The organism is Salmonella sp. SJTUF15591 (genome assembly GCF_043356435.1).
GTDB classification, from domain to species: domain Bacteria; phylum Pseudomonadota; class Gammaproteobacteria; order Enterobacterales; family Enterobacteriaceae; genus Salmonella; species Salmonella enterica.
Genome location: NZ_JBEUJO010000001.1, coordinates 57,672 through 288,357, shown reverse-complemented (window position 1 = coordinate 288,357; position 230,686 = coordinate 57,672). Strand labels below are relative to the sequence as shown.

Here is a 230,686-nt window from a genome sequence, read left to right as displayed (position 1 = left end):
GTGTCGTTCGCGCAATGGCCCACCACCTGTGAGTCCGGCTGATCGGCCTGGTCGTTAGGAACGATAGTGAGCGTAAAATTATCCGCCGGCACGCCGTTATTGATGATACGTTGTTCAATATCGCTTTTTACTCTCTCGCACGATCCCGGTGCCGCCATCACCAGCGAGGGGGCGCTGACTAACGCCAGAGCGGCTATTGCAGTTGCGATTTTCATCATGAACTCCTGTGATTAATGACGATGTTCTAAGCTTAGCATTTTTCGTGTAAATAACTGTATTTGCTAATATGATGATAAATATCTTTTCATCCTGGTGATACGTGTGAAGAAACCCCTTTTACTGACGTTATTGTGCATGATACTGGCAGGTTGTGATAACCCGAAATCCCTTGAGTCTTTTACGCCGGAAATGGCCAGTTTTTCGAACGAATTTGATTTTGATCCATTACGTGGTCCGGTAAAGGATTTCAGCCAGACATTGATGAGTGAGAATGGCGAAGTGGCGAAGCAGGTCACCGGTACGCTTTCACAGGAAGGCTGTTTTGATACGCTTGAGTTACACGATCTGGAGAATAATACGGAGCTGGCGCTCGTGCTGGATGCCAATTATTACCGGGATGCTCAGACGCTGGAAAAAAAGGTGCAGTTACAGGGGAAGTGCCAGCTGGCGGCGTTACCTTCGGCGGGCGTGACCTGGGAAACGGACGACAACGGTTTTGTGGTATCGGCGACGGGCAAAGAGATGAAAGTCGAGTATCGCTATGATAGCGAAGGTTATCCGCTAGGTAAGACAACCATAAACTCGCAGAATACGCTCTCTGTGACGGCAAAACCCTCCGCGGACCCGCGTAAAAAGCTGGATTACACGGCAGTCAGCCGGGTGGATGATCGACAGGTCGGCAACGTCACACAGAGCTGCGAATATGATGCGTACGCGAACCCTGTTGACTGCCGGCTTGTTATCGTCGATGAGAGCGTTAAGCCGGCAGTGTCCCACCATTACACCATTAAAAATCGTATCGATTACTACTAAACCGGGCGCGGTGCGATTCTCCGTGACTACCGCGCCGCGTTTACTGCGCGGTGGGTTTCAGGAGCGTAGAACCGGACGTTTTATGTTCATCCAGATACTGCTGCTGGAAGATACACATGCGGATGGTGTTACGGTATTCGCCGTTAATGAAGAACTCATGAATCAGCTCGCCTTCTACTCTAAACCCGAGTTTACTGTAGATGTGAATCGCTTTTTCATTCTCTTTATCGACGATCAAATACAATTTATAGAGATTGAGTACGGTAAATCCGTAATCCATCGCCAGTTTGGCCGCGCGTGACGCCAGGCCTTTTCCCTGGTACTCCGGCGAAATAATAATCTGAAATTCCGCCCGCCGATGCACATGGTTAATTTCCACCAGTTCTACCAGTCCGGCGTTTTCACCATCGCATTCGACAACAAAGCGCCGTTCGCTTTGGTCGTGGATGTGTTTGTCGTAGAGATCCGACAGTTCGACAAAAGCCTCATACGGCTCTTCAAACCAGTAACGCATAACGCTGGCATTATTATCAAGCTGGTGGACAAATCGTAAATCTTCACGCTCAAGCGGGCGCAGTCTGACCTTGTAGTCACTTGTCATACTGTATCCTTACACTTCCTTTTAGTTATCCTGCATCAGGGCGTAATAACGCGACCTGTACGACGATCCAGACACCGCAGCGTATTGGGCTCCCAATAGGCGTTGATGTTGGCGCTTTGCTCGCATTTATCGCGGTTATCAAAGGCGGCATCGGCTTTGTCCCACTCTTTTTCTGCGCGGGTATTCACTTTCTGACGCAGACTGCGAGTGTCGTTCCATTGTTCCTTTTCCATCGCCGCTTCCTGACGACTTTGTGCGCTATCTCCCGATTCAATCACCAGTTTACTGGTTTCAGCGAATGCGGAAGTAGTATATACAACGGCCGCCAACGTAAGCATTGCCGTCAGGCACAGGCGTTTGCTCAGCGTATTGTTCATCACAACATCCTTTCATTAGAGGGGAAAAAGCGGTAAACCACCTGTAAATTCTACACCAATCCTTATGCCTGGCATATACACAAGAATGGCCGGATAACCGTAACGATATTCTGTTGTATTATCACTTATCATTTCGTAACCAAATGAATCTCATGCTAAAGACGACTCTGCTTTTCTTTGTCACCGCCCTCTGTGAAATCATTGGATGTTTTCTTCCCTGGCTATGGCTTAAGCGCGGCGCCAGCGTGTGGTGGCTTCTGCCCGCCGCCGCGTCACTCACGTTATTCGTCTGGCTTTTGACCTTGCATCCGGCGGCGAGTGGGCGGGTTTATGCGGCTTACGGTGGGGTATATGTCTGTACTGCGCTCCTGTGGTTACGTGTTGTCGATGGCGTCCGGCTCACGGTTTATGACTGGTGCGGCGCGCTGATCGCGCTGTGTGGAATGCTGATTATCGTCGTCGGATGGGGACGTACGTAACATTGCCGCGCGACCAGAACATTTTGTGATCTGGCAGCGCTTTTTACATCAATATACTTGTATGGTAGTAGCTCAGTTGGGTAAATTTCCTGCATCCCATAATGCGATGTAAGGAATAAAAATGAAGATTGTAGGGGCTGAAGTTTTTGTTACGTGTCCAGGGCGTAACTTCGTCACCTTAAAGATAACCACGGAAGACGGGATCACCGGTCTGGGGGATGCCACCCTGAACGGACGCGAGCTCCCGGTGGCCTCGTACCTTACCGATCACCTGTGCCCACAGCTCATCGGGCGGGATGCTCGCCGCATCGAAGATATCTGGCAGTTCTTCTACAAAGGCGCGTACTGGCGCCGTGGCCCTGTCACCATGTCCGCCATTTCCGCGGTTGATATGGCGCTATGGGATATTAAAGCCAAAGCCGCCAATATGCCGTTGTATCAGTTACTCGGCGGCGCTTCGCGTGAAGGCGTCATGGTGTATTGCCATACCACAGGCCACACCATCGACGATGTGCTGGAAGACTACGCGCGTCATAAAGAGCAAGGGTTCAAAGCAATCCGCGTGCAGTGCGGCGTTCCGGGGATGAAAACCACCTACGGCATGGCGAAAGGCAAGGGGCTGGCCTATGAGCCTGCGACAAAAGGCCAGTGGCCGGAAGAACAATTGTGGTCAACGGAAAAGTATCTCGATTTTACGCCAAAGCTGTTTGACGCCGTGCGTAATACGTTCGGGTTTAATGAACATCTTCTGCACGATATGCATCACCGACTGACGCCTATTGAGGCTGCCCGCTTTGGCAAAAGTATTGAAGACTATCGTTTGTTCTGGATGGAAGACCCGACGCCGGCTGAAAATCAGGCGTGCTTCCGCCTCATCCGCCAGCATACGGTCACGCCGATTGCGGTAGGCGAAGTCTTTAACAGTATCTGGGATTGCAAACAGCTCATTGAAGAGCAATTGATTGACTATATCCGCACCACGCTTACCCATGCCGGTGGTATTACCGGGATGCGCCGCATTGCCGATTTTGCCTCGCTCTACCAGGTGCGTACCGGTTCGCATGGGCCGTCCGATCTGTCGCCGGTTTGTATGGCCGCGGCATTACATTTCGACCTGTGGGTGCCTAACTTTGGCGTGCAGGAGTTTATGGGCTACTCCGAACAGATGCTGGAGGTTTTCCCGCATAACTGGACGTTCGAGGGCGGCTATATGCATCCGGGCGACAAGCCAGGACTGGGCATTGAGTTCGATGAAAAACTGGCGGCGAAATATCCGTACGATCCAGCCTATTTGCCGGTGGCCCGCCTGGAAGACGGCACACTGTGGAACTGGTAAGGAGCGAAAAATGAAAAGCATCGTAATCGAAAAACCGAATACATTAACTATCGAAACGCGCGCGCTTCCGCAGCCTGCGCCGGGCGAAGTTCGCATTAAAGTGAAACTGGCGGGTATCTGCGGTTCCGATAGCCATATTTATCGGGGACATAATCCCTTTGCAAAATATCCCCGTGTCATAGGCCATGAATTTTTCGGTGTCATCGACGCGGTAGGCGACAACGTCAATCGCGACCGGATAGGAGAACGGGTATCCGTCGATCCGGTGATCAGTTGCGGGCATTGTTACCCTTGTTCAGTCGGTAAACCCAATGTGTGTACCTCGCTGGTGGTGCTGGGCGTGCATCGTGACGGCGGTTTCAGCGAGTATGCGGTGGCGCCGGCCCGTAATGCTCATCGCATACCGGACAACATCGCAGATCATCATGCCGTCATGGTTGAGCCGTTTACCATTGCGGCAAATGTGACGGGGCAAGTGAATCCGACCGAGCAGGACGTGGCGCTTATCTATGGCGCAGGCCCGATGGGACTGACGACCGTACAGGCGCTGAAGGGGGTTTATCAGGTCAAAACGGTCATAGTCGTTGATCGCATTGAAGAGCGTTTAGCGATGGCGAAGCAGAGCGGCGCTGACTGGACCCTCAATAATGGTCAACATTCACTGGCGGAATTTCTACAGCAGAAGGCGCTAAAACCGACCTTGATTGTCGATGCCGCCTGTCATCCCGCTATCCTGCAAGAGGCGATTACCCTTGCATCGCCTGCGGCACGCATTGTCCTGATGGGATTTTCCAGCGACCCGTGTGAGATTGTACAGCAGGGTATTACCGGAAAAGAGCTGGCTATTTATTCATCGCGTCTTAATGCCAATAAATTCCCGGTCGTGATTGACTGGCTGAATAAAGGGCTTATTGATCCGGATAAGCTGATAACGCATACATTTGATTATCAACATGTCACCGACGCGATTGAGCTTTTCGAGAAAGACCAGCGTCAATGCTGCAAAGTCTTACTCACGTTTGCGAAATAATATAAATAATTGCGAGTAAGTGGTACGCATCTTACCTCTTAGAGATTGCCTATATGACACAAATAAAGCATGAACGATCGACTCAGGATTTAGTGCGCGCTGCCGTATCTGGCTGGTTAGGCACCGCGCTTGAATTTATGGATTTTCAGTTATATTCACTAGGCGCGGCTCTGGTCTTCCATGAGATATTTTTCCCGGAACAGTCTGCCGCGATGGCGCTTATTCTGGCAATGGGCACCTATGGTGCAGGTTATATAGCCAGAATTATCGGCGCCTTTGTTTTTGGTAAAATGGGCGACCGCATCGGACGAAAAAAAGTATTGTTTATTACTATCACCATGATGGGGATCTGCACCACGCTGATTGGCGTACTGCCGACGTATGCGCAAATCGGCATTTTTGCGCCAGTATTACTGGTAACATTGCGAATTATACAGGGGCTGGGCGCCGGGGCGGAAATTTCCGGCGCGGGTACCATGCTGGCCGAGTATGCGCCGAAAGGAAAGCGTGGCATCATTTCCTCGCTGGTCGCGATGGGCACCAACTGCGGTACGTTGAGCGCGACGGCGATCTGGGCGGTGATGTTCTTTGCGCTTGAACGCGAACAACTGATCGCCTGGGGATGGCGTATTCCTTTCCTGGCGAGCGTCGTTGTCATGATATTCGCGATCTGGCTGCGAATGAATCTGAAAGAAAGCCCGGTATTCGAAAAAGTAAGCGAAGGCGAAAAATCGCCAGCGTTAACGCCTGCGTCAGAAAATACATTGGGCGCGATGTTTACCAGCAAATCTTTCTGGCTGGCCACCGGTTTGCGTTTTGGACAAGCGGGGAATTCGGGGCTTATTCAAACCTTCCTTGCCGGATATTTAGTTCAGACGTTATTATTTAACAAATCTATCCCAACCGATGCGTTAATGATAAGTTCCGTAATTGGTTTTATCACTATCCCACTCTTGGGGTGGTTGTCCGATAAATACGGTCGTCGGCTGCCGTATATAATATTGAATATCTCCGCGATTATTCTCGCCTGGCCGATGCTGTCTATTGTGGTAGATAAAACGTATAGCCCTGGCGTAATTATGGCGGCGCTCATTGTTATTCATAACTTTGCCGTACTGGGATTATTTGCGCTGGAAAACATCACCATGGCAGAAATTTTCGGATCGCGTAATCGCTTCACCCGGATGGCGATTTCAAAAGAGGCAGGAGGCCTGGTGGCGGTTGGCTTTGGCCCTGTTCTTGCGGGGATCTTTTGTAACATGACCGATTCCTGGCTGCCCATCTTAATTATGCTGGTGCTCTACTCGTGTATTGGTCTGATTTCTGCGCTGTTGATGCCGGAGGTCAGAGATCGCGATCTGAGCTTGCCTGAGGATGCGGCGGAAGCGACAGCGGCAGAGAAGTTACGCCACTCCGCAACCCAGACGAGTTAAATCGTGTCGACGGTATGGCCGGAACGCTAATGCGGTTTCGGCCATGCTGTCCGGTCACTTTTGTTTAATTAGCGTAAATCCAAATGCACCAGGGCAGGCGTTACTCTGCGACTGTTCCGCTTTCAGAATATAGAGGTTATAAAATGCAAAACAGGCTTTTATCGGCAAAGGCGACGCTTCCTGATTACGATCGCACGGCGCTGGCGGCGCGGATGGTCCATCTCGGTTTTGGCGCGTTTCATCGCGCGCATCAGGGGGTTTATACAGATATTCTGGCTGCGGAGCAGCATAGCGACTGGGGCTATTATGAGGTTAATCTTATTGGCGGCGAACAGCAGATTGCCGATCTAAAGCAGCAGGATAACCTCTATACCGTGGCGGAGATGTCGGCGGAAGCCTGGACGGCGCGTGTGGTGGGCGTCGTCAAAGCGGCGTTGCATGTTCAGGTTGATGGTCTGGAACGTGTGCTGGCGGCGATGTGCGAACCGCAAATAGCGATTGTGTCTCTGACCATTACCGAGAAAGGGTATTGTCATTCGCCAGCCACGGGCCAACTTCTGCTGGAACATCCCATGATTGCAGCCGACCTGCAAAATCCGCATCAACCGCTAACGGCACCGGGTATTATTGTCGAAGCGTTAGCGCGTCGTAAAGCCGCAGGCTTACCGGCATTTACCGTGATGTCCTGCGACAACATGCCGGAAAATGGGCATGTGACGCGTCAGGTTGTGACGGCTTACGCCCGGGAGGTGGATGCGGAACTGGCGATATGGATCGAGCAAAACGTGACATTTCCGTCAACCATGGTTGATCGGATTGTCCCTGCGGTCACGCCGGAGACGCTGGATAAAATCGAACAACTGACCGGCGTGCGCGATCCGGCGGGCGTTGCCTGTGAACCGTTTCGCCAGTGGGTGATAGAAGATACGTTTGTGGCGGGTCGTCCGCAGTGGGAAAACGCGGGCGCGACGTTGGTCGCCGACGTGGTTCCGTTTGAAGAGATGAAACTGCGAATGCTTAACGGCAGTCATTCATTCCTGGCTTATCTGGGGTATCTTGCCGGCTATCAGCATATTAATGACTGCATGGCTGACGACAACTATCGTCTGACCGCGCAGGCGTTAATGTTACGCGAGCAGGCGCCAACGCTGAAAGTCCAGGGGGTAGATTTACAGCGTTATGCCGATCAGTTGATTGCGCGTTACTGTAATCCGGCGCTGCGTCATCGTACCTGGCAGATTGCGATGGATGGTAGCCAGAAACTTCCGCAGCGTATGCTGGACTCCGTTCGCTGGCATCTTGCTAATCATAGCGATTTTGATTTGCTGGCGCTGGGCGTGGCGGGGTGGATGCGTTACGTTGGCGGCGTGGATGAACAGGGCAAGGCGATCGACATTAGCGATCCGCTATTGCCGGTTATTCAGCGCGCCGTGGCAAACAGTGAAGAAGGCGCCAGTCGTGTTAAGGCGCTGCTGGGAATGGCTGAAATTTTCGGCAACGATTTGCCACAGGCGGCGCGGTTTACGCAAAAAGTGCAAGAAGCCTATGACAGTTTACTGACATATGGCGCGAAAGCGAGCGTGGCGAAATATGCCGAGCGCTTGAAATAGCGTAACAGAGACCCGGTAGCATTATGCTACCGGGAAGGCCGGAACGGTTCCTGGCGGCCTGTGGTATCAGTTCATGCCAAGACGAATCAATTCGACCGGCGCGAATTTACCTTCACAACCTTCGACAATCACCGTTTTGCCGCGGCGAATTTGACCTGCATCCAGACCTTCGCTCTCAATGGCTTTGATAATCCCGGTATGGCCCGTGCCGCTTATCATGACCCGGCTACCGGTAGTGATTGCGTTACGGTTACGATCGTATGTCATCATGGTGTTTTCTCCTTTCAAACTTACTGCCAAAGCCCGCAGGTTTCCCCGCATGACGGGCGACATATAAATACGCTTATCGTTGCGAATTTTTTTTGTTTTTGATCAAGCTCACGGCTTTTTAGGCGGGAATGTGCAGGGTGAGAAAGCGGAGAAGGCGTCTCACCCCGACGTTAAAGGGGGTTACTCTTCGCTAAACCAGCCGCTGTTTTCCTGACGGATAAGCTGAACGGATTCGCTAATTTCCTGCAAATGCTGGGTCATTGCGCTCTCAACCGCATTGCCGTCACGATTTTCCAGCGCGGAGAAAATATCATGGTGCTGGCGCAACAACATCTCCGGCGGAGAAACATGATCCAGACTCATATAGCGAACCCGGTCGATTGTCGCTTTGATATTTTCAATGGTATCCCACGCTAACTGGCAATCGGCGATCTGCGCCAGTTTTTGGTGGAAATCGTCATCAAGCTGGAAAAAATCATCAATCTGTTTGCGCTCGATGGCAATATGTTGCAGGTGCAGGTTTTGCGCCAGTTGATAGCACTGGTTGTCGGTGATCATCGCCGCCGCACGGCGGACCACCGCGCATTCGATCGCCTGCCGTACAAAACAGCCATTCTGTACCTGAGAAAGCGAAATCTTATTCACATAACTACCGCGCTGAGGGCGGATCTGAATCAACCCATTTTCCGCCAGCTTTATAAAAGCCTCGCGCACCGGTTGACGCGAAACGTTAAAACGGGTTGAGACCTCTTTTTCTGATAGCGGCGTGCCAGGCGGGATAAGACAATGCACGATATCACGCCGAAGAATACGGTAAATTTGCTGGTTGACAGGCTGTGTAGGGTTAAGCTGCGTTTCGACGGTCATTCATTCTTACTTTTTAGGCGGTTGACCCGGATACTCTACCACTTTTCCGTGGCGGTCTATACCGATCATGTTTCTGGTTGCAGATACGTTTGCCAGGGATTACCCGGCCCGCAGACCGGGTATAACCCCTTAGCTACGGTGGACGCTGAGCCCTGCGAAGGATTGGGTAACAGGCATCATTTCAACGGTATTAATATTCACATGCGCGGGGAGCGTGGCCACCCACCATACCGCTTCGGTAATGTCTTCTGGCGTGAGCGCGGTGGTATTTTCGTAAGTTTTACCCGCTTTCTCATCGTCGCCTTTGAAACGGACGCTGGAAAACTCGGTACCGCCAACCAGACCCGGTTCAATGTCGGTCACGCGAACCGCCGTGCCGTGTAAATCCGTGCGCAAATTCAGGCTAAACTGGCGCACAAAGGCTTTCGTCGCGCCATAGACGTTGCCACCAGCATAAGGCCAACTGCCGGCGGTTGAACCGATGTTAATGATATGACCGCGATTACGTTCGACCATTCCTGGCAGCACGGCGCGGGTCATATAAATTAAGCCTTTATTATTAGTATCGATCATAGTTTCCCAGTCTTCTACGCTGGCTTTATGCGCCGGTTCAAGACCCAGCGCCAGACCGGCGTTATTGACCAGCACATCAATATCGCGCCACTGCGCAGGCAGAGAGGCCATCATCTCTTCGATGGCCGCGCGGTTGCGCACGTCCAGTTGGGCGGTCAATACGTTCTCGCCAAGCTCATCTTTTAACGCTTGCAGGCGTTCATGACGACGTCCCGTGGCAATGACTTTATGTCCATTCTCAACAAAACGGCGTGCAATGCACTCGCCAAACCCTGCGGTTGCTCCAGTTACTAAAACGATCATCACACAGTTCCTCAACGCTTTTTGTGTTGTATTACCATAGCACGCGGCGTTTATGAAAGGGTAATCCTGGTTAACACGGTTGCGGTCAGCATAGGGGGAAGCTTACTCTTATGATCAACCTATTTTCAGGAGTGAAAAATGTCGACGAATCCTTTGTTAGACCAGAGTATGTTGCCTTATCAGGCACCGCGTTTTGATCGGATCAAAGATTGCCATTATCGTCCTGCTTTTGATGAGGGCGTGCGGCAAAAACGCGTGGAAATCGAGGCCATCGTCAATCATCCGGCGGCCCCTGATTTTACGAATACGCTTCTGGCGCTGGAGCAAAGCGGGGCGCTTCTGTCACGCGTCACCAGCGTTTTTTTCGCGATGACGGCCGCGCATACTAACGATGAACTCCAGCGGTTGGATGAGGCCTTTTCTGCCGAGCTGGCGGCGCTCTCCAACGATATTTATCTGAATAGCGCGTTATTCGCTCGCGTGGATGCCGTCTGGCAACAGCGTCACTCACTGGGGCTGGATGATGAGTCGCTACGGTTGGTCGATGTGATCCATCAGCGTTTTGTGTTGGCAGGCGCGCAGCTTGCCGAAGAGGATAAAGCGCGACTGAAAGTATTGAATACTGAATCCGCGACCTTAATGAGTCAGTTTAATCAGCGTCTGCTGGCGGCAAGTAAAGCGGGCGGGCTGGCGGTAGATGATGCGCATTGCCTGGCAGGATTAAGCCCGGAAGAAATGACCGTCGCTGCCGAAGCGGCGCGTGAAAAAGGCCTGGAGGAGCGCTGGTTCATTCCGCTCCTTAATACGACGCAACAGCCTGCGCTTGCTACACTGCGCGATCGCCAGACTCGCGAAAATTTATTCGCAGCGTCATGGACTCGGGCGGAAAAAGGAGATGCCCACGATACCCGCGCTATCGTTCAGCGTCTGGTAGAGATTCGTCGCTGTCAGGCAAAACTGCTGGGTTTCCCCAATTATGCCGCATGGAAAATGGCCGATCAAATGGCGAAAACGCCGCAAGCCGCACTGAGCTTTATGCGTGGCATTGTGCCGCCAGCGCGTCAGCGGGTACTCAATGAACAGGCGGAAATTCAGAACGTCATTGATGGTGAGCAGGGCGGCTACACCGTTCAGGCCTGGGACTGGATGTTCTATGCCGAACAGGTACGGCGGGAAAAATATGCGTTAGATGAAGCGCAACTGAAGCCCTATTTTGCCTTAAATACGGTGTTGCAAGAGGGGGTTTTCTGGACCGCCAACCAGCTATTCGGCATCACCTTCGTCGAGCGTTTTGACATTCCGGTGTATCACCCTGATGTTCGGGTGTGGGAGATTTTCGATTCCGATGGTGTCGGCATGGCGTTATTTTATGGCGACTTCTTCGCGCGGGACTCGAAAAGCGGCGGCGCGTGGATGGGGAATTTTGTCGAGCAATCCACACTCAATGAAACCCGGCCCGTTATATACAACGTATGTAACTATCAGAAACCTGTTGATGGGCAGCCTGCATTACTGCTTTGGGACGACGTTATTACACTCTTCCATGAGTTTGGTCATACGTTACATGGTTTGTTTGCCGTCCAGCGTTATGCCACGCTTTCAGGTACCAATACGCCCCGCGACTTTGTCGAGTTTCCCTCCCAGATTAATGAGCATTGGGCGAGCCATCCACGTGTGTTCGAACGCTACGCGCGTCATGTCGACAGCGGTGAAAAAATGCCTGCTGATTTACAGGAAAAAATGCGCAAGGCGAGTTTATTTAATAAAGGTTACGATATGACTGAATTGCTCGGCGCCGCATTGCTGGATATGCGCTGGCATATGCTGGAGGAGAGCGTAGCAGAGCAGTCTGTCGCTGAGTTTGAGCAGCAGGCGCTGGCCGCCGAGCATCTTGATTTACCGGCAGTGCCGCCCCGCTATCGCAGCAGTTATTTTGCCCATATCTTCGGCGGCGGCTACGCAGCGGGATACTACGCCTATCTTTGGACGCAAATGTTAGCGGATGACGGTTATCAATGGTTTGTAGAGCAGGGCGGCCTGACGCGTGAAAACGGGCAGCGTTTTCGTGATGCTATCCTTTCCCGGGGGAATAGTACTGATTTAGAAACGCTTTATTCAGCCTGGCGTGGACATGAACCGCATATTGACCCCATGTTGCAATATCGTGGGCTCGATCGCTAAGCTGATACGGTTGTTCGGCACTGTCGAACAACCGCCTGAAAATGAATCCTGCACTTCTGATGACAGCCAGTTAAATTTATGGGGTTAAGTTGTCTGAATATAACAAGGGCGTGCATTCGGATTTTTCTACTTATTTTCCCGTGGTGGCTTGATTGCCAAAGATTTATTACCGCTTCGCTGTTGATGTTTTCAAAAAATATATTTTCCGCCATGCATTGGCATTATGTAAATAATGCAGAAATGAATTTGACACTGCGCACAGGGCGACTAGATTTAGAACTGTATCACATGATATGAGAAGACATATCATATTTAAAACGCAACATCATCATGAGGATTATATTATGGCAGAACATCGCGGCGGTTCCGGTAATTTTGCAGAAGATAAAGAGAAAGCCTCAGAAGCAGGTCGTAAAGGCGGCCAGCATAGCGGTGGGAACTTTAAAAACGACCCACAGCGTGCATCTGAAGCGGGTAAAAAAGGTGGCCAGAATAGCCACAGTGGCGGACGGAAATCCGGCAATTAATTTTACTCCTGATATTTCATAAATATATTCTGAAATATTGCACATACGATGCGGGCCATAGGCTCGCATTTTTTTATTCTGACCGGGAGTTATTCTGACCGGTCAGATGAAATTATTGTTTATGCTTTCTTCGTTAACAGAAAAAGCAATTCAGCGAGGGCGAAGCGTACGCATTTTTCCAATACTTCCTGACAATCTCCGTTGAAATGTTGTCGGCTTGTAAAAGTTGTATTGTTAATATTCCAGGCAAACCAAACGGTGCCCGCCGGCGTGCCATCTTCGCCGCCTTCCGGACCGCCATAGCCGCTGATCGCTATGCTGATATTGACCTCAGCCTGATCCTTAGCGCCCTGTGCCATTTCAGTAACGACCGCTTCGCTGACGGCGGTATGTTCGGCAAGGCTGTGGCGTTGTACGCGTAAGATTTTTGCTTTGGCTTCATCAGTAAAGGTGACATAACCCACACCGTAAAATGAGGGCGTATCTTCTGCTGCGCACAATGCTGAAGCCAGTTTCCCGCCAGTGCAGGATTCTGCAGTGGTCAGACGGAGTTTCTGGTTAACCAGTAAATCACCAAGTTTTTTTGTCAGGCTATCGAGGGATTCGGCTTCATCAAGGGTGACAATATCGTGCTGTTCTAATCTCATCGTTTATTTTTCCGTTACAGAGACAAATGAAATCTGTTCGTTCTTCTCAAGTATGGCATATTTATTTTATGACATTGTCAGTGAATGATTATTTTATCCAGTTACCAACAAGCCCGCTGTTGCATAACTTGCTTACTTTCCTGCGGCGATGACTGTCATTGATTATGCATAAGGCCATTATCCTCAAAAAATAAAGCCGATTATTCTGAATTGCTATCCAGACGTTGATGCATATGACTTCAGCTATGTGGCAAGTTAACTATTACGCCGTTACGCTTTCGCGCTCACCGGCGCTGATGTCGGTTGCATATTAATCCGGATGGGTTGATTTTATTGCTTAATATTCTGCGGGTAAATTCATGTTTGTAAAAACTAAAAATAGCGGCCAGACTTAATACGTCAAATAGACGTTATTAAGGAGAGAGCATGAAACTACAGGTGGCTGCATTTTTAAGTTTTCTGATAATGCCTTACGCGCTAGCGGAAGATCAGGGGGGATTAAAAAAAGACGTGGCACCGCCGCCGCCTCATGCTATTGAGGATGGTTATCGTGGTACGGATGATGCAGAAAAAATGACCATCGAACAGGCAAAAACCCTGCATGATGGCGCGACCGTTTCGCTGCGCGGCAACCTTATTGATCATAAAGGCGACGATCGCTATGTATTTCGTGATAAATCCGGCGAGATTAACGTGATAATTCCTTCCGCCGTATTTGATGGGCGGGAAGTTCAGCCGGATCAAATGATCAACATTAACGGTAGTCTGGACAAGAAAGCGAAGGAACCGCTTGTTCGCGTGAACCGATTGCAAAAATAACGCGCGCTAACCGGCAATCTCCAGGTCAGCCATAGGGGGCACGCGGCTGGCCTGATACTATGGGTCTTGTAAAAGCGCCCTGGGGACAAAAAGTCCCATAATGTCTTATTCAGGTCTGGTTGCGTATCGTTTAAGCTTCATTGATATTGACGGTGCTACAGTCGTTAGCGATCCGTTATCCTCGCAAGAATTTGCCCGGTAGCGTATAAGCAAAACACAAATCTATCCATGCAAGCATTTACCGCTGGTGAACCGGCGGTTTTTTTTGCCTGCCATCCAGACAAAAGCGGCCCCTTGCGCAACGATGCAGCAAGGGGCCGGCTCTGCGAGGGATTATCTCCGTTCATTAATCATCCCATTTGTGACTGAACCAGGCGGCCAGAAATCCGGAAAATAAAATAATTCCTAATACAACGATAAAAAGGTTAATACTGCCTAACATCTCGTTTCTCCTTATTTTAGCGTGCATCCTCTTTTTTAAAAAACCTCGTACAGACTATAGTACTAATTTATGCTTAAGCAAAGTCTGAATTGCGTATTTATTTTACTGGAAGGGTAAAGCATTAGAATATTTTCGTCAGCGCCCAGGAATATTCCTGAATTACCGCAGTGACAGCAGATAATTAGCCTGCAATATATAGGGTTAACCCGGTGCGCCAGAAACTGCGCACATCACTGGCTGCAGATAATTAACAGGTGATAGCCTGTTGCGTAGGGGTAATCCGCATTCCTTTTAACATCAGTGCCCAGGCGAACACAATGGCGATTATCAGGACAACGAAAAGCGACCAGGCGGGAAGCGTCGTCAGGATGACGCCGCTGGCCAGCGGGTTTACCGCCGCACCCAGCCAGCCCAGCGATTGCGCTGAAAAATAGCTGGCTTTCATCCCGGCAGGCGCAATGTTGTCAATTAACATATATTCGCCGGGGGCATAAATAATTTCGCCAATCGTGAATACTGCCGCTGAAAGCCCCCAAAAAAACAGATTGTCGCCTGAAAAAATAAATCCGATGAGCCCGGCGATAAAAAAGACGGTGCCGGTCGTCATCATTGGTCGAATATTGACGGCGGTAAGTCGACGGCCCACGGCGTATTGCAAACTGACCACAATAACCGCATTAACCGGCAGGACGACGGCTACCACTTTTTCCGCGAAGCCGCTATCGGCAACGACCATAACGTACTGTGAAATACAGGACGCAAAGGCGCCCCCCACAAAGGAGGCCAGAAATGCCGAAAGCGTAAACCACAATAATGCTTTGTCGCGCAGCAGAACGGAGGGAGACCAGATAGCGGCATTTTTCCCCTCGCTGGCGTCAACCGAACGTGTCACCCATACCTGAATAAAGACCAGCGGAAATGCGGAACAGATAGCGGCAAGCCAGAAGGGTAAATTGATGCTTTGCATCACCAGCAGCGTGCCGAGCGGCGGGCCAACCGTCCAGCCGATATTGAGTACGGTATAGTTGAGCGAAAAAATCCGTGTTTTTGTTGTCGCGGTGAGATTATCGGCGAACCAGGCCTTCAGGACGGTAGAAAAAACCGAATAGGCACAGTTAATAAGCGCAAAAAGCAGGACAACCAGTACGACATTATGCACCATTGGGATGGCGATAAATCCGCAGGCGAAGGCGATAATCGCGAGTAACATGTAGCGCTTTTTATCAAACTTGTCCGCCAGAATCCCAAAGCCAAGACTAAAGATGACGCCGATCGTTAACGCGCTGGTCAGCGCGTAGCCAATCAGATCCACGCCTAAACCGTACTGACGGTTAAGATAGATGGTCATAAAGGGGAGCGTGGCCCCGCGTCCAATTGTCAATAACAGCGATGAGGCGAGTAGAGCCAACGTCGAACGTCTCAATCCTGGATTCATTTTTCCTGCCTGAAATGGAGGTTACGTATCGGGACGTTTTAATCTACCGTGCCCGCAAAAGCATGATGTCTGTACGCTATAGCGTAGTCTTAACATACCATAACGCAGGATTTTGCCCATCGTGTGTTGTTCAATGCCATGCTCACGGTAAAAAGAAAAGTCCTGTTATGGCGCACTGATTTCCGATAACTTACCTTTTTACAAAATTTTAATAATGACAGGGGCCGATGATGTCGCGTAAAGACGGTTTTTTGGCGTTACTGGTGGTTGTCGTATGGGGGCTCAATTTTGTTGTCATCAAAGTAGGCCTGCACCATATGCCGCCATTATTGCTGGCAGGATTACGATTTTTACTGGTGGCGTTTCCGGCAATTTTCTTTGTCGCCCGGCCTAAAGTCCCGCTTACGCTGTTGCTGGGCTATGGCCTGACGATAAGCTTTGGGCAGTTCGCCTTTCTCTTTTGCGCGATAAAGTTTGGTATGCCCGCAGGACTGGCGTCGTTGGTATTACAGGCGCAGGCCTTTTTTACCATGGCGTTAGGGGCGTTTGTTTTTAGTGAGCGGTTACAACGTAAGCAGTTAGCGGGGATCGCCCTGGCGATTATAGGTGTACTGGTATTGATTGAAGCCAGTCTCAACGGACAGCATATAGCGATGTCGGGATTTATGCTGACTCTGGCGGCGGCATTTAGCTGGGCCTGCGGCAATATCTTTAATAAAAAAATTATGCAACATAGTCTGCGCCCGGCGGTGATGTCGCTGGTGGTCTGGAGCGCGCTGATCCCGATCCTGCCGTTCCTGCTGTCATCGCTGCTACTGGAGGGGGCGGATCACATTACGCAAAGCCTTATTACCATCGATATGACGACGATATTGTCGCTGCTTTATCTGGCTTTTGTCGCCACTATACTTGGCTACGGCATCTGGGGCGCGTTACTGGGGCGTTATGAGACCTGGCGCGTGGCGCCGTTATCATTGCTGGTGCCGGTAGTCGGGCTGGCGAGCGCCGCGGTGTTACTCGGGGAAACGTTGACCGGGATGCAGCTTGCGGGCGCAGTACTGATTATGGCTGGACTCTATATCAATGTGTTTGGATTTCGTGTGCGCCGTACTGCGCGCGTCAGGGGATGAGGCATTATGTTACTAAGAAGACAAACGCTAATTTCAGACCATGCCGCGAGGTAATAGCGGCGGACTTGTCATCGCCAGACGGTACTAAAAAAATGCCCCGCAAAACGGGGCAAAGAGGTTAAAGGTGTTGGTCGTTATAATAGGGCACGCCTAATTCATCTGACTTATCGCTGTTCACGCTCACGGGGTGAAGGTCATTTGGCGGATCGCCCACACAGGGCAGAAGCATCACATCGCGGCTATTTTGCGCCACAGGTAACAAAGTTTGTTCTGCAATGCCATATCCGGAGGCGATAAGTAACAGACCCGGCAGGGCGGGAAACAGCATTTTCATGGTGCTCTTCGCGTGGCGCATAAACAAACTAGTAGTTGCCATGGTTCAGCGGCAGCATATACCGTGATTCGCCATGCATATTGGTGATCCGGTATTTGTGTGGCGGCACATCAAAATAGTTTTTGAACGTCCGGGTCAATGTTTGCTGTGACTCAAAGCCATAGCGTTCCGCCAGATAGAGAATGGGCTCGTTGCTCTCTTTTAATTTTTGCGCGATTTCCGTCATCTTACGGCTGCGGATGTATTGACCTAATGAATGACCGGTCTCTTTTTTAAACATCCGTTGCAGGTGCCATTTGGAATATCCTGAACGCTCAGACACTTTTTCCAGTGAGAGCGGCGACTCCAGGTTATCCTCGATCCAGTCCAAAATGCTATGAATAGTAATAGCGTCAGTGTTGCGTCTGGACATCGTCATACCTCTTTTTTGTCTACGGCAGAATTTTCTTGAGCAAATACTCAAGCGTTGCCACTTCGTCCGCCGTTAAGTTTTTTGTTAATTCCTGATGCAGGTCTTGCCCTGGTCGTTGATGACATTGCTCACAAATTGCCGCGCCGTCCGGCGTTAGCTTCACCAGTACGCCGCGTTTGTCATTAGGATTTGGCAGTCTTTCGATCCAGCCTTTGCACAGCAGGCGGTCGAGCATCCGCGTCAATGCGCCGAGATCGACAGACAGCACTTTTTTAAGTTCAACCGGGGTAATACATCCCGCGCAGCGTATCGAGCACAGCACTTTAAACTGTGTTGCGGTGATATCCAGCGGGGATAAATAGTTATTTAACAGGCGATCTTTTTTTTGATTTACCATGTAGATCAAGCGACCCAGCGGAATGATTTCATTGAACAGATCACTGGTGCTTTTCAAAATGGTTGCCCCGGCAAGTAATTAATTTCGTCAGATACTATTGCCCAGGCAAGTATAAGTCAACTAAATGAATTGGCCGATGCCACGATTTGCTAAAAGGCGTCCGGGGTATTGTGCTGTGATAACTTGTAACTAATTGATAATTACAGGTTATAGGTTGTAGAGGATATTAATTTGCACACTGGCGAAATGGCGCGCCTGGGTAATTTCACTTTATACTTCCGGTTCATGAAACGCTGATGGGTAAGAGATAGTATTATGATGGATTTGTTTAAAGCGATTGGATTGGGGCTGGTCGTACTGCTCCCGTTAGCCAATCCGCTAACCACCGTGGCGCTGTTTCTTGGCCTTGCGGGCAATATGAATAGTGCGGAACGCAACCGGCAGTCCTATATGGCTTCGGTTTATGTCTTCGCTATTATGATGGTGGCGTACTACGCCGGGCAGTTAGTTATGAACACCTTCGGTATTTCGATTCCAGGGCTACGGATCGCCGGGGGGTTAATCGTGGCGTTTATCGGCTTCAGAATGCTTTTCCCGCAGCAGAAGGCGCATGAGTCGCCGGAAGCGAAAAGCAAATCGGAGGAGCTGGCAGACGAACCGACGGCCAATATTGCGTTTGTTCCACTGGCGATGCCAAGCACCGCAGGACCGGGGACCATCGCAATGATCATCAGTTCCGCTTCCACGGTGCGTCATGGCGGCGAGTTTCCCGACTGGGTCATTATGGTCGCGCCGCCGATTATTTTTCTTGCCGTGGCGGTGATCCTGTGGGGATGCTTACGCAGTTCTGGCGCTATTATGCGGCTGGTGGGTAAAGGGGGGATTGAAGCGATCTCCCGCTTAATGGGATTCCTGCTGGTGTGTATGGGCGTGCAATTTATTATCAACGGCGTGTTGGAAATTATTAAAACGTACCACTAAGGCGCATTGTCGTCTGCCGGAAACCTGTTCCCGGCAGACGAATGTCTTAATGCGGTTGTTCTTCCAGCGTCACTGGCCATTTGCGGAATATGAGCACAGCCCATACCAGCGCGGCACAGGCGGGTATGGCGCCAATATAGCCGATGGCTGACATTGACCAGTGCAAACTCACCTGATTACCTACCAGCGCGCCAGCGCCAATACCAATATTAAAGATGCCTGAAAATAGCGCCATTGCGACATCGGTCGCGTCCGGGGCCAGCGCCAGTACTTTCACCTGCATACCGAGCCCTATCACCATAATCGCGATGCCCCAGAAAATGCTCAGTATGGCCAGATGCGCTTCGCTATCCGCCGCAGGCAGCAGCAGAAGCAGACAGACAACCAGCAGGGCAATAGCGATACTGACGAGCGACGAGGCATGGCGATTACCCAGTTTACCAAACACGAGGCTGCCGATGATCCCGGCGCCGCCGAGGATCAGTAACAGGACGGTAGCAAAATTCGCACTGAGCCCGGCGACATTCTGAACGAACGGTTCAATATAGCTATAAGCTGTGTAATGCGCAGTCACCACAACGACGGTCAGTACATAGAGGCTCATCAGCGCCGGGCGTCGGAATAGCAAAGGTAAACTTTTTAGTGAGCCGGAATGCTCGCTCGGCAATTTCGGTAGAAGCTTAATCAGACATAGCAGCGTAATTAATGCGCCCATGCCGATGGCAAAAAAGGTGGTGCGCCAGCCAAAATACTGACCAACAACGCGACCTATCGGCAGCCCAAGCACCATGGCCAACGCGGTGCCGGTCGCTATCAGACTTAATGCCTGCGCGCGTTTCCCGGCAGGGGCCAGGCGGATCGCCAGCGAGGCGGTTATCGACCAGAAAATAGCGTGGGCGAAAGCGATACCAATACGGCTAATGACCAGCACGGTAAAGTTCCATGCCAGAAAGGAGAGTACATGGCTGGCAATAAACAAAACAAACAGACAAATGAGTAGCTTACGGCGCTCCATTTGACTGGTAAGAAGCATAAAAGGCAGCGACATGACGGCAACTACCCAGGCGTAAATGGTTAGCATGATGCCGACCTGCGCGGTTTGCATATGAAAGCTTTCAGCAATGTCTGATAGCAAACCAACTGGCACAAATTCTGTGGTATTGAAAATAAAAGCGGCAATAGCAAGCGTAACTACCCGTAGCCACGCGACCTTGCGGGAAACTGGATTGATTGTCATAAAAATATTTCGGGTTAGTTGCGAGAAGGTGAGACCGCGATCTTAAAACGTTTACTGGCGAAAAGACAATCATTTTGTGACCTGCTTCTCATTTACTTCGCAGGCCGTTTCGTCTTCAGTCGGTGCTCGCCAGTTGGGCGTTAAGTAACTCGATAAAGGCCTCAAGCTGACGCGTCATCGCCCCGCGCCGCCACATTAGCCATGTGTTAAGCCAGCGCCACTTCTCCGCCAACGGCCAGGCTTCCACCTGATGATGTCCTGGCATACTGTTGAGCATACTTGCTGGCATCAGCGCAATACCTGCGCCGGCAATTACGCACGCCAACATTCCATGATATGACTCCATTTCGTGAATCGTACCGGGGGTCGCGCCATCGGCATGAAACCAGCTTTCGAAATGCCGTCGGTAAGAACAGTTGGCGCGAAAAGCATAGATGTTATAACCATTCACCTCGCTGGCCCGCGAAACGACGGAATGGCCGTGTGGCGCGACGATCATCATCTCTTCCTGGTAAGCCGGTATACCTTCCAGCCCCGGATGCATTAGCGGGCCATCAATAAAGGCGGCGTTCAGCTTTCCTTCGAGCACGCCATCCAGCATGGCGCCGGAAGGACCGGTCGTTAACGCGAACTGAATTTTAGGGTAACGCTGGTTATAACCCGCCAGCAGCGCGGGGATACGTACGGCGGCAGTACTTTCTAACGCGCCGAGTGAAAACAGTCCTTGCGGTTCCTCTCCGGCAACCACCATGCGGGCTTCATCGACCAGCGCCAGGATCTGCTGGCTGTAACGTAAAAAGTTATGCCCGGCTGGTGACAGCCTGAGTCGCTGGTTTTCGCGAATAAACAGAGAGACGCCCAGGTCGGCTTCAAGCTGGCGGATACGCGTGGTCAGGTTGGACGGAACGCGGTGCACTTTTGCCGCCGCCTGCGTAATGCTGCCCGTCAGAGCGACAGCGTTAAACATTTCCAGTTGCGTCAGGTCCATGGTTTTCTCAATTCGTGAATAGTCTGGTTAATATTATTCATTTTTCAGAAAGGGTAAAGGGCGTCATGATGGTACAACTCCCCTGATAACGAGAGAAAGAACATGACCATGATGACTGCAACACAGGCGTTATCCGTGAATCCTGCGACCGGCCAGACGCTGGCGGCAATGCCCTGGGCTAACGCGCAAGAGATTGAACATGCGCTGAGTCTGGCGGCGAGCGGTTTCAAGAAGTGGAAATTGGCATCAGTAGCGCAACGGGCGCAAACATTACGCAATATTGGTCAGGCGCTTCGCGCTCATGCAGAAGAGATGGCGCAATGTATTACGCGTGAAATGGGGAAACCCATAAAGCAGGCGCGTGCGGAAGTGACGAAATCCGCCGCGTTATGCGACTGGTATGCGGAACATGGCCCGGCAATGCTGAATCCTGAGCCTACGCTGGTAGAAAATCAGCAGGCGGTGATTGAATACCGTCCGCTGGGCGTCATCCTGGCGATAATGCCGTGGAATTTTCCTTTATGGCAGGTGTTACGCGGGGCAGTGCCGATACTGTTGGCGGGGAATAGCTACTTGCTAAAACATGCGCCCAATGTCACGGGTTGCGCGCAGATGATAGCCCGAATCTTGACGGAAGCCGGTACTCCCGCTGGCGTCTATGGATGGGTGAACGCTAATAATGAGGGCGTGAGTCAGATGATTAACGATCCGCGAATCGCGGCGGTGACGGTGACCGGTAGCGTGCGCGCCGGCGCGGCGATTGGCGCTCAGGCTGGGGCGGCGCTGAAAAAGTGCGTACTGGAACTGGGGGGCTCGGATCCGTTTATTGTACTCAATGATGCCGATCTCGAACTGGCGGTAAAAGCCGCAGTTGCCGGACGCTATCAAAACACCGGACAAGTCTGCGCCGCCGCCAAACGTTTTATTGTCGAAGAGGGCATTGCGCAGGCGTTTACCGATCGCTTTGTGGCGGCTGCCGCAGCATTAAAGATGGGGGATCCTCTGGTTGAAGAGAATGACCTGGGGCCGATGGCGCGCTTTGATCTGCGTGATGAACTCCATCAACAGGTGCAGGCTTCCGTCGCCGAAGGCGCACGGCTACTGTTGGGCGGGGAGAAAATCGCCGGGGAGGGCAACTATTATGCCGCGACCGTTCTGGCGGATGTCACACCTGACATGACGGCATTTCGTCAGGAACTTTTTGGGCCTGTTGCCGCCATTACCGTTGCAAGAGATGCGGCGCACGCCCTCGCGCTGGCGAATGACAGTGAGTTTGGCCTGTCGGCGACGATCTTTACCGCCGACGATACGCTGGCCGCGGGGATGGCGGCGCGTCTTGAGTGCGGCGGGGTATTCATTAATGGGTACAGCGCCAGCGATGCGCGTGTGGCATTCGGCGGGGTGAAGAAAAGCGGCTTCGGTCGCGAGCTTTCGCACTTTGGTTTACACGAATTTTGTAATGTGCAGACCGTCTGGAAGAACCGCGTCTAATCGCCCTGACGTCGCGTGGCGCCCTCTGCTATACTCGCAGGCCTTTTCAGACCTGCGAGCAAGGAGCATGTTGTGGCCAGGGCCATGGATAATGCAATTTTAGAGACGATTTTACAGCGCGTTCGCCCCCTCATTGGCCAGGGCAAAGTCGCTGACTATATTCCGGCATTAGCGTCCGTCGAGGGTTCAAAGCTGGGGATAGCGATTTGTACCGTGGACGGGCAGCATTATCAGGCGGGCGATGCGCACGAACGCTTCTCTATTCAGTCTATTTCGAAAGTGCTCAGTCTGGTGGTGGCGATGCGTCATTATCCGGAAGAGGAGATCTGGCAGCGCGTCGGAAAAGATCCTTCCGGCTCGCCGTTCAATTCGTTGGTTCAGTTAGAGATGGAACAAGGCATCCCGCGTAATCCATTTATTAATGCGGGCGCGCTGGTGGTATGCGACATGTTGCAAGGGCGGCTTAGCGCGCCGCGTCAGCGGATGCTGGAAGTTGTGCGCGCGCTTTGCGGCGTATCGGATATTACGTATGACGCTACGGTCGCGCGCTCTGAATTTGAGCATTCCGCCCGTAACGCCGCGATTGCCTGGCTGATGAAATCATTCGGTAATTTTCATCATGATGTGCCTACCGTGTTGCAAAATTACTTCCACTATTGTGCGTTGAAAATGAGCTGCATGGAACTGGCGAGGACGTTTGTCTTTCTGGCGAATCAGGGCGAGGCGTTTCATCTCGACGAGCCGGTAGTTACCCCCATGCAGGCCCGGCAGATTAATGCGCTAATGGCGACCAGCGGTATGTATCAGAATGCCGGAGAGTTTGCCTGGCGGGTGGGATTGCCCGCTAAATCCGGCGTGGGCGGCGGTATTGTCGCCATAGTGCCGCATGAAATGGCGATTGCCGTCTGGAGTCCGGAGCTGGATCCTGCGGGAAACTCTCTGGCAGGTATCGCCGCGCTTGAGCAATTAACACAAACGTTAGGACGTTCGGTATACTGATGAATGCGCTTGAACCGCTCTTTGCCCGCCTGGCGCGATCGACATTTCGTTCGCGTTTTCGTCTCGGGATAAAAGAAAGACAATATTGCTGGGATAAAGGCGCGGAGGTGATTGATAAACACGCCGCCGATTTTATCGCCCAGCGACTGGCGCCAGCTCACCCGGCGAATGATGGTAAGCAAACGCCGATGCGGGGCCATCCGGTATTTATCGCGCAACATGCGACGGCAACCTGCTGTCGCGGGTGCCTGGCGAAGTGGCACCAGATACCTCAGGGAGAACCGCTGAGCGAAGCGCAGCAACAGTATATTGTCAGCGTTATCCATTACTGGCTGGTCATACAAATGAATCAGCGGTAGGGCAGTGCGTCGTTGCTGACGCTTTCCCCGATAAATCCCCCTATACCACTGATAGCAGCCGTTGACCGTCATATATCTCATGTGCTGAAGTGTCTTTTTAGTTACAACATACATTTGGTTGTTTTTTTTTCAATACCTGTCAACACCGTGCAAAAAAATGTTCTACAGGGCAGGGAACCCGTGTATCACCAGAAGCTTGCAACCTTGATCTGGATCACGTTTAATGACAGTGCTTTTTCACCTGCTGAAGATAATCATGATCGTTAGACCACAACAGCACTGGATTCGCCTGATATTTGTCTGGCATGGTTCCGTGTTATCTAAAATCTTTTCACGACTGCTCCTTAACTTTCTTCTTTCTATCGCCGTTATTATCATGCTGCCCTGGTACACAATGCTGGGTATTAAGTTTACCCTTGCGCCGTTTAGCATACTGGGCGTCGCTATCGCCATTTTTCTGGGGTTTCGCAATAATGCCTGTTATGCGCGTTACGTCGAAGCCCGACATTTGTGGGGGCAGTTGATGATCGCTTCACGCTCAATACTGCGTGAGGTGAAAACAACCTTGCCTGATGAACGCGGTATCGAGGATTTTGTTCGGTTACAAATCGCTTTTGCCCACTGTTTGCGTATGACATTGCGTCGACAGCCTCAAACGCAAGTTCTGGGCAACTATCTTGACCAGGACACGTTACAGAAAGTTGTCGCTTCCCATTCCCCCGCTAACCGTATCTTATTGCTGATGGGAGAGTGGCTGGCGATTCGCCGCCGCAGCGGAAAGCTTTCCGATATTTTATTTCATAGCCTCAACAACCGCTTAAATGATATGTCGTCAGTATTGGCCGGCTGTGAGCGCATCGCCAACACGCCGGTGCCTTTTGCCTATACGTTAATTTTGCATCGTACGGTTTATCTTTTCTGCATTATGTTGCCATTTGCACTGGTGGTTGATCTGCACTATATGACGCCGTTTATTTCGGTGCTTATTTCTTATACGTTTATCGCGTTGGATGCGTTAGCGGAAGAGTTGGAAGATCCGTTCGGTACTGAAAATAATGATTTACCGCTGGATGCGATATGCAATGCGATAGAAATCGATTTACTGCAAATGAATGATGAAAGGGATATTCCGGCAAAACGGATACCGGATAAACGCTATCAACTGACCTGAGCTCGACTTAACTGGCGCAGAATGTTCATCTGCGCCATAACCTGAAGAGCAAAGCTTAATAGCCTTCTCCAACGCCGGTTTTGGCTGGACCGGAGTAGTGGACATGAACGATTCGCCATCCTGTGTTTGGTATCTTCGCCCACACCTGGCTTTCTCGGCCTGTCGTGTGTTGAGTTTGCCCATTATCACGGCGTACCGCGGTAAAATGCCAGTCGAACTCTGCAACGGCGGCATTGCCATACACGTGAATAGCCGGGGGAGCGTCCAGTTTTAACGTGCGTTTGCTGAAGGTTTTACCCATAGTGGTGCCATAAAAATTTTCAGCGATCTGCGACCATCCGCGTTCGTGACCGCGTGGATGAATAAAACTGGTATCCGGTGAAACATAAAAAAGCTGCTTGCCTAACGTTGGGTCTGCCTTATCTATTGAATAAAGGTAACGGTTAATGCCTTCTGTAATTTCTTGTTTAACGGTCGACGTAGCTTCATTTTGTGCGGCGGTTGGCGTTGCCGCTAATGCCGATGACGCCATCAGAGTTAACGTTATCGCGGCGGCAGAAAACAATAGTGACGTTTTTTGCATAATAGCTATACCCATATGGTCTGTTTTTGAGACGCTTTATCTTTCCTGTTACGTTCACTTTTATACTAAAGGAGCATGGCTCACGAACAATAAAAAACATCCTTCTATAAAATTACCCCGAAAAGGGAGTAGTGCAATTAAGAATATCGTATTTGTTTGTAACGACATGACTCAAAATATCAACATTTAGAGTTTCAGTATTGTTGTTGTCCATTGACTTACTTTTATGTTTATTACCGCTGGTAAATAGTTAATCTTATGAATAGTGATACACAAATGACCGTTTGCGCTATGTGATAATTAACCATAGTAAAAATACACGAAGCGAAGAAGTGCTATTTCAGTAGTACTGATATTTTCATAACGCTAATTTAAAAATAAATGTAAACGTAACAAATTATACACAAAAATAAGAAGGGCTGTGGCCTCAACTGACTTGATTATGATTCCGTCTTAACGAATGCCAGCCGAGTGTTCAGTGCCATTCTCTCCCTGGCATCCCCGACCGTAAGCCAGTTCTCTACTGGTAACCCCCTTGTTATTACAGCAGAAAACAGGGCATATCATTGATGTAGTCATGCTTAACTTGCATTTTAACATCACTAATACATAGCAAGCTAATATTACACTTTGAAACTTAACGCACGGTAATTGTTAGTGATATTGTCCTGGACAGTTCCGCGAGCAGGTTTTGCGGAAAGTCCAAAAATAAGACAAATAAGGCATATAAAATGAAAAAAGTAGTGGTGTTATCTGCGGTAGCCGCAGCCGTGATGATGGCTGGAGCCGCCAACGCAGCAGAAATCTATAACAAGGATGGCAATAAACTGGATTTGTATGGCAAGGTCGACGGCCTGCATTATTTTTCCAGTAATCATAGTACGGATGGCGATCAATCTTATATCCGTATGGGTATTAAAGGCGAGACTCAAATTACCGATCAACTAACCGGTTTTGGACAGTGGGAGTATCAGGTCAACGCCAATCGTCCGGAAGATGGTGACTCCAGCGGTTCCCCGCAAAGCTGGACGCGTCTCGGTTTTGCTGGTTTGGCATTTGCCGATATGGGGTCTGTTGATTATGGTCGTAACTATGGCGTGTTATACGACATTGGTTCATGGACTGACGTACTGCCTGAATTTGGTAATGATTCGTATGAAGCTTCCGATAATTTTATGACCGGACGCGCGAATGGCGTTCTGACTTATCGCAATAATGATTTCTTTGGTCTGGTTGATGGTCTGAATATTGCGTTGCAGTATCAGGGTAAAAATGACGGCCTGTCGAAAGAAGGTGATCCTTTAAGTAATAATGCCAGAAAAAGTATCGCGTACCAGAATGGCGATGGTTTCGGGGCATCAGCGACATATGATTTGGGCATGGGAGTGAGCCTGGGGGCAGCCTATACCAGTTCCAAACGCACGCTTGATCAGATGACGCAAGATAAATACGACAATGGCGACCGTGCTGAAGCCTGGACTGGCGGCGTGAAGTATGATGCCAATAATATTTACCTGGCGGCAAACTATACCCGTACTTATGATATGACCTATATGGGTGATACATTGGGCGGCTTTGCACATAAAACCGATAACTGGGAAATGGTAGGGCAATATCAATTTGATAATGGCTTACGCCCATCACTGGCGTTCCTGCAATCCAGAGCCAATGATGTTAATGGACTGGGTTCGTTCGACCTTGTGAAATATATTGATGTGGGTTCCTATTACTACTTCAATAAAAATATGTCCGCGTATGTTGACTACAAAATCAATCTGCTAAAAGATGGCAACCCATCGAATCCTAATACAGACAACACCGTGGCGCTCGGCTTAGTCTACGAGTTTTGATAAAACTTGCTGATTAAGACAGTTTAGGGATACCCTCCTTTTCCCAAAACTGTGTCACTGCTTAACCTTTATTATTGTTAATTTATTCTTTTATTATTTCAGGACGCTTCTGGCGTCCTTTTTTATTGATTATTCGTTGACTATTCGACTTCGATCTCGCGAATGCGCATTCTGCTACTGTCATCTATCTGCACTTTGCCTGAATGACAAAAGGGGCAACAGAGTGTGGATGTTTGAGAGGTGAAGGGTTGATTACAGGACAGACACCAACCTTGCGCCGGTGCGATAGTAATGTGGAAACGCGCATTGTCAGCAAGGGTATGACGAGCGGCGACGTCCAGGCCAAAATGCAGCGCCGGCACCTCAACACAGGCCATAACGCCAATCTCCAGCCAGACTTGCTTTACCTTGCTGAACTGGTGATTTACTGCCTGTTCCTCCAGCAATTCGATAATATTTTGCGCCAGGGCTAATTCATGCATGGGCCAGCTCCTTCATTCAACAATATTTACGGCGACACAAGGATCAATTACCTGTAACTGTTGCGACCACAATGAGAGCGGAATAGTGGCCAGTTCGCGAGCAATGACGCCGTCAGATTGGGCGTGACGTGTGGTAGGCGAGATAATACGGTAATCAAGAATATTGCCTGACGTCGTCAGTCTGGCCTGATGAACTAACCATCCTCGCGCGGTTTCCACTACCGCTATTTTCCATTCGCCATCATCAAAACGATTCCAGCGCAGGGTAGGAAGGGCGCTCAAACTTCGGGCGAGCGTAATGCAGCGGGCCAGCAGACGTAGCGCAGTCGTTTTTCCGCTAAGACAACAGGCTGACAGTAGCGGATATTCGATAGCCAGAGGCGAGACATCCAGGGGACCATGGGTTATTAACGTATGGTCCGGGGACGATGCCATCGGTAGTGTAGGTGTAATGATATTCTGTACTGCCGCCAGCCAGCGGGCGGTTTCAGAACGCTCTTGCAAAAACCAAGCTTCCCAGCCCTTTACGCCAGCGGCAAGCCAGGTCTGAGGATCATCGTCAAAAAAAATTGTGCTTGCCAGCGGGGATAACTCTCCACGACGTAACAACGCCCATTCTTCAGCGGTTGCCTGTCGGTGGCTAAACAGGGGGAGCCAGTCGGTCAACGCGCGACGGAGCGTTTCTCGCGCCAGCTCTTGTTGTGCGGCCTGCATATCTGGCTTCTCTTCAGGAAACAACAGTAAAGCAGCCGCCGCGCTGTGCGCCTGAGCGCACAACGTAAACAAACGTGAAATAAGCGTTTTTGCGTATACCGGCGTTGCGCCCTGTAGCAAACGACCGATCGGCACCTCCTGCCAGATAATCCGTAGCGGGTGAGAATAGACGGTCAATCTTTGCACGAATTATTACCTTCATCGATCACCATAAACCCGGACTTACTGGTTTCGCAAACCGGACAGCACCAGTAATCAGGTAACTGGTTGAAGGGCACGCCGGGTGGAATTTGCCATACGTCATCGCCCAGCGCAGGGTCGTAAACCCACCAACATACTTTGCACTCCATGCGCACCACTGGCTCATTTTCTGTGATCGGGTATTCTTTCAACCATTCCAACGTATTTTTTAGCCCCGCGTAGGCATCTTCGATATCGTCGATGCCTGCAACGGCGATATCAGGAATGTCCGCTATCTCAATCATATCTTGCAGTAATGTGTTCATATCATTGAAATAATTGACCCGCCATACGCCGGGAAAATGCGTGCTTACAATCCGGCATTTACCATATCCGCGTGAAAAAATAGCGCTACAGCCTTCGCCTAAAAAATGATCCAGATACTCGCGGTCGGCATCGTTTACTGGCAACAGCGTTAAATTAATGATATGCGGCTCTTTTACCGGCTGTTTTACGCGCTCGGCTATTTCATGCGCGATAAAGGCGCCATTCATCAATCCCGCCGGTTGCGGCGGCAATTCTGGCGTAATCGGCGGCTGCGGATGCGTCTGCCAGATGCTCTCCGGGATCGGGCCAATGATAATTTCATCGGCAACCCGTTGCTGGTCAGCGTTATATTCACGTACACGCCAGACGCCCGTAAAAACCGTCTCCTGAATACGCTGTTCTTTTCCATCGGGTAATAGTACCCGGGCGGATATTTCACCTTCGCCGAGCAGTTGATCCAACAAACCGCTATTCTGTTGCTCAGTGGCATTCAGCTTATAGCTCAGGGGAAAGGGGAGCGTTGCCACCGGGTTATTCATATCGCGAATAAGCGTAGTCAGGATGTGTCTGGCAACACGAAGCTCAGCGGGCAGCGCCTGTTCCGGTAAAACCGGCGTCAGTGGTAGATTAATGCCGGCGGGGATAGGAAGAAAGTTAAAGTCTTCCTCTTCTGGCTGCGAGCCTGGTCCGGCAATATTAACGACTGGAATAGTTCTGGAATGATTCACGTGTGTTACCTTTCATTCTATTGCGTGATAACGGGAATATCCTGACGATAGCCCGGTGTGGTCAGCAATGCGGCCACCCGCTGAGAGTATTCTTGCCAGCTATATAATCCCGCCAGACTGCCGACAAAACGGTGCTGGCGAAAGATAAGCAGCGCCGGATATTTCAGAATGCGATACTCCCGGGCGATCAGTTCACTCTGTTCGCTATCCGCAAATGCCGCGGTATAAGACGTCGCCGGAAATTGCTTGAGGATCTCCGGGATGATGACCCAACTGTCGGCGACTTCAGGATGTTTGTTGGGGTCACTTTGCAGCAAAACCAGCAGAGTCGGATGCGCATTAATCAACGACGGGAGCGTTTGCGCATCGGTAACCAGAAAGCCTTTATCCGCCAGTGGACAAACAGGATTTTGGGGTGAGATAGTCATTTTTTTAAATGCTCCGGTAATTCAGGCGTGCGAGACAATAAATCGGCAAAACCGGTCAGCGGATCGCTTTGCGTGAGCATGGCCTGTTCCAGCGAGTCCAGCGCCGCCAGTACCTCAGCGGCTTCCGCTTCGTCCATTTCGCGTCGTGCTGCGCCGCCAAATGTCAGCAGCCATGCGCCTGCTAAGGGGGGAGCCACAAGCCGAATATCAACGTCGATAAGCTCGCCATGTCGGTCGCGGCATTTGGCGAACCACTGACCGGGTGAAATAACCTGCACAGGAACGCCGATACACATTATGATTTCTCTCTCTGTAGCACCCGAATATCGCCGACCCGGCAAGCGCTTTGCGCATCTGGGCGTTCATCTTCGTAGCGTTCCATACACAGGCTGTAATGATTGAGCCTTTCAGTGGGCAAGGCCGCTGAAGAGGCGGTGATACCCCATTGCGCCAGCACTTCCTGCGCAAGATAGACCGCAGGCATCAGTTGCGCCTTTACCTGCGGCGTGAGACTTCCACCATAGTCATCCAGACATTCCGGCTGCACGCCAATCAGCACAATCTCCGATAACTGGCCGCCGGTTAATTGCAGCAATGCCAGCACTTCAGAAAAACTGGTCTGATGTAAACTGAGTTTTTTCGCCGTCAGATAGGCGGGAACCTGTTCATCACGAAACATCGCCAGCGAACCTGGCGCCATACCAAAATCGATAGCATCCATGATTAACAGTTTTTCGGTTTGTTGCAGCCAGGGCAGCAGCGCCAGCCCCTGCGTACCGCCATCAACAACGTCAACTTTCTCGTTATCGGCATACTGTTCAAACAGCTTTTCCGCCGCTCTGACGCCAAACCCTTCATCTGCCCAAAGCAGGTTGCCAAGCCCTAAGATTGTTACTTCTGCCATTGTTATCACCTGAACCAGCGCCAGCCGCTTATCATGACGGAAATCACGCTTTGTCGGCTCATAATGTCTTCACGGATAGCGGTATAAACATGCGCAATGACGAAGGCGATAATGAACCACATGCCCAGCCGGTGCCAGAAATGTAGCGCGAGGCTATCGTTGCCAGTCAGGCGAATCATCCAGCCAAACCATTGATACGCCCAACTGTCTGTTCCAAGTCCTTCGCCATAGAGCGCAAAGCCGCTACACACCATCAGTACGGACATCCAGAAATAGAACATTACCGCCAGTCCCGCTACCGGATTATGTCCATAGTAACGATGGGCCTCTTTTTCGAGGAAAAAATACCAGCGGATTTCGCTGATAACGCCTTTGCGCCAGGCGCGGCGCCAGAACGGAACCAGAAACATCTCCCTGGCGTACTCATTGCCGACACATGCCCAGTAAATACGAAACAGCAGCGCGACAGTAAAAATATACGCCGTGGTAAAATGGATCAGTCGTATCCAGCCCATCCAAAACATAAAGGTCGCTTCACCTTGAATCGATGGCAGGGGGCGGCCAATGAAATATCCTGTAACAGCCAGGACGACAATGGATAACGCCGTGATCCAGTGCCATAAACGGACCGGCGCTTCATAGATATAGTACCCCTGGCTGGTTATTTCTTTGAGATGCATTGAGACCTCCGAATCGTCGTCATCGTACCTGAACCCTGACCAGCTCCCCTCCATGATTATCAATAACATGGGTGGAGCAGGCCAGGCAGGGATCGAAGCTGTGCAGAGTACGTAAAATCTCCAATGGTTGATCGGGAACGGCGAGTTTAGTCCCCATTAACGCCGCTTCGTACGCGCCAATTTGACCTTTATCGTCACGCGGCCCGGCATTCCAGGTTGTCGGTACCACACATTGATAGCTGTCGATTTTCTGATTTTCAATTTTTATCCAGTGCCCCAGCGCGCCGCGCGGCGCCTCGCTGAAACCAACGCCTTTTGCCGATGTAGGCCAGGTATCGGGTTCCCAGAGCGTGACGTTTGCCGTCGCCGTATCGCCGGACTTGAGGTTACGCATCAGACGATCGAAGAAATATTGCAGCGTATTGCCTGCCCATACGGATTCCAGCGCACGCGCGGCAGTACGTCCTAATGTAGAAAAGAGCGCTTCTTTAGGCAGCTTTAATACACTAAGCAGTTGATCCACAGGTTCTTTAAATTCCGGTTTATTTTGATGATATCCAATCAGATAACGCGCCAGCGGACCTACCTCCATCGCATGTCCCTTCCAGCGCGGCGATTTAATCCATGAATATTTAGCGGACTCATCCACCTGTTCGATAAAGGTTTTTGTGCCTTTATAGTGTTCGCCCATGACCAGTTGCGGTTCGGTCAGACCATCCCAGGGATGCAGGCCCTTATCGTTATTGCCGTTACCATAGGTATACCAGGAGTGAGTGACAAACTCCTGAATCTCATCGGGGGCGGTTAAATCGACAGGATGAATTTCGTCGAAACGACCGTTAATGATAGCCCCACGCGGAAGCAGAAGATTACTGGCGGAATAATCGTTAGGGTTATCCGGAAACTCGCCATAAGCCAGCAGGTTCATGCTCGATAACCCGCCGCCGATTTTTGCCCAGTCTTTGTAATAACTGGCAATCAGCAAGACGTCCGGAAGATAAACCTGTTCGCAGAACTGGCGAGCTTTTTGGATGATGGAACTGACAAGGTTCAGGCGTTCCATATTCACTGCGCCGACCGCGCCCGTTTCGTCAAGGTTGATGGCGCAAGGAACGCCGCCCACCAGCCAGTTAGGATGCGGGTTTTTACCACCGAAAACGGTGTGAATTTTTACGATCTCTTTTTGAAAATCGAGCGCTTCAAGATAGTGGGCGACCGCCAGCAAATTGGCTTCCGGCGGAAGTTTCATCGCCGGATGTCCCCAGTAGCCATTACGGAAAGGGCCAAGTTGACCGGACTCGATAAACCGCTTCAGTCGATTTTGCAAATCGCGGAAATATCCCGGCGAGGATAGCGGCCATGCGGAAAGGCTTTGCGCGATGGCGGAGGTCTGATGCGGGTCGGCTTTCAGGGCCGCAACCACATCAACCCAGTCCAGCGCGTGCAGATGATAAAAATGCACCAGGTGATCGTGAACGTGTAGCGTAGCCTGCATCATATTACGGATACAGTTTGCGTTGTCAGGAATCGCGATTCCCAGCGCATTTTCTACGGCACGGATTGAGGTCAGAGCGTGTGTACCGGTGCAGACGCCGCAAATGCGTTCAACGAATGCCCAGGCGTCTCGCGGATCGCGACCTTTCAGGATAACCTCCAGGCCGCGCCACATGGTGCCGGTCGACACAGCGTTAGTAATGACATTATTACTGTCGATATTCACTTCGCAACGCATATGCCCTTCGATGCGAGTAACCGGATCGACCACAATTCGCCGTCCGCTATTGTCCAGCGTAAAACCCTGAGTCTGATAAGGATATGCCATAATTATTTTTTCTCTTCCGGAGCGTTTTCTGATGACGTGTTGTTTTTATTACGGGCGTGTTTTATGGCGCTCACCGTGGCGTGAGCGATGGCGGCAGCGCCCGCGACGCCAGCAACGCCCAGTCCAATTTTATCGGCGGTAACCTCAATGCCGGTTTGCGGAATGCCCGTTGCCCGGCTGTAAAAAGAACCGTAATCCCAGAATCCATCTTCCGAACATCCGAGGCATCCATGACCCGACTGGATAGGAAAAGACACGCCATCATTCCAGCGAACGGTTGAACAGGCGTTATAGGTGGTCGGGCCTTTACAGCCCATCTTGTACAGGCAATACCCTTTTCTAGCGCCTTCGTCATCCCACGCTTCCACAAACTGACCGGCATCGAAATGCGCGCGTCGGTAACATTTGTCATGAATTCGCTGGCCATAAAACATTTTTGGTCGTCCAAGACGATCAAGGGGAGGGATGCGATCAAATGCCAGCATATAGGTGATAACGGCGGACATCACTTCAGGTATAGGCGGGCAGCCTGGCACTTTAATAATGGGTTTATCGGTAATTAATTTGTGAACCGGCGTGGCTTTAGTTGGGTTGGGACGGGCTGCCTGCACGCAGCCCCATGATGCGCAGGACCCCCAGGCGATAATCGCTTTAGCATCCGCGCTGACGCGTTTTAACTTCTCCAGGAACGGCTCGCCAGCCAGTATGCAAAACATCCCATCTTCATTCAGCGGCGCGTTACCTTCCACGGCAACGATATAATTTCCTTTGTACTCACGCATCACATCCGCCAACGCCTGCTCGGCTTGTTGCCCTGCGGCGGCCATAATGGTGTCGTCATAATCCAGGGAAATGAGCGACAAAATGGCATCTTTTGCCAACGGGTGCGCAGAGCGAATGAAAGATTCGGTACAACAGGTACATTCGAGACCATGCAGCCATATCACTGGCGTACGCGGTTTATTCTCCAGGGCATAAGCTATCTGAGGAATCATCGAACTGCTCAGGCCTAAAGACGTTGCGGTAAGGCTGCAAAACTTGAGGAAGCTACGCCTTGTCACGCCGTGTCTACGCATAACTTGATAAAATGTATCTTGTGTTTGCATAACGTTTATCCCAAACCACTATAGTTAGTGTGGGCATCATATGTTGCATTTCTTGTCTTTCTCAACGTGTTTTAGTAGCAATTATGTTTCTAATTCGTAACAACCGATTACATGTGTGCTACTCACATTCCTCAAAAACATAAATTAATTTAATGTTATTGGTGATGTGGAGTAAATATAGCGTTGTGAAGGTATCTATTAATGTTGATAAGATTTATTTATAACATGATGGGATTTTTTTAAATGGTCACACGGATAACGCGTTTTCATGTTAGTTCGCTGTGTTTAACTCTCCTTTAAACCCGTCAGTTAAATTTATTAGCTTGTAAAATAAGATCACAATTAATTACGTGCTGCATAACCATTGATAGGTTTAATTTAATATATTCATCCAATCCATTTTACAAACAAGGAGAGCATGATGAAAAAAAGTAAAGCAATGTTATTTATCGCTCCGGCGTTGTTTTCATACGCCCTGGCTGCACAGGCCTGCACAACCCTTGCTATTCAGGATAAACAAGGCGATGTTTTTCATGGACGTACGCTGGAATATATGCAGGATTTACCCTCATGGTTAACGTATTACCCGGCGGGAACACAGTTTGATAAAAAAACGCCGGATGGCAGCCAGGGGATAAGCTATCAGGCGAAGTATCCGATACTGGCCATTACTTCCACCATTACTGATGGCGATAGCAGAGACATACTTGAAGGCATGAATAGCGCGGGATTGTCATTTAGTGAAAACATGATCATGAATGCGCAGTTGCCGCCATTGCCGGCGAGTGAATATAAACAGGCAATTCCTGTCACCTCGTTGGGAGAATGGGCGCTGGCCCGTTTTGCTACTGTCGGCGAGGTAAAACAGGCAATAAAAGAGGGCAAATTCTGGTCACCGGAACTGCATCGGTTTGGCGATCTGAAATCGCCATTTCATTATGCGTTTTACGACAAGAAAGGAGGAAGCATTGTCGTTGAAGTTGAAAATGGCAAATTCCATGTCTATAACAATCCCACTCGCGTGATGACAAATGGTCCCGCATTCCCCTGGCATCTGACAAATCTGAATAATTATACGCAATTAACCAATGTGGACCGCTCTTCAGGCACATTGGGCGGGATAAAAGTGATGCAGCCTGATAGCGGGATTGCTATTGCAGACTTGCCATCGTCCGATACGTCGGTTTCCCGTTTTATACGCGGCGTTTATTACACCACATATGCGCCGCAAGCGACATCCGCCCACGATGCAATGAATACGCTTGCGCATATTATGAGCCGTTTCGATCGTCCGAAAAATATTACGGTTGATTATATGGGGAGTGAAGGGGAAGGCAACGCCACCCGCAAACCGGTCTCAGAATATACGGTCTGGACAACGCTATCTGACTTAACGCACGGTGAGATGATGGTGCGCGGCTACAATGATATCAACTATAAAACCTGGTCTCTTTCTCAGTTTAAGAACGCGACAGCGCCCGTGTTCGAGAAAATCAACGTCAAAGGATAAATAGCTCATCTCGGTTTAGTTTCCCCGGTAGTCTCGGCGAAGGTAATGGAGGCTACCGGCGGTTGCTTCTCTTTATCATGCACGGTAATTAATTATCACGATCACCAGCGCCAGGATGGTATGCTAAATCCATTCAAAATCCCCTGGATATGGATTGGAGGGCGCATGGTTATACCTGAGGTCAGGCAGGAGAGGCTCTATCAGAAGATAGCCAACCTCATCATTAAGCTGATCAATGATAATATTTTTCCACCGGGAACTTTTTTACCGCCAGAACGCGAACTGGCAAAACAGCTTGGCGTGAGCCGCGCCTCCTTGCGAGAAGCCCTTATTGTACTGGAGATCTCGGGATGGATCGTGATTCAGTCCGGTAATGGGGTTATCGTTTCAGATAAAAAACACCTTGCCAGCGACTATACCATCGAAGAAATTCTCTCTACTCGCGAGCTGGTCGATAGCCATTGTGCGCGCTTAGCCGCACAAAACGATAACGTTGACGTCATCAACCAAATAGAGGCGATTTATCATCGTATGGATCAAGCCATTAACGATAATAATGTCCACGGCTTTTACTCGCTGGATAAAGAGTTTCACCTTGCGATCTCTGAGGCCAGCCGTAACCGGGTGTTGTTCGATATGTCCCGTATGTTATGGGAACAACGGATTAATATCCCTTATGCCGGGCTTGATGAGCAGTCTGGAGACAGAAATGTTTTACTTAATCTCAACAAACAACATAAAGCGATAGTGGATGCGATGCGCCAGTCTGATGCTGACAGCGCCTATGAGGGATCGCTGGAACATTTACGCTATGTGAGAAAGATTGTCGGCGGCTAAGTTTGTCGGTAAATAACACCGCATGGCGGTCATGCCATGCGGTGGAGCTTGCCGTAAATCAATGGAAAACAGCATTAATCTTTAAGTAGCGCTCCGGATAGCGATCAAGTTCTTTAACTGCATCAGGGATCTCATCAAGATTGACGACCTTACTGACAACATCTTGCGGATTAATCTCCAGCGTTGACAGCATGCGTAATGCCTCATCAAATTCACCGGCACTGGTGCGGGAGCCGCGTAAATCCAGTTCTTTGTAGGTGATCAGGTTCGTCGGCAGCGACGTTTCCTGTTTTGGCCATCCGGTAAACGAAATACGACCAGCAAACGATGCTAAATCAAGCGTATTTCGAATAGCGCTATTTGCGCCGGAGGCTTCTATCACGACCTGCGCCATGGTGCCGTGGGTGATATTTTTAATAACGTCGATAACCTGATCGTCAGCGGCGTTCAGTACATAAGGAACGCCAAGCTTTTGCGCATAGCGTAGCCTTTCTTCCACAATATCGATCAGAATAGGCGTTGCCTTGTAATGACGCGCGCTTAATGCCGCCATAAGACCAATGGCCCCCGCGCCGATGATGGCAACATATTCCCCAGCCTTAACGTTTGCCCGATGCAGCGCGTGCAGAGCGATAGTCAGCGGTTCTGCCAGCGGCGCCATTTCAGAAGGCACATTATCTGGTATTTTATGAATTAAATGTGCGGGATGAGTAACCACCTCCTGCATTGCGCCATCGACATGCACGCCAATGACGTTTAAATTTTCACAACAGTTAGTTCTGCCGACAGAGCAAGGGTAGCAGTGACCACAATAAATATAGGGGTCAACAATCACGCGGTCGCCTTTTTTAATATTGTCCGGCATTCCGGTACCTTCCTGAAGAACAATTCCGGTCACTTCATGCCCAATAATTCTTGGGTAAGTAACCAGTGGGTTCGTTCCACGAAAAGCCCCGATATCCGATCCGCAAATGCCTGCGGCATCAACCTTAATTAATACTTCATTTTCTTTCTTATGGGGATAATCCACCCAGCGGGTTTCAACTTCACCAGGCTTATTAATGAACACAGCTTTGACTTTCATTGGCTTTGAATCCTTTACTTTTTACAAACACGAAGACCAACAGGCTTGAAACGATAGCGATAGCACCAGCCAGATAGAACGCATAGTCATATTTACCGCTAAATTGAACGATAAAACCGGTGACAAGCGGACCGATAATGCCGGATATATTAGCCAGGCCATGCATGGCTCCGCCGACGCTCCCTACCTTATCTTTATGAACAACATCCTGAATAACCGCCCAATAAATTGGGCCCGTTAAATAGAGCAGGAAGAGTGAAACTGACATGAGCGTAATTGCGCTACCGATAGTGCTAACAGTACCGGAAACGGCAACACATACCGCTGCGCCTGCCAGACATACGCCCAGAATAAGTCGACGTGAGAGCAGAGCATTACCGGTAATCCGATAAATTACATCAGAACAGACGCCGCCGAGCACCATACCAATCGCGCCGATGACCCAGGGAATTACCGTGGCGATACTAATTTCTTTAATATCGAGATGTAACGAATGGTTCAGGTAACTTGGGAACCAGGTCAGGAAGAAAAAAAGAATATAGTTGTAGCTGAAAAAAGCCAGAGTTGTTGCCCATACCATTGGTTGTTTCATGTAATAGCCGAGTGAAGGCGTAGCCCGGCCATCATCAGATAAAATAACGTCCTCATGATTTTCAAAATCAATGCGTTCTTCCGGCGCCAGGCGTTTACTCATTGTTGGCTTATCGCTAACGATAAAGTACCACAGTAGTACCCAGACCAGGCCAAATAAGAAAATAATGCCAAATGCGGGGCGCCAGCCTAAGGATAACGCCAGCAGGCCCACTATCGGCCCGGACACCGCGCCGCCGAGCGGGGAACCGGCGCTAAAAATTCCGATCGCCGTGGCAGACTCCTTTCGGGAAATCCAGTTATTGATGATTTTATTTCCGGCAGCGCTGACCGGTCCTTCAGCCATACCGAAAAGAACGCGCACGATAAGCATTGTCCACAATCCGGTGACCAAACCAGTTAAGCCACAAAATACAGACCATAGTAACGCTGCGATGAGAAAAACCGTTTTTGGCCCAACTTTATCGCTGGCCCAGCCACCAATAAAATTAAACAGGGCGTATCCGATAAAAAATGCGCTGAAGATCATTCCCATCTCCGCGGCGTTAAATCCTAACTCCTTTTCGATCAAGGGGGCAGTTATCGACAATGCTGAACGATCCATATAGTTGAGCATGTAAACTATAAATAGAAGAAAAACGATAAGCCATCCCATTGTTTTTCTTTTCATGATTAATCCTCTTATTGTGGTCTAGCGGCCTGACCACAATATTTTAAGGTTATTTTCAAATCACCTCTCTTGTGGTTAGAACGTGATCAATATAACAAAAATTTATCGCAGAGGATTTTTATCCATCGCAAGCGTGATGGATAAAATTATTTAAAATCAGACAATTACTTGAAAATTCAATCGAGGCTATCGTTTTCCCCTAATCCACGCCCCGGTAACGTTTGACATGCGGCGTTAACGGAAGGTGGTGCTGTCTGTGGGTATTTTTCATCGGGCGTAATATAAACCTGACTCGTGGCGACATAGCCATCATTAAAAGTGGCTTCGATATAGGTAGCTTCCCAACCTGTCTTCGGTTCATTTAACGTAATACTGATCTTATTGTTGGCGGGAATATCTATTGTAAGCGGCTGATAGCGGATGCCACAGGCATAACGGAAATCACGCGCATTTGGATTGTTGGCTGTCCAGCGAACGACTTTTACCGGCGCTTCTGAGAAATAGACCGTAAGAAGATGGTGGTGAATAAGGCCGATCAACTGTGGTAATGTTTTTTTACTTTGGAACCTATTAATAAATGGAACGAGGCTTTCTTCAGCGAACTGGTTAATTGAGTAGTGGTTCATATTAGGCACTATACGTAATGATTTTACGCCAGGAAGTTTGCTATAATAAAAGCGAGTATTGTCTGGTACGAAAAAATCATCGCCACTTGCATTAATAATATATTTCGGTATTGCAAGGCGGGGTTGATAAATAGTGTTGAGATATCTTAGCGGATCTATTATTTGCCTTAGTTGGGTAAAAGTGGGGGATTTTATTTTCTCATCTATGCCTTGCTGGTAGTAGGGATAGAATGTAATGGGCCAATTTCCACCGTATGATTGATAAATATGCTCAAGTGAAGCATCAATATCAAGTAGATCAATGGCGAAGGGAACAATTGCTTCAACATCAGGATCGGCAATAGCTGACAACCAGGTGGTCCACCCACGCTTTGAAATACCTGTAATGATAAATGAATTTATATTCCATTGCGTTAACTCCTTTTTTGCTAATCTCATCGCTTGCGATATGGCAGTGACCATAGGAATATTTAAAGGCATTAACTCACGTTGCTCCGGCGCTTCCATAAATAATGCCCAGCTTCGGGAAACGCTCTCGTCCTCTTTCAGTGGTTTTTTATCATCCTGAAAGGTTAAATATTGGTTAGGTATATCACTCACTGATATTACGATGGTATTCGTATCACGGGCGATGCTTACCAGTGTTTCCTGAGGGAAATCACCAGGTTTACCAGTGATTTGTACGCCTTTATCATAATTAATTCCGTTGTTTACAACCACCAAAGCATGGTGCTCTTTTGCCGTTTCAGGGATATAAATATCAACGTTATGTCGCCATTGCGCAGGGGTTACCATGTCATCTGGCGACCAGTGTTGCGATAGTAATTCATAGTGTCTGACTACCACCTGTGCTAATGGAGCTGTATTAATCAAGGTATATTTTAGCGGTGTGCCTGAAATCTGCTCCCGGTAGTCGGGGAGAACATGAGACAAATCACACTCCGGGCTGTTTCGACAAAAGAAGATGTTGTTATGAAGTAGTGTATAAACTTTTGTAGAAATAAAAAACAGTACGATAACAACGAGATATATTTTTTTCATGCTTTCCCCGCGCGTTACAAGGGCAAATGCCAGCCAGCATAATTTCCATAAATACCTCTTAAACATTCAATATAAGTACAATACTTTTGATAAATAACGGAAGAAGGGAACAATAATATTTGTGACGTTGTCACATTATTCTGTTTCTGGTTTCACTATTAGCGGTGAACTTTTTGAAAGGTAAATCATTGCCGTCACCAGACCAATAATGGCGACAGCGATAGCTATACCGATCCAGACGCCATACAGGGCATAACCCAGGACCAATCCGCCCAATACGGGGGATATAAAATCAGCGATTGCGATTAATGCCTGTGCCGTTCCGATGACGATACCTTGTCGGGCAGGCGATACATGGACGGACAAGGCGGCAAGATAAGTGGGTTTGGCTAGCGCATCAGCGATGCTAATACAAACGATAGCAAAAATAAGCACTGGTATGGTCGTGGCGATACCCGCAGTGAGAAATCCAGTACAAAGAAGGGCGAAGATGAGGATAATTAGCTTTCGCTCCGAAAAATATTGGCTCACCCAACCTAACAGAAATAGCTGAACGAAAATATTAATAACCCCGTCCGCCATTAACAGGTAGCTTAACGCTTTTGGCCCAAAGGGAAGCCCATTCCAGATGAAGGTGTCAGAAAGAAAAACAGGTAATTGTGAAGAGTACATGCCATAGGCGAAGAAATGACAAAGCATTACGATGATTAAGACGCGAAGGACTGGTATCTTTAAAATAGCGCGGGCAGAGAACGCCGCTATTTTATCTGTGGTACGTGATGTTGTGGAATGGTCTTTTAACCCCCAAATCGCGACCAGGGCAGACCCAAGGACAAGTATAAAGGCGGCGTAGATCGGCGCGCTCAGACTGATACGCGATAGCCACCCGGAAACGCCTGCCCCGACAATACCGCCTAAACCAATGCAGCCTGTGAGGATACCGATTGCCTGACGCCGATTTCTGACGTGTGTACAATCGGCAATATAGGCTGCGGCGGCTGACAAATTCCCGGCGCTAATGCCAAAAAGCGTGCGGGCGAGCAGGATAAACAGGATACATTGCGCGTTGGCGAGTAATAGTAGACTTATCGCCGCAATAGCCAGCGTGACAATCAGTATTCGCTTGCGGCCAACGCGATCGGAAAGGTGGCCAATCAGGGGCGCTGCACAAAATTGGCTAAAAGCCTCAGTGGCGATGATGATTCCAATGATAAGCGGCGAACCGCCCATCTCGCGGATATAAAAAGGCAGTACCGACATCACAGCCGCTGTACTGGCGGCGTAAAGGCCGACAAGCAGGAAAACAGGCAAAATACGCCGCTTGTTGAGCGGGGTGATAGTTTCGCTGTCGGTGTTCTCATAGACATTAGTATTCATCTTTAATCCCAATGGCAAAACGAGAGAGATAATTTTCAATATCGTTGCTCTGTTTGCCGTGAAAGAATGCGCCGACATAGCCATCGGGTCGGATCAGCACGCATTGACCCGGGGCCAGATGATAGGACTCCCGGAAGTGCCCCAGGGTATCGATGAGCTCGTCCTGCTCGCCAATGTGATGAATACGCAGACCTCGCCGCGCATCGATGACCTTACCGTGGGTTTCGTAGGCCAACAGATTCCAGTCCGGACCTTGTAGTAACTGAAATAATCGTAATGATTGGCCGCCGGCGCCCAAAAGAGGAGCATCCGGAGCTCTTTCTCCCGCTTGTAACCCATGCTGACGTTCGGGCAACGTGTGGGCTAAGGGGGAGTTGGTATACTGGATGTCAAGTTGTTGAACGTCGCGTTCTCGTTTGATGCCACCCTGTTTTTGAGAGTCAAGTAATCGGGTAGAAAGGTGGAGCAGTGATTCGGCTACCGGGCGGCGTTCCTGTTCATAGCTATCGAGAAGCTCTTCTCCTGCGCCCCGTAGCGAGGCTGCCATTTTCCATCCCAGGTTATAGGCATCCTGGATGCTGGTATTTAACCCTTGCCCACCCGTCGGCGGATGCACATGAGCGGCATCACCGGCTAAAAATACCTTACCCACACGGTAATGTTCCGCTATGCGCGCATTCATCTGGTACTTCGATACCCAGGGAATCGAATGGATGCGAACATCCGTCCGCCCGATTCGTTCAGTAAGAAAAGCCGTGAGCACGTCGGCTGAGAAATTCTGCGAGTCGTCCGGGGCCAACAACGCCTGGATTTGAAAGAGCTGCGTGCCGGCGAGAGGGCAAATCGTTATCATCCGCGCCATATCGCCATCGTTAAAATGGTGCCATACATCCCGGTTCAGACCGGAAAGCGAAGCGTCAGCCACAAGCGCATGGATTCCCAACGTACGGCCGGGGAAGCTGACGCCTAATTTCTTTCTGACAAAGCTTCCGCCGCCATCCGCGCCTATCAAATAATGCGCGATGATGACCTCTTCTCCAGCCGGCCCGGCAACATACGCGGTGACCGTGCGTGGGGTTTGCGCAAAATGTCGTAACTCGCAGCCGAACTCCACCCGGTGTCCCCACGCTTTTAATTGCTCCCGCATAATCGTTTCTGTCACGTTCTGTGGAACCATCAATGGCAGGTGGTAGGGTTCGGCGTGGGTCGGTTTTGTATGATGCGCAATATCTGAATCTACGTAGCTTCCGTCGTGACGGTAGGTTCGTAATCGGGGATAGAGCCCGCCGGCGGCGACCACTTTATTGAGTATCCCAAGATCCTCGAAGATTTCTTGCGTTCGCGGCTGAATACCCTTACCGCGGGAACCGGTAAAAGGCGTCGTTCTTTTCTCAATCAGGCGAAATGAGATCCCGTGACGCGCCAGTTCGATGGCTAAAGTAAGCCCGGTTACGCCAGCGCCGCAGATCAGTACATCTGTAGTGGTGTATCTTGTCATCGTCTCTCCGATATGTGTATTATGCACATAAGAGGAGACATGCTATGTCAGAAAATAAAAATGTGCAAGATACACATATTTCCGAGCAAATGAAGGCGCTTCACGGTGCGTTGATTCGCGTGGTAAGCGCGCTTAACCGGCCTCGTAATGATGAGAAATTAATTGCAGAAGCGGGGATTCAACTCGATCGCGCGCTATTTTCGATCCTTATTAGTATCGAACGTTTAGGGCCGATTGGCGTTGTTGAGTTAGCCGAACGTGCCGGTCGTGATTATACGACGGTAAGCCGACAGGTCGCCAAACTGGAGAAGCTGGGATTGATAATACGGCAACATAATGCCATCGATCGTCGTATACGCGAGGCCGTTATTTCCCGGACAGGAAAGGCGATGACGGAGCGTATAGACGCTGCGCGAGAGCAAATGGGCAAAGTTGTTTTTAAAGACTGGCCTCAGGATGAACTTGATGTCTTTGTTCGGTTAATGCAAAAGTTTGCCGATGCAATGGATAGCGATGCTTCAATGCCGGAATAAGCAAAAGAAAAGGGCGGTCAAATCCGATCGTCCAGGTTAATATCGGTATCTGACATTGATTAAATAGCCAGCAAAGTAAATATAATAACAACATTTATTGAGTTAATTTTCACCCTTTGAAAGGCCAACGTATACTGCAGAATACGGCTATATAACAATCGCCGTATCAATGGTTTTTCAAAGGGTAAATATATGCTTACCGAAAAATATGATTTTCGCATTACCGATCAGATGACTATCCCACTCAGACCTCATTGGATAGCCAATGATTCATACAGGGAAAAGTGTAAAATGCTTGTCCTCAACCGGAGTAAAGGGGAAATTCATAAGGTAGACTTTAGTAAATTAACAGATTATATCAAAGAAGGTGATGTAATCTGTTTTAACGACAGTACTATAATAAACCATATGTTTATCTGTAAAACAAGACAGAATAAGTTAATTAAAATTGTTTTAGAGGGATTTTTACCAAATAATAGAGTAATTATTTCCGGACTTTTAAAAGAAAGGCTTAACGCGAATGATGTTTTCTATTTGGTTGATAACCCTGAAATTTCCATTAAGATAGAGCAAAAGTTTAGCGAAGAGAGCCAGTACCGGGCCGTCGTGGAAAATCATGAGGCCTTAATTTGCTATTTAGCCAGTCATGGTGAGCGTCTTGATGAGTATGTGGATTCCAGCCTATTTTATAAATATCCAGATGCTTACCGTTCCGTTTTTTCTAAAAAGTATGGTTCTTTGGAAATACCTTCTGCCGGCATTCATTTTACCTGGGATCTTATCCAAAAAATCAAAGATAAAGGTGGGTTAATATCTTTTATTACTTTACATGTTGCATCAACAGAAATGTTGTCCAACAGAAAAATACAAACAAAATGTGTAGAGGAAGTGACTATCAACGAAGAATACTACGAGGTTCCGCAAGCAACAGCGGATATCATTAATACTGCGAAGCAAAATGGCGGACGTATTTTTGCCGTAGGAACTACCGTTACACGATGCCTGGAGTCCGCGTATTCGAGGGAGCACAATTGCCTAAAAGCAAGTTCTGGCTGGACTGCGCTTTATATACATCCAGGTTATCAACTGAAAGTGGTTGACTGCCTGCTAACGAACTTACATCAGCCAAAAACGACGCATATGGTGTTAACCGGTCAGTTTGCTGGGGTTGATCTACTCATGAAGGCCTATGCCTCAGAAGATATCCAGTCATGTCAGTTCGATATGTTTGGTGATTGCATGTTAATCATACAGGATGTAGGGTAGGGATGAATAAAATAAAACCGGTACACATAATGCTACCGGTTTTACCGAGAATAAGCATCAGGGGATTCGGGCAATAACCTTTATTTCGAAATCAAAGCCGGCCAGCCAGTTAACGCCAACAGCGGTCCAGTTAGGATAAGGGGGATGGGCAAATATCTCCTGTTTCACCGCCATCACGTCGTTAAGTTGTTGCTCTGGATCGGTATGGAAGGTGGTGACATCCACTATGTCATCGAAGGTGCATCCTGCTGCAGTCAGTGTTGCTTTCAGGTTTTCAAAAGCAAGCCTCACTTGTTTTTGAAAATCAGGCTCCGGCGTTCCGTCTGTGTGACTGCCTACCTGGCCTGAAACAAACAGTAAATCACCAGAACGGATGGCTGCGGAATACCCATGTTCCTCATACAGAGAATGGCGGTCAGCAGGAAAAACCGCGATACGTTGCGTCATAATGTTATCCTCAGATAGCGTAAACACTCCGGGCGGGAATAAAATGAATGTCACATACACAACGTAGGCCATAGTTTCATATACGTGGCATATGTCAAGGTGCCGTCACATAAAAGAACTGGGCCTGTTTGTCGTATCGCTTGACGGGAAAGAGAGCATTTTCTGAGTGATTAGCTTCTGTGTCGTGTCACTTTGTAGACGGCATCATTTTCACGCTTTCCAACACCAATGACAGTTACCGTGATAATTTCATCTTCGACGCTGTACACCAGTCTGTATCCTGCACCACGCAGCTTAATTTTGTACTGATCCTTTCTTCCATGTAATTGAGAAGCCGGAACCCGAGGGTTTTCAAGCACAACATACTATCCGCCAGAACCACCGCTAAAGTATTTGCTTAATCTGTTTCGCAAAAACGATATTCCTCAGGTGCCGGAGTTCACGATAGGTATGCTCATTGCGTCTGCCAGGGCTGGTCGCTGGTTGTATGACTGATTCACGCTTGGGGGCTGCTTTTCGCCTTTCGCTATTATAGTGCGCATAATGTATATTATGTTAAATGAACCAGAACATTTAAAAGACATGTTAAGGCGGCTGGATTCGTGCATGTCAAAAAACTTCTGGCCCATAAGTTTGATCCCTTCCCTGCCGTGACGCTGCGTGAATTCTGTTGATTTGCACCCGCTATCCTGCACATGATTTCACGCAGCATACGCCGCGCAGGCATAAAAAAACCGGCCATTGTGACCGGTTCGTCACTGTCAGTATGTCAGTCCAGGATGAAATCGTCGCGCAGCGCATCAGCGAGCGCCCACGGCATTTCAGACGGGAAACTCTTTTCACGCGCTGCAGATAACACGGCATCGCCGTAGGACTCAACAGCCATTTCCGACAGTTCCCGTTTTAATAACGGGCTTTTTTCCAGACGACGGGCAATTTTCCTGCGCTGCGCTGACATGGGCTAAAAAATTAATGGGAACCTCATTTCATGAGGTTTGATTATTCACTGTCTGCCATTGTCTTGCATTCATACTCGCCACCTACACTGGCGGCGGTCAAACATAATTCATCGGTTATCAGTTCGTATTTTAACGTCGCGCCTGGCATGACCTGCACATGCGTAACCGTATCGCCTGGCCTGTTTGTTTTTGTATACGACGCCGCCGAACATCCAAAAAAGTTGGGAAGAATTGGTAGCGATTCTACAAATGACATGTCTTACCTCAACCACCCGGTAAAAGTCATATATCGATAGCAGTATGTTACTCCAGATGAAACAATCGGTTCAGAAAGGGATATGTTCCAGCAGACAGGAATGTTATAAGGAGCTTCCCCCTTCGACACAAATAATGGTTGAGGACTGAGAACAGATGCAGCTGAATATGCTGGAAGCCATGAATATTTATGTCAATGTGGTAGAGCAAGGGAGCTTTATCCGCGCGGCGGAGGTGCTTGAGCTGCACCGCCCTGCTGTTACCCGCGCCGTTCAGAATCTGGAACATGATCTGGGCGTTAAGCTCCTGCATCGTACAACACGACAGGTCAGTATGACGGATGAAGGGGAAGAGTTTTACCAGCGTTGCCTGTCGCTCTTAAGCGAGCTGGACGACGTCCGGCGATTATTTTCCAGCACGCAACCGCCGAAAGGCCGCCTGCGCCTTGACGTCCCTATTACGCTCGCCCGGGCAGTCATCATTCCGGCTCTTGGAGATTTTCAGAACCGATACCCGGATATTGAGATTGTACTTGGCACGTCCGATCGCAAGATTGATTTGATTGCCGAGCGTGTGGACTGCGTCATCCGACTTGGTGAGCTTAATGACTCCAGTTTTGTTGCCAGACGTCTGGGTACGGCAGCCATGGTGACTTGTGCTGCGCCATCTTATCTTGCGAAGCATGGCACGCCGCACTCTATCGATGAGCTGATGAAGTCCCACCGGGCTGTAAATTTTTTCAGTAATCACAGCCTGCAGATAATGGAGTGGAAATTCACGGTTGATGGCAGTATCGCGTCAATAAAAATTCCCTCCAGCATCCTGGTAGACAATTCAGAAGCGTTTCTTTCATGCGGGCTGGCGGGGTTGGGTGTTCTACACGGATTGCGTCCGTCTCTTGCACCCTTTATTGCCAGTGGAGAGCTGACAGAGATCCTCACTGATTTCCCGCCCCCGCCAAAACCGGTTTCACTGCTTTACCCGGATCGTCGGTATCTGGCACCTAAAGTCCGCGTATTCATCGACTGGCTGTGCGAGGTTTTTGGTCCGGATGCACATCTCTGATAACGCTCTTTCGTGCATATCCGACCTGACTATTGTTACTTTATCAGTAATTCTGTTTTAAAGATTGGATGGTTTTTCGTAACAATAAAGAGGCTTAAGATCTTCTTCAGATTAATTAACTACCACAGTCGCCTAAAAGGCTGGCTGAAAATTTGTTCGAAGGAGATCACCTCATGAAGTACAACCGTATCTGCCAGATCCTGGGTATCGAAAAACCTGTTATACAAGGCCCACTGTCCTGGCTTACCGATGCAAGACTGGTTGCAGCCGTAAGCAACGCCGGTGGTTTGGGTGTGCTTGGCCCAAATGCGGGCTTAACAGCGGAAACTGCTGTATCAACGCCTGAAGAAACAGCAGAAAAAATGCGTGAAGAAATTCGTAAAACCAAAAAACTTACCGAAAAACCATTCGGGGTGAACCTTATTCCAACCCCTGAAAACGACATCTGGACTCCGCCTATCCTACAGGTAATAAAGGAAGAGGGAGTAAAAGCTGTTGTTTATACCGGTTACGGAGAAGGAGCTATTATCACTTCGCTGTTTAATGAACTAAAAGAGTCGGGTATTGCAATTATTTACCGCGATATTAATCCGACACCTGAAAATACACGTTTAGCGGAAAAAGCCGGCGCCGACATTATTGTTGCAACAGGTTTTGATGAAGGTGGCACATTGCCTGGCACCGCGCTTGGCACCTTTTCGATCGTACCGCTGATTGCGGACTCGGTGCAAAGTGTTCCCGTCATGGCTGCAGGCGGGATTGCCGATAGCCGTACCGCCCGTGCTGCTCATGCGCTGGGAGCAGAGGGTGTCTTTGCTGGTTCGGTGTTTATTGGGACAGAAGAAAGCCGTGTGCCGCAGTCAGTAAAGGATAAAATCATTAATGCTAACGGCCTGGATTTGCTGCTTTTCCGTACCCTGCCAGATTACTACCGCTCACTTCCTGGCAAGCTGGCTGACAAGCTCGTGTCGATGGATAAAGCTGGTGCAAGCAATGAAGAACTGGCCCAGACGATGGGAGGTTTACGCGGGTTGCGTATCGGCATGCTGGAAGGTAATACAGATGAAGGATACATTGCGCTGGGCACGGGCATCGGAAATATCCGCAGCATCAAGAGCGTAGCTGAGGTCGTGAACGAGCTGGCTATTTGTTAAGGGCAGTACTGACTGCAAAAGCAATCGAACTTTGCGAAACGGCCTGGCGCGCAGCGGCCCTCTGACACAAGATGTGGTAGTGTTTTCAGACATTGAAACGCCATAGGATGTATTCCTCCCCTACCCTGTGACTACCGGCTCACCACCGGACAAGCCGCTGTGCTTATCAGCAAAGCCGAAATGATTGTTTGAGTAACTTTACGACAATTGCTTCAAAAACTGACTTCCGCTACCAGACGGTATACACAGTATGACTATTTCTTTTTATATGCCCCATACAAAAGCGATACGGGTGTTTTTTCTAATATCTGGATTTCATTTTTATGTGCTTTATGTTCACTAAAAATATCTGCCAGACTTTTACCTCCAAAGGCCAGGCCAATTCCCGTTGCTGCTGCTGAAAGTAATGTCAATTGCGGCATGGCAAGTGAAGCTATACCTAACGTGGCTGTTCCTGCAAAAATTAATCCAGATGAGATCTTTTTTTTCTTTGAGTTCTTAATGGCTGATTCATGCGATTTTCCATACTCTTCGACCACATTGATTAAATGTTTTGAAAAATTATCTGCCGCATCTTGCATTTGATCTGGTGTTTTTCCTTGCAAGTCATGCCTTGAGATTCTTAGTTCATGCCTTAAGGATTCCAGTTGACCTCTTTCTCTAATCTTTTTTAATTCCAGATCGGAAAGCGCAGTAAGGAATTTTACTTCCGCGGCTGAAAGGCCCATTGTAATCGCTTGCTCTTCAGAAGAAAGAGGATTTAATTTACCATAATCCTTGACCAACTGCTCCGTAGTCCATTCATGTAAAAACATATGGTTACTATAAATAACCGGATCAATGCCTAATAGTGTTGCCGATAATTGAGTTGATCGTTGTGCATAAATTGCACCTTCAACCTTACCCAGTAAGGTTGCTATAGCTGACGGCAGATCGTAATCCAGAAGATCTACCTCTCTTGTTGTAAAACTCTTTAAATCTGTATCGTAAACCCAGACTTCTTTTTCGATGTTATTGAAATTATCAAGCAATGTTTTTAATAATTCTTTATTTGTTAGGATCTTCTGGAATGTTTCTTCATTTCTCCCAAAGTGCTCAAGAAACGCTAAATAAGTAGCGTAATCCATTTTTCTATCTTTAAAAAAGAGCTGACTTAGAAAAGCGGCAGATTGTTCATGATTGCGTTCTTTATCAAAATCCAGTAATTCAGGAACGATTAGAAAAATTGGATAATCATCATCAATAGTCATAAATGGGATGGCGCGAAATAGATTGGAAACATGTTCAAGTAATACCAACCTGCGCATGCGGACATAACTATTATCTGGTGGCAATGACAAAAATGAATGCAGAGAGCCAAGAGAAGGAAAATGTAATGGATCAACCATTATGATGCTATCAAAATAAATCCCCAGAGATCTAAGGTGATTAGATATATTATAACCAAAGCGTTGAATCGGAAGTAATAATCGATAACTTTTAGACGCCTGCACTTCTGTTATAAGCGCCGCGGCGTGAGTATCCCAAAATTTATTTAGCAACACGATTAGGTTTGTAAGTTGATTATCTAACTCGGGAGAGCTAATTAGCTCTTTCAGGATGAATCTACGTAATTCTTTCAGTTCTAAATTTCTGAATGCATATTTATATTTTTCAGAAAAAGCGTTTTCCATCAATAAAACATATTCATTCTGTATGCTTTTTGTAATACTACTCATCATCTATCTCCGAACCACCACGCAACGATTTCCCAGTGTAGTGGTTCTTATCATGTGTATATTGTTAGTCATGTTATCGTAGAAAATTCAGTGGTCAATAACTCATTGAGGTAGCTACTAAAATTTGCAGTTACCAGGATTTAGGATGATTTTAAAAATGTTTATAAACTCAGGCTGCGCCGCAGTGATTGCACTGATTTCTACATAACATGATAATCAATGGCTTTGATACCCTTTAAACGAACAAATATGAGCTTAACATGGCGACAATAAAGGATGTTGCATCCATGGCCGGTGTATCAACCGCGACTGTATCACGCGTCATTAACCAGACCGCGTGGGTTGAACCCGTCACGCGCGAACGTGTAGAGAAAGCCATGCGCGATCTCAATTATCGCCGGAATGCCGCCGCTATCGCGCTGGCGAAACGCAGCGGCGATATGCTCGGATTGTTAACCGGCAATCTGGCTGATCCTTTTTTTGCCCACCTTGCTCGCGGCGTAGAAGATGTTTCTCGTAAGCAGCAGTATCGCTTGATGGTATGTAGCGGCGGCCACGATGAAGAAATGGAAAAAGCGGGACTGGATTTTCTGGTTAATCAAGGCTGTGAGGCTATTGTTGTACACGCCAGCCGATTACCGGATAAAGAGCTGCTGCGCTACGCAGCCCACTTTCCAGCGCTGGTTGTTGTTAATCGTTATATCGCCGGTATGGCCAACCGGTGTATCTGGCTGGAAAATCGCAGCGCCGCCAGGGAAGCGACCCGATATCTCCTGGCGAACGGGCATCGGCGCATTGCCTGTGTGACATCTGACTTGCCAATTATTGATCGTCAGGAACGCCTTGATGGTTACCGTGAGGCGCTGGAAGAATATGGTATTTCTCCAGACCCTCGCTGGGTGATTAGCGTTCCGTTTAACGAAGAAGGCGGCGAGCGGGCCGCGCATCAACTTATTAATAGCGGGCTTCCCCTTACGGCAGCGGTCACGTTTAACGATGTGATGGCCGCTGGCATTATGCGTATTCTTCATCAACGCGGCGTTCAGCTTCCGCAACAGCTCTCTATTGTCGGCTTTGATGATGTGGTGCTGGCCCGGTATCTTTATCCGGCGTTAACAACAATGCATTATCCGGTCGAACAAATGGCGCGCTGTGCCGCGCAACTGGCGATACAGTTATACCAGGGCATTACGCCGCCGCCCAGCAGCAATCATTTCAATGCCGAACTGGTGATCCGCGATTCTGTCGCGCCCTATTTTTCACGATGAATGCGTCGTCAACAGTAAAAACTGTGATGACTATCAAATTAACTCTTCTCATGTAATCGGTTACATGGACGAAAGTAATGGATCACAGTAGTGAGAAGCGTATCACCCTACCCTTGAGCTACCTTACTGACCGGAGCTCCATTATGAGTGCATCACAAAACAAGAAGAAAACGCTGTCATTGGGTTTAGCGCTAATCCCAGTCATCTCCATGTTGTTATTGTTGATTATCGGTTACGGCATCATGGGGCTACGTATCGAACCGCTCCTTCTGTGCTCTGCGGCGGTAGCGGCAGGCATTGCATGGTGGCAAGGATACTGTTGGGAAGACATCATCAACTCAGTGGTGGATAAGCTGGCTAAAGCAATGCCGGTTATCATGATCCTGATCTGCGTGGGCGGTTTGATTGGCACCTGGATGTTTAGTGGCACCATTCCCTACATGGTGTACTGGGGGCTAAAACTCATAAGCCCGGAATATATTTTGATTGCAGCCTTCTTTTTAACCAGCGTGGTCTCCGTCTGTACCGGTACATCGTGGGGGTCCGCCGGGACGGTTGGCGTTGCGTTAATGGGGGTTGCCGCCGGGCTGGACGTGTCTCTTGCAGCAGCAGCTGGCGCCGTTGTTTCTGGCGCTTATTTCGGCGACAAAATCTCACCGTTGTCCGACTCGACTAACTTTGCCGCGATTGTCGCAGACACTACTCTGTTTGAGCATATTCAGCATTTACTTTGGACGACCCTGCCAAGTTTCCTGCTTGCCGCCGTGGTTTATCTTATCGCCGGACACAGTAATATGCTGGGCGAGGTGGCCACGCCGCAGCGCGTTACGGACATCATCCACTCGCTGGAGTCGCTATACCATTTTAATATTGTTCTTATTTTGCCGCCGGTGATCGTACTGTGGGGCGCAATTCGCAAGAAGCCTGTCATCCCATTAATGTTAAGCGCCTGCGTGCTTGCCTTGTTCCTCGGCGTCATCATGCAGGGACTGAGCATCAAACAGGGACTGGACGCTTTCATTGATGGATTTGATATCGCCATGTTCCCACAAGGCGCAGAAGGTGTCGTGGCCGATGTTCCGCGCCTGCTAAACCGGGGCGGAATGTTCTCGATGATGGGAACAATACTGTTAGTTTTCTGCGCTTTTTCATTTGCCGGAGCGCTAACGTTAACCGGCGCGTTAACGATCATCATTAACCGACTGCTGACCATTATTCATAGCGTTGGTCAACTCATTGCCGCCACTATCGGCACCACAATTTTGGTCACAGGAGCGACCAGCGACGGTAAACTGGCATTGTTAGTTCCCGCCGAACTGTTTAAAGATGCCTATCGTCGTATGGGGCTGGATACTAAAAACCTTTCACGGACGATAGAAGATGCCGGTACCGTTATCGAACCTCTCCTGCCGTGGACCTCGGCTGGCGTCTACATGGCAACCACGCTGGGCGTTAGCACGCTTGATCTTCTGCCCTGGGCTATCCAATGCTATGCGGCAATCTTCTTCGCATTAATTTATGGTTTTAGCGGAATTGGTATTGCCAGAACTGCCTCCGCCTCAGAAAAGTCGCCGCAATCGTCAGTGACGGAATAATAAGGAAACAAGATGGATTTTAACCAGATTATCAATCGCAACAATACTGGTTCGGTAAAGTGGGATTTTATTGAGCGTCACTTTGGCGATGGCGCAGGGAAACTGCTGCCGATGTGGGTTTCTGATTTCGATTTTGCCTGCCCGCCTGAGGTTCAGGCGGCATTACATCAGCGAATCGAGCACGGCGTATTTGGCTATAGCGAACGCGATGAGGCCTATTTTAACGCCCTGCTTCACTGGTTTTCGTCACGCCACCAGCTCACGTTAAAACAGGAATGGGTATGCAGCGTGGAAGGCGTCGTACCAGGGTTGGCGCTCTTAGTGCAAATGTTGACGCATCCAGGCGACGGCGTAGTGGTACAGGGGCCATACTATGGCTCCTTCGCCAAAATAATCACGCTTAATGGTAGAAAACTGCTGGAGAATCCCCTTAGCGAGTCGCCGGACGACGGCTACCAGATGGATTTTTGCCAACTGGAAAGGCTGTTTCGCCATGAGCGCCCTCCGCTGATGATTTTGTGTAATCCACATAATCCAACCGGGCGTTGCTGGTCGGCCAACGAGCTGGAGCAACTGCTTTTATTATGTGAAGCTTATGATGTCACTCTCATCTCGGATGAAATATGGGCCGATCTATTGCTACCCGGCGAAACCTTTACCTCGGTACTGCATTTAGGGGAGCGCTGGCATAAACGGGTCATCTCCGCCACTGCGGCCAGCAAAACGTTTGGCTTATCGTCGTTGCGAATTTCTAATTTTCTCATTCCCGATCCTACGCTTCGCCAGCGATTCCTGTCTCGTCTGGACGCTCATGGGCTGGACGTCTTTAACGCCCTCTCCGTTCAGGCGGCGACTATCGCATGGAATGAAAGCAGACAGTGGCTGGATTCGCTACTGGATTACCTGGCGGAAAACCGCCGCTGGTTTGTTGAACAGGCGACAGAGCACCTTCCCTGGGCAAGAATTGTCCCGGCGCAGGGAACCTATTTATTATGGATGGATTGTAAAAAACTGGGACTGGATGACGAACAGCTAAAATGGGTAATGGCGGATGTCGCGGGTATTGCTCCTTCAATGGGCAGCGGCTTTGGCCCGGCGGGCAGCGGATTTATCCGTTTAAATCTGGGATGTCCACGTACCTACCTTGAAATGGCAATAGACGGCCTGAAGCGAATATCGGTGAAGACAATCAAAGGAATACCAACAGGCGGATGAATTTTTCGGGCGGTAAACTGACAACGGTGTTATTTCTGCGGCATGATATCGCCTGAGCGCCAGTAAAAAAACCGGCCATCAAGGCCGGTTGGGTCCGGAGCGCAGTTTTACTATCAGGGGCGTCTGAATAACACGATGCTGCGCCCGGCCAGATCGAAATCCATTTCTTCGGTAATCCGCATTCCCTGCTGCGCGTTATCGGCAGTCGTCAGTTCAAGTACCCAGCCGCCTTCTCCCCACATCGGAATACGGAACGGTACGCTGCCTTCAAACGGATTGAAAAGCAGTAAGGCGTCATGCCAGATCCCCGCTTCCGGCTGGAGATCGGGACGACTAATGCATACGCCTATGGTCGATCCCTCATCCCATTGTTCGGATTGCTGCGCCCCTCCGCCGGCGTTAAACCAGCGGATCTCCAGACCGTCACGCCAGCTCTCCCGGCGCAGCAACGGTTGCGTGGCGCGCAGTTGAATCAGATGACGGGTAAACTCCCGTAGCGCATTGGCGGTTTCCGGCAAATTATCCCAGTGGACCCACGATATTTCACTGTCCTGACAGTAGCCATTGTTATTGCCCATCTGACTGCGGCCAAACTCATCGCCCGCTAATAACATCGGCGTGCCGTGCGAGAAAAGCAAGGTGGTCAGGAAATTGCGTTTCTGTTGCTCGCGTATCGCATTGATGCCTTCGTCGTCGGTTGGCCCTTCTGCGCCATAGTTACAGGAGCGGTTATCATTATGCCCGTCATTATTATCTTCGCCATTGGCTTCATTATGTTTGTCGTTATAAGACACCAGATCGTTCAGCGTGAAGCCGTCATGGGCAGTAATAAAGTTAACGCTTGACCAGGGGCGACGGCCGCGCAGATCATAGAGATCGCCGGAACCCAGCAGGCGTGCGGCGAAATCATTTGTGACGTTGTCACCTTTCCAGTATTCGCGTACCGTATCGCGGTATTTATCATTCCATTCGCCCCACCCTGGTGGAAAGCCGCCAACCTGATAGCCGCCCGGTCCGATATCCCAGGGTTCGCCAATCAGTTTCAGTTTTGCCAGCACCGGGTCTTGCGTTACCGCATCAAAAAAGCCGCCTCTCTGATCAAAGCCTTCCGGCTCACGACCAAGAATGGTGCCCAAATCAAAACGAAAGCCGTCGACATGCATTGACTCCGCCCAATAGCGAAGGGAATCCATCACCATTTGCAGTACCCGTGGATGAGAGGTATTGACGGTATTACCTGTCCCTGTATCGTTAATGTAATAGCGATGCTGATCGGGCATCGTGCGATAGTAAGAGAAGTTATCGATACCTTTAAATGACAGCGTGGGGCCAAGTTCATTCCCTTCTGCCGTATGGTTATAGACCACGTCCAGTATCACTTCGATGCCGGCATCATGGAAAGCGCGCACCATATCGCGGAATCCCTGAATACCTTTTGGACCATAGTAGCGCGTCGCTGGCGCAAAAAAGCCCAGCGAGTTGTATCCCCAGAAATTTTTCAGCCCTTTATCGAGCAGATGCTGATCGTCCGGGAACCAGTGAACGGGTAAAAGCTCGACGGAGGTAATCCCCAGACTTTTAATGTAATCCACGCTGGTTTTATGCCCCATGCCCTCAAACGTACCGCGTAGAGGCTCAGGGATCGCGGAATTAAGCTGGGTAAAGCCTTTTACATGCGTTTCATAAATAATGGCGTTCGACCACGGTATGGAAGGCCGTTGTCTATCCTCCCAATTCGCCTCAGCCGGATCAATCACCCGGCATTTAGGCGTAAATGGCGCGCTATCCTGGTCATCAAAGGTCAAATCTTTATCGTCATGAAGTAATTGATACGCGAAATGCGCATCGTTCCACTGAATATCGCCCACCAGCTCACGGGCATAAGGGTCAATAAGCAGCTTGTTGGGGTTAAAGCGATGACCATTTTCCGGGTCATAAGGACCGTAAACGCGGTACCCATACAGCGCGCCGGGCTGTAATTTCGGGACATAGCCGTGCCATATTTCGTCGGTATATTCCGGTAACTCCAGACGAGCGATTTCATGCTCCCCGCTCGGATCGTAAAGACAAAGCTCGACGCGTTCCGCATGGGCGGAAAAAATAGCGAAATTCACACCTTCGCCGTCATAATTCGCGCCAAGCGTATGGCTGTATCCTGATCTGATTTCAAAAGCCCTGTTTGTTGTCATTCTCTTTCTCCACCCACGGTAAACGTTCTCCTGTCACGGCACATCAACACATAAACTCAGTCGCTCATTAAAACCAGTACGCCGCCCTGATGTGAGGCCAACGACAGGCGTTCACCAGGCATTAACCTCTCCTGGGTAAGCACATTGCGATAATGATGCTGATTAAGCTGTCCGGGTATAATAATGTCGGTTCCTGCCCAGAAATCGCTATGCGATTGTGACAATAAGCCGTCACATTCGGCGAACACTAGTCGGGGCGCAACAACAATCAGCGCATCATCATGATTGACTCTGGCGTAAGCGATGACCTTGTCGGCACGCTGACCAACAGCCCGCAGCGGTATATAGTCGCCAAAACGGAAGAGCTCATGATTCTGCTGACGCAAACGCAGTAATGCAGCTGTGACATACTGATTCACCTGCCCGTTCAGCCAACTCTCTTCGCGCGAGAAAACTCCCGGCGTTAGTTGGTCTAACTGCTGCGCCAGCGTGGCGAAATCCGGTTCGCGGCGGTTGTCGGGATCGACAAGACTAAAATTCAACGCCTCGCTCCCCTGATAGATATCAGGTACTCCCGGCGCGGTTAATTTGATAACGGTCTGCGTCAGGCTGTTAACCAGCCCTGCGCGGATGAAGGGTTGCAAGGAACGATAAAAATCCTGCAAAAATGTCTGATTATCCGGCGCCAGTAAATAACGGGCGTAATCAAGCATTGCCGTTTCGTAAGCCTCATTACTGTCCACCCAATCGGTACGTAGCTTCGCTTCGCGTAGCGCTTTCTCCACAAAGGCTTCAAAGCGTGTTTTCAGCGCGTTTAGGCCAGTTTCGTCCTGTGGTTGTAGCATCGGGGGCCAGACGCCGGTCAGCGCCTGATATAACATCCACGTATCCGCCGATTTTGGCGCAGTGCCATCATTTAAAAATTTGACATGGGTCTGGTTCATCTGCCGCCAGCGGGCAAGGCATTCGCTCCACTGCTCCGGCGCTTCGGTAAGCGTATACAGCCGTGCTCGCGCATCCTCGCCTCGCTTGGTATCGTGGGTCGACGTACCGGATAACGCATCAGGCTGTCGCGCCTGTCGGGTTTTCATCTCATGGTGAAAGCGTTCGATGGAGAAGTGATGCGTGACGGGCTCGGCGCCGACTTCATTTAACGCCAGTCCCATGTTTTGACGAAAGAAAAGCGTATCCTCTACCGATTTCGCCATCAGCGGACCGGTGAGTTGTTGGAATCGAACGCGAAACTGTGTCGCCTTCTCCTGGCTGGAGGCGGGAACATCGCCGATAAGAAGGCGGCTCAGAAATGTAAGCGCTTCTGGCTGCGGAGGATTTTCAAGCGTCTTTACCCGTTCCACAATACGGTGTAACAGGCAAATATCGGTCGGCGGTAGCCCTTCTGCCGTGCCGTAAGTGCGATATACGGGAAAGGCAATTAATAACTCGCGTAACGCCTGCCGAACGACGCTCTCTTCCTGTGCGATCTGTAGCTCGCTGGCAATCGACAGCGCAAGCGCGAGCAGCCGGGTAAATTCCCCCTCGAAATTGCGATCGACCATCAGCAATTTAGCCGCCCGTAATTCCGCCCGCATATCCACTGGCGCGCCTTTAACGGTCTCGTAAGCCTGGCGCAGATTGTCTATCTGCTCATCGTCAACCAGCACCTCCGCCAGAGAGGCGATAAATTCATAGCCTGTGGTGCCGGAAACCGGCCAGTCATCAGGAAGTTGCTCGCCTTTAGCGAGAATTTTTTCCACGGTGATATAGCACGCCGGCCCCACTTCCTGACGTAAACGCGCAAGATAGGCTTTCGGATCGGCAAGGCCGTCGATATGATCGATACGTAAACCGTCAACCGCCCCTGTTCTGACCAGCTCCAGAATCAGCCGATGTGTATCGTCGAAGACGGTTTTATCTTCCACCCGCATTCCTACCAGCCCTGTGACCTCAAAGAAACGCCGATATGAGAGCGAGCGAGCGGCATCGCGCCAGGACATTAATTTCCACGGCTGGCGCTCATGCAAATCAGCAATAGCGGCTTTATCGGTAAGCGCCAGTATTTCAGCCTCGCGCCCCTGCCACGTCGCCGGCGCAAGCGGATAATAGTTATCATAATAGGCGAACGTGGGTTTACCCGTAGCGGGATCGGGCTTGATCGCAATTTCTCCGTTTTCCAGCACGGCGTCAAACGTGTCGCCTAAAAAAGGCAGCGTCAGTCGGCGCGACCAGTCAATATCGAAATGGCGCGCGTAACGGCTCTCCTTGCCATATTCAAGCACGTCGCGCCACCAGGCGTTTTCCAGCGAGCTGGCCATGTGATTAGGCACAATATCGATGATCAATCCCAGACCTTGCGCTTTAAGTTCGGCCACCAGTCTTTCAAATCCTTCGCGCCCGCCAATAGAAGGCTCAATCTCATTCGCATCGGTGACATCATAACCATGCGTTGACGCTTTGGTGGCGGTAAAGATGGGTGAGGCATAAAGATGGCTGATACCCAGATTTTTAAGATAAGGCACCAGCGCCGCAGCGCGATCGAAGGTCATGCCATTGCGAAACTGAAGGCGATACGTTGCAGTTGGGATCATGATGCAGACTCTCCCTGGGCTAAGCGGACAATAAGAGAATGTTGGGAAAGCGACCCGGTGGATTCATTCGGCCAGGCGAAGAGAGTCTTACCCGGTAAATCGGGCAGTAATACCGTCGTGGCGCTAATATTCAGCGCCAGTGACAGTGTTCCTCCCGGAAAACGCCAGCTAACGGCAATAAACCCGGGCGCGGTTTGCAATACCGTTCCTGAGCTCTCACGGGCAGCGGACAACAGCGGTACGATATGCTTCTGGCGCAAAAGCAGTAGTTCGCGGGTAAACGCCAGCCACGCTTTACCCTCTTCACTGTGCTGTTGCTTCCAGTTAAGTTTTGAGCGTTGAAAGGTCTCTGGCGCATTCGGGTCCGGAACATTTTCCCCTGCATGATCGGCAAACTCTTTTGCGCGACCTTCACGAACGGCGCGGGCTAAATCCCCATGGAAATCGGTAAAAAAAAGAAAAGGACGGCTTTCGCCATACTCTTCGCCCATAAAAAGCAGCGGAATGTGCGGTGAAAGCAGCAACGTGGCGAGCAATACTTTTGTTCGTTCAGCACCTGCCAGGGTTATCAGTCTGTCGCCCTGGGCGCGGTTACCGACTTGATCGTGATTCTGAATAAAATCCACAAAGGCGACCGGGGGTTGTCCGGTACTTTTTACGCCGCGAGGTTCGCCGGTTTGTGGTGAAATTTCTCCCTGATAAGCGAATCCTTCGGCCAGCGCTCTTGCGAGGTGTTTTTCCGGGGCATCAGCAAAATCGTTGTAGTAGGCCTGGGTCTCTCCGGTCGCAAAAACGTGGACGGCATTATGAAAATCGTCATTCCATTCGGCGGTAAACAGCGGCGCATTGCCACCCTGATCACGGGGATGCAGAGAAATAATATTGCGGCTATCTTCGGTAGTCAGATGAATGGGTCTGTCGGTAATGTCTTCCCGAATACGTTGTGCGATTTCAACCAGCACATGCTTTGCGCTACTGTCTTCAATCTGATCGATAGCGTCAAAGCGTAAGCCGTCGAGATGGTATTCTGTCAGCCAGTATAACGGCGCCTCGATGATATAGCGCCGCACGGCGTCGACATCATAGGCGATACCATTTCCCCACGGCGTCATGCGCTCTTTGTGGAAAAATGCCGGCGCCAATAGCGGTAAATAATTTCCCTCCGGGCCGAAATGGTTCAGCACAATATCCAGGACGACGGAAAGACCATACCCATGCGCGGCGTCAATAAACGCCTTGAAATCATCCGGCGTCCCATAGGCAGAATGCGGCGCGTAAAGCAGTACGCCGTCATAGCCCCAGCCGCGCTCGCCGCCAAATTGCGCAACGGGCATCACTTCAATAACGGTAACGCCGAGTTCAGCGAGATAAGGCAGCTTCGCTATTGCGGCGCGGAAGGTGCCTTCCGGAGTGAACGTGCCTGTATGCATCTCATACACCACGGCCTGCTCCCAACGGCTACCTTTCCACCCGGTGTTGCGCCACGCGTAGCTGCCTGGATCAACCACATATGACGGACCGTTGACGTCAGTTTTTTGGGCGCGGGAAGCCGGATCGGGGACCACCATGCCATCGCTGAGTACAAAGTTATACTCCGTACCTGGCGTCACCCCGGATACATCCAGCGTAAACCAGCCGTCACCGCTCGCCTGCATTTCCTGGTCTTTACCCGCAAGCCTGAGCATAACCTTTTGCTGACCGGTGGCCCAAAGACGAAAGCGGACAACATCAGCGGCGATATATTCAGCCCCCCAGCTTTTGCAAAAAATTTTTGAACTCATTTGTCGCTCCGTTTAACCCATAACCTCTACAGCATCCGAAAAACAAGCATAGACTATGGGGCTAATTTTTACGTGACGCTGTCACTTAACAGGCATTCTTTTTCCTATCTGCGTGTAAAACCGTGGAATTATTGTCGGGATTGCTCAGATGTACCGAAGTGAGCGGTATCGCCTCGCCCGTGTTCGCCAGATCCCTGAACACGCTGTAGCTGGATAACCTCCCCCTGCTCCCAGGCGTTAGCCCCCTTAACAACGGGATGCTCAGGCAGATCCTGCCGCTCGCGTTTAATGGCTTGGGTATCAATTCCCAGACGGCGATCCCGATCGGCCAGCAGCGCGGGGTCAAGCTGGCCGTCGCCAGTAAAGCCCATCATCAGCGCAGGGATACCCATTGGCAGGGTTTTATCCCGGTCGGTATGCCAGGTGTGCCAGGTCTTGCCATAAGTATTAACAATCTTACTCATCAACGCTTTATCAGCGACCTGCGGTAAGCCAGGCGCCACCAGGCTACCGGATTTCACCTCGTACTGGTGGCTGTGCCACAGTTTTTTCTCCTCGGGAGGAAGCGTTTTAAATAAACGTTCGCTGATAATGTACTCCACCCCCATCAGGCGCGCGTTTTTCGTATTGCCGTCGTAAATCACCGCCTGCATGACATCTTCGTTCAGGACGGTAACGTAATGGTGCGCTTCCATCTGTCCGTTTTTATCACCGCTATAAAAATGGAACCCGTCAAGGTAGGTACTGATGGCATCGACAGGTGGTCTGGATTGAATGGCCGCCGCGCCTGTTTCCAGGGTACGTAATTTGGCAGAGGTTTTTTCCCCGGGAATAGGCGTTTGCGGCGGCGTATTATTGGCGCCGCATCCGGCCAGAAAAGGAATGATAAAGAGTGCCAGCGGTAAAATTTTCATTAGGTCTCCATATAGTGAAAGGGCTCTAATGAAAATAGTGCAATACCACGTGATTGGTAGAAGAAATGGAAGATGTTATTTGTGACGGTGTCACAAATAGTAAAACCCGACACACAGGCCGGGTTTTGATATCAGTTTACTCTTATTTTGAGAGTTCTTTCTTGATTTCGTCTTTTATTTTGCTTAATTCACTCTGCGGGTTTTTCTTACAAAGCTCAACGGCCAGCGGCACTGCTGTCGTCTCAGTTTCCTGGAAATCAACGTAGTCCCCGCCTTTAAAATCTTCATCTTCATTCAGCACCCAGAAAGCGACTGGCGCCATCGTCTGCGGATTGAGGTCAACAAACTCCTGGCAGCTCATACCTTTAGGCGTAACGTTTGTTTTAGTAGTATCTGTTGCCGCATTCACGCTAACACTGGTTACCAGCGCTGCCACGATAATACCTGCTGTAGCAAGGGAGAATTTATTCATTGTTGTTGCTCCAATAATTATATAAATAACCTCTACATCTGCGCGTTAACCCGTTAATGTAGAACACAGAAAATAATACCCCTCCTCTCTCAGGAATAAAGATCACCCTCCGTGATATGGCTATTATTGATATTTACGTTGACTGATTTTGATGTTTGATGAATAAAGCAACATGGCGAGCAGATTTTAGGGCGAAAAAGTAGGCCACGACAATAGCCACTGACGTGGTCTACGGTACGTTGAGGTGATAGAAATACGGCAGCCGGGAGCGAGCCCTCCGCCTGAAGGTATATTCATCAGCCCGATAAACAAGAGTCGTTACCGGGCTGGAGAGGTTATCAGGCGTTAAGCTGGTAGTCGAGGGTGATTTCCGCATTCAGAACCTGCGATACCGGGCACCCGGCTTTTGCTTTCTGGATGATTTGATCGAAAGTTGAAGCATCAATATCTGCTACCGCGACTTTGCTTTGTAGCGCAATTTTGGTAATGGCGAAGCCCGCCTCCACCTTATCAAGCGATACGTCAGCGGTGGTGTCAATGGATGTCGGCGTAAATCCAGCCTCTCCCAGCATGAGTGATAGCGCCATGGAGAAACAGGCCGCATGTGCGGCGCCAATTAACTCTTCCGGGTTGGTTCCCTGCGCGCCTTCGAACCGGGTATTGAATCCATACGGTTGTTGATTAAGCACGCCGCTTTCTGTTGATACAGTACCTTTACCTCGTTTGATGTCGCCTTCCCAGTGTGCCTGACCTTTCTTATGGATTGTCATTTTTGCTCTCCTGTTGGCTCAAAAAATAAAGTATAGACCATGCTGCTAATCTGCGTTGTCCATGCCGATGGAGATAGCATGTTGTCGATTACCCGCACTTCAGATATAGAAAATAGTTGTATACTTTTTCAATGATGGATATTAAACCAACAGGCCTCACTTTCTTTAAAGAATATATCCCTCCTTTTATCCTTACTTTTTCTTCTGGAGGCGTATTCCATTATGTATATTTTAATTCAAATTAAGATTTGTCTTATCTCGTTGTAATAAAGGATAAAAATCGCAATAACTAGCCTTTTAAATGTATATTAATTGACCACTATTTGTATGAGGATATGTAATTGGCAAACGTAATATATTTTCTTCTGGGGTAAACAATTAGAGTTCCGCCTTGCGTTAAAATAACTCCAGGACTAATCTTAACCACAGCCGCAAAAATATTTGCCATGCTGAATACGAATTAATTTTCTGCGAGCCGTACTAAATAAATACATGTTCACGGAGGCATTATATGTTTACTTATCACTCAGCAAATACTTCAGCAGCACAACCGGCCCTGGTCAACGCGATTGAGCAAGGATTACGCGCGGAGTTAGGCGTTGTCACTGAAGATGATATTTTAATGGAGCTGACCAAATGGGTTGAGGCTTCCGACAATGACATCCTCAGTGACATCTACCAGCAGACCATCAACTATGTGGTAAGCGGGCAGCACCCGACTCTGTAAAACCTGCTATGCTGTATCGGCAACCTTAGGGGTTACGTTTCTTTCGCGTAAGCGAATTTGTCCTTAAAACTAGCAACAGGATTGAGGAGTTAACATGAAATCGAACCGTCAGGCTCGTCATATACTTGGACTGGATTACAGAATTTCCAACCAGCGTAAGGTTGTTACTGAAGGCGACACCAGCAGCGTGGTGAATAACCCAACCGGCAGAAAGCGCCGCGCCGATAGCCAAAAGTAATCGTACAGTCCTGAAATGACGTTAAACACCATTGCATCTGCAATGGTGTTTTTGTTTATAGGAATGACCTTAACGTCTCACAATGCTTTATACTCAGGGTCGGTTCCCTGGTGGAAGGCAATATATGATGATAAACGACGGTGCCAGGGACAGTTATTCGAAAAAGAGTGAGTAACATGGAAACTACAACCAAGAAAGCACGTTCCCTTTATATCCCTTACGCTGGCCCTGTATTGCTGGAATTCCCCCTGTTAAACAAAGGCAGCGCTTTTAGCGTAGAAGAGCGTCGCAACTTCAATTTGTCAGGGCTGCTGCCAGAGGTCGTCGAGTCGATTGAAGAACAGGCCGAACGCGCCTGGCTCCAGTATCAGGGGTTTAAAACAGAAATCGATAAGCATATTTACCTGCGTAACATCCAGGATACCAACGAAACGCTCTTTTATCGACTGGTGCAAAACCATCTTGAAGAGATGATGCCGGTTATCTATACCCCGACCGTGGGCGCGGCCTGTGAGCGCTTCTCTGAGATTTATCGCCGGGCGCGCGGCGTATTTATCTCTTATCCGAACCGTCACAATATGGACGACATTTTGCAGAATGTGCCTAACCACAACATTAAAGTTATTGTGGTGACGGATGGCGAGCGGATTCTGGGGCTTGGCGATCAGGGCATCGGCGGGATGGGGATCCCTATCGGTAAGCTGTCATTATACACCGCCTGCGGCGGCATTAGTCCGGCCTATACCCTTCCCGTTGTGCTGGATGTCGGCACCAACAATCAACAGTTACTCAACGATCCGCTTTACATGGGCTGGCGTCATCCGCGCATTACCGACGATGAGTATTATGCGTTTGTCGATGAGTTTATTCAGGCCGTTAAGCAGCGCTGGCCAGATATCCTGCTACAGTTCGAAGATTTCGCGCAGAAAAACGCAATGCCGCTGTTGACGCGCTATCGTGATGAGATTTGCTCCTTTAACGATGATATTCAGGGCACCGCAGCCGTGACCGTCGGTACGTTGATCGCCGCCAGCCGCGCTGCCGGCAGTCAGCTTAGCGAGCAGAAAATCGTTTTCCTCGGCGCGGGTTCCGCCGGATGTGGGATTGCTGAACAGATCATCGCGCAGACTCAGCGTGAAGGTTTAAGCGAAGATGCCGCCCGACAGAACGTTTTTATGGTCGATCGCTTCGGCCTGTTGACGGACCGGATGCCAAATTTATTGCCGTTCCAGGCAAAACTGGTGCAGAAATGCGACAATCTCCAGCACTGGGATACCGAAAATGACGTGCTGTCGCTGCTGGATGTGGTGCGTAACGTGAAGCCGGATATTCTGATCGGGGTTTCCGGCCAGACCGGGCTCTTTACTGAAGAGATCATCCGCGAGATGCATAAGCATTGCCCTCGCCCGATCGTCATGCCGCTCTCTAATCCCACCTCTCGCGTGGAGGCCACGCCACAGGACATTATCGCCTGGACGGAAGGCAACGCGCTGGTGGCAACCGGCAGTCCATTCTCGCCGGTCATCTGGAAAGATAAGGTTTATCCGATCGCACAATGTAATAACGCCTATATTTTCCCCGGCATCGGTCTGGGGGTTATCGCTTCCGGCGCATCGCGCATTACTGATGAAATGCTGATGTCAGCCAGTGAGACGCTGGCGAAACATTCTCCGCTGGTGAATAACGGCGAAGGATTAGTGTTGCCAGCGCTTAAAGACATCCAGGTCGTGTCGCGCGCTATCGCTTTTGCCGTAGGCAAAATGGCGCAGCAACAAGGTGTAGCGGTGAAAACCTCTGCGGAAGCGCTGCAACAGGCGATTGACGATAACTTCTGGAAACCGGAATACCGCGACTACCGTCGGACTTCCATTTAATACGTACCCGGCGGTGAATGCCGCCGGATATCACTTTCTTCTTTAGTTTTGGTGAGTCTGTCGACACACCTGAATTCCTTTCCCTGCTTATTTGTCAAGCTACTAATATTAGCCACCTTTATGTATTGAACGGGGATTTATCAGGATAATCCTGGCTAAACTATTACATTGTATTTCTGCCGCCTTGCATAACTCATCAGAAATATTAATCCTAAAGAGGTAATAGCACCTTACCTGCTATTACCTGCTATTACCTGCTATGCAGTTCACTATTAATAAAAGGAGAAGGTTATGAAAGCTGCTGTTGTCACACAAGATCATCAGGTTGATGTTACTGAGAAAACGCTGCGTCCCCTTCGCCACGGTGAAGCTTTGCTAAAAATGGAGTGCTGCGGCGTATGCCATACCGATCTACACGTGAAAAACGGCGATTTCGGTGACAAAACCGGCGTCATTCTGGGACACGAAGGCATTGGCGTCGTGGCGGAAGTCGGTCCCGGTGTCACCTCGCTGAAACCCGGCGATCGCGCGAGTGTCGCGTGGTTTTATGAAGGATGCGGACACTGTGAGTATTGCAATACGGGCAATGAAACCTTATGCCGCAACGTGAAAAATGCCGGTTACACGGTAGATGGCGGCATGGCCGAAGAGTGTATTGTCGTCGCGGATTATGCGGTGAAAGTACCGGAAGGTCTGGACTCTGCGGCGGCAAGTAGTATTACCTGCGCGGGCGTTACCACCTATAAAGCGGTGAAGATTTCTCATATTAAACCTGGCCAGTGGATTGCCATCTACGGTCTGGGCGGTCTGGGTAATCTGGCCTTGCAGTACGCGAAAAACGTTTTCAATGCGAAAGTGATCGCCATTGATGTCAATGATGGACAACTGAAACTGGCCGAGGAAATGGGCGCAGATCTGACCATTAATTCACGTACGGAAGATGCGGCTAAAATTGTGCAGGAAAAAACCGGTGGCGCGCACGCAGCGGTGGTTACCGCGGTCGCTAAGGCGGCGTTTAATTCCGCAGTAGATGCCGTTCGTGCCGGAGGTCGCGTGGTGGCAGTCGGGCTGCCGCCAGAAGCCATGAACCTTGATATCCCTCGCCTGGTGCTGGATGGCATTCAGGTTGTCGGTTCGTTGGTGGGGACACGCCAGGATCTGACCGAAGCCTTCCAGTTCGCGGCGGAAGGAAAAGTCGTACCAAAAGTCGCTCTACGTCCGCTTGAAGATATCAACGTTATTTTTAAAGAGATGGAACAAGGGCAAATTCGTGGCCGTATGGTCATCGATTTCCGTCGTTAAACGATTTGCTGTGGTCGTCTGAGTAGGTTTGATAACAGGCCGCAGATGAAAACAAGGCGCTACGAGGATAGCGCCTTGTTTATCAGATCGCGAAAGAATTACTGAATACCTTTTTCGCTCTCTTTTTTTGCTTCTGCCTTCTCGATTTCACGATACCAGCGTGGATGATGTTTCTTCGCCCAGCGACGGCTGACCTTCCCTTCGATCATGCCTTTAATCGAGCCTTTCACCCAAAACGCCATATACATATGGATGAGGATCGCGTGCATTAAAATAATGCCCGCCGCCGCATGAATTAACAGGCTATAACGCACCACCTGCATGGGGAAATACTGCGCGAAATACGGACGCCAGATAATCACGCCAGTCACCAGCAGCACAAAAATCATGCTCATAATGGACCAGAACATCATCTTCTGTCCGGCATTGTATTTGCCGACATCCGCCACCTTATGCTCATTGCCTTTCAATACTTCGACAATATTTTTCAGCCACGGAATGTCTTTTTTATCCGGGATGTTGTGGTGGACGAAACGCACGAACATAAACATCAGAGCGATGAAAATGGCAATACCGAAGAACGGGTGCAAAATACGTCCCATCTGCGGCGTGCCGAAGGTTTGCGTCAGCCATTGTAGCGTCGGGAAGAAAAACGAAATCCCCGACAGCGCTACCAGGAAGAAGCAGATCACCACCGTCCAGTGACAGGCGCGGTCGACAAATTTCGTGCGCACAATCATTTTCGACTTACTCATGATGATCCTCCTCATCGTCGTCCGTTTCTTTATTCGGGCCAATACCGATGTAGTGGTAAATCAGACCGGCGAAAGTGGCGATAAAGCCCGCTGCGGCCAGCGGTTTTAGCGCCCCTTTCCACAGATTGATTGAGGTATCGATCTGCGGATCTTTCGGCAAGCCGTGGTACAACTCCGGCTGATTGGCATGGTGCAGCACATACATGACGTGCGTACCGCCAACGCCCTGCGGGTTGTAGATACCGGCATGTTCAAAGCCGCGCGCTTTTAACTTCTCCACGCGTTGCTCACCCAGTTCCAGCATCTCTTTTTTGGTGCCGAAATGAATAGCCCCGGTCGGACAAGTTTTGACGCAGGCCGGTTCCTGGCCCACGCTGACGCGATCGACGCAGAGCGTACATTTATAAACGCGGTTGTCCTCTTTGTTGAGGCGCGGAATATTAAACGGACACCCGGCGATACAGTAACCACAGCCGATACAGTGTTCAGATTGAAAGTCAACAATCCCGTTCGCGTACTGGATGATAGCCCCGGCAGATGGACAGGCTTTAAGACAGCCTGGATCTTCACAGTGCATACAACCATCTTTACGAATCAGCCACTCCAGCTTGCCGTTCTGCTCGGTTTCGGTAAAGCGCATCACCGTCCAGGACTTGGCGCTGAGATCGGCAGGGTTATCGTACACCCCGACACAATGGCCAACGTTATCGCGAATATCGTTCCATTCAGAACAGGCTACCTGGCAGGCTTTACAGCCGACACAGGAGGAGACGTCGATCAGTTTCGCGACTTCGGCTTTGTAATCACGCGCCTGCGGAGGCGGCGTGATGGCGTTTGTTGCGGACCGTTTAATAATGTCCTGCGTTTCCATAGACATATGTTCGCCTCCCTTACGCCTTCTCGATGTTAACTAAAAACGCTTTGTATTCCGGCGTTTGCGAGTTGGCATCACCGACATTTGGCGTCAGAGTATTGGCGATATAGCCTTTGCGCGCGACACCCTCAAAGCCCCAGTGAATCGGGATCCCCACCGTTTCAACCTGCTGACCGTTGACATGCAGAGTGCGAAGACGACGAGTTACCACCGCGACCGCGCGAATAAACCCGCGTTTACTGCTCACCTTCACATAGTCGCCGTTAGCAATACCTTTCGCTGCCGCCAGCGTCTCACTGATCTCCACAAACTGTTCCGGCTGAGCGATAGCGTTAAGTAGCGCATGTTTGGTCCAGGTATGGAAATGCTCTGTGAGGCGGTAAGTCGTGCCCACGTACGGAAACTGCTCCTTCTTACCCATGCGCAGCGCATCTTCTTCATACAGACGCGCCGCCGGGTTCGAGACCACATTCGGGTGCAGCGGGTTAGTGCCCAGCGGCGTTTCCATCGGCTCGTAGTGTTCTGGGAACGGCCCTTCCGCCATTTTATCAATAGCAAACAGACGTCCCAGCCCTTCCGGCTGCATGATAAACGGATTGGTCCCGCTCCCCGGCGCCGCGTTGTTAAAGTCCGGAATATCGTTCCCTGTCCACTTCGCGCCGTTCCACTGGATCAGCATCCGTTTTGGATCCCACGGTTTACCCTGCGGGTCCGCCGAAGCGCGGTTATACAATACGCGACGGTTTAGCGGCCACGCCCACGCCCAACCCAGTGTATTGCCAAGCCCTGACGGGTCGGCGTTATCACGTCTGGACATCTGGTTGCCCTGCTCCGTCCAGCTACCGGTATAAATCCAGCAGGAGGAGGATGTCGTACCGTCATCGCGCAGTAATGCAAAACTGCTCAACAACTGGCCTTTCCTGGCAAGCAGTGTACCGTTAGCGTCATAGAGATCTTCCAGCGCATAGCCGTTGTTCTCTTTCGCCACTTCTTCCGAATGCGGTTCATCCGGCTGCTTGTAGTTCCAGCTCATCTTCAATAGTGGTTCGGCGCCTTTACCGCCTTCTGCGCGATACATTTCACGCAGACGATGGTAAATACCGGCCAGAATCTCGCCGTCGTTACGCGCTTCGCCCGGCGCGTCCTGACCTTTCCAGTGCCACTGTAACCAGCGACCGGAGTTAGCGATAGAGCCATCCTCTTCCGCAAAACAGGTAGACGGCAGACGGAAGACTTCGGTCTGAATCGTTGTCGGATCAACATCATTAGATTCGCCGTGGTTCTGCCAGAACGTTGACGTTTCAGTCACCAGCGGATCGATAACGACCAGATACTTCAGTTTGCTTAAGCTTTGCACCACTTTGTTTTTGTCCGGGAAGGACGCCACCGGGTTAAAGCCCTGACAGAAATAGCCGGTGACTTTCCCGCTATCCATCATGTTGAAATATTTGATCACGTCATAGGACTGATCCCACTTAGGCAGCCAGGCAAAGCCCCAGTCATTCTCTTTCTGCGCCGCATCGCCATAGAAAGATTTCATCAGGCTGACGAAGAACTTAGGATAATTACCCCAGTAGTTGACCTGATCGGCCAGCGTCGCTTTGGGGGTATTCGCTGCCAGATAAGTTTGCAGATCGGCCTGTTTTTCTGACGGTAGCGTCAGGTAACCCGGCAGGCTGGTGGAGAGCAGTCCTAAATCCGTTAAACCCTGAATATTAGAGTGGCCGCGCAAAGCGTTCACACCGCCGCCAGCCATCCCCATATTGCCGAGCAGCAACTGGATCATCGCCATGGTACGGATGTTCTGCGCCCCGACGGTATGTTGCGTCCAGCCCAGCGCATACAGGAAGGTGGTAGTGCGATCCGGAACGCTGGTAGAGGCCAACACCTCACACACCTTCAGGAAGTCCGCTTTCGGCGTACCGCAGATGTTTTCCACGACGTCCGGCGTATAGCGCGAAACGTGCTGCTTCAGCAGATTCCACACACAGCGTGGGTGCGTCAACGTTTCATCACGTTTGGCATAGCCGTTTTCATCGAACTGGTAGTTCCAGGAGGATTTATCGTACTGACGCTTTTGGGCGTCATAGCCGCTGAAAAGACCGTCATCAAAGGCAAAATCATCCCGCACCAGCAGGCTGGCGTTGGTGTAATGCTTAACGTATTCAGCGTTGATTTTGTTATTTTCGATCAGGTACAGCAACACGCCGGACAGAAAGGTAATGTCTGTACCGGAACGTATTGGCGCATAGATATCCGCCACCGACGCCGTACGCGTAAAGCGTGGATCAACGACAATCAGCGTCGCATCGTTATTGTTTTTCGCTTCCATCGCCCAGCGGAAACCCACCGGATGCGCTTCTGCGGCATTGCCGCCCATCACCATCACGACGTTGGCGTTTTTAATATCCACCCAGTGGTTGGTCATCGCACCGCGACCAAATGTTGGAGCAAGACTTGCTACCGTTGGTCCGTGTCAGACGCGCGCCTGGTTATCTACCGCCAGCATACCGAGAGAACGCGCAAACTTCTGCGTCAGCATCCCCGTTTCATTGCTGGCCGCCGAGGCGCACAGCATTCCGGTAGAGAGCCAGCGGTTAACCGTGACGCCCTGCTCGTTCTTTTCAATAAAGTTGGCGTCGCGGTCGGCTTTCATTAATTTAGCAATACGAGTGAAAGCGTCATCCCAGCTAATGCGCTGCCACTTGTCGGAACCCGGCGCGCGGTATTCCGGATAGCGTAGGCGATCTTCACTGTGAACATAGTCCAGCAAACCGGCCCCTTTCGGGCACAGCGCGCCACGGCTTACCGGATGATCCGGGTCGCCTTCAATATGGTAAATCGCTTCTTTCGCGTTTTTTGCCCCATCTCCCAGGCTATACATTAATAGCCCGCAACCTACGGAACAGTATGTGCAGGAGTTACGGATCTCTTTTGCGCGCAACAGCTTATAGTTTCGCGCCTGAGCCAGGGCCATTTTAGGGGTAAAACCCAGTGCGGCCACCGTTGTTCCCGCCATACCGCCCGCGCAGATTTTAAAAAATTGTCTGCGGCTGACGTCCATTGCTTTCCTCTTTTTTCCACGGATGCACGCCTCCTTCGAACTGCAGCAAAACCTCAGTCCAGGATGCGTGTATAACTTCGCGAGGAAACTAACAGCAAAATCGATAACTTTTTTGCGTCAAATCAATATTGAAACGGTTCCGCTACTAAATAGCCCTATTTTTAAACTGCAATAACTCCAGGGAGGTACTAAAAAATGACACTGCATGGCATCGCCCCCGGAAAAAGTGCTATAAGTGGCAGTTTATTTTGCGTGGTATTCAGGACAGTCACAAAGCATGACATCACAAAAAGCAACGCTAATAGGGCTTGTTGCCATCGTTCTGTGGAGCACGATGGTTGGGTTAATTCGCGGCGTCAGCGAAGGTCTCGGACCGGTAGGCGGCGCAGCCATGATCTATTCATTAAGCGGCCTGCTGCTGATTTTTACCGTCGGATTACCTGATATCCGTCGTTTCCCGGGGCGATACCTCATCGCAGGCAGTGTACTGTTTGTCAGTTATGAAATATGCCTGGCGCTTTCTCTCGGTTATGCCGCCACTCGCCATCAGGCTATCGAAGTCGGCATGGTTAACTATTTATGGCCCAGCCTGACCATTCTGTTTGCCATTCTTTTTAACGGGCAAAAAACTAACTGGCTTATTGTTCCTGGATTGCTTATTGCACTTACTGGCGTTTGCTGGGTTCTGGGGGGCGAGAATGGTCTTAATCCCGGAGAAATTATCAGCAATGTCGCCACCAGTCCGCTAAGTTATTTCCTGGCATTTCTTGGGGCGTTTATATGGGCGACATACTGCACGGTCACAAATAAATATGCGCGTGGTTATAACGGTATCACCGTCTTTGTGTTACTCACCGCCGTGGCGCTGTGGTTTCACTATTTTCTTACGCCGCAACCTGCCATGATATTTAGCCTACCGGTGATTGCTAAACTTTTTACCGCGGCATTAACGTTGGGGTTCGCCTACGCAGCATGGAATGTGGGCATACTTCATGGCAATGTGACTATCATGGCCGTAGGGTCGTATTTTACCCCCGTCATGTCCTCTGCTCTGGCAGCGCTGTTACTCAGCTCGCCACTGTCATTCTCCTTCTGGCAAGGCGCAGTCATGGTTTGCGTAGGTTCGCTACTTTGTTGGCTGGCAACGCGGCGGCGCTAAGCGACGGGCGGGCCGATGTTGATATTAAATCGACCCGCTGTACCTTGACACTCTTCATAACACAACTACGCTTTTATCTATCGCCTGTGTGTATTTGACGATTTTTCATTTTCACGTGCTCTCCCTGCGCCATACCAGGATGCGCTGGTAAAAATGGATTTTATAAAATCGTTAAACATGTTAATGAAATGATATAATCATATTAACAAATATATAATAAACGCTAGGTGGCAACTGTATTAGTGCATATAATAATCAATCGTTACTACCAAAAATAAAATTATAAACAGATCAATAATCCCCTCCGAAAATATATCTTATTAGACAGTCCCTATTTGAATTAATACTCTCAAATGTATTAAGGAGATCTCGATCACACAAATTAAAATAATTTGTAATCTTATGAAACTTATTATTGAACTTATGCCACTCCGTCATTTAAAAATAGTCTGCCATTGACAAACGCCTCGTTTAACAATGGTTGAGGAAACACGCTAAGAAAATTATAAGGATTATTAAAATGAAACTTAAGTTAGTGGCAGTGGCAGTGACTTCCCTGTTGGCAGCAGGCGTTGTAAATGCAGCCGAGGTATATAACAAAGACGGCAATAAACTGGATCTGTACGGTAAAGTTCACGCTCAGCATTATTTCTCTGATGATAACGGAAGTGATGGTGACAAAACTTACGCGCGTCTGGGCTTTAAAGGCGAAACGCAGATCAATGACCAACTGGTTGGTTTTGGCCAGTGGGAATATGAATTCAAAGGCAACCGTACTGAATCTGAAGGTTCCGACAAAGACAAAACCCGTCTGGCATTCGCTGGTCTGAAATTCGCTGAATACGGTTCTTTCGACTACGGTCGTAACTACGGCGTTGCTTACGACATCGGCGCATGGACCGACGTTCTGCCAGAGTTCGGTGGCGATACCTGGACCCAGACTGACGTATTCATGACCCAGCGTGCTACCGGCGTTGCCACCTACCGTAACACCGATTTCTTCGGTCTGGTTGAAGGTCTGAACTTTGCCGCGCAGTATCAGGGCAAAAACGATCGTGACAATGAAGTAGAAGCAAACGGCGACGGTTTCGGTCTGTCCGCAACGTATGAGTACGAAGGTTTTGGCGTGGGTGCGGCCTATGCGAAGTCTGACCGTACTGACCGTCAGGTGCGCAACGGCACCAATGGCCTGTATGCTTCTGGCCAGAATGCGGAAGTGTGGGCTGCTGGTCTGAAATATGATGCGAACAATATCTATCTGGCGACCACCTACTCCGAAACGCTGAATATGACCACATTCGGTAAAATCGACGGTATTGCTAACAAAACTCAGAACTTTGAAGCTGTTGCTCAGTACCAGTTCGACTTCGGTCTGCGTCCATCCATTGCTTACCTGAAATCCAAAGGTAAAGATCTGGGTGCTTACGGCGACCAGGATCTGGTTGAGTACATCGATGTCGGTGCTACCTACTACTTCAACAAAAACATGTCCACCTTCGTTGATTACAAAATCAACCTGCTGGATGACACCAACTTCACTAAAAATGTTGCGCAGATCAGCACTGACAACATCGTTGCTGTTGGTCTGAACTACCAGTTCTAATTTTGTTGTAGTCTGAATACAAAGCCAGTCCTTTCAGGGCTGGCTTTTTCTCTTGATGTAGACTCGGTCATAAGGAGTATGCCGTGCAGACGTTCACTGGTCGTTGTCTTTGCGGACAGAGCCATTTTACCGTTGACGTCGAAATGCTGGATGTCTATGCCTGCCATTGTACGCTGTGTCAAAAATGGTCGGGTGGAATAGCCATGTATCTGGAAGCCTGCGGGCAACCACAGCTAGCCCCCCTTTCCCCGGAACCGCCATACTTTTCATCCTCTTCGCGCGGCGAACGCTACTTCTGTTCCGGCTGCGGGTGTCCGCTGTGGTTTCGGCTTACCGATACCGATCGCTATTTTATTCCCTGGACCTTACTGGAACTGAACGAAGTTGATCGCCGTCGGCTGATTCTGGCTGCGGAAATTTATACCGAAACCCAACCTGCCTTCTGGCGACTGACGGGGCAATACGCACGCCTCAGCGGTAAAGAAGTTGAGGAAATGGACTCCCCCTGTCAGCTAGCGCATTAAGCGCTTATCTCATCAGGCGTTATGTTATCGGCGTTGGGCTTTTGCCAGGCTGAACCACATCCCTACCGCCAGCAAAAGAAGCATACTCCCGGCGCTGCTTAACGCCACGCTATGCGACCAGATAAAGGCGTGTCTGGCGGCGTCCAGTATTGCCTGCCCCTGCGTGGGCGGTAGGCTATTCGCCAACTGCACGGCTTCTCCCATTGAAGATGACGCTCTGGCAATCTCTTGCGCCTCAAGCCCGGCAGGCAGACGGATAGACGCGGAGAAGCTACGGCTTAACAACAGACCGAAAATGGCAATGCCCAGTCCTGCGCCCAGTTCATAAGCCATCGTTTCTATCGCGCCGGCCGCCGCCGCTTTTTCTGCCGGCGCAGCGGCCATAATTGCCGACGTGGAAGCCAGCAATGCGCTGGCGGCGCTAAATCCCAGCAGCGCCATCAGCCCCCAGGCCTGCCATTGTTGGGTGCTGAAATCCGTCATCGCCAGGCCATAAAAACTCAGCGCGCTTAACGCCATGCCGCCCGTCGCGACCAGCCGTAGTCCCAGACGCGAGACCAGCACGCCCGCAATCGGCCCGCTGAATCCACTGGCGACCATCACCGGCAGCATAAATACCCCGGCCTCATAAGGCGATAGTCCGTGAACAAACTGCAGCTCTTGCGCCATCAGCAGCTCAAAACCCACCAGAGTGATCATCGCGGTCATCGCCATCACGACGCCGCTCAGGATAATGCGATGGGTAAATAGTCGCATATCAATCATCGGACGCGATGTCGCAAGCTGTGTGCGGATAAAGAGTCCCAGGAGCAGCGCGCCGGTAAGCAGGGTAAGCGAGATGACCCACAGCGACAGATGCCCTTTCAGCGCGGTTTTAGCGCTATAGACTAACAGCAAAATAGCAACAATCAGCATCACCGCATGGCCAAGATTGAGCGGTTGATCGCGACGGCCCGCCTGGCGAGGAACATAGCGGGCGGTTAAGCCCATGACGACCAGCACAATCGGCACGTTGATCAGGAAAACCGATCCCCAGTAAAAATGCTCTAATAAGATGCCGCCGATGAGCGGTCCAAACGCCGCTCCGCCCGAACCTACCGCTGCCCAGACGCCCAGCGCCATGTTGCGATGCTTCTCTTCGCAAAAGGTGGCGCGTATCCCGGCCAGCGTCGCCGGTACAATCATCGCCGCGCCAATAGCCAGTAATACCCTGGTGGCGATAAGCCAACTGGCGGTATGCGAAAACGCCGCCGCCAGTGATGCCAGGCCAAAGAGCGTCCCGCCCAGCATCAGCAGGCGTTTAAAACCGATACGATCGCCAAGCGCGCCCATCGGCAACACCATGCCAGCCATGACCAAAGAATAAATATCAATGATCCACAGCAGCTCGTTGCCGCTGGCCCCCAGTGTCATACTCAGTGTCGGCGCGGCGACATGCAAGACCGTGGCATCAATGGCGACAGGAATATAGACCAGCACAATAATGACTAACGTTAACCACTGACGAAACATAACTCTCCCTTCAAAAACTCAAATTTGGACGCTTGTCCAGTTTCAGGATCCTACGGTAAGTTGAACGAATGTCCAGCTTTTTGTTACACTGCACGCATTGGCTAATGTGGGGAAAATATGAGTTACCTTAACCGGGATGAACGCCGCGAAGTGATCCTGCAAGCGGCGATGCGCGTGGCGCTGGCAGAGGGGTTTGCCGCCATGACGGTGCGACGAATCGCATCAGAAGCCGATGTCGCCGCCGGCCAGGTGCATCACCACTTCAGCTCGGCGGGCGAGCTCAAAGCGCTGGCCTTTGTCCATTTGATCCGCACCCTGCTTGATGCCGGGCAAGTTCCGCCGCCCGCCACCTGGCGTGCACGGCTTCACGCTATGTTGGGTAGCGAAGACGGCGGCTTTGAGCCTTACATAAAATTGTGGCGAGAGGCGCAAATTCTGGCCGATCGGGATCCGCACATCAGAGATGCTTATCTCCTCACGATGCAGATGTGGCATGAGGAAACGGTCACAATTATCGAGCAGGGCAAACAGGCAGGAGAATTTACGTTTACTGCTAACGCCACAGATATTGCCTGGCGGCTTATCGCACTGGTGTGCGGGCTGGACGGTATGTATGTGCTGGGTATTCCGGAAATGGCCGATCCCGCGTTTAAATACCATCTGGATCGGATGATTACGCTTGAACTCTTTGCGTAAAGTTACAAATAATTTAATAAAAATCACTTTTAGTTTACAAATAGTAACAATTAAGAAACATCATATCTCCTCTTCGCGCCGCGCTGGCCTGGTTTTTTATCTATTCTTTCACTCAATATTCTAAAAAAACTTCAATAAGTTCTCAAAAGAGCGCGTGACGCTCTGTCTCTTTTTTGTGTTTTTTCTCAAATGATATGCGCATGTGAGGGGTAAAATGACACGACAAAACGAGAATTATAACCGTTATCTCTTGAGTGACTGGCGACCCGAAAATCCAGCCTTCTGGGAGAATAAAGGGAAAGGCATCGCCAGAAGAAACTTATGGATTTCAGTAAGTTGTTTGCTCCTGGCATTTTGCGTCTGGATGTTGTTTAGCGCTGTTGCCGTCAACCTCAATAAAATTGGATTTAATTTTACCACCGACCAACTCTTTTTATTAACCGCATTACCTTCTCTTTCCGGCGCAATATTACGCGTTCCCTACTCCTTTATGGTGCCACTGTTTGGTGGCCGTAAATGGACCGTATTAAGTACCGTAATATTGATTATTCCCTGCGCCTGGCTGGGATTCGCCGTGCAAAATCCCGCCACCCCTTTCGGGGTATTTATGCTCATTGCTCTGTTGTGCGGTTTTGCGGGGGCAAACTTCGCGTCCAGTATGGGCAACATCAGTTTTTTCTTTCCAAAAGCCAGACAAGGTAGCGCGTTGGGTATTAACGGCGGACTGGGAAATCTTGGCGTCAGTGTGATGCAGTTGATTGCGCCGCTGGTTATTTTTCTGCCGATATTTACTTTTTTAGGCGTCCAGGGCGTGCCGCAACCTGATGGCTCCCTGCTCGCCCTCACTAACGCCGCCTGGATCTGGGTGCCGTTACTGGCTGTCGCGACGCTTGCCGCCTGGTTTGGTATGAACGATATCGGCAGTTCAAAAGCGTCTGTCGCCTCGCAATTGCCGGTGCTAAAACGTCTGCACCTGTGGCTGCTTAGCCTACTGTACCTGGCGACATTCGGGTCATTCATCGGCTTTTCCGCAGGTTTCGCCATGCTCGCCAAAACGCAATTTCCCGACGTAAACATTCTGCAACTGGCGTTCTTTGGCCCTTTTATCGGCGCGCTGGCGCGATCGGCAGGCGGCGTGATCTCCGATAAATTCGGCGGCGTTCGCGTCACGCTCATTAATTTTATCTTTATGGCGCTGTTTACCGCCCTGCTATTCCTCACGCTGCCAGGCTCCGGCGCAGGCAGCTTTAGCGCGTTCTATCTTGTTTTTATGGGCCTGTTTTTGACAGCGGGTCTCGGCAGCGGTTCTACCTTCCAGATGATTGCGGTGATCTTCCGTCAGATCACGCTCTACAACGTCAAACTGCGCGGCGGGAGCGATGAGCAGGCGCAGCGCGAAGCGGTGACGGATACCGCCGCCGCGCTCGGTTTTATCTCCGCTATTGGCGCTGTGGGCGGCTTCTTTATTCCAAAAGCGTTTGGCACCTCTTTGGCCTTGACCGGCTCGCCGGTGGGCGCCATGAAAATATTTTTGCTGTTTTACATCGCTTGCGTCCTGCTGACCTGGCTGGTCTACGGGCGTCGTAAGCCTAAACAACAATAACAACATACGCACCTGTAGGACGGCCATCCGGTAATGGTTTAACGCCAAATCGACAGGATGGCGGAAAATTTATCGAAGCAGGAGAAATGTCATGAGTAAACTGTTGGATCGCTTTCGTTACTTTAAACAAAAAGGCGATACCTTTGCCGACGGCCATGGTCAGGTGATGCATACCAACCGCGACTGGGAAGACAGTTATCGCCAGCGCTGGCAGTTTGATAAGATCGTGCGCTCAACCCACGGCGTCAACTGCACGGGCTCCTGTAGCTGGAAAATTTATGTCAAAAACGGTCTGGTGACGTGGGAAACTCAACAAACCGACTACCCGCGCACGCGTCCCGATTTACCGAACCATGAACCGCGCGGCTGCCCGCGCGGCGCCAGCTACTCCTGGTATCTCTATAGCGCCAATCGTCTGAAATACCCTCTGGTGCGTAAACGGCTGATAGAACTGTGGCGCGAGGCCCTTTCCCGGCACAGCGATCCGGTACTGGCATGGGAATCTATAATGAACGACCCGCAAAAATGCCAAAGTTACAAACAGGTGCGCGGACATGGCGGCTTTATTCGTTCGAACTGGAAAGAGCTGAATCAGCTCATTGCCGCCGCTAACGTCTGGACAATCAAAACCTATGGTCCGGATCGTGTGGCGGGGTTTTCACCTATTCCGGCGATGTCGATGGTTTCTTACGCCGCCGGAACACGTTATCTGTCACTGCTTGGCGGTACTTGTCTGAGCTTCTATGACTGGTATTGCGATCTTCCGCCCGCGTCTCCAATGACCTGGGGCGAGCAGACTGATGTGCCGGAGTCTGCCGACTGGTATAACTCAGCCTACATTATTGCCTGGGGCTCTAACGTGCCGCAGACGCGTACCCCGGACGCCCACTTCTTTACTGAAGTGCGCTACAAAGGCACTAAGACGATCGCCATCACCCCGGACTATTCCGAAGTCGCTAAACTGTGCGATCAGTGGCTGGCGCCAAAGCAAGGTACCGACAGCGCGCTGGCGATGGCCATGGGTCACGTTATTTTAAAAGAGTTTCATCTCGATAATCCCAGCGACTATTTTCTTAACTATTGCCGCCGTTATACCGACATGCCAATGCTGGTCCTGTTGGATGAGCGCGCAGACGGCAGTTATGTGCCGGGGCGTATGATGCGCGCGTCGGATCTGGTGGATGGACTGGGAGAAGCCAATAATCCGGAATGGAAAACCGTCGCGCTCAACAGTACGGGCGAACTGGTCGCGCCCAACGGTTCTATCGGTTTTCGCTGGGGCGAAAAGGGAAAATGGAACCTGGAACCGGTGGCGGCGGGCGTCGAAACTGAACTGTCGCTCTCTTTACTCGGTCAGCATGATGACGTGGCGGGTGTCGCCTTCCCCTATTTTGGCGGCAACGAAAACCCACATTTTCGCAGCGTGCGGCAGGAACCGGTGCTGGTACGTCAGTTACCGGTGAAACGCCTGGCTCTGGCGGACGGTAGCGAGCGGATGGTCGTCAGCGTTTACGATCTGGTGCTGGCGAATTATGGGCTGGATCGTGGTCTGGATGACTGCCATAGCGCCAATAATTATAACGACGTAAAAGCCTACACGCCGGCCTGGGGCGAACAGATTACCGGCGTGCCGCGTCGACATATCGAAACTATTGCGCGTGAATTTGCCGAGACCGCCCATAAAACTCACGGTCGCTCAATGATCATCCTCGGCGCGGGAGTGAATCACTGGTATCACATGGATATGAATTACCGTGGGATGATTAACATGCTGGTGTTCTGCGGCTGTGTTGGACAAACCGGCGGCGGCTGGGCGCACTATGTCGGCCAGGAGAAGCTGCGGCCGCAAACCGGCTGGCTGCCGCTGGCCTTCGCGCTGGACTGGAATCGCCCGCCGCGTCAGATGAACAGTACCTCGTTTTTCTACAACCATGCCAGCCAGTGGCGCTATGAAAAACTGACTGCGCAAGAGTTGCTGTCGCCGCTGGCCGATCCGGCTAAATTTTCCGGACATCTGATCGATTTCAACGTGCGCGCGGAACGTATGGGCTGGCTACCCTCGGCGCCGCAGCTTAATCTTAACCCGCTCAGCGTGAAAGCGAGCGCCGATAAAGCCGGGCTGTCTGCGGCGGATTATACCGTGCAGGCGTTGAAATCAGGCGCTATCCGTTTTGCCTGCGAACAGCCTGACAGTGGTCATAATCACCCGCGAAATTTATTTGTCTGGCGCTCTAACCTGCTCGGCTCCTCCGGGAAAGGTCATGAGTACATGCTCAAATATCTGCTGGGCACAGACAGCGGTATCCAGGGCGAAGCGCTGGGTTCCAGCGAAGGAATTAAGCCTGAAGAGGTGGAATGGCAGTCCGCCGCGATTGAGGGCAAGCTCGATCTGTTGGTCACGCTTGATTTCCGTATGTCCAGTACCTGTCTGTTTTCCGATATCGTCTTGCCGACCGCCACCTGGTATGAAAAAGACGATATGAATACCTCGGATATGCATCCGTTTATCCACCCCCTTTCCGCCGCGGTCGATCCTGCCTGGGAATCCAAAAGCGACTGGGAGATCTACAAAGGCATCGCCAGCGCCTTTTCTGAAGTGTGTGTCGGACACCTCGGACAGGAAACCGATGTGGTGTTACACCCGCTCCAGCATGATTCCCCGGCGGAACTGGCGCAGCCATTTGATATTCTCGACTGGCGTAAAGGCGAGTGCGAACTTATTCCGGGCAAAACCGCCCCCAATATCGTCGTGGTTGAACGCGATTATCCGGCCACCTATGAACGTTTTACCTCGCTCGGCCCGCTAATGGACAAACTCGGAAATGGTGGCAAAGGTATCTCCTGGAATACCCAGGCCGAGGTCGATTTCCTCGGTAAGCTCAATTACACCAAACACGATGGTCCGGCGAAAGGACGTCCGCGCATCGACACCGCGCTGGATGCTTCGGAAGTGATTCTTGCCTTAGCGCCGGAAACTAACGGCCAGGTGGCGGTGAAAGCCTGGCAGGCGTTGGGCGAGATGACCGGGCGCGAGCACACCCATCTGGCCATCAATAAAGAAGATGAGAAAATTCGCTTTCGTGATATCCAGGCGCAACCGCGCAAAATTATCTCCAGCCCGACCTGGTCAGGACTGGAAAGCGAACATGTCTCTTATAACGCCGGGTATACCAACGTACATGAACTGATCCCGTGGCGTACGTTGTCGGGGCGGCAACAACTCTATCAGGATCATGCGTGGATGCGCGCTTTTGGCGAAAGCCTGGTGGCATATCGTCCGCCGATTGATACCCGCAGCGTCAGCGAAATGCGAGAAATTCCGCCCAACGGTTTCCCGGAAAAAGCGCTTAACTTCCTGACGCCGCACCAGAAATGGGGAATTCACTCCACCTACAGCGAAAACCTGCTGATGCTGACCTTGTCGCGCGGCGGGCCGATTGTCTGGATCAGCGAAGCCGATGCCCGTGAATTGGGTATTGAAGATAACGACTGGATTGAAGCCTTCAACGCTAATGGCGCTCTTACCGCTCGTGCGGTGGTCAGCCAGCGCGTTCCGCCGGGTATGACCATGATGTACCACGCCCAGGAGCGAATTATGAATATTCCGGGCTCGGAAGTGACCGGGATGCGCGGCGGGATCCATAACTCCGTGACCCGGGTCTGTCCAAAACCGACGCATATGATCGGCGGCTATGCGCAACTGGCTTACGGCTTCAACTATTACGGAACCGTGGGTTCGAATCGCGATGAATTCATCATGATCAGGAAGATGAAAAACATTAACTGGCTGGATGATGAGGGCCGGGATCAGGTACAGGAGGCGAAAAAATGAAAATACGCTCACAGGTTGGGATGGTACTGAATCTCGATAAATGTATTGGCTGTCACACCTGCTCCGTCACCTGTAAAAACGTCTGGACCGGACGTGAAGGGATGGAATACGCATGGTTCAATAACGTCGAAACTAAACCGGGCATCGGCTATCCCAAAAACTGGGAAGACCAGCAGGAGTGGCAAGGCGGTTGGGTTCGTGATGTTAATGGCAAGATAAGGCCCCGTCTGGGCGGCAAAATGGGGGTAATTAGCAAAATTTTCGCCAACCCGGTGATTCCGCAAATCGATGATTACTATGAACCCTTTACCTTCGATTATCAGCATTTACATCATGCGCCAGAGAGTAAGCATCAGCCCACTGCCCGTCCTCGCTCACTGATTGACGGAAAACGGATGGACAAGGTGATCTGGGGGCCAAACTGGGAAGAGCTGCTCGGCGGCGAGTTTGAAAAACGCGCCCGCGACCGTAACTTCGACAACATACAAAAAGAGATGTACGGTCAGTTCGAAAACACCTTCATGATGTACCTGCCGCGCCTGTGCGAACACTGCCTGAACCCCAGTTGTGTCGCCACCTGCCCAAGTGGCGCTATTTATAAGCGTGAAGAAGACGGCATCGTGCTAATCGACCAGGATAAATGCCGGGGCTGGCGTTTGTGTATCAGCGGCTGCCCGTACAAAAAAATCTACTTTAACTGGAAGAGCGGCAAGTCTGAGAAGTGCATATTTTGCTATCCGCGTATTGAATCCGGCCAGCCGACCGTTTGTTCGGAAACCTGCGTCGGGCGCATCCGTTATCTTGGCGTTCTGCTCTACGACGCCGACAGGATTGAAGACGCGGCCAGTACCGAACACGAGACAGATTTGTATGAACGTCAGTGCGATGTGTTTCTCAATCCGCACGATCCGGCGGTCATCGAAGAGGCGCTTAAACAGGGCATCCCGCAAAACGTCATCGACGCCGCCCAACGGTCGCCGGTGTACAAAATGGCGATGGACTGGAAGCTGGCGCTTCCGCTGCACCCGGAATACCGTACCCTGCCGATGGTCTGGTACGTACCGCCGCTGTCGCCCATCCAGTCATACGCCGACGCGGGCGGGTTGCCGCACAATGGCAATATTCTGCCGGCGGTGGAGACGCTGCGTATTCCGGTACAATACCTGGCCAATATGCTCAGCGCGGGCGATACCGGTCCGGTCATTCGGGCGCTAAAGCGGATGATGGCGATGCGCCACTACATGCGCTCGCAGACGGTTGAAGGCGTGACGGATACCCGCGCGATTGACGAAGTGGGTCTGAGCGTACAACAGGTTGAAGAGATGTATCGCTACCTGGCGATTGCCAATTATGAAGATCGTTTTGTCATTCCCACCAGTCACCGGGAAATGGCGCGCGATGTCTTTCCGGAGCGCAACGGCTGCGGCTTTACTTTTGGCGACGGTTGTCACGGCTCGGATACCAAATTCAACCTGTTCAACAGTAGCCGTATTGATGCCATCAATATCACCGAAGTGCGTGATAAAGCGGAGGGGGAATAATGCAAATCCTCAAAGCGATTGGCCTGTTGATGGAGTATCCGGACGACGAGTTGTGGGAATGTCGGGATGAAGCGCTCACCCTTATCCAACACGATGCGCCAATGCTGGCCGACTTCACTCGCGAGCTGCTTTATGCGCCGTTACTGGATAAACAAGCAGAATGGTGTGAAGTGTTTGACCGCGGGCGCGCCACTTCATTGCTGTTATTCGAGCATGTTCATGCGGAGTCCCGCGATCGCGGCCAGGCGATGGTCGATTTGTTAAGCCAGTATGAAACCGTGGGCCTGCAGCTCAACTGCCGCGAACTACCGGATCACCTGCCGCTCTATCTGGAGTACTTAAGCGTGTTGCCGGAAGCGGAAGCGCGCGAGGGATTACAGAATATTGCCCCTATTCTGGCGCTGCTGGGCGGTCGTCTGAAACAGCGAGGAGCGCCGTGGTATCAACTGTTTGACGCCCTGCTGACGCTGGCGGGCAGTACGCTTACAAGTGACAGTGTCACCAAACAGATTGTTCAGGAATCGCGGGATGATACCCGTCAGGCACTGGATGCCGTCTGGGAAGAAGAACAGGTGAAGTTTATCGAAGATAACGCCACGATCTGTGACAGTTCACCGTTACACCATTATCAACGACGCTTTAGCCAGGACGCGGCGCCGCAGTACGTCGACGTCAGCGCGGGAGGCCCGAAATGATACAGTACCTGAACGTCTTTTTTTACGATATCTACCCCTATATTTGCGCCACGGTCTTCTTCCTCGGCAGTTGGCTGCGCTATGACTACGGACAATATACCTGGCGCGCGTCGTCCAGCCAGATGCTGGATAAGCGCGGGATGGTGATATGGTCGAATCTGTTCCATATTGGCATTCTGGGGATCTTTTTTGGCCATCTGTTCGGGATGCTGACGCCACACTGGATGTATGCCTGGTTCCTGCCAATTGCGGTAAAACAACAAATGGCGATGATCCTCGGCGGCGTGTGCGGCGTATTAACGTTGATCGGCGGCGCGGGATTACTGTGGCGTCGTCTGACCAATCAGCGTGTGCGGGCGACGTCCACTACACCAGATATTATCATCATGAGCATTTTGCTGATTCAGTGCCTGCTTGGCCTGAGCACCATTCCGTTTTCGGCGCAATATCCGGATGGCAGCGAAATGATGAAGTTGGTGGGCTGGGCGCAAAGTATTGTCACCTTCCGCGGCGGGTCTTCGGAAATGCTGAACGGTGTGGCGTTTGTTTTCCGCGTTCATCTGGTGCTGGGAATGACTATTTTCCTGCTCTTCCCGTTCACCCGTCTGGTTCATGTCTGGAGCGCGCCGTTTGAGTATTTCACCCGTCGCTACCAGATTGTTCGTACCCGCCGCTAATTCTCTTTGCCCGGGGCGTACGCTTACCGGGCAAAGAAAAACGCCTGGGCGTCGTCATTCGGCAACGCACAGGCTATGATGATTCTTCAGTCAAAGGAGAACATCAATGAAACCGCAGATTTACCATGTTGACGCCTTCACCAGCGAACCCTTTCGCGGCAACTCTGCTGGCGTTGTCTTACATGCGGATACGCTAAGCGACGCGCAGATGCAGCTGATTGCCCGTGAACTTCGTCACTCGGAAACCGCCTTTTTGCTAAAAAGCGAAGAGAGTGATGTGCGCATACGCTATTTTACACCGACAGTAGAAGTCCCCATCTGTGGTCATGCCACCGTGGCCGCGCATTATGTTCGGGCAACGGTACTGGGGTTGGGAAACACCACCGTCTGGCAAACCTCGTTAGCGGGCCGTCATCGCGTTGAAATTCATGCCGAACACAACGACTATCGCATCACGCTGGAACAAGGTCAGCCCTCTTTTGATCCACCGTTAGTCGGAGAGATTCGGACTGCCATCATCACCGCACTGAACCTGACTGAAGATGATATCGTGCCGGGAGCGCCAATTCAGGTGGCTTCAACAGGACATGCAAAAGTGATGATCCTGCTCAAACCAGACGTTGATATTGATGCCCTTTCTCCGAATCTGGCAGCCCTGACGGCAATCAGCCAGCAAATTGGCTGTAACGGCTTTTTTCCTTTCCAGATTCGTCCGGGAAAAAACGAAACCGATGGGCGAATGTTTTCCCCGGCGATAGGGATTGTGGAAGATCCGGTAACGGGAAACGCCAATGGCCCGATGGGGGCATGGCTCGTCCATCATGGCCTGATGGCGCATGACGGTAAAACGCTGCAGATTCAAGGCCATCAGGGGCGCGCTTTAGGTAAAGAGGGTACTGTTGATGTTACCGTCACCATTCGCGATAACCAGCCGGAAAACGTCACCATCTCCGGCCAGGCGGTCATTCTGTTTCATGCCGAATGGGCCATTACTTTTTAATCTTTGTCAGGCCCGCAAATCCTCGCGGCAAAAAATTATTTTCCCGCCTCCGGATGGGTATCAAATGCAGCCATTACCGCGGCCAGCTCCGCCTCGGTAAAACCGTGCTTTACATCATTTACGCCGAGACCAAACTGCTGCTGAAGTAACTGATACAACGACGGTACATCCGGTACATTGACCTGTTCAACGGCATGTCCCTGGTGGTAACGCGTGAAGTGGAAATTCGTTAATGTCAGCTTGCCGCCATCAGGCAAATGGCGGCACATCAACAAATGATGACGAAAATGGGATTGCGGCCAGTGAGCCGACCAGAAATTGCCCATCACATGATCGCTCTGCTGCTGCACCCCCAGATCAAAACAGTACATCGACTGCCAGTGCTCATGGTGGCGGAATTGTAAAATCCATGTGCTCCCCTCCTGCATCAGGCGGTATTCGCCATGCGGCGTTTGCTGAGCAATTTCAGCCTGCAGACGAAGCGGCGCGGTTAGCGTTTGGCCGCCAAACCCCACGTCTGCGATCCACTGCTCATCCTCAACATCAACCAGCAGCAAACGGTGCGTGCGTGGCGGTAAACTGGCGGGATGAGACAGAATGACCCGCCCCAATAAGCTTCGGACGTTAAAACCGATGTCGCGTAACGCACGTTCAAACAGGCCATTCAGTTCAAAACAGTATCCACCGCGTCGGGCATAAAGCAGTTTCTCCTCTAATGCCGTCTCATCGAGCTGTATTTCACGAGGCAGTAGAACATCCAGATTTTCAAAAGGAATCGCGCAGTTGTGCGCTAAGTGAAGCGTTCTGAGCGCTTCAACCGTAGGAACCCCCAACGGCTGACAATGTAATCGCGTAAAATAAGCATGTAAAAAAGAGGTCATCTGAGGCTTCCATTAACATTAATGCTTGCGTTCGGCACACAGGCTGAGGCGGATATCGCTGCGCAACAGGATACCCTATCCGTGGAATAGCGTTGGATACTTTTGAAAAAAATAAGACAGGCCGGCTACAGCGCCGGAGGTACGTGGAATTTTGGCGTACAAACGGAAATCGGGTTCTGAGAATCTCTTTGCGACACGCCGCCAAAATAGCGGCGTGTTAAAATTTTTAACGCCAGCTCAGCGAGTCTGATTTCTAACAAAACTGGCTAAACATAAACGCTTTTTAATAAGTGTCCAAATAGTTACGGTAACGCTCTTTTATGTCGGCCGCCCGTTGCGCTTTCGCCTCCGGCATGTCGCTGGCCCGAGCGATATAATGTTCTAAACTCGGAATGGCGCCTAATGCCTGAGGTAAGGCATTATATGCTGCTATTCGTTCTCTGACGGTTTTATGGTCTTTATCAATATCATAATGATAGTACGCTGGCGCTTCTAAAAAGCCCTCTTCCAGTCTCATACAAATATCTTCAAAGGTTCCCTCAACCTCAACGGAATGTTCGCCATCCGATATCCTGACGATTGGCTTACCTCCAGCTATCAGCGAGAGTTGTTCGAATATTAACCTCCGACCATCAGAAAGCTCGACATCTATAGCATACAGTCCATCACATACAGCATCAGCAAGGTGATCATGGATATTCCCTGCATTGGCACAGAACTCCTCAACTTTAGGCGTAACATTGCAATAATGTTCAATTACTCTTGTAAATCCGTAGGCCAGTCCTGCGGTAAGCACATACAAGATGCCTTTCATGATTTTTGTTGATAATTTATTTTCATAATCTCCTGCAGCAACATGAGGTAGCTTATTTCCTGATAAAGCTCTGCCATAGGTAGAAACTGATGTATGTGGCATATCCTACTCCTTCAAATTTTGCTCAATAGCTTTATATGTCCTACTCCTCTCTCATTATGACGATATGTCAATCAACAAAATTGCTCAAAGGCATACATTTTCAGGAGAAAATGAGAATAACAGGCGCAACGGCCTTATCTTATGCTGCTTCAATATCGTCAGGTGGTTTACCGTTCGAGGTCATATCTATGACCATAAATCCCTGCAGGGATTAACACTGATTAATTATTGCGCAAAGTAATCACTGCGGATTTGTGCTGGCGTCTTATCTGGCTGAATCGTGACCACACCGCTCCACATCTGACCACACAAATAAACTCGACATCCTCATTTTGTTCTTCCCGTATGTTTTGCGTCATTTAACAATTGCAGGTAGGATGCTCCGCCGGCGGTTTTATCCCTGTCACAGAATCAGGGAAAAGCGGCATTCGCCATTGCAGGCAATCGATTGGTGAGCGCCCGTCGCGGCATAAGGAATTTTTCTGTCAGGACAGGCTATAACAGGTAACGTAATGAAAACACAGACTACGCACGCCGCAGAACAACATGCGGCGAAACGACGCTGGCTGAACGCCCATGAAGAGGGGTATCACAAAGCGATGGGGAATCGTCAGGTTCAGATGATTGCTATCGGCGGCGCGATTGGCACCGGTTTATTTTTAGGTGCAGGCGCCCGATTGCAAATGGCCGGACCGGCACTGGCGCTGGTCTATCTGATATGCGGCATTTTTTCTTTTTTCATTTTACGCGCGCTGGGCGAACTGGTATTGCATCGCCCTTCCAGCGGGAGTTTCGTCTCCTACGCCCGTGAATTTTTGGGTGAAAAAGCGGCCTACGTCGCAGGCTGGATGTACTTTATTAACTGGGCGATGACCGGGATCGTCGATATCACCGCAGTGGCGTTATACATGCACTACTGGGGCGCATTTGGCGACGTTCCGCAATGGGTGTTCGCGCTCGGCGCGTTAACCATTGTCGGTACCATGAACATGATCGGCGTAAAATGGTTTGCCGAAATGGAGTTCTGGTTCGCGCTGATAAAAGTACTCGCCATTGTTATCTTCCTGGTGGTAGGCACGATTTTTCTCGGTACCGGTCAACCGCTTGAGGGTAATGCCACCGGTTTTCACCTGATTACAGATAATGGCGGCTTTTTCCCGCACGGCCTGTTGCCCGCGCTGGTACTGATTCAGGGCGTGGTGTTCGCTTTTGCGTCGATTGAACTGGTCGGTACCGCCGCTGGGGAGTGCAAAGATCCACAGACGATGGTGCCAAAAGCCATCAATAGCGTGATCTGGCGTATTGGTCTTTTCTATGTAGGATCGGTCGTATTGCTGGTTTTGCTGCTGCCGTGGAACGCCTACCAGGCGGGGCAAAGTCCGTTTGTCACCTTCTTTTCTAAACTTGGCGTGCCTTATATCGGCAGTATTATGAATATCGTGGTGTTAACCGCCGCGCTTTCCAGCCTGAACTCCGGGCTTTACTGTACGGGGAGAATTTTACGTTCAATGTCGATGGGGGGTTCCGCGCCGAAATTCATGGCGAAAATGAGCCGTCAGCATGTGCCCTATGCGGGTATTCTGGCGACTCTGGTGGTTTACGTGGTCGGCGTGTTCCTGAATTACCTGGTCCCCTCCCGCGTGTTTGAGATCGTTCTTAATTTTGCCTCGCTCGGCATTATCGCATCGTGGGCGTTTATCATGGTGTGCCAGATGCGTTTACGCCAGGCGATAAAAGAAGGCAAAGCCGCAGACGTCAGTTTTAAACTGCCCGGCGCGCCTTTTACCTCCTGGCTAACACTGCTGTTTTTACTAAGCGTGCTGGTACTCATGGCGTTTGACTACCCGAATGGAACTTACACTATCGCCTCGTTGCCGCTGATCGCCATTCTGCTGGTCGCCGGCTGGTTTGGCGTGCGACGTCGCGTGGCGGAGATCCATCGCACTGCGCCAGTGACGGCGGATTCGACAGAGAGTGTCGTATTGAAAGAAGAAGCAGCGACATAACATTCCCCTTCCCCGGCAGCCCCAGGCCTGCCGGGTTTAATGCGCGTTGCCCATCGCGCCCAATACTTAGTCAGCCTTAATCAACTGCGCCACATCATTGCTGTTAATTTCCCGCTGGTTGCCTTCCTGATCGGTATAACTGGTCATCCCCGTCTCTTTATCTAACTGTGGCTTACCCTGAGTTACGATCGTTTGCCCATTCTTCGTCGTCATCACATAGTTGGTTGTACAACCCGCAAGCATAAAAAACATCATGCCCAAACCTGAGTATATAAATAACTTTTTCATATTTTCCTCGTGAATATAATGAGTTAACTACAGCAAAAAGGCAGTGTAATTCTCACAGAATCATCAGGCTATCGGCGGGGTGTAACGAGGCGTATCGGTGCGTTTAAAGAGATGACTGGAGGGGTTTCCCCCTCCATACCCTATTTACAGAGCAATGCGAATAACATCATCCGGCTGCGTCGCTTCTTGTTCACGTGTCGATTTCTGCTTCACGCTGACGTAGAGCGTTTTACCGTCTGCCGATAGCGCCAGGCTATTCGGGTACGTCGGCGTATCGAACGTTTTAACAACGTTATAGGTCTTCGCATCGATCACGCTGACCTGACCTGCCTGACGATGCGTCACATACGCCTCGTTACGTGTCGGGTTAAACAGGACGGCCAAAGAAGCAGGCGCCGCGATTTTGGCAAGAATATTGCCATTACGGGTATCGACAACCAGGACTTCAGTCGCCTTCGAGTCGGTGATAAACGCGCGATGACCTGCGGTATCGAGACTCAGGTTAATAAAGAAGTGTTCTTTACCGTCATCCAGCAACTTCTTACGACTGAGAATTTTATTGCTGGCGGTATCGATGGTGATAAATTCGCCATCCGCATTGGTGGTGTACAGGCGTTGCGCTTTACTATCGAGCGCCAGACCCGTACTCATTTTGCCGGTATTTTCGATCGTCGTTTTCAGTTTGATGGTTTCGCCATCCACTACCCAAATAGCACTCTCTTTACCAACACCGCTAATGTAGATCGTGTTGGTCGCCGCATCGGCAACCAGCTCACGGGGCTGTAACGGACGAACCTCTTCAGTACGTTTGCGCGCATCAAGTACCAGACGACCTTTTACATCACCCGTTTTGGCATCAATCGCGGTAACAGCGCTGTTAATGGTATTGCCAAACCACAGCGTTTGGGTCGCGGCATTGATGGTGGCGCCGAACGGCTTGAGATCGTTATGAATCGCTTGCGTGATTTCCAGCGTCACCGGGTCGAGACGATAAACTACGCCGCCTTTATCCAGTTTACGGCTTTGCGATGTAGCCAGCCAGAGCGCGTTTTCTTGCTGACTCCAGGCCATCTCATAAGCGCCTTTGCCTACCGCTTTACGCAGCATGTCTTCCGCCGCCAGCGTGCTAAATGAGGATGCGACGAGGAGCGAACCTAACAATAAAGAACCACGCAGGCGCGGCGAAAAAAGATGACGTAAGTGCATGACGACTCCCTTTGATAAAAACGTGTATAGCTGCTTCACACTACTTCGCTGCGCGGGATCTTCGTTCCGCACTTATTATAAGTTGAGAATAATAATCATTATTTATCAGAAAGTGGAGCTTTTCCTCGCCTGCGAATGTCATGGCTCTTAAATACCGCACATTTTCTTAACTTAATGTGCGATTAAAATTTCAAAACTTTACATATTGACTACCCTTAATGTCACGTTTTCCGTTGATACGCTTACATTTATCCGGCATTTTCATGAAAATTATTTCCGTTAGACAGCGACTTTATCCCGCCCTCTTATTGCCTCTGACCTTCTCCCCGGTCCTTCAGGCCGCCAGCGCGCCCAATGAACAAACCATGATAGTCACCGCAACGCCGCAAACCGTATCCGAACTGGATACACCTGCCGCCGTTAGCGTCATTGAGGGAGAAGACATGCGTCTGGCGACGCCGCGCGTCAATTTATCTGAGTCTTTAACCAGCGTCCCGGGATTGCAGGTGCAGAACCGGCAGAACTACGCGCAGGATCTGCAAATCTCTATCCGTGGATTTGGCTCGCGTTCCGCCTTTGGCGTGCGCGGCATTCGTCTGTATGTTGATGGCATTCCCGCCACCATGCCGGATGGACAAGGCCAGATTTCGAATATTGATATTAACAGCATACAAGACGTTGAAGTGTTACGCGGCCCCTTCTCAGCGCTATACGGCAATGCTTCCGGCGGCGTGATAAATGTCACCACCGAAACCGGGAGACAGCCGCCCACCCTTGAGGCCAGCAGCTACTACGGCAGTTATGGAAGCTGGCGCTATGGGCTAAAAGCCACGGGCGCGATGGGTGACGGCACACAGCCAGGCGACGTGGATTACACGGTATCGACTACCCGTTTCACCACCCACGGCTACCGCGATCACAGCGGCGCGCGAAAAAATCTGGCTAATGCCAAACTGGGCGTTCGCCTTGACGATGTCAGTAAACTCTCGCTGATTTTTAATAGTGTGGACATTAAGGCGGACGATCCCGGCGGACTCACCGAATCTGAATGGAAAGCCGATCCGCAACAGGCGCCGCGCGCTGAACAGTACAATACGCGTAAAACCATCAAACAAACTCAGGCAGGATTGCGTTATGAACGTCAGCTCAGCGCGCAGGATGATATCAGCGTGATGGCCTACGCCGGAGAGCGGGAAACCACGCAATACCAGTCTATTCCCCTGGTGGCACAGCTAAAACCGGCCCAGGCTGGCGGCGTAATTACACTGCAACGCCACTATCAGGGCATTGATTCCCGCTGGACTCACCGGGGAGAATTAGGTGTGCCGGTCACCTTCACTGGCGGATTAAATTATGAAAACATGAGCGAAAACCGCAAGGGTTACAATAACTTCCGCCTCAACAACGGCACCCCTGAGTTTGGGCATAAAGGCGATTTACGCCGGAATGAGCGTAACCTGATGTGGAATGTCGATCCTTATCTGCAAACCCAGTGGCAGCTTACGCAAAAACTCTCGCTGGATGCTGGCGTGCGCTACAGTTCCGTGTGGTTCGATTCTAACGATCACTATATCGCGCCCGGCAATGGCGATGATAGCGGCGACGCCAGCTATCACCACTGGCTACCCGCCGGATCGCTAAAATATGCGTTAACTGACGCCTGGAATCTCTATCTTGCTGCCGGTCGCGGATTTGAAACTCCCACTATTAATGAGCTTTCTTATCGCGCTGACGGCCAAAGCGGGTTCAACTTTGACCTCAAACCGTCGACCAATGATACGGTGGAAGTCGGCAGTAAAACGCGGATTGGCAACGGCTTGTTGACCGCCGCGTTATTTCAAACCGATACCGATGATGAAATTGTCGTCGCCAGCAGTATGGGAGGACGCACTACCTACAAAAACGCGGGCAAAACGCGCCGCCAGGGCGCAGAGCTCGCGTTGGACCAGCGCTTCGCTGGCGACTGGCGGATGAAAGCATCATGGACCTGGCTGGATGCGACCTATCGCAGTAACGTTTGTCAGGGGCAAAACTGTGATGGAAACCGGATGCCCGGCATCGCCCGTAATATGGGATTCGCCTCATTAGGTTTTATCCCGGATGAGGGGTGGTACGCCGGAACAGACGTGCGGTATATGGGCGATATCATGGCCAATGATGAAAATACCGCCAAAGCGCCTTCGTATACCGTTGTTGGACTAAATACAGGGTATAAATTTAATTACAGTCAGCTTACCGTCGATATTTTTGGGCGGGTAGATAATCTATTTGATAAAGAATATATCGGTTCGGTGATCGTTAATGAATCTAATGGCCGATATTATGAGCCAGCGCCAGGGCGTAACTATGGCGTGGGGATTAATCTGGCATGGCAATTTGAATAAATATCCGGCAAAGATCCGGCAATAGCGGGAAGCCCCCGCTATTGATAAGTCATAGTTGCATGAAGGTTACATGAAGTACTGATTTTTAATCGTCGCTACGTTTTGTTGCAAAACGTTCTGTAGGCAGTGGCGACTGGCTTCTTTATCACCTGTCACTAACGCATTAAGCAATTTTCTGTACAGATTAACGCCGTTTTGATAATCATCAAGTTTAAAATTATCATATAAAAAATGCAGGCTTGGCCCCAGGCGTACCCATAATTGCTCGATCATGGCATACAGCGTTGGCATATCCGCGTAGTGGTAGATCTCAAAGCGGAATGCGCGGTTGGCCAAAAGAATTTTCTCCATAACGCCACTTTCCAGCGCCTGTTGAAATTCATCTAATAGCGCATTCAGCGTCTGCTCGCGATCCGGGGTAATCTTACCCGCAGCGGCGACCACCGCCATCTCCTCCAGGGCAGTACGAATCGTATTAATTTCCAGCAAACTTTCCAGCGAGATCTCCGGCACCATAAACGCCTGTGCTGGCGCCACCGCCAAAGCACTGGAAGAGACCAGCCTTAACAGGGCCTCACGCACTGGCGTAATACTGACGCCTAACTCTTGAGCGATATTTTTAGTGATAAGCCTTGCGCCTGGTTTTAATGCGCCAATAGACAATTGATGCTTTAACCGATTTTCAACCTGTGTGGTCAGGCTTATATGTTGTGTTTTTTCCGTACCCGGCATTTTCCTTCCTTCACCTCTTGGCAGAACAACATCGCAATCGAGTCCCGAAGAAGTTTCGGAACTTAATTGTAAAAAAGATAATCCAGGCCTGAACGGCCAAATAAATAAAAGTGATAATTTACTTGCGTGATATTCTCATCTTTTACAACAATACAGGTTTCTTTATGGCAACCGTTTTATCTCCGTCATTCCTTCATGTATCGAGATTTTTGACCGGTTCAGGCCGCTGAGGGAGATAAGCTGCCCCACCGCGATCTGAATGATGAATATAAGTAAAGCCGCAATTTTAAAATTTGCACATTTTTATGGCGACATAATGCCGCCATTTTTTCTTTACGCATCGTCCGCTAAACGTATCACGACTTTGCCAAAGTTCTTCCCCGCCAGCAGCCCCATAAACGCTTCTGGCGCATTTTCCAGCCCATCAGTAATCTGCTCCCGATAATGTATTTTCCCTTCTTTGATCCAACGCCCCATTTCTTGCTGAAACTCATGTATCCGGTGACCATAGTCCTGGTTGATGATAAAACCTTGCAGGCGAATACGCTTTTTAAGTAATGTCGCCATCAGCAGCGGCAGTCTGTCTGGACCGTCCGGCAACGCTGTCGCATTGTAGCCGCTGACCAGACCGCAGAGCGGAATCCGCGCCGACGTATTCAGTAGCGGTAAGACGGCGTCAAAGACTTTACCACCGACATTCTCATAATAGATATCGATACCCTGCGGGCAGGCCTGCGCAAGCTGTTGTGGGAAATTATCAGCGTGATGATCAAGGCACAGATCAAATCCCAAAACGTCTGTCGCATGACGGCATTTTTCCGCGCCGCCAGCAATACCCACGACCCGGCAGCCCTTCAGCTTGCCAATTTGCCCAACCGTTGCGCCTACGGGGCCGGTGGCGGCGGCGACAACCAGCGTTTCGCCCTCTTTCGGCTGGCCGATATCCAGTAACCCCATATAGGCGGTAAACCCCGGCATTCCTAAAATACCCAATGACCAGGAAGGATGTTGCGGATTATCACCCAGCTTTACCAACCCTTCGCCATCTGAAATGTCATAATCCTGCCAACCATTGTAACTCAACACCCATTCGTCTGGTCGGTAATCAGGATGGTTTGACGCGACAACGCGACTGACCGTACCGCCAACCATAACGCAGCCAGGTTCAACTGGCGGCGCATAAGAGGGTTCATCGCTCATGCGGCCACGCATATAAGGGTCGAGTGATAAAAAAACGGTACGCAATAGCACCTGCCCTTCACCGGGCGTCGCGACGTCATCTTCTTCGAGGCGGAAGTTATCCATCTGCGGCGCGCCGTGGGGACGCGAGGCCAAAACCCAACGACGATTTCGGTTGGTCTGTTGCTTCATTCTATTCTCCTCATGCCTGGCATAATCCATCAATAATAGTCGAACATTAGCTTTCTGAGGGAGTTAAACACTCTCAGATATCAGGCTGTGCGCTTTTATGAACGACTTTCTTTCCCCTCTCGCTAAATATGAATTCTTGCGCTAATTCGTTGATTTATGCCGCCTTCAATAGTATTTCTAACACTATCGTAAACATTCCCTGGGGTTCCCTATGACGATTCGCTTTGCCGATAAAGCAGACTGCGCCGCGATTACCGAAATCTATAACCATGCGGTATTACATACTGCGGCCATCTGGAACGATCGGACGGTCGATACGGATAATCGCCTTGCCTGGTATGAGGCCCGTCAATTACTGGGCTATCCGGTGCTGGTAAGCGAAGAAAATGGCGTGGTGACTGGCTATGCATCATTTGGCGACTGGCGCAGTTTCGACGGTTTTCGCTATACCGTCGAGCACTCGGTTTATGTTCATCCGGCGCACCAGGGGAAAGGACTGGGGCGAAAACTGCTCAGCAGACTGATCGATGAAGCCCGACGCTGCGGCAAGCATGTGATGGTAGCCGGCATTGAGTCACAGAATGCCGCCTCGATACGCCTGCATCATTCGCTGGGATTTACCGTTACCGCGCAAATGCCGCAGGTCGGCGTAAAATTTGGCCGTTGGTTAGATCTTACGTTTATGCAGCTCCAGCTTGATGAACACGCCGCGCCGGACGCCTGCTGATGAACCAGTCGCTGACGCTTATCTTTTTGATCGCCGCCGGCGTCGGGCTGGTGGTACAAAACAGTATTATGGTGCGTATTACGCAGACATCATCGACGATTCTGATCGCTATGTTGTTGAACTCGCTGGTAGGGATCGTTTTATTTGTGACGATATTGTGGTTTAAGCAAGGCGCTACGGGCTTCGGCGAGCTGGTCGCCAGCGTTCGCTGGTGGACATTGATCCCCGGTCTGCTGGGGTCATTTTTTGTATTTGCCAGCATTAGCGGGTATCAGAACGTTGGCGCCGCGACGACTATCGCGGTACTGGTCGCCAGCCAGTTAATCGGCGGACTGGCGCTGGATATCGCGCGTAGCCACAGCGTCACGTTACGCGCAATGGTCGGGCCGGCGTTTGGCGCGCTGTTGCTGGTCATTGGCGCATGGCTGATTGCGAAGCGCCAGTTTTAATGGGTTACAGGATCGTGCCGCCTTTGGTGAGCTGCTCGCGGCGCGCGTCCCGATCTTCTTGATATTGCCTGCCGTGATGCGCGATAGCCGTGCGTAAACGCTGCTGCTGCACATAACGATCTTCGCGACGTAATTCAGCGTCATCGCTCAAGGCAATCAGCAATTCATTCATATGGGCAATTACGCTCTCCGCGATGGCGGCATCCACGCGGGCGCTCACTTCCTCCAGGTGCGACATAAGCTCTCCTACTCTTTATTCTGTAACAGCATGATTCGCCTATTATACGCGTTATTGTCGCCCGATGCGGTAATTCGCCGCCGCCACCCTGATTTAACTTACGTCAAGTGGAAACACGGGGCTTAATAGACCGAGAATTCGCGCCTTTTTGCCTTTCTTCCGCCGTTTGCTTGCGTATAGACCCCGTAAAGTAGACGCGTGAAGAAGTCTAAGGGATAACAACGTGGCAAAATCTCTCTTGCGCAGCGGCAATCTGGATGATTATCAGGCCGTGGGCGGCGGCGGTCAGGCCGTATTTGAATCAGCATTGCAAATTCGCGAAACGCTTCGTCTGCGTAAACAGCAGGCGATGGTTGACTGTCTGGCGATTCCGCAACTTAACGATAATGGCGATCGGGTTGACTGGTATTCGCCGATTGAAGGTCAGGCGATAGCGTGGAAAGCGGCTGACGAAGAGACACGTTCTCGGGCTTTACGTTATTTAGCCAGCACTTTTGAAAGCGCGGCTGCACTCAGTCGAAAAAGTCTGCAATCCGGTAAAACAGCGCTTCAGCTATTTGGATCGCTACTTGAGAAAGCGACGCAATTTCCCGGCGAAAATCATGTTTTCCTGGTTAACGGCAAACCGGTTATCACCTTCTGGGGATTCGTTAATCTCAACGAAAATACACGCGATGATGTGCTGGACTGCCTGCGGATAACCGAGGCAATCCCCGACATCCCTCTGGTCGAGCCGGAGCCGGAGCCCGAAGAAAAGCCGCTGGTAGAGGCGGCGTTTAGTCAGGCGGATGAACCCTTGTTAACGTCTGTCATTGAGCCGCCGAAAATGCCGGAGGAACCTGTTGCGCCGCCCGTTATCGTTAGCGAGCCGAAGACGGCCACACCCATCCCGGTTGCTGAGGCGAAAAGAGCTCGCCGTCTACCGCTGTGGAGCTTACCTGTCGCTGCCGTGGTTATCGCCGCCGTCGCCACGCCTTTTTTCTGGCCATCTTCATCCGTTGACGGGTCCTCTCCTGTTCGCGCCGCGCCTGTCGCTACCGCGAAAACTGACGTTACCCCATTGCCTGAACTCACCGCGCATTTGCCGCTGCATCGCGCTGAGGTGACGCCCGCCCCCAAAGCGGCGCCGCTGCCGGAAGCGCCTGTTATCATTGCCGCTATCCCCAAAGACGCGCTGGTGATGGACAGTACGCAGATGAAGCTTGGAACCACGCGCTTTTTAAACGGTAGCTGGCGGGTCAGCGTGGATGTCAAAGATCCGATTACCGGCAAGCCGCCCTCTCTGCGTTATCAGATCCAAAATAACAAAGGTATCGCGCGCGTAGTACATGGCGATAACGTGGTTTGTCGGGCGGAAATTTTCTCTGGTCTGCATCAAACGGGCGAGCTGATGATTAAAAGTCGCGGCAATGCGCGCTGCACCGACGGTTCACGTTATCCGATGCCGGAAATTACCTGTAAAGCAGGCGTCAATGACGTCGCAACCTGTACCGCCCGTTATGGCGACCACGCGGCAATTCCGTTGACGTTTAAAAAGATAGGTGCCTGATTTTATGTTGGTCAATCTGTGTGATTACAAACAGAGCGTCACGCTCATTGCAAACAGCGGCGTCCAGTTTCTTGATTTTGGCTTAACGCCGCAAGAGTCGGCCCACTACGGACGTTTTGTGCGCAAAACGGCAAACGGCCCGCTACTGCGCCTCGATTTTGATCTGACCAGCGGGCGCTACACGTTGCCAGGACGTGCTGGCGGCCAACCCGAAGTCGTGAAACCGGAAAGCACTCAGACGCTGCACTATTCTCTGGATGTACTCGACGGAATCTGGCTTCCCCTGCCGTTCCTGCGTTTTAATCCGCCGCGTACCTTTATTGACGGGCCGGATAACTGGGCGCGCATTCAGGTACGTAAACTCAGCGAGCCAGATAGCGCCGGAAACACACACCGCATCACCCTCGCCTTCGACAGTCAGCTGGCAAAAAATATGCCTGCGGCGTTGGCGCCTTGCGAAAACGATCTGCTCAATGGCACACGTTTTGCGCTCGCCTGGCGCGATGAAGAAGTTGCCGATTTTCTTGACCAGACATGGATTGACGGCTGGCTGCGCGAGTCGTTTCTTCAGTATGCCTCACAGGTGGAAAACCGTCCGGAACAGGCCATACAACAAGCGCTGCGTAGCTTTGAGTATCAGGCGCACTGGTTGAATTTACTGACGCTGTTAGGCGAACAGCTTACGGTGCCGGAAGTGAAGTTTGTGACACATACGTTAAGCACGCCCGCAATCCCGGTCGATCTGATTCTGGATGTCGGCAATACGCATACCTGCGGCGTCTTGATCGAGGATCATGGCGATGCGAATGACGGGTTACGCCAGACGGCAGAGCTTCAGGTGCGTTCTTTAAGCGAGCCGCAGTATCTGAACGACCCTTTATTTACCAGCCGGGTAGAATTCTCGGAAGCGCGCTTTGGCAAGCAACACTTTTCTGTCGAAAGCGGACGAGACGACGCCTTTGTCTGGCCTTCCATTGTGCGTGTGGGCGACGAGGCTCGCGCCCTTGCTATGCAGCGTGTGGGCACCGAAGGCAGCAGCGGCATCTCCAGCCCGCGCCGCTACCTGTGGGATGAAACCCCCGCCTTGCAGGACTGGCGTTTTAGTCAGATCCACGGTAAAACGCAGCGCGAACCGCTTGCCACCGCGTTTCCGCTGATGAATCTGATGAACGACGACGGACAGCCGTTATTCCGCCTGCCGCATGAAGAAAGGCTACCGGTTTTTTCGCCGCAATACAGCCGTAGCACCTTGATGACGCATATGTTGTGCGAAATTCTGGCTCAGGCGCTGGGGCAAATTAACAGCGTCGCCACCCGGCTGCGGCTCGGCTTTCCCGCCTCGCCGCGCCAGCTACGCACCCTGATTTTAACGCTGCCTTCCGCTATGCCGAAACAGGAGCGAGAAATTTTCCGCCAGCGAATGTTTGAAGCGCTGGCGCTGGTCTGGAAAGCCATGGGCTGGCATCCGCAGGATGAGGATTTCACCACGCCTAAGCAGCGTGAAAAAAGCGTGGTGCCGGTACCAGAAATACAGATGGAATGGGACGAAGCAAGTTGCGGCCAACTGGTATGGCTTTATAACGAAGCCATTTCGCATTACGCCGGGCGTACCGAATCCTTTTTTAATGCGCTGGCCAGACCGGATCGCCAGCCTGAACCCGGCGTCGTCCCCGGACGCGCGTTGCGCGTGGCATCGATTGATATCGGCGGCGGCACGACGGATATGGCGATCGTTCACTATCAGTTAGATGACGGCGTGGGGGCCAATGTAAAAATTACGCCTCATCTCCTGTTTCGCGAAGGTTTTAAAGTCGCCGGGGACGATCTGCTATTGGATATCATTCAGCGTTGCGTACTTCCTTCCCTGCAAACGGCGTTGCAACGGGCAGGCGTTACGGATGCCGCCGCCCTGCTGGCGACCTTATTTGGCGATTCGGGACGAATTGATACTCAGGCCATTTTGCGCCAGCAAACGGCGCTGCAATTATTTATGCCGCTGGGCCATGCGGTACTTTCCGCCTGGGAGCAAAGCGACATTAACGATCCGTTTGCTGGTTTACATGCAACATTTGGCGATCTGCTGATCCGCCGCCCAACAAGCAACGTGATGAACTATATCCAGCAGGCGATCGATCATGCCTTACCGTCTGGTTCGCCGACATTTGATATATTCAATGTGCCGTTGCAAATCCAGTTTAGCCAGCTTCAGGAGGCTCTGCTGGCCGGTCAGTTTACGCTGACAACGCCGCTTCATGCGGTTTGCGAAGCGATCTCCCACTATCACTGCGATATCTTGCTGGTGACGGGGAGACCGACCTGTTTACCCGGCGTACAGGCGCTCATCCGGCACTTACAACCGGTGCCGGTTAATCGCATTGTGTGGATGGATAAGTATCAGGTACATGAATGGTATCCCTTCAGTCAGCAAGGGCGTATCGGCAATCCAAAATCCACTGCTGCGGTGGGCGCGATGTTATGCAGCCTGGCGCTGGACTTACGTCTGCCGCGTTTCAATTTTAAAGCGGCTGATATCGGCGCGTATTCGACTGTGCGTTATCTCGGCGTACTGGATAATACCGTTAATACCCTTCGCGATGAGAATATCTGGTATCACGAGATCGATTTGGATAAACCCGGCGCAACGCTGGACGCACGCCTGCATTTTCCGCTACGCGGCAACGTGACGTTGGGCTTCCGTCAACTGGCGAACAGTCGCTGGCCTGCAACCCCACTCTATTGCCTGAGCATTAATTCCGCCGAACTGGCGAAAACCATCGCTGGCGACGGCGTACTGAATGTCCGACTGAAATTACGCGGCAGTAGCAAAGATAGCGCCCCGGAATCGTTCATATTAAGTGATGCCTGGCTCCAGGACGGGACGCCGGTCGCCGCCGATGCGCTGACATTAAAATTGAATACGCTGGCTGACCGTCGCCACAGCGGCAGCCACTACTGGATAGATAGCGGGAGTGTATACCTGAAATGACAAAACCGTTAAACACCACCCAGGCTGTTATCGAGTGGGTTAACAACACGCGCCGTTACGCAACGCGACTGGATGACGAAGCCGACGCTCTGCTGGCGCAACTTACGCTTGCCGCGGCGGATGAGTCAGCGCTCAACGCCGCCTGCGCATCACATGGCTGCGTTGGTCTGTACGGGTATGCGCAATCCGCAAAAGCGCATCTGTTAACGACGCTATGCGGTAACGAGAATGGCAAGCTGGAAATTATCACGCCGGACCGTGACTATGATTATTTCAGCCACATCAATCCGGGTCATGCGCCAGCGAATATGGCTATTCGCTTTACGCGCGACATTTTTTCAAACGAGAGCGGCTGGCCGTTGCGCCTGCGCTTGATCAGTGAAGCCGAACTGGTGCAGATCTTTATTGCCTGGACCAGCTCGTCCCCCGTTTGTCGCCAGGTCGAAAAATCCATTATCACATCACGCCTGGAGAAATGGCAATCGCTTCGCCAACCGCAGCCCGTCCCCGGCGTTACCGCTGAAGAGGTAGCGACCATCGCGAGTTTCTGGCGCTCTTGCCTGCCGTCCGCCAGACAACATATTGATGATGCGACATGGCAACACTTTGCCTCGCTCTTGCCTGCGCTGGATCTCACGACACGGGCGCATGCCTGGGCATTACTGTGGGGAGAGCAACCAGAGATCACCCAGCAATGGCTGGCGCTGGCGCATATGTTGCAACAAACCGGCCATGCCGGGGAACTGGCGGCGCCGCTCAGCCTGCTGGTCGATCATTTTGGCTTACCGGCGGAAAACTTCCTGACGCAAATGGCGCTAACCGCCAGCGATACGCAAAGCGATGTGGTGGTGCATCCGGTTAAGGAAGGCCGACTGCTCAATGCGGTCAGCCTTTCGCTTGATTCTCTGGCGCTGCTTACCCGCGAACTGGTGCTAAGCGTTGAAAACAGCGTACTGGATAACGTTGATTTACTGGATATTCCGGTCGCGCCAGACAGTCATCCTCATCCGTTATGGCGGGCGAAATTAGGCTGGATGCTGGCCCATTACCGCCAACAGGTACAGCCCGATGTTCTGGTGATTTGCAATGCTCTGGCATCTCGCTCGCAAACGTCCACTGCCGCCCGTCACTTACTGGAGTGGGTTAACGCCACGCAGCCGCAGCATGAATCAGCGTTACCCGGCGTCGTCTGGGCTATTACTCCACAGGATGCCCGTTTTGCCACCCAGCAAAATCTGGATGAAGCCGTCCAGCAGTTGATGGGTAAACCTGGCGTGCATTGGGGAACGTTGCAGGCGCTGGATAAACACAGTATGCAGCGTTTGGTGGAGTGGTTATCGCAGGCGACATCGGCACCACAGCGACAGGCGCGCTTACAGGCGTTACGCGAACAACTGCGAGGCCGCGTGCGCGATCTGTTACCGATGTTTGATGACGCGCGGCTACCGGTTGAAACCGTGATCCGGCGTCTTCAGTCCCAGGCCGCCAGACATGGCGACCTGCTGGCCGGGCTGTTACCGCCGGTACAGAACTTCGAAGCGTTGCTGCGCACCCGACAGTCGCGAGAAGAACAGGTCAGCGGTTTATTTAATGACGCGATCGATCTCTTTGCCGACGAACCAACGCGCGCTTCAGCGTCAGAAGGTCATGAAACAGGCTACCAGGCGCACAAAATGTGGATCAATCATCTGCGCCAGTGGGCCCACTGCCGGGATAATGCGCAGCGTCTGGGACTGGAACCGCAGATGCTCAACGCCGTGGCGGAGATTTTAATTACCGCCAGCTATCGCCTCGGTTTACCTCAGCAGTTACAGAAAACCATGCAGCGCGAGGAGGTTAGCGGCGCGCAGCTTCATGCCATCATTGGTAACTTCATCGCCTGGCTCGGCTACGCCAATATCGAGGAGGCCCAACGCCCGGCCAGCCGCGTTCAGAAAGGCGCAGCCATTTTCGCCGCAACGCCGCGTTCGACAATGTTGCGTCTAACAAAGCTTGACGAACAGCCCGTTCACGCCGCCAGCCGCTATGTCTATGACTGGCTTGTTGCGCTGTATACCCTGGCCAATGAGAACGCAGGATATCGGCATCCGCAGGACGTTACCGACGTAGACAGAGCGCAATTAATTGCCCTGATAGCCTGACCTTGCGGAAAAACCATGCCCGGTAACGTGTATCGGACTTGAGGTCAGAAAAGCGAAAACAGCAATGCGACGGGGAAACTTATCGGCCATGTCGCGCCAACCAAAAAGGCGCTCAGGAAACGAATTCGTTTTTTGTCATGAGTCAAAAACCAGGTGATCAGGGATGATATCACCGCCATGACGGCGTAAAAAATTAATATCTTTTGAAAGAGGGTCATATCAGGCATCCGCGCCAACCAGAGGAAAAAACGCGCGCAATATGCTCTTTTTATTTGACACACATCAAGGTTTATCAGCCTTAACAGCAAAACGTTCTCAATGCACGGCTCCGCTCACAGAATATCCTGTTTACGTATTATTGCGGATCTCGCCAACCCGTACTATACCCATAGGGGTTATGATGAAAGGTGGCGAAAATGAATGTTTCCAGTAAAACCGTCGTGCTGATTAATGTCTTTGCTGCTGCAGGACTTTTGGGTCTGATCTCGTTGAGATTCGGCTGGTTTGCTTGAGGTGTTCAACCTTTGAGTACTTGCTGCGCATGTTGGCGGGGAGGTCCCCCTCTCCGCCAACACCCGCCTATTTTTTCACGATTTTTCTGAACAGTAAATGATCCTTAATGCTTAACCATGATATGGCGGACAAGGGTGTAGTCTTCCAGACCATACAATGACATATCTTTGCCGTATCCCGACTGTTTTTGCCCTCCATGCGGCATTTCGCTAACCAACATGAAATGGGTATTAATCCAGGTACAGCCATACTGCAATCTGGCGCTAAGCCGGTGCGCCCGCCCGACGTCCTGAGTCCAGACGGAGGATGCCAGACCATAGCGAGAATCGTTGGCCCACCTCAGAACCTGATCTTCATCATCAAAGACGGTTATACTGACCACCGGGCCGAAGACCTCGCGTTGCACGATGGCATCTTCCTGTTTTGCGTCTGCCAGCAACGTCGGAGCGAAATAGTAACCTTTACCTTCCGTTTGACTTCCACCAGTAATCACACGGATATGGCTGAGGGCCTTCGCCTCCTCTACAGCCGCTGTGACGCGCTTCAGGTGCGCCAGCGAACTTAACGGCCCCAGCTCTGTCGACTCATCCTCCGGCGCGCCCATTTTCAGGCTGCTCACTGCGTTCCCTAGCTTTTCGACCAGCGCATCATAGATACCGCGCTGCGCGTATATACGGCACGCCGCAGTACAATCCTGTCCGGCATTATAGAAACCAAAAGTCCGGACGCCCTGCGCCACCGCATCCAGATCGGCGTCATCAAAAACAATCACCGGGGCTTTACCACCGAGTTCCATATGCGTACGTTTTATCGCTGGCGCAGTATGGCGCAGAATATGCTCCCCGGTCGCGATAGAACCGGTTAAAGAGACCATGCGTACTTTTTCATGGCCGGTCAATACATCGCCAACAGTTTGCCCTCGTCCGAACAGGACATTGAGCACCCCCGGCGGAAAGATATCCTTCGCCAGCACGGCAAGTTTAAGCGCCGTCAGCGGCGTGATTTCAGAAGGCTTAATCACCACGCAGTTACCTGCCGCCAGCGCTGGCGCCAGCTTCCAGGCCGCCATCATGAGCGGATAATTCCACGGCGCGATAGAGGCAACCACGCCAATCGGATCCCGGCGGATCATCGACGTATGTCCTTCCAGATATTCGCCCGCCGCCAGCCCACTCAAACAACGGGCCGCGCCGGCAAAAAAGCGAAAGACATCCACGATTGCCGGAATTTCATCATTGATTACGCAGTGCAAAGGCTTACCGCAGTTTTGCGATTCAAGCCGGGCGAACTCAAGGGCGTTTTGCTCGATGCTGTCCGCCAGTTTTAACAGACATTCCGCCCGTGCTTTGGGTGTGGTCTGCCCCCATTCGGCAAACGCGCTATCGGCGGCCAGCACTGCGGCGTCAACCTGCGCGGGCGACGCTTCCGCAATCTCAAGTATGACCTCGCCTGTCGCCGGGTTATAAACAGACTGCCTTTCTCCCTCGCCGTCCACCAGCACGCCATTAATCAGTAATTGATATTGCATAGCATTTTCCCATATCGTCATTAATCGATTTCCGGCGAACGGGCCGCCGCTTTCCTAAAAATAGACGGCGCGCCAGATGCTCACCCGGCACACTCGGGAAATTTAGTCAGGTTGTGAGCTGACACGCATTCCACCTCACACAAGGCTTTTAGCGCTCAGCATCTCGCGAATCAGGCTGCCAAGCTGTTTTACGGCCTGTTCTTCCCGTTCTCCCCAATGCCATGCGGTGTTAAAACGAAAGAAACGCGTCCAGGCGCCGGACGTTGAAAACATTTTCCCCGGCGCGATACTGATAAGGTGTTCAAGCGCTTTGGCGCTAAGTTCACCGGCATCAAGCTGCTCAGGTAGCTCCAGCCAAAGAAAATAACCGCTATCGTTATGGTGAATTTTTACTTCCGCCGGGAGATGGCGCAAAAGGGTTTGCCAGGCTTGCTGTTTACGTTCGGCAAGCTGCCTTCGCAATCGGCGCAGATGCGCGTCATATCGACGTGTCGAGAGATAATCCACTAACGCCAATTGCATGGGGGAACTGGTGGATAATGTGCTCATTAACTGCAAACGCTGAATTTGTCTGGCATGGCTTCCTCCCGCAACCCAGCCAATGCGAAAACCGGGAACCAGACATTTGGAAAAAGATGAACAATGCAACACGGTATCGTCGCGATCCCATGCTTTGGCAGGCAGAGGTTTCTCGCGGCCAAAGTAGAGTTCGCTATAAACATCGTCTTCAATTAGCGTCACGTTATGGTGCGTGAGTAACGCGACCAGCCGCGCTTTTTTCTCAGCACTCAGCGTGAACCCTAACGGATTCTGGCTGTTGGTCATTAACCAGCACGCTTTCACCGGATATTCCTGTAACGCCTGTTCCAGCGCCATAAGATCGATACCTTCTTTAACATCGGTAGGTATCGACAACGCTTTCAGGCGCAATCGCTCCAGGGCCTGTAGCGCACCGTAGAAACAGGGGTTCTCCACCACCACCCAGTCTCCCGGCGCCGTCACCGCCTGTAAACTAAGATTCAACGCTTCCAGCGCGCCGGCGGTAATGACAATCTCGTCAGGAGAAACGGTAATCCCCTGCTGCGCGTAACGGCGTGCTATCGCATAGCGCAATTCTGCATTACCTGGCGGCAAGTTTTCGATGACGCTCATTGCCGTCGCGGTTTTACTGACCTGCGCCAGAGAGCGGTTCAATTGCGGCAAGGGAAACAGACGCGGATCGGGAAACGCTGAAGCAAAGGGCACCACTGAGGTATCACGGCTGGCCTGCAGCATCTCAAAAATATAGGTATTGATATCTACGGCTTCATCCCGAATAACGTGCGCTGCCGTCGCGACTGACCGACAAACCGGATGCGGCGCGACATAATAACCGGATTGCGGACGGGCGATAATCCGTCCCTGACTTTCCAGCAACTGGTACGCATGACCGACAGTCATAAAACTCATGCCGCTACTGGCGACCTGCTCCCTCAGCGAGGGTAATCGATCGCCGGGTTGCCAAACGCCAGAGGCGATTTGTTCTCTAATTTGCTCCGCCAGACGTTGATATTTTTTCATTATTCGTTCTCATTGAGCGCTGCTTGCAGGTGGCAACCGCAGTGTATATCAGTTGTTAAAATTAACAATGATTTGCTAACTGTTATGGTGCTTCCCAACAGGCGTAATGATTAGATTTCGCAACAAAACGCCGTTTCAGGGTCTCTGCTTAACGGGAAAGTCAAACCAGGTGTTCGGGTATGGTTCATGAGTAAGGGAGAAGTGCCACCATTCAGTATCCAGTGGCGTAAAGCCCGCATCACGCATCAATGTTTGTAATAACAACCTATTCGCGCGTTGCTGAGCGGTAAGCATGGCATTATCGGGATGGGATAACGGACTAAAACAGTCAAAGCCGGTACCAAAATCCAGACTATTATCTGGCGAGCGTTGCGCCGCGGACGCAGTACAATTCACCAGTGGTCGTCCGGGATCGTATATTGGTATTTTACTGTCAAGTGGAACAATCGTTAGATCAAGCGTACTTCCCCGACTGTGGCCGGATCGGGCGGCAAGATAACCTTCATCAAACAGACGCTTTTTCTCTACCAGCGGATAAAATTCGTTTTTCATTTGGTTTTGAGAAGGATCTTTGGCCCACGCGATAAAGTCGTTCACTGCGCTTTGCGGACGGTAGCAATCATATATTTTTAAGGTAAGTCCAAAAGGGCGTAAACGATCGGCGACCTGCTTCACTGCGTTTGCGGCTGGTCGTGTTAACAGGCAAACAGGCGCGTTATAGCCTTTAATGGGGCGACCAATAAAGTTATGGGAAGTGAAGTATCGCATGTCTACCTGTACGTCGGGGGCGACCGTAGTAATATCGACAAAGTCTTTTGGCTGGTGGAGATCAATATGGCTTTCAGCTGACATTGCCTGAAAGGACAACAGGCTGAACAGGAGGAAAGAAGATACGCATTTTACCATATGTTACACCTCGCGAGAGTCACAGGGGTGATTATGTATTTGAGCAGGTAAAGATTAGCGGACAGCGCTTAAACAGATGGTTAAAATAAACATCATTCCCCCCTGTAATCTGTGCCTTATCACAAACGGAGAGGTTATATTTTGCTTATATGACCATTACGCCGCCTGTTCTATACCCAAAATAATTCGAGTTGCTTAAAGGCGGCAAGGGAGTGAGTCCCAGGAGCACAGATAACGATGTGTTTTCACAAAGGCGAGTCTACCTGACCAGAAAGGTTATTTGATAATCAGTAGTACAGTTGTTGTCGCCTTCCATAACTAAATAACATTGTTTTGTCAAAGATAAGACCACTATATAGTCAGGAAGGCAATTAGTGAGGAACGCGTCAATTGTCGGCGATAATGCATCTGAAATTACGATTCACCGCAGTTGTGCAAACACATAGAATCCCCCTCGGACCGAGATAATTCGGTCTGCTGATCATAGCCATTATTCAGTAAGAACGCAGGTTGCAGCGGCGGATCACGGGCGTGAAGAAAAATCCTGCGCCCCAAACTTTTTGGACAAGCGCTGAACCTGCCGTATACTTTTACTTAACGTACACTCCGCCATAAAAATAAACCCTGCGATGATACCGTAATGCCACAGGCATAACTTAAGGATATGCCATAAATCAAGCGAAGCATGATTTAACTTCTCAGTGATTACGATAGTCTGTACAAATATTATGGGATGAAATAATAATACGCCTAACAAAAATATCCCTGCCACAATCATGGCGAGTAACTGAAAAAAAGCCCATCCGATAACGAAGCGGTAAAGTAACAGCAATAATAGCCGTCCACATTTTTTTAGCCATTCTGACTGCAAAATGCCCCAGGATGCTGTCTTTTCGTGAATTTCACCATCTGATTTCTTCATTTTGAGCCTCCTCGCAGGTTTTTATAGTCTTATCACCCAACTGGAAATAAACCCGTCAGCTAATCGTTACAACAAATATAATTAAGACAAAAACTAAAGAGTAAGGTATTTATATCATAAGTGCTATCAGTATTGGCCTTCTGCCCTGCCGCTAAATATCTCATTGTTGTTAGCCTAATAATACTTTTAGTTTAACTTCTTATAAGACAATTTCTACACGGTTGAGCAACTATTTACTTTCTCTAAAAATAATATAGCGCGTAATTAATCATTACTCATGGTACATGATGATGTGAGAATTAAGAAAACCATTTTACTTTCATTCGTTTTACCTGACATACTTCATGGCCAGGAGACGTGGGCATGACTAAAGCTACGGGTCGATATTAACAATAATTTTGACGGTTCAGGACAAAGCAAAAATCAGGTATTTCACTGATAAGCAAATCGATGGGCAACATGGTATAATATTTCGAATACCACCTATTCCAGTAATGAAGTCTCATATAATCACTTGTGGTCTACATTATGCCAATTACTATCGGGAGAGGATTTTTAAAAAGTGAGATGTTTTCTCAAAGTGCCATCTCTCAACGCTCCTTCTTTACGTTACTATGGGAAAAGATTAAAGATTTTTTCTGTAGCACGCGAAGATCTGCTGCTGATCAATATATAAAGGAATTATGTGATGTTGCCTCTCCGCCTGACGCGCAACGTTTATTTGATTTATTTTGCAAGTTATATGAATTATCATCACCGTCATGCAGAGGAAATTTCCATTTTCAGCACTATAAAGATGCTGAGTATCAATATACAAATCTCTGCATTAAAGATGGCGAAGATATTCCGTTATGCATTGTGATACGCCAGGATCACTACTATTATGAGATAATGAATAGAACAGTACTCTGTGTTGATACTCAGTCTGCCCACCTGAAAAGATATTCTGATATTAATATAAAAGCTAGCACTTATGTTTGTGAAGAGCTATGTTGCTTGTTCCCTGAGCGGTTACTACTCTCGCTATCCGGCGGTATAACATTTCCCGTCGACCTAAAAAATATAAAAGAGACGCTTATCGACATGGCAGAAAAGGGTAATTTATGTGACTGGAAGGAACAGGAAAGAAAAGCCGCCATCTCCTCCAGGATTAATCTGGGCATCGCCCAGGCAGGTGTACCACCTATTGACGACGCTATTAAAAACAAAATAGCCGCAAAGGTTATTGAGAATACTAACTTAAAGAATGCAACATTTCATGCAAATCATACACAAAGCTCAGTTACTCAACTAGTTTATTCATGTTTGTTTAAGAATGAGATATTAATGAATATGCTTGAGGAAAATTCCTCTCATGACCTGCTATGTTTAAACGACCTTGTTGAATATGTAGCGCTACAAGTTCATAACAGCCTTTTTTCTGAAGATTTATCTTCACTCGTTGAAACAACAAAAAATGAGGCTCATCACCAGAGTTGACCACACCATAAATAGTATCGCTTACAATCCCCTGGCAATACCAAAACCATCTAATACAATACCTTTAAAATATACTTCCATGGAATAATGGATTTACTATAGAGCGAATTGGCTCGTTATTTTTATAATTGATATCCTGAGTATAAGTATATTTTCTCATACAACTTATCGCACTTATTGACAAACCGTTTTCGCTAATTTGAAGTGTTGAATAATAACTCAAAGAAATTATTGGCATCATAGCCTCACGACGTAACTGGAAGGTGGCATGATGTTTACAAAAGCGTTATCAGTAGTTTTACTGACCTGTGCGCTGTTTTCAGGCCAGTTACTGGCGAAACAGCAAGACCACGCATTCGTATGGTTTGCGACGGGAGGGCACCAGCTTAGACACGAAGCCGACAGTGATGAATTACGGGCGGCAGCGGAAGAATCAGCGGAAGGCTTGCGCGAGCACCACAACTGGCAGAAATCGCGCAAACCAGAAAGCTATTTTCGTTAATTAAACGCCCCTGCGCTTCGGCAGCGTTTTCATCAGCGCTTCAGGGCTCACTGAAGCGACAACGCTGCCGGGCTGGGGCATTTTTAAGATATGGTTTTTAATTTTGCCAATGACATGCATTTCGCAAGGGCGGCAGTCGAATTTTAGCGTCAGTACCTCATCGCCATGCACCAACTGCATCGGCGTGGCTTTCCAGCTCTTAATATTTCCTTTCGCCTGCTTAGGACAAAGGTTGAACGCAAAACGCAGGCAGTGTTTGGTGATCATGACCGGTACCTCGCCCTTCTCCTGATGCGCCTCATAGGCCGCATCAATCAATTGTACGCCGTAACGGTGATAAAATTCCCGCGCTTTGTGGTTGTAGACATTAGCGAGAAAGCTGAGATGCGTTTGCGGATAGACCGGCGCAGGCTGCGCCACGGGTTTCCGACGACCTCGTTGATAATGAGCCAGCCGCGCCGCGTCAAGCATATCAATCGCCTCCCGACGGAACTGATTGAGCAGGCTATTTGGCACGAACAACGCCGCCGGTAATGTCACCTGCATATCACGCGCGTAGTAAGGCGTCTGTCCCAGCTTCGCCAGTCCGGCTGTTAGGTTATTCAACGCTTTTTCAGAGTTATTGGCTTCCTCAAATACCCCGTCAAGCGTATGCGTGATGCAGACACCGTCTTCACTGGTCAGCGTCAGAATAAGCTGTTCCTGCCAGCCGCCCAGCATGATATCAACCGCCACACGGCGCTCACTGGAGGTTTTTGTCAGCGCTTGCTGCCAGTTATGATCCAGATTACGATTCAACGGATGATGCGGACGGACTTTATGCAGGTCGGCAGGCATATCATTTGGCCAAACGCGGTAGCGGTTATGACCGGTTTTCTCCACCGTATTGGCGCGAAAACCCACCACTTCACGCTTAATCAACACGTTCAGACCATCGCCATTCGCCAACGGCTCCGTCGCTTCTACGTCGAGATAATCCTTCGCCACATTCAGCACCTCGCCTACCGGCAAGCCAATAAATTTTGGTGAATCAAATGCGCCAATATCGCCTTTCCGCGCGTTAACAAAATAGTCGGTGCTGCCACGGTGGAAGGTTTTCTCCGTGGAGGGAACAAAAAAGTGCTCGGTCCGACCAACCGACGCACGCGCCAGATCGCCACGTTGCTCGATAATCGCGTCCAGCATCTGACGATAATGCGCGGTGATGTTTTTGACATAGCTCATGTCTTTGTAGCGCCCTTCAATCTTGAAGGAACGTACACCTGCATCGATCAACGCGCCGAGGTTAGCCGTTTGGTCGTTATCTTTCATCGATAGCAAATGTTTTTCGTAAGAGACCACCCGCCCCTGATCGTCTTTTAACGTATACGGTAAACGACAGGCTTGCGAACAGTCGCCCCGATTGGCGCTGCGCCCGGTTTGCGCATGAGAGATATAACACTGCCCAGAATAAGCGACACACAGCGCGCCATGAATGAAGAACTCAATCGTGGCGTCAGTAGCCTGATGAATAGCCGCTATCTGACTCAAATTAAGCTCGCGCGCCAGTACAATCTGTGAAAAACCGACATCGGCAAGAAACTTCGCTTTTTCCACACTACGAATATCACACTGTGTACTGGCGTGAAGCTCAATCGGCGGGATATCCAGCTCCAGAATGCCCATATCCTGCACAATCAGCGCATCCACCCCGGTGTTGTACAAATCGGTGATTAACCGCTGCGCGGGCTCCAGCTCATCATCATGCAGGATAGTATTCAGCGTGACAAAAATCCGGGCGCCGTAACGGTGAGCAAACGGGACCAGATCGGCGATATCGCGCAGACTGTTACTGGCGTTATGACGCGCGCCAAAACCGGGTCCACCGATGTAGACGGCATCTGCGCCATGCAAAATCGCTTCGCGAGCAATTGCGGCGTCACGGGCCGGACTTAACAATTCGAGATAGTGAGGTTGCTGGCGCATACAGTCTTTCTTATCCAATAGCAGCGAAATGGCGGCTATTGTAGTCAGAAGCGCAAACTAACGAAATAGTTTTCCCGCTTAATCACGCGGGTAATGGATCAGCGAGTGAAAATGAACCGTCTGGTCACTACTGTTGCGATAGGTATGCGCCATATCACCGGCAAAACGCAAACCTTTACCGGCGTCTATGGTTTGCCATACCCCACCAGTACACATGTCCAGCCGACCCTGAATCACCACCACATGTTCGATAACGCCGGTTTTATGCGGCGTTGATTCGCTGACCGCGCCTGGCGCCAGCAATAGGGAAAAATAGTCAAAACAGAGTTCAGGGTCCCACGGAAACAGCGGTGTGATTACCATCGCTTGCTGCTGGGGATCGAAGGTCGGAGGAAATTCGGCCTGCGGAGGCGAAATAAACATTGAGAATGGAACGTTCAGGCCCGTCGCAATTTTCCACAGCGTTGCGACTGTCGGACTGGATTCATTACGCTCTATCTGCCCCAACATGGCTTTTGAGACGCCGGAGATCTCCGCCAGACGCGATAAACTCCAGCCTCGCTGATGGCGTAACGTTCTTAACGTGGTCGCCAGATAGTGTGTCAGGTTATCCATTTTCCCCCCCTGTAAGACCATAGCGTATCACTTGTACGCTATAACGCACAATGCTACATTGACTGACCGTTATAACGCACAAGAGGCGATCATGCGTCTGTTATCACTGCCGTTACCTACTGTATTATCTGGTCTGGTCGCCGTTCTGGTCGGCTATGCGAGTTCCGCCGCCATTATCTGGCAGGCGGCGCTTGCCGCTGGCGCAACACCCACAGAGATCGCCGGCTGGATGACCGCCCTCGGTATAGCCATGGGCATAAGCACACTAACGTTAACCTTGTGGTATCGTGCGCCGGTTTTAACCGCCTGGTCAACGCCTGGCGCCGCCCTGTTGGTGACAGGGCTTCAGGGATTATCGTTGCCAGATGCCGTGGGCATATTCATTGTCGCCAATGCCCTGATTGTGCTGTGCGGCGTCACGGGATTGTTTGCGCGTTTGATGCGGATAATCCCCCATTCTCTTGCCGCTGCAATGCTGGCGGGAATACTGCTACGCTTCGGCCTGCAGGCGTTCGGGACGCTCAATGGAGAATTTGTCATGTGCGGCGGTATGCTATTGGCGTGGCTACTCTTTAAAGTATTCGCGCCCCGCTATGCCGTTATTGCTGCCATGGTGATGGGAATAACGGTGGCGCTCATCCAGGGTAAGGTGGCGATGAGCGGTATTCATTTCGCGCCGGTGTGGCCCACCTTCGTTCCCCCCCACTTTTCATTCGCTCAAAGCCTGAGCGTCGCGGTACCGCTCTTCCTGGTGACGATGGCATCGCAAAACGCCCCCGGCGTCGCCACAATGAAGGCGTCTGGCTATCAGCTTCCTGTCTCTCCGTTAATAATTTTTACCGGGTTGCTGGCGCTGCTGCTTTCGCCATTTGGCGTTTATTCTATCTGCATTGCCGCCATTACAGCCGCCATTTGTCAAAGCCCGGATGCGCACCCCGATCCAACGCGTCGCTGGTTAGCGGCCGCCGCCGCAGGCGTTTTTTATTTACTTGCCGGGTGGTTTGGCGGTTCGATAACCGCGCTGATGGTCGCCCTGCCGGTTAGCTGGGTGCAAATGCTGGCTGGTCTGGCACTGTTAAGTACGATTAGCGGTAGCCTGTATCAGGCGCTTACCCACGAAAGTGAGCGTGACGCTGCAGTTATCGCATTTCTCGTCACCGCCAGCGGGCTAACGCTGATAGGCATCGGATCGGCATTCTGGGGGTTGATCGCTGGCGGGATAGGCTACGCAGTATTAACGAGAACGCGCCGCCCATCGTTGTCTGGCTGATGGCGACCGCTAATCTGCCGGGGGTTGCGCCATCTTGCGATGGCGCCGCAGAATTATTTTTTGTTAACGTCAAACATAGAGGTATCCGTCGCCATATCATCCACGACCTGTTTCAACGTCTCAAACGCCATTGGCGTACTGGAATTACTCAGGTCTTGACCTTCACCCTGGCGCACTACCTTGACGACCGGCTTGTTGGTCGCGGCATCTATCAGTTCACCCTCAAAATAAAGGTGGGTATCCATGGTTCGGTGGCCCGTCGCCATTTGCGTGCCCGCCACAATCAGCGCTACAGGGATTACCTCATAGAATTGTAGCCCTTCTTTGCTGGTATCCACGCCCGTAATCGCCCCGCGGAAAATCAAACTGCGCGGCCCTGGCGTCGTAACCAGCGGTTTGCGCTGTTCAATTGCTGATTTTACTTTACTGTTCGTATAAGCCAGCAGTTTATCAAGAACTTGCTGCCCGACCTGGGTCGTTGGCTTGGGGACGGGATAGTACGTTATCGGATTGTAAACAATATTGTCATAGTTAGAGTCATTGAAATGTGGATCTACCCAGCGCAACACCGGTTTTCCCGTGGCGGAGGTAGTTTCCTGCAGGTCCGAATAATTTTTTAAGAATCCAGAATACTTATCCGGCTGTGTGACTTTAGACGCACAGCCGGATAACGCCAGCAAGCCAGTAAGCACTGCAACTTTAAATAAAGTATGAGTACGCATGAAACGATCCCTTTAGTCTTCGCAATGATGCAAAGGAAATAATAGCAAAACGAAATCATTCTGGATGCACTAAAAATGGTAACGACAGCACAATTTGAACGCGGCGCCCGACAAAAAAATGCCGAACGCTGCGAGACTTACAGAACTTGCATCGCTCAGGCCGTTTTTCTCGCCAGCATCGTAGCAAAGCGCAGTTTGATACGGTTGCCGTTTTCGTCCGTGCGGTGAAGCTCGCCGACATCTTCGTTGTATTTCAGCATGTCCCATCCTTCGTAATAGCGGCGTAATTCGCCTTCTTTAAAAGCGAACGGGAATCCCACCGTACAGGGAAAGTCCGGCGTATCCATTGCCGCAACAATCAAATTATACCCGCCGGGTTTTGTGCAGCGTTGCATATTGGCAATTAAACCGGGAATGGTTTGCGCCTCAAGAAACATCATAACCACCGTCGAGAGAATAAAATCGTACTCGCCGTCAAAGGTCAATGTATTCAGATCGACCAGGTCGGTTTGCAGATTATCCAGCCCTTCTGCCGCTTTAATACGCTCAAGATTAGCCATACTGGCCGGATTTTTATCCCACGCGGTAACGTCATAACCGTTCGCGGCCAGATACAGACTATTGCGGCCATTGCCACATCCCAAATCCAGCGTTCGGCCCGGCGCGACAACCTTTGCCGCCGCCAGCACATCCGAATGCGTGCGGGTTAATCCGTATTTCTCAGTAAAATAATTTTCGTCACGAACGGTCATTTTTTTCCTCCGTTTTCAACAGTGCAGCGCGCTCAGTGCGAATAAGCAACGTCCCCTGCACCAGCAATAGAAATGTACGAACCAGCAATAAGGCGATAATAGCGTTAGTGAAAATAAACAGCGGGACGGCCAGAATATGGAAAAGCCCTGATTCACTACCGTGACCAAGATGTAACCCCGTGGTCGCCAGCGCGGAAACGCCGAACGAAAAACTCCAGAAGGAAGCATTAAACGGTTGTGATAAATACCAGGGCATTAATCGCAGCATAAATAAAAGTTGTAACAGACCGTAGCCGAATAGCATTTTCGCCAGCGTGTCGCCCTCCCCGCCATTGACGCTCAGCCAGGCGCTACAGGCGACCAGCGCGGGCGCCAGTTGGATACCCAGCGACGTACGCAGCACCGCCGGTAATTCGCCGCAGCTACGCAGTCGCTGCAAAATAACCGGCTCCAGACTTAACCACGAAAAGACGCCTGCGCCTAAAAACACCAGTCCTGCATCATTGTAACCGAGCGCTCCACAGGCCATAGCGCTGATAAAATTATTCGCTACCGTGGGCAGATAAAGTCCTGGGGTTGTCGCTTCTTCCGGATGCGCTCCGCGCCAAAGTCCCGCCGTCTGCCAGGCGGCATACGCCAGTTGTATGACGACCCCCACGCTGAATAGCGCAACGGCCAACGGGCGATACCAGGGAACGAAACCGATCGCGACCAGCATCGTGGTGGCGGGAAACAGGCTGACAAAACTGCTCATTACCGGATGTCGCACTTCAGCCATCACGCTATGGGGAAAGCGCACCAGACGGCTAAGGAACGCCAGGGTCAAGAGTGCCCAAATAATCATCGCCAGGATCACCATGATGTCGCCGGGCCAGTGGCTTATTCCCCATATCTGGCTGGCATAACGCCAGGCGAATCCCATACCGATAGTGCCAAGGACGATGCCAAAATAGCCCGCAGGCAGATTGAGCACGCGATCGCTCTGCTTGTGATTACGCATTTTGTTTAATTTATAAAGTATATTTGAAATGCATTTTATGGAATTTCTGGTTGTTTCGCCAGTACCTTTGCTACGGTTATCTTAATCGTTCACACGGAATTTCCCTATGACCAAATATCGACTGAGTGAAGAACCTCGTGCTTTTACTTATCAGGTAGACGGTGAGAAGAAAAGCGTCTTATTACGACAAGTTATTGCCGTAACGGATTTTAACGATGTTAAAGCCGGAACCTCCGGCGGCTGGGTTGATGCCGATAATGTGCTGTCACAACAGGGGGATTGCTGGATTTATGATGAAAACACGATGGCCTTTGCGGGCACGGAAATTACGGGTAACGCGCGTATCACGCAGCCGTGCACGCTCTACAATAACGTGCGAATAGGCGATAACGTCTGGATTGATCGCGCTGATATCAGCGATGGCGCACGGATAAGTGACAACGTCACCATTCAGTCCTCTTCCGTGCGCGGAGAGTGTGCGATTTATGGCGATGCCCGCGTGTTAAACCAGTCAGAAATTCTCGCCGTTCAGGGACTAACGCATGAACATGCGCAGATTTTACAAATTTACGATCGCGCCACCGTGAACCATTCGCGGATTGTCCATCAGGTACAGCTTTATGGCGACGCCACTATCACACACGCTTTTATTGAGCACCGGGCGGAGGTCTTTGATTTCGCGCTCATCGAAGGCAACAAAGACAATAATGTCTGGATCTGTGACTGCGCCAAAGTCTATGGCCATGCGCGGGTTATCGCCGGCACAGAGGAAGATGCGATCCCTACCCTTCGCTACAGCTCACAGGTAGCGGAACATGCGTTAATCGAAGGCAACTGTGTGTTAAAACATCATGTGCTGGTAGGCGGACATGCTGAGGTACGCGGAGGCCCGATTTTACTGGACGACCGCGTGCTGATTGAAGGCCATGCCTGTATACAGGGCGAAATTCTGATTGAGCACCAGGTCGAGATTAGCGGACGGGCGGCGGTGATAGCCTTTGACGGCAATACTATTCACCTGCGCGGCCCAAAAGTGATCAATGGCGAGGATCGTATTACGCGTACCCCCTTAGTCGGTTCCCTTTAATCCGCATCAATAATGCGGGCATACATATTAACGTCGTGATAGTCGCCGTTAAGATACTCCGCCTGCTTCATACAGCCTTCCAGCGTAAAATGGTTGCGCCGTGCGACTGCGTTACTGGCCTGATTATCAACGCGGCATTTAATGACGAAGCGCCGAATATCGCCGCGCCGGGCATAATGTGTCATCAGCGCCTGTAATGATTGCGACATTATCCCTTGTCCCTGGAGGGACTCATCCAGCCAGTAACCGATATAGGCGGCTTTGTTTATCGGTTCGATGGCATTAAATGAGAGTACGCCCGCCATCTCATTCTGGCAGAAAATCAGGTACATTTTGGCGTAACCACGCTGGTGCAACAGCATATTACCCTGCACATGCTTACGCGTTTCCTCCTGCGACGTGACATATTGCGGCCAGTCGAGCGACTGTTGTAGCCACGCTTTGTTTTTGAGTACCAGTTGGTGCAGCGCCGGAACATGACTTTCATCTGCCGCTCGCAGTTCCAGCGTCGTGCTAACAGGAATAATTTCCACCATCGCGTTGCCCTTCTTCGTTATTGGTCGTAATCACATAAATAGCCTGGTTTACCGATAACCCGCAGGTGATATGAGCGTTTTTATTGTATCGCCATCACATTATTTTTTATTGGCCATATTTAGCGTATTTCCGCGTGACACATTTCACACTTATCCAACCATTCTCCGCCTATAAAACGCTCAACGACTGATTGTTTTATCACCACGGAGACGCCAATGACCTTTTCTGTGCAGGAAACGCTTTTTTCTTTACTGCGGCTAAACGGGATTTCAGGACATGAAAGCAGTATTGCAAACGTTATGCAGCACGCGTTTGAACAGCAGGCCAAAGACGTCTGGCGGGATCGCCTGGGCAATGTCGTCGCCCGTTATGGCAGCGATAAATCCGACGCGCTTCGCCTGATGATTTTTGCGCATATGGATGAAGTGGGTTTTATGGTACGCAAGATCGAACCCTCCGGTTTTTTACGTTTTGAACGCGTGGGCGGCCCGGCGCAAATTACTATGCCCGGTTCGATTGTGACGCTTGCCGGACGTTCAGGCGATATCATGGGCTGTATCGGTATTAAAGCATATCACTTCGCGAAGGGTGACGAGCGCACCCAGCCACCCGCTCTCGATAAACTCTGGATTGATATCGGCGCAAAAGATAAAGCGGATGCCGAACGAATGGGTATTCAGGTGGGGACGCCAGTAACCCTTTACAACCCGCCGCACTGTCTGGGCAACGACCTGGTATGCAGTAAGGCGCTGGATGACAGGCTGGGGTGTACGGCGCTACTGGGCGTCGCCGAGGCCCTCGCCTCCACACCGCTCGATATCGCGGTATTCCTGGTCGCGTCGGTACAGGAAGAGTTCAATATTCGCGGCATTATTCCCGTTTTACGACGCGTGCGCCCCGACCTGGCGATTGGTATTGATATCACCCCATCCTGCGACACGCCTGACCTGCAGGATTACTCAGATGTGCGGGTCAACCACGGCGTCGGCATCACCTGTCTGAACTATCACGGACGCGGTACGTTGGCGGGACTGATTACGCCGCCGCGTTTGCTGCGGATGCTGGAGACCACCGCGCACGAAAATAATATTCTCGTACAGCGAGAAGTCGCGCCAGGCGTCATCACCGAAACCGGCTACATTCAGGTTGAACTGGACGGTATTCCCTGCGCCAGTCTTTCTATTCCCTGCCGCTATACCCATTCGCCAGCCGAAGTCGCCAGCCTGCGCGACCTGGCTGATTGTATCCGTTTACTGACTGCGCTGGCCAATATGTCGCCAGAACAGTTTCCCATTGAGCCTGAAACAGGCGCTACACAAGAGGCACGACCATGATGAAGAAGATCCTTGTGGCATGTGGTACCGGCATGTCGACATCAACCATGATTGCACAAAAACTGCAGGACTTTCTTGCGGAGCAAGGCATTGCGGCAACCACGGCGCAATGTTGTCTGAATGAGATCCCGTTGAACTGTAACGGTATGGATCTCATCGTAACGTCCATGCGTACGCACAGTGACTATGGCATCCCGACGCTCAACGGCGCCGCCCTGCTGACAGGCATCAACGACGACGCATTAAAACAAGAAATCAAGGCGCTGTTAACACAATAAAGGGGGCATTATGTTTGATTACATCCTGTCTCTCGGCGGCACCGTTTTTGTGCCCATCATTATGATTATCATCGGCTTAATCTTTCGTATTCCCTGGCTGCAGGCGGTGAAAGCCGGGGTGACGGTCGGCATCGGTTTTGTCGGCATGGGGTTGGTGATCGTCATGGCGATCGACAGTCTCAGTCCGCCGATCAAAGTGATGATTGAGCGTTTTGGCCTGACGCTGCATGTGTTTGACGTCGGCGCCGGGCCCGCATCCGGCGTCGGCTATGCGACGGCCATCGGCGCGATGATCATTCCCGTTATCTTTCTGCTTAACGTCGGTATGCTGGTGACTCGTCTGACCAAAACCATGAACGTTGATATTTATAACTACTGGCACTACGCCATTACCGGAACGGTCGTCCAGTTGATGACCGGCAGTCTGATTTATGGCGTACTGGGCGCGATTTGCCACGCCGCCTTGTCGTTGAAAATGGCCGACTGGACGGCGAAACGGGTACAGAACATTGTGGGTCTGGAAGGGATTTCTATTCCGCAAGGGTATGGCTCCAGTTCCGTGCCGTTGTTCGTATTACTGGATGCGATATACGAAAAAATACCGTTTATGAAAGGACGCAATATTGATGCTCAGGAGATCCAAAAACGGTATGGGATGGTTGGTGACCCGGTGATCATTGGCGTTGTTCTCGGGCTGATCTTCGGACTTGCCGCAGGCGAAGGCTTTAAAGGGTGCGCAACCTTAATGATTACCGTGGCGGCGATTATGGTGCTGTTTCCGCGCATGATTCGCCTTATCGTTGAGGGATTAATGCCCATTTCCGACGGCGCGCGTAAGTTCTTCCAGAAACACTTTAAAGGGCGCGAAGTCTTTATCGGTCTGGATACCGCAGTGACGTTAGGCCACCCGACCACCATCGCGGTTGGACTGCTGTTAATTCCCATCATGTTAATTCTGGCGAGCATACTGCCGGGCAATAAAGTCCTGCCGCTGGCTGATTTACCGGTTGCGCCGTTTTTTATCTGCATGGCCACGGTTATTCATCGCGGCGATCTGATTCGTACTCTGCTCAGCGGCATCATTGTCATGATTACCGTTCTGCTGATCGCCACCCAGTTCGCACCGTACTTTACCGATATGGCACTCAAAGGCGGCTTTAGCTTCGCCGCTGAAAACGCGCAAATTACCGCGCTGTCGGTGGGAAATATGTTTGGCTGGTCAATATCTGAATTGATGTCGCTGGGCATGATTGGCGTGGTTATTGTGGTCGGCATTGTCGCCAGCATCATACTTGTCTTACGTAAACGTGAACTACCGGAATAAGGAGCAACCCAGAATGAGTTGGCTAAAAGAGGTAATAGGAACAGAAAAAGCCGTTATCGCCATGTGTCATTTACGGGCGCTGCCGGGCGATCCCGGGTTCGATACCAGGAAAGGCATGAATTGGGTAATTGACCGCGCCCATGACGATTTAATGGCGCTACAAAATGGCGGCGTGGATGCGGTGATGTTCTCCAACGAATTTAGTCTGCCTTATTTAACGAAAGTCAGACCGGAAACGACCGCCGCGATGGCAAGAATCATCGGTCAGTTAATGAGTGAAATTCGCGTACCGTTTGGGGTAAACGTGTTGTGGGACCCTGTGGCCTCGTTTGATTTGGCAATGGCGACCGACGCAAAATTTATTCGCGAAATTTTCACCGGCGCTTACGCCAGCGATTTTGGCGTCTGGGATACGAATGTCGGCGAAACCATTCGCCATCAGCATCGCATCGGCGCAGGCCACGTGAAAACGCTGTTTAACATCGTGCCGGAAGCGGCGGTGTATCTGGGAAACCGGGATGTCTGTTCAATTGCGAAATCGACCGTATTTAACAATAACCCCGATGCCCTGTGCGTCTCGGGGCTGACGGCGGGCGCCCGCACGGATAGCGCCATACTGAAGCGGGTAAAAGAGACCGTTCCCGACACGGTCGTGCTGGCGAATACCGGGGTGTGTCTGGAAAACGTCGAGGAGCAGCTCTGCATTGCCGACGGATGCGTAACGGCAACCACGTTTAAAAAAGACGGCGTCTTCGCCAACTTTGTCGACCAGGCGCGCGTGGCGAAGTTTATGGAGAAAGTACGCCATATCCGACAATAAAATGGGGATAAGCAAAACGCTTATCCCCTGCAGAGAGCGATAACTCTTCTGCCGATCTCCGTCGCCTTCGCCAAAAGACACGCCGGGGATCGGTTTCAGAGTAACCCGAACCGGCAAGGAGTCAACGATCGATGATTAATGATGTTAAGTGGGTTCAGGCGCAACGCCATGCCAGCGACTGGCGACACGCGCTGGATATCGCCGTTCGTCCGCTGATTACCTTCGGCGCGGCGGCCCCCTGCTACCTGGACGGTATTATTGAGAACACCCTTAAATGGGGGCCATATTATCTTATCGCGCCGGGGATTGCGCTGCCCCATGCCAGACCGGAGCAAGGCGCCAACCATAATCAAATCAGCGTCACTACGTTATCAACGCCGGTCGCTTTCGGTAATGCGGATTGCGATCCCATCTGGCTGTTGCTTTGCGCCAGCGCCACGGATGCCGAAGCACATATTCGCACCATTCAACGCATCAGCCAGTGGCTCGACTCGCCGGAAAGCGTCGCGATGCTGCAAGATGCGCCAAATGATGCCGCGCTTTTCGCGCAATTAACCGCATTGCGCTGATGGAGGTTTCGATGATCCTGCACCCTTCACTGGCCTCCGCCGATCCGCTGCGCTATGCCGAGGCGTTGACCGCTTTACACGATGCGCCCCTCGGCTCACTGCATCTGGATATCGAAGATACCAGTTTCATCAACAATATTACCTTCGGTATGAAAACCATTCAGGCAGTCGCACAATACACTCGCCATCCGCTTTCATTTCACCTGATGGTCTCATCACCGCAACGCTGGCTACCCTGGCTTGCAGCTATCCGCCCCGGCTGGATTTTCATTCATGCCGAAAGCGTGCAAAACCCCTCAGAGATTCTGGCGGATATTCGCGCTATCGGGGCGAAAGCAGGACTGGCGCTTAACCCGGCAACGCCGCTATTGCCTTATCGTTATCTGGCATTGCAACTGGATGCGCTGATGATCATGACCAGCGAACCCGACGGGCGCGGACAGCAATTTATCGCCGCGATGTGTGAAAAAGTGAGCCAGAGCAGAGAGCATTTCCCTGCTGCGGAATGCTGGGCGGACGGCGGTATTACACTTCGCGCCGCACGGCTGCTTGCCGCCGCAGGCGCACAGCATCTGGTGATTGGCCGGGCGTTGTTCACGACGGCGAACTATGATGTGACGTTGTCACAATTCACCGCGCTATAAAGGAGTCATATGCTGATGAGCCAACAGCGCCCCGACCGTATCAAGCAGATGTTGCATTACCTTTGGCAACACAGGCACCTCTCAACACAACAAGCTATTGAGCTTTTTGGCTATGCAGAGGCAACCGTGCGCCGGGATTTTCACTATATTGCCAGCCGTTATCCCGGTATGGTTCGCGGCCATGGTTGTATTGACTTCGACGACAGTACGGAAGATAAAGAATATGTTTTCGACGTTAAGCGAACGTTACAAAGTGAGGCGAAACGCGAAATCGCTGCCCTCGCCCGTACGTTCATCAAGGATGGAGACTGCTTTTTTCTCGACTCCGGCTCCACCTGTCTGGAACTGGCAAAATGTCTGGTCGACGCCAAAGTAAAAGTCATTTGCAATGACATCAAAATCGCTAATGAACTGGGTGGCTTCCCACACGTAGAGAGCTACATTATTGGCGGACTGATCCGCCCCGGCTACTTTTCGGTGGGCGAGAGTCTGGCGCTGGAGATGATTAACGCCTTTGCCGTTGAACGCGCCTTTATCTCCTGCGATGCGCTGTCGATTGAAACGGGCATCACCAACGCTACCATGTTTGAAGTGGGCGTTAAAACGCGCATTATTCAGCGCTCACGTGAGGTCATATTGATGGCCGATCACTCAAAGTTTGATACTGTAGAACCCCATGCGGTGGCGACGCTGTCCTGTATTACTACCATTCTTAGCGACAGTGCGCTCCCGTCTGCTATCGCCCGACGTTATCAGCAGGCGGGATGCCGTCTCATCATGTCAGACCCCTCATCAGGAGTGCGTTAATGGACATCAGGCAAATGAACAGAACCCATCTGGATCACTGGCGCGGATTGCGAAAACAGCTCTGGCCTGGTCACCCGGATGACGCCCATCTGGCGGACGGCGAAGAAATTCTGCAAGCCGATCATCTGGCATCATTTATTGCGATGGCAGACGGGGTGGCGATTGGCTTTGCGGATGCCTCAATCCGCCACGATTATGTCAATGGCTGTGACAGTTCGCCCGTGGCTTTCCTTGAAGGTATTTTTGTTCTCCCCTCATTCCGTCAACGCGGCGTAGCGAAACAATTGATTGCAGCGGTGCAACGATGGGGAACGAATAAAGGGTGTCGGGAAATGGCCTCTGATACCACGCCGGAAAATACAATTTCCCAGAAAGTTCACCAGGCGTTAGGATTTGAGGAAACAGAGCGCGTCATTTTCTACCGAAAGCGTTGTTGAGGAAAATATTCAGGCTCCTTATAGAGAAGTGGTCACTGATTAAAAAGCAGCCTCAATATACAATAATTCCTGTTTCTAAAACGGAGTCCATCAGGACGTCGGGAATAAGACCCGGCAGATGCAAGCCGGGCCTTCATTGCTTACGGTCTTGAGGCCGTACCGTCTGGTGTGCGCGCCATTGTCCAGGATGGGATTCCCCCCTCGCACGGATATTTCGCCGCTTTGGCTTCATCAATGTCAATACCCAGACCCGGCTTATCGTTCAGATAGGCATAACCGTGGTCAATCTCAGGGCAGCCCGGGAAGACATCACGCAGCGCGTCGTTCATTGGCGTGTATTCCTGAATGCCAAAGTTCGGTGAACTCAAATCCAAATGCATATTGGCGCAAACCCCGACTGGAGAAATGTCGCCCGGCCCGTGCCATGCGGTGCGCACACCGTTCAGTTCGCTGTAGACAGCAAGTTTCTTCGCCGGCGTAATGCCGCCGATGGTACTCACGTGGCAGCGAATGTAGTCGATGAGCCTGTTGTCGATGAGCGGCTTCCACTCATTCACATTCACAAACAGCTCACCCATGGATATCGGAGTGGAAGACTGCTGGCGCAACACTTTCAGCCAGTCGATGTTTTCCGGTGCCACCGGATCCTCAAGATAAAATAGTTGATACTGTTCAAGCGTTTTGGCCAGATTAATGGCAGTCATCGGGGTCACGCGCTCATGTACATCATGAATAAATTCGATGCTAAAACCGAGCTTGTTACGCAGGTGGTCGAACAGACGCGGAACGCTTTTGGCGTAGGCGTCCGGGTCAAAGTAGATGCCGGGCGTTTTGCTGCGCGGTGAACGTTTCGGCTGAATGTTCTTCGCACGTGCCAGCTGTGTGGCGATCAGTTTAAGGTCATCGGTCCCCGCACCGCCATACATTCCCATCTGGCAGCGAACGTACTGATAACCCTCTTCCATTCTGGCTCGGATGTTATCTTCCACTTCAACTTCATCACCACCATCGGTGTGGCAGTACAGTGGGATCCCATCACGACATTTGCCGCCCAGCAGATCATAAACCGGCATCCCCGCTAGCTTACCTTTGATATCCCACAGTGCCATGTCCACGCCGGACAATGCATTGTTCATGATCGGGCCATTGCGCCAGTAGCCACTCACCACGCCTGACTGCCAGATGTCCTCAATACGGGTCGGATCTTTGCCAACCAGAAAAGGCGCCATGTACTCATCGATCGCGCTTTTTACCGCGAAGATACGCTGGGTAAATGTCGCGCATCCTAGCCCATACAGCCCTGGCTCGTTGGTTTCTATCTTAACGACTGCCAAATCAATGCCGCCCGGCGCCGTCAGAATCGTTTTCACGTTGGTAATTTTCAGGTTACTCACTTTCACTCCTTAACTCAGCGAATTTACCGCATGTCATACCGTTGTGGATGATACAACAGATATGTGTAAGTTGTCCTACAACTTTATACTGTTATATCACGCTTCTTTTACAGCGGATCGCTGCGAGTGCCATTCTGTGACAGCGATCAAACTGCGTTAAATTCAAATCAAATATATACATATAATTCAATTAATTAATATTAATTACGCGGTCACTATGTGGAGCTGTTTGTGATCCTTGTTGCAAATTCATGGGTGAACTGTTGATTTTATCAGGGCGAAAATTCAACCTAAAAAAGGATAGTCGTCATACAAATTAAACAAGTGAGGAAACAACATGACCGCTTTATTTGATTTAACTGGGAAAACGGCGCTGGTAACGGGTTCTGCACGAGGACTGGGCTTTGCCTACGCAGAGGGTCTTGCCGCTGCGGGTGCACGGGTTATCCTGAATGATATTCGCGCCACGCTGTTGGCCGAATCAGTGGATACGCTGACCAGAAAAGGCTACGACGCGCATGGCGTGGCTTTTGACGTCACCGATGAACTGGCGATTGAGGCAGCTTTTAGCAAACTTGATGCAGAAGGGATCCATGTTGATATCCTGATCAATAACGCCGGTATTCAGTACCGCAAACCAATGGTCGAGCTGGAGCTGGAAAACTGGCAGAAGGTGATCGACACTAACCTGACCAGCGCATTTTTAGTCTCCCGCTCGGCGGCAAAACGGATGATCGCCCGCAACAGCGGCGGTAAAATTATTAATATCGGCTCGCTTACCAGCCAGGCGGCCCGCCCGACTGTTGCCCCGTACACGGCAGCAAAAGGCGGCATCAAAATGCTCACCTGCTCGATGGCTGCTGAATGGGCGCAGTTTAATATCCAGACCAACGCCATTGGACCTGGCTACATTCTGACCGACATGAACACCGCGCTTATTGAAGACAAGCAGTTCGATAGCTGGGTGAAAAGCAGCACACCTTCTCAACGCTGGGGTCGTCCGGAAGAGCTCATCGGCACCGCCATCTTCTTATCATCCAAAGCATCAGATTATATCAACGGGCAGATTATTTACGTCGATGGTGGCTGGCTCGCAGTTTTATAAGTCGCCCGCACTCTACCGACTCGCCTTTAAAATTGATGGCATGTGTTTACCCCGATGCATGCCGATATAACACAGGTATTATTATGAAGGCTTCAAGACAACGACTCTTTATTCTCACATTGCTGTTTATTGTGACTGCAATTAATTATATGGATCGCGCCAATCTTGCCGTTGCTGGTTCGAATATCCAGAATGATTTCAGTCTGACGCCAACACAACTGGGTTTGCTTTTCTCCATGTTTACCTGGGCCTACGCTGCCAGTCAAATTCCTGTCGGCTATGTTCTTGATCGCATTGGCTCACGTATTCTTTATGGTGGTGCGATTATTCTGTGGAGTATTTTTACCTTTATGATGGGGTTCGCCTCACACCATTTATTCGCGACGGCAACCGCTTCATTTGCAATGCTTCTGGCCTGCCGCGCATTAATTGTGTTGCCGAAGCGCCATCCTTCCCGTCTAACACAAAAATAATCGCCACCTGGTTCCCGGACCATGAACGTGCCCGTGCGACCGCGATTTATTCCAGTGCACAATATATCGGTCTCGCGCTGCTGACGCCTGCCCTCGCCTTTATTGTGGCTAACTACGGTTGGGAAATGTCGTTTTATCTGTCCGGTGGCGCCGGGATTCTGTTTGGCATCTACTGGCTTATGTATTACCGCGATCCACAGCACAGCACTGCTGTGAACCAAGCCGAACTGGATTATATCAAAGCAGGCGGCGGCTATGGCTCGGAGAACCAATCCTCCGTGAGTGCAAAAATCAGCTGGCAAAATATTAAATTCTTCCTCAGCAAAAAAACGATTTGGGGTTTGTTCATCACCCAGTTTGCCTGCTCGTCTACGCTCTATTTTTTCCTGACCTGGTTTATTGTTTACCTGGAAAAAGGACTGCATCTCTCTATTTCCAAAGCCGGGATAGGCGCCATGCTGCCCTATATTATGGCGATGCTTGGGGTGCTCTGTGGCGGTACGCTAAGCGACATGCTGCTGAAAAAAGGAAAATCCCGAACGCTGGCACGAAAATTACCCGTTATGGCTGGCCTGTGCGTTACCATGATTATTGGCCTGGTCAATTTCTTTGAAAACCAGCCGGTTATTGCGATTGTCATTCTGTCTGTTGCGTTCTTTGCCAACGCCTTTTCAAACCTGGGCTGGGTGGTCTGGAGCGATGTAATTCCCCGTAATTTTCTCGGGACTATGGGTGGCTTTTTAAATATTTGCGGCAACCTTTCGGGGATCGTTAGCCCAATTGTTATTGGGGTTATTCTCCAGCGCACGCAAAACTTCCAGTATGCCATGTGGTATATCGCAGGCGTCGCCGGACTGGGCTTATTAGCCTACATATTCCTGGTGGGCAAAATTGAAGTGATCCTGCCTGAAAAAAAGAATGCCGACACTGTGGATAAGAATGCCATTAACCCGGCAACTGCCAACAAATAATGAGGTCATTATCAAAATGGAAAAAATAACCTGTAACGCTTGTCTGGCCCATGCGGAAAAAGACGTACGCTTTGAATCACGTGAAATCGAGCACAGTGAACATGACGCCGTCGTGAAGGTCGCCTGCGGCGGCATCTGTGGCTCTGATATTCACTACTATCAGCATGGCCGCGCGGGGATGTCTGTCCTCAAGCATCCGATGGTGATTGGCCATGAGTTTGTTGGCGTGATCAGCAAAGTGCCAGCAGGCAGCGACCTGAAAGTGGGCCAGACGGTTGCGGTGAACCCGTCCAGCCCCTGCAATCAGTGCGAGATGTGCCTTTCCGGCCATCAAAATCTGTGCGGCTCCATGCGCTTTATGGGCAGCGCGCAGTTCAATCCGCATGTGAATGGCGGTTTTTCTGAATACGTGGTGGTAAAACCGGAGCAATGCATTCCTTACGACAGGCGCGTGCCCGCAAACGTGATGGCCTTTTCGGAACCGCTGGCGGTCGCCATTCATGCAGTAAAAAAGGCGGGCCAGTTGACAGGCAAACGCGTACTGGTGATTGGCGCAGGCCCCATTGGTTGTCTGATCCTCGCGGCGGCGCGCAGTGCCGGAGCATCTGAACTGGTAGCATCCGATCTCAGCCCACGCTGTCTGGAACTCTCACGCCAAATGGGGGCCACAGCGGTGATGGATCCGCGCGATGAAGAACAGGTTGCCCATTATCAGCAGCATAAAGGCTACTTTGATGTCGTGTTTGAGGCCTCCGGCGCGCCGATTGCCGTGGCATCCACCGTCGACTTCACCCGCCCTGCCGGCACCATCGTTCAGGTGGGGATGGGCGCCAGCCCGGTAAGCTGGCCGGTGTCAACGATGCTGGTTAAAGAACTCAACTGGGTCGGCTCATTCCGTTTTATCGGTGAGTTCATCACCGCGGTACGCTGGCTGGAAGATGGGCGCGTCGATCCTCGCCCGCTTATCAGCGCCGAGTTCCCGCCCCAGCAAATTGAAGACGCGCTGATTACCGCCACAGACAAAAATGTCTCTGCTAAGGTACTCATTCGTTTCGATTAACAGTGTAAAGCGCCCGGCCGGGCGCTTTGTTCTTAAAAGAGAATTGTTATATAATAAAGCACTTCAGCGACATCTTAACGGATACCCATCTTGAGCATAAAATCCATTCAAAAACAGAATGTTGTAAATGAAATTTATGATCAGATAAGCAGCAAACTGCTGGACGGCAGTTGGGCGCCGGGTAGCCGTTTGCCCTCAGAAGCGGAACTGACCACCTCATTTAACGTCAGCCGGGTCAGCGTTCGCAGCGCAGTACAGCGTTTTCGTGACCTGGGGATTGTGGTGACACGTCAGGGCAGCGGCAGCTACGTGAGTGAAAACTTCACCCCGCAGATGTTGAGTAACGATCCCCGCCCAATCATGCACCTTAGCCGCGAAGAGTTTCACGATATGATGATTTTTCGTCAGACCGTGGAGTTCAAATGCGTGGAGCTCGCCGTCACACACGCCACCGATGATGACATTCGCCAGCTCGAGGAAGCATTGAACAACATGCTGATCCACAAAGGTGATTATAAAAAATACTCGGAAGCGGACTACGAGTTCCATCTGGCGATTGTCAGGGCATCGCACAACAGCGTGTTCTACAACGTGATGAGCTCGATTAAAGACATCTATTACTACTATCTTGAAGAGCTTAACCGTGCGCTGGGTATTACCCTTGAAAGTGTGGAAGCCCATATCAAGGTCTACATGTCGATAAAGAATCGCGATGCCAGCACGGCCGTCGAAGTGCTCAATGAAGCGATGTCAGGCAATATTATTGCGATCGAAAAAATCAAATCTACAGAGACATCAGGGACAAAATAACCGTTGGTTACAAGCTCAAGTAGTAGGACAATTTAACATATCTGAATCCGAAATAGTTGCCATCAACTATTTAGTGACATAGTCCCACTTTAAAATCGTGGCAGTGCGGCCTGAAATTAGCGAAGCTTCAAATAGCCAAGCCCCCTTAACATACAATAATTTTCATCATCATTCCCTTTATTGCTTAACCGCCTCTGCCTGGATTTTTATATCGACAACTTTCGTCATCCCCATATCGACCAGATAATCTACACCCCACTGGGTGCGATCTATTTGCGTGACAAAATCACCACCGCAAACCTGCGCCTTGAATATCGGGCTCATATAACAGCCAAACTTGGTGGTGGTTAAGGTGACGGGCTTAGTTACTCCCTTCATTGTTAACAAACCGTCAATAGAAACTGGTTTATTATCTTCAAAATGCCATTTTGTCGATTTAAATACTATTTCTGGATATTTTTCCGCATCCAGAATATCGCTACTGCGAATATGGTTATCAAACGCATCCACCCCGGTATTTAAGGCGCTCACGGGAATCGTCACACGCATCTCTGCGACTTGCTTTTCCGGCTGATATTTCAGTTCGCCGCTAATAGCATAAAACCCGCCATGATTGGTTGAGGTCTGGAAATGATCGATATTAAATACCGCATTGGTATGCGTATTATCAAATTTATATACATCTGCATGAGCAGCACTTAATAAACCCAGAGACAGGACAGCACCAAGAAAACTCTTTTTCATTATATTCACTTTATATCTTAAATAAGGTGAAGTTATCTTAATGTTCCCTGTCCGCAGGATCGAGAGGGATAAACAGGAAGGACTGTTGCAAAAATAGAACGATGGAAAGGCCGTGTCACAAAAACAGCGGCTCACGAATGAGTTTATGTCAGGGCCATTTCCGCAACCTGTACCGCCTTTGTGGCGGTACAGAAGGCAAACTGACTAACGCATGATACGATCGTCGACATAACGGCGCTTATCCGGCGCGGGCGGGAAATACTGATACAGCCAGGTTTCGCTGATAGCCTCCCCCTGGCAGCGCAGGAACATACGCATATCCACCGGTGCCGTAGAATCCGAGGTCGGATACCAGTCAAACTGGATACGATAACCGTCGAAAGGCTCTACGTAGAGGATCTCAATCTGCTTCGCCTCGCCACTGGAGAGCGTAATTACCGGCTCAATGCCTTTTGGCGCGGCCGCTTTCAGATCGCCGCCGACAAAATCAATAGCAAAACGGCGCGCCCATTTATCCGGGTAATGTTCGCCCGGCGCCCAACCTTCGGGAAAGCCACCCATCCCTGTACGGGTCGCCATGACCCGCGCAAGCGGCGATCGTACCGGCGGCTGCGCGCTCCAGTACAAACGATAATTGAACGCCAGCGTATCCCCGGTTTTGATCGCTTTTTCCGGCTGCCAGAAACAGACCACATTATCCAGAGTTTCACCAGTGGTTGGGATCTCCATCAGGCTAACTGCACCTTTCCCCCACTTACTGCGCGGCTCCACCCACAGGCTCGGACGTTTGTTGTACCAGCCCATCACATCCTGATAATGCGAGAAATCGCGATCGAGTTGCAGCAGGCCGAACCCTTTTGGGTTATCGTCCATATATGCATTGAACTGCAATTTCTGCGGATTATTCAGCGGGCGGCAAATCCACTCGCCGTTACCCCGCCACATCGCCAGCCGATCGGAATCGTGAATTTGCGGATGAATGGTGTCGCATACCCGGCGTTCATTATTCCCACAGCTAAACATACTGGTCATCGGCGCAATGCCAAGTTGCTTAATATCTTTACGGGCGTAGAGATGGTTTTCTACATCCATGATCACCTGCGATTTTTCGCAATGAATCACAAATTTATACGCGCCCGTCACGCTGGCGCTGTCCAGCAGAGCGTAAACGGTAAACGTAGTATCGCCCGGCTTCGCGGTGTCAAACCAGAATGCGGTGAAGTCAGGGAACTCTTCCTGACCGTCAGTATAGGTATCTATCGCCAGCCCGCGAGCCGACAGGCCATACTGATAAGTATCATCTACCGCCCGGAAATAACTGGCACCCAGGAAGGAGACGACATCGCGCCGCGCCAGTTCCGGCGCTTTAAAGACACGGAAACCGGCGAAACCGAGATCGCTCTGCCCTTCCAGTTGTGTCGTATCGACGCCGGCATCGTTGTATTTAAACAGTTCCGGGCGAAAATGAATCTCACGAGCAAGATGCGTCGTCGTATCAACGGAAAACATGCGTACGCGACGACGAAAGCCCATCCCTACGTGGAAAAACTGAATATCGAGCTGCCGGTTGGCAACACCGTTCCAGAGTGAATGCGCCGCGTCATACTGAATGCTGTTATAGGCCTGCGGCGTCAGATTGGCGAGCGTATCCGGCAAGGGTCCCGGCGCGCCGCCCCAGGGCTTTTTCGCTAACGCCTGGGCCATTGATTGCAGACCAGCAAAATCAAAACGGACAATTTTACCATCCGCAATATCGGATTCCGCGGCAAACGCCGCCTGAGAAAAGAGTGAAGCAATACCGCTGGAACCGCACACGGCGGCCATTGCCATTGAACCTTTAATAAATCGTCTACGATTCATACCTGAAAATGAGTCCTTCTGGTCTTGTGAATGGTCCCGCGCTGGTTTTTTCAGCAGCAAGAATGTGCCCGTTTCTGACCGCTCACTCTAGACAAAATTCATTAATAATCCAATTGTTGGTCGCCTGGAAACTGTGCAAAAGCGTAAATATTTTATGTCGATAAGAACCGACCGAATCGGATGTAAACCTCACGCAGCATTCTTCAGGTTATGAAAAGTTTATTCCAGACTAACGTGATGTTTCATGACTCGTTTAAACAGCGCCAGACGCGCACGCATAAAGCGGTTTTCCACTTTAAAACCGGCAAGTTTGTTCAGCCCAATCCGCAACAGACGATCTCGCCCCCGAATGCTGGCGGGCCAGCGAACCGGGCCGTGCAGCACGTCGCGCGTGCGGCTGGCATGACGAGCGAAATTCACCCAGTAATCCGCCACCTGCGAGGCAAAGGCCAGGTCATTCTCATTCACATAATGGCATGTGGGCTCAGCCCGCGTTAACGTATCGAATACATACGGTATTTCATTGCCATGACAGGCACCATTCGCGTAGGTGTTATGCTCCGCTTCGGCGACATAATCAAACCAGTAACGCCAGCACGGTTCGCCGATCCGCTGCTGCGCTTGCATGACGACATAACCCAACGTGGTAAATACCATATCCCGACAGACCTGCCGCCCTAGTGCTTCGTCGCCTTTCACTCCAGGATAAAGCAGCCGGATTAACCCCAGGCCAACACGCCGCTCACGGCGCATTTTTTGAATTTGACCGGCAATATCGACGCCAAAAACTGCCAATACGCTGGCTTCATCGCTATTCGAGCCGATCATCACCGGTATGGGATGCTGTTTCGCCGCAAAGAAGGTTTCCAGCATCGGATGCGGCAGCACGACGTCGCCGGAAATCGGCGTCGGCGCAATTTTAAAAGGCGCGTCCAGCGGCCAAAACGTCTCTGCCGGTAAAGCGCGTAGCTGTTCGGCAGTGGCATGGGCTAAGCCAAGATGTTCTGCCAGCGCAACGCCTTTTTTTAGCGCCACCTCGCGGGGCGTATCCGGCAGCGTATAACCACTCTGAATAATCGCTTTATGAAAAAGCCTCTTCGCCAACGGCGAAGCCATCAACGACAGCACGCTGCGGGCGCCGGCGGATTCGCCAAATAACGTCACATTCTGCGTATCGCCGCCAAACGCGGCAATATTGTCCTGCACCCAACGCAGCGCAGCGATTTGATCGAGTAAAGCGAAATTATGAATACACTCCGCCCCTTCGCCTTCCAGCGCCGGATGCGCGAAAAAGCCCAGATGGCCAAGCCGATAATTGACCGTCACCACGATCGCGCCGCGCTTCGCCAGCGCTTGACCGTCATAGGGCGGCAAACTCCCCGCGCCAATGGTGTAACCGCCGCCGTGTAGCCAGACCATGACCGGCAACGGTTCATGACGCACGGCGGGAGCCCAGACGTTCAGATAGAGACAGTCTTCGGAAAAATTTCCCGGATCGCCGCCGCCGAGTTCACGACACCAGGTAATATCCTGCCAACTGGCGCAGGAGAAACAATCCGCCTGGCGCACATCCTGCCAGGGCGTAACAGGCTGCGGCGCACGCCAGCGTAGCTCCCCTGTTGGCGGCGCGGCATAAGGTATACCGCGCCAGATATGGATTTCTTTCTGTACGACGCCCACGATTTTACCGTGACGCGTCGCCACCAGCGGGATGGAGGGATTCAACATAACGCCTTCCTTTTACAGTATCCTCACAGCCTGTGAAGCTTACCGCTTTTAAAGCAGACCGCAACGGCGTTTACTGCGTTCTTCCGCTTCCTGATATAACGAAAATTCATCCCGTACTGCACATCCCAGCGCCTGTTCAAAGGCGTCGCGGCTGGCATTGCCGTGGCTTCTTGCCAGCGTTTCATCTCCCAAATTCGACTGAAAAATGCCGGCTGCGCTGACCGGAAGAAAATCTTCATAGGTAATCGGCTGCGCGATTACCCAACCGCGCTCAATAAGCGGCTGCGGATCGTCGCCAGGATGGATCGCCTGACGATGCGCCTCGCCGGAAGGCGTTAAGCGATAGCGGAACCAGGCAAGCCCCTGCTGGCGAAGCAGAAATTCGCTATCCGGAAAGGCGTTAAAGACCTCCCGCAAATGGAGTTGATGCGTGAAGTTATCCTTACCCGTTCCCGCCTTGTGCAACAGTTCGTCATATAATCGACGACCTTTTGGCGTCAGCGCGACGCCACGTTGCTCAATTTCGCCGAAGCGCGCCGTGTGCGTACCCTGCTTTTCATCAACGAAGAGCACCTGCTCTTCCAGAGCTTTGAAACTGGTTTGCCGCAACAGAATAGGCACTTCGCGGCGAGGCGGACCTTCGATAAGAATTTTAGGCGTAATGCCGCACTCCGGCATCATGGCCTGTACCCGGTCGATATCCAGAGTACGCGGCGTCAGATGGTTAATGTGACATCCCGGAAAACAGACCACGTCGGCAATTAAACGATGCTCACGATGCAGGCTGCGGTACGTTTCTTCATCAACGGTAGCCTGACGATGCCAGCGAAAAGTCTCCAGCGTTTCACGGACGAACTCTTCGGCCTGAGCAGCACTAAAACCGCCCTGCTCGTCGTACTCATCCAGCAATTGTCGGCAGCGTGATGTAAAAATATCCCGCTGCGATAAGATTTCCGCCGCCCGCTGGCGTAATGCCGCGTTTTCAATGAGCTCCAGGCGTAATAGCGAAGTGAACATGCGAAAGGGATTACGCGAGAGCGAAGCCTCGTCAATGGGACGAAATGCCGTGGAGTGCACAGGCACGCCCGCCTGAGAGAGATCGTAATAACTTACTGGGTACATCCCCATGATGGCGAATATCCGACGCAAGGTAGAAAGTTCTTCTGCGGTACCAACACGAATGGCGCCATGTCGTTCCACGTTCAATCGCGCCAGTTCATCGGCATTAGCCAACTGCTCATGCAGTTTGGGATTATTTTCCAGCACCGCCAGATTCACGTCAGCCACAAGTTCCAGTAACGTACCGTACTGCGGAACTTCCTGCTGGTACATTGCCGACATTGCCTGCGAAAAGTGTTCCCGAATCTCATCTGCCGTGATGGTGTTCGCCATAATGTCATGCCTCCAGTGAATGTTACCTGGAGTGTAGAAAACCTCATCCATTCCGGGGAGAAGAATTTATAAAGTGTGATCCGGTCTGAATTCATTATGCAGAACGGATTGACATGAGTTGGCATATCCCCGACCAGATCGCGGCTTAACATGCTTAACGGCAGTTGAATCATCAGTAAAATAAAACAGTTGTAACTTGAAATGGTAAAATGTTAATAATATTTTGCTATCAGGTTATCAAAAACAAACAACTTTACTTGTCACCCGCACGGCTCTGTTTTTAACATCGCTTATGGAAAAAAATGGTCTGTTTAGTCAGCGCATTCGGTTGCGCCACCTTCATACATTTGTCGCCGTTGCGCAACAGGGAACGCTGGGGCGCGCGGCTGAAACCCTTAACCTGAGCCAGCCAGCGCTTTCTAAAACGCTGAACGAACTGGAACAACTCACCGGAACCCGTCTGTTCGAACGCGGGCGACTGGGCGCGCAATTAACGGTTCCTGGCGAACAATTTTTGACTCATGCGGTAAAAGTATTAGATGCATTGAATACCGCCGGGCAGGCGCTGAATCGCAAAGAGGACGCCAGCGCCGATGTGGTGCGTGTTGGCGCGCTCCCTACCGCTGCGCTGGGTATACTCCCGGCGGCTATTGGGCGGTTCCATCAACAGCAAAAATCGACCTCGTTACAGGTCGCGACCATGAACAATACGATGTTGCTTGCAGGTCTGAAATCAGGCGAGATCGATCTGGGTATTGGCCGCATGTCAGACCCGGAATTAATGGGCGGTTTAAATTACGAACTGCTGTTTTTAGAATCGCTTAAATTAGTGGTACGCCCCGGTCATCCCCTGTTACAGGAGACGATCACGCTCAGTCGGGTTATGGAGTGGCCGGTAGTCGTCTCGCCAAAAGGCACGGTACCGCGCCAGAATGCGGAAGCCCTGTTGCAAAGCCAGGGGTGTAAAATGCCTGCCGGATGTATCGAAACGCTATCCGCATCGTTATCACGACAACTGACCGTAGATTACGATTACGTCTGGTTCGTCCCCTCTGGCGCGGTTAAAGAAGATCTTCGCCAGGCGACGCTGGTCTCATTACCCGTGCCGACCCAGAGCGCGGGCGAGCCGATAGGTATTCTTACGCGAGTTGATATCCCGCTCTCAACCGGGGCGCAAATGCTGATTGCGGCGATCCGTAAATCGATGCCGCTGTGATAGCGGCTGTCGGAGAATAAACGCGCCCGCGGCTAAAATAGCCCGCTGGCGCGACGCTTACTAAAGGAAGGATGATCGCATCGTCGCGCCAGTATCCTGTAAATGAAACGCATCAACGGCTTGCGTCAAGCGGGCGGCCTGTTCTTCAAGCGAAGCCGCCGCCGCGGACGCCTCTTCGACCAGCGACGCGTTTTGTTGCGTAACCTTGTCCATCTCAGAAATCGCCTGACTGACCTGAACAATACCGCGACTTTGCTCATCAGAGGCTGCCGCGATATCGAGCATAATATCGGTGACGCGTTTGACGGCATCCACAATCTCATTCATGGTGCTCCCCGCAGCGATAACCTCTTCAGATCCTTGTTCAATCAGGCTGACCGATGCGCCGATCAAGCCTTCAATCTCTTTTGCCGCCTGCGCGCTGCGACTGGCGAGGGTACGAACCTCACTGGCGACTACCGCAAAACCGCGTCCTTGTTCCCCGGCACGTGCCGCCTCGACCGCCGCGTTCAGCGCCAGAATGTTGGTCTGGAAAGCGATACTGTTAATGACGGCGGTAATTTCCGAGATTTTTTTCGAGCTGGTGGAAATATTCCCCATCGTTTGTACGACCCCGGAAACCATCTGGCCTCCGCGACTGGCTTTACCGGAAGCATCTTCCGCTAGTTTGCTGGCGTGATGCGCATTATCCGCATTCTGTTTAACGGTTGCCGTCAACTGTTCCATACTGGCCGCAGTTTGTTCAATGGCGGCAGCCTGCTGTTCAGTACGAGAAGATAAATCCGTATTACCAGCAGTAATTTCGCTGGTGCCTCGATAAATTTCCTCCGCCCCCTGACGCACCGCCCCTACCGTTTGTTGCAACGCATGCTGCATCTGCTGAAGATGATGACTCAAGCGACCAATTTCACTGCGTCCTGTGGGCTCGTCAGCCATGGTCAGATCGCCGGCCGCAATGCGTTCGATACGTGACGCAGACTGCTGCAAGGGTTGTATCACCGTGCGACGCAGCGCCATGAAGGTCATTAACGTCAATACCAGCGCCAGCGTAAATGCGCCAATCATAAACATCATACCGAGCCGGGTACGTTGGTAAGCCTGCTCGCTAAGTAGTCTCGCCCGCTCGGTGCGCAGTTCAATCGCTTTCAACAGGACATGGTTATATGCGGCATCCAGTTGTTTTGCCTGCTCGTTTTCATGATTAATGATCGCTTCGAACATGCCATTTTTGGCAAATTTCAGCATCGGTTGCAGGCCGTTGATATAGGCGGTGTAGCGGGCGTTTAACTCGTTATCCAATGCGTCATCGGCGGGTGTTTTCACCGCTCTGGACATATAAGCGTTAAAGCCGTCCTGAGACTGCTTGATCCGCGTTTCCGCAGCGGCAATATTGGCTTTCATTTCATCCATTTCAGCAATCCGGCTCGCCGCGCCAGCGTGGATCATATTGATACGTGCGGTACGTAAGTGGTTAGCGCTGTTGGATAATCCCATCCGTACCTGAATCTCGTCCGTGACATCACGCTGATCGCGATCGGCCTGTAACAGAAAATAGCCTGCCAGCCCGGCGCTCAAAGCAAAAAGAAGAAGGATGCCACCGAGAATGGAGGAAAACAGCGGAACCAGCCGAATATGATGCAGGAAGCCCAGTTTATGCGAGGCTTGCATCGAGAATGTGTTGCCCATGACCGTCGACTCTCTTGTAAGTTTTATGCGTAAAACACGCCCGTTAGATAGTCATCGGCACTTCGTGACGTTTGCTTATCGCGAAAAGCATCGCCTTCGTCACATTTTCACAACATTCATTCCAGAAAATTCAGAAAAGCGCCAGCGGAAAATCCGCTGGCGGATGAATCAGTTATCGCCAAAATGGATAACAGTACGGATGGATTTACCCTGATGCATCAGTTCAAAGGCATCGTTAATCTGCTCCAGCGGCAGGCGGTGAGTAATAAAAGGATCTAAACGGATTTTACCGTTCATCGCATCTTCGACCATCCCTGGCAGCTGCGTGCGCCCTTTCACGCCGCCAAAGGCGGAGCCACGCCAGACGCGACCGGTCACTAGCTGGAAGGGACGGGTTTTGATTTCCTGCCCTGCCCCCGCTACGCCAATAATAATGCTTTCGCCCCAGCCTTTATGACAACATTCCAGCGCTGCTCGCATCACGTTAACGTTGCCGATACATTCAAAACTGAAATCTACGCCGCCATCAGTAAGCTCAACAATAACGTCCTGGATCGGTTTGTCGTAATCATTCGGATTAATAAAGTCCGTGGCCCCCATTTCGCCCGCCAGCGTAAATTTTTCCGGATTCGTGTCGACAGCTAAAATACGCCCGGCTTTAGCCTGAACCGCGCCCTGAATAACCGCCAGCCCAATACCGCCTAAACCAAAAACGGCAACGGTGTCGCCCGCTTTCACTTTAGCGGTGTTATGGACGGCGCCAATACCCGTCGTCACGCCACAGCCCAACAAACACACTTTATCCAGCGGCGCCTGCGGGTTCACTTTCGCCAGAGAGATTTCCGCGCAAACAGTATATTCGCTGAACGTGCTGGTTCCCATATAGTGATAAACGGGTTCGCCGTTATAAGAAAAGCGGGTAGTGCCATCCGGCATCAGCCCTTTTCCCTGAGTGGCGCGTACGGCCTGACAAAGGTTAGTTTTACCGGACTTACAGAACTTACACTCGCCGCATTCCGCCGTGTACAGTGGAATAACATGGTCGCCGGGTTTCAGGCTGGTTACCCCCTCGCCGACCTCGACTACCACGCCGCCGCCTTCGTGACCCAGTACTGCCGGGAATACGCCTTCCGGATCATCGCCGGAAAGGGTAAAAGCATCGGTATGGCAAACGCCGGTATGGGTGATTTTGACCAGAACTTCGCCTTTTTTCGGCGGCGCAACGTCAATCTCGACAATTTTTAGCGGCTGACCGGGACCAAAAGCAACTGCTGCACGTGATTTCATATATCTCTTCCTGTTACGGTGAGGGAAATTGTTATTTTAGATAAGCGCGAAGAAGATGGCCGATTTCCGCCATCCGAACCGCGCGCTGATCTGGCGTAGTTTCCCCGCTGACCAGCTCATCTTTCAGATGGATTTCAACCATTTCACTCATCAGGCCATTAGACGCGCCGCGCACGGCGGCAATCTGTTGCAGAATCGCCAGACAAGGTTCGCCAGACTCAAGCGCCCGCTCCAGCGCTTCGACCTGCCCGCGTATGCGACGAACACGGGTAAGGATACGTTTTTTATCTTCAGGTGAATGCGGCATTCGACCTCCATATACTATAGGGGGGTATACTATCATAATTTAATGTTTATGTAATTGTAAAATTACACACAATATAAAAATCAATAGCTTATAGATTTCCGGCATAGACCATCAAGAATTAGTTCACATTCAGCATATTCAGCGCACGGGAACTTTTTCAGGCCACAGACAATAAACGCCAAAGCTTCCTTTCTTAGCTGCAATGTTCTGCCCGACTGGGGTACAGAGGTAATGCCGGGTGAGTCCGGCCCCATTACCCAGAAGTAAATATTTACTCAATAGTTTTTATTTACTCACCAGGTAGTAATGAATAAAAGTTATGATATACAGATGTCAGTCTTGTAAGAACGTAACATCACAACTGCGATACACCGCCGTCGGGTAGCGAAAATATCTCAACCCTGTGTCTTTCCAGGCTTAATCAATGTGGACAAAAAATCAAATGAGCGTTATTTGAAAGATTTTTAATACCCAAAAGCGTCATCATTATTGTTAATTTGCAATCAATCTCAGGTAATAATCCATGCCTATTTCGATTTGTAAACATGGTGCTCCTTTTGTTGTTCAACATGAAAATCGGTACGGTTCCGGGGCAAGTCAGTCATCATTACTTTCAAAATCAATCCACCATATTAGCAACTCTCATGAGGCAATAAACTTTATAAGTTGCTATAGTGCAAATGGAAGCTGTTTTTCCAATGCACAGATGCTAGCCAATGCCTCAGGAAGCCCTGTTATAGGTTACTATGGGAAGGTAAATAAGTTAACAGCCAGTCTGGCTAATAGCGGTCGTATATTTCGCCCACAGCATAAGCTTGCGGCCAATATTTGTTATGTAGGTAATCGGCTTCTGAGCGGTCCAATTCAACTTGGGTTTGGCCTGAAACATCTGCTAACCTGTCACTCAAATGGTAATGTCAGATAAAGTGTCATGCCATGCCCTTCCCGGCATTGCTATTCCACAGCTTACAGATATGGGCGCTCAGTTCTTTCCTCAATCGCTGCTATGGGAAGCTCTGGCGTCATTTCACGCTCTTGCCAACCAGTATTTTATTAAAGCCTGACTTTTACCAGAGTAATCTCATAAGAGTGCCCATCTTCTGGTCTAAAAATAATAAATCTATTGTTATTTTTAGTAAAGGATTTCGACAAAATAAAACTATCATGATATCTGGCCAGGACGTAGTACCAGCCTCCATCATACAATATCATTTCGTATTCTTTCTTTAATTGTGGCTTATAGATCCCAACAAAAAAAGAAAATATAAAAAAATATATAATAAAACCAAGCATAACTATAGTGAAACAATGCCTTCGCACCCAACTGAGTTGCGTAAAACAAATCACTGGCATCAATTTACTATAAAAACGCATCCCCACCGATAGGCATAAAGCCACCAGTAAAATGATAAAAAAAAGCTCCCACAAAAACGATTCTGTTAAGAGAGAAAACTCGATAACAATTGGAATAAAGAACAAAACCGCTGCCAAAAAAAGGCGTAAGAAGCTAAGGTCGTGGATACGTGCTTTTTGCTTTACTAGAAAAAACAATAGAATACCCACTCCCCATGCTATTATGAATATAGCCATCAGACTAATCGCATGGAATAGACTTCGGGCAATGTTGTCAGGGCCGACGCCTACATACCACCACGGGAAACCATAGTACGCGGAGACGCCCCAGCCATAAAAATAGGCGCTCCCCCATCCCAGACCACCTAAATAGGCCAAAAGCATTGAAGAGTTTTTAATAATTGAATCATCACTCATTATAGTTAACTCACTTAAGAAATATTTAATATGAAAATAGAAATCAACACGTTATATAAAACGCCCCCCTTAGAAATAATAGCTGGATGATAAGTTTACCTAATTTTCCTGAGTATCAAGCCAGCTCATACCCACGCCAGCACACTAAAATCAGGAGTGGCTACTTTTTTTAGAGCTTTGCCTTAACCAGACGCACAGTCAATAATGATAGCAGTCAGATAATATGTACCCGGCATTAACCTCACGTTGTTGATGATATATTTACTTCGTTGAAAAATAATAAATATTGCATGTATTTTATTGGCGACGGCAAACTGTTAAAGAAGCGCAATTCCATATACACCATTTACCTGATTACTTTACTTGCTAATATTTGCTAGTTAATACTTTACTAAAGCGCGTTTAATAGAGTAAGGAGGACACTATGCCATTGAGTGTTGGACAGGGGTATTTCACATCATCTATCAGTGCTGAAAGATTTAATGTGATAAAAGAAAGCGCACGCCCTCCGGAATTAAGTTTATGGGAGAAAATCAAAGCATATTTCTTCACCACCTACCATGCAGAAGCGCTCGAATGTATCTTTAAACTTTACCACTATCAGGAACTGAATCTAACACCGGTACAAGTTCGCGGAGCCTACATCAAACTTCGAGCCTTAGCGTCTCAGGGATGTAAAGAACAATTTATTATAGAATCACAGGAACAGGCCGATAAGTTGATTATTAAAGATGATAATGGTGAAAATATTTTATCTATTGAGGTTGAATGTCATCCGGAAGCTTTTGGTCTTGCCAAAGAAATCAATAAATTACATCCCAAGCCAAAAAATATTTCTTTAGGTGATATTACCAGACTGGTATTTTTTGGCGACAGTTTATCTGACTCCATGGGGCGTATGTTTGAAAAAACACATCATATTTTACCTTCCTATGGTCAATACTTTGGCGGAAGGTTTACTAATGGATTTACCTGGACTGAGTTTTTATCATCTCCACACTTCTTAGGTAAAGAGATGCTTAATTTTGCTGAAGGGGGAAGTACATCGGCAAGCTATTCCTGCTTTAATTGCCTCGGTGACTTTGTATCAAATACGGACAGACAAGTCGCATCTTACACCCCTTCTCACCAGGACCTGGCGATATTTTTATTGGGGGCTAATGACTATATGACACTACACAAAGATAATGTAATGATGGTCGTTGAGCAACAAATTGATGATATTGAAAAAATAATTTCCGGTGGAGTTAATAATATTTTAGTCATGGGGATTCCCGATTTGTCTTTGACGCCCTATGGCAAATATTCTGATGAAAAAAGAAAACTTAAGGATGAAAGCACCGCTCACAATGCCCTGCTAAAAACTAATGTTGAAGAATTAAAAGAAAAATACCCCCAGCACAAAATATGCTATTTCGAGACTGCCGATGCATTTAAGATGATAATGGAGGTGGCCAGTAACATTGGTTATGATACGGAAAACCCTTATACTCACCACGGCTATGTACATCTTCCCGGGGCTAAAGACCCTCAACTGGATATATATCCGCAATACGTCTTCAATGACTTTGTCCATCCAACCCAGGAAGTCCATCATTGTTTTGCCACAATGTTAGAAAGTTTTATAGCTCATCATTATTCCACTGAATAATGTTCCATCGGCTGCGGTATGCCTTGAGCAAAACACCGCTCAATATCATAGTGCCGGTGGCATGAAAATATGAGGTTGTCTTTGCTGCCGGTTGGTCAATAAGTGATCCATACTCTATGTTCAGTAGGACAAAAATGGATAGAGTCGATAGATCGCCACCGTAACTACGGTACTCACTATCACACTGACGATAAAGTATGTTTTGAATGGCTGCTTTTGCGTTTTATGACGGAAAAGTTGTTGACCAACAATCGCACCAGGCCACCCACCGACAACCCCAAACACCAACAAAGTGGATTCCGGCACTCTGCGCCAGGTTTTACGTGCCGCCGTTTTATCTACACCGTAGATCGCCAGCGTTAGCACATTGGCGAGCAGGAACCACATCGCGACGGGATGCGATGTAAAAATGCTTCCGACCGCAGCGGAGATCAGGAGTAAATAACAAAAGCGGTTAAGATACATATTATTATGTCATAGCAATGATTAGGGTCATCGGAGCCCATTATACGCGATACATGCGCCTATGTGATGCAGAATTTTCTTTTCATTCAGCCAACGAGTCATCGAGTCATCGAGTCATCGAGTCATCGAGGATTCATTTTTAATTACCATGGTAATCATAAGGTAATTAACGTGTTGTGAACACGATTAAAATGGGTAAAGCCACCAAAAACGTTACCACCTTAACCATTGCCAGGATAACTTAATGGAGAGCCCTCTTTATTGCTGTTTGTTATCCGGTTGGCAGTCTCAGTTTTGGATTTATTTATCGTATTTATATTTATTACATAAGATGTACGATGTTAATTTGAGAATTTTATCGCGACAACCGCATATATTAAGATATTTCTGAATTAAGATTATTATCGATTAAAACAAGTTAACGTTTTGATAAACATAACAACATCGTCAGAAATCCTGATCTGTTGTCGTTTGTTCATAGGACAAATAATTTATATGCTTGCAAATATAGATAGCACGCAAATCAAATTAGCTCAGAAAATGTATTTGACAAGCAAAGATAAGTCTTTATATTGGCCCTGGATAGAGTGGTAAGATGATACTTAGAGACATTAAATACACCGTCACTGAAGCATTTATCTGCTTATCATGTAAATATGTATGCGTAAATGGAGCATAAACTATGTCCAGTATACTAATGTCTATGGTATCTTTACATTTTCACCTTTCATGGGGTCGCTGCACTCATATCCAGTTGATATCTCATGGTATATTCAATCCATTCCCTTTGATGATTCCTGTCAAACCTCCTGATTAAATTAGTTAACAGCGATGGAATACATAACGTTAAGTACTTTACGCCTGCAAATGTCAGGTTCACGCCCTAATGCTTAATTTATAATACGCATTACCTTACCACAGGAAATAGATAGCATGTTATCCAAAAAAATTGGCTTATCGATGATAGTGTTGGGAATAATGTCGTCTTCAGCTTTTGCTGATAGCATCGTTGAAGGGAGAACACTCAATGTCGCAGTATCACCGGCCTCTCCCCCTATGTTATTTAAAAGTGCTGATGGCAAATTGCAGGGGATAGATCTGGAGCTTTTTTCGTCTTACTGTCAGTCACGGCATTGTAAGCTAAACATCACCGAATATGCCTGGGATGGAATGCTTGGCGCAGTGGCGAGTGGTCAGGCAGATGTAGCATTTTCGGGAATTTCAATCACAGATAAACGTAAGAAAGTTATTGATTTTTCTGAACCTTATTACATCAACTCTTTTTATCTGGTCAGTATGGCCAATCATAAAATAACGCTCAATAACCTCAATGAATTAAATCAATATTCTATTGGATACCCTCGAGGAATGGCTTACTCCGACCTTATCAAAAACGATCTGGAGCCCAAAGGATACTACTCGTTAAGTAAAGTAAAATTGTATCCAACCTATAATGAGACGATGGCTGATCTAAAAAATGGCAATCTTGATCTGGCTTTTATAGAAGAGCCGGTTTATTTTACCTTCAAAAATAAGAAAAAGATGCCGATAGAAAGTCGTTATGTTTTCAAGAATGTTGATCAGCTTGGCATTGCCTTTAAGAAAGGCTCTCCCGTGCGCGATGATTTTAACTTATGGCTTAAAGAGCAAGGGCCACAAAAAATATCTGGCATCGTCGATAACTGGATGAAATAGTAAGCTATGTCATCAGGTAATATGCTGGCTATATTTTATTTCCTATTGGAAGGGATTGGTAATACGCTGCTTGTAACATTTACCTGTTTTCTTTCAGCGTTTTTGTTCGGGCTTACAGTCGCCGTATTACGGCGACTATCCCCCCTTCCACTACAGAAGATACTCGACGTACTGGTCTTTATTCTTCGGGGAATTCCAATACTTATTGCTGTTTTTCTTGTTTATTTTGGATTGCCATCGATTGGCATATATGTTTCACCTCTGGTGGCCATGAACCTCAGCGTCGGTTTAATCAGCGGGAGCTATCTTGCCGAGGTGTTCAGAGGGGCGCTTAAATTAGTTGAGCCATACGAAATTACGGTAGCGAAAGTAGCAGGAATGCGTCAATTACAGGTTATAATAAATATTGAACTACCACAGATGTTGCGATTTTCTGTGCCCGGTATTATCAATGAGTTTTCTTCTGTATTAAAAGCGACGCCCTTTGCTTATACTGTAGGTATCGCTGAAATAACGAAGCAGGCAATGTCACTGACAGCCATCACGCTGAACGGGGTACAGATCTATACTCTTGCCGGGGTATTATATTTCATTATTTATAAAGTTTTTACTCTTCTGGCCGGAGTGTTTGAGAAAAAATATCGCATCAGTTGAAGCATAAAAATAGAGGTGATACTCATGGCTTTACTGAAACTAAAAGAGATAAGTAAGGAATATTCAGGAAAAAAGGTTCTTGATACGGTTAGTCTAAAAATTCAATCGGGAGACATGAAAGTAGTAATGGGGCCATCGGGTTGTGGAAAAACGACGCTTTTACGCTGTCTGCTTCGATTAGAAGAGCCTGATTATGGTGATATTTATTTTCACGGGAGAAATATTTATGACAAGGAATTTACTATTCTTGAGTTCAGAAAAAAAGTCGGTTGTGTCTTCCAGAATTACGCTTTGTATCGCCATCTTAACGTCATGGATAACATTACCCTTGCCCTATGTAAAGTGTTTGGCATGCCGGGACAACTAGCCCGGGAGAAAGCCTTACATGAGCTACAAAAACTTGATATGGCCTCGCATAGCGCGAAATACCCTTCGCAATTATCGGGCGGCCAGCAGCAGCGCGTCGCCCTGGCCCGAACAATGGTCACCGACCCAGAACTCATTATTTTTGATGAGCCGACGTCTGCGCTTGATCCGCTCATGACTCGTGAAGTCGGAATGTTGATCAAACAACTTCACGACAATGGCGTCACTATATTATGCGTCACTCATGATATTCGCCTCGCCAGATTACTAAGCGATAACGTAACGTTTCTTAATCATGGCAAGATTCGTGCAGAAGGCGCTTTTACCGATCTTGCCTTACGAGAAACGGATCCAGATATCCACTGTTTTTTTAGCGAGGCACAACGATGATCGCTGGCTGGTCTCTTTTCTTTAATGACCTGACTGAACAACTGCCACTTGTTGTGGACGGTATTAAAGAAACCTGTAAACTTGCGCTGATTGTTTCCATCACCGGTTTTTTGTGGGGAATTATTATTTTCTTTCTGAGTCTTAGCCGTCGACCCGTGGTAAAAGCCATAACTCGACTGTACATGGATTTCTTTATCGGTACGCCACTCATTCTTATTCTGTTTGTTATCTATTATGGTTTACCTCAATCTGGCATTCACCTGTCCTCTTTTACCGTGGCGGTTACAGGTTTTACCTTAAATGTCGGCGCATATAATGCCGCGTACATGACAACGGCCTATAACGCATTGAATAAGTATGAAACGGAGGCAGCAGTCGTTCAGGGGTTGAACAAACGGCAGGTCTTTTTGTGGATTATACTGCCTCAGGTATTGCTGTCTTCCATTCCAGCCTTAACGAATCAGGTGATTAATAACCTTAAAGACAGCACCATCGTTTTTCTTATCCAATATACTGAGTTTTTCGCGCGAATTCAGGAGGTTGCTGCAACTAGCTTTAAATTCTTCCATGCTTACCTTTTTGCCGCCATAGTGTATCTTATTGGCGTTACCTTTATCGTCGGTTTGACCCGGTTTTTAGAGCATAGACTGCTTCGCCATTACGGTCAGGATGACTGAGTTGCACTGCACTATTCTGATTAATTCATCGCTGACATTATCAAAGTTATTTTTATTTAGTGTTGGTTAAGATTTTAACCTTCATTATTGCGTTAGGTGTCCATTCTGGTCTAAGTCTTACTCCATTGAGGATATTATGGCGCTACCACAACTATCAATATGGCAGCCCGGCGATGGGTTAAGAAAAATAAAGTATAAATATCATGTTTGTCTCATTGTTATATTCTCCGTCCTTATACGGTTGCTGTTTTTAACTGACCGCTACCTTTGGTGTGACGAAGCGTCCAGCGTGCTGATTAGTCGACATAGCGTAGATAATCTGCTCTTCCATGCCGCTTTTGACGTGCATCCCCCGCTTTATTATCTGTTACTGCATGACTGGATGATATTATGGGGTGATAGCATTGCAGCGGTACGCTCTCTCAGTCTACTCTTTGGGATCCTGACAGTTGTGCTGGTTATCGCGCTTACGCGATGGCTGGCAAATGAACGTACAGCCTTATTGGCGGGATGGTTCGCCGCCCTGATGCCGATGGCAGTCCATTACAGTCAAGAAACGCGCATGTACGCGTTAATGGGAATGCTAACGCTCGCTGCCGCGTTAGCATTGATGATGTGGATAAAAACACCCACCCATAATCGCTACCTTGTCGCGTATGCTTTACTTATGACGTTCAGCTTTTACACCCATTATTTCACCCTATTTGCACTTATTGCCCACTGGATCGCAGTAACAATATTATCCTGCCAAAGCCATAAAACGGCCTGCTACCTTAAACTTCCTGGCTGGTGGTTTGCTAACCTGGCAATTGCTGTCGCTTATCTCCCCTGGTTGCCCGTATTGTTTAATTTACTGACTCATCTGGCGCAGTTGAGAGCCGGTAATGATATCGGTTGGATTCCCCCCGTAACATGGCGTGATCTGCCTGCAATGTACTGGCATTTCTTTACCGGAAACAACGGACAGAGTTTTCCGTCGATCATTCTGTGGCTGGCTGTGGGAAGTTTTATCGGTACTGTGGGGCGAATATCTTTATGCAACGGAGAATATGAAAGATATCAGCTGATATTATTTTGTAATCTGGTCATCCCTGTAATGCTGGTCTTCATCATTTCCTGGTGGATGCCGTTATTTATCGATCGTTATTTCTTCTTCTCATCGCTGAGCATTCCTCCCCTGCTCGCGGTATTACTTACCCGCGCAAAAAAAGCGGTTTGTGGCTTCGGTTTTATCTTATTCACCTTATTATTCGGCTATGGTTCATATCATAATAATCCTGAGCACATAGACGAGTTTAAACCACTGGTAAACTATATTAATACCCGTCACCAGCCTAATGATGCCGTGGTAGTCAGTAAAATGTTCGATTATTTAAGTTATGTGTATTATAATAAGCGAGATTATCGTGCGTTTCTTTATACACCACCTAACGCACACGGAACATCAGGCAGACCGAATGCCTATGGCTTTGGTTCACTGTTTTATGCGCAAGCCGATCAGACATATATTGATACTCTGACAACGCTTTCAAAAAGTTACCATCGTGTCTGGTTGGTAAGCGGCGGTAACTTTAGTCAGGATTACCCCTTGCCGTCAGAATGGCAAAATATCGCAAAATTCAGAAGTGGTAGATTTCAGGTACAATTATTTGTAATACCAACTCAACAGGCGCGTCAAATGCAATGATTACCGTTTTCTATCCAGTGCAGTGATAAACAGTACTGCCACTGCCAGACCGCCTAAAAGTAAGGTCCAGCCAAACGCTTCAAAAACCTCAATCATATCGCCTCCAGGTAGGTGATATTAAATAAAGATGGCTATCTCAGCGTAACATTTAAAATATCAATTAATGTGCAATAATCGCTTTATGTGTATGAATAAATATTGTTCCTCATGCATTTAATTGCATTGCTATTATCATAAGGCTTAATATATTTATATTAACGATTATTAATTATCAGCTTATGATAATATGACTGTCCAATTCATTTATCAGCTATTATTATCCTCTATATTCTTTAAGATAGCCGTTTAATTCATAATATCGCCTTTATTCATCGCATTAAATTACTCACTCACCTGATTAATGCTTGCCTAACGATTGCTTCGTTGTTTTAATTCCAGCACGAAATTATTTAGTGAGAGAACAATGAAGCATACACAACAATCAGGCGCAAAAGTCTATAACCCATTCACGCTTAGCTTATATGACTGGTGGGTACTCAATATCTCAAACAAATATGCCTGGAAGTGTCCTACTGATACACGACTACTTCCTTTCTTCCTGCATCACATGGGCGAGACTCACCTGGATATTGGCGTAGGTACAGGTTATTACCTGAAACATGCACCTGCGACTCATGCCATTTCGCTGATGGATTTAAATCCGGATAGCCTGAAAATAGCCGCCAGCCGAGTGGGTAATACGAAAATCCGCGCCACACTACAACACGATGTTTTCGACACGTTCCCGGCGGACTGGCACGGGCGCTTCGATTCCGTTTCGATGTACTATCTTCTGCACTGCTTACCTGGTGAGATGACAACAAAAGCGAAGGCAATTAAAAATGCCGGTATGGCGCTTAAACCCGGCGGCACACTTTTTGGCGCCACGATTCTGGGCAAAGAGGTTCCTCACAATGCTTTTGGTAAGAAATTAATGGCTGTTTATAACAAGAAAGGAATATTCAGTAATACCAATGATTCAGCCGATACGTTACGCAGCGTGTTGGACGAACATTTCGCTAAGGTGACTTTGGAGCAACATGGCGCCGTTGCGCTATTTTCCGCCACTATGCCACGTTCATTGTAAGTACAGGCACTTCCGAGCGGTCGGCAGCGCGATCATGTGGGTTTAACCCGTTGATTAAACATTGGATTACGGGATAGCAATTGCTTATTTTATTTGTCATACAAATAAGTATAATACCCGCTTCCGATGTAGACCCGTCCTCCTTCGCCTGCGTCACGGGTCCTGGTTCGACGCAGGCGTTTTCTGTATGGAATACGCCATCCCCTCCGATAGATGCCTTGTTTGCCTAAAGCAGTTAACCCCACCAGCGACAAACGTCATGCAGGACGGTCAGTCACGCTTACGCGGCATCATCCGTAACAGCGTATTGTCTTTCCAGAAATAGTGATGAATCAAAGCAGCGATGGCATGAAGTCCAATAACAAAATAGCCCAGATTCGCCAGCGTGACGTGCCAGGATTTCAGCATATCTACGAGTTCAAAGTTAGCTTCGGCGGCATGCGGCATAGTAATGCCAAATGCGACCCAGGGATTGCCGCGGTTATACATCATGACCAGACCAATAACAGGCAGCACGATAAATAACAGGTAAATCACCAGATGTCCTAAATGCGCCATTCCGGTCATCATCGGTTTTGGACGAGGAACAATGGGCGGCGTGGGATATTTCAGCCGAATAATCAAGCGCGCCACCATTAAAAGCAAAATAGTGATACCACATGAAACATGCGTCATATTAAACCAGGGCCGATAACTACGCGGCGCAAAACCGCGTAGCTCCATCGCGGCGTAAGCCACAATAACCAGAAAAAAGACTAACCAGTGAATACCAATTTGCAGGCCGGAATACTTATTGCCCATAGCGCGTCCTGAATGAAAACCGTAAAGCGACAACATAACCAGCTTTTATAAATAATTCATCAAATTTATGAGATGGTGGTCGCACTTGCCCGTTCACCCTCGCAAACGGGCGATTTTTAGCGTAAAGCTCTCTGTTCTAACGCACTGCACAGCGTCGTATCTGCCTGCAATACCTGCCATGCGTTTTCAATATCGCGTGGGATATCAACATGAATGATAAAATCTTTACCACGCGGTCCATACCCTGTTTCATCGTCACGCAAACGTGGCAGCTCGCCGGCAATCAGAGACAGATAACGCTCCACCGTCCAGATGCCCTCTTCAACATTGGCAAAACGTGTACCGCCATTAAGGTGGCGCAGTACCGGAACAAAACCAGGAAAACTCAGCCAGCGCGGCGCATCGGTGTCGTCGTTTGTCACGCGCCGAAACGCCGCGATAGTGCGCCGCTGCATGGTGGGGTCTTGCACAACGATAGCCGTGTTAATGTTTTCTTTCGCCTGACGGATCAGTGCGCAAGAGAAACGGGCATTTTCGCCGCAATTAGTTGACCGATCTTCCAGCCAAATTTTCTCAGCCGGAATATGCCAGAACTGGTTCGCGATATCCGCGAGGATCGCGGCTTCAGCGCGTCCGGTTGTGCGAATAGTGTGGTAGCGCGGATGCCGGGCAATCACGGCGTACAAAAACGGCGTCGAATGACCTATACCGCCGCTAATCAGTAAAGGAACGCCTTGCGCTTTCGCGATGCGACAGGCCGCGTCGATAGTGGGGATCACCGCATTGCCCGCCAGGACGACGCAATCCGACGAATAAGGTTGTTCGCCGGAAAAATCATTTTGCGCCAGCCACTGTCCGACGGTATTCACCGCCAGCAATGTTTCCGCAGAGAGCGCCGGAAATGGCGTTGTATTCATAATTCCTCCTTTTTGTTCCGAACTTGTACCGGATCGCTTTGAAAGACATCGTCGCCTGGCTTTTTAGGCCGTAATCTGATCCATGGCCTGTAAAATACGCTTATCGGAAATAGGATAAGGCGTACCGAGCTGTTGGGCGAAATAACTGACACGCAGTTCTTCAATCATCCAACGGATCTCTTTAACATCATCATCTTCGCGACGCGCTGGAGGCAATTTATTTATCCATTGTTGCCACGCCTGCTGGACGCTTTCGACTTTCAGCATTTGCGCCCGATCGCGGTGCGGATCGACAGCCAGTTTCTCCAGCCGCTTTTCAATTGCCTGCAGATAACGCAGCGTATCGCCGAGACGTTTAAAGCCGTTGCCAGTCACAAAACCACGGTATACCAGACCGCTCATCTGCGCCTTGATATCGGAAAGCCCCAACGCCATGCTCATATCTACCCGCCCTTTCAGACGCTTATTGATATTGAATACGGTCGTCAGGATCCGCTCAACCTGCTTCGCGATATCCACCACAGTATCATTCAGCTCGGCGCGTACCTTTTCGTGCAGCGCGGTGAAACCTGCTTCGCTCCACACCGGTCCGCCGTTGGCATCTATCAGCTTATCTACCCCGCAGGCGATACAGTCATCAATCAACTCCAGTACTTTGCCGTACGGGTTAAAGTACAGCCCCAGCTTGGCTTTATTCGGCAATTTCTCATGCAGATACTTAATCGGTGAAGGAATATTGAGCAACAGCAGACGGCGTAAACCGCACCACATCGCCTGTTGTTGTTCCAGCGGATTATCAAACAATTTGATAGCGACGCTGTCACGCTCATCCACTAACGCCGGCCACGCCTTCACTTTATAATTACCGCGTTTCTGTTCGTAGCTTTCCGGCAGCTCGCCGAAACTCCAGATATGCAGCCCGCTCTGCTCAATGCCGTCATCCGCCACCGCCGAGAGCGTCTCCTGCACTTTGCCTTTCAGCGCATTTTTAAGCTCGGCGAGCGAACGCCCTTCCTGCAGTTTCTTGTTTTTGTCATTCACCACGCGAAACGTGATTTTCAGATGCTCGGGCACCTGATCCCAATGCCAGTCTTCCCGGTCGACCGTGACGCCGGTCATCCGGCGCAGTTCACGCTCCAGAGCGTCCAGCAGCGGCAGCTCCAGCGGCGTTACGCGACCTAAAAACGCTTCAGCATAGTTTGGCGCCGGAACAAAGTTGCGACGTACCGGTTTTGGCAACGATTTAATCAGCGCAATAACTAATTCACGGCGCAGCCCTGGGATCTGCCATTCAAAACCGCTCTCGTCAACCTGGTTAAGTAGCGGCAACGGAATATGGACGGTCACGCCGTCAGCATCCGCGCCCGGTTCAAACTGATAGCTCAAACGCAGCTTGAGATTGCCCTGGTGCCAGAAGTTCGGGTAATCCAGTTTGCTGATTTTTTCCGCGCCTTCTTTAATCAGCATACTTTTTTCAAAGTTGAGCAGATCCGGCGTCTCGCGGCTGATTTTTTTCCACCAACTATCAAAGTGGCGGGCGGAAATAACGTCATGGCTAATACGCTGGTCATAAAACTCAAACAGGGTATCGTCATCCACCAGGATATCGCGGCGGCGAGATTTGTGCTCAAGTTCCTCGACTTCCGCACGCAATTTTAGATTCTCACGGAAGAAGGCATGACGGGTTTGCCAGTCCCCCTCCACCAGCGCATGGCGGATGAACAACTCGCGACACAACGCCGGGTCAATCTGGCTGTAATTCACCTTGCGCGCGGCGACAATCGGCAGACCGTAGACAGTAACCTTTTCCGTCGCCATCACCGCGCCTTGCGCCCGCTCCCAGTGCGGTTCGCTATATGAACGTTTAATCAGGTGCTGGGCTACCGGTTCCACCCATTCTGGCTCAATGCGGGCAGCGATGCGCCCCCACAAACGGCTGGTCTCCACCAGTTCTGCGACCATTGTCCATTTCGGCGGTTTTTTGAATAAACCGGAACCGGGGAAAATAGAGAATCGGGCGTTACGCGCGCCGGTGTACTCTTGTTTATCGGCATCTTTCATCCCGATATGCGACAACAGCCCCGTTAATAACGCAACGTGAATTTCCCGGTACTCTGCGGGTTCGCTGTTTACCGGAATCCCCAGTTCTTTTACCACCTGACGCAGTTGGGTATAGATATCCTGCCACTCACGCACGCGTAAATAGTTCAGATAGTCGGTGCGACACAGACGGCGGAATTGATTCGACGACAGGGCCTTTTGTTGCTCGCCGAGGTAATTCCACAGGTTAACAAACGCCAGAAAATCGGACTCCTTATCATGAAAGCGCCGGTGTTTCTCATCGGAAGCCTGCTGCTTGTCCACTGGGCGCTCGCGCGGATCCTGAATAGAGAGTGCGGAAGTAATGATCATCGCTTCGCGCACACAGCCATGTTTTTGCGCTTCCAGAACCATACGCGCCAGGCGCGGGTCGACCGGCAGCTGAGATAATTGTCGGCCCAGCGGCGTCAGCTTATATGCCGTTTGCTGTTCGTCGGCGGTAATCGCCCCCAGCTCTTCCAACAAACGCACGCCATCCTGAATATTGCGCTTATCCGGCGCTTCAACAAACGGGAAGGCGGCGATGTCACCCAGCCCCAGGGCGGTCATCTGCAAAATAACCGACGCCAGGTTGGTACGTAGAATTTCCGGGTCGGTAAATTCCGGACGTGACAAAAAGTCATCTTCCGAATACAGACGAATGCAGATCCCTTCCGATACGCGTCCGCAACGCCCTTTACGCTGGTTGGCGGAAGCCTGTGAGATCGGTTCAATCGGCAGGCGCTGCACTTTAGTGCGGTAGCTGTAGCGGCTGATGCGCGCAGTGCCAGGATCGATCACATACTTGATACCCGGCACCGTTAGCGAGGTTTCCGCCACGTTAGTCGCCAGCACGATACGGCGTCCGCTGTGCGACTGGAAAACGCGGTTCTGTTCGCTGTTCGACAAGCGTGCATACAGCGGCAACACTTCGGTATGCCGTAAGTTCAGCTTGTTCAGGGCGTCGGCGGTATCGCGGATTTCCCGCTCTCCGCTCATAAAAATCAGGATATCGCCGGGACTTTCACGCCCCAGTTCATCAACAGCGTCGAAAATTGCCTGTAGCTGATCGCGTTCAGTGTCGTCAGCCTCTTCCACGATGGGGCGATAACGAACTTCTACGGGATACGTTCGGCCAGAGACTTCGATAATCGGCGCGTTATTAAAGTGGCACGAGAAGCGTTCCGGGTCGATGGTCGCAGAGGTAATAATCACTTTCAGATCGGGGCGACGCGGCAGAAGCTCTTTCAGATAGCCGAGCAAGAAGTCAATATTCAGGCTGCGTTCATGCGCTTCATCAATAATGATGGTGTCATACTGCATCAATAGCCTGTCCTGCTGGATTTCCGCCAGCAGGATACCGTCCGTCATCAGTTTGACCATGGTGTTGCTACTGACATGATCGCTGAAACGAACTTTATAGCCGATGCAGCCGCCAGGCTCCGTTTGCAACTCTTCGGCAATGCGGTTAGCGACGGTGCGCGCCGCCAGACGACGCGGTTGAGTATGTCCAATAAGTCCTTTAATTCCGCGTCCCAGTTCCATACAAATTTTCGGCAACTGGGTGGTTTTACCGGAACCGGTTTCCCCTGCCACGATCACCACCTGATGATCGCGGACCGCTTCCAGAATGTCCTGTTTCTTCTGGCTAACAGGCAGATTTTGCGGATAAGTGATTGAGGGGCGCGCCGCTTCGCGGAGAGCGACCTGCGTCGCAGCCTGTTCAATTTCTTTCGCCATCGTCTGGAAAATGGCCTGTTGCGCATCAGGATTTTTTACTTTCTTTACGCCATGCAGGCGGCGCGAAAAGCGCTGTTTGTCGCGCAGCATCAGTGCATCCAGCCGCTGCTGTAACACCTGAAGCGTCAACATAGATTGTTCAGTCATAAAGCTCTTGGGCAGCATTCTGCCTGTTTAAAATCGTTTTAAATGATAGGTATAGAGTACCACATTGGGGCTTTTTTTGTGTTGTTCAATAATTTCGAACAAAGGGTTCGATATATTGCGCTATCCCTGCGACATATTTGTGAATAAAGTGTCAACAAGCAACGGGGCACGCCCCTTCAAACACATAAAAGGAAACACCCATGAGCAAGGTATTAGTTCTTAAATCCAGTATTCTGGCAGGGTACTCTCAGTCTGGTCAGTTGACTGACTATTTTATTGAACAATGGCGCGAAAAACACGTCGCAGATGAAATTACTGTCCGCGATCTGGCGGCCAACCCTGTTCCGGTGCTGGATGGCGAGCTGGTGGGCGCGATGCGTCCGGGCGATGCGCCTTTAACGCCACGTCAGCAGGACGCTCTGGCGCTGTCTGATGAACTCATTGCTGAACTGAAAGCCCACGACGTCATCGTTATTGCGGCGCCGATGTACAATTTCAATATCCCGACGCAGCTGAAAAACTACTTTGATCTGATTGCCCGCGCCGGTATCACTTTCCGCTATACCGAAAAAGGCCCGGAAGGTCTGGTAACCGGTAAACGCGCGGTGGTTCTCTCCAGTCGCGGCGGTATCCATAAAGACACCCCGACGGATTTGATTGCGCCTTACCTGAAAGTGTTCCTTGGTTTTATCGGTATTACCGACGTGAATTTTGTCTTTGCCGAAGGCATCGCCTACGGGCCGGAAGTGGCGGCTAAAGCCCAGGCCGACGCAAAAGCCGCGATTGACAGCGTAGTGGCCGCTTAAATATTTTTGCCTCCCGTTTCGACGGGAGGTGACTTCTTCGGTTCGTAGCGCAAATATCCTACCACGCCGCTACTGCCGCCATCGCTGGGATGCGTTACCCCATCATTGACTTCAACGCAGGCGAAATCAAAAGGCGACACATTTTCGATGCACGCCACATTGACCCCATATTGATCGGGATTGGATCGGCGCTGATGAAAAGTATATATCCCGCATACCGAACAGAAAAAATGCACCGCCTTGCCCGTATTGAAGCGATATTCGGTAAGCTTATCCTGCCCTTTTAGCACTTTAATACCCGACAGCGGCGCAGACACTGCCACCGCTCCGCGCATCCGGCAAAACGAACAGTTGCAGCGCCTGGCGGTATGAAAGCCATCGCTAAGTTGAACGGTAAACACGACGCTGCCACAATGGCAGGCAGCAGATAATTTTTCAGACGTCATACCTGGTTACTCTCGCGAATAGTGATACCAGTCAACAGTATAGAAATGGCGTTTCCGGTTCGCCTAATATAAATACGACCTTCGTATTCAGAAATTACCCATATAAAAATGCATTTTGCGGTAAAAAAATTGTCGGAAAGCGGTTATTTACGCATCCATTTGCCATTAATTCCCTGGACATATTCTCCCGGCCTGGCGCGCTCAACTAGTTTTTGCCCTGCCATCTTCGCCACCTCGTCCACGGGAAGATGATTGCTATCCGCTAACTGCTGATAACTGGCGCGGCGGGCATGATTAATATCAAGCACCAGTTTCTGGGTTTCGGCATCATTCTTTAAGGCCACCAGATAGCCATTCAGCGTTTCCCCGACCCGGCCCTGCGTGCGCGCTTCGTCCAGGGTTAAGGCCCACACAGAAGGTGTGAGCAAGCTCAGCGTCAGCACCCATAGTATTAAATACTTTTTCATTATGGCCTCAAAATAGATCGCTGCGTGATTTCAGGAGTTCTTCAACATCTTTATCGACTTTGATATGTATTTCATGCTCGATCTTTACATTCATGTTGATGGTAATCGGCTGTTCCGGCGCGGCGACTTCAATACGTGGCGTGCAGCCCACCACGATAAATGACGCAAGCGCTGACAGCATGGCAATACTCATTTTCATTATTTATCCTCACAGTCCTTGTCTTTCCGGCAAGGAGGTTGCGGCAACGCTGTATTTTGTTCAAGCCATGCCTGTAAATTGTCGCCAAAACGCAAACTGCGCCACAGCGTAAACACATTTTCTTCATGGGTATAGTTCAAGTTAACGATCGCGGTTTTACCATCTACCCGGCTTTTGCCGGTAATGGCCGCCTGCATCGTTAGTACGCCCAGGTTATCAACGTTAATTTTCGTCCACGAATGCGTAATCTCCATATAACGTAGCCAGTTGATCGCCGAGCCTGCCGTGACATTATCCTTCACCACCGCATCCGCAGTATCTTTATCGATGCGCAACGTCATTGGCCCGGGATTCGTAAGCCAGCCATCTTTGATTATCCATTTTTCATTGTTCAGCCACAGCGGCAGCGCGCCGCTGACCGGACCAGACATGGCGAATTGCTTTGGATTTATGGCGCTAATCAATTCGCTGGATGAAATATTTTGCACCCGCAAAAGCGCCGGGTCGTGCTGCGGCATTCGCAACTGTTTCATAATGATTTGACCGCCCAGCACGTCTACGCTGACATCGCTTAGCAGTAATGGATTCGACTCGCTCCAGGGATAACCGCCCTGTAAATCAGCGGTGATATTTTTCGCCGTGACCTGGTTAACTATCCCGGCAATACGCAGCGAGACAGGCCCGCGCGTCCCCAATTGCCACGCGCCGTTGTGGAAGCGAAATGGCAGAATGAAATCGACGCCGTTGATTTTGTTATCCGGCATCCAGGCGCTACCGCCTTTTAACACGCCGTGTCCACCTGCTTCAAACCCCTGCCCCTGTGCGGCGGAAAAAGCCACCTGCGCATACAGTGAGCCTTCGCGCAGCGTCATTTTCCAGTCCGGTGGAAGCAACGGCTGAAAAACGATAAGCGACTGCTTCGGCCACCAGGCCTGTCCGCGAAGGCGTTCGCCATCCCAGCGCCCATTCAGCCGTACCGGCCCTATCGCCCCCGCCCGAAGGTCGCCTTTAAACTGGAACAGAGTTGGCTCGCGCCCTTCAACGCTAAAATTAATGGTAGAAGGCGGCAGCACGCTCCCGCTGGTAAATACGGTTTTTCCCGCCTCCAGAGACAGCGCGCCCTGTAGCGACGGCGTTGTGGCGTCGCGAACCCAGACAATAGGTTTATTCAGCGCCAGTCTTGGCGATGTGACGGTCATTGCGCCATAGTGCAACTGATCAAAACCGGTGGACAAACTGGTCAACCTGATGGTGTTATCATGCCATTCGCCCTGTCCGGCAATATCCCAGCGGGCGCGCATTGGCGTAAAGCTTCCTTGCCCCCAATAGCGCCACCGCCAGCGACCAGCATCAGGGAGAAAATCATTCGCCAGGCCATCAAGATGAAGAACGAAATCGCCCATCTCATTTTCGTGCGCCCGTAAAATAGCCTGTAATCGACCATCAACGCCGCGCGGCGTCACCTTGACGCCCGCCAGCGGCCAACGAATTTCATCAATATCTAACGCATCAATCACCCGTCCGCGCGAGCGTAGCAATGCGCCAGGTGCAAAGGTGAGCTGCGGATCGGCCAGACTGCCGCGGAACATAGCGGGCAATACGGCATAAAAGATTAAATCCTTCTGTTTAGCCTCGCCGGTAAGCTGTAGAGGCATCTCACTGCTATCCATGCTGAGTTTTCCCGGGCCGATAGTCAGTACAGCGTTCGCTTTACCGGCATCGCCCTGGGTCAGAATATTCAGGCGTCCGCTGACTCGCGCATTATCCGGCCCGGCTTGCCAGTTATCGATATTAAAAGCCAGACGTCCGCTCAAGGGGAATCCCTGATATGGCCAGTTCCAGCGGCCATCGCTGATGGTAAGCCGCTGACGCGTTACCGCCCAGGGGAGATCGAGAATCGGGTCAGGATTACCTCGCGCCATCACGATGAGCTGTCCGGCGTTATCACGCCACTCCAGTTCCGCATCCACCAGCAACGGTTCCTGCGGCAGACGCAAGGTCGCTGCCGCATGACCGCTGACCGGCAGGCCATCCGGTACCAGCGGCAACATAAACTCCCCCGCCAGGCTAACGGGAGGCTGGTTGGCCAGCGCGGCGATCTCCAGTTGGCTCACAGTCAATGCCTGACCGCGTAGCTGCCCTTGAAATTTTACTTTTTCGCCCTGATAACGTATCTGCTGAATGACCGGCGTCATGGAGATCGCCAGCTTGCCCTGCCATTCCGGCCAGGGCGCGAGAATGACATTATCGACGTTAATCCAGGTATTGGGCAGCATTGACTGCCACTGCGCCAGCGTACGCGGCGCGGCGGGAGAAGCTTCCGTAGCGGGCAGTTTCGCCAGGCATGCGGCATCCAGTTTGAGGCTTTTAATATTCAGCAACCAACGGCTGGGATGCGTCAGTTCCGCCTGGGTAATATGCGCTAACGAACAATCATTGACCAGATAGCGAAGATCGGGAATCACTAACCCATGACGTGTCAGGCGTGGACTTTGTTCCAGAGCGATACGGGTACCGACGGGTAGCCAAATTCCCGCCAGAGTGGGAACCCACAGCCCGAGGGTCATCAGTAGCGTCAGAGGGATAAGAATCAGCAGTAACAGTAGCGCAAGGGCGGCTTTATATTTACCCTTCATGGGCCATTAATTTCCTGATTTAACGAAAAATTCAGTCGGCTATCTCTTTATTTTGGCATGATTGCCCGTACATAGCCTAATAGTTCATGTTGCAGGGACGCCCTCCGGCTATTTGAGGCGTTGTGGAGAATGATAACCTAAAATTATTCATTATATGTATGACTATCAATTATTTTTGATTTTTTGTAAGATAATTTTAAGCATATTTGTGTGATTCTAACATCACTGGAGAAGGTCATATGAAACTCGCCGTCTATAGTACCAAACAGTATGACAAGAAATATCTACAGCAAGTGAACGAAGCGTTCGGTTTTGAACTGGAGTTTTTTGATTTTCTGCTAACCGAGAAAACGGCGAAAACCGCCAATGGATGTGAAGCAGTTTGTATCTTCGTGAATGACGACGGGAGCCGACCGGTACTGGAAGAGCTGAAAAAACACGGCGTGAAATACATCGCGCTGCGTTGCGCCGGATTTAATAATGTCGACCTGGATGCCGCTAAAGAGCTCGGTTTGCAGGTGGTGCGCGTACCGGCTTATTCTCCGGAAGCCGTCGCTGAACATGCGATTGGCATGATGATGACATTGAACCGCCGTATCCACCGCGCTTATCAACGCACCCGCGACGCTAACTTTTCCCTTGAGGGACTGACCGGCTTTACCATGCACGGAAAAACCGCTGGCGTCATTGGTACCGGTAAAATCGGCGTCGCCGCGCTGCGTATCCTGAAAGGCTTTGGAATGCGTTTACTGGCGTTTGATCCCTATCCCAGCACCGCCGCGCTTGACCTCGGCGTAGAGTATGTGGATCTGCAAACGTTGTTTGCCGAATCGGATGTCATTTCCCTGCACTGCCCGCTCACGCCGGAAAACTACCATTTACTGAACCATGCGGCATTCGATCAAATGAAAAATGGCGTTATGGTCATTAATACCAGTCGTGGCGCGCTGATTGATTCCCAGGCGGCTATCGAAGCTCTGAAGAATCAGAAAATCGGCTCGCTGGGGATGGATGTGTATGAAAACGAACGCGACCTGTTCTTTGAAGATAAGTCAAACGATGTTATCCAGGATGATGTTTTCCGCCGTCTGTCGGCCTGCCATAACGTACTGTTTACGGGGCACCAGGCATTCCTGACCGCAGAAGCGCTGATCAGCATCTCTGAAACCACGTTACAAAACTTAAGCCAGCTTGAGAAGGGCGAAGCCTGCCCGAACGCGCTGTTCTAATCCTGTCGCTCCCCTGCGCTCAGGGGAGCATTTTCGGATAACCCCTGAAGATCTATCCGGTCATATCATTACTATAGTCAGTGTTAACTATCAGATTACAGAGAATATCAATGAAGAAAATCGTCACGCTGGTCGCCCTGAGCATCATAATGACGGGGTGTGTGAGCAGTGGAAAAGTGTCCGTCAAACGCGAGCAACTGGAGCACCACCGCTTTGTTCTGGAAAGCGTAAACGGTAAAACGGTCACCGGCCCGGAGCTCAGCTTTGGCGAGGACATGACGGTATCCGGCAAAATGTGCAATCAATTCACCGGCGAAGGAAAACTGTCGGACGGCGAATTAAAAGTGAAAAATTTAGCGATGACCCGAATGATGTGCGCCGATCCGCAGCTTAATGCGCTGGACGGCACCCTCAGCGAGCTCTTCAGCAAAGGCGCGCAGGTCGATTTAACTGCGAACCAATTAACGCTGGCGACGGCAGAAACAACGCTAATGTATAAACTGGCGGATTTAGCGCACTAAGCCATTAAGTGAAAAGTTATACGCGTCAGGCGAAACGCCGCGCTTAGTAACTCCCGCAGTTTCCGGCGGCAAGCGACTGTTCGCTACAACGTTTGCCGTTGGGTAGCGCGCACATACCAATTACTGAACCATCAAGCTGCCGGGCCGCTGAAAGCGAACCGCCAATCATAGCGCAATTCGCTTCGCCGGCGCTGGACATCGCCGCTTTCATCCCTGGCGAAACATGTGCCGCGGTTGCCTGCTGAACAGGTTCGCTACTGCAAGCCGACAATAATAACGCGGCACATCCCACCCAAAACGCTGCGCGCATTTCTCTCCCCTCTGTTTATTCATCCAAACGACACCGCCCTAAATAATAGGCAGCAGAAACTCACGCGTCGAGAGGCAAAGCGCGCATTTATGCGCTTCATTAACATTTATTGGCAATTTTTTACGTCTTTTCGGCAAGAAATCGTCATTCTCCTCCCGCCAGGGACACAAAAGCGAAAATGGGGCTTGAAGGGCTTTGCTAAAATAAAAGGATAACTACAGGATGCGCTCACGATTATGCGTGTCCCTCTTTTTTGCGCAATGTAAGGGTGTCATATGCAAACAATTGACGGTAATGGCGCAGTAGCGTCGGTGGCGTTCCGTACCAGCGAGGTTATCGCCATTTACCCGATTACGCCCAGTTCAACAATGGCTGAACAAGCGGATGCCTGGGCCGGTAATGGGCTTAAAAATGTCTGGGGCGATACGCCGCGTGTGGTAGAGATGCAGTCGGAAGGCGGCGCGATCGCCGCCGTTCACGGTGCGTTACAAACCGGTTCGCTTTCTACGTCATTTACATCATCGCAGGGGCTGCTGCTGATGATTCCAACGCTGTATAAACTGGCGGGGCAGCTCACGCCGTTTGTACTGCACGTTGCCGCGCGCACCGTCGCCACACACGCGCTTTCTATTTTTGGCGACCATTCCGATGTGATGGCGGTCCGCCAGACAGGCTGCGCGATGTTATGCGCCGCCAGCGTTCAGGAAGCGCAGGATTTTGCGCTGATCGCGCACAGAGCTACGCTGAAAAGCCGCGTTCCGTTTATTCATTTTTTTGATGGCTTCCGTACATCGCATGAAATCAACAAAATTATACCGCTAACGGATGAAACCATTCTGAACCTGATGCCGCAGGCGGAGATCGACGCTCACCGCGCCCGCGCACTGAATCCGGAACATCCGGTGATTCGTGGAACTTCAGCGAATCCGGATACCTACTTCCAGTCTCGCGAAGCGACCAATCCGTGGTACAACGCCGTTTATGATCATGTTGAAGAGGCGATGAGGGCATTTGGCGACGCTACGGGCCGCCACTACCAGCCATTTGAATATTATGGCCATCCCCAGGCTGAACGCGTCATCATTGTGATGGGGTCCGCCCTCGGCACCTGCGAAGAGGTCGTGGACGAGCTACTGATACGCGGAGAAAAGGTCGGCGTTCTGAAAGTCCGTCTGTTCCGCCCCTTCTCCGCCAAACATTTGTTACAGGCATTACCGGAAACCGTTCGCGCTATCGCCGTACTCGATCGCACTAAAGAGCCAGGCGCGCAGGCCGAGCCGCTTTATCTGGACGTGATGACCGCACTGGCGGAGGCCTTTAATAATGGCGAGCGCGAAACATTACCGCGCACCATTGGCGGCCGTTATGGGCTATCATCCAAAGAGTTCGGCCCGGCGTGCGTACTGGCGGTCTTTAATGAACTCAGCCGCGCGAAACCCAAACCACGGTTTACGGTGGGCATTTATGATGACGTCACTAATCTCTCGCTGCCATTACCGGAAAATACCCTGCCCGGCAGCGCTAAACTTGATGCGTTATTTTACGGTCTGGGAAGCGACGGCAGCGTATCCGCCACGAAAAATAATATTAAAATTATCGGTAATTCTACGCCGTGGTATGCGCAAGGTTATTTCGTTTATGACTCTAAAAAAGCTGGCGGGCTCACGGTATCGCACCTGCGTGTCAGCGAAAAACCCATTCGTTCCGCTTACTTAATTGCTCAGGCGGATTTTGTCGGCTGCCATCAATTACAGTTTATCGATAAATATCAGATGGCGGAGCGTCTAAAGCCCGGCGGTATCTTTCTGCTTAATACGCCGTACAGCGCCGACGAGGTCTGGTCGCGTCTGCCGCAAGAAGTTCAGGCGGTGTTGAATCAGAAAAAGGCGCGTTTTTACGTGGTTAACGCGGCGAAAATCGCCCGCGAATGTGGACTTGGCGCCCGCATCAATACCGTCATGCAAATGGCTTTCTTCCACCTGACGCATATTCTTCCGGGCGATAGCGCCCTGGTTGAGCTGCAGGGCGCGATTGCCAAAAGCTATAGCAGCAAAGGTCAGGATCTGGTTGAGCGTAACTGGCAGGCATTGGCTCTGGCGCAGGAATCGCTGGCGGAAGTGCCGTTGCAGGCGGTTAATCCGCACAGCGCGCATCGCCCGCCGGTCGTCTCCGACGCCGCGCCGGATTTCGTGAAAACCGTTACCGCCGCCATGTTGGCGGGCCTCGGCGACGCACTGCCTGTTTCCGCCCTGCCGCCGGACGGAACATGGCCGATGGGCACCACCCGCTGGGAAAAGCGCAATATCGCCGAAGAGATTCCTGTCTGGAAAGAGGAACTGTGTACACAATGTAATCACTGCGTCGCCGCCTGCCCTCACTCGGCGATTCGTGCAAAAGTCGTTTCCCCGCAGGCGATGGAGAACGCGCCAGCCAGTCTGCATTCGCTGGACGTGAAGTCCCGCGATATGCGCGGCCAGAAATATGTGCTGCAGGTCGCGCCGGAAGACTGTACTGGCTGTAATTTATGCGTAGAGGTCTGCCCGGCTAAAGATCGGCAAAATCCACAGATCAAGGCGATTAACATGATGTCGCGCCTGGAGCATGTGGAAGAAGAGAAAGTGAATTATGACTTTTTCCTCGACTTACCGGAAATCGATCGCAGCAAACTGGAACGAATTGATATCCGCACATCGCAGCTTATTACGCCGCTGTTTGAATATTCCGGCGCCTGTTCCGGCTGCGGTGAAACGCCGTATATTAAACTGCTGACTCAGTTATATGGCGACAGAATGTTAATCGCTAACGCCACGGGGTGTTCCTCTATTTATGGCGGTAACTTACCCTCAACGCCTTATACCACCGATGCCAACGGACGCGGCCCGGCATGGGCGAATTCGTTATTTGAAGATAACGCGGAATTTGGTCTCGGTTTCCGTCTGAGCGTGGATCAGCACCGGGCGCGCGTCATGCGTTTACTGGCGCAATTCGCCGATCGCATTCCGGCGGAATTAAACGATGCGCTGCATGCCGAAGCAACGCCTGACGTTCGGCGTGAGCAGGTCGCCGCATTACGCCAACATCTGAAATCGGTTGCGGGCGCAGAGGAACTGTTAAAGGATGCTGATGCGCTGGTAGAAAAATCAATCTGGCTGATTGGCGGCGATGGTTGGGCATACGACATCGGCTTTGGCGGTTTAGACCATGTGTTAAGCCTGACGGAGAATGTCAATATTCTGGTTCTGGATACGCAGTGTTACTCCAATACTGGCGGCCAGGCGTCGAAGGCGACGCCGCTTGGCGCCGTCACTAAGTTTGGCGAACATGGCAAGCGTAAAGCCCGTAAAGATCTTGGCGTCAGCATGATGATGTATGGTCATGTTTATGTCGCGCAAATTTCGCTGGGCGCGCAGTTAAACCAGACGGTGAAAGCCATCCAGGAGGCCGAAGCCTGGCCAGGGCCGTCGCTGATCATTGCCTATAGCCCCTGTGAGGAACATGGTTACGATCTGGCGCTAAGCCATGACCAGATGCGCCAGTTAACGGCGACCGGTTTCTGGCCGTTATACCGCTTTGATCCCCGCCGTGCGGATGAAGGCAAGCCGCCGCTGGCGCTGGACTCTCGGCCACCGTCTGATGCCCTGGCGGAAACGTTGCTTAATGAACAGCGTTTCCGTCGCCTGAATGCGCAACAGCCTGAAGTAGCTGAACAATTATGGCGAGATGCCGCATTGGATTTGCAAAAACGCTATGACTTTCTTGCCTTGCTGGCAGGAAAAGCGGAAAAATCCGGCGCAGATTAAAAAATATTCTAAGGATTAGCCTGGAAACAAAAAAAGCCCGAACATCCGTTCGGGCTTGTCAATTTATACGCTGGAAAGCAAAGGTTAACGCAATGGCCCAGCGACAAAATGAATATGTGACAATAAAGGCATATAACAGGCGTAGAATATCGTAACCGAATGATATTGTATAATTTTTATTTCGTATAATACTCCCAAAAGCATTCGTATAAATTATATCTATTTCACTGCGAATTATTTCATTAATTATTGGATTAAACGGTAACATCTCTTTTTAGGTCTTTCCTGACAAGGCAGAAATAACGTTTTAACGTCAACTCGCTGATTATTTACGGGGAATGCGCTTAATATTACGCCGTCCTCCCCTGTTGGTAGTCCCCGCAGAGTATCGTGGAGCAGCACCTAAAATGTGACGTATGTCATTGTACATAAAGTGCCTTTAGGGAGTAGAATTTCAGTGGATACTTAAACAGGAGGTTTTATGAACAGAACGATTCTTGTACCCATCGATATTTCAGATTCAGAATTAACTCAACGCGTGATTTCACATGTTGAAGCCGAAGCAAAGATTGACGACGCTAAAGTGCACTTTTTGACTGTAATCCCGTCTTTGCCCTATTACGCTTCACTGGGACTGGCTTATTCAGCAGAGCTCCCCGCAATGGACGATTTGAAAGCCGAAGCCAAATCTCAACTGGAAGCGATTATCAAGAAATTCAACCTTCCCGCGGACCGCGTGCAGGCGCACGTTGCAGAAGGCTCTCCTAAAGATAAGATTCTGGAAATGGCAAAAAAATTACCGGCCGATATGGTGATTATCGCCTCGCATCGTCCGGATATTACTACCTATCTGTTGGGTTCCAACGCCGCAGCCGTTGTGCGTCATGCGGAATGCTCCGTACTGGTGGTGCGCTAAATACCCGAGCCCGCATAAGAGAGTGCGGGCTCAAATCAACCATCATCATCGCCTAGTGACTGACGCTTTTTGAAAACAGATTGATTACGATTACGCCGCAGATGATAAGCAACATGCCAATAATAGCCGGCACATCCAGTTTTTGGCCAAGAAACAACCATCCTATCAATCCAATAAGAACAATCCCTACCCCAGACCAAATGGCATAAATGATACCAGCAGGGATGGTTCGCATTGGGATGGTAAGGCACCAGAACGCGATACAATATCCGATGATGGTAACGAGGCTCGGTACCAGACGCGTAAAACTATCCGATAATTTTAATGAGATCGTGGCGATAACTTCTACCACGATGGCGATAAATAGAAAGATTACAGCTTCTTTAGTCATACATCTCTTCGTTCCGATATTTTTCGGGTCGTGGTGACATCTTAATTAATACGGATGACAGAATAAAGACGCTTTTGACCCGTTGCGTATCTCGCCATAACATACTTCAGGTTGCATGTGCTGCGGCTGCGTTCCCTTACCCCAGTCACTTACTTGAGTAAGCTCCTGGGGATCCGCTCGCTTGCCGCCTTCCTGCAAGTCGAATTATTTAAAGTATAAAAGCAATCTTTCATACACAAGAGATAAAAACAATAAACTTGTTCAGGATTTATGATTACTTAGAAGCGTTTGCCTGCCCCGTATTTTCTGCTTTACCATATGTCCTGTCAATTATACCAACAGGGTCCACTGGTGTGTTTTTTGGCATAACCCAGCCGCTTTCGCTGACACTACCTCGTGTAAGATATCTGACTTTTACCTTAACGATAATAAGAAAATGCTCCCTGCTGAACCTGTCTGCAACACTAAGTTCCGTGGTATATTCAGGTACGATTCTTCCACTTCTAACCTGCTCTTTGGCTATTTCAGCAGAGACAGGCAATACCTCTACATCGCCCCCCTCAATACCGCCTGCTGTTTTAAAACTAACAATATTTTCAGCCTGCGGACCTATTGTACCTCGGCATAATACAACTTCGGTCTCCCCTGCTGCTACATCCCCACTCCGGTATTTCTTATAAATACTTTGTACATTTTCTTCTGATGTAGGGTATAAATCTTCTGACAGGGAGGCCAGTATATCTTCCAGTAAGGGGGAATCATCCGTTATATCCAGCAGTTCTTCATCATAACCCGCGTCTCCTTCTCTTAACTCTGAATAAGGCTTATCAATATGGCGAATAAGCCCCCCACCTTTCAGCCCTGACGCTTGATAAAATCTTCCATCAGAAGATCGGTAAAATGTCATGGCTGAATTTTTTCCGCTATCCGAATAGGTTGCCTGATACGTTTCTGAACCGGGTTCTTTAGTTAAAACGAGCTCTCTGTCGCCATATTTTATCGTATTAGGCGCTTCCGATGACAGCGGTGGATATGAGGCTTGCTTTCTGTAAAAGCCTTCTCCTGACGGTTTGTAATAACCATACGTTTGTTTATCAAAACCGGTAGCGCGATAGAGCCCATCGTTTCCCGCTGGACCTAACTCAAGAACTTTCTGATTACTTTTTTGATAAATAAAATCTGTATTTTCTATTGACTCTATAGTTTTATAATTACTCCCCTTTTGAATCGGCGCTCGTACTACACCTCTTTGTATTTTATTTTCAACAAATCGGAGGCCCGTATACTTTGCATTTGCCGCTCTTTCTGTGAACTTCGCTCCGGCAACAGGAACAGCCTCCATACCGATACGTATAATATCCTGTACGTAACCGCACACATCCGCAGAGTTTTCCACAACAGCCCGGTTAAGAATACTGCTGGTACCAGCCAGAGCGTTAAAACCAGGGACAAGACCCATTACAATATTCCAGACCGTTCCTAAGAGGTGAAGTCCTGCCCTTGCAGCCGGACTTAATGAGGAGGTTGTGCGATGATGTATAGTATCATCAAGATCAAAGCTCAGCTCAATTAATCCTCCCAACCCCTCCTGAATAATCTTATTAAATGCATAAACGAATTCTTGCCCGCCATTCATGGAGGAAAGCTTCTCCTTGAACGATTCGAGAGCCTGAGCCTGTCTCTCATGTTGTTCTTCTAATGTCAGCCAACTGCTTTGCGCAATATCACTGATCTCGTGAATAAGCCCAACAACGACCTCTTGCACCATTTTGTTGATATCCATTAGTCCTAAGATATCACACTCCTGCATATGTTCCTTCATATGAGTCTCTGCTCGATAATATTTCTCCGCCCAGTCTAGCTGTTTATTGATCGCAGCTTTCATTAACAATATTAAAGGATCGTTACTTTTGGGAAGTGTTGATTTAACACCTTTGGTAAATTTATTATTAACCACAATTTTTCTTGCTATTGTGTCTATTTTTTCATCATTAATTGGCCCCGTTATATTTGCACACCAAAAAATAATATTACGCATAATAATAAAATTATTTTTTATGCCTTCAGGGCTAAGCAATACTCTATCACCACCATTGCTGGATAAATGGTGTATCACTAATTGAATCAGCTTAAAAAGATGATTCATCCTTTTTTTATTAAAAGCGCTCTTTCCTCTTTCTTGTCTATTGAAAGATACTATTTCTAATGCTGTAATAATAGCATCCTTACCATAGAAAACGTCAAAGCTTGAACCAGAAATAGCAGGAAACTTTTCATACAGGACTTTCGCATAGTGGCTTTCCCTTGTCCATAAAGGCCTGTCTATCATGAGTGGTTCAGGCTCAGTACTGAAATGCATAGGATGAACCAGCATATCACGCGCCATTAGCTCATATATTTTATATTGATGTTGAATATTTTCTCTTACAAAAGATAGAACAGAAATGAAACTTCCCTCACCGAGAACAATGAGACGATCACTTAAATGAACTAAAAGACCTTTGAACATATATTCAGCGGCAATAGCTCTTCCATCATGCGTCCACTGCCCAGTTTGAGAAAACGCAAGTAATTCATGATAGCCTCTTTTATAACTATTTGCCTCTTGTTCTTTTACCAGTAGTTTGAGTATTGAGATAAGGCGTCCTCCCGCCATAGATGTAAAGTGTTCAAATAGGCCATCTAACACCTTACCTGCCAGGTTAGGCTCCGTAGTTGGGGCAGGATGATCCTCCGGGAGAGCCCTTTCATATCTCTGTAATTCTTTAACGGGTAAAAAATTATTCTCACCTTCTGAATTACCATTTTTTATCCTATAATCACCAGATGTTACTGCTAATCTTGATGATAATAACAAACCAGTTACTGCAATGTTTTTAATACTCCTGTCCATTTTATGAATGGTTACTGGCTGAAGATGATTGCTGCTATGGGAAGATAAGAAAATTTGCCTTTGAATTTCCTTTCCCTCAGATATAATTTGCTCAGTACTTTTAGGTGGAACAGTTACGCTATCTACATTAAATAGCGCATGTTCACCACTCATCGTTACCTGAGAAAAACACGACGATGTATGTGCAATTGCAGCAGGATCAATCTCTTTATAAATAACATTGGCGTAAACGTTTGTAACTTCACCGTTTGCATTTAAATGATCGTGCAAAATATGTTTTAGAAATAGATCTAACAACAATTTTTCTGATGTGATTCCATTCACACAGTTGTGAAAGTCAGGGGGAATTGGATAGCCGTTCTTATCAAATGGAAGCGATAAATATCCTCGCCCCCCATCAATATTTTCGTAACTGTAATTTAGAGATATCTTTACCTCGCATTTATTGGTATCTATATCGTCATTGATACTGCGCTCTACTTTATAATTAACCAGCCTACGGAAGGTTGCGCTATTTGAATAATAAAAATCCAATGTTGACTTAATATCTTCATATATAATTTCATGTGTTGGCTCAAAGAAGAAGTCGTAAATATTTAATCTGTTCTTTTCTTCATCTTTGGCAATCTCATCCAGCTTAATATATTCTTCTGGTAAATTAGACACTTGCTCATGAAAGATATCGTCCTGATAAAGTCCATCCAACATTGAAAGGTACGGTATGGTATCCCAACTTCTGATAGCTTGTATCTGTACCGTCTGCTGTGATTCTCTGGTTGATATATCACTTACTGTTATACGCATTACGTTCTCCAGCCAGAATTATGGTATGCTTCATAAGGTGTAGATATCAGGTAGCAATTCTCATCGCAAATAATTTGTCTGAACTGTACATATGATACAGGCTATTTTTAATTCAATACGACCACCAGAATAAACAAGAAAATTTTAAATAGTATACGGTAAAATGTTCTTACCCAACGATAATTAAACACTCTGCACTATCTTATTAGATAATAAAATACTGATACGTTATTTTATATCACCAATAAAAGAGCAAAAAGGGTGTGCCGAATATCATTTTACACCAGTCCCGGTTCACTCCACGAAACCACTTGAAACGTACCATCATCAGGACGCAGCAGCGCCTGAATTTCAGTTGAGCCCGTCACTTCTTAACGGACCTGGCTGCATGATGTATACAGTTGACAATATCCGAAGGTACTATCTCTATTAAAACGTGCTGGCATTCGTCGCCGTAATCCGTACCATACGCGACATACTTTTGCCTGCTGGCTGTTGACGGCAGGAGCGAACCCGGCATTTATCGCCAGCCAAATGGGGCATGAAACTGCGCAGATGGTGTATGAAATTTACGGTATGTAGATTGATGACATGAACGACGAACAAGTAGCGATGTTGAATGCGCGGTTATCGTAGTTGCAAAGTTCGCCCCATTTAGTACCAGAGAACTGAAATAATGCAAGAAATTCAAAAGAATACAAAAAAAGAGCAATACAACCTCAACAAGTTGCAAAAGCGCCTGCGCCGTAACGTTGGCGAAGCGATTGCCGATTTTAATATGATTGAAGAAGGCGATCGCATTATGGTTTGCCTTTCTGGCGGCAAAGATAGCTATACGATGCTGGAAATTTTACGTAATTTGCAGCAAAGCGCCCCGATCAATTTTTCACTGGTCGCCGTCAACCTCGATCAAAAGCAGCCAGGTTTCCCGGAACATATCCTGCCAGCCTACCTTGAGCAGCTGGGCGTAGAATATAAAATCGTCGAAGAAAACACCTACGGCATTGTGAAGGAGAAGATTCCGGAAGGAAAAACCACCTGCTCGCTGTGCTCGCGTTTGCGTCGGGGTATCCTGTATCGTACGGCGACTGAACTGGGCGCGACTAAAATCGCCCTGGGCCACCATCGCGACGATATTCTGCAAACCCTGTTTCTGAATATGTTCTATGGCGGAAAAATGAAAGGGATGCCGCCGAAGCTGATGAGCGATGACGGCAAACATATCGTGATCCGTCCGCTGGCTTACTGCCGCGAGAAAGATATTATCCGTTTTGCTGAGGCCAAAGCCTTCCCTATCATTCCTTGTAATCTGTGCGGTTCGCAACCCAACCTGCAACGCCAGGTGATTGCCGACATGCTACGCGACTGGGATAAGCGCTATCCTGGACGGATCGAGACGATGTTTAGCGCCATGCAGAATGTCGTGCCGTCTCACCTTTGTGACACTAACCTGTTCGATTTCAAAGGGATCACTCACGGTTCCGAGGTCGTCGACGGCGGCGATTTAGCGTTCGATCGTGAAGAGATTCCCTTGCAGCCCGCTGGCTGGCAGCCGGAAGAAGATGACACCGCCTTAGAGGCGTTGCGGCTTGATGTTATCGAAGTGAAATAATCTGCAGGCGTCTCAGCACTCCGCTGAGACGCCATACTATCGATCATTTTAATAGTCGTACCCGGCATGACTTGCCTTTGATCTTCCCGTTTTGCAACTGCTTCCAGGCTTTTTGCGCTACTGCTTGACGTACGGCGACGTAAACGTGCATGGGATGCACGTTAATTTTGCCGATATCCGTCCCGTCTAATCCAATATCGCCGGTCAGCGCGCCCAAAATATCTCCCGGACGCATTTTCGCTTTTTTGCCGCCGTCAATGCATAGGGTAGCCATCTCTGCGGCCAGAGGGAGTAACGACTGCCGGGCGGGCGCATTCAGCCAGTTCAGCTTGAGTTGCAGCATTTCTGAAAGAATATTCGCCCGCTGCGCCTCTTCCGGCGCGCAGAAACTGATCGCCAGGCCGCTGCTTCCCGCGCGCGCCGTACGGCCAATACGATGGACATGCACCTCCGGGTCCCAGGCCAGTTCATAGTTAACCACCAGTTCGAGCGATTTAATGTCTAACCCTCGCGCGGCAACGTCGGTGGCAACCAGAATGCGCGCGCTGCCATTTGCAAAACGCACCAACGTCTGGTCGCGGTCGCGTTGTTCCAGATCGCCGTGGAGCGCCAACGCGCTTTGTCCTACCGCATTAAGCGCATCACAAACGGCCTGACAATCTTTTTTGGTATTGCAAAACACCACGCAGGACGCTGGCTGATGCTGGCTAAGCAACGTTTGTAGCAGCGAAATTTTTTCATGCGCAGACGTTTCGAAGAACTGTTGTTCGATAGCCGGTAGCGCATCTACCGTATCGATTTCAATACGTATTGGCTGCTGCTGTACACGACCGCTAATCGCCGCAATGGCGTCAGGCCAGGTTGCTGAAAACAATAACGTCTGGCGCGTCGCAGGCGCAAAGCGGATCACCTCATCAATGGCGTCACTGAATCCCATGTCCAGCATTCGGTCTGCTTCATCCATTACCAGAATGTGCAGCGCATCCAGCGATACGGTTTCTTTTTGTAAATGATCCAGCAGGCGCCCCGGCGTCGCGACAATGATATGCGGAGCGTGCTGAAGCGAGTCGCGCTGTGCGCCAAAGGGTTGCCCGCCACACAAGGTCAGAATTTTGGTATTTGGCAGAAAACGGGCCAGGCGACGTAACTCTCCGGCAACCTGATCCGCCAGCTCCCGCGTCGGACAAAGCACTAACGCCTGTGTCTGGAACAAAGTGACGTCAATTCGATGCAAGAGCCCAAGACCAAACGCCGCCGTTTTGCCGCTACCGGTCCTGGCCTGCACACGCACATCATTTCCCGCCAGAATGACGGGTAATGCTGCGGCCTGAACAGGTGTCATCTCAAGATAGCCCAGCTCAGTAAGGTTATTGAGCTGGGCGGCGGGCAAAACATTCAGGGTTGAAAAAGCGGTCACAATTTACTCTCGCGGTAACGACTCATAGTCAGCAGGCGCGTATCCTCGCAGATCCGGGCGTTTGATGCGACATTTTAATCGGTTCTTCGTCCGGCGGCGGGTCGGGCATCGGCTGAGGACGGGGAAGCGGCTCAGGAATGGGAACAGGGTCAGTGGGAATCGGGTCCGACAAGGACGAGTGTAGATATAATAAGGTCAAAAGACAGCTCATATTACCCTCCAGAATGTCATTCAGACTCTTAAAGGGTAGACGCAGATAGTCTACAGGCAAAAAAAAGCCGACTAATCTAAGTCGGCGTCGTACGAATCAATTGTGCTATGCAGTAATTCAAAAAAGGAAGTAAGACAATATGGAGCGCAACGCCCATCGCTTGACGTTGCATTCACCTGCGAGAGAGATATTGCCCCGAATAGGTAGATGGTTTATTGACTTCGCTCAAATTTCTCGGCGTTTTTTCACCCGAAATGGTCTGAAAAGCGCTTTTGTTACAACCATTTACTGCGATGCAACCATAAAGTAACACCACCGATCAGGACAACTAACAGAATACAAAACAGAGAAAAGCCGAACCGCCATCCGCCGCCGGGAATACCGCCCAGGTTAACGCCAAATAACCCTGTTAAAAAAGTGCTGGGCAGAAAAACCATCGCCATAAGCGACATGGTATAAGTTCTGCGCGCCAGAGACTCCTGCATCACCTGGGCAATTTCATCCGCCATGATGCCAGTACGCGCGATACAAGCGTCAATCTCATCCAACCCCCTTCCCAGCCTGTCGGCGATATCCTGCATTCTGCGCCGGTGATCGTCGCTCATCCACGGCAACCGTTCGCTCGCAAGCCGGGCATAGACGTCGCGCTGCGGCGCCATATAGCGACGCATAACAATTAGCTGTTTACGTAGCAATGCGAGGAAACCGCGCGGTGGGATTTGCTGGTCGAGAAGATTATCTTCCAGATCGATAATTTTATCGTGTAGCTCTTCAATAAATTCACTGGCGTGATCGGTTAACGCATCGCACACATCCACTAACCAGCCGCCGCAATCTACGGGCCCGGTGCCCTCCTGCAAATCACTGACCACATCGTCCAGCGCCAGAACCTTTCGCTGACGGGTAGACACAATGAATCGCTCGTCCATATATAAACGCATTGCCACTAATTGATCCGGGCGTTCGTCAGTACTGCCATTAATACAGCGCAGCGTAATGAGCGTCCCTTCCCCCAAACGACTTACGCGCGGGCGCGAGCTTTCACCAGCCAGCGCATCACGCACGTTATTGGGGAGTAAAGGCGTTGAAGCTAACCAGCGGGCGCTGTCCGGGTGGGTATAATTAAGATGTAGCCAACAGGGATGCTGACTATCGATCACATCATTATCTTCGAGCGGTTTTACTCCACCACGACCATCCAGTAGCCATGCGAAAACGGCATCCGGCACGTTCACATCCGATCCCTTAATGGCTTCCACAGCGCCTCCTCGTTACAACTCTTATGCCGTTAGTCTAGCTTTCGGGAAAGGTTAAGCAATCTCTCATTTTCTCATTGCGCAAAAAGAATGACGGGAACGTGCGAAAAAAGCGCTTTAGCAACAGGCGCTTACCAAACATGTATTATCAGGCCTGGCCGCGCCTGGTGATGGTCGAAAGAGGTGATACATGAGAGCGCGACAGAGCATGTTCACTGTAACCCGGCAGGCTTAAACGAAATTTGTCGGTTTTAGTCTGTAACTCGATCACCTGCGCCTTTAAAACATCCGAAGAAGCAGATAACGCTTCAACCATTAAAACATTGCTATGGGTTGCGCTTTCCAGATCGCTCAACGCCAGGGTTATCTGGTTAATGCCTTTTTCCTGCTCCCGCGTGGTGGTGGAAATTTCACTCATCAGCACGTTTAATTGCCCGGAGCCGCCAACAATCTCCTGCATATTTTTTTCAGCCTCCTGCACTATGGCGGCCCCCTGCCGCACATTGTCATGCGTAACGTCGATCAGCGCCTTGATATTTTTTGCCGCCTCAGCGCTACGATGCGCCAGATTACGCACTTCCCCGGCCACCACGGAGAAACCTTTTCCATGATCGCCCGCCCGCGCAGCCTCTACCGCCGCGTTAAGCGCCAGAATATTAGTCTGGAATGCGATACCGTCAATCAATGAAATAATCTCCGTCATCTGCGAGGCACAGTCGGTAATAGAACGCATATTTTCTGTAACCCGCACCATTAATTCACCGCCTTTACGGGCGCATTGGGTTGCACAATCCGCCTGTATGCTCGCCATTCGGGTATTATCCGCATTGTTTTTGGTACTCGCCGCCATTTCATCCATACTGGCGGCAGTTTGAATTAACGAGGCCGACTGCTGTTCCGTCTTTACGGATAGCGACATACTGCGCGCCGCCAGTTGTTCGGAAAGGGTCATTGCCGTTTGCGAAGAGGATCTGATTTCACGTACCAGCGCGGAAATATTCTCCGACAGGCTATTAATCCCGGGGATGAGTCGTCCGGCGCAATTATTGCCAAATTCGGAGATATGAATAGACAAATTTCCTGCTGCGACCTCTTCAATACTTTTCTTCACCGTATTAATCGGCACAACCAGATAGCAGGTCATATACCACCAAAGCAGTAATGCCGAGATCAGATAAATGATATTACACGTAATTAAAATAGGGAAATCGTGCAGAAAAGCTATTTGTAAAGTATCCACTAAAAGAAACGTACATACCATGAATAGAATAATGCATGTCCTGACGCTGATATTTCTCAACATTTTTGACGGCCTACAACCAGGATAGGAGACAGGTTTTATTTTTATAGCATTTCAGATATCTATTACCATTCGTTTCTTTGACATTCTCCATATTCAATACCAGACCATCGCCATTTCCCTTAGTGCAACAGATAAAATCACCTATATTCGCTATGCCAGGATATTCATCCATCCATATTGACAAGTGATGTACTTATCACCATTTTCTGCTTAATAGTTAAGTCGAAAGCCAGTATATTTTAATAGACGCTTAAATAAGCGAATGACTGTTTCTCCGTGTTATTACTGTGGACAGCGTTATCGCCCGTTCTCTTGCAGAATCCTGAGCGTTTGGATAAGGCGTTATATCAGGCATAAAATCGGGTTCGCGCGAGCTTGCGCTGGCGGTCCTGTCCGCCAGCGGTAACGATTTACCGACTACGCTTCGCATGGCGCTCCCAGTTATCCTGTTTAGCCTGCACCGTTTTACGTAACGCGACATAACATGCCCCGCCGCCGCCATGGTGCGGCAGCGCCGAACAATAAGCCTGTACATCCTCAAACTCTGTCAACCAACGGGCCACATAGCTTCGGACGATATTGGCATGCGACTTCGCCTCTCGCCCTTTACCATGAATGATCAGGACATTACGCAACCCCTCTTTCTGCGCCTCCAGGATAAAACGAAACAGCATTTTTCGGCACGTTTCGACCGGCTGGCGTAACAAATTGAGGCTGGCCTGCTGAGGGTATTTCCCACTGCGTAACTTGTCGATGACACCCTGCTGCAATCCTTCCCGACGAAATTCCAGCGGTTCATTCAGCGGCAGAATATCCAGAAAGCCCGTCGTCAGGAAATTATCAAGCTGAAGCGTGTCGATACGCTGGGGCGTTTTAAGATTACGCGTTGGCTGCCAGTGTACATCAGTATGGCGTTTCAGCGGCTGGACATCCTCCATGGCGTCAAGAAACAGCGCTTTATCGTCAAGGTTCATGGTTCATCCTCCAGCGTTTTTGCGACTGCCGTTATCATAACCGTGCCCTGTTATACCGACAACGGTTTACAGTTATTTCCAATAACAGCGACAATGTCAGGCAATTAACCGCCTCGCCCGGCTCTCTTTTTCTCCACCAACGATATTACTGGCGCTAAATGTGTTATCCCTGACTATCTTTTAAGGAGTATGGTTGCGGGTATTCCTGGCATGATATCTTGTCTCTTACGTTAGATTAAGACGATGTGAGAGAACGGATGCTGAGATTACTTGAAGAGAAGATAGCCACGCCATTAGGTCCGTTATGGGTGGTTTGCGATGAGCAGTTTCGACTGCGGGCCATTGAGTGGGAACAGTACCGCGATCGTATGGAGCAACTGCTAAATATCCACTACCGTCACGAAGGCTATGAACGCGTTTCCGCGACTAACCCCGGTGGACTCAGCGATAAGCTTGCAGATTATTTTGCAGGCAATCTCGCCGTAATTGATACCCTGGAAACCGCCACGGGGGGCACACCTTTTCAACGGGAAGTATGGCAGGCGTTGCGCGCTATCCCCTGCGGGCAGGTGATGCACTATGGTCAGCTGGCGGCGCAACTGGGACGACCGGGCGCCGCACGCGCAGTCGGTGCTGCGAATGGCGCGAACCCCATCAGTATTGTTGTTCCCTGCCATCGCGTCATTGGGCGTAACGGCACTCTGACCGGATACGCAGGCGGCGTGCAGCGAAAAGAGTGGCTATTACGCCATGAAGGCTATCTTTTATTATGAAAATACAGGCAAAAAGTGCCTTATCGGTCACACTTTTATGTAAAGCAACAACAAATAAATTACGTGTTTTCAAATAGATAAAAGTATTCATCAAACTTATACTTGAATTATTCCTTCTCCGGGATAGCTCAGACTTACGCGCTCACCAAAAAGATGTTAAAATTGACAAATATCAATTACGGCTTGAGCAGACCTATGATCCCGGAAAAGCGAATTATACGGCGCATTCAGTCTGGCGGTTGTGCTATCCATTGCCAGGATTGCAGTATCAGCCAGCTTTGCATCCCGTTCACACTTAACGAGCATGAGCTTGATCAGCTTGATAATATCATCGAGCGCAAAAAGCCCATTCAGAAAGGGCAAACTCTGTTTAAAGCAGGTGATGAATTGAAATCGCTCTATGCTATCCGCTCCGGAACGATTAAGAGCTACACCATTACCGAGCAAGGCGATGAGCAGATTACTGGATTCCATTTAGCAGGCGACCTGGTGGGTTTTGACGCCATTGGCAGCGGTCATCATCCGAGCTTTGCACAGGCGCTGGAAACCTCAATGGTATGTGAAATACCCTTTGAGACACTGGATGACCTGTCCGGCAAAATGCCTAACCTGCGTCAGCAAATGATGCGTCTGATGAGCGGTGAAATTAAAGGCGATCAGGATATGATCCTGTTATTGTCGAAGAAAAACGCCGAAGAACGTCTGGCTGCGTTTATTTACAACCTGTCCCGCCGCTTTGCGCAGCGTGGTTTTTCACCGCGTGAATTCCGCCTGACGATGACCCGTGGCGATATCGGCAACTATCTGGGCTTAACGGTCGAAACCATTAGCCGTCTGCTGGGGCGTTTCCAGAAAAGCGGTATGCTGGCGGTGAAAGGTAAGTATATTACTATTGAAAACAGCGATGCGCTGGCGGCCCTCGCCGGTCATACCCGCAACGTCGCTTAAACGTCAGCTAAACCATTGATGTTATCTTCTGCCATATCGTTAAATTTTTCTCATTTATTGATCTGGCAGAAGCGCTTCCTCTGTTTCATTCACCATATTTGAGTTACTCTTTAGTTACAAACTGCGATGACAGTTGTAAGGAGACCCTGTATGGCTATGTATCAAAATATGCTGGTGGTCATCGATCCCAATCAGGACGACCAACCCGCATTACGGCGAGCAGTTTATTTGCATCAACGGATTGGCGGCAAAATTAAAGCTTTCCTGCCTATTTACGATTTCTCGTATGAGATGACCACCCTGCTTTCTCCTGACGAACGCACCGCAATGCGTCAGGGCGTAATAAGTCAACGCACAGCCTGGATACGTGAGCAGGCGAAATATTATCTTGAAGCCGGTGTCCCCATTGAAATTAAAGTGGTCTGGCACAATCGTCCCTTTGAGGCCATCATCCAGGAGGTTATCGCCGGCAGTCACGATCTGGTGTTGAAAATGGCGCATCAGCACGATCGACTGGAAGCGGTCATTTTTACCCCTACCGACTGGCATTTGCTGCGTAAATGCCCAAGCCCCGTGTGGATGGTCAAAGATCAGCCGTGGCCAGAAGGCGGCAAAGCCCTGGTTGCCGTGAACCTCGCAAGCGAAGAGCCCTATCACAATGCTCTCAACGAAAAGCTGGTAAAAGAGACCTTACAATTGGCGGAGCAGGTTAATCATACCGAAGTGCACCTGGTCGGCGCCTACCCCGTTACGCCAATCAATATCGCCATTGAGCTGCCGGAATTTGATCCCAGCGTGTATAACGACGCCATCAGAGGCCAGCATTTACTGGCGATGAAAGCGCTGCGCCAGAAATTCAGCATTGATGAAAAAGTTACGCATGTAGAAAAAGGCTTGCCGGAAGAAGTTATCCCGGATCTTGCCGAACATCTCCAGGCGGGGATCGTTGTGCTTGGCACCGTTGGACGTACCGGACTTTCAGCCGCGTTTCTGGGGAACACGGCCGAACAGGTCATTGACCATCTGCGCTGCGACCTGTTAGTCATCAAGCCTGATGAATATCAAACACCGGTTGAACTGGACGACGAGGACGATTAATCCCTCTTCCGTCCTGCCGGATGGCGCTGCCATCCGGCCAATACCTCATTCCTGTTACTCATCTCCGCCGAGGAAATAGATCCCCAAAGGAATCGCCAGCAGAATAGTGAACACCAGACTGTAAACGAAAATCATTGCCGACTGAATGGCATACATAGAGCTTGTCCACTCGGACAGTGGAATATGATACTGCTCAATCACACCGCCGATAGTCGCGCGCGTTACCACCGATGCCGCAACGATAAACACTGCCAGCAGGCATAACAGAAATTTTTTCCCCTTCGCCGATTTCAGCTTCATCATGATCATAGTATTGTCCTTTACAGATGACTTTGTTACCTGATAGCAACAATACCATGACAATCACGCGATGTCTGCCCTATAAAACGTGACATTGTATTTACATAAAAAGTAAACCGCTGAGATTAAAGCTGATAGCACTATTTCTTCTTTTTACTTATCGATGATCTACGCGTTTATCCTGGGTAAAATACCTGTTAATCAGGTCATTCTGAGCTGTTATCGTAGGAAGGAGCGGAAAACAATAATGTTCACTGAATTTTTTCTCAAAAACGCATTTAATCTGGCGATACTTTTCAGTTGCGGTATGGCGTTGCTGGTCGTGAGATTTTGGCTCAGCCGTAACGTACAGTGGAAGAAAGGATTCACGTTCCATGCGGCACAGTTTTTTATTTATGCAATTATTATTGGGACCATCGGGAGCATCCTGAATAATGCTATTGAAGATTATAATTTGCGTTTTATCTCTTCCGGGGTCATTGATTTTATCTGCACCTCGCTCATTGCGCTTATTCTGACGATAAAACTTTTCCTGATTATTAACCAATTTGAAAAAGCACAGGTCAATAAAGGTAGAGATGTCACCAGTACCCGTATTCTGGCACGGGTCATAAAAATAACCATTATTGTCGCGATTGTCTTACTGTATGGAGAACATTTTGGCATGAGTCTGTCCGGTCTGCTGACCTTTGGCGGTATCGGCGGTATCGCTGTTGGTATGGCGGGCAAAGATGTCCTGAGCAATTTTTTCTCCGGTATTATGCTCTATTTCGATCGCCCCTTCAGTATCGGAGACTGGATTCGTTCTCCTGACAGAAATATCGAAGGTACGGTCGCCGAAATCGGCTGGCGAATTACGCGAATTAACACATTCGACCACCGCCCGTTGTACGTGCCTAATTCCGTCTTTTCATCCATTAGCGTTGAGAATCCGGGACGGATGACCAACCGTCGAATAAAAACGGTTATTGGGTTACGTTACGAAGATGCCGACAAAATTGGCCTCATTGTTGACGCTATCAGAAACATGCTGCAGGCGCACAGCGATATCGATCAGAAACAGACGCTGTTGGTCTATTTTAATGAATTCGCCGACTCTTCGCTGAATATTATGGTGTATTGCTTTACCAAAACAACAGTATGGCAGGAATGGCTTGCCGTACAGCAGGATGTTTACCTGAAAATTATTGCGATTGTCCAGGAAAACGGCGCTGACTTCGCCTTCCCAAGCCAGACGCTCTATATCGATGACCCGGAGGCCGCGCCTGCGACAAAATAAAAGATAGCCGGTGCCCGATAAGTGTTATCGGGCACCGAGGCTTCCCTGTCCGGATGGCGGGTTGTTAGCGCCTTACGGTGATCAACGGCTCTTTTCATTCACCGTCATGGTAAATTCAAGCACCTCATTAGTGTCGTTAACGTAGGCATGAGGCATGTCGGTTCTGGCTACAGCGGAGCAGCCCTCCCGAATAATAAAGCGTCTACCGTCGACTGTTAATGTCAGTGTTCCCTGATTAACAAACAGTAATTCACAGGTGTCTGCCGGATGCCCTGCCGATTCAAACTGTTCACCAGGATGCATTATCCATTGCCAGAGTTCCAGCATATCCGGCCCGCTGGTTCCCGCCATCAGTTTTGCGCTGCCGCCTTTCTCGCCGCGCCACAACACCGGAATAGCATCCCGGTCGATAAGATGGACCATCGGCTCGCTGGCGACGTTGACAAAATCCGCCACGGACACTCCCATTGCCGCCGCGATCTTACATAACAGCGCAATGCTTGGATTGGCTTTACAGCCTTCAATTTCCACCAGCATTCCTTTACTGACGCCGGAACGCCGCGCAAGCTCATCCAGCGACATCTTTTTTTGGCTACGAAATTGTTTGATACGTTGGGAAACAGCTTCATTTATCGTGCTGACGTCGGCGCCCGCCGTGGTCGATAAGTTGACTTTTTTGGTCATTGGTCGATATCATAGAAGAAAATAGTCATTACAGGATTATGCGATGTCTTCTATGTTACCGTCAATCAGCCCGGAACTGGCCCGTATCGCTCCCGGCTTTCGTGCATTAAGTATTAATGTTATTGCCGCTCCGGTTCGCGATGCGCAGGTCGGAGAAATCGCGCTAAAAGAGGCCTGTCAGGCCGTAATTAACGGCCAACCGGCGTGGGCACAGGCGCATATAGACGCCTGGAATGCGGTGTTTAAAGCATTCGGCGCAAAACCAAAGCGCACCCCCTGCTCGGCTGAAGCGCTACGAAAACGCGTGTTGAAGGATGGAACAATGGCGGCGCTGGACCCGGTCGTTGATCTTTATAACGCGGTGAGCCTGCGCTATGCCGTACCGGTAGGCGGCGAAAATAGCGCGGCTTATTGTGGATCGCCGCGGCTGGTTTTCGCAGACGGTAGTGAAACATTTGATACCCTGAAAGAAGGACAACCCGTCACCGAGTCACCAGAACCGGGCGAAGTTATCTGGCGAGATGACAGAGGCGTCACCTGTCGGCGCTGGAACTGGCGTCAGGGAGTACGTACCCGACTAAGCGCTTCAGATAAAGCGATGTGGTTTATCCTTGAAAGCTTGCCGGAAATGCCGGTTGATGAATTGTACGCGGCAGGAAACATGCTGACTGACGGCCTTGAAAAAATGATGCCAGGTTTACGTTTTGAATCCACGTTGATGGGTGTTTGATTGATATTGCGTAACAGGAGAAATACCATGTCGCTGTTTCTGACAAGTTTTATTTTCGAAAAAAAAGAGTACGACGAAGAATTTTATCAACTGGATGGCTGGATTGAGCGCTATACACAGACTATTGATGGCTATATTGGGATGGAAAGCTATACCGATGCCGCCAGCGGAAGAATGGTTAATAATTATTACTGGCAGACCCGCGAATCAATGGAGCTATTGATAAATAATTTACAGCACCAGCAGGCCAAATCACAAAGTCATAAGTGGCTTTCCGGTTACCAGACGATTATTGCAGAAATTCAGGGGTGCCATAACGTTAACCTGCCCCATCCGCTGGCATCATTTTCAGTTCCTTATGCGTGATGCAATAGTATATGTGTTAAATGTGGGGGCACTACAGGAGGATGCCTGCGCCCCTGCATTGCCGGTTATTCGGTTCTCTGTGCAGGGACGGTGCTGATATAAGTGATTAGTAAACAGGAAGATGAGTGATATCTCGTGGTACACTAACACGCGTAACCACATTGTTTTCATCGCACTCTATCAACGCTCTGGCAAAAATACTGAGCTCATTAATTTTCAGCCCGGAATTATCCAAAAACTGGCGGCAAGCGTAGTCAGAAACAAAGGTTATGCCGGGATGAATATCATGTTCCCGAATAAAACGGGCCTGAGCAAATGGCGTATCCATACTCAGCACATATACCGCCCGGTTTGAGTGGCTACCCGCTGATTTAAGGCGGTCACTACAGTCTTTTACCTGCCATTCACAAACCGGCGTATCCAGTGACGGGACGACAATAATCCGCTTTTTTATCCCCGGGATACAGTAACCCGGTAATAAATTATGGCTCACCAGCCCCTTTGTGCAGGGTAATGGTTCCCCTTCAGCCAGTATACCAGGTTTGAGGGTCAGCTGCGTTTTGCCAAAGGTGACAGCGTGTTCCTGACCCAATGAGATATAATCCTGTGTTGTCGTTGGTGTCATAAAAACTTCTCCTTTTAACGTTTGTATTATTTTAGCCATAATAATTATTTAGCAATCCGCTAAAAAACCAGGTGAACATCCATAATAAGATGATGGTGATAAAAAGAATTATATTAGTCATAATAATTAATATAGTTTTATAGTCTTCCTCTGATGGAAATTTCTTTCGTGAAACTCATTGCATATTTAAAAGATATGTCAATACGTTCATTACTATACCCACGATAGGTTATAACTTGTGTATATTTACCTGGAACATTTTCTTTCTTAAGAGGGCCATAATCCCATAAGCCTTTTAAATTTTCACGCGCTACAGTCTTATTAATGTGAACTTCATTTACAGGATTCCCGTCGATATCCTTAACAATAGTTGTGATGGTGGCACTTTCACCCGGCGATAATACAGACTTATCTATACTCATAACTGTTAAATCTGGGCTTGGCGTATTAGATATAGTTTCTGTTTCAATATACTGGAACTCAGATACCGATGGCACAGGTGTGTACCCTGACGCTGAGGCCATATCCGTTTCATTATAAATTTCTAGTTTAATCTTTGAACCCCGATGTTCCTTTTGGATATTAAATTTATGCTCACATGGCTTTTCACGTTTAAGTATATGCTGAGAGTTATCTTTATTGATCTGATAATACGTACATACTGTAGTAAAAGTTTCCGCAGACTGATAGTTATTATCCGGATCTCTGATGCCTACATTTCTGGCATTCCTCGCAATAGTCATTCCCGGAAAAGGTGTATACTTTTCAATAGAAAAGCCAAGTCCATTAAACTGCAATTCGTAGGTATCACGAGGTGTTCCAGGCCTGTGCCCAACGCTCGGCGCCGTAGGAGGAGAAAACATCCCGACGGTTGTCGCGGACGTTGTCGACGAATCCGCCAAGACGCTTATCGGCGCAGCCGCCAGAAGCAGGCTATAGATAATAAGATTATGTTTCGACATACGCACTGTTGATCCTTTTTAAAACATTAATTCGCATCAGATGCTGCGGTAGAACTCTTGGCATTTTCTTTATCAGAAATAATTCTGACGCGGATATATTTATTCTGTAGCGATTCCCCGTTAAGGCTATAAGGGATAAGCCAGGTGGCCTTTGTCGCACCCGGTACGGATTGCCAGGATTTCATTTCATCCGAGATTTCCCACTGATAATTAAACGCATCAGTACAGTCCGTGTTATTTACACAAAGCGTTCTGGCTCGCATTTCTGTTCCGACGACTGGCGCAGTAACGCTTCCGTTGGCTTCTTCAGTACCCGGCGTAAAAAGCACCTCCACAGAAGTGACCTTCTGCGCAATACTGTCTGACTGCGCTTGTAGTAGTACGGTACCCTTCACCGGATGTTTATCGTCTGGTCCGCTTGCTTCAATATGTAATTTGAGCGAGCGGGCATCATCGCCGATATGGGTCACCAGAACCCGTTCAACCCAATGGCCGTCACGCTCTGTACCACCGAGCGCTTTAAATGCCAGACCCGGCATATCTGATTGATACTTAATATGACGTGGTTTGAGCGATGCCCACTCCTCTTCAGAACGCTCGCGCACGTAGTGCCACTCAATAACCTTCCCCTCTTCTCCGGCAGGAAGCGGCGTACTGATAACAAAGTTGCCGTCCTCAACCTGAACATCGTCATTGATAACATTTATCCAGGAACGGAAACTGGTCTCATCCTGTGTCACCCTTACCGGGATACGCTCGGAGGTCACGCGAGTACCCCGGCTGTCAGTCACCGTTAAATAAAGGCTATACTCCTGACCGTCGGTCGCCGTCAGCGGAAGTTGAGGAAGGATAAGGCCGCTGCCCAAACTCCCCTGAAGCTGAAGTCCGGCGAGAAGCTCCGCATCACCCGACCACTCAACTTTCTCAATCGGGTAACGGCTATCTACCGTCGCCATTAATGTCACCAGCGTCCCGGACAGGCCTGACACCGGCATTGCCGTAATGCGGATTTTACTGGCCTGCTCCCGATACGCCATGACGATATCGTAATTACGATCGACAAAGGCACGTCGATTAGTCGTATTCGACGGCGCCCCAACGTTGCGGTAATCAAGCTGTTCATGTAACGGCGTACCGAAGGAATAGTTGACTCTCAGACCGCCCTCCGCCTGCGATCCGCCATTACCGGCGTCCCGATATCCTGCTCTGACCTCAAGTAAGGGGACAGGATTCCAGACCAGAGCCGCACCTGCGGCGCGGGGATTCCGGCTTAATGTACCGTTACCCAATAGATCAACTTTATCCCCGTAATACTGTTCATATGTCAGCTCGCCACTGAACCAGGGAAAATCGGGGAGCGTGCCTTTTGTTCGCAGATCAAAGCCATATGCCGGACGCTCATCATGTAATTCATGAACTGCTGACGTTTTCCAGCCGGTGAGAGGGAAATAATAGTTGCCGGAAAAGGCCAGACTGTCTTTATAGACTTCCCCGCCAATGCCGCCACGTAAGTGGGAATAACGGATGTCGGCATCCAGAAACGTATTGACGCCGAACAGCCATCCATTGACCTCCTGGCGGTAACCCATACCAACGTTAACATAGGTGCGGCCATCGAAACTGCTGCTGTCGTGGTCGCGAAAGCCAAGCTGGCCAAAGAGTAAAGACGATGTTGTTTCCTGGACGGGAATAAACATATCGAACTCTGATGAGCGATATTTCGCGCCATCTTCAAGATTGACGCCACCACGGAAAATAATCTCCGGAAAAGCGCTCTTCATCCCCTCGTTCACCAGATGATTAGCGGCTTGCCCTGGTAATGCCTTTATTTTTCCTTTGGCATAATCCTCCAGCGTCCCCTCCTGCAGATGCGGAGAAATAGACGATGCCGTCCCTGCAATCCATGACTGAATTTCATTATCGCTATCAGCGATGACCGGCAGTGGAATCTGACTGGTAACAATGGCCCAGGTTATATATTTAGTAATGGGTTTTTTAGAAAAAACCACTTTATTGTCTCCTGCTATATCCCCCTGCCTGGCAGAGGGAGTATTTAAATAAGATGTTTATTTAGCGATAACCATCAGCGACGGATAGCGCGTTTATTCTCCGGCGTGGCTTTCGTCGTTTTAGGCGTAACGTGGACACGGAACAGTTTATTCTGCTCAGTTCCCTTAATAATATATTTATGCTTTTCAGCGTTGGTATTATTCAGATCGGTGAACTTATCTGGTGTCCCGGCATCCGCCATCTGCCAGGTAAAGTTATAATTACTGACCTCACACTCAGCCGCCGCTGTGGCGGCACATTCCAGTACCGCTTCAAGGGTGCCGCCTACCACTGGAGTGTTGGCGTCATTGGTACCGTTGAGTTTATCAGTCGGTTTACCACTTTCATTCACCACATTGATAGTGACAGAACGTAGCTTATTAGAAATTGTACCGTCTGCGGCGGAGTCGCCGCTCACCCCAGAAGATGCAGCAGTTAATAAGACAGTGGCAGGCAAGAATGCACTATCCGGCGTCCCCGTTGCCGTCTTAATTCGGTAAACGATTTTAATTTTTTTACCGCCTGCATCAGCAGGAATGGTAAAAGCCGTCCCAGTTGCCGCCGGGATTCCAGAAGGATCGGCGGCCTCATTATCCACCAGATACCATTTAATATCGTCGGCATTATTCATTTTATCCAGCGATAAGAGATCCCCATCCTCATCCTCAATAAAAACATCCGCTATCTGGAGGGTTGAACCGGTCGTCAGTTCCCCAGACACTTCTATCTTTTTTGCATTAGTAGTTGCCACAGGACGGTGACCAACAGAAGCAGGCGTAGCAGAAGAAGCCATATCATTGGCTCTGATATTCGCCACCGCCTCTACTGAGACCACGGATGCACAAATCGCTAACGCTAATAAAGATCTTTTGAAGTACAAAACAATTCCCTTTTATTCATTAGAAATAATTACGAGATTTATAATCTCACGGGCTAAAAATTCAGGGTTATTCAATCATTTTAACCGCCTGTGAAATTATGCCCTTCGCCATGCTAATTACTTAGCTTTACTGGCAAAAGCCGATCTCCAAGTGTAAAGTTTATTCAGAAACGTCAAGCAATTTAAATCTTTCTTGTTTTGCCAGAAAAGCTAACAACCACCCACCAGTTTAATAACACAGTATGTCAAACACCTTAAATGTTTATATTTTCGACTTCAATAAAGAGGAATGATGATGAAAAAAGCCATAATAATCTCAGTATTAGAGCAAATAGAAAAAAATCTTGAAGAGAGGATTGATATTGAAAAGCTGGTTGTTATAACAGGTTATTCGCGAAGGAGTTTGCAGGATTTTTTTAAAGAAAAGTGTGGCGTCTCTATCGGAAAATATATCAGACAACGCAAGTTGAGCAGAAGCGCCACTCTGCTAAAGCTGACCTCTCAGTCGGTCACAGATATCGCGTTCAGAATGGGGTTTGATTCAGTGCAGTCCTATAGTCGAGAGTTCAAAAAAACATTTGGCGTCAATCCCAATAACTATCGCAAGGCTGATTTCTGGGATCTCAGAAACCTACGGCCTCCTTACTGGCTTGACTGTGATGAGCATTATCAGTTCGAAATTTGTCAGCTTACGCCAAAAGAAATTTTCGGATTTCAAACATCTCATCAGATCGCAACAAATGACCTTCCTAAAAAAGCGTCGCCTATAAAATGGAAAATCATTCATGAGACGCTCAGGACGTGGGGCGAAAATGTGTATTGTCTCTCGTCTTTTAAGCCGGATAATACCAAAGACCAGGTCATCGCCGTAAGCAGTTTTTTTGGTATGGAACATAATTCCGTCGATGGAGGAAAAATACCCATGTCGAGGGTAATAAAATGTGGTAAATATGCAAAATTCCATTTCGTTGGTCATAAGGAACAATATCAACAATTTTCCAATACAATATATATGTGTATATTGCCAAAACTGAATCTTATCAGGAGAGAAGGAGAAGATATTGAATACTTCCATTTGGCATCCGTCCAAAAGCAACAGAATAATGAATCCATTGTCGATCTTTATTATTACATCCCTGTACTGTAATGACTTCGTACCATCCACGTATTTCATCTGAAAAGCCTTCTCTTTTCAGAGCGGTAATAAAACTCTCAGTATTGATTCTGATAAAATAAGTGACTATTAATATAGTTAACGTTTTGAAAGGATTGAAAAAAATAAATTGCGTGCACGCGACACCGGAGACAGATTTCTGACAGTACTGTACGGTGTAGTGATCAGGTAATATTGGCTACAGTTTACGGTAAAAGCAAAGTCCATACTTTAACTATTAATGGGAGTATGCTGGCCGGGCGGCTTACGGGGCCTTCATGCTCCCACATTTACAATGTTGGTATGATTACATTCTCTCTATACTTTACTGTGCTAACCTTTTATCTCGTTGAGATAACGTTTAATTAAAATGCTCTCTTTTTGATGTAGATTATAAGAGGAAACATTATTCATATTTTCGAAATCAGGGCAGACGATATGTATACAACCATCAGAAACACAACGATAGCAATGGTAGCTTGTTTTTCGTATATCGCACATGCCAGTACCCACCCTCCTCTTATTATCACCAGGGGAGCCGGAGGAGACGCCTCCGGAGCCACAGTCATTCATGATAATTGGCGGCATGGCACTCCTGACTTGGTCAATCTTACCGATATCCCCATAGATAAAATCAGACCAGAAAAATACAGTTGCGTACTGATTATTGGGCAAGGAGCTATAAAAGAGATGCTTCTTGCGAACAATGCCTCAGCAATACTTTCCGGAAAAACTGTTGGTCTGTACAGTCATCTGATCGATCAGAACACGCTCAGATTACTTCGGCAATTGCAGAACAAAGTGAGATTCAATCTCTTTTTTACCCGCTCACAGATAACTCTACTAAAACTAAGGAACATTTCAGAATATAATTTTTTGAGTTCTAAAGTAAATAATGTCTGGGGACAAGACTCACTAGCAATTGAAACAGTGGCACCTGACAGGGGTAATATACCGGAAAAAGCCCTTCCCCTCAAAACAACAGATTATGTGATATGGCTGGGTGGAAACTATACTACCTCTTCTGGTACGCAGCGTATCTTCACAAACGATCAGATTATTGTAGCCCTGAAACCACTACATAATGTTATTTCACCAAATGCATCGATTGCTATTATGCTTTCACCACGTTTTTTTGATAATAGCATGAGTAAAGAAGCAAAAGTTAAACGACTGAAGGCAGTGCTTAACACCTTTTCGCGAAACAGGGTCACATTTTATATGAATAAGGAGATGCTTGCTAATCTGAAAGAATTTGATTTGCCTGTTCAACTATCCCCTTCTTACGCAGAGCTGATGCGAATGCCCTGGGCCAGCGCTACCCAGCATTTTGCCTCTGTGGATCAATATAACCTCTTTGCTGATCTCATACCTAAAGTCACGCCGTTTCTTCTTGAACCGAATGATGCCGATCAAGCTCTCTATGCGACGGATTATCTTAATACCCGGCGTGTAAGTCTGACCCAAAATATTCTTAACCACGGTTGTGACTAAATAAAACGCGCAGAATCCGGGATAGTTAGCAATCCAAAACAGACCGTTAGCCATGAGTACTGTTTATCTTCACTATACAGGGAACAACCAAATAACTGACAACACAAATCAAGCCGATACCCGGAATTCGGCTATACAGGCGCTCTATTCAATTCAGGCCCAGAAACAGTCCGGTACCCATACTGGACACGGCCTCCCAACTGCTTTAGCGCATTACCAGTCCAGCTTCGATGCGCCTTCTGTCGTCTGCACTATTTCACTGGTTTTAATAACGCGATGATAACCATAAACATCAGCGTATTTCGTCATTCCGGTTGCGGTGTCAACCTCCGGCTTACCCTGCGTTTCAATAATCTCTCCCGTCCGGGTCGTCATGGTATAGGTCGTTGTACATCCGGCTAGCATCAACACTGATAAGCTAAGTACCGTAATAAGACTACATTTTTGCATTTCTCGTTTCCCTGACACCTCTATTTTTGATGTACTTTACCGAATACCGCAACGGCAAGATGGATGATTAGGGCTATTGCTCTCTGTTTGCCCGTATCTGATTGGCTCAGGTTTTTTGATGCGCTGCGTTAATCCGGCAGTAATCGCTCCAGCACATCCCCAGCCAGAAGCACGCTCTCCTGAAGACGCTCCAGGCTATACCCCGCTCGCGCCTTGGCGGAAAGTCCCGCCATTAGCGTCCCCATAAAGTCCGTCGTCCGGTCAGCCTCTTGCGGATACCGCATGGCGACATAAGTGCGAATCAGGTTTTCAGCAGCGATATAAAACTCGCAGGCGGCCTCTCGTGCCGGTTTATCGTTACAATGTGCGCCCTCCAGAACCAGACACCCAGTGGCATCAGGATCGGCAGCGTAACGTCTTGCCGCTTCCATCAGCACATCGATAAGGCACTTCGCGGTCGGGCGATCGTGACGCAGAAGCGCCCCGAGCGGAATCGCGTCGGTCATCCTGTAACGCTTTAATACGCGAGTATACAGCCCCAGCTTGCTGCCAAACGCCGCATAGAAACTGGGAGGATTGATCCCGAACGCTTTTGTCAGATCCGCTACGCTCACCGCGTCGTAGCCGCGCGAATGAAATAAGTGTTGAGCGGTTTCAATGGCTTGCTCCGGATCGAACTGACGAGGGCGACCCGGCGTTCGGCTATGTTTTGTAGTCATTACTACATAACTCCTTGACGGCATGATTTCATTACGCATATTGTAGTGGATACTACAATATCATAAAGGACATCCTGATGACGCTATTTCGCAACAAATCTGTACTGGTTTTAGGGGGAAGTCGTGGTATCGGCGCGGCTATTGTACGACGCTTTAGCGCTGACGGCGCATCAGTCGTTTTCAGCTACGCCGGATCGCGTGAAGCCGCCGAAAAACTGGCAGCGGAAACCGGAAGCATCGCCATCCAGACGGATAGCGCCGATCGTGATGCCGTCATCAGCCTCGTGCGTGAGTACGGACCGCTGGATATTCTGGTCGTCAATGCGGGCGTGGCTCTCTTCGGCGATGCGCTGGAACAAGATAGCGATGCGATAGATCGTTTGTTCCGTATTAATATCCATGCGCCTTACCATGCGTCAGTCGAAGCAGCCCGCAACATGCCGGAAGGTGGACGCATTATTATTATCGGTTCCGTGAATGGCGATCGGATGCCCGTACCGGGAATGGCCGCGTACGCCGCCAGTAAATCAGCCCTGCAAGGGCTGGCGCGCGGCCTGGCCCGTGATTTTGGCCCCCGCGGGATTACAATAAATGTGGTGCAGCCAGGCCCGATTGATACCGACATCAATCCGGAAGATGGCCCCATGAAAGAGCTGATGCACAGTTTCATGGCAATCAAACGACACGGAAGACCTGAAGAAGTGGCTGGAATGGTGGCATGGCTTGCCGGCCCGGAAGCCTCTTTCGTCACCGGCGCGATGCACACCATCGATGGTGCCTTCGGCGCCTGACGGCCAGGCGAATATCACACGGTTGCCGTCTACGCTCCGGCAACCGTGTTAGAAGCTGTTCATGCGAGAAAACATCCGCAAGCGCCGGGATCAATCGTGGATTTTAACGCCAAGACAACCGCGAACAAATTCAGGATTAAAATGCTTCACCGCTTCGCCAACGTAGCCTAAATCAAGGGCGTTGATTTGAGCCATTTCGTTATCCGTTAGTGAGAAATCCCAGATGGCAAAGTTCTCTTCAATGCGTTCCTGTCGAGTGGATTTAGGAATAACCGTGACGCCACGCTGCACGTTCCAACGCAGGACAACCTGCGCGATGGTTTTTTGATGGGCATCGGCAATCCTTTGAAGCATGACATTTTCATACGGTTTATGTCTCCCGCCGCCTAACGGCGCCCACGCTTCAGGCTGAACGTTATAATGCTTCATGGTTTCCAGCGCGGCGGGTTGTGCAAAGTATGGATGCAATTCGACCTGGTTTACCATTGGCGTAATTCTGACGGTTTCACAGAAGTTGGCTAACACATGCGCATAGAAGTTGGACACGCCAATGGCTTTTAGTTTACCGGCTTCATAAGCGTCTTCCAGCGCGCGCCACGCGCTAAAATAATCGCCCATTGCCTGATGCAATAAATAGAGATCAAAATAATCTAACCCGGATTTTTTCAGCGACGCTTCAATACCTGCTTTGGCCAGATCGTAGTTAGCCATATCTTGCACCCACAGTTTAGAAGTAATAAATAACTCCTCACGGGTACACAGACCTGTCGCGATGGCTTCACGAACAGCGTCACCAACGGCATCTTCATTGCCGTATACCGCAGCGGTATCGATAAGACGATAACCGCTGCGAATAGCGCTTAACACTGACTGCTGACATTCTTCTTTGTCGGTTACCTTAAAAACGCCAAAACCCACCATAGGCATTTTAAGGTTGTTACTTAATATTGAATATTCCACGCTAAAGCACCCTTTCGTCGTAAAGACGCCATGATAAGAGCAAAATACAGGTACAATGAGTATTGTTAAATCCGATTATATTTATACAAAAAGTTCATTAATAACAGTTGTACAGATTTTTTATTGCATCCAAACGTTCAGTGCTTGCTATATCCTCGCCGTGTAGCCCCCTGTTTGATAATGCCTTTTTCTTATGCGTCAAAACCAGTACCGTCATTTTGAACGTCTGTGGAAAAGTTTTCTGAACAGGCAATGCGATATCCGGAATAATATTTTTTAGCGAAGAGGCTCCGACTGGCTCAACGCCGTTTTGCACCAGTCATAAAAAGCGCGTACCGCAGGCGGCAGAAACCTGTTTTGCGGATAGACCAGCGCAAGCGGCAAATCATAAGAAGGGTTGTCCATGCAGGTCACCAGCGCCCCGCTGTGCAGATACGGCGCAACCAGATAGCTGGCGACGCGAATTAACCCCAGCCCCTGTATTCCGGCCTGAATATAAGCGTCCGTATCATCGACAACCAGCGTCTCCTGCATCCGCATCGCGTAATCCTCCCCCTCACGCGTAAAAAACCAGTCGGTGGTACGCCCGGTGCGGTGGTTCAGGTAGCCGACCGCATGGTGTTTTTGCAGATCATCTAAATTTTCAGGGCTACCGTAACGCTCAATGTAAGTGGGCGATGCTGCTATCACCCAGTTAAAGCTGGCAAGTGGACGGGCAACCAGCGTGGTGGAATCATCGATTCTGCCGGCCCGAATCACGCAGTCATACCCTTGAAGGATAATATCCTCCACGCTATCGCTGGAACAAAGTATCAGCTCCAGCTCCGGATACTGGCACAAAAAGGCCGGGAGCGTAGGAATAATGCAATGCCGGGCGAGAGATTGCGGCATCCCCACTTTAAAACGCCCTTTGGGTTGTGCCGCCCGGCCGGGAAATGACGACTCCATGGCCGCGATATCTGCCAGCACTCTTTTGCACTCTTCGTAGTAACGCCGCCCCTCTGCGGTCACGCTAAGTTTGCGGGTTGTACGTTGCAAAAGTTGAATCTTAAGCCAGGATTCGAGTTCTTTAACCACTCGCGATACCGTTGAGCGCGGCACGCCCAGCACTTCGGCGGCTCTGATAAAACTATGGGTATCCACTACGCAAACATAGACCTGCATCGCTTCCAGCTTGTCCATTTTCCCCCCGCCAATTATCCCATTTATCAGAACAGTCTAACCCGTCTTCGGCGTCTTATCGAACGCAGATCCCTGACGTAATCTCTATCTACAGGTGAACCAACACAGAGAGGGGCAAATGAAACAATCCAATAATCAGGTGGGTGAAAAAGTATTGGTGCTGGGCGCGGGACAACTGGGGGCGTCAGTGCTGGCGTCGTTGGTTCCGGCGGTCACACAGCGTAATGGTTCCGTTAGCGTTATTGTGTCAGGGCGATCCAGGGATAAACAGAGCAAACGACGTTCCAGCATTCATCAACAACTGGCGGATGCCGGTGCGCGGTTTATCCCGGTCGACATCGCAGACAGTTCGGTTGCAGCGTTAAAAGATCAATTCCACGGTTTTGATACGATCATCAATTGTATGGGGTTTGTCGCCGGTGCGGGTACCCAGATAAAAATCACCCGCGCGGTACTGGAGGCGGGCGTTAAACGCTATTTCCCCTGGCAGTTTGGCGTGAATTACGATGTGGTCGGCAAAGGCAGCGGCCAGCCGGTGTGGGACGAACAATATGATGTCAGGACGCTTTTGCGCGAGCAAAACGTCACGGAGTGGGTGATTGTTTCAACAGGTATATTTACCTCTTTTCTCTTCGAACCGGCCTTTGATGTGGTCAACTTAGACCAAAAAACCATCAATGCCCTCGGCGGATGGGAAAGGCAGGTCACCGTCACGTCGCCTGCGGATATTGGTCGCCTGACCACTGAAATTTATCTGCATCAGCCGCGTATCACTAACGAAGTCGTCTTTGTTGCGGGGGAAACGACCTCTTATGCAAAACTGGCGGAAACGGTCGAACGCGTGACGCAGCAAACCTTTACCCGAGGCGTATTGACGCTACCTGACTTACAGGAGCAGCTCCGTTTACATCCGCATGACCCAATGCTGCGCTATCGCGTCGCCTTCGCGCGTGGTGACGGTATATGGTGGCCGATGAGTGACACCTGGAATGTACAACATCATCTGCCGACACAGGATATTGCCACCTGGCTGAAAACACAGCAATGAGAACGGCGGCATCAGGCGCTCGCTTAATCCCCATGCCTTCTGCCAGCATCAGGCGGCGGGCGTGGTTACCTTGAGTTAACAAGAAACCAGTACGCATCAGTGCCTGGTTATGTGCTCCTGCTGTAACACCATGTCTGATAATGCTTTTTTCTTATCTGCAAAAACTGATGCCGACATTTTTACCGTAGGGAAAATAGTTTTCCGTTTTGTGATCTAACGATGCTTTTAACAAAACGCTTTAATCCATAGAGATAGCGTCACGAATAGCTTCCGGTTCCGGCCCAAAACTGAATGCGTCCTCAAGAATAAAGGAAAGAATGATACTAAAGTGCTCTCTTGTTCTCATCACCCCAGAGATAAACACTAAAAAGCCACAGCTTGAATTGCGATTGCGGGTGTCGTTCCTCTTATTTTGCCATAACTTACACCGGTTACCTTCCTGACACTGAGGTAAATATTACTCATGCTTTACGACAACTGTCTTGTGACTCCTTTTTAAGATACACAGAAATGCAATGCCAACAGGGATAAGTGACCCCCATAATACGGCATTCCAGCCATAAAGATTCAGCAACGCACCGGATGAAAACGACCCGACAATCATTACGCCAAATACCACAAAATCATTCAGGGACTGCACCTGAGTCTTCTCTTCGGGGCGATGATAATCAATGATCTTCGCTGAAGCGCCGGTAAAGCCAAAATTCCAGCCAACTCCCAGTAATATCAAAGAGAGCCAGTAGTGGAAGATATCTGTTCCGCTGAGCCCGGCAAGAACAGAACCTGCCGTAATAAGCAATCCAGTTGCGGAAATCCGCAGCGCGCCGAAACGGTTAATTAACCTACCGGTGAAGAATCCAGGCCCATACATAGCAATAACGTGCCATTGAATACCCAGATTGGAGGCTTGTTGAGAAATTCCATGCATATGCATTGAAAGGGGAGCGGCGGTCATCAGGAAATTCATCACCATATACGCAACCGCGCCGCTAAACACGGTCTTCAGGAAACCCGGCTGCCGAACAATTTCCTTCAGAGAACGCCCTCCTGATTTGGCTGCCACGGCTGGCTCGGCAGGAATTACGCCCTTAAGAATGAAGGCTGAAATGGTTGCTACCAGAGCCTGAGCTATAAAGGTAATAACAAATGTGTGTGGTGGCAGAAGATTCATTGTTCCCGTCACCAGCATTGGCCCAATGACACCAGCTACCACACCGCCCCCCATTACCAGGGATAATGCACGCGCTCGCCTTTCGGATGTCACTCCATCCGTTGCAGCAAAGCGAAAACTAAGTGCCACTGCAGCGTAAGCCCCTCCCAGGAAAGCGGCAAGACAAAATAGCAAAAATGAACCAATAAAAACCGCAAGGGCAGCAATCAAGCCAGTAATCACTCCGGCCCCCGTCCCGACCATAAATGCGGCTTTACGTCCCTTTTTTTTCGCCAGTGCGCCAAAAGGAAGAATGCAGGCGGCCATGCCCAGGACAAATATAGTGATGGGGAGTGTGGACAGAGCACCACTGGGAGCTATGGCATTACCAACAATGGCACCGGTGGCGTAGAAGACTACAGAGTTAGCCCCGGCAAGCGCCTGAGCTAAAGATAAGCGAATGATATTATTATTCTGCGCAGCTACTGGCAGCGTGTGTTCCAATGTCATTAGTTAAATTATCCTGATTCATGGCGAGTACAATTTGATAGCGTTCCTTTCCTGCTTTTAGCCTGTAAAGTGCGTCTTTGCCCCAGCTCGGAATTAAATCGCCTTCAATGTTATGTTTTGTGTCACAAACCATCTATTTAGTGAGGCATTAATAACCCAGTAATGGCTCTCTTCAAACTAATGGATATTTCCACAGACACGAATAACGTACTTAATCTTGTTAGTGTTATTTTCTGCGTATGATTGGCAACATGTGAATAAATTTATCATGCTTCCTCCGCCCAACACTTCTGGTTCATCCGCATCAATGACATAATGTGAACAGGATTGAATCTGCTCCCTAATAACCACACACGGTTGTCCGCGTGCGGCCTTGTTATCAGGCGTTACGACCAGCCATCACACCACCGTCGATATCCCAAATCGCGCCACTAACCCAGCCTGTCTTGTCAGACAGCAGGAATGCTACCGTTTCAGCTATATCAACCGGTGTCCCCACACGACCAATCGGATGGAAGCTATCAAAGCTGTTCATTACATCCTTCACATCGTCTTTAGGGATAAAACCTTCGTAAATCGGTGTATGTACGACCGCAGGAGAAACTGCGTTCACACGAATCCCGTTACTGCCCAACTCAATCGCCAGATTTTTAGTCAATGCATGAAGACCCGCTTTTGCCATGGAGTAAGCTGAAGACGGTGTAGCGCCTATAGCTTGCCGTGCCCACATAGAGCCAATATTGACGATAGATCCCTTAATACCTGCCTTAACCATATTGCGCACAACATCACGGGTAATGAAGAAAGTGGCACGGTTAATGCTCATATACATGTCGTAATCGGAAGGTTCGTGCTCGGTAAACGGTTTTGGGAAGAACACGCCAGCCGCATTCACCAGCAAGCTAACGTCTTTATGCTCCGCATTGATGGTATCCAGCACATGTTTCATTCCTTCTTCTGTCATCAAATCGGCAACAATAATGGCAACCTGACCTTCTGTCGCCAGAGCCTGACGGGCTTGCTCTGCTTTGTCCTGGCGATTGCCAATCAGCACCACGCTACCACCATTTTTCAATACCCGTTTCGCTGTTTCGAAACCCATACCGCTGGTACCACCTACTACTAACAATTTTTTACCTGTAAATAATGCGCTCATCGTTAACCTCTTAAATAATTGATTACTGCTTTTATGTGAACTAATGATGGCTTCAACGACGAGGACTGACGAATCAGAAGATTTTGCTGGCCGCTAAAGAAAATCTATCTCGCAATTAGCAACATCTAAGAGCCAGATTCTCTCTTAGATGTTATACCGTTTAATGACTTGTAAAACCTTTATTTTTCAAGGAGCTTAAATAATGGCGATACCACCAGCATAAAGCCCATTAGTGATACGAAAATTACCGCAGGGGATTTATATTTTTGTAAAGATGGCACTCGCCAGATCAGATAGCACGGAATAAGGCAAGAAACTAATCCAAAGGTTCCCACAGTCCATTGGAGTAATGCCATTGTAGACACATCGGCAACAACCCATCCCCAAAGAAGCGCGATCGCAGTAAGTGTAACCAAATAAGGGAGAAAATTATTAAATTTCTTACCACGTACGATGAAGCGGTCTGCAATATTAATAATAATTCCTGATAATGCATCGTAAAAACCGAGATAAATACCAAAAAAAGAAGTTAAAATAGCAGAAATACTTAGTAAAACCGAAAGTACTGGTATAAATCCGCCAGTGTTTTCAGGGATAATCTTTGCCATCAGCGCCAGCGCTGATGTATTTTGAGAAATCCCCATCTTTGCTTGTTCCGGGGTGGTTGAAAACATAAATGAAAACGCAAAAAACAGAACAGACACAACAAGGATAATATATGCTATCCGACTTGCCCTAAGAGCGCGAAATGTTGCGACTTTAGGGTCTGATTCAATTTTCCTGAATGCAATATTCATTGGATTAAGAACCTGAATAAATACAATCGAAAATAATGCAAAAGGGAGAGAAACCAAAACATCTCTCATTAAATCAATTAAACTGTCAGGGCTTGCCATGCTGACATTATTCATGTTCCAATAAGGGACCATCAATGCACCTAACACAATTATAATCATGAGTTTAAATACAATAAATGGCCCGGAAATTTTAAAGAGCAAACGTTCCCCACGGGAGGCAACCAGAACCATTGCTACCAACAATACCAGAGGAAACCATAACGTATCGGATAGTGAATGTTGAGTAACACCAAAACGCTGCAAATAACTGGAAGTATCATTAGTTATAGTAGCCGCATAACCCAGCATCCCCTTCAATATTGTAAAAAAATAGAGGAAGCTCAAAAAAGCCCCCCAGTTTCTCCCTAAATATTGCGTTATAGTCCCCGCATAATCTGTCTGTTTCGTTTCTGAAAGAGAGGTAATATACAATTTTGTTAATAGATAAACTATAGGATATGTAATAAGTAATGCAATCGCAGTTGCCCAAAAACCTTTAACACTCATTTGCAATGGCATAAATACAATTCCGGAGCCAATTGCCATGCCGATACACATTATTACCCAACCGACATCATAAGAAGTAAATGGGATTTTATTTTTTCCAACATTTTCCTTAACATTGTCTAATGCCATTTCTTGTTTCATTTATTGATAAACTCCATGACAGATGTTCAGTAGGCAAAGCTTTATATTAGATCTTATTACTTAGATCATATGGGAAGAAAAGATTCTGCTGTCAGATCTATTTCCCCCATACTATTTAGTTAGTAGAATTCATTTCACCAATAATTATTTTTCACAGATAGTTACTATATTCATCCGTTTTTCAGCATCTTTCCTAAGTGTCATACCAAAACCGGGTGTTACAGGAACAGCAATTTTTCCATTTACTGGCTGTAAATCTTCTTCAAACAACTCCCGGTTACAAGATTTAAGATTAAAAGAGTGGTGCTCATGGATCTCAAAATTTGGAATAGCTGCTTCAAATTGTAATGCCATCGCGATAGCAAGTGGCGAACCACAATTATGCGCCTGAACCCCGACGTCAAAAGCATGTGCCAAATGAGCAATCTTCATACCTTCTGTGATACCACCAACCAGGCCAATATCAGGTTGAATCATGTCGATGGCACCTTGTTGTAGATACGGCAGGAATCCCCATCGGGTATATAATCGCTCCCCTGTTGCAACAGGAATGGATGACTCCCTGGAGACTTTTATTTGCGCCTCTGGACTATTGTAGTGGGTAGGTTCTTCCATGAACAAAATATTTAAATCAGAAAAGTAATCGGCTAGCTGTAACGCTCCGGAGGTTGAAGTAAGTGAATTCCATTCGATAATGATGTCACACTCCTCACCAATTCCTTCACGGACCGCCTCCATACGAGAACGCGCCAGTTTGCGTTCGGCTGGAGTAAACACTCCCCGTTTACGAATACGTTCCCCATTAGCATCAACATAAACAGGACAAAGCTTCACGCAATCATAGCCTTCAGCTCGCGCAATTTGTGCTGTTTCTCGAAATTCAGCAGGATCGTTAAGCATCAATGATTCATCGGTCCAACCAAAATGAAGCTGGCTCGCATAGCAACGCAAAGGTGCTGGTGTTTTTGCTCCCAGCAGGCGATGAACCGATAAGTCTGCGGCTCTGCCTTTTATATCCCAAAGTGCCGCATCCAAAGCGCTCATAGCCCCAAATATCACGGGGCCTCCCCCTAAGGCCCAAAATGAACGCTGTCGCATGATTTCCCATAGCGTTTCAGTATCATTAGGGTCCTGTCCCAGAAGAAAACGTTCAGCAAGTATACGAATCATCGGAGCAATAGCCTCTGATGCCGTACCATAAGCAAGGCTCGCTTCCCCCATACCAGAGATTCCTTCATCAGTATGTATTCGCACGTAAATTGGTCGCCACAAATCAAGTCCATTTTGCCCGGACAGATCAATTTCAAGTGTTTCTATCTTCGTAATCTTCACTCTAAAAACTCCTTTAGATAAATTTTTTCATCTGGCCGAATTTATCGCCCTGACTTTTGTTATTACTAAGTTCTTTCATTTATATATTATTTGGTACCGAAAAATTCTATACGCCTGATAGCTACTTTGTCATTTCTAAAAAAAGACAGATGATGTAGAGTAGCCGCCATTTATGTTACAGCGAAAAATATAAAAATTAACATACTTATTCAGTGAGTGAGGTAAGTCACATTTATAAAATAAAACTAATACCTTCTCTTCATATAATCCAGAGGAGCATGTCCCATAGTAAGATGAAATGCATAAACAAATGCAGAACTCGAGCTATATCCTAAGTCTATAGCTATTTCTGTTACTCCTTTACCACAGTCGAGTAACTCAATAGCTTTCATTAATCGCAGGCGTTTTTTCCAGGAACGTAAACTCATTCCTGTTTCGATAGTAAAACGTCTTGATAATGTACGCCCCGACATTCCCAGTTCATGGCACCATTCTTCCTGTGATCGTGTATCCGACGGGTTTTCGCATAATGATTCACATATTTTTACCAATGATCGATTTTGAGGCCAGGGTAAAATAAATTGAGCGCTACGAACATTTCCCAGATGGTATAAAATTAACTGTATTAGTTTCTCTATATAAACTTCATCATTTATTCTTCTGTCTGATATTTCTAAGATAAGCGCCTTAAGGAATGGGGAAACATCAAAAATGGTAGGTTCCGACATGTCAAATTGATTATGAGCATCGTTAGCTATCCATAAGCTATTAAAATAAGCCCCTTGTGATGAGCCGACCTGATGTTGAGTTCCCGCAGGCAACCAGACAGCCTGTAATTTCGGCGAAATCAAAAATGATTGTTCAATTGTTTTAACCATTAAATCACCTGCTGTTGCATAAACGACCTGATGCCATTTATGCTTATGCTCAGGAAAACAATGAGCTGCAGGTATAAATTCTTTCCGTATGGCTAACGGATTCGGAGGAGCGGTGATATGGTGCGCTATATTCAGTGAAGTCCATTCCATAATATCGCCTAAAATATAAAATTATTACATTAAATATACTGTCACTGTTAATGAATGAACACCAATGAAAAAATATTTCAACATCAAATAGAATAAATTCCTTGACGGAGCAAAAAAAACACGCTAAAGAGATTTTTGTATCGGCATCACTGATGCCAGAAAAAATCATCATAAACAAAGAAATAAATCATCAGCTTATTATCTTATTCAAGATAAGCAAAACAACGTTTATCCGGTTCCGCATGAGTATTTACATTGAAAATTGAGGAAGAAAATCTATCTCGATCACGTATACTAGTTCCATTGTATGAGATGGAGAATAAAATGCGTTCGCTTAATCGCTTGAAATGGCTGCACGCTTTTGAAGCAACTGCGCGTCATGGTAGCTTCACAGGTGCAGCCAAAGAGCTAGGCGTCACCCCGGCAGCCGTAGGACAACTGGTTCGGGCACTTGAAGACTGGGTAGGCCACCCCCTTTTACACCGTACACGTTCTGGTAAAGAAAGGCTCACGCTCGTGACTGAGGCTCAGGATGCGCTAAAAGAGATCACTCAAGGGCTCGATAGCCTTGAGTCAGGACTTAATAAACTGCGCGGTCGTCAGGCTCGATCCGTCGTCATTCTCACGGCCTCACAAGTTCTGGTGATGAACTGGTTAATGGAAAAATTAAATCGTTTTTCCGAAACGCATCAAAATATCGAGCTACGCCTGAATGTGACGGAAAAACTCATGGATGTGGCTCACGGAGAGGCAGATATTGGTGTTCGTTGTGGCAAAGGAGACTGGTCGGGGGTAAATAAGACATGGTTAATGGATGAGGAAGCTGTTCTGGTATGCAGCCCACGCATTGTACCGCCTGAGAAAATTACGTGCGGCGAATGGCTGGCAGAACAAAAACTCATCCATGATGATACCCTGCACCCTGGTGCAAATTTTCCTTCATGGGAAGAAGTCTTAGCCGCAACGCAAGCTCCAGCTACGCGTTATACAGGATTGCATATTAACTCTACCTCAGCGGTTATTATGGCTACGCTTAGCGGCCAGGGTGTAGCAATTGTCCGCCGTGCGCTGGTTGAACAGTTAATTGCCACAGGACAACTGATACAACTTCATCCAAATATACGCTGGCTGCTAACATGGTCCTATTACATTGTTACACCACAAAAAGCAGTGATGCGTCCTGAAGTAAAAGTTTTTCATGACTGGTTAATTAATGATATTTTGATTAAAAATAGCCCAACCTCCTGAATTTCAGGAGGTCATCCTTTTAATTTTAGTGACTAAAGCCATCAAAGGCTATTTTTCATACACTTAAGATAGAAAATCTTTACTGCTACTAAAGTTTATCTCCCTTGCCCGTGCCATTATCCACTTCGATAATATCCACAATGAAGTAAAGGGTTCGTTTTCAGAATAGAGAAAAATTTGAATTTTACTCGTCAGGTAAATAGCTCAAACTTTCTTCGCCCTTAACTCAAATAGATTATATAAAAACCAGCCTAATGTTAATTAATATCATTCATTATTACACAAAAATGAATATTGATATTTTAACACTGGCTATTTTTGTATGCTTTTCAAACAATGTCATAATAACAGGTGAACGTAATGGATCGTTGCGAGGAAGAACGGTTAATCAAAGTTCCTGTCTCCCGGAGAAAGCTAATTCAGGCTGGGGCAACAACAGGACTAATGGCCGCAGTGGGAGGATTATCATTACCATTCAGTTTCACAAGTCAAGCCGCGAACAAAACCGCTATCGTCGAAGATAAGGCCGTCTGGAGTTCCTGCACAGTAAACTGTGGAAGTCGCTGCCTGCTTTGATTGCATGTAAAAGATGATTCTGTTTATTGGGTAGAATCTGATACCACAGGCAACGATGAGTACGGAAACCATCAGGTCCGGGCCTGCCTTCGTGGATGCTCCATTCGCCGTCGTATGAATCATCCTGATCGATTGAAATATCCCATGAAACGCGTTGGTAAGCGTGGTGAAGGTAAATTTGAGCGGATATCCTGGGATGAAGCACTGGATACTATCGCGGATAATCTGAAACGAATTATTGCAAACTATGGCAATGAAGCAGTACATGTTATTTACGCCACAGGTGTCGCTGGCGGAAATATTACTAAATCATCAATGCCCTTCCGCCTGATGAATTCCTGCGGTGGCTTTTTAGGTCGTTACGGTACCTATAGTACTGCACAAATCACAGCGGGCATGAATTATCTCTATGGTGGCAGAAGCGGAAACAGCCCGGATGATATCGCTAATACTAAATTGGTTGTAATGTTCGGAAACAATCCAGCCGAAACACGTATGAGCGGCGGTGGTGTTACCTATTATGTTGAACAAGCGCGCGAACGCTCCAATGCGCGGATGATCGTTATCGATCCTCGCTACAACGATACCGCAGCCGGACGAGAAGATGAATGGTTACCCATTCGTCCTGGAACGGACGCCGCCTTAGCTGCAGCACTTGCCTGGGTTCTCATCACCGAAGATATGGTCGATAAACCTTTTCTTGATAAATATTGTGTAGGCTATGACGAGGTTACGTTACCAGCAAGCGCACCAAAAAATGGTCATTATAAAGCTTATATACTCGGCGACGGTCCGGATGGTATAGCAAAAACACCTGAGTGGGCAGCTCAAATCACAGGTATTCCGACAGACAAAATTATTAAGCTGGCGCGTGAGATCGGCCAGGCGAAACCAGCCTATATTTGCCAGGGATGGGGGCCACAGCGTCAATCAAACGGAGAACAAACGTCAAGAGCCATTGCAATGCTCGCCATTTTGACCGGCAATGTCGGTATTTCTGGCGGCAACTCTGGCGATCGAGAAGGCACCTTTGATCTCGGTGTTGAAATGTTTTCCCCTCTAAAAAATCCTGTTAAAACTGAAATATCCTCCTTTACCTGGACCGAAGCTATTGAGCGCGGAACTGAAATGACCTCTACTCGTGATGGCGTACGAGGTAAAGACAAACTAGATGTGCCAATAAAATTCATGTGGTGCTACGCCAGCAACACGCTGATAAATCAGAACAGCAATATTAGTCGCACACATGATATTTTGCAGGATGAAAATAAGTGCGAAATGATTGTCTGCATTGACCATTTCATGACTGCCTCAGCAAAATATAGCGATATTTTACTCCCTGACCTGATGCCTACTGAGCAGGAAGATCTTATCCCGCATGAAGAGGCCGGGAATATGGCATATGTTATTCTGGGACAACCATCAACATCGCCAAAATTTGAACGCAAGCCTATTTACTGGACAATGAGTGAAATAGCAAAACGTCTTGGACCTGATGTTTACCAGACTTTTACCGAAGGCCGTACACAACATGAATGGGTTCAATATCTTTGCGCCAAAACGAAAGAACGTCATCCCGATATGCCGGATTATGAAGAGATGAAAACGGCAGGTATTTATAAACTTAAATGTCCGGATGAGCATGTTGTCGCATATAAGGATTTTCGCAAAAATCCTATTGCCAATCCCCTTAAAACACCATCGGGAAAAATAGAAATCTATTCTGAACGACTGGCCAATATCGCAAAAACATGGGAACTGAAGCCTGATGAAGTCATCGATCCTTTACCCATTTACACTCCAGGCTTTAATGGCTGGGAAGATCCAGCCCGTCGCGAGTATCCATTGCAAATGACCGGGTTCCACTTTAAAGGCCGCGTGCATTCCAGCTACGGCAATATTGATGTTCTGAAACAGGCCTGCCGACAGGAGATTTGGATAAACCCCATTGATGCCCGGGATCGCGGAATCAAAAACGGAGACACCGTTCGGGTATTTAATCAGTATGGCCAGACGTTGATTCCCGCAAAAGTCACACCACGTATCATGCCTGGCGTTACTGCTATGGGCGAGGGAATGTGGCTGAATGCCGATATGTTTGGTGACAAAGTCGACCACGGTGGCTCAATTAACATTCTGACAACACATCGCACTTCACCGCTGGCAAAAGCTAATCCTTCGCACAGTAATCTCGTTCAGGTCGAAAAGGTATAAGGAGTAACCGATGACAACCCAGTATGGATTTTTTATTGATTCCAGCCGTTGCACCGGTTGTAAAACCTGCGAACTGGCCTGCAAAGACTACAAAGATTTGACCCCGGATGTCAGCTTCCGCCGCATTTATGAGTATGCGGGTGGTGACTGGCAGGAGAATAACGGCGTCTGGCATCAGAATGTCTTTGCCTATTATCTCTCCATTTCGTGCAACCATTGTGCCGACCCGGCATGTACCAAAGTCTGTCCGAGCGGAGCAATGCACAAAAGGGAAGATGGTTTTGTCGTGGTGAATGAGGAGGTCTGTATTGGCTGTCGCTATTGCCATATGGCCTGTCCATATGGCGCGCCACAGTACAACGCGGCCAAAGGTCATATGACCAAGTGCGACGGCTGTTACGACCGGGTGGCGGAAGGCAAAAAACCTATCTGCGTCGAATCCTGTCCGCTGCGAGCGCTGGACTTTGGTCCTATCGACGAGCTGCGCAAAAAACATGGCGATCTGGCGGCGGTAGCGCCATTGCCGGGTGCGCACTTCACCAAACCGAGCATAGTGATTAAACCCAATGCCAATGCACGTCCGTGTGGCGATACCACTGGCTATCTGGCCAATCCGAAGGAGGTGTAAAATGGGAAATGGATGGCATGAATGGCCGCTGGTACTGTTTACGGTACTGGGACAGTGTGTCGCGGGTGCGCTGGTTGTCAGCGGACTTGGTTGGCTGGCGGAAAAAAACGATCCGCCCGCCAGGCAGCGTATTGTACGCGGTATGTTTTTTCTTTGGGTGGTGATGGGGCTGGGCTTTCTGGCGTCAATCATGCATCTGGGTTCACCCATGCGGGCGTTCAACTCGCTCAACCGCGTCGGCGCGTCCGGATTAAGTAATGAAATTGCCGCAGGGTCGATCTTTTTCGCTGTCGGCGGTTTCTGGTGGCTGGTGGCCGTTCTGGGGAAAATGCCAGAAACGCTTGGTAAACTCTGGCTGCTGATCAGTATGGTGCTCGGTATCATCTTCATCCTGGCGATGACCCGCGTTTATCAGATTGAAACCGTCCCCACCTGGTATACTGGCTATACGACTCTCGCCTTTTTTCTGACTGCATTCCTCGGCGGCCCACTGTTTGCCGCACTCCTGTTCCAGGCATCCAGAGTCCCCTTTAACAGCACGATATTTTCCAGCATCAGCTTACTTGCTCTATTGGTCTGTATTGCTGTCATCGCGTTACAGGGTAAGGCTCTGGCCAGCATTCATAGCTCAGTACAGCAGGCCAGCAGTCTGATACCGGATTATGCTGTATTGCAGGTCTGCCGTGTGGCACTTCTTGTCATCGGCCTGGGCTGCTGGATCTGCCCATTGGTACGTCGCAAAGAGCCACATATTGTTGGGTTACTACTGGGCCTTATCCTGGTGCTTGGCGGCGAAATTTTAGGCCGCGGCCTGTTTTATGGGCTACATATGACTGTCGGTATGGCAGTGGCAGGTTAACAAATTAGTGCGGGGGAACCCGCACTTTACGGAATGGTTTTATGACTGATTTCACACAATGTGACAATTTTTCCATGACGGCACGCGTACTGGGCGCCCTCTTTTACTTTGCGCCAGAGAGTGCTGAAGCCTCTCCGCTGGTTTCAGCATTCACATCTGATGAATGGCAAACACAATGGCCGCTGCCGTCGGAGGAGTTGCCTCAACTGGCAAGAATGTTTAAAGATGGCGGCGATGACTCTCTTACTGAGTCCTTTCAGCGTTTATTTATCGGGCCTTATGCCTTACCGTCACCGCCATGGGGCTCCGTCTGGCTGGATCGTGAGAACGTTTTATTTGGTGAATCCACACTGGCGCTGCGCCAGTGGATGCGGGAGAACAGTATTCAGTTCGAGATGCAGCAAAATGAGCCAGAAGATCACTTTGGTTCTTTATTACTGATGGCGGCCTGGCTTGCAGAGCAGCGTCGACACAGCGAATGTGAACAGTTACTGGCATGGCATCTGTTCCCATGGTCATCCCGTTTCCTCGGGGTGTTCATTGAGAATGCCGGACATCCTTTTTATCTGGCTTTGGGAAAACTGGCGAGTTTAACACTGGTAAAGTGGCAAACCATGTTATCAATCAATACTAAAAACCTACCCCTCCACCGCTAATATTGCCTATACAGGGGGCTTTATTCAAAACAAATATTCTAATGAGGCCTCCATATTCCAGACTCACCCAGATGAATTAAGTCCTCGTCAGGACAATACACAACATAGAAAATCTTCTCCGCCACACAAGAATATGTGATTTGTTAGATCAGACGGTCATGTTGATAATTCCCCTACTGTCATTCGTCAATGACTGTGAATACTTTGCTTATCTCGGTCCCTTTTGAAGGAGAATACTATGGCTTACTTACAAATCACCCTGAATATCAGCAACCACAACCGCCCTGCCGCAGCAAATGTTTATCAAAAATATAAAGCGCCATTTTTAAATACCATTGCCGGAGCGACCTCAAAAGAATTGCTTATTCGGGATGAAGACGTGCAAGTTTTACATGGCTTTGAAACTACTGCTCAAGCGCAGGCGTATCTTACCAGTGAATTATTTACAAAAGACGTTGTGGAAGAATTGAAGCCTTTTCTGAACCAGGCACCAGATATTCGCATTTATTATGTGATCTGAATACACAATCCTCTAATATAAAACAGGAACAGATATGCTTTCAAACTGGAATGAGTATCGTAGTGGCCTGCTGGCTGCCATTGGTAAATTTGCCACATTGCAGCCGGAGTTCATGAAAGGCTTTCAGCAAATGGACAAGGGGACTTTAGAAAATGGGCATCTGGATCCCAAAACACAGGAATTGATTGCGCTGGCCGTGGCGGTTACTACCCGTTGCGATGGTTGTCTGGCAGTGCACGTCGATGCGGCCGTGAAACATGGCGCAACCCGGGAAGAGATTTCTGAAGCATTGTCCGTGGCTATAAAAATGAACACTGGGGCAGCCCTCACCTACACAGCACGCGCACTGGATGTGTACGACAACCTGCCGAATAAATAACGGTATCTCTGCTCTAAGCTACCGCCATTTTAGGGGAAATGGATGGTACTATCCGTAATTTAGTGCAACCGTTTTTCCTTGAATACGCCAGTAATACTGTCAGGAAAGTACAGTTTCAACTTTAGCAGGAGATGGTCAGAAGAAGAAACTGGCGCTGCAAGCCGCGCCAGTTCTGAGTTTGGCAGTGGTTACCTTTCATCAAAAGGTAACCAGTACGCATCAGTGCTTCACGATATACATTGTACGGCTATAGGCCACATCTTCCGGGTTAGTAATGGGGTATCCCTTTACCCACGGTTTAATTAACCGGCCATTGGTATACTGATAAATAGGCGCTATAGGCGCTTGTTCCGTTAAAATTTTCTCCGCTGCATTGTAATCCGCGTTACGCGCTTCGGCGGTATTTTCCATCGTCGCTTGCGTCAGGATTTTGTCATAAGTCGGATTAGTAAAGCGTGAAATATTCCCCGTATGCGTGGACGTTAATAAGGATAAGAAAGTCGACGGTTCGTTGTAATCACCCACCCAGGAGGCGCGAATAACATCAAAATTACCGGTATTCCGGCTGTCGATATACGTTTTCCACTCCTGGTTTTGCAATTTCACATCCACCCCCAGATTTTTCTTCCACATTGACGCCACCGCAATCGCGATTTTCTGATGGTTTTCTGAGGTATTGTAAAGCAGAGTTAATTTAAGCGGCTTCTGCGATCCGTAGCCTGCTGCACGCAGCAATGTTTTCGCCTGGGCGTTAAGTTCTTCCTGGCTCATTTGTTCAAACGGTGAAGGATCGGGCTTAAATCCTGCCGTGACATCCGGTGTAAAATGCCAGGCCGGTTTTTCACCGGTACCTAAGACTTTTTCCGCCATCAAACGGCGATCAATGGTCATACTTAGCGCCAGACGAACGCGGGAATCCGCCGTCGGCCCTTTCTGCGTGTTAAACGCATAATAATAAGTCCCTAATTGCGGCGGCGTATAAACTTGCCCTGGAATATCCTTCAATAATTTCTGGTACATATTTTTAGGGAAAGATTCGGTGATATCAATATCACCGGCAAGGTAACGTTTCGTCGCAGCCGATTCCTGGTTAATGGGTAAAAATGTTACTTTTTGCAGTACCGTTTTCGCGTTATCCCAGTAATGCGTATTAGGCACGACCACCAGTTTTTCATTTACCACGCGCTCTTTAAGCACATACGCGCCATTGCCAATCAGTTTTCCCGGCTTCATCCAGTCTTTGCCGCTTTCGACATTCGCTTTTTGGACCGGATAAAAGGCAAAACTGGCGGTCAGACTGGCAAACCAGGGCAACGGCTTGTCAAGCTGAACACGCAAAGTGTGCGCGTCCACGGCACTAACGCCAAGCTGATCCGGCGTGACTTTACCGTCGATAATGGCTTGCGCATTAGTGATGCCAGCCAGAGCGGCAAACCAGGCGAAGGGGGAAAGCGTTTTGGGATCAACCAGGCGTTGCCAGCTATAGACAAAATCCTGGGCGGTCACCGGCGTTCCATCGGCCCATTGCGCATTATCCCGCAACGTAAACGTCCAGATACGATTATCATTGCTCTTCCACTGGCTGGCGACGCCAGGGATAATTTCACCCTTTTCGTTCTGGTTAACCAGCCCTTCAAACAGATCGCGGATCACCTGAATTTCAGGCAGCCCAACGGCTTTCGCTGGATCTAACGAAGCGGGCTCATCTTTGATATGACGCACCAGTTCTTGTTTCTCTGCCAGTACCGTTCCGCCGGGAACATCCGCAGCATATGCCAGGGAAAAGCTGCTAACCAACAGCGCACAACAGGTTACTGAAACAGAATGCCTCATAGAAGTTCCTCAAAGATGAGTTAAATGACAACGTAATTATTTGTTTCAGCAGAAAGAAATGCAATTATCTTCCGCCAGAAAGTTGATATCGCGCCATACAAGAGGGTAAATAGAAACCATTTGATAATCGGCGGGTTTTACACAACACTACGATGATTACCCTACTGGTCTCAGCTTCGGGAAACGCGTATGACTGTCACCCGCCCCCGTGCCGAGCGCGGCGCATTTCCGCCAGGCACTGAACATTATGGACGTTCGCTACTAGGCGCGCCGCTAATCTGGTTTCCGGCGCCTGCCGCCAATCGCGAAAGCGGTCTGATACTGGCTGGCACCCACGGGGATGAAACCTCATCCGTGGTGACGCTCTCCTGTGCGTTACGCACCTTAAATCCGTCCCTTCGCCGTCATCATGTCGTACTTGCCGTTAATCCTGATGGCTGTCAACTGGGGTTAAGGGCAAATGCGAATGGCATTGATCTAAACCGTAACTTTCCCGCCGCCAACTGGAAAGCGGGTGAGACAGTTTATCGCTGGAATAGCCGCGCGCAAGAGCGTGATGTCGTGCTGCTAACCGGCGACCATCCCGGCTCAGAACCGGAAACCCAGGCGCTTTGCCAGTTAATTCATCGACTCCAACCCGCCTGGGTCGTCTCTTTTCACGATCCGCTAGCCTGCATTGAAGATCCACGTCGCAGCGAGCTAGGCGAGTGGCTGGCCGATGCGTTTGCGTTGCCGCTGGTGACCAGCGTAGGTTACGAAACGCCCGGTTCGTTTGGCAGCTGGTGCGCCGACCTCAACCTGCACTGCATTACCGCCGAGTTTCCCCCTGTTTCCGCCGATGAAGCCAGCGAAAAATACTTGCTGGCGATGTCGAATCTGCTCCGCTGGCATCCTAAAGATGGAGTTGACCCGTCGTAAAGCGTAGCGCAGGCTCAACATCAACCGCCAGCCATGTTGGGCCATCAAGATCGGCGAAGCTCACCTGCGGCATAAGCGGCAGCGCGGCGCTAATCGCTCTTGATGTACAGAGCATACAGCCCAGCATCAGGCCGAATCCTTGCTCCCGCGCCTCCGTTGCCAGCGCCAGCGCCTCGGTCAGACCGCCGGTTTTATCCAGCTTAATGTTGATCATATCGTAGCGCCCCGTCAGGGCTTTCAGACTACTGCGAGTATGGCAGCTCTCATCTGCACAGATGGGCAACGGATGAATAAAATTTTCCAGGGCGGCGTCATCCTGCGCGGGCAGCGGTTGCTCCAGCATCGCGACATTCAGATCCGCCAGTAACTGGCAACGCGCCGCCAGCCCCTCCGGACGCCACGATTCATTGGCGTCCACAATGAGCGTCGCCTCCGGCACCGCCGAGCGGATCGCCACCATACGTTCGCTAATCAGACGAGCATCAAGTTTGATTTTCAGCAACGTCGCCCCTTTTTCCCATAGTGCCGCCGCACTGGCAGCCATCTGTTCCGGCGTGCCTATCACTACCGTTTGCGCGGTAGTAAAAACCGGGGCCAGCGTCACGCCGAGCAGCCCGGCAAGGCTTTGCTGCCGCTGGCGGGCCTGCAAATCCCATAAGGCGCTATCCACCGCGTTGCGCGCCGCGCCTGCCGGCAACAGTTTCTGCAATGCTTCGCGAGTCAGCCCGTTTTCCAACTGAGGCACAATACTCATGATTTGCGCCATGACCGAGGCATCACTTTCACCATAACGTGGATATGGCGTACATTCCCCGATGCCTTTTACGCCCTCTTCTTCCAGTTCGACAACGACAACATGCGCTTCGCTTCGGCTACCACGCGCAATAACAAAAGGCGTATGTAACGGCCAGGTTTCCTCATATACCTTAACAGATCTCATCTCTTCCCCTCTGATAGCGCCGGACGCGGCTTGCTACAAATAGTATTTGCCGTGTTAATGAATAATGACTTAAACTGGATTTCGACGTTAACTATAAGTAAATAGGAACATAATTATGTCACAGACTGTACATTTCCAGGGTAACCCGGTCACCGTTGCCAACGTTATTCCGCAGGCTGGTAGCAAAGCACAGGCTTTTACTCTTGTCGCAAAAGATTTGTCTGACGTTTCCCTCAGCCAATATGCAGGCAAACGCAAAGTGCTGAATATTTTCCCAAGCATTGATACTGGCGTATGCGCCGCATCAGTTCGTAAGTTTAATCAACTGGCCACAGAAGTGGAGAATACCGTCGTATTGTGCGTTTCTGCTGACCTGCCTTTTGCACAGTCGCGTTTTTGCGGCGCGGAAGGCCTGAGCAACGTTATTACGCTTTCCACTCTGCGTAATAACGAGTTTCTGAAAAACTACGGCGTCGAAATCGTTGACGGCCCGCTGAAAGGTTTGGCGGCGCGCGCAGTCATCGTGCTTGACGAAAACGACAACGTTATTTTCAGCCAGTTGGTGGATGAAATCACCCACGAGCCGGATTACGACGCCGCGCTTAATGTCCTGAAGGCATAAGCCAGCGCCTGCTGGCGCTACGTTTGTCAGTGCTACAGGCGGTGCTCTTTTGTCACAAGAAGGCCTCTATCCGGAGGCCTTCTTTTTTCTACTCTTCACCCTTCTTCTGGCTCAGACCATATTCACGCAGCTTATTAGCAATCGCGGTGTGCGATACCCCCAACCGTTTCGCCAGTTTACGCGTACTCGGATAGCTACGATAAAGCTGGGTCAGGACAGAACGTTCAAAACGACTGGTAATGTCATCCAGCGAGCCTTCCATCGCATCCTCGCCGACTGCCACCGTCGCGGCATCGTAGTCAGGCAGCAGGATATCCTGCGGACGCAGCTCATACCCTTCCAGTTGCGTCAGCGCCCGGTAAATCGCATTTTTAAGCTGGCGAACGTTACCCGGCCAGCCGTAACGAGTGAGGACCGTACTCAGATCGGCAGACAGTTTCGGTCGCGGAACGCCCTGTTCGTCGGCAAAACGCGCCACGAACAGTTCGGTCAACGGCATAATATCCTGCGGGCAATCGCGCAACGGCGGCAAATTAAGCGTCAGAACGTTAAGTCGATAATAGAGATCTTCGCGGAACAGTCCTTTTTGCACCAGCTCCACCAGATTTTTCTGCGTGGCGCAGATAACGCGGACATCAACATGAATTTCGTGATCTTCGCCGACGCGACGGAACGTACCATCGTTGAGAAAACGCAGCAGCTTCGCCTGCATACGCGGCGACATTTCGCCAATTTCATCCAGCAGCACCGAACCGCCATTCGCCTGTTCAAAAAAGCCTTTTTTACCTTCCGGCGCATGGCCAAATAGTTCGCTTTCTACCGCATCTTCCGGGATTGAAGCGCAGTTGAGCGCCAGATACGGCTTCGCTGAACGAGGGCTTGCCTGATGACAGGCATAGGCGAAAAGATCTTTGCCGGTTCCCGTATCGCCGGTAATCAGCAGCGGCGCGCTGAGCATCGCCAGTTTGCGCGCCTGCTCAACGACGTGCTTCATCTTTGCGCTCACGGCAATAATCTGACTAAACGCGCTCAGATCCTGCGTGGACAAATTCTGTAGCTGCTGCCCCATACGAATCGTGGAACGCAACATCAAGACCGCCCCGGTCAACACGTATTCGTCATTTTCGTTTTGTAAATGTACCGGCGTAATCTCCATCAGGAAGTTTTGCCCGTTGATCACGACATGTTCGTTATGGGAGCTTTGCGGGTTACCGTCCAGCCAGCGCTGAAAATTGAAGCCGTTGATTAATTGTGCGGCGGTATGGTGCCGCATTCGCTCCTGGCTCTGGGCAAAAAGCTGACAACTCGCCGGGTTTGCCATCTCCACTTTACTCTTCATATCCAATGAGAGCACCGGCTCCGGCAACGCCTCAAGCAGCGCGCTCAGGGCCAGATGTTCACGTTCGGACGGCATCCAGGGAACGGTACGGACATCCGTTACGCCGGAAATACGGCGGATTTCGGCCATCAGGCTGCTAAAGTCGGTGAATTCCAGCTCAGCAAAATTAAGATAAATTCGCCCAATGGGATCAATCTCGATTCCGCGTAAATCAATGCTACGTAACACCAGTAAATCAAGTAATTCGCGGGTCAGACCAAGTCGGTCTTCACAAAAGACTTCCAGACGCATGGGAACCTTCACCTGAATAATGAACCATTAAATAGATGATAAGCCACTATTCGGCTGGCAGGAAGGATTCTGTCAACAAATATTGACAGCATGACGGAAAAACGGGCGCTGCGGCGTAAAGCCAGGCAGTCAGCGCCCTGTGGAGGGTCATTTCTCAGGCGACGACTTACTCTTTTGCAGCGTCTCTTTTAGCTGACCGATAAGCTGACGACGAAAATCACCGAGACGTGGTTTATCGTTATCGATCCACGGCAATGGTCGACATAGCTCCATCGCTTTTATTCCCAGTCGAGCGGTAAGGAGGCCTGCGCCAATCCCCTGCGCCGCGCGCGTGGACAAGCGTGCGGCCAGATCCTGAGACATCCAGTCCATACCGACTTCACGCACCAGCTCACTGGCTCCCGCGAACGCGATATTCAGCAACACCAGACGGAACAGACGAAGGCGGCTGTAATAACCAAGTTCAATGCCATACAGCGTTGCGATGCGGTTAATCAGGCGTAAATTACGCCAGGCAATAAACGCCATATCCACCAACGCTAACGGGCTGACGGCGATCATCAGAGTCGATTCCGCGGCGAAACGGCTAATCTCACGTCGCGCCTGCGCGTCAAGTACCGGCTGTACCAGATGCGCATACAAACCGACGATTTCCCTGTCGTTTTGCGTTTCGTGAATAGCGGCATACCAACGTTGTAATGCCGGATGTGATTGATCAATCCCCGCCTGCTGCGCCAGTTTTTCGCAAAATGCGCGACCTTTCCCGACGCTATGGCTATGTAACAGTTCACGCGCTTCATCGCGTTCATGCGCCCGCTGGCGCAAGCGCCATAATCGCCGCCACTCCGTGACCACCGATCCCACGCCAGCGCCAACGATCAGCGCGCCTGCGGCACAGCCGCCTAAAGCGACCCAGTCCTGAGTTTGCCAGGCATTCATTGTCCACTGTACGCCTTGCCCGACCACGCTCGCGCCAAACAGCGCCAGTCCTCCCATCACCATTTTACGCCACAGGCTGCGTTTGGGGCGCAGCGCGGCATCGACCGCCGCTTCTGCCACGCCTTCGTCTTCCGGGCGCTCATCGATAGCTGCAGGCGCAAATGTACGCGACTCCGCTTCGCTGAAAGTTTGCTGCGCTTTGAAGGCCGACGTAGACTCCTCCTTTAGCGGTTCTGCAAAATCAATACGCGGTTTTAACGGTTCGCTCATCGCAGCTTATCTCCTATTAAAAACTCCAGCGCAGCGTCCAGACGAATATGCGGTAACGGTTTATCAACATCCATCACCTGCGGACGAAAAGCTTCGAACTGAAAACCCTGACTATCCCAAAACGCTTGCCCCGGCAAACGCGAAGGCACTTCGCCGGGGTACACGGTTAACGGCGCGCCGTCACTCAAACGGTTTCCACGTAAAGCCGGGATTTTTTCGCCGTTGACCTCAATCACGCCGCTGGTGGTCGCCTGTACCGACGCCAGCCCCAGGCAATCCATACTAATGCCTTCAAACGCGGCATTTTGCCAGGCATCCTGAATAAGCTGCTGGAGCAAGGCCACCATATTGGCATGTTGGTCGAGGGTGACATGGTCGGCTTTCGTCGCGGCGAACAGCAATTTATCAATCACCGGCGAAAACAAGCGGCGAAACAGAGTCCGCTGGCCATAGTGAAAACTTTGCATCAGCTGCGTTAAAGCGAGACGCATATCATTAAACGCCTGCGGCCCGCTATTAAGCGGTTGCAGACAGTCGACCAGCACAATCTGGCGATCAAAGCGTAGAAAATGATTTTTGTAGAACCCCTTGACCACTTTTTCGCAATAGTAGTTAAAGCGTTCGCGCAGCATTCCAGCGTTGGTCTGTTTATCCGCCTGCGCCAGTTTTGACTCGCCGAAGGCGTCCACATCCGGCCACGGGAAAAACTGCAACGCTGGCGCACCCGCCATATCGCCCGGCAAAACAAACCGTCCAGGTTGAATAAAATGCAATCCCTGCGATTTACACTGATGCAAATAATCCGTCCAGGCGGCGGCAATCTCCGCCAGCCGGTTTTCATCGGCGGGCGCCAGCGGATCGAGCCCGTCGCAAAGTTGCCGCCATTTTGCGGCCCACTCAGCGCGTTGCCCTTGCAACAAGCCGTTCATCTGACGGGACCAACTTAAATAATCCTGAGCCAGCATGGGCAGATCGAGTAACCATTCCCCTGGATAGTCCACAATCTCCAGATACAATGTCGAGGTATCTTTAAAATGGCGCAGCAGCGAGTCGTTTGAGCGATAGCGCAACGCCAGCCGAATCTCACTGACGCCGCGCGTCGGTGTGGGCCAGGCGGGAGGATTGCCATAAAGCTGAAGTATCCCCTCGTCGTAGGTAAAACGGGGAATACCAAAATCACGTTGAGGCACACGCTTTACACCAAGCAGGCGTTCTTCACGTACCGCGCTGAGCAACGGTAAGCGCGCGCCCGCGTGGACATTAAGCAACTGGTTAACCATCGCCGTGATAAACGCTGTTTTACCGCTGCGGCTCAACCCGGTTACGGCAAGACGCAAATGCCTGTCTACCCCACGATTGACCAGCGCGTTGAGTTCAGTTTTAAGTCGCTTCATTGACATCCTGTTGAGCCTGAAGAGAAGAAAAAATAATAACGAGCCTGCGTTATAGATATGTGCAAAAACGTTATTATCAACTACCCGGAGAGATCAACAACGGCGCATTAAGCGCCGCGGTTAGTATGAGTATTGAGCAATAGATTATCTATTTTTTTACTTTCGGCATATCAAGACGACTGATGCCGCCCATATTCATCGCGTGCGTATACCCCATATCAAGCAACATTTGTTTTGCCATGCCCGACTGTCGCCCGGAGTTGCAATATAACTTTACCGTATCGTTCCTGTCTGGAACTACCGTTTCGATATGAGATTTAATCTCCTTCAATGGGATATTAATCGCGCCCTGAATATGCTCTCGTTGATATTGTTCCGGAATGCGGACATCTATCCAGTATTCTGCGGCATAAAGCGGCATGGCTATGAATAACGCTAACGCAAATATTCCTTTTTTCAACATACTTCCGTCCTGACACGTAATGTATTTCGCACACACTATACGCCAGAGCTTAACGAAATATTATGACCAGACTCGCTATTTGTAACGCTGCGAAATTTTATTCGCCGCCTTACGAAGTACTGGCTCCAGCGCAAACGCCAGCAACATTTTTAGCGGACGACGGGCGACGGATTTTACCGCCCATCCTGCCACGCCGGCAGGCCCGTAGCGTAACGCGGTCAACAGAACCAGCTTACCTGCTATTTTGAAGCCGGGCTTCACCTTCTGCCCGACGCGTTGCCAGCGAGTATTCATCTTCACCTTCCCGATATAACACTTAAAGTTGACGGAAACGACTACGCAGTGTGAACGTATCTGACGTGACGTAGCGTTCCATTTCTCGCAAACGCTTTTCGCCTGCGGCAAGCTCTCTGTCTACGGTATCCAGCAGTTCGCCGCTGGTCGGCTGCGGTTTGCCTGCGGCCAGATTATCCGGCATAGGGTCCAGTACAAAAGACAGAACGATATAGGCCACTACGGTAAAAAACGCCAGCCCAAAGAAAATCGACAGCACGACCAGAATACGCACCAGTTTTACCGGTACATCAAGGTAGTCGGCGATCCCGGCGCAAACGCCACGCACCATGCCCTTTTGCGGCATACGCCATAGTTTTTTATTCAGATTGATTCCACCCATTAGCGCTCTCTCCAGTTCGGATGCTCTGCATCAAGAATGTCTTCCAGCGCCTGAATGCGCTCGCGCATACGTTGCGCATCGTCTGTGAGTTGCAGTAAGCGTTGCTGCTCGCTTTGCGACAGTTCTCCCCGACCGGCACGGTTGCTGTAATGCAGCCACAGCCAAATCGGTAACACAAACAACACAAAAATGGTTAACGGGATGGCCAGAAATAGCGCGCTCATGCGTTCTCCTTACACCTAAAGCTGATGAGCGACGGCGCGTACCGGCGCCGCCATTGTCATTATTGATTATCTTGCTTCATTTTGGCTTTCAACTGCGCCAGCTGCTCGCTGATTTCATCATCGGCTTTCAGGTTGGCAAACTGTTGGTCCAGCGATTGCTGCTTACCAAAACGATGGCTTTCCGCTTCCGCTTCCATTTGATCGATACGACGTTCAAAGGATTCAAACCGCGCCATGGCTTCATCCAGTTTGCCGCTGTCAAGCTGACGACGGACATCGCGGGAAGAACTCGCCGCCTGATGACGCAGCATCAGCGCCTGCTGGCGAGCGCGCGTTTCGCTGAGTTTGTTTTCCAGCTCGCCAATCTCTTTCTTCATGCGCGCCAGCGTGTCATCCACCAGCGTGACTTCCTGTTCAAGCGTAGCAATTAAATCGGTCAGCTTTTGTTTTTCAATCAATGCGGCGCGCGCCAGATCGTCTTTATCTTTGCGCAGAGCCAGTTCCGCTTTTTCTTGCCACTCGGTCTGCTGAGTCGTGGCCTGTTCAATACGACGGGATAACTGTTTCTTTTCCGCTAAAGCACGCGCGGAGTTCGAGCGAACCTCCACCAGCGTATCTTCCATCTCCTGAATCATCAGGCGCACCAGCTTCTGCGGATCTTCCGCTTTTTCCAACAACGCATTGATATTGGCGTTCACGATGTCGGCAAAACGAGAAAAAATACCCATAATTCAATCCTCACATAATGTTCTGATAACGGGCGATGCCCTGCTACATGATTAATACAATTTGCGTGCCAACTTTTCATGTTACTGATAGTAAAGAAATTTTTCCGTTTTACCTCGCCAGCAAAAAAGGATAAAGTGGTGAAAAACACTAACAAGTGGCGATTTTCATCATGGCTGAATTTAAAGATAACCTGCTCGGCGAGGCAAACCGTTTTCTTGAAGTACTGGAACAAGTCTCCCGGCTCGCGCCGCTGGATAAGCCAGTGCTGATTATTGGCGAACGCGGGACGGGTAAAGAACTTATCGCCAATCGCCTGCACTATCTCTCTTCACGCTGGCAGGGACCGCTTATCTCGCTTAACTGCGCGGCGCTTAACGAAAATCTGCTGGACTCCGAACTGTTTGGTCATGAAGCGGGCGCTTTTACCGGGGCGCAAAAACGTCATCCCGGTCGCTTTGAACGCGCCGATGGCGGCACGCTGTTTTTGGATGAACTGGCGACAGCGCCGATGCTGGTACAGGAAAAGCTACTGCGGGTGATTGAATATGGCGAGCTAGAGCGCGTCGGCGGCAGCCAGCCGTTACAGGTTAATGTGCGATTAGTATGCGCCACTAATGCCGATTTACCCGCCATGGTGAAGGAAGGGACATTTCGTGCCGATCTGCTCGACAGGCTGGCTTTTGATGTTGTACAACTGCCGCCGCTGCGCGAACGCCAGAGCGATATTATGCTGATGGCCGAGCATTTTGCTATTCAGATGTGTCGTGAGCTACGTCTGCCCTTATTTCCCGGTTTTACCGATCGGGCAAAAGAAACGTTGTTGCATTACGCCTGGCCGGGTAATGTCCGCGAGCTGAAAAACGTAGTCGAACGTTCAGTGTATCGCCACGGCAGCAGTGAACATCCTTTGGATGAAATTGTTATCGATCCTTTTCAACGCCATCCCACCGAACCGTCCCCGCCCGCCCTGCCAGCGGCATCCGCCACGCCTGACCTGCCGCTCAACTTGCGGGAGTTTCAACTGCAACAGGAAAAAGCGCTGCTGCAACGTAGCTTACAGCAGGCGAAATTTAACCAGAAACGAGCCGCCGATTTGCTGGCGCTCACCTACCACCAGTTTCGCGCCTTGCTTAAAAAGCATCAGCTTTAGCTATTTCTCCGGCTAATTGACGACATTTACGCCAGTTATCCACCGACATTTTTACGTGGCGGGCCGAAGTGCGATACACTTTGCAAATTGAACTTCAAAAACTTAACTATTATGCGCCTGGTTTTATCGTCTCTGATCGTGATAGCGGGTCTACTGAGTAGTCAGGCTACGGCTGCGACTACGCCCGAACAAACTGCGAGTGCAGATATTCGCGATAGCGGCTTTGTGTATTGTGTCAGCGGGCAGGTCAACACCTTTAATCCGCAAAAAGCGAGCAGCGGCCTCATCGTCGATACCCTGGCCGCCCAGTTATATGATCGCCTGTTGGATGTCGATCCCTATACTTATCGTTTAGTCCCAGAGCTGGCAGAAAGCTGGGAAGTGCTGGATAACGGGGCAACGTACCGTTTTCACCTGCGCCGCGACGTTTCCTTTCAAAAAACCGCCTGGTTTACGCCGACCCGAAAACTCAATGCTGATGATGTCGTCTTTACCTTTCAGCGGATTTTTGATCGTCGGCATCCGTGGCATAACATCAACGGCAGTAGCTTCCCCTACTTTGATAGCCTACAGTTCGCCGACAATGTAAAAAGCGTGCGTAAGCTGGACAATAACACCGTTGAGTTTCGCCTGACGCAGCCAGACGCCTCCTTTTTATGGCATCTGGCTACACACTACGCTTCCGTCATGTCCGCTGAGTACGCCGCGCAGCTTAGCCGAAAAGATCGTCAGGAACTGCTAGACCGCCAACCGGTCGGCACCGGGCCTTTCCAGCTTTCGGAGTACCGTGCCGGGCAGTTTATTCGTCTCCAGCGCCACGATGGGTTTTGGCGCGGCAAACCGCTGATGCCGCAAGTGGTGGTAGATTTAGGCTCCGGCGGTACCGGGCGTTTATCGAAATTACTGACCGGTGAATGCGATGTTCTGGCCTGGCCCGCCGCCAGCCAGCTAACTATTTTACGCGACGATCCGCGTTTGCGTCTGACGTTGCGCCCGGGGATGAATATCGCCTATCTGGCCTTTAACACCGATAAGCCGCCGTTGAATAATCCCGCAGTGCGCCATGCGCTGGCCTTATCGATCAACAATCAGCGCCTGATGCAGTCGATTTATTACGGCACGGCGGAAACCGCAGCCTCCATTTTACCGAGAGCCTCATGGGCTTATGATAACGATGCCAAAATTACGGAGTACAATCCGCAAAAATCGCGCGAACAGCTAAAAGCGCTGGGCATTGAGAATCTTACGCTGCATCTCTGGGTGCCGACCAGTTCTCAGGCCTGGAACCCAAGTCCGCTAAAAACGGCGGAGCTTATTCAGGCGGATATGGCGCAGGTTGGCGTAAAAGTGGTCATTGTGCCGGTTGAAGGTCGTTTTCAGGAGGCGCGCCTGATGGATATGAATCACGATCTGACCTTATCCGGCTGGGCCACGGACAGCAACGATCCGGATAGCTTTTTCAGACCGCTGTTAAGCTGTGCGGCCATCAATTCGCAAACCAATTTCGCCCACTGGTGTAACCCTGAATTTGACAGCGTGCTGCGTAAAGCACTGTCGTCGCAGCAGTTGGCTTCGCGCATAGAAGCGTATGAGGAAGCGCAGAATATCCTGGAGAAAGAGCTGCCGATACTGCCGCTGGCATCATCACTACGCTTACAGGCTTACCGCTACGATATTAAAGGACTGGTGTTAAGCCCGTTCGGCAATGCGTCTTTTGCCGGCGTCTCCCGCGAAAAACACGAAGAGGTGAAAAAACCATGATTATCTTCACCCTGCGTCGGTTATTGCTGTTGCTGGTGACGCTCTTCTTTCTGACCTTTATCGGCTTTAGCCTGAGCTATTTTACGCCGCACGCGCCGCTACAAGGCGCATCATTATGGAATGCCTGGGTTTTCTGGTTCAACGGTCTGCTGCACTGGGACTTTGGCGTGTCCAGCATTAACGGCCAGCTGATCTCCGAACAGCTTAAAGAGGTGTTTCCCGCCACGATGGAGCTGTGCATTCTCGCCTTTGGTTTTGCGCTGATGGTCGGCATCCCGGTCGGGATGCTGGCTGGCGTGACGCGTAGCAAATGGCCGGATCGTTTTATCAGCGCGCTGGCGCTATTAGGTTTCTCAATTCCTGTTTTCTGGCTGGCGCTTCTGCTCACACTGTTCTTTTCGCTCACGCTGGGGTGGCTGCCGGTATCCGGGCGATTTGACCTGCTTTATGAAGTTAAACCGGTTACCGGTTTCGCCATCATTGACGCCTGGATTTCAGATTCGCCATGGCGTGATGAAATGGTGATGAGCGCCATACGACATATGGTTTTACCGGTGCTCACGCTTTCCGTCGCGCCGACCACAGAAGTGATCCGCCTGATGCGAATCAGCACTATTGAGGTCTACGATCAGAACTACGTTAAAGCGGCGGCCACGCGCGGCTTGTCGCGCTTTACGATTTTACGCCGTCACGTGTTGCATAATGCGCTGCCGCCAGTCATTCCCCGTCTTGGTCTGCAGTTTTCAACCATGTTAACGCTGGCGATGATTACCGAAATGGTTTTTAGCTGGCCAGGGCTGGGACGATGGTTAATTCACGCCATTCGTCAGCAGGACTATGCCGCTATTTCCGCTGGCGTGATGGTCATTGGGTCGCTGGTTATTGTGGTCAATGTGATTTCCGATATTTTGGGTGCTATGGCTAACCCTCTGAAACATAAGGAATGGTATGCCTTACGATAGCGTCTACAGCGAAAAGCGCCCGCCAGGCACCCTGCGCACTGCCTGGCGTAAATTTTATAGCGACGCGCCTGCGATGGTGGGCCTGTATGGATGCGCCGGTCTGGCGTTGCTGTGTATTTTTGGCGGCTGGATCGCGCCCTATGGTATCGATCAGCAATTTCTGGGCTATCAGCTACTGCCGCCCTCCTGGTCACGCTATGGCGAAGTCTCCTTTTTTCTGGGGACTGACGATCTGGGGCGCGATGTGCTGAGCCGCCTGTTAAGCGGCGCGGCGCCCACGGTCGGCGGCGCGTTTATCGTAACGCTGGCGGCTACGCTATGTGGATTAGTCCTCGGCGTAGTGGCAGGCGCGACTCACGGTTTACGCTCTGCCGTACTGAACCATATTCTGGACACGCTGCTTTCCATCCCTTCGCTCTTGCTGGCGATTATCGTCGTGGCATTTGCCGGCCCACATCTGTCACACGCGATGTTTGCCGTCTGGCTGGCCCTGTTGCCGCGAATGGTACGTTCCGTCTACAGCATGGTGCATGATGAACTGGAAAAAGAGTACGTCATTGCCGCCCGTCTGGATGGCGCGACAACGCTGAATATTCTGTGGTTCGCCATTTTACCGAATATTACCGCCGGTCTGGTCACCGAAATTACCCGGGCGCTGTCGATGGCGATTCTGGACATCGCCGCGCTGGGATTTTTAGATCTCGGCGCGCAGCTTCCCTCTCCTGAATGGGGCGCCATGTTGGGAGATGCGCTGGAGCTAATCTATGTCGCGCCGTGGACCGTTATGCTACCCGGCGCGGCGATAACGCTCAGTGTTTTACTGGTAAACCTGCTCGGAGATGGGATTCGTCGTGCGATTATTGCGGGGGTGGAATAATGCCGTTACTGGATATCCGCAATCTCACCATTGAATTTAAAACCAGCGAAGGTTGGGTAAAAGCGGTCGATCGCGTCAGTATGACATTAAGCGAAGGTGAAATTCGCGGCCTGGTAGGTGAATCGGGTTCCGGAAAAAGCTTGATTGCTAAAGCTATTTGCGGCGTCGCGAAAGACAACTGGCGAGTCACTGCCGACCGTATGCGTTTTGATGATATCGATCTGCTGCGCCTCTCCTCTCGTGAACGGCGTAAGCTGGTCGGGCATAATGTGTCGATGATCTTCCAGGAGCCGCAGTCGTGCCTTGATCCTTCCGAACGCGTCGGCCGCCAGTTAATGCAAAATATTCCCGCCTGGACCTATAAAGGCCGCTGGTGGCAGCGTTTTGGCTGGCGTAAACGGCGTGCAATTGAATTACTGCACCGGGTGGGAATTAAAGATCATAAAGACGCGATGCGCAGTTTTCCCTATGAACTGACCGATGGCGAGTGTCAGAAAGTCATGATCGCTATCGCGCTGGCGAATCAACCGCGACTCCTGATCGCTGATGAACCCACCAACTCAATGGAACCGACGACGCAGGCGCAAATTTTTCGCCTGTTGACCCGACTGAATCAAAACAGTAATACCACCATTCTGTTGATTAGCCACGACCTGCAAATGTTGAGTCAGTGGGCTGACAAAATCAACGTTTTATACTGCGGCCAGACGGTAGAAACCGCGCCAAGTAAAGATCTGGTGACGACGCCACATCATCCTTATACGCAGGCGCTTATCCGTGCGATTCCGGATTTTGGCAGCGCGATGCCGCATAAAAGCCGTCTGAATACGCTGCCGGGCGCGATCCCGCTACTGGAGCAGTTACCGATAGGC

At 49.8% G+C, this 230,686-nt stretch carries 210 protein-coding genes and 6 pseudogenes (2 of these 216 only partly in view); 105 read left to right on the top strand and 111 right to left on the bottom strand.

Annotated features, from left to right (window positions below; genetic code table 11):
• Positions 1-218 carry the 5' portion of a DUF1161 domain-containing protein gene (locus tag ABVM99_RS01370; protein ID WP_000975516.1) on the bottom strand. It extends 91 nt beyond the left edge of the window, so only the first 218 of its 309 coding nucleotides appear in the window; its start codon is at positions 216-218; the stop codon falls past the left edge of the window.
• Between the two features lie 103 nt (positions 219-321).
• Here ABVM99_RS01370 and ABVM99_RS01365 point away from each other — a divergent pair, with 103 nt between their 5' ends.
• Positions 322-1,032 (top strand): YnfC family lipoprotein, encoded by a 711-nt coding sequence (locus ABVM99_RS01365; RefSeq protein ID WP_011264284.1) that lies wholly within the window; start codon positions 322-324, stop codon positions 1,030-1,032.
• Positions 1,033-1,072: 40 nt separating this feature from the next.
• Here ABVM99_RS01365 and speG read toward each other — a convergent pair whose 3' ends face one another.
• Together speG and ABVM99_RS01355 are read right to left on the bottom strand one after the other, a co-directional pair.
• Complete coding sequence (speG, locus tag ABVM99_RS01360; RefSeq protein WP_023195137.1) at positions 1,073-1,633, bottom strand: spermidine N1-acetyltransferase; 561 nt, start codon at positions 1,631-1,633, stop codon at positions 1,073-1,075.
• A 35-nt stretch (positions 1,634-1,668) separates the two neighbouring features.
• Positions 1,669-2,010: a DUF1283 family protein gene (locus ABVM99_RS01355; RefSeq protein WP_001066440.1), complete on the bottom strand. Its 342-nt coding sequence runs from the start codon at positions 2,008-2,010 to the stop codon at positions 1,669-1,671.
• Positions 2,011-2,162: 152 nt separating this feature from the next.
• Between ABVM99_RS01355 and ABVM99_RS01350 the strand changes: the two genes are divergently transcribed.
• The 5 genes from ABVM99_RS01350 (at position 2,163) to ABVM99_RS01330 (ending at position 7,898) form a co-directional block, all read left to right on the top strand.
• Entirely contained in the window at positions 2,163-2,489 is a 327-nt protein-coding gene (locus ABVM99_RS01350; RefSeq protein WP_023195136.1) for a YnfA family protein, read from the top strand.
• Positions 2,490-2,610: 121 nt separating this feature from the next.
• Positions 2,611-3,825, top strand: a complete 1,215-nt coding sequence (rspA, locus tag ABVM99_RS01345; protein ID WP_000706269.1) for a starvation-sensing protein RspA — start codon at positions 2,611-2,613, stop codon at positions 3,823-3,825.
• Between the two features lie 10 nt (positions 3,826-3,835).
• Positions 3,836-4,855, top strand: coding sequence for a Zn-dependent oxidoreductase (locus tag ABVM99_RS01340; RefSeq protein WP_000836494.1), 1,020 nt, complete (start codon positions 3,836-3,838; stop codon positions 4,853-4,855).
• Positions 4,856-4,908: 53 nt separating this feature from the next.
• Positions 4,909-6,288: an MFS transporter gene (locus ABVM99_RS01335; RefSeq protein ID WP_000192118.1), complete on the top strand. Its 1,380-nt coding sequence runs from the start codon at positions 4,909-4,911 to the stop codon at positions 6,286-6,288.
• Positions 6,289-6,431: 143 nt separating this feature from the next.
• A complete protein-coding gene (locus ABVM99_RS01330) occupies positions 6,432-7,898 on the top strand; it encodes a mannitol dehydrogenase family protein (protein WP_023195135.1) in 1,467 nt (488 codons plus the stop codon).
• 66 nt (positions 7,899-7,964) lie between these two features.
• On the opposite strand, the gene ydfZ is transcribed toward ABVM99_RS01330, so the two are convergent.
• The 3 genes from ydfZ to ydfG form a co-directional block, all read right to left on the bottom strand.
• Positions 7,965-8,168 carry a putative selenium delivery protein YdfZ gene (gene ydfZ / locus ABVM99_RS01325; RefSeq protein WP_000989267.1) on the bottom strand — a complete coding sequence of 68 codons (204 nt, stop codon included), beginning with the start codon at positions 8,166-8,168 and terminating at the stop codon, positions 7,965-7,967.
• Between the two features lie 180 nt (positions 8,169-8,348).
• Entirely contained in the window at positions 8,349-9,035 is a 687-nt protein-coding gene (locus ABVM99_RS01320; RefSeq protein ID WP_000215563.1) for a GntR family transcriptional regulator, read from the bottom strand.
• 129 nt (positions 9,036-9,164) lie between these two features.
• Complete coding sequence (gene ydfG / locus ABVM99_RS01315) at positions 9,165-9,911, bottom strand: bifunctional NADP-dependent 3-hydroxy acid dehydrogenase/3-hydroxypropionate dehydrogenase YdfG (protein ID WP_000636564.1); 747 nt, start codon at positions 9,909-9,911, stop codon at positions 9,165-9,167.
• Positions 9,912-10,049: 138 nt separating this feature from the next.
• Between ydfG and dcp the strand changes: the two genes are divergently transcribed.
• Together dcp and ABVM99_RS01305 are read left to right on the top strand one after the other, a co-directional pair.
• On the top strand, positions 10,050-12,092 hold the full coding sequence (gene dcp, locus ABVM99_RS01310; protein WP_000106261.1) for a peptidyl-dipeptidase Dcp: 2,043 nt from the start codon (positions 10,050-10,052) through the stop codon (positions 12,090-12,092).
• A 344-nt stretch (positions 12,093-12,436) separates the two neighbouring features.
• Positions 12,437-12,619 carry a general stress protein gene (locus ABVM99_RS01305; protein ID WP_000807642.1) on the top strand — a complete coding sequence of 61 codons (183 nt, stop codon included), beginning with the start codon at positions 12,437-12,439 and terminating at the stop codon, positions 12,617-12,619.
• Positions 12,620-12,738: 119 nt separating this feature from the next.
• Here the strand turns inward: ABVM99_RS01305 and ABVM99_RS01300 are convergent, their stop codons facing one another.
• Positions 12,739-13,266 carry a 2-oxo-tetronate isomerase gene (locus ABVM99_RS01300; protein ID WP_272709659.1) on the bottom strand — a complete coding sequence of 176 codons (528 nt, stop codon included), beginning with the start codon at positions 13,264-13,266 and terminating at the stop codon, positions 12,739-12,741.
• Between the two features lie 426 nt (positions 13,267-13,692).
• Between ABVM99_RS01300 and ABVM99_RS01295 the strand changes: the two genes are divergently transcribed.
• Positions 13,693-14,085, top strand: coding sequence for a YdeI family stress tolerance OB fold protein (locus ABVM99_RS01295; RefSeq protein WP_000776351.1), 393 nt, complete (start codon positions 13,693-13,695; stop codon positions 14,083-14,085).
• Positions 14,086-14,431: 346 nt separating this feature from the next.
• Here ABVM99_RS01295 and mgtS read toward each other — a convergent pair whose 3' ends face one another.
• Positions 14,432-14,527, bottom strand: a complete 96-nt coding sequence (gene mgtS, locus ABVM99_RS01290) for a protein MgtS (protein WP_000901531.1) — start codon at positions 14,525-14,527, stop codon at positions 14,432-14,434.
• A 247-nt stretch (positions 14,528-14,774) separates the two neighbouring features.
• Positions 14,775-15,962 carry an efflux MFS transporter YdeE gene (gene ydeE / locus ABVM99_RS01285; RefSeq protein WP_052938193.1) on the bottom strand — a complete coding sequence of 396 codons (1,188 nt, stop codon included), beginning with the start codon at positions 15,960-15,962 and terminating at the stop codon, positions 14,775-14,777.
• Between the two features lie 227 nt (positions 15,963-16,189).
• Here ydeE and eamA point away from each other — a divergent pair, with 227 nt between their 5' ends.
• Positions 16,190-17,092 (top strand): O-acetylserine/cysteine exporter, encoded by a 903-nt coding sequence (gene eamA / locus ABVM99_RS01280; protein WP_072101836.1) that lies wholly within the window; start codon positions 16,190-16,192, stop codon positions 17,090-17,092.
• Positions 17,093-17,210: 118 nt separating this feature from the next.
• On the opposite strand, the gene marB is transcribed toward eamA, so the two are convergent.
• The 3 genes from marB to marR are packed head-to-tail and all read right to left on the bottom strand — an operon-like array spanning position 17,211 to position 18,292.
• Entirely contained in the window at positions 17,211-17,426 is a 216-nt protein-coding gene (marB, locus tag ABVM99_RS01275) for a multiple antibiotic resistance protein MarB (RefSeq protein ID WP_000783049.1), read from the bottom strand.
• Between the two features lie 28 nt (positions 17,427-17,454).
• Complete coding sequence (gene marA, locus ABVM99_RS01270) at positions 17,455-17,838, bottom strand: MDR efflux pump AcrAB transcriptional activator MarA (RefSeq protein WP_000091194.1); 384 nt, start codon at positions 17,836-17,838, stop codon at positions 17,455-17,457.
• Between the two features lie 19 nt (positions 17,839-17,857).
• Positions 17,858-18,292 (bottom strand): multiple antibiotic resistance transcriptional regulator MarR, encoded by a 435-nt coding sequence (gene marR / locus ABVM99_RS01265; protein ID WP_000843434.1) that lies wholly within the window; start codon positions 18,290-18,292, stop codon positions 17,858-17,860.
• Between the two features lie 258 nt (positions 18,293-18,550).
• Between marR and ABVM99_RS01260 the strand changes: the two genes are divergently transcribed.
• The gene (locus ABVM99_RS01260) at positions 18,551-19,216 is read left to right on the top strand and encodes a MarC family NAAT transporter (protein WP_000968968.1); all 666 of its coding nucleotides are present in this window, start codon (positions 18,551-18,553) and stop codon (positions 19,214-19,216) included.
• A gap of 46 nt (positions 19,217-19,262) precedes the next feature.
• On the opposite strand, the gene ABVM99_RS01255 is transcribed toward ABVM99_RS01260, so the two are convergent.
• A complete protein-coding gene (locus tag ABVM99_RS01255) occupies positions 19,263-20,453 on the bottom strand; it encodes a sugar transporter (protein WP_000154617.1) in 1,191 nt (396 codons plus the stop codon).
• Between the two features lie 115 nt (positions 20,454-20,568).
• A complete protein-coding gene (locus tag ABVM99_RS01250) occupies positions 20,569-21,441 on the bottom strand; it encodes a LysR family transcriptional regulator (RefSeq protein ID WP_000366538.1) in 873 nt (290 codons plus the stop codon).
• A gap of 102 nt (positions 21,442-21,543) precedes the next feature.
• Here ABVM99_RS01250 and sad point away from each other — a divergent pair, with 102 nt between their 5' ends.
• From sad to ABVM99_RS01230, 4 genes are all read left to right on the top strand, one after another.
• Complete coding sequence (gene sad, locus ABVM99_RS01245; protein ID WP_052938192.1) at positions 21,544-22,932, top strand: succinate-semialdehyde dehydrogenase; 1,389 nt, start codon at positions 21,544-21,546, stop codon at positions 22,930-22,932.
• Between the two features lie 72 nt (positions 22,933-23,004).
• A complete protein-coding gene (gene glsB / locus ABVM99_RS01240) occupies positions 23,005-23,931 on the top strand; it encodes a glutaminase B (RefSeq protein ID WP_000090081.1) in 927 nt (308 codons plus the stop codon).
• Positions 23,931-24,290 (top strand): DUF4186 domain-containing protein, encoded by a 360-nt coding sequence (locus ABVM99_RS01235; RefSeq protein ID WP_000992449.1) that lies wholly within the window; start codon positions 23,931-23,933, stop codon positions 24,288-24,290. Before glsB ends, ABVM99_RS01235 begins: the two co-directional genes overlap by 1 nt.
• Positions 24,291-24,546: 256 nt before the next feature.
• Positions 24,547-25,461, top strand: a complete 915-nt coding sequence (locus tag ABVM99_RS01230; protein WP_023194537.1) for a bestrophin family protein — start codon at positions 24,547-24,549, stop codon at positions 25,459-25,461.
• Between the two features lie 55 nt (positions 25,462-25,516).
• Here the strand turns inward: ABVM99_RS01230 and ABVM99_RS01225 are convergent, their stop codons facing one another.
• Complete coding sequence (locus ABVM99_RS01225) at positions 25,517-26,059, bottom strand: DUF4440 domain-containing protein (protein WP_023194536.1); 543 nt, start codon at positions 26,057-26,059, stop codon at positions 25,517-25,519.
• A 716-nt stretch (positions 26,060-26,775) separates the two neighbouring features.
• On the opposite strand from ABVM99_RS01225, the gene ompC reads away from it, so the two are divergent.
• Entirely contained in the window at positions 26,776-27,894 is a 1,119-nt protein-coding gene (ompC, locus tag ABVM99_RS01220) for a porin OmpC (RefSeq protein ID WP_000758336.1), read from the top strand.
• A gap of 140 nt (positions 27,895-28,034) precedes the next feature.
• Here ompC and hypA read toward each other — a convergent pair whose 3' ends face one another.
• Genes hypA through ABVM99_RS01175 form a run of 9 tightly spaced genes read right to left on the bottom strand, consistent with a single transcriptional unit; the run spans position 28,035 to position 35,265 of the window.
• The gene (hypA, locus tag ABVM99_RS01215) at positions 28,035-28,376 is read right to left on the bottom strand and encodes a hydrogenase maturation nickel metallochaperone HypA (protein ID WP_000544772.1); all 342 of its coding nucleotides are present in this window, start codon (positions 28,374-28,376) and stop codon (positions 28,035-28,037) included.
• 12 nt (positions 28,377-28,388) lie between these two features.
• On the bottom strand, positions 28,389-29,276 hold the full coding sequence (locus tag ABVM99_RS01210) for a dehydrogenase (protein WP_023194535.1): 888 nt from the start codon (positions 29,274-29,276) through the stop codon (positions 28,389-28,391).
• Positions 29,264-30,325: a hydrogenase expression/formation C-terminal domain-containing protein gene (locus tag ABVM99_RS01205; protein WP_052938191.1), complete on the bottom strand. Its 1,062-nt coding sequence runs from the start codon at positions 30,323-30,325 to the stop codon at positions 29,264-29,266. Before ABVM99_RS01205 ends, ABVM99_RS01210 begins: the two co-directional genes overlap by 13 nt.
• A 17-nt stretch (positions 30,326-30,342) precedes the next feature.
• A complete protein-coding gene (locus ABVM99_RS01200; RefSeq protein WP_000155980.1) occupies positions 30,343-30,753 on the bottom strand; it encodes a hydrogenase in 411 nt (136 codons plus the stop codon).
• Complete coding sequence (gene hypC / locus ABVM99_RS01195; protein ID WP_000334904.1) at positions 30,750-31,049, bottom strand: HypC/HybG/HupF family hydrogenase formation chaperone; 300 nt, start codon at positions 31,047-31,049, stop codon at positions 30,750-30,752. The genes ABVM99_RS01200 and hypC overlap by 4 nt, the downstream gene beginning before the upstream one ends.
• The gene (gene hybD, locus ABVM99_RS01190; RefSeq protein ID WP_000852664.1) at positions 31,049-31,657 is read right to left on the bottom strand and encodes a HyaD/HybD family hydrogenase maturation endopeptidase; all 609 of its coding nucleotides are present in this window, start codon (positions 31,655-31,657) and stop codon (positions 31,049-31,051) included. Before hybD ends, hypC begins: the two co-directional genes overlap by 1 nt.
• Positions 31,658-31,662: 5 nt before the next feature.
• A complete protein-coding gene (gene cybH / locus ABVM99_RS01185) occupies positions 31,663-32,406 on the bottom strand; it encodes a Ni/Fe-hydrogenase, b-type cytochrome subunit (RefSeq protein WP_000924456.1) in 744 nt (247 codons plus the stop codon).
• The gene (locus ABVM99_RS01180; RefSeq protein WP_000331200.1) at positions 32,357-34,159 is read right to left on the bottom strand and encodes a nickel-dependent hydrogenase large subunit; all 1,803 of its coding nucleotides are present in this window, start codon (positions 34,157-34,159) and stop codon (positions 32,357-32,359) included. The genes cybH and ABVM99_RS01180 overlap by 50 nt, the downstream gene beginning before the upstream one ends.
• 2 nt (positions 34,160-34,161) lie before the next feature.
• Complete coding sequence (locus ABVM99_RS01175; RefSeq protein ID WP_023195717.1) at positions 34,162-35,265, bottom strand: hydrogenase small subunit; 1,104 nt, start codon at positions 35,263-35,265, stop codon at positions 34,162-34,164.
• A 418-nt stretch (positions 35,266-35,683) separates the two neighbouring features.
• On the opposite strand from ABVM99_RS01175, the gene ABVM99_RS01170 reads away from it, so the two are divergent.
• Positions 35,684-36,775 carry a choloylglycine hydrolase family protein gene (locus tag ABVM99_RS01170; protein WP_023195718.1) on the top strand — a complete coding sequence of 364 codons (1,092 nt, stop codon included), beginning with the start codon at positions 35,684-35,686 and terminating at the stop codon, positions 36,773-36,775.
• A 45-nt stretch (positions 36,776-36,820) separates the two neighbouring features.
• Positions 36,821-37,612 carry a FadR/GntR family transcriptional regulator gene (locus tag ABVM99_RS01165; RefSeq protein ID WP_000388417.1) on the top strand — a complete coding sequence of 264 codons (792 nt, stop codon included), beginning with the start codon at positions 36,821-36,823 and terminating at the stop codon, positions 37,610-37,612.
• Between the two features lie 58 nt (positions 37,613-37,670).
• Here ABVM99_RS01165 and ABVM99_RS01160 read toward each other — a convergent pair whose 3' ends face one another.
• The 5 genes from ABVM99_RS01160 to ABVM99_RS01140 form a co-directional block, all read right to left on the bottom strand.
• Complete coding sequence (locus ABVM99_RS01160; RefSeq protein ID WP_023195720.1) at positions 37,671-38,696, bottom strand: zinc-binding alcohol dehydrogenase family protein; 1,026 nt, start codon at positions 38,694-38,696, stop codon at positions 37,671-37,673.
• Positions 38,671-39,957: an MFS transporter gene (locus tag ABVM99_RS01155; protein ID WP_000824240.1), complete on the bottom strand. Its 1,287-nt coding sequence runs from the start codon at positions 39,955-39,957 to the stop codon at positions 38,671-38,673. The genes ABVM99_RS01160 and ABVM99_RS01155 overlap by 26 nt, the downstream gene beginning before the upstream one ends.
• 176 nt (positions 39,958-40,133) lie before the next feature.
• The gene (locus tag ABVM99_RS01150; RefSeq protein ID WP_072101834.1) at positions 40,134-41,690 is read right to left on the bottom strand and encodes a PhoPQ-activated pathogenicity-related family protein; all 1,557 of its coding nucleotides are present in this window, start codon (positions 41,688-41,690) and stop codon (positions 40,134-40,136) included.
• Positions 41,691-41,759: 69 nt separating this feature from the next.
• Positions 41,760-43,001: an MFS transporter gene (locus ABVM99_RS01145; protein ID WP_023195722.1), complete on the bottom strand. Its 1,242-nt coding sequence runs from the start codon at positions 42,999-43,001 to the stop codon at positions 41,760-41,762.
• On the bottom strand, positions 42,991-44,499 hold the full coding sequence (locus tag ABVM99_RS01140) for an FAD-dependent oxidoreductase (RefSeq protein ID WP_017441357.1): 1,509 nt from the start codon (positions 44,497-44,499) through the stop codon (positions 42,991-42,993). Before ABVM99_RS01140 ends, ABVM99_RS01145 begins: the two co-directional genes overlap by 11 nt.
• A gap of 44 nt (positions 44,500-44,543) precedes the next feature.
• Between ABVM99_RS01140 and ABVM99_RS01135 the strand changes: the two genes are divergently transcribed.
• Positions 44,544-45,032, top strand: coding sequence for a MarR family winged helix-turn-helix transcriptional regulator (locus tag ABVM99_RS01135; RefSeq protein ID WP_001293634.1), 489 nt, complete (start codon positions 44,544-44,546; stop codon positions 45,030-45,032).
• 192 nt (positions 45,033-45,224) lie between these two features.
• Complete coding sequence (locus ABVM99_RS01130; RefSeq protein ID WP_023195708.1) at positions 45,225-46,298, top strand: S-adenosylmethionine:tRNA ribosyltransferase-isomerase; 1,074 nt, start codon at positions 45,225-45,227, stop codon at positions 46,296-46,298.
• Positions 46,299-46,355: 57 nt separating this feature from the next.
• Here the strand turns inward: ABVM99_RS01130 and ABVM99_RS01125 are convergent, their stop codons facing one another.
• Both ABVM99_RS01125 and ABVM99_RS01120 read right to left on the bottom strand, forming a co-directional pair.
• Positions 46,356-46,745, bottom strand: a complete 390-nt coding sequence (locus ABVM99_RS01125) for a RidA family protein (protein WP_023195707.1) — start codon at positions 46,743-46,745, stop codon at positions 46,356-46,358.
• A 170-nt stretch (positions 46,746-46,915) separates the two neighbouring features.
• A pseudogene (locus tag ABVM99_RS01120) lies at positions 46,916-47,101 on the bottom strand (type II toxin-antitoxin system RelE/ParE family toxin); the annotation flags it as partial.
• Between ABVM99_RS01120 and ABVM99_RS01115 the strand changes: the two are divergent.
• Positions 47,094-47,240, top strand: a pseudogene (locus ABVM99_RS01115) (DUF1493 family protein); the annotation flags it as partial. The pseudogenes ABVM99_RS01120 and ABVM99_RS01115 sit on opposite strands and share 8 nt — an antisense overlap.
• Positions 47,241-47,514: 274 nt before the next feature.
• Here the strand turns inward: ABVM99_RS01115 and ABVM99_RS01110 are convergent.
• Entirely contained in the window at positions 47,515-47,703 is a 189-nt protein-coding gene (locus tag ABVM99_RS01110) for a DUF29 family protein (protein WP_001276022.1), read from the bottom strand.
• 412 nt (positions 47,704-48,115) lie between these two features.
• Here ABVM99_RS01110 and ABVM99_RS01105 point away from each other — a divergent pair, with 412 nt between their 5' ends.
• Positions 48,116-49,024 carry a LysR family transcriptional regulator gene (locus tag ABVM99_RS01105; RefSeq protein WP_001176641.1) on the top strand — a complete coding sequence of 303 codons (909 nt, stop codon included), beginning with the start codon at positions 48,116-48,118 and terminating at the stop codon, positions 49,022-49,024.
• Positions 49,025-49,197: 173 nt separating this feature from the next.
• Positions 49,198-50,178: a nitronate monooxygenase family protein gene (locus tag ABVM99_RS01100; RefSeq protein ID WP_017441349.1), complete on the top strand. Its 981-nt coding sequence runs from the start codon at positions 49,198-49,200 to the stop codon at positions 50,176-50,178.
• 254 nt (positions 50,179-50,432) lie between these two features.
• Here ABVM99_RS01100 and ABVM99_RS01095 read toward each other — a convergent pair whose 3' ends face one another.
• Positions 50,433-51,899 (bottom strand): hypothetical protein, encoded by a 1,467-nt coding sequence (locus tag ABVM99_RS01095; RefSeq protein WP_024145441.1) that lies wholly within the window; start codon positions 51,897-51,899, stop codon positions 50,433-50,435.
• Between the two features lie 257 nt (positions 51,900-52,156).
• Between ABVM99_RS01095 and ABVM99_RS01090 the strand changes: the two genes are divergently transcribed.
• The 3 genes from ABVM99_RS01090 (at position 52,157) to ABVM99_RS01080 (ending at position 55,974) form a co-directional block, all read left to right on the top strand.
• Positions 52,157-53,164 carry a LacI family DNA-binding transcriptional regulator gene (locus tag ABVM99_RS01090; protein ID WP_023194799.1) on the top strand — a complete coding sequence of 336 codons (1,008 nt, stop codon included), beginning with the start codon at positions 52,157-52,159 and terminating at the stop codon, positions 53,162-53,164.
• Between the two features lie 143 nt (positions 53,165-53,307).
• Positions 53,308-54,759 carry a Na+/H+ antiporter NhaC gene (gene nhaC / locus ABVM99_RS01085; RefSeq protein ID WP_001276631.1) on the top strand — a complete coding sequence of 484 codons (1,452 nt, stop codon included), beginning with the start codon at positions 53,308-53,310 and terminating at the stop codon, positions 54,757-54,759.
• A gap of 12 nt (positions 54,760-54,771) precedes the next feature.
• Positions 54,772-55,974, top strand: a complete 1,203-nt coding sequence (locus ABVM99_RS01080; RefSeq protein WP_000347152.1) for a MalY/PatB family protein — start codon at positions 54,772-54,774, stop codon at positions 55,972-55,974.
• 113 nt (positions 55,975-56,087) lie between these two features.
• Here the strand turns inward: ABVM99_RS01080 and glgX are convergent, their stop codons facing one another.
• From glgX to ABVM99_RS01050, 6 genes are all read right to left on the bottom strand, one after another.
• Positions 56,088-58,163 (bottom strand): glycogen debranching protein GlgX, encoded by a 2,076-nt coding sequence (gene glgX / locus ABVM99_RS01075; protein ID WP_023195335.1) that lies wholly within the window; start codon positions 58,161-58,163, stop codon positions 56,088-56,090.
• A gap of 56 nt (positions 58,164-58,219) precedes the next feature.
• Positions 58,220-60,748, bottom strand: coding sequence for a malto-oligosyltrehalose synthase (gene treY / locus ABVM99_RS01070; RefSeq protein ID WP_052938187.1), 2,529 nt, complete (start codon positions 60,746-60,748; stop codon positions 58,220-58,222).
• Entirely contained in the window at positions 60,745-62,529 is a 1,785-nt protein-coding gene (treZ, locus tag ABVM99_RS01065) for a malto-oligosyltrehalose trehalohydrolase (RefSeq protein WP_000095560.1), read from the bottom strand. Before treZ ends, treY begins: the two co-directional genes overlap by 4 nt.
• 128 nt (positions 62,530-62,657) lie before the next feature.
• The gene (locus ABVM99_RS01060; RefSeq protein WP_000698598.1) at positions 62,658-63,443 is read right to left on the bottom strand and encodes an OBAP family protein; all 786 of its coding nucleotides are present in this window, start codon (positions 63,441-63,443) and stop codon (positions 62,658-62,660) included.
• Positions 63,444-63,585: 142 nt separating this feature from the next.
• A complete protein-coding gene (hdeB, locus tag ABVM99_RS01055) occupies positions 63,586-63,915 on the bottom strand; it encodes an acid-activated periplasmic chaperone HdeB (RefSeq protein WP_001032161.1) in 330 nt (109 codons plus the stop codon).
• Positions 63,916-64,253: 338 nt separating this feature from the next.
• A complete protein-coding gene (locus ABVM99_RS01050) occupies positions 64,254-64,685 on the bottom strand; it encodes an OsmC family protein (RefSeq protein ID WP_000152297.1) in 432 nt (143 codons plus the stop codon).
• Between the two features lie 511 nt (positions 64,686-65,196).
• Between ABVM99_RS01050 and bdm the strand changes: the two genes are divergently transcribed.
• The 4 genes from bdm (at position 65,197) to adhP (ending at position 68,826) form a co-directional block, all read left to right on the top strand.
• The gene (gene bdm, locus ABVM99_RS01045) at positions 65,197-65,412 is read left to right on the top strand and encodes a biofilm-dependent modulation protein (RefSeq protein ID WP_000495700.1); all 216 of its coding nucleotides are present in this window, start codon (positions 65,197-65,199) and stop codon (positions 65,410-65,412) included.
• 94 nt (positions 65,413-65,506) lie between these two features.
• The gene (gene sra / locus ABVM99_RS01040) at positions 65,507-65,650 is read left to right on the top strand and encodes a stationary-phase-induced ribosome-associated protein (protein WP_000841559.1); all 144 of its coding nucleotides are present in this window, start codon (positions 65,507-65,509) and stop codon (positions 65,648-65,650) included.
• 176 nt (positions 65,651-65,826) lie between these two features.
• Entirely contained in the window at positions 65,827-67,524 is a 1,698-nt protein-coding gene (locus ABVM99_RS01035; protein ID WP_000450511.1) for an NAD-dependent malic enzyme, read from the top strand.
• Positions 67,525-67,815: 291 nt separating this feature from the next.
• Positions 67,816-68,826, top strand: coding sequence for an alcohol dehydrogenase AdhP (gene adhP, locus ABVM99_RS01030; RefSeq protein WP_000642447.1), 1,011 nt, complete (start codon positions 67,816-67,818; stop codon positions 68,824-68,826).
• 98 nt (positions 68,827-68,924) lie between these two features.
• Here adhP and fdnI read toward each other — a convergent pair whose 3' ends face one another.
• From fdnI to fdnG, 3 genes are read right to left on the bottom strand one after another with little or no spacing between them, the layout of a single operon-like run.
• Positions 68,925-69,581, bottom strand: a complete 657-nt coding sequence (gene fdnI, locus ABVM99_RS01025; RefSeq protein ID WP_000045658.1) for a formate dehydrogenase-N subunit gamma — start codon at positions 69,579-69,581, stop codon at positions 68,925-68,927.
• Positions 69,574-70,458, bottom strand: a complete 885-nt coding sequence (fdxH, locus tag ABVM99_RS01020; RefSeq protein ID WP_000061599.1) for a formate dehydrogenase subunit beta — start codon at positions 70,456-70,458, stop codon at positions 69,574-69,576. The genes fdnI and fdxH overlap by 8 nt, the downstream gene beginning before the upstream one ends.
• A 13-nt stretch (positions 70,459-70,471) precedes the next feature.
• Positions 70,472-73,519 (bottom strand): formate dehydrogenase-N subunit alpha, encoded by a 3,048-nt coding sequence (gene fdnG / locus ABVM99_RS01015; protein ID WP_077684034.1) that lies wholly within the window; start codon positions 73,517-73,519, stop codon positions 70,472-70,474.
• A gap of 277 nt (positions 73,520-73,796) precedes the next feature.
• Between fdnG and yddG the strand changes: the two genes are divergently transcribed.
• The 3 genes from yddG (at position 73,797) to ABVM99_RS01000 (ending at position 76,805) form a co-directional block, all read left to right on the top strand.
• Complete coding sequence (gene yddG, locus ABVM99_RS01010) at positions 73,797-74,678, top strand: aromatic amino acid efflux DMT transporter YddG (RefSeq protein WP_023195277.1); 882 nt, start codon at positions 73,797-73,799, stop codon at positions 74,676-74,678.
• A gap of 520 nt (positions 74,679-75,198) precedes the next feature.
• Positions 75,199-76,281 (top strand): porin OmpD, encoded by a 1,083-nt coding sequence (gene ompD, locus ABVM99_RS01005; RefSeq protein WP_000769043.1) that lies wholly within the window; start codon positions 75,199-75,201, stop codon positions 76,279-76,281.
• A 143-nt stretch (positions 76,282-76,424) separates the two neighbouring features.
• On the top strand, positions 76,425-76,805 hold the full coding sequence (locus ABVM99_RS01000; protein ID WP_014343841.1) for a GFA family protein: 381 nt from the start codon (positions 76,425-76,427) through the stop codon (positions 76,803-76,805).
• Between the two features lie 24 nt (positions 76,806-76,829).
• Here the strand turns inward: ABVM99_RS01000 and smvA are convergent, their stop codons facing one another.
• Complete coding sequence (gene smvA / locus ABVM99_RS00995) at positions 76,830-78,317, bottom strand: methyl viologen efflux MFS transporter SmvA (protein ID WP_000489743.1); 1,488 nt, start codon at positions 78,315-78,317, stop codon at positions 76,830-76,832.
• A gap of 117 nt (positions 78,318-78,434) precedes the next feature.
• Between smvA and ABVM99_RS00990 the strand changes: the two genes are divergently transcribed.
• The 7 genes from ABVM99_RS00990 to ABVM99_RS00960 all read left to right on the top strand — a co-directional run bounded on the left by ABVM99_RS00990 (position 78,435) and on the right by ABVM99_RS00960 (position 88,361).
• Entirely contained in the window at positions 78,435-79,013 is a 579-nt protein-coding gene (locus ABVM99_RS00990; protein ID WP_000121044.1) for a TetR family transcriptional regulator, read from the top strand.
• Positions 79,014-79,227: 214 nt separating this feature from the next.
• Entirely contained in the window at positions 79,228-80,616 is a 1,389-nt protein-coding gene (locus ABVM99_RS00985; protein ID WP_000198250.1) for a NarK family nitrate/nitrite MFS transporter, read from the top strand.
• Between the two features lie 91 nt (positions 80,617-80,707).
• Positions 80,708-84,448 carry a nitrate reductase subunit alpha gene (locus ABVM99_RS00980; RefSeq protein WP_052938186.1) on the top strand — a complete coding sequence of 1,247 codons (3,741 nt, stop codon included), beginning with the start codon at positions 80,708-80,710 and terminating at the stop codon, positions 84,446-84,448.
• Complete coding sequence (gene narH / locus ABVM99_RS00975; RefSeq protein ID WP_023194747.1) at positions 84,445-85,989, top strand: nitrate reductase subunit beta; 1,545 nt, start codon at positions 84,445-84,447, stop codon at positions 85,987-85,989. Before ABVM99_RS00980 ends, narH begins: the two co-directional genes overlap by 4 nt.
• Entirely contained in the window at positions 85,989-86,684 is a 696-nt protein-coding gene (gene narW, locus ABVM99_RS00970; protein WP_023194748.1) for a nitrate reductase molybdenum cofactor assembly chaperone, read from the top strand. The genes narH and narW overlap by 1 nt, the downstream gene beginning before the upstream one ends.
• Entirely contained in the window at positions 86,681-87,361 is a 681-nt protein-coding gene (narI, locus tag ABVM99_RS00965; RefSeq protein ID WP_000617103.1) for a respiratory nitrate reductase subunit gamma, read from the top strand. The genes narW and narI overlap by 4 nt, the downstream gene beginning before the upstream one ends.
• A gap of 106 nt (positions 87,362-87,467) precedes the next feature.
• Positions 87,468-88,361, top strand: coding sequence for a PhzF family isomerase (locus ABVM99_RS00960; protein WP_023194880.1), 894 nt, complete (start codon positions 87,468-87,470; stop codon positions 88,359-88,361).
• Positions 88,362-88,396: 35 nt separating this feature from the next.
• On the opposite strand, the gene nhoA is transcribed toward ABVM99_RS00960, so the two are convergent.
• Together nhoA and ABVM99_RS00950 are read right to left on the bottom strand one after the other, a co-directional pair.
• The gene (gene nhoA / locus ABVM99_RS00955; RefSeq protein ID WP_000200329.1) at positions 88,397-89,242 is read right to left on the bottom strand and encodes an N-hydroxyarylamine O-acetyltransferase; all 846 of its coding nucleotides are present in this window, start codon (positions 89,240-89,242) and stop codon (positions 88,397-88,399) included.
• Between the two features lie 283 nt (positions 89,243-89,525).
• Positions 89,526-90,158, bottom strand: coding sequence for a hypothetical protein (locus tag ABVM99_RS00950; RefSeq protein ID WP_001120866.1), 633 nt, complete (start codon positions 90,156-90,158; stop codon positions 89,526-89,528).
• 512 nt (positions 90,159-90,670) lie between these two features.
• Between ABVM99_RS00950 and ansP the strand changes: the two genes are divergently transcribed.
• Entirely contained in the window at positions 90,671-92,164 is a 1,494-nt protein-coding gene (gene ansP, locus ABVM99_RS00945) for an L-asparagine permease (RefSeq protein ID WP_000857112.1), read from the top strand.
• Positions 92,165-92,230: 66 nt separating this feature from the next.
• On the opposite strand, the gene ABVM99_RS00940 is transcribed toward ansP, so the two are convergent.
• Together ABVM99_RS00940 and ABVM99_RS00935 are read right to left on the bottom strand one after the other, a co-directional pair.
• A complete protein-coding gene (locus ABVM99_RS00940; RefSeq protein ID WP_023195496.1) occupies positions 92,231-92,452 on the bottom strand; it encodes a YgdI/YgdR family lipoprotein in 222 nt (73 codons plus the stop codon).
• 144 nt (positions 92,453-92,596) lie between these two features.
• A complete protein-coding gene (locus tag ABVM99_RS00935) occupies positions 92,597-93,658 on the bottom strand; it encodes a YncE family protein (protein ID WP_000550636.1) in 1,062 nt (353 codons plus the stop codon).
• A 263-nt stretch (positions 93,659-93,921) separates the two neighbouring features.
• Between ABVM99_RS00935 and pqqU the strand changes: the two genes are divergently transcribed.
• Complete coding sequence (gene pqqU, locus ABVM99_RS00930) at positions 93,922-96,042, top strand: TonB-dependent receptor PqqU (protein ID WP_023195744.1); 2,121 nt, start codon at positions 93,922-93,924, stop codon at positions 96,040-96,042.
• A 66-nt stretch (positions 96,043-96,108) separates the two neighbouring features.
• Here pqqU and mcbR read toward each other — a convergent pair whose 3' ends face one another.
• The gene (gene mcbR / locus ABVM99_RS00925) at positions 96,109-96,774 is read right to left on the bottom strand and encodes a colanic acid/biofilm transcriptional regulator McbR (RefSeq protein WP_001119592.1); all 666 of its coding nucleotides are present in this window, start codon (positions 96,772-96,774) and stop codon (positions 96,109-96,111) included.
• 333 nt (positions 96,775-97,107) lie between these two features.
• Complete coding sequence (locus tag ABVM99_RS00920; RefSeq protein WP_001517827.1) at positions 97,108-98,145, bottom strand: NADP-dependent oxidoreductase; 1,038 nt, start codon at positions 98,143-98,145, stop codon at positions 97,108-97,110.
• Between the two features lie 211 nt (positions 98,146-98,356).
• Between ABVM99_RS00920 and mddA the strand changes: the two genes are divergently transcribed.
• On the top strand, positions 98,357-98,872 hold the full coding sequence (gene mddA, locus ABVM99_RS00915) for an L-methionine sulfoximine/L-methionine sulfone acetyltransferase (protein WP_000155373.1): 516 nt from the start codon (positions 98,357-98,359) through the stop codon (positions 98,870-98,872).
• Positions 98,872-99,321: a DMT family transporter gene (locus tag ABVM99_RS00910; RefSeq protein WP_023195274.1), complete on the top strand. Its 450-nt coding sequence runs from the start codon at positions 98,872-98,874 to the stop codon at positions 99,319-99,321. The genes mddA and ABVM99_RS00910 overlap by 1 nt, the downstream gene beginning before the upstream one ends.
• Positions 99,322-99,325: 4 nt before the next feature.
• Here ABVM99_RS00910 and ABVM99_RS00905 read toward each other — a convergent pair whose 3' ends face one another.
• Complete coding sequence (locus tag ABVM99_RS00905; RefSeq protein ID WP_000018720.1) at positions 99,326-99,559, bottom strand: YdcY family protein; 234 nt, start codon at positions 99,557-99,559, stop codon at positions 99,326-99,328.
• Positions 99,560-99,782: 223 nt separating this feature from the next.
• Between ABVM99_RS00905 and srfA the strand changes: the two genes are divergently transcribed.
• From srfA to srfC, 3 genes are read left to right on the top strand one after another with little or no spacing between them, the layout of a single operon-like run.
• Complete coding sequence (srfA, locus tag ABVM99_RS00900) at positions 99,783-101,108, top strand: virulence-associated effector SrfA (protein WP_023195275.1); 1,326 nt, start codon at positions 99,783-99,785, stop codon at positions 101,106-101,108.
• A gap of 4 nt (positions 101,109-101,112) precedes the next feature.
• Entirely contained in the window at positions 101,113-104,094 is a 2,982-nt protein-coding gene (locus ABVM99_RS00895; RefSeq protein ID WP_000960825.1) for a virulence factor SrfB, read from the top strand.
• Positions 104,091-106,235 (top strand): virulence-associated effector SrfC, encoded by a 2,145-nt coding sequence (gene srfC, locus ABVM99_RS00890; RefSeq protein ID WP_023195132.1) that lies wholly within the window; start codon positions 104,091-104,093, stop codon positions 106,233-106,235. The genes ABVM99_RS00895 and srfC overlap by 4 nt, the downstream gene beginning before the upstream one ends.
• 44 nt (positions 106,236-106,279) lie before the next feature.
• Here srfC and ABVM99_RS00885 read toward each other — a convergent pair whose 3' ends face one another.
• A complete protein-coding gene (locus tag ABVM99_RS00885) occupies positions 106,280-106,453 on the bottom strand; it encodes a GhoT/OrtT family toxin (RefSeq protein ID WP_000171943.1) in 174 nt (57 codons plus the stop codon).
• Positions 106,454-106,651: 198 nt separating this feature from the next.
• Between ABVM99_RS00885 and yncL the strand changes: the two genes are divergently transcribed.
• A complete protein-coding gene (yncL, locus tag ABVM99_RS00880) occupies positions 106,652-106,747 on the top strand; it encodes a stress response membrane protein YncL (RefSeq protein ID WP_001103198.1) in 96 nt (31 codons plus the stop codon).
• 104 nt (positions 106,748-106,851) lie between these two features.
• Here yncL and patD read toward each other — a convergent pair whose 3' ends face one another.
• The 5 genes and pseudogenes from patD to ABVM99_RS00855 form a co-directional block, all read right to left on the bottom strand.
• Positions 106,852-108,297: an aminobutyraldehyde dehydrogenase gene (gene patD, locus ABVM99_RS00875; protein ID WP_020438123.1), complete on the bottom strand. Its 1,446-nt coding sequence runs from the start codon at positions 108,295-108,297 to the stop codon at positions 106,852-106,854.
• 114 nt (positions 108,298-108,411) lie between these two features.
• Positions 108,412-109,836, bottom strand: coding sequence for a GntR family transcriptional regulator YdcR (gene ycdR, locus ABVM99_RS00870; protein ID WP_000760692.1), 1,425 nt, complete (start codon positions 109,834-109,836; stop codon positions 108,412-108,414).
• A 135-nt stretch (positions 109,837-109,971) separates the two neighbouring features.
• A complete protein-coding gene (locus tag ABVM99_RS00865) occupies positions 109,972-110,742 on the bottom strand; it encodes a M15 family metallopeptidase (protein ID WP_001649408.1) in 771 nt (256 codons plus the stop codon).
• Positions 110,743-111,001: 259 nt separating this feature from the next.
• Positions 111,002-111,233 (bottom strand): annotated as a pseudogene (locus ABVM99_RS00860) (hypothetical protein).
• Between the two features lie 32 nt (positions 111,234-111,265).
• Positions 111,266-111,664 carry a hypothetical protein gene (locus ABVM99_RS00855; protein WP_001649405.1) on the bottom strand — a complete coding sequence of 133 codons (399 nt, stop codon included), beginning with the start codon at positions 111,662-111,664 and terminating at the stop codon, positions 111,266-111,268.
• Positions 111,665-112,192: 528 nt separating this feature from the next.
• Between ABVM99_RS00855 and sifB the strand changes: the two genes are divergently transcribed.
• Both sifB and ABVM99_RS00845 read left to right on the top strand, forming a co-directional pair.
• Positions 112,193-113,143 (top strand): SPI-2 type III secretion system effector SifB, encoded by a 951-nt coding sequence (gene sifB, locus ABVM99_RS00850; protein WP_023195455.1) that lies wholly within the window; start codon positions 112,193-112,195, stop codon positions 113,141-113,143.
• A gap of 271 nt (positions 113,144-113,414) precedes the next feature.
• Entirely contained in the window at positions 113,415-113,645 is a 231-nt protein-coding gene (locus tag ABVM99_RS00845) for a DUF2554 family protein (RefSeq protein WP_023195456.1), read from the top strand.
• Here ABVM99_RS00845 and ABVM99_RS00840 read toward each other — a convergent pair whose 3' ends face one another.
• Together ABVM99_RS00840 and ABVM99_RS00835 are read right to left on the bottom strand one after the other, a co-directional pair.
• Positions 113,646-115,610, bottom strand: a complete 1,965-nt coding sequence (locus ABVM99_RS00840; protein WP_001249761.1) for a U32 family peptidase — start codon at positions 115,608-115,610, stop codon at positions 113,646-113,648.
• Positions 115,611-115,688: 78 nt separating this feature from the next.
• Positions 115,689-116,225, bottom strand: a complete 537-nt coding sequence (locus ABVM99_RS00835; protein ID WP_000369550.1) for a helix-turn-helix domain-containing protein — start codon at positions 116,223-116,225, stop codon at positions 115,689-115,691.
• Positions 116,226-116,316: 91 nt separating this feature from the next.
• Between ABVM99_RS00835 and ABVM99_RS00830 the strand changes: the two genes are divergently transcribed.
• Positions 116,317-117,495 (top strand): benzoate/H(+) symporter BenE family transporter, encoded by a 1,179-nt coding sequence (locus tag ABVM99_RS00830; protein WP_023194684.1) that lies wholly within the window; start codon positions 116,317-116,319, stop codon positions 117,493-117,495.
• Positions 117,496-117,548: 53 nt separating this feature from the next.
• Here the strand turns inward: ABVM99_RS00830 and ABVM99_RS00825 are convergent, their stop codons facing one another.
• The 3 genes from ABVM99_RS00825 to tehA all read right to left on the bottom strand — a co-directional run bounded on the left by ABVM99_RS00825 (position 117,549) and on the right by tehA (position 119,969).
• Positions 117,549-118,217, bottom strand: coding sequence for a DUF3313 domain-containing protein (locus ABVM99_RS00825; protein WP_001259021.1), 669 nt, complete (start codon positions 118,215-118,217; stop codon positions 117,549-117,551).
• 155 nt (positions 118,218-118,372) lie between these two features.
• Positions 118,373-118,969 carry a tellurite resistance methyltransferase TehB gene (tehB, locus tag ABVM99_RS00820; RefSeq protein ID WP_000218280.1) on the bottom strand — a complete coding sequence of 199 codons (597 nt, stop codon included), beginning with the start codon at positions 118,967-118,969 and terminating at the stop codon, positions 118,373-118,375.
• Positions 118,956-119,969, bottom strand: coding sequence for a dicarboxylate transporter/tellurite-resistance protein TehA (gene tehA, locus ABVM99_RS00815; RefSeq protein ID WP_001244002.1), 1,014 nt, complete (start codon positions 119,967-119,969; stop codon positions 118,956-118,958). Before tehA ends, tehB begins: the two co-directional genes overlap by 14 nt.
• A gap of 106 nt (positions 119,970-120,075) precedes the next feature.
• Here tehA and ydcK point away from each other — a divergent pair, with 106 nt between their 5' ends.
• Positions 120,076-121,056, top strand: a complete 981-nt coding sequence (gene ydcK, locus ABVM99_RS00810; protein ID WP_023194426.1) for a YdcK family protein — start codon at positions 120,076-120,078, stop codon at positions 121,054-121,056.
• Here the strand turns inward: ydcK and rimL are convergent.
• Positions 121,053-121,592 (bottom strand): 50S ribosomal protein L7/L12-serine acetyltransferase, encoded by a 540-nt coding sequence (gene rimL / locus ABVM99_RS00805; RefSeq protein ID WP_000229311.1) that lies wholly within the window; start codon positions 121,590-121,592, stop codon positions 121,053-121,055. The two genes, ydcK and rimL, sit on opposite strands and share 4 nt — an antisense overlap.
• 216 nt (positions 121,593-121,808) lie before the next feature.
• Here rimL and ABVM99_RS00800 point away from each other — a divergent pair, with 216 nt between their 5' ends.
• The 8 genes from ABVM99_RS00800 to aac(6') all read left to right on the top strand — a co-directional run bounded on the left by ABVM99_RS00800 (position 121,809) and on the right by aac(6') (position 127,806).
• Complete coding sequence (locus ABVM99_RS00800; protein ID WP_052938185.1) at positions 121,809-122,927, top strand: M42 family metallopeptidase; 1,119 nt, start codon at positions 121,809-121,811, stop codon at positions 122,925-122,927.
• Positions 122,924-123,205 (top strand): PTS sugar transporter subunit IIB SgcB, encoded by a 282-nt coding sequence (gene sgcB, locus ABVM99_RS00795; RefSeq protein WP_000976132.1) that lies wholly within the window; start codon positions 122,924-122,926, stop codon positions 123,203-123,205. The genes ABVM99_RS00800 and sgcB overlap by 4 nt, the downstream gene beginning before the upstream one ends.
• A 10-nt stretch (positions 123,206-123,215) precedes the next feature.
• The gene (gene sgcC / locus ABVM99_RS00790) at positions 123,216-124,529 is read left to right on the top strand and encodes a PTS sugar transporter subunit IIC SgcC (protein WP_000460835.1); all 1,314 of its coding nucleotides are present in this window, start codon (positions 123,216-123,218) and stop codon (positions 124,527-124,529) included.
• A gap of 13 nt (positions 124,530-124,542) precedes the next feature.
• Positions 124,543-125,349, top strand: coding sequence for a BtpA family protein SgcQ (gene sgcQ / locus ABVM99_RS00785; RefSeq protein ID WP_000118615.1), 807 nt, complete (start codon positions 124,543-124,545; stop codon positions 125,347-125,349).
• 131 nt (positions 125,350-125,480) lie between these two features.
• Positions 125,481-125,918, top strand: a complete 438-nt coding sequence (gene sgcA / locus ABVM99_RS00780; protein WP_000606458.1) for an SgcA family PTS sugar transporter subunit IIA — start codon at positions 125,481-125,483, stop codon at positions 125,916-125,918.
• Between the two features lie 11 nt (positions 125,919-125,929).
• On the top strand, positions 125,930-126,562 hold the full coding sequence (locus ABVM99_RS00775; protein ID WP_023195772.1) for a ribulose-phosphate 3 epimerase family protein: 633 nt from the start codon (positions 125,930-125,932) through the stop codon (positions 126,560-126,562).
• A 15-nt stretch (positions 126,563-126,577) separates the two neighbouring features.
• Complete coding sequence (locus ABVM99_RS00770) at positions 126,578-127,369, top strand: DeoR/GlpR family DNA-binding transcription regulator (protein WP_023195771.1); 792 nt, start codon at positions 126,578-126,580, stop codon at positions 127,367-127,369.
• On the top strand, positions 127,369-127,806 hold the full coding sequence (aac(6'), locus tag ABVM99_RS00765; RefSeq protein WP_001649384.1) for a cryptic aminoglycoside N-acetyltransferase AAC(6')-Iy/Iaa: 438 nt from the start codon (positions 127,369-127,371) through the stop codon (positions 127,804-127,806). The genes ABVM99_RS00770 and aac(6') overlap by 1 nt, the downstream gene beginning before the upstream one ends.
• A 140-nt stretch (positions 127,807-127,946) precedes the next feature.
• Here aac(6') and ABVM99_RS00760 read toward each other — a convergent pair whose 3' ends face one another.
• A complete protein-coding gene (locus ABVM99_RS00760; RefSeq protein WP_023195770.1) occupies positions 127,947-129,200 on the bottom strand; it encodes an enolase C-terminal domain-like protein in 1,254 nt (417 codons plus the stop codon).
• Positions 129,201-129,537: 337 nt separating this feature from the next.
• Here ABVM99_RS00760 and ABVM99_RS00755 point away from each other — a divergent pair, with 337 nt between their 5' ends.
• The 4 genes and pseudogenes from ABVM99_RS00755 (at position 129,538) to ABVM99_RS00740 (ending at position 133,619) form a co-directional block, all read left to right on the top strand.
• Positions 129,538-130,305 (top strand): SDR family oxidoreductase, encoded by a 768-nt coding sequence (locus ABVM99_RS00755; protein ID WP_000125686.1) that lies wholly within the window; start codon positions 129,538-129,540, stop codon positions 130,303-130,305.
• A gap of 83 nt (positions 130,306-130,388) precedes the next feature.
• A pseudogene (locus tag ABVM99_RS00750) lies at positions 130,389-131,749 on the top strand (MFS transporter).
• Positions 131,718-132,809: an L-idonate 5-dehydrogenase gene (gene idnD, locus ABVM99_RS00745; protein ID WP_023195769.1), complete on the top strand. Its 1,092-nt coding sequence runs from the start codon at positions 131,718-131,720 to the stop codon at positions 132,807-132,809. Before ABVM99_RS00750 ends, idnD begins: the two are co-directional and overlap by 32 nt.
• A 90-nt stretch (positions 132,810-132,899) precedes the next feature.
• Positions 132,900-133,619, top strand: coding sequence for a FadR/GntR family transcriptional regulator (locus ABVM99_RS00740; RefSeq protein WP_000023780.1), 720 nt, complete (start codon positions 132,900-132,902; stop codon positions 133,617-133,619).
• Between the two features lie 177 nt (positions 133,620-133,796).
• Here the strand turns inward: ABVM99_RS00740 and ABVM99_RS00735 are convergent, their stop codons facing one another.
• The 4 genes from ABVM99_RS00735 to ABVM99_RS00720 all read right to left on the bottom strand — a co-directional run bounded on the left by ABVM99_RS00735 (position 133,797) and on the right by ABVM99_RS00720 (position 139,343).
• Entirely contained in the window at positions 133,797-134,372 is a 576-nt protein-coding gene (locus tag ABVM99_RS00735; RefSeq protein WP_001024319.1) for a YceI family protein, read from the bottom strand.
• A 195-nt stretch (positions 134,373-134,567) separates the two neighbouring features.
• Positions 134,568-136,223 carry a glucan biosynthesis protein D gene (locus ABVM99_RS00730; protein ID WP_023195768.1) on the bottom strand — a complete coding sequence of 552 codons (1,656 nt, stop codon included), beginning with the start codon at positions 136,221-136,223 and terminating at the stop codon, positions 134,568-134,570.
• Positions 136,224-136,442: 219 nt separating this feature from the next.
• Positions 136,443-137,951: a carboxylesterase/lipase family protein gene (locus tag ABVM99_RS00725; protein ID WP_052938183.1), complete on the bottom strand. Its 1,509-nt coding sequence runs from the start codon at positions 137,949-137,951 to the stop codon at positions 136,443-136,445.
• Between the two features lie 48 nt (positions 137,952-137,999).
• On the bottom strand, positions 138,000-139,343 hold the full coding sequence (locus ABVM99_RS00720; protein WP_000024091.1) for a VOC family protein: 1,344 nt from the start codon (positions 139,341-139,343) through the stop codon (positions 138,000-138,002).
• Positions 139,344-139,635: 292 nt separating this feature from the next.
• Here ABVM99_RS00720 and ABVM99_RS00715 point away from each other — a divergent pair, with 292 nt between their 5' ends.
• Positions 139,636-140,559 (top strand): LysR substrate-binding domain-containing protein, encoded by a 924-nt coding sequence (locus tag ABVM99_RS00715; RefSeq protein ID WP_000414259.1) that lies wholly within the window; start codon positions 139,636-139,638, stop codon positions 140,557-140,559.
• A 60-nt stretch (positions 140,560-140,619) separates the two neighbouring features.
• Here the strand turns inward: ABVM99_RS00715 and ABVM99_RS00710 are convergent, their stop codons facing one another.
• The 3 genes from ABVM99_RS00710 to ABVM99_RS00700 form a co-directional block, all read right to left on the bottom strand.
• The gene (locus tag ABVM99_RS00710; RefSeq protein ID WP_024792626.1) at positions 140,620-142,245 is read right to left on the bottom strand and encodes a methyl-accepting chemotaxis protein; all 1,626 of its coding nucleotides are present in this window, start codon (positions 142,243-142,245) and stop codon (positions 140,620-140,622) included.
• A gap of 168 nt (positions 142,246-142,413) precedes the next feature.
• The gene (locus tag ABVM99_RS00705; RefSeq protein WP_000842141.1) at positions 142,414-143,532 is read right to left on the bottom strand and encodes an S-(hydroxymethyl)glutathione dehydrogenase/class III alcohol dehydrogenase; all 1,119 of its coding nucleotides are present in this window, start codon (positions 143,530-143,532) and stop codon (positions 142,414-142,416) included.
• A 31-nt stretch (positions 143,533-143,563) separates the two neighbouring features.
• Complete coding sequence (locus ABVM99_RS00700) at positions 143,564-143,839, bottom strand: metal/formaldehyde-sensitive transcriptional repressor (protein ID WP_001120770.1); 276 nt, start codon at positions 143,837-143,839, stop codon at positions 143,564-143,566.
• Positions 143,840-144,362: 523 nt separating this feature from the next.
• Here ABVM99_RS00700 and ABVM99_RS00695 point away from each other — a divergent pair.
• Complete coding sequence (locus ABVM99_RS00695; RefSeq protein ID WP_023888773.1) at positions 144,363-144,764, top strand: hypothetical protein; 402 nt, start codon at positions 144,363-144,365, stop codon at positions 144,762-144,764.
• Between the two features lie 128 nt (positions 144,765-144,892).
• On the opposite strand, the gene ABVM99_RS00690 is transcribed toward ABVM99_RS00695, so the two are convergent.
• Positions 144,893-145,609 (bottom strand): hypothetical protein, encoded by a 717-nt coding sequence (locus ABVM99_RS00690; protein WP_001588428.1) that lies wholly within the window; start codon positions 145,607-145,609, stop codon positions 144,893-144,895.
• Between the two features lie 424 nt (positions 145,610-146,033).
• Between ABVM99_RS00690 and sseJ the strand changes: the two genes are divergently transcribed.
• The gene (gene sseJ / locus ABVM99_RS00685; RefSeq protein ID WP_052938182.1) at positions 146,034-147,260 is read left to right on the top strand and encodes an SPI-2 type III secretion system effector SseJ; all 1,227 of its coding nucleotides are present in this window, start codon (positions 146,034-146,036) and stop codon (positions 147,258-147,260) included.
• 120 nt (positions 147,261-147,380) lie between these two features.
• On the opposite strand, the gene ABVM99_RS00680 is transcribed toward sseJ, so the two are convergent.
• Positions 147,381-147,725: a DUF1294 domain-containing protein gene (locus ABVM99_RS00680; protein ID WP_017441316.1), complete on the bottom strand. Its 345-nt coding sequence runs from the start codon at positions 147,723-147,725 to the stop codon at positions 147,381-147,383.
• Between the two features lie 933 nt (positions 147,726-148,658).
• Here ABVM99_RS00680 and ABVM99_RS00675 point away from each other — a divergent pair.
• The 6 genes from ABVM99_RS00675 (at position 148,659) to ABVM99_RS00650 (ending at position 154,320) form a co-directional block, all read left to right on the top strand.
• Positions 148,659-149,420 carry a transporter substrate-binding domain-containing protein gene (locus ABVM99_RS00675; RefSeq protein WP_001727062.1) on the top strand — a complete coding sequence of 254 codons (762 nt, stop codon included), beginning with the start codon at positions 148,659-148,661 and terminating at the stop codon, positions 149,418-149,420.
• A 6-nt stretch (positions 149,421-149,426) separates the two neighbouring features.
• Complete coding sequence (locus tag ABVM99_RS00670) at positions 149,427-150,074, top strand: amino acid ABC transporter permease (protein WP_023194419.1); 648 nt, start codon at positions 149,427-149,429, stop codon at positions 150,072-150,074.
• A 24-nt stretch (positions 150,075-150,098) separates the two neighbouring features.
• Positions 150,099-150,830, top strand: coding sequence for an amino acid ABC transporter ATP-binding protein (locus ABVM99_RS00665; RefSeq protein ID WP_023194418.1), 732 nt, complete (start codon positions 150,099-150,101; stop codon positions 150,828-150,830).
• The gene (locus tag ABVM99_RS00660) at positions 150,827-151,507 is read left to right on the top strand and encodes an amino acid ABC transporter permease (RefSeq protein ID WP_000560174.1); all 681 of its coding nucleotides are present in this window, start codon (positions 150,827-150,829) and stop codon (positions 151,505-151,507) included. Before ABVM99_RS00665 ends, ABVM99_RS00660 begins: the two co-directional genes overlap by 4 nt.
• A 136-nt stretch (positions 151,508-151,643) precedes the next feature.
• On the top strand, positions 151,644-153,194 hold the full coding sequence (locus ABVM99_RS00655) for a glycosyltransferase family 39 protein (protein WP_023194361.1): 1,551 nt from the start codon (positions 151,644-151,646) through the stop codon (positions 153,192-153,194).
• Between the two features lie 463 nt (positions 153,195-153,657).
• On the top strand, positions 153,658-154,320 hold the full coding sequence (locus ABVM99_RS00650) for a class I SAM-dependent methyltransferase (RefSeq protein ID WP_000683309.1): 663 nt from the start codon (positions 153,658-153,660) through the stop codon (positions 154,318-154,320).
• A 270-nt stretch (positions 154,321-154,590) separates the two neighbouring features.
• On the opposite strand, the gene cybB is transcribed toward ABVM99_RS00650, so the two are convergent.
• From cybB to hrpA, 3 genes are all read right to left on the bottom strand, one after another.
• The gene (gene cybB / locus ABVM99_RS00645; protein WP_023194362.1) at positions 154,591-155,121 is read right to left on the bottom strand and encodes a cytochrome b561; all 531 of its coding nucleotides are present in this window, start codon (positions 155,119-155,121) and stop codon (positions 154,591-154,593) included.
• Between the two features lie 116 nt (positions 155,122-155,237).
• Complete coding sequence (locus ABVM99_RS00640) at positions 155,238-156,038, bottom strand: YdcF family protein (protein ID WP_023194363.1); 801 nt, start codon at positions 156,036-156,038, stop codon at positions 155,238-155,240.
• Positions 156,039-156,101: 63 nt separating this feature from the next.
• Entirely contained in the window at positions 156,102-160,004 is a 3,903-nt protein-coding gene (gene hrpA / locus ABVM99_RS00635) for an ATP-dependent RNA helicase HrpA (RefSeq protein WP_052938208.1), read from the bottom strand.
• Between the two features lie 200 nt (positions 160,005-160,204).
• On the opposite strand from hrpA, the gene azoR reads away from it, so the two are divergent.
• On the top strand, positions 160,205-160,810 hold the full coding sequence (azoR, locus tag ABVM99_RS00630; protein ID WP_000048924.1) for an FMN-dependent NADH-azoreductase: 606 nt from the start codon (positions 160,205-160,207) through the stop codon (positions 160,808-160,810).
• On the opposite strand, the gene ABVM99_RS00625 is transcribed toward azoR, so the two are convergent.
• The 4 genes from ABVM99_RS00625 to ABVM99_RS00610 form a co-directional block, all read right to left on the bottom strand.
• Entirely contained in the window at positions 160,807-161,256 is a 450-nt protein-coding gene (locus tag ABVM99_RS00625; RefSeq protein WP_001518898.1) for a GFA family protein, read from the bottom strand. The two genes, azoR and ABVM99_RS00625, sit on opposite strands and share 4 nt — an antisense overlap.
• A gap of 143 nt (positions 161,257-161,399) precedes the next feature.
• Positions 161,400-161,723, bottom strand: coding sequence for a YdbL family protein (locus tag ABVM99_RS00620; protein ID WP_000760345.1), 324 nt, complete (start codon positions 161,721-161,723; stop codon positions 161,400-161,402).
• A gap of 7 nt (positions 161,724-161,730) precedes the next feature.
• Positions 161,731-161,922, bottom strand: a complete 192-nt coding sequence (locus ABVM99_RS00615) for a YnbE family lipoprotein (RefSeq protein WP_000784063.1) — start codon at positions 161,920-161,922, stop codon at positions 161,731-161,733.
• Positions 161,922-164,558: a YdbH family protein gene (locus tag ABVM99_RS00610; protein ID WP_023194745.1), complete on the bottom strand. Its 2,637-nt coding sequence runs from the start codon at positions 164,556-164,558 to the stop codon at positions 161,922-161,924. Before ABVM99_RS00610 ends, ABVM99_RS00615 begins: the two co-directional genes overlap by 1 nt.
• Positions 164,559-164,797: 239 nt before the next feature.
• On the opposite strand from ABVM99_RS00610, the gene ldhA reads away from it, so the two are divergent.
• Together ldhA and hslJ are read left to right on the top strand one after the other, a co-directional pair.
• Positions 164,798-165,787, top strand: a complete 990-nt coding sequence (ldhA, locus tag ABVM99_RS00605; protein WP_000762206.1) for a D-lactate dehydrogenase — start codon at positions 164,798-164,800, stop codon at positions 165,785-165,787.
• Between the two features lie 110 nt (positions 165,788-165,897).
• On the top strand, positions 165,898-166,308 hold the full coding sequence (gene hslJ / locus ABVM99_RS00600; protein WP_000725242.1) for a heat shock protein HslJ: 411 nt from the start codon (positions 165,898-165,900) through the stop codon (positions 166,306-166,308).
• A gap of 43 nt (positions 166,309-166,351) precedes the next feature.
• Here hslJ and ABVM99_RS00595 read toward each other — a convergent pair whose 3' ends face one another.
• A complete protein-coding gene (locus ABVM99_RS00595; RefSeq protein ID WP_001200679.1) occupies positions 166,352-166,618 on the bottom strand; it encodes a DUF333 domain-containing protein in 267 nt (88 codons plus the stop codon).
• Here ABVM99_RS00595 and ABVM99_RS00590 point away from each other — a divergent pair.
• The 3 genes from ABVM99_RS00590 (at position 166,534) to uspF (ending at position 171,334) form a co-directional block, all read left to right on the top strand.
• Positions 166,534-166,833, top strand: coding sequence for a hypothetical protein (locus tag ABVM99_RS00590; RefSeq protein WP_031607555.1), 300 nt, complete (start codon positions 166,534-166,536; stop codon positions 166,831-166,833). The genes ABVM99_RS00595 and ABVM99_RS00590 overlap by 85 nt on opposite strands.
• A gap of 60 nt (positions 166,834-166,893) precedes the next feature.
• Entirely contained in the window at positions 166,894-170,418 is a 3,525-nt protein-coding gene (gene nifJ, locus ABVM99_RS00585; RefSeq protein ID WP_052938180.1) for a pyruvate:ferredoxin (flavodoxin) oxidoreductase, read from the top strand.
• 481 nt (positions 170,419-170,899) lie between these two features.
• Positions 170,900-171,334 carry a universal stress protein UspF gene (gene uspF, locus ABVM99_RS00580; protein ID WP_001082296.1) on the top strand — a complete coding sequence of 145 codons (435 nt, stop codon included), beginning with the start codon at positions 170,900-170,902 and terminating at the stop codon, positions 171,332-171,334.
• Between the two features lie 52 nt (positions 171,335-171,386).
• Here uspF and ABVM99_RS00575 read toward each other — a convergent pair whose 3' ends face one another.
• Positions 171,387-171,725, bottom strand: coding sequence for an SMR family transporter (locus ABVM99_RS00575; protein ID WP_000159242.1), 339 nt, complete (start codon positions 171,723-171,725; stop codon positions 171,387-171,389).
• A gap of 274 nt (positions 171,726-171,999) precedes the next feature.
• On the bottom strand, positions 172,000-175,422 hold the full coding sequence (locus tag ABVM99_RS00570) for a DUF4765 family protein (protein WP_052938179.1): 3,423 nt from the start codon (positions 175,420-175,422) through the stop codon (positions 172,000-172,002).
• A 429-nt stretch (positions 175,423-175,851) separates the two neighbouring features.
• Here ABVM99_RS00570 and ABVM99_RS00565 point away from each other — a divergent pair.
• Positions 175,852-176,004 (top strand): annotated as a pseudogene (locus ABVM99_RS00565) (tyrosine-type recombinase/integrase); the annotation flags it as partial.
• A 94-nt stretch (positions 176,005-176,098) separates the two neighbouring features.
• Entirely contained in the window at positions 176,099-177,034 is a 936-nt protein-coding gene (gene ttcA, locus ABVM99_RS00560) for a tRNA 2-thiocytidine(32) synthetase TtcA (protein WP_001156208.1), read from the top strand.
• Positions 177,035-177,077: 43 nt separating this feature from the next.
• Here ttcA and dbpA read toward each other — a convergent pair whose 3' ends face one another.
• From dbpA to smrA, 4 genes are all read right to left on the bottom strand, one after another.
• The gene (gene dbpA, locus ABVM99_RS00555; protein WP_000123681.1) at positions 177,078-178,451 is read right to left on the bottom strand and encodes an ATP-dependent RNA helicase DbpA; all 1,374 of its coding nucleotides are present in this window, start codon (positions 178,449-178,451) and stop codon (positions 177,078-177,080) included.
• A 486-nt stretch (positions 178,452-178,937) separates the two neighbouring features.
• A complete protein-coding gene (gene zntB, locus ABVM99_RS00550) occupies positions 178,938-179,921 on the bottom strand; it encodes a zinc transporter ZntB (RefSeq protein WP_000387370.1) in 984 nt (327 codons plus the stop codon).
• Between the two features lie 145 nt (positions 179,922-180,066).
• A complete protein-coding gene (locus ABVM99_RS00545; protein ID WP_052938178.1) occupies positions 180,067-181,221 on the bottom strand; it encodes a methyl-accepting chemotaxis protein in 1,155 nt (384 codons plus the stop codon).
• Positions 181,222-181,631: 410 nt separating this feature from the next.
• Positions 181,632-182,195, bottom strand: coding sequence for a DNA endonuclease SmrA (smrA, locus tag ABVM99_RS00540; protein WP_001046799.1), 564 nt, complete (start codon positions 182,193-182,195; stop codon positions 181,632-181,634).
• 257 nt (positions 182,196-182,452) lie between these two features.
• Here smrA and ogt point away from each other — a divergent pair, with 257 nt between their 5' ends.
• From ogt to uspE, 3 genes are all read left to right on the top strand, one after another.
• The gene (ogt, locus tag ABVM99_RS00535) at positions 182,453-182,968 is read left to right on the top strand and encodes a methylated-DNA--[protein]-cysteine S-methyltransferase (protein WP_000945036.1); all 516 of its coding nucleotides are present in this window, start codon (positions 182,453-182,455) and stop codon (positions 182,966-182,968) included.
• 195 nt (positions 182,969-183,163) lie between these two features.
• Complete coding sequence (gene fnr / locus ABVM99_RS00530; RefSeq protein WP_000611914.1) at positions 183,164-183,916, top strand: fumarate/nitrate reduction transcriptional regulator Fnr; 753 nt, start codon at positions 183,164-183,166, stop codon at positions 183,914-183,916.
• A 150-nt stretch (positions 183,917-184,066) separates the two neighbouring features.
• Positions 184,067-185,014: a universal stress protein UspE gene (gene uspE, locus ABVM99_RS00525; protein WP_001262138.1), complete on the top strand. Its 948-nt coding sequence runs from the start codon at positions 184,067-184,069 to the stop codon at positions 185,012-185,014.
• 54 nt (positions 185,015-185,068) lie between these two features.
• On the opposite strand, the gene ABVM99_RS00520 is transcribed toward uspE, so the two are convergent.
• The gene (locus ABVM99_RS00520) at positions 185,069-185,323 is read right to left on the bottom strand and encodes a DUF2534 family protein (RefSeq protein WP_000605645.1); all 255 of its coding nucleotides are present in this window, start codon (positions 185,321-185,323) and stop codon (positions 185,069-185,071) included.
• A 238-nt stretch (positions 185,324-185,561) separates the two neighbouring features.
• Between ABVM99_RS00520 and ABVM99_RS00515 the strand changes: the two genes are divergently transcribed.
• Positions 185,562-186,593 (top strand): mechanosensitive ion channel family protein, encoded by a 1,032-nt coding sequence (locus ABVM99_RS00515; RefSeq protein WP_000493671.1) that lies wholly within the window; start codon positions 185,562-185,564, stop codon positions 186,591-186,593.
• A gap of 81 nt (positions 186,594-186,674) precedes the next feature.
• On the opposite strand, the gene ABVM99_RS00510 is transcribed toward ABVM99_RS00515, so the two are convergent.
• Entirely contained in the window at positions 186,675-187,277 is a 603-nt protein-coding gene (locus ABVM99_RS00510; protein ID WP_000163366.1) for a helix-turn-helix domain-containing protein, read from the bottom strand.
• Positions 187,278-187,320: 43 nt separating this feature from the next.
• On the opposite strand from ABVM99_RS00510, the gene ABVM99_RS00505 reads away from it, so the two are divergent.
• Positions 187,321-188,007, top strand: a complete 687-nt coding sequence (locus ABVM99_RS00505) for a B3/4 domain-containing protein (RefSeq protein WP_000097263.1) — start codon at positions 187,321-187,323, stop codon at positions 188,005-188,007.
• 27 nt (positions 188,008-188,034) lie between these two features.
• Entirely contained in the window at positions 188,035-188,373 is a 339-nt protein-coding gene (locus tag ABVM99_RS00500; RefSeq protein ID WP_000051816.1) for an antibiotic biosynthesis monooxygenase, read from the top strand.
• 106 nt (positions 188,374-188,479) lie between these two features.
• On the opposite strand, the gene ABVM99_RS00495 is transcribed toward ABVM99_RS00500, so the two are convergent.
• The 4 genes from ABVM99_RS00495 to zirU all read right to left on the bottom strand — a co-directional run bounded on the left by ABVM99_RS00495 (position 188,480) and on the right by zirU (position 192,889).
• The gene (locus ABVM99_RS00495; protein WP_023194877.1) at positions 188,480-189,037 is read right to left on the bottom strand and encodes a redoxin family protein; all 558 of its coding nucleotides are present in this window, start codon (positions 189,035-189,037) and stop codon (positions 188,480-188,482) included.
• 98 nt (positions 189,038-189,135) lie between these two features.
• Positions 189,136-189,966: a two-partner-like secretion system exoprotein ZirS gene (zirS, locus tag ABVM99_RS00490; RefSeq protein WP_072101832.1), complete on the bottom strand. Its 831-nt coding sequence runs from the start codon at positions 189,964-189,966 to the stop codon at positions 189,136-189,138.
• 20 nt (positions 189,967-189,986) lie between these two features.
• On the bottom strand, positions 189,987-191,969 hold the full coding sequence (gene zirT / locus ABVM99_RS00485) for a two-partner secretion translocator ZirT (protein WP_023194879.1): 1,983 nt from the start codon (positions 191,967-191,969) through the stop codon (positions 189,987-189,989).
• A 74-nt stretch (positions 191,970-192,043) separates the two neighbouring features.
• The gene (gene zirU, locus ABVM99_RS00480) at positions 192,044-192,889 is read right to left on the bottom strand and encodes a two-partner-like secretion system exoprotein ZirU (RefSeq protein WP_023182211.1); all 846 of its coding nucleotides are present in this window, start codon (positions 192,887-192,889) and stop codon (positions 192,044-192,046) included.
• A 289-nt stretch (positions 192,890-193,178) separates the two neighbouring features.
• Here zirU and ABVM99_RS00475 point away from each other — a divergent pair, with 289 nt between their 5' ends.
• On the top strand, positions 193,179-194,036 hold the full coding sequence (locus ABVM99_RS00475; protein WP_077684036.1) for a GyrI-like domain-containing protein: 858 nt from the start codon (positions 193,179-193,181) through the stop codon (positions 194,034-194,036).
• A gap of 444 nt (positions 194,037-194,480) precedes the next feature.
• Entirely contained in the window at positions 194,481-195,536 is a 1,056-nt protein-coding gene (locus ABVM99_RS00470; RefSeq protein WP_023182212.1) for a hypothetical protein, read from the top strand.
• Between the two features lie 213 nt (positions 195,537-195,749).
• Here the strand turns inward: ABVM99_RS00470 and ABVM99_RS00465 are convergent, their stop codons facing one another.
• Both ABVM99_RS00465 and ABVM99_RS00460 read right to left on the bottom strand, forming a co-directional pair.
• Positions 195,750-195,986, bottom strand: coding sequence for a YgdI/YgdR family lipoprotein (locus tag ABVM99_RS00465; RefSeq protein WP_001168017.1), 237 nt, complete (start codon positions 195,984-195,986; stop codon positions 195,750-195,752).
• 128 nt (positions 195,987-196,114) lie between these two features.
• Positions 196,115-196,705 carry a TetR/AcrR family transcriptional regulator gene (locus ABVM99_RS00460; protein WP_000208474.1) on the bottom strand — a complete coding sequence of 197 codons (591 nt, stop codon included), beginning with the start codon at positions 196,703-196,705 and terminating at the stop codon, positions 196,115-196,117.
• A gap of 77 nt (positions 196,706-196,782) precedes the next feature.
• Between ABVM99_RS00460 and bdcA the strand changes: the two genes are divergently transcribed.
• Positions 196,783-197,496: an SDR family oxidoreductase gene (gene bdcA / locus ABVM99_RS00455; protein ID WP_000171957.1), complete on the top strand. Its 714-nt coding sequence runs from the start codon at positions 196,783-196,785 to the stop codon at positions 197,494-197,496.
• 90 nt (positions 197,497-197,586) lie between these two features.
• Here bdcA and ABVM99_RS00450 read toward each other — a convergent pair whose 3' ends face one another.
• The gene (locus ABVM99_RS00450; protein WP_000456775.1) at positions 197,587-198,456 is read right to left on the bottom strand and encodes an aldo/keto reductase; all 870 of its coding nucleotides are present in this window, start codon (positions 198,454-198,456) and stop codon (positions 197,587-197,589) included.
• 276 nt (positions 198,457-198,732) lie between these two features.
• Positions 198,733-199,638 carry a LysR family transcriptional regulator gene (locus ABVM99_RS00445; RefSeq protein ID WP_023195032.1) on the bottom strand — a complete coding sequence of 302 codons (906 nt, stop codon included), beginning with the start codon at positions 199,636-199,638 and terminating at the stop codon, positions 198,733-198,735.
• 118 nt (positions 199,639-199,756) lie between these two features.
• Here ABVM99_RS00445 and ABVM99_RS00440 point away from each other — a divergent pair, with 118 nt between their 5' ends.
• Positions 199,757-200,686, top strand: coding sequence for an aromatic alcohol reductase (locus ABVM99_RS00440; protein WP_052938177.1), 930 nt, complete (start codon positions 199,757-199,759; stop codon positions 200,684-200,686).
• A gap of 457 nt (positions 200,687-201,143) precedes the next feature.
• Here the strand turns inward: ABVM99_RS00440 and ABVM99_RS00435 are convergent, their stop codons facing one another.
• The 5 genes from ABVM99_RS00435 to ABVM99_RS00415 all read right to left on the bottom strand — a co-directional run bounded on the left by ABVM99_RS00435 (position 201,144) and on the right by ABVM99_RS00415 (position 207,346).
• Entirely contained in the window at positions 201,144-202,346 is a 1,203-nt protein-coding gene (locus ABVM99_RS00435; RefSeq protein WP_023137140.1) for an MFS transporter, read from the bottom strand.
• A 379-nt stretch (positions 202,347-202,725) separates the two neighbouring features.
• Entirely contained in the window at positions 202,726-203,502 is a 777-nt protein-coding gene (locus ABVM99_RS00430; protein WP_001727416.1) for an SDR family NAD(P)-dependent oxidoreductase, read from the bottom strand.
• Positions 203,503-203,681: 179 nt separating this feature from the next.
• Entirely contained in the window at positions 203,682-204,986 is a 1,305-nt protein-coding gene (locus ABVM99_RS00425; RefSeq protein ID WP_023194851.1) for an aromatic amino acid transport family protein, read from the bottom strand.
• A 144-nt stretch (positions 204,987-205,130) separates the two neighbouring features.
• A complete protein-coding gene (locus ABVM99_RS00420) occupies positions 205,131-206,318 on the bottom strand; it encodes a mandelate racemase/muconate lactonizing enzyme family protein (protein ID WP_023194850.1) in 1,188 nt (395 codons plus the stop codon).
• A 245-nt stretch (positions 206,319-206,563) separates the two neighbouring features.
• The gene (locus tag ABVM99_RS00415) at positions 206,564-207,346 is read right to left on the bottom strand and encodes a helix-turn-helix transcriptional regulator (RefSeq protein WP_023194849.1); all 783 of its coding nucleotides are present in this window, start codon (positions 207,344-207,346) and stop codon (positions 206,564-206,566) included.
• A gap of 324 nt (positions 207,347-207,670) precedes the next feature.
• On the opposite strand from ABVM99_RS00415, the gene ABVM99_RS00410 reads away from it, so the two are divergent.
• The 7 genes and pseudogenes from ABVM99_RS00410 (at position 207,671) to ABVM99_RS00380 (ending at position 214,426) form a co-directional block, all read left to right on the top strand.
• Complete coding sequence (locus ABVM99_RS00410) at positions 207,671-208,594, top strand: LysR substrate-binding domain-containing protein (protein ID WP_052938176.1); 924 nt, start codon at positions 207,671-207,673, stop codon at positions 208,592-208,594.
• Between the two features lie 360 nt (positions 208,595-208,954).
• Positions 208,955-211,384 (top strand): annotated as a pseudogene (locus ABVM99_RS00405) (DMSO/selenate family reductase complex A subunit).
• Between the two features lie 10 nt (positions 211,385-211,394).
• Positions 211,395-212,012: a DMSO/selenate family reductase complex B subunit gene (locus tag ABVM99_RS00400; RefSeq protein WP_023182218.1), complete on the top strand. Its 618-nt coding sequence runs from the start codon at positions 211,395-211,397 to the stop codon at positions 212,010-212,012.
• Position 212,013: 1 nt separating this feature from the next.
• Positions 212,014-212,871, top strand: coding sequence for a dimethyl sulfoxide reductase anchor subunit family protein (locus ABVM99_RS00395; RefSeq protein ID WP_023195240.1), 858 nt, complete (start codon positions 212,014-212,016; stop codon positions 212,869-212,871).
• Positions 212,872-212,912: 41 nt separating this feature from the next.
• Positions 212,913-213,527: a Tat proofreading chaperone DmsD gene (gene dmsD / locus ABVM99_RS00390; protein WP_023195241.1), complete on the top strand. Its 615-nt coding sequence runs from the start codon at positions 212,913-212,915 to the stop codon at positions 213,525-213,527.
• Positions 213,528-213,765: 238 nt separating this feature from the next.
• Positions 213,766-214,047 carry a hypothetical protein gene (locus tag ABVM99_RS00385; protein ID WP_000323820.1) on the top strand — a complete coding sequence of 94 codons (282 nt, stop codon included), beginning with the start codon at positions 213,766-213,768 and terminating at the stop codon, positions 214,045-214,047.
• A 34-nt stretch (positions 214,048-214,081) separates the two neighbouring features.
• Positions 214,082-214,426 carry a carboxymuconolactone decarboxylase family protein gene (locus tag ABVM99_RS00380; RefSeq protein ID WP_000950636.1) on the top strand — a complete coding sequence of 115 codons (345 nt, stop codon included), beginning with the start codon at positions 214,082-214,084 and terminating at the stop codon, positions 214,424-214,426.
• Positions 214,427-214,645: 219 nt separating this feature from the next.
• On the opposite strand, the gene ABVM99_RS00375 is transcribed toward ABVM99_RS00380, so the two are convergent.
• The gene (locus ABVM99_RS00375; RefSeq protein WP_001216563.1) at positions 214,646-216,259 is read right to left on the bottom strand and encodes an ABC transporter substrate-binding protein; all 1,614 of its coding nucleotides are present in this window, start codon (positions 216,257-216,259) and stop codon (positions 214,646-214,648) included.
• Between the two features lie 189 nt (positions 216,260-216,448).
• Between ABVM99_RS00375 and mpaA the strand changes: the two genes are divergently transcribed.
• Complete coding sequence (mpaA, locus tag ABVM99_RS00370) at positions 216,449-217,177, top strand: murein tripeptide amidase MpaA (protein ID WP_000219107.1); 729 nt, start codon at positions 216,449-216,451, stop codon at positions 217,175-217,177.
• Here mpaA and ycjG read toward each other — a convergent pair.
• Positions 217,152-218,117: an L-Ala-D/L-Glu epimerase gene (gene ycjG, locus ABVM99_RS00365; protein ID WP_001258073.1), complete on the bottom strand. Its 966-nt coding sequence runs from the start codon at positions 218,115-218,117 to the stop codon at positions 217,152-217,154. The genes mpaA and ycjG overlap by 26 nt on opposite strands.
• 115 nt (positions 218,118-218,232) lie before the next feature.
• Between ycjG and tpx the strand changes: the two genes are divergently transcribed.
• A complete protein-coding gene (gene tpx, locus ABVM99_RS00360; RefSeq protein WP_000084401.1) occupies positions 218,233-218,739 on the top strand; it encodes a thiol peroxidase in 507 nt (168 codons plus the stop codon).
• Positions 218,740-218,827: 88 nt separating this feature from the next.
• Here the strand turns inward: tpx and tyrR are convergent, their stop codons facing one another.
• From tyrR to pspA, 8 genes are all read right to left on the bottom strand, one after another.
• On the bottom strand, positions 218,828-220,369 hold the full coding sequence (gene tyrR / locus ABVM99_RS00355; protein WP_023195725.1) for a transcriptional regulator TyrR: 1,542 nt from the start codon (positions 220,367-220,369) through the stop codon (positions 218,828-218,830).
• Positions 220,370-220,516: 147 nt separating this feature from the next.
• Positions 220,517-221,578 (bottom strand): YcjF family protein, encoded by a 1,062-nt coding sequence (locus ABVM99_RS00350; RefSeq protein ID WP_023195726.1) that lies wholly within the window; start codon positions 221,576-221,578, stop codon positions 220,517-220,519.
• Complete coding sequence (locus ABVM99_RS00345; RefSeq protein WP_000825860.1) at positions 221,575-222,972, bottom strand: YcjX family protein; 1,398 nt, start codon at positions 222,970-222,972, stop codon at positions 221,575-221,577. Before ABVM99_RS00345 ends, ABVM99_RS00350 begins: the two co-directional genes overlap by 4 nt.
• Before the next feature lie 148 nt (positions 222,973-223,120).
• Positions 223,121-223,435 carry a thiosulfate sulfurtransferase PspE gene (gene pspE, locus ABVM99_RS00340; protein ID WP_000913428.1) on the bottom strand — a complete coding sequence of 105 codons (315 nt, stop codon included), beginning with the start codon at positions 223,433-223,435 and terminating at the stop codon, positions 223,121-223,123.
• 75 nt (positions 223,436-223,510) lie between these two features.
• Complete coding sequence (pspD, locus tag ABVM99_RS00335; protein WP_001097610.1) at positions 223,511-223,729, bottom strand: phage shock protein PspD; 219 nt, start codon at positions 223,727-223,729, stop codon at positions 223,511-223,513.
• Positions 223,730-223,751: 22 nt separating this feature from the next.
• Positions 223,752-224,111, bottom strand: coding sequence for an envelope stress response membrane protein PspC (pspC, locus tag ABVM99_RS00330; protein ID WP_000508938.1), 360 nt, complete (start codon positions 224,109-224,111; stop codon positions 223,752-223,754).
• On the bottom strand, positions 224,111-224,335 hold the full coding sequence (pspB, locus tag ABVM99_RS00325; RefSeq protein WP_001274953.1) for an envelope stress response membrane protein PspB: 225 nt from the start codon (positions 224,333-224,335) through the stop codon (positions 224,111-224,113). The genes pspC and pspB overlap by 1 nt, the downstream gene beginning before the upstream one ends.
• Before the next feature lie 59 nt (positions 224,336-224,394).
• Positions 224,395-225,063 carry a phage shock protein PspA gene (pspA, locus tag ABVM99_RS00320; RefSeq protein ID WP_000511006.1) on the bottom strand — a complete coding sequence of 223 codons (669 nt, stop codon included), beginning with the start codon at positions 225,061-225,063 and terminating at the stop codon, positions 224,395-224,397.
• A gap of 170 nt (positions 225,064-225,233) precedes the next feature.
• Here pspA and pspF point away from each other — a divergent pair, with 170 nt between their 5' ends.
• From pspF to sapD, 5 genes are all read left to right on the top strand, one after another.
• Positions 225,234-226,214: a phage shock protein operon transcriptional activator gene (pspF, locus tag ABVM99_RS00315; protein ID WP_023261134.1), complete on the top strand. Its 981-nt coding sequence runs from the start codon at positions 225,234-225,236 to the stop codon at positions 226,212-226,214.
• Between the two features lie 111 nt (positions 226,215-226,325).
• Positions 226,326-227,975: a peptide ABC transporter substrate-binding protein SapA gene (sapA, locus tag ABVM99_RS00310; protein ID WP_001241631.1), complete on the top strand. Its 1,650-nt coding sequence runs from the start codon at positions 226,326-226,328 to the stop codon at positions 227,973-227,975.
• On the top strand, positions 227,972-228,937 hold the full coding sequence (gene sapB / locus ABVM99_RS00305) for a peptide ABC transporter permease SapB (RefSeq protein WP_000583298.1): 966 nt from the start codon (positions 227,972-227,974) through the stop codon (positions 228,935-228,937). The genes sapA and sapB overlap by 4 nt, the downstream gene beginning before the upstream one ends.
• Positions 228,924-229,814: a peptide ABC transporter permease SapC gene (gene sapC / locus ABVM99_RS00300; RefSeq protein ID WP_001146150.1), complete on the top strand. Its 891-nt coding sequence runs from the start codon at positions 228,924-228,926 to the stop codon at positions 229,812-229,814. Before sapB ends, sapC begins: the two co-directional genes overlap by 14 nt.
• On the top strand, positions 229,814-230,686 hold the 5' portion of the coding sequence (gene sapD / locus ABVM99_RS00295) for a peptide ABC transporter ATP-binding protein SapD (protein WP_001649208.1). It continues 120 nt past the right edge of the window; only the first 873 of its 993 coding nucleotides appear in the window; the start codon lies at positions 229,814-229,816; the stop codon falls past the right edge of the window. Before sapC ends, sapD begins: the two co-directional genes overlap by 1 nt.

Excerpts from the sequence above, each read along its gene's own strand:
- speG (WP_023195137.1), bottom strand. The coding sequence starts at position 1,633 with ATGACAAGTGACTACAAGGTCAGACTGCGCCCGCTTGAGCGTGAAGAT.
- ABVM99_RS01355 (WP_001066440.1), bottom strand. The coding sequence starts at position 2,010 with ATGAACAATACGCTGAGCAAACGCCTGTGCCTGACGGCAATGCTTACG.
- ABVM99_RS01350 (WP_023195136.1), top strand. The coding sequence starts at position 2,163 with ATGCTAAAGACGACTCTGCTTTTCTTTGTCACCGCCCTCTGTGAAATC.
- rspA (WP_000706269.1), top strand. The coding sequence starts at position 2,611 with ATGAAGATTGTAGGGGCTGAAGTTTTTGTTACGTGTCCAGGGCGTAAC.
- ABVM99_RS01340 (WP_000836494.1), top strand. The coding sequence starts at position 3,836 with ATGAAAAGCATCGTAATCGAAAAACCGAATACATTAACTATCGAAACG.
- ABVM99_RS01335 (WP_000192118.1), top strand. The coding sequence starts at position 4,909 with ATGACACAAATAAAGCATGAACGATCGACTCAGGATTTAGTGCGCGCT.
- ABVM99_RS01330 (WP_023195135.1), top strand. The coding sequence starts at position 6,432 with ATGCAAAACAGGCTTTTATCGGCAAAGGCGACGCTTCCTGATTACGAT.
- ydfZ (WP_000989267.1), bottom strand. The coding sequence starts at position 8,168 with ATGATGACATACGATCGTAACCGTAACGCAATCACTACCGGTAGCCGG.
- ABVM99_RS01320 (WP_000215563.1), bottom strand. The coding sequence starts at position 9,035 with ATGACCGTCGAAACGCAGCTTAACCCTACACAGCCTGTCAACCAGCAA.
- ydfG (WP_000636564.1), bottom strand. The coding sequence starts at position 9,911 with ATGATCGTTTTAGTAACTGGAGCAACCGCAGGGTTTGGCGAGTGCATT.
- dcp (WP_000106261.1), top strand. The coding sequence starts at position 10,050 with ATGTCGACGAATCCTTTGTTAGACCAGAGTATGTTGCCTTATCAGGCA.
- ABVM99_RS01305 (WP_000807642.1), top strand. The coding sequence starts at position 12,437 with ATGGCAGAACATCGCGGCGGTTCCGGTAATTTTGCAGAAGATAAAGAG.
- ABVM99_RS01300 (WP_272709659.1), bottom strand. The coding sequence starts at position 13,266 with ATGAGATTAGAACAGCACGATATTGTCACCCTTGATGAAGCCGAATCC.
- ABVM99_RS01295 (WP_000776351.1), top strand. The coding sequence starts at position 13,693 with ATGAAACTACAGGTGGCTGCATTTTTAAGTTTTCTGATAATGCCTTAC.
- mgtS (WP_000901531.1), bottom strand. The coding sequence starts at position 14,527 with ATGTTAGGCAGTATTAACCTTTTTATCGTTGTATTAGGAATTATTTTA.
- ydeE (WP_052938193.1), bottom strand. The coding sequence starts at position 15,962 with ATGAATCCAGGATTGAGACGTTCGACGTTGGCTCTACTCGCCTCATCG.
- eamA (WP_072101836.1), top strand. The coding sequence starts at position 16,190 with ATGATGTCGCGTAAAGACGGTTTTTTGGCGTTACTGGTGGTTGTCGTA.
- marB (WP_000783049.1), bottom strand. The coding sequence starts at position 17,426 with ATGAAAATGCTGTTTCCCGCCCTGCCGGGTCTGTTACTTATCGCCTCC.
- marA (WP_000091194.1), bottom strand. The coding sequence starts at position 17,838 with ATGTCCAGACGCAACACTGACGCTATTACTATTCATAGCATTTTGGAC.
- ABVM99_RS01260 (WP_000968968.1), top strand. The coding sequence starts at position 18,551 with ATGATGGATTTGTTTAAAGCGATTGGATTGGGGCTGGTCGTACTGCTC.
- ABVM99_RS01255 (WP_000154617.1), bottom strand. The coding sequence starts at position 20,453 with ATGACAATCAATCCAGTTTCCCGCAAGGTCGCGTGGCTACGGGTAGTT.
- ABVM99_RS01250 (WP_000366538.1), bottom strand. The coding sequence starts at position 21,441 with ATGGACCTGACGCAACTGGAAATGTTTAACGCTGTCGCTCTGACGGGC.
- sad (WP_052938192.1), top strand. The coding sequence starts at position 21,544 with ATGACCATGATGACTGCAACACAGGCGTTATCCGTGAATCCTGCGACC.
- ABVM99_RS01235 (WP_000992449.1), top strand. The coding sequence starts at position 23,931 with ATGAATGCGCTTGAACCGCTCTTTGCCCGCCTGGCGCGATCGACATTT.
- ABVM99_RS01230 (WP_023194537.1), top strand. The coding sequence starts at position 24,547 with ATGATCGTTAGACCACAACAGCACTGGATTCGCCTGATATTTGTCTGG.
- ABVM99_RS01225 (WP_023194536.1), bottom strand. The coding sequence starts at position 26,059 with ATGGGTATAGCTATTATGCAAAAAACGTCACTATTGTTTTCTGCCGCC.
- ompC (WP_000758336.1), top strand. The coding sequence starts at position 26,776 with ATGAAAAAAGTAGTGGTGTTATCTGCGGTAGCCGCAGCCGTGATGATG.
- hypA (WP_000544772.1), bottom strand. The coding sequence starts at position 28,376 with ATGCATGAATTAGCCCTGGCGCAAAATATTATCGAATTGCTGGAGGAA.
- ABVM99_RS01200 (WP_000155980.1), bottom strand. The coding sequence starts at position 30,753 with ATGACTATCTCACCCCAAAATCCTGTTTGTCCACTGGCGGATAAAGGC.
- hypC (WP_000334904.1), bottom strand. The coding sequence starts at position 31,049 with ATGTGTATCGGCGTTCCTGTGCAGGTTATTTCACCCGGTCAGTGGTTC.
- hybD (WP_000852664.1), bottom strand. The coding sequence starts at position 31,657 with ATGGCAGAAGTAACAATCTTAGGGCTTGGCAACCTGCTTTGGGCAGAT.
- cybH (WP_000924456.1), bottom strand. The coding sequence starts at position 32,406 with ATGTTATTGATAATCATGGAGGGGAGCTGGTCAGGGTTCAGGTACGAT.
- ABVM99_RS01180 (WP_000331200.1), bottom strand. The coding sequence starts at position 34,159 with ATGGCATATCCTTATCAGACTCAGGGTTTTACGCTGGACAATAGCGGA.
- ABVM99_RS01175 (WP_023195717.1), bottom strand. The coding sequence starts at position 35,265 with ATGCAAACACAAGATACATTTTATCAAGTTATGCGTAGACACGGCGTG.
- ABVM99_RS01170 (WP_023195718.1), top strand. The coding sequence starts at position 35,684 with ATGATGAAAAAAAGTAAAGCAATGTTATTTATCGCTCCGGCGTTGTTT.
- ABVM99_RS01165 (WP_000388417.1), top strand. The coding sequence starts at position 36,821 with ATGGAGGCTACCGGCGGTTGCTTCTCTTTATCATGCACGGTAATTAAT.
- ABVM99_RS01160 (WP_023195720.1), bottom strand. The coding sequence starts at position 38,696 with ATGAAAGTCAAAGCTGTGTTCATTAATAAGCCTGGTGAAGTTGAAACC.
- ABVM99_RS01155 (WP_000824240.1), bottom strand. The coding sequence starts at position 39,957 with ATGAAAAGAAAAACAATGGGATGGCTTATCGTTTTTCTTCTATTTATA.
- ABVM99_RS01150 (WP_072101834.1), bottom strand. The coding sequence starts at position 41,690 with ATGTTTAAGAGGTATTTATGGAAATTATGCTGGCTGGCATTTGCCCTT.
- ABVM99_RS01145 (WP_023195722.1), bottom strand. The coding sequence starts at position 43,001 with ATGAATACTAATGTCTATGAGAACACCGACAGCGAAACTATCACCCCG.
- ABVM99_RS01140 (WP_017441357.1), bottom strand. The coding sequence starts at position 44,499 with ATGACAAGATACACCACTACAGATGTACTGATCTGCGGCGCTGGCGTA.
- ABVM99_RS01135 (WP_001293634.1), top strand. The coding sequence starts at position 44,544 with ATGTCAGAAAATAAAAATGTGCAAGATACACATATTTCCGAGCAAATG.
- ABVM99_RS01130 (WP_023195708.1), top strand. The coding sequence starts at position 45,225 with ATGCTTACCGAAAAATATGATTTTCGCATTACCGATCAGATGACTATC.
- ABVM99_RS01125 (WP_023195707.1), bottom strand. The coding sequence starts at position 46,745 with ATGACGCAACGTATCGCGGTTTTTCCTGCTGACCGCCATTCTCTGTAT.
- ABVM99_RS01110 (WP_001276022.1), bottom strand. The coding sequence starts at position 47,703 with ATGTCAGCGCAGCGCAGGAAAATTGCCCGTCGTCTGGAAAAAAGCCCG.
- ABVM99_RS01105 (WP_001176641.1), top strand. The coding sequence starts at position 48,116 with ATGCAGCTGAATATGCTGGAAGCCATGAATATTTATGTCAATGTGGTA.
- ABVM99_RS01100 (WP_017441349.1), top strand. The coding sequence starts at position 49,198 with ATGAAGTACAACCGTATCTGCCAGATCCTGGGTATCGAAAAACCTGTT.
- ABVM99_RS01095 (WP_024145441.1), bottom strand. The coding sequence starts at position 51,899 with ATGATGAGTAGTATTACAAAAAGCATACAGAATGAATATGTTTTATTG.
- ABVM99_RS01090 (WP_023194799.1), top strand. The coding sequence starts at position 52,157 with ATGGCGACAATAAAGGATGTTGCATCCATGGCCGGTGTATCAACCGCG.
- nhaC (WP_001276631.1), top strand. The coding sequence starts at position 53,308 with ATGAGTGCATCACAAAACAAGAAGAAAACGCTGTCATTGGGTTTAGCG.
- ABVM99_RS01080 (WP_000347152.1), top strand. The coding sequence starts at position 54,772 with ATGGATTTTAACCAGATTATCAATCGCAACAATACTGGTTCGGTAAAG.
- glgX (WP_023195335.1), bottom strand. The coding sequence starts at position 58,163 with ATGACAACAAACAGGGCTTTTGAAATCAGATCAGGATACAGCCATACG.
- treY (WP_052938187.1), bottom strand. The coding sequence starts at position 60,748 with ATGATCCCAACTGCAACGTATCGCCTTCAGTTTCGCAATGGCATGACC.
- treZ (WP_000095560.1), bottom strand. The coding sequence starts at position 62,529 with ATGAGTTCAAAAATTTTTTGCAAAAGCTGGGGGGCTGAATATATCGCC.
- ABVM99_RS01060 (WP_000698598.1), bottom strand. The coding sequence starts at position 63,443 with ATGAAAATTTTACCGCTGGCACTCTTTATCATTCCTTTTCTGGCCGGA.
- hdeB (WP_001032161.1), bottom strand. The coding sequence starts at position 63,915 with ATGAATAAATTCTCCCTTGCTACAGCAGGTATTATCGTGGCAGCGCTG.
- ABVM99_RS01050 (WP_000152297.1), bottom strand. The coding sequence starts at position 64,685 with ATGACAATCCATAAGAAAGGTCAGGCACACTGGGAAGGCGACATCAAA.
- bdm (WP_000495700.1), top strand. The coding sequence starts at position 65,197 with ATGTTTACTTATCACTCAGCAAATACTTCAGCAGCACAACCGGCCCTG.
- sra (WP_000841559.1), top strand. The coding sequence starts at position 65,507 with ATGAAATCGAACCGTCAGGCTCGTCATATACTTGGACTGGATTACAGA.
- ABVM99_RS01035 (WP_000450511.1), top strand. The coding sequence starts at position 65,827 with ATGGAAACTACAACCAAGAAAGCACGTTCCCTTTATATCCCTTACGCT.
- adhP (WP_000642447.1), top strand. The coding sequence starts at position 67,816 with ATGAAAGCTGCTGTTGTCACACAAGATCATCAGGTTGATGTTACTGAG.
- fdnI (WP_000045658.1), bottom strand. The coding sequence starts at position 69,581 with ATGAGTAAGTCGAAAATGATTGTGCGCACGAAATTTGTCGACCGCGCC.
- fdxH (WP_000061599.1), bottom strand. The coding sequence starts at position 70,458 with ATGTCTATGGAAACGCAGGACATTATTAAACGGTCCGCAACAAACGCC.
- yddG (WP_023195277.1), top strand. The coding sequence starts at position 73,797 with ATGACATCACAAAAAGCAACGCTAATAGGGCTTGTTGCCATCGTTCTG.
- ompD (WP_000769043.1), top strand. The coding sequence starts at position 75,199 with ATGAAACTTAAGTTAGTGGCAGTGGCAGTGACTTCCCTGTTGGCAGCA.
- ABVM99_RS01000 (WP_014343841.1), top strand. The coding sequence starts at position 76,425 with ATGCTGGATGTCTATGCCTGCCATTGTACGCTGTGTCAAAAATGGTCG.
- smvA (WP_000489743.1), bottom strand. The coding sequence starts at position 78,317 with ATGTTTCGTCAGTGGTTAACGTTAGTCATTATTGTGCTGGTCTATATT.
- ABVM99_RS00990 (WP_000121044.1), top strand. The coding sequence starts at position 78,435 with ATGAGTTACCTTAACCGGGATGAACGCCGCGAAGTGATCCTGCAAGCG.
- ABVM99_RS00985 (WP_000198250.1), top strand. The coding sequence starts at position 79,228 with ATGACACGACAAAACGAGAATTATAACCGTTATCTCTTGAGTGACTGG.
- ABVM99_RS00980 (WP_052938186.1), top strand. The coding sequence starts at position 80,708 with ATGAGTAAACTGTTGGATCGCTTTCGTTACTTTAAACAAAAAGGCGAT.
- narH (WP_023194747.1), top strand. The coding sequence starts at position 84,445 with ATGAAAATACGCTCACAGGTTGGGATGGTACTGAATCTCGATAAATGT.
- narW (WP_023194748.1), top strand. The coding sequence starts at position 85,989 with ATGCAAATCCTCAAAGCGATTGGCCTGTTGATGGAGTATCCGGACGAC.
- narI (WP_000617103.1), top strand. The coding sequence starts at position 86,681 with ATGATACAGTACCTGAACGTCTTTTTTTACGATATCTACCCCTATATT.
- ABVM99_RS00960 (WP_023194880.1), top strand. The coding sequence starts at position 87,468 with ATGAAACCGCAGATTTACCATGTTGACGCCTTCACCAGCGAACCCTTT.
- nhoA (WP_000200329.1), bottom strand. The coding sequence starts at position 89,242 with ATGACCTCTTTTTTACATGCTTATTTTACGCGATTACATTGTCAGCCG.
- ABVM99_RS00950 (WP_001120866.1), bottom strand. The coding sequence starts at position 90,158 with ATGCCACATACATCAGTTTCTACCTATGGCAGAGCTTTATCAGGAAAT.
- ansP (WP_000857112.1), top strand. The coding sequence starts at position 90,671 with ATGAAAACACAGACTACGCACGCCGCAGAACAACATGCGGCGAAACGA.
- ABVM99_RS00940 (WP_023195496.1), bottom strand. The coding sequence starts at position 92,452 with ATGAAAAAGTTATTTATATACTCAGGTTTGGGCATGATGTTTTTTATG.
- ABVM99_RS00935 (WP_000550636.1), bottom strand. The coding sequence starts at position 93,658 with ATGCACTTACGTCATCTTTTTTCGCCGCGCCTGCGTGGTTCTTTATTG.
- pqqU (WP_023195744.1), top strand. The coding sequence starts at position 93,922 with ATGAAAATTATTTCCGTTAGACAGCGACTTTATCCCGCCCTCTTATTG.
- mcbR (WP_001119592.1), bottom strand. The coding sequence starts at position 96,774 with ATGCCGGGTACGGAAAAAACACAACATATAAGCCTGACCACACAGGTT.
- ABVM99_RS00920 (WP_001517827.1), bottom strand. The coding sequence starts at position 98,145 with ATGAAGCAACAGACCAACCGAAATCGTCGTTGGGTTTTGGCCTCGCGT.
- mddA (WP_000155373.1), top strand. The coding sequence starts at position 98,357 with ATGACGATTCGCTTTGCCGATAAAGCAGACTGCGCCGCGATTACCGAA.
- ABVM99_RS00910 (WP_023195274.1), top strand. The coding sequence starts at position 98,872 with ATGAACCAGTCGCTGACGCTTATCTTTTTGATCGCCGCCGGCGTCGGG.
- ABVM99_RS00905 (WP_000018720.1), bottom strand. The coding sequence starts at position 99,559 with ATGTCGCACCTGGAGGAAGTGAGCGCCCGCGTGGATGCCGCCATCGCG.
- ABVM99_RS00895 (WP_000960825.1), top strand. The coding sequence starts at position 101,113 with ATGTTGGTCAATCTGTGTGATTACAAACAGAGCGTCACGCTCATTGCA.
- srfC (WP_023195132.1), top strand. The coding sequence starts at position 104,091 with ATGACAAAACCGTTAAACACCACCCAGGCTGTTATCGAGTGGGTTAAC.
- ABVM99_RS00885 (WP_000171943.1), bottom strand. The coding sequence starts at position 106,453 with ATGACCCTCTTTCAAAAGATATTAATTTTTTACGCCGTCATGGCGGTG.
- yncL (WP_001103198.1), top strand. The coding sequence starts at position 106,652 with ATGAATGTTTCCAGTAAAACCGTCGTGCTGATTAATGTCTTTGCTGCT.
- patD (WP_020438123.1), bottom strand. The coding sequence starts at position 108,297 with ATGACGATATGGGAAAATGCTATGCAATATCAATTACTGATTAATGGC.
- ycdR (WP_000760692.1), bottom strand. The coding sequence starts at position 109,836 with ATGAAAAAATATCAACGTCTGGCGGAGCAAATTAGAGAACAAATCGCC.
- ABVM99_RS00865 (WP_001649408.1), bottom strand. The coding sequence starts at position 110,742 with ATGGTAAAATGCGTATCTTCTTTCCTCCTGTTCAGCCTGTTGTCCTTT.
- ABVM99_RS00855 (WP_001649405.1), bottom strand. The coding sequence starts at position 111,664 with ATGAAGAAATCAGATGGTGAAATTCACGAAAAGACAGCATCCTGGGGC.
- sifB (WP_023195455.1), top strand. The coding sequence starts at position 112,193 with ATGCCAATTACTATCGGGAGAGGATTTTTAAAAAGTGAGATGTTTTCT.
- ABVM99_RS00845 (WP_023195456.1), top strand. The coding sequence starts at position 113,415 with ATGTTTACAAAAGCGTTATCAGTAGTTTTACTGACCTGTGCGCTGTTT.
- ABVM99_RS00840 (WP_001249761.1), bottom strand. The coding sequence starts at position 115,610 with ATGCGCCAGCAACCTCACTATCTCGAATTGTTAAGTCCGGCCCGTGAC.
- ABVM99_RS00835 (WP_000369550.1), bottom strand. The coding sequence starts at position 116,225 with ATGGATAACCTGACACACTATCTGGCGACCACGTTAAGAACGTTACGC.
- ABVM99_RS00830 (WP_023194684.1), top strand. The coding sequence starts at position 116,317 with ATGCGTCTGTTATCACTGCCGTTACCTACTGTATTATCTGGTCTGGTC.
- ABVM99_RS00825 (WP_001259021.1), bottom strand. The coding sequence starts at position 118,217 with ATGCGTACTCATACTTTATTTAAAGTTGCAGTGCTTACTGGCTTGCTG.
- tehB (WP_000218280.1), bottom strand. The coding sequence starts at position 118,969 with ATGACCGTTCGTGACGAAAATTATTTTACTGAGAAATACGGATTAACC.
- tehA (WP_001244002.1), bottom strand. The coding sequence starts at position 119,969 with ATGCGTAATCACAAGCAGAGCGATCGCGTGCTCAATCTGCCTGCGGGC.
- ydcK (WP_023194426.1), top strand. The coding sequence starts at position 120,076 with ATGACCAAATATCGACTGAGTGAAGAACCTCGTGCTTTTACTTATCAG.
- rimL (WP_000229311.1), bottom strand. The coding sequence starts at position 121,592 with ATGGTGGAAATTATTCCTGTTAGCACGACGCTGGAACTGCGAGCGGCA.
- ABVM99_RS00800 (WP_052938185.1), top strand. The coding sequence starts at position 121,809 with ATGACCTTTTCTGTGCAGGAAACGCTTTTTTCTTTACTGCGGCTAAAC.
- sgcB (WP_000976132.1), top strand. The coding sequence starts at position 122,924 with ATGATGAAGAAGATCCTTGTGGCATGTGGTACCGGCATGTCGACATCA.
- sgcC (WP_000460835.1), top strand. The coding sequence starts at position 123,216 with ATGTTTGATTACATCCTGTCTCTCGGCGGCACCGTTTTTGTGCCCATC.
- sgcQ (WP_000118615.1), top strand. The coding sequence starts at position 124,543 with ATGAGTTGGCTAAAAGAGGTAATAGGAACAGAAAAAGCCGTTATCGCC.
- sgcA (WP_000606458.1), top strand. The coding sequence starts at position 125,481 with ATGATTAATGATGTTAAGTGGGTTCAGGCGCAACGCCATGCCAGCGAC.
- ABVM99_RS00775 (WP_023195772.1), top strand. The coding sequence starts at position 125,930 with ATGATCCTGCACCCTTCACTGGCCTCCGCCGATCCGCTGCGCTATGCC.
- ABVM99_RS00770 (WP_023195771.1), top strand. The coding sequence starts at position 126,578 with ATGAGCCAACAGCGCCCCGACCGTATCAAGCAGATGTTGCATTACCTT.
- ABVM99_RS00755 (WP_000125686.1), top strand. The coding sequence starts at position 129,538 with ATGACCGCTTTATTTGATTTAACTGGGAAAACGGCGCTGGTAACGGGT.
- idnD (WP_023195769.1), top strand. The coding sequence starts at position 131,718 with ATGCCATTAACCCGGCAACTGCCAACAAATAATGAGGTCATTATCAAA.
- ABVM99_RS00730 (WP_023195768.1), bottom strand. The coding sequence starts at position 136,223 with ATGAATCGTAGACGATTTATTAAAGGTTCAATGGCAATGGCCGCCGTG.
- ABVM99_RS00725 (WP_052938183.1), bottom strand. The coding sequence starts at position 137,951 with ATGTTGAATCCCTCCATCCCGCTGGTGGCGACGCGTCACGGTAAAATC.
- ABVM99_RS00720 (WP_000024091.1), bottom strand. The coding sequence starts at position 139,343 with ATGGCGAACACCATCACGGCAGATGAGATTCGGGAACACTTTTCGCAG.
- ABVM99_RS00715 (WP_000414259.1), top strand. The coding sequence starts at position 139,636 with ATGGAAAAAAATGGTCTGTTTAGTCAGCGCATTCGGTTGCGCCACCTT.
- ABVM99_RS00710 (WP_024792626.1), bottom strand. The coding sequence starts at position 142,245 with ATGGGCAACACATTCTCGATGCAAGCCTCGCATAAACTGGGCTTCCTG.
- ABVM99_RS00705 (WP_000842141.1), bottom strand. The coding sequence starts at position 143,532 with ATGAAATCACGTGCAGCAGTTGCTTTTGGTCCCGGTCAGCCGCTAAAA.
- ABVM99_RS00700 (WP_001120770.1), bottom strand. The coding sequence starts at position 143,839 with ATGCCGCATTCACCTGAAGATAAAAAACGTATCCTTACCCGTGTTCGT.
- ABVM99_RS00695 (WP_023888773.1), top strand. The coding sequence starts at position 144,363 with ATGCCTATTTCGATTTGTAAACATGGTGCTCCTTTTGTTGTTCAACAT.
- ABVM99_RS00690 (WP_001588428.1), bottom strand. The coding sequence starts at position 145,609 with ATGAGTGATGATTCAATTATTAAAAACTCTTCAATGCTTTTGGCCTAT.
- sseJ (WP_052938182.1), top strand. The coding sequence starts at position 146,034 with ATGCCATTGAGTGTTGGACAGGGGTATTTCACATCATCTATCAGTGCT.
- ABVM99_RS00680 (WP_017441316.1), bottom strand. The coding sequence starts at position 147,725 with ATGTATCTTAACCGCTTTTGTTATTTACTCCTGATCTCCGCTGCGGTC.
- ABVM99_RS00675 (WP_001727062.1), top strand. The coding sequence starts at position 148,659 with ATGTTATCCAAAAAAATTGGCTTATCGATGATAGTGTTGGGAATAATG.
- ABVM99_RS00670 (WP_023194419.1), top strand. The coding sequence starts at position 149,427 with ATGTCATCAGGTAATATGCTGGCTATATTTTATTTCCTATTGGAAGGG.
- ABVM99_RS00665 (WP_023194418.1), top strand. The coding sequence starts at position 150,099 with ATGGCTTTACTGAAACTAAAAGAGATAAGTAAGGAATATTCAGGAAAA.
- ABVM99_RS00660 (WP_000560174.1), top strand. The coding sequence starts at position 150,827 with ATGATCGCTGGCTGGTCTCTTTTCTTTAATGACCTGACTGAACAACTG.
- ABVM99_RS00655 (WP_023194361.1), top strand. The coding sequence starts at position 151,644 with ATGGCGCTACCACAACTATCAATATGGCAGCCCGGCGATGGGTTAAGA.
- ABVM99_RS00650 (WP_000683309.1), top strand. The coding sequence starts at position 153,658 with ATGAAGCATACACAACAATCAGGCGCAAAAGTCTATAACCCATTCACG.
- cybB (WP_023194362.1), bottom strand. The coding sequence starts at position 155,121 with ATGGGCAATAAGTATTCCGGCCTGCAAATTGGTATTCACTGGTTAGTC.
- ABVM99_RS00640 (WP_023194363.1), bottom strand. The coding sequence starts at position 156,038 with ATGAATACAACGCCATTTCCGGCGCTCTCTGCGGAAACATTGCTGGCG.
- hrpA (WP_052938208.1), bottom strand. The coding sequence starts at position 160,004 with ATGACTGAACAATCTATGTTGACGCTTCAGGTGTTACAGCAGCGGCTG.
- azoR (WP_000048924.1), top strand. The coding sequence starts at position 160,205 with ATGAGCAAGGTATTAGTTCTTAAATCCAGTATTCTGGCAGGGTACTCT.
- ABVM99_RS00625 (WP_001518898.1), bottom strand. The coding sequence starts at position 161,256 with ATGACGTCTGAAAAATTATCTGCTGCCTGCCATTGTGGCAGCGTCGTG.
- ABVM99_RS00620 (WP_000760345.1), bottom strand. The coding sequence starts at position 161,723 with ATGAAAAAGTATTTAATACTATGGGTGCTGACGCTGAGCTTGCTCACA.
- ABVM99_RS00615 (WP_000784063.1), bottom strand. The coding sequence starts at position 161,922 with ATGAAAATGAGTATTGCCATGCTGTCAGCGCTTGCGTCATTTATCGTG.
- ABVM99_RS00610 (WP_023194745.1), bottom strand. The coding sequence starts at position 164,558 with ATGAAGGGTAAATATAAAGCCGCCCTTGCGCTACTGTTACTGCTGATT.
- ldhA (WP_000762206.1), top strand. The coding sequence starts at position 164,798 with ATGAAACTCGCCGTCTATAGTACCAAACAGTATGACAAGAAATATCTA.
- hslJ (WP_000725242.1), top strand. The coding sequence starts at position 165,898 with ATGAAGAAAATCGTCACGCTGGTCGCCCTGAGCATCATAATGACGGGG.
- ABVM99_RS00595 (WP_001200679.1), bottom strand. The coding sequence starts at position 166,618 with ATGCGCGCAGCGTTTTGGGTGGGATGTGCCGCGTTATTATTGTCGGCT.
- nifJ (WP_052938180.1), top strand. The coding sequence starts at position 166,894 with ATGCAAACAATTGACGGTAATGGCGCAGTAGCGTCGGTGGCGTTCCGT.
- uspF (WP_001082296.1), top strand. The coding sequence starts at position 170,900 with ATGAACAGAACGATTCTTGTACCCATCGATATTTCAGATTCAGAATTA.
- ABVM99_RS00575 (WP_000159242.1), bottom strand. The coding sequence starts at position 171,725 with ATGACTAAAGAAGCTGTAATCTTTCTATTTATCGCCATCGTGGTAGAA.
- ABVM99_RS00570 (WP_052938179.1), bottom strand. The coding sequence starts at position 175,422 with ATGCGTATAACAGTAAGTGATATATCAACCAGAGAATCACAGCAGACG.
- ttcA (WP_001156208.1), top strand. The coding sequence starts at position 176,099 with ATGCAAGAAATTCAAAAGAATACAAAAAAAGAGCAATACAACCTCAAC.
- ABVM99_RS00545 (WP_052938178.1), bottom strand. The coding sequence starts at position 181,221 with ATGTTGAGAAATATCAGCGTCAGGACATGCATTATTCTATTCATGGTA.
- smrA (WP_001046799.1), bottom strand. The coding sequence starts at position 182,195 with ATGAACCTTGACGATAAAGCGCTGTTTCTTGACGCCATGGAGGATGTC.
- ogt (WP_000945036.1), top strand. The coding sequence starts at position 182,453 with ATGCTGAGATTACTTGAAGAGAAGATAGCCACGCCATTAGGTCCGTTA.
- fnr (WP_000611914.1), top strand. The coding sequence starts at position 183,164 with ATGATCCCGGAAAAGCGAATTATACGGCGCATTCAGTCTGGCGGTTGT.
- uspE (WP_001262138.1), top strand. The coding sequence starts at position 184,067 with ATGGCTATGTATCAAAATATGCTGGTGGTCATCGATCCCAATCAGGAC.
- ABVM99_RS00520 (WP_000605645.1), bottom strand. The coding sequence starts at position 185,323 with ATGATCATGATGAAGCTGAAATCGGCGAAGGGGAAAAAATTTCTGTTA.
- ABVM99_RS00515 (WP_000493671.1), top strand. The coding sequence starts at position 185,562 with ATGTTCACTGAATTTTTTCTCAAAAACGCATTTAATCTGGCGATACTT.
- ABVM99_RS00510 (WP_000163366.1), bottom strand. The coding sequence starts at position 187,277 with ATGACCAAAAAAGTCAACTTATCGACCACGGCGGGCGCCGACGTCAGC.
- ABVM99_RS00505 (WP_000097263.1), top strand. The coding sequence starts at position 187,321 with ATGTCTTCTATGTTACCGTCAATCAGCCCGGAACTGGCCCGTATCGCT.
- ABVM99_RS00500 (WP_000051816.1), top strand. The coding sequence starts at position 188,035 with ATGTCGCTGTTTCTGACAAGTTTTATTTTCGAAAAAAAAGAGTACGAC.
- ABVM99_RS00495 (WP_023194877.1), bottom strand. The coding sequence starts at position 189,037 with ATGGCTAAAATAATACAAACGTTAAAAGGAGAAGTTTTTATGACACCA.
- ABVM99_RS00475 (WP_077684036.1), top strand. The coding sequence starts at position 193,179 with ATGATGATGAAAAAAGCCATAATAATCTCAGTATTAGAGCAAATAGAA.
- ABVM99_RS00470 (WP_023182212.1), top strand. The coding sequence starts at position 194,481 with ATGTATACAACCATCAGAAACACAACGATAGCAATGGTAGCTTGTTTT.
- ABVM99_RS00465 (WP_001168017.1), bottom strand. The coding sequence starts at position 195,986 with ATGCAAAAATGTAGTCTTATTACGGTACTTAGCTTATCAGTGTTGATG.
- ABVM99_RS00460 (WP_000208474.1), bottom strand. The coding sequence starts at position 196,705 with ATGACTACAAAACATAGCCGAACGCCGGGTCGCCCTCGTCAGTTCGAT.
- bdcA (WP_000171957.1), top strand. The coding sequence starts at position 196,783 with ATGACGCTATTTCGCAACAAATCTGTACTGGTTTTAGGGGGAAGTCGT.
- ABVM99_RS00445 (WP_023195032.1), bottom strand. The coding sequence starts at position 199,638 with ATGGACAAGCTGGAAGCGATGCAGGTCTATGTTTGCGTAGTGGATACC.
- ABVM99_RS00440 (WP_052938177.1), top strand. The coding sequence starts at position 199,757 with ATGAAACAATCCAATAATCAGGTGGGTGAAAAAGTATTGGTGCTGGGC.
- ABVM99_RS00435 (WP_023137140.1), bottom strand. The coding sequence starts at position 202,346 with ATGACATTGGAACACACGCTGCCAGTAGCTGCGCAGAATAATAATATC.
- ABVM99_RS00430 (WP_001727416.1), bottom strand. The coding sequence starts at position 203,502 with ATGAGCGCATTATTTACAGGTAAAAAATTGTTAGTAGTAGGTGGTACC.
- ABVM99_RS00425 (WP_023194851.1), bottom strand. The coding sequence starts at position 204,986 with ATGAAACAAGAAATGGCATTAGACAATGTTAAGGAAAATGTTGGAAAA.
- ABVM99_RS00415 (WP_023194849.1), bottom strand. The coding sequence starts at position 207,346 with ATGGAATGGACTTCACTGAATATAGCGCACCATATCACCGCTCCTCCG.
- ABVM99_RS00410 (WP_052938176.1), top strand. The coding sequence starts at position 207,671 with ATGCGTTCGCTTAATCGCTTGAAATGGCTGCACGCTTTTGAAGCAACT.
- ABVM99_RS00400 (WP_023182218.1), top strand. The coding sequence starts at position 211,395 with ATGACAACCCAGTATGGATTTTTTATTGATTCCAGCCGTTGCACCGGT.
- ABVM99_RS00395 (WP_023195240.1), top strand. The coding sequence starts at position 212,014 with ATGGGAAATGGATGGCATGAATGGCCGCTGGTACTGTTTACGGTACTG.
- dmsD (WP_023195241.1), top strand. The coding sequence starts at position 212,913 with ATGACTGATTTCACACAATGTGACAATTTTTCCATGACGGCACGCGTA.
- ABVM99_RS00385 (WP_000323820.1), top strand. The coding sequence starts at position 213,766 with ATGGCTTACTTACAAATCACCCTGAATATCAGCAACCACAACCGCCCT.
- ABVM99_RS00380 (WP_000950636.1), top strand. The coding sequence starts at position 214,082 with ATGCTTTCAAACTGGAATGAGTATCGTAGTGGCCTGCTGGCTGCCATT.
- ABVM99_RS00375 (WP_001216563.1), bottom strand. The coding sequence starts at position 216,259 with ATGAGGCATTCTGTTTCAGTAACCTGTTGTGCGCTGTTGGTTAGCAGC.
- mpaA (WP_000219107.1), top strand. The coding sequence starts at position 216,449 with ATGACTGTCACCCGCCCCCGTGCCGAGCGCGGCGCATTTCCGCCAGGC.
- ycjG (WP_001258073.1), bottom strand. The coding sequence starts at position 218,117 with ATGAGATCTGTTAAGGTATATGAGGAAACCTGGCCGTTACATACGCCT.
- tpx (WP_000084401.1), top strand. The coding sequence starts at position 218,233 with ATGTCACAGACTGTACATTTCCAGGGTAACCCGGTCACCGTTGCCAAC.
- tyrR (WP_023195725.1), bottom strand. The coding sequence starts at position 220,369 with ATGCGTCTGGAAGTCTTTTGTGAAGACCGACTTGGTCTGACCCGCGAA.
- ABVM99_RS00350 (WP_023195726.1), bottom strand. The coding sequence starts at position 221,578 with ATGAGCGAACCGTTAAAACCGCGTATTGATTTTGCAGAACCGCTAAAG.
- ABVM99_RS00345 (WP_000825860.1), bottom strand. The coding sequence starts at position 222,972 with ATGAAGCGACTTAAAACTGAACTCAACGCGCTGGTCAATCGTGGGGTA.
- pspE (WP_000913428.1), bottom strand. The coding sequence starts at position 223,435 with ATGTTGAAAAAAGGAATATTTGCGTTAGCGTTATTCATAGCCATGCCG.
- pspD (WP_001097610.1), bottom strand. The coding sequence starts at position 223,729 with ATGAATACTCGCTGGCAACGCGTCGGGCAGAAGGTGAAGCCCGGCTTC.
- pspC (WP_000508938.1), bottom strand. The coding sequence starts at position 224,111 with ATGGGTGGAATCAATCTGAATAAAAAACTATGGCGTATGCCGCAAAAG.
- pspB (WP_001274953.1), bottom strand. The coding sequence starts at position 224,335 with ATGAGCGCGCTATTTCTGGCCATCCCGTTAACCATTTTTGTGTTGTTT.
- pspA (WP_000511006.1), bottom strand. The coding sequence starts at position 225,063 with ATGGGTATTTTTTCTCGTTTTGCCGACATCGTGAACGCCAATATCAAT.
- pspF (WP_023261134.1), top strand. The coding sequence starts at position 225,234 with ATGGCTGAATTTAAAGATAACCTGCTCGGCGAGGCAAACCGTTTTCTT.
- sapA (WP_001241631.1), top strand. The coding sequence starts at position 226,326 with ATGCGCCTGGTTTTATCGTCTCTGATCGTGATAGCGGGTCTACTGAGT.
- sapB (WP_000583298.1), top strand. The coding sequence starts at position 227,972 with ATGATTATCTTCACCCTGCGTCGGTTATTGCTGTTGCTGGTGACGCTC.
- sapC (WP_001146150.1), top strand. The coding sequence starts at position 228,924 with ATGCCTTACGATAGCGTCTACAGCGAAAAGCGCCCGCCAGGCACCCTG.